At 44.9% G+C, this 230,686-nt stretch carries 188 protein-coding genes, 7 tRNA genes and 1 pseudogene (2 of these 196 running past the window's edge); 89 read left to right on the top strand and 107 right to left on the bottom strand.

Features of this window, described 5'->3' with window-relative positions:
• Positions 1-571, bottom strand: partial view of an excinuclease ABC subunit UvrA gene (gene uvrA / locus PEB0122_RS11165; RefSeq protein WP_075870514.1) — the start only. Its footprint begins 2,345 nt before the window's first position; the window shows 571 of its 2,916 coding nt (coding positions 1-571); it begins with the start codon at positions 569-571; its stop codon lies off the left edge, out of view.
• Positions 572-807: 236 nt separating this feature from the next.
• Between uvrA and ssb the strand changes: the two genes are divergently transcribed.
• Positions 808-1,305: a single-stranded DNA-binding protein gene (ssb, locus tag PEB0122_RS11160; protein WP_075917199.1), complete on the top strand. Its 498-nt coding sequence runs from the start codon at positions 808-810 to the stop codon at positions 1,303-1,305.
• A gap of 486 nt (positions 1,306-1,791) precedes the next feature.
• Here the strand turns inward: ssb and PEB0122_RS11155 are convergent, their stop codons facing one another.
• On the bottom strand, positions 1,792-2,424 hold the full coding sequence (locus PEB0122_RS11155; protein ID WP_075870860.1) for a MarC family protein: 633 nt from the start codon (positions 2,422-2,424) through the stop codon (positions 1,792-1,794).
• A 314-nt stretch (positions 2,425-2,738) separates the two neighbouring features.
• Here PEB0122_RS11155 and gyrA point away from each other — a divergent pair, with 314 nt between their 5' ends.
• The 13 genes from gyrA (at position 2,739) to PEB0122_RS11090 (ending at position 19,854) form a co-directional block, all read left to right on the top strand.
• A complete protein-coding gene (gene gyrA / locus PEB0122_RS11150; RefSeq protein WP_178391805.1) occupies positions 2,739-5,456 on the top strand; it encodes a DNA gyrase subunit A in 2,718 nt (905 codons plus the stop codon).
• Positions 5,457-5,496: 40 nt separating this feature from the next.
• Positions 5,497-5,991 (top strand): pantetheine-phosphate adenylyltransferase, encoded by a 495-nt coding sequence (gene coaD, locus PEB0122_RS11145; RefSeq protein ID WP_075914574.1) that lies wholly within the window; start codon positions 5,497-5,499, stop codon positions 5,989-5,991.
• Between the two features lie 37 nt (positions 5,992-6,028).
• Positions 6,029-6,586, top strand: coding sequence for a peptidylprolyl isomerase (locus PEB0122_RS11140; RefSeq protein WP_075917198.1), 558 nt, complete (start codon positions 6,029-6,031; stop codon positions 6,584-6,586).
• Between the two features lie 10 nt (positions 6,587-6,596).
• Complete coding sequence (locus tag PEB0122_RS11135; protein ID WP_075917197.1) at positions 6,597-7,109, top strand: peptidylprolyl isomerase; 513 nt, start codon at positions 6,597-6,599, stop codon at positions 7,107-7,109.
• A 905-nt stretch (positions 7,110-8,014) separates the two neighbouring features.
• Entirely contained in the window at positions 8,015-9,091 is a 1,077-nt protein-coding gene (queA, locus tag PEB0122_RS11130; RefSeq protein WP_075917196.1) for a tRNA preQ1(34) S-adenosylmethionine ribosyltransferase-isomerase QueA, read from the top strand.
• 5 nt (positions 9,092-9,096) lie between these two features.
• Positions 9,097-10,224: a tRNA guanosine(34) transglycosylase Tgt gene (tgt, locus tag PEB0122_RS11125; RefSeq protein WP_075917195.1), complete on the top strand. Its 1,128-nt coding sequence runs from the start codon at positions 9,097-9,099 to the stop codon at positions 10,222-10,224.
• 69 nt (positions 10,225-10,293) lie between these two features.
• The gene (locus PEB0122_RS11120) at positions 10,294-11,280 is read left to right on the top strand and encodes an LLM class flavin-dependent oxidoreductase (RefSeq protein ID WP_075914569.1); all 987 of its coding nucleotides are present in this window, start codon (positions 10,294-10,296) and stop codon (positions 11,278-11,280) included.
• A 486-nt stretch (positions 11,281-11,766) separates the two neighbouring features.
• On the top strand, positions 11,767-13,221 hold the full coding sequence (locus PEB0122_RS11115; RefSeq protein ID WP_198936006.1) for a cobyric acid synthase: 1,455 nt from the start codon (positions 11,767-11,769) through the stop codon (positions 13,219-13,221).
• A gap of 265 nt (positions 13,222-13,486) precedes the next feature.
• Positions 13,487-13,999: a bifunctional adenosylcobinamide kinase/adenosylcobinamide-phosphate guanylyltransferase gene (gene cobU / locus PEB0122_RS11110; protein WP_075917194.1), complete on the top strand. Its 513-nt coding sequence runs from the start codon at positions 13,487-13,489 to the stop codon at positions 13,997-13,999.
• A 5-nt stretch (positions 14,000-14,004) separates the two neighbouring features.
• Positions 14,005-15,072: a cobalamin biosynthesis protein CobW gene (gene cobW, locus PEB0122_RS11105; RefSeq protein WP_075917193.1), complete on the top strand. Its 1,068-nt coding sequence runs from the start codon at positions 14,005-14,007 to the stop codon at positions 15,070-15,072.
• Positions 15,072-18,821, top strand: a complete 3,750-nt coding sequence (gene cobN, locus PEB0122_RS11100; protein ID WP_075917192.1) for a cobaltochelatase subunit CobN — start codon at positions 15,072-15,074, stop codon at positions 18,819-18,821. Before cobW ends, cobN begins: the two co-directional genes overlap by 1 nt.
• Positions 18,800-19,426, top strand: coding sequence for a cob(I)yrinic acid a,c-diamide adenosyltransferase (cobO, locus tag PEB0122_RS11095; protein ID WP_075917191.1), 627 nt, complete (start codon positions 18,800-18,802; stop codon positions 19,424-19,426). Before cobN ends, cobO begins: the two co-directional genes overlap by 22 nt.
• Positions 19,426-19,854: an EamA family transporter gene (locus PEB0122_RS11090; protein ID WP_075870526.1), complete on the top strand. Its 429-nt coding sequence runs from the start codon at positions 19,426-19,428 to the stop codon at positions 19,852-19,854. The genes cobO and PEB0122_RS11090 overlap by 1 nt, the downstream gene beginning before the upstream one ends.
• Before the next feature lie 108 nt (positions 19,855-19,962).
• Here the strand turns inward: PEB0122_RS11090 and PEB0122_RS11085 are convergent, their stop codons facing one another.
• Entirely contained in the window at positions 19,963-20,751 is a 789-nt protein-coding gene (locus PEB0122_RS11085) for a TSUP family transporter (protein ID WP_075917190.1), read from the bottom strand.
• A 159-nt stretch (positions 20,752-20,910) separates the two neighbouring features.
• Between PEB0122_RS11085 and PEB0122_RS11080 the strand changes: the two genes are divergently transcribed.
• From PEB0122_RS11080 to cobM, 3 genes are read left to right on the top strand one after another with little or no spacing between them, the layout of a single operon-like run.
• Positions 20,911-21,348 (top strand): tellurite resistance TerB family protein, encoded by a 438-nt coding sequence (locus PEB0122_RS11080; protein ID WP_075870528.1) that lies wholly within the window; start codon positions 20,911-20,913, stop codon positions 21,346-21,348.
• Between the two features lie 14 nt (positions 21,349-21,362).
• Positions 21,363-21,749: a cobalamin biosynthesis protein gene (locus tag PEB0122_RS11075; RefSeq protein WP_083650332.1), complete on the top strand. Its 387-nt coding sequence runs from the start codon at positions 21,363-21,365 to the stop codon at positions 21,747-21,749.
• Complete coding sequence (cobM, locus tag PEB0122_RS11070) at positions 21,746-22,513, top strand: precorrin-4 C(11)-methyltransferase (protein ID WP_075917188.1); 768 nt, start codon at positions 21,746-21,748, stop codon at positions 22,511-22,513. Before PEB0122_RS11075 ends, cobM begins: the two co-directional genes overlap by 4 nt.
• On the opposite strand, the gene PEB0122_RS11065 is transcribed toward cobM, so the two are convergent.
• Together PEB0122_RS11065 and PEB0122_RS11060 are read right to left on the bottom strand one after the other, a co-directional pair.
• Positions 22,446-23,225, bottom strand: coding sequence for a cobalt-precorrin-6A reductase (locus tag PEB0122_RS11065; protein ID WP_075917187.1), 780 nt, complete (start codon positions 23,223-23,225; stop codon positions 22,446-22,448). The two genes, cobM and PEB0122_RS11065, sit on opposite strands and share 68 nt — an antisense overlap.
• The gene (locus PEB0122_RS11060) at positions 23,212-24,315 is read right to left on the bottom strand and encodes a cobalt-precorrin-5B (C(1))-methyltransferase (protein WP_075917186.1); all 1,104 of its coding nucleotides are present in this window, start codon (positions 24,313-24,315) and stop codon (positions 23,212-23,214) included. The genes PEB0122_RS11065 and PEB0122_RS11060 overlap by 14 nt, the downstream gene beginning before the upstream one ends.
• A gap of 117 nt (positions 24,316-24,432) precedes the next feature.
• Between PEB0122_RS11060 and cobA the strand changes: the two genes are divergently transcribed.
• The 4 genes from cobA (at position 24,433) to cbiB (ending at position 28,982) form a co-directional block, all read left to right on the top strand.
• Positions 24,433-25,242: a uroporphyrinogen-III C-methyltransferase gene (gene cobA / locus PEB0122_RS11055; protein WP_075917185.1), complete on the top strand. Its 810-nt coding sequence runs from the start codon at positions 24,433-24,435 to the stop codon at positions 25,240-25,242.
• Positions 25,239-26,537 (top strand): cobyrinic acid a,c-diamide synthase CobB, encoded by a 1,299-nt coding sequence (locus PEB0122_RS11050; protein ID WP_075917184.1) that lies wholly within the window; start codon positions 25,239-25,241, stop codon positions 26,535-26,537. The genes cobA and PEB0122_RS11050 overlap by 4 nt, the downstream gene beginning before the upstream one ends.
• 238 nt (positions 26,538-26,775) lie before the next feature.
• A complete protein-coding gene (locus PEB0122_RS11045; RefSeq protein WP_075917240.1) occupies positions 26,776-27,999 on the top strand; it encodes an MFS transporter in 1,224 nt (407 codons plus the stop codon).
• Positions 28,000-28,004: 5 nt separating this feature from the next.
• Positions 28,005-28,982 carry an adenosylcobinamide-phosphate synthase CbiB gene (gene cbiB, locus PEB0122_RS11040; RefSeq protein WP_075917238.1) on the top strand — a complete coding sequence of 326 codons (978 nt, stop codon included), beginning with the start codon at positions 28,005-28,007 and terminating at the stop codon, positions 28,980-28,982.
• Here cbiB and PEB0122_RS11035 read toward each other — a convergent pair.
• The 4 genes from PEB0122_RS11035 to grxB form a co-directional block, all read right to left on the bottom strand.
• On the bottom strand, positions 28,941-30,398 hold the full coding sequence (locus PEB0122_RS11035) for an MFS transporter (RefSeq protein ID WP_075917239.1): 1,458 nt from the start codon (positions 30,396-30,398) through the stop codon (positions 28,941-28,943). The genes cbiB and PEB0122_RS11035 overlap by 42 nt on opposite strands.
• Positions 30,399-30,558: 160 nt before the next feature.
• The gene (locus PEB0122_RS11030) at positions 30,559-31,770 is read right to left on the bottom strand and encodes an NADP-dependent isocitrate dehydrogenase (RefSeq protein ID WP_075870535.1); all 1,212 of its coding nucleotides are present in this window, start codon (positions 31,768-31,770) and stop codon (positions 30,559-30,561) included.
• 80 nt (positions 31,771-31,850) lie between these two features.
• A complete protein-coding gene (locus PEB0122_RS11025; protein ID WP_075870536.1) occupies positions 31,851-32,201 on the bottom strand; it encodes a DMT family protein in 351 nt (116 codons plus the stop codon).
• Positions 32,202-32,220: 19 nt separating this feature from the next.
• Positions 32,221-32,871 (bottom strand): glutaredoxin 2, encoded by a 651-nt coding sequence (grxB, locus tag PEB0122_RS11020; RefSeq protein ID WP_075917183.1) that lies wholly within the window; start codon positions 32,869-32,871, stop codon positions 32,221-32,223.
• A 572-nt stretch (positions 32,872-33,443) separates the two neighbouring features.
• Here grxB and PEB0122_RS11015 point away from each other — a divergent pair.
• The 5 genes from PEB0122_RS11015 to PEB0122_RS10995 all read left to right on the top strand — a co-directional run bounded on the left by PEB0122_RS11015 (position 33,444) and on the right by PEB0122_RS10995 (position 38,715).
• Positions 33,444-34,091, top strand: coding sequence for a hypothetical protein (locus PEB0122_RS11015; protein WP_083639844.1), 648 nt, complete (start codon positions 33,444-33,446; stop codon positions 34,089-34,091).
• A 380-nt stretch (positions 34,092-34,471) separates the two neighbouring features.
• Entirely contained in the window at positions 34,472-34,951 is a 480-nt protein-coding gene (locus PEB0122_RS11010; RefSeq protein WP_075917182.1) for a thermonuclease family protein, read from the top strand.
• Positions 34,917-35,228 carry a 2-keto-3-deoxygluconate permease gene (locus tag PEB0122_RS11830; RefSeq protein ID WP_225867848.1) on the top strand — a complete coding sequence of 104 codons (312 nt, stop codon included), beginning with the start codon at positions 34,917-34,919 and terminating at the stop codon, positions 35,226-35,228. Before PEB0122_RS11010 ends, PEB0122_RS11830 begins: the two co-directional genes overlap by 35 nt.
• A gap of 523 nt (positions 35,229-35,751) precedes the next feature.
• A complete protein-coding gene (locus PEB0122_RS11000; protein ID WP_075917237.1) occupies positions 35,752-37,188 on the top strand; it encodes a PucR family transcriptional regulator in 1,437 nt (478 codons plus the stop codon).
• A 123-nt stretch (positions 37,189-37,311) separates the two neighbouring features.
• Positions 37,312-38,715 carry an amino acid permease gene (locus PEB0122_RS10995; RefSeq protein ID WP_075917236.1) on the top strand — a complete coding sequence of 468 codons (1,404 nt, stop codon included), beginning with the start codon at positions 37,312-37,314 and terminating at the stop codon, positions 38,713-38,715.
• A gap of 1,473 nt (positions 38,716-40,188) precedes the next feature.
• On the opposite strand, the gene PEB0122_RS10990 is transcribed toward PEB0122_RS10995, so the two are convergent.
• On the bottom strand, positions 40,189-40,740 hold the full coding sequence (locus PEB0122_RS10990) for a cupin domain-containing protein (RefSeq protein ID WP_075917181.1): 552 nt from the start codon (positions 40,738-40,740) through the stop codon (positions 40,189-40,191).
• 145 nt (positions 40,741-40,885) lie between these two features.
• On the opposite strand from PEB0122_RS10990, the gene aptA reads away from it, so the two are divergent.
• Complete coding sequence (gene aptA, locus PEB0122_RS10985; protein WP_075917235.1) at positions 40,886-42,214, top strand: omega-aminotransferase AptA; 1,329 nt, start codon at positions 40,886-40,888, stop codon at positions 42,212-42,214.
• A 612-nt stretch (positions 42,215-42,826) separates the two neighbouring features.
• Here the strand turns inward: aptA and PEB0122_RS10980 are convergent.
• Both PEB0122_RS10980 and PEB0122_RS10975 read right to left on the bottom strand, forming a co-directional pair.
• Positions 42,827-43,435 (bottom strand): hypothetical protein, encoded by a 609-nt coding sequence (locus PEB0122_RS10980; protein ID WP_075917180.1) that lies wholly within the window; start codon positions 43,433-43,435, stop codon positions 42,827-42,829.
• 330 nt (positions 43,436-43,765) lie between these two features.
• Positions 43,766-44,827: an acyltransferase family protein gene (locus PEB0122_RS10975; RefSeq protein ID WP_075917234.1), complete on the bottom strand. Its 1,062-nt coding sequence runs from the start codon at positions 44,825-44,827 to the stop codon at positions 43,766-43,768.
• 1,190 nt (positions 44,828-46,017) lie between these two features.
• Here PEB0122_RS10975 and PEB0122_RS10960 point away from each other — a divergent pair.
• Positions 46,018-46,093 (top strand) — tRNA-Thr (locus tag PEB0122_RS10960).
• 170 nt (positions 46,094-46,263) lie between these two features.
• Here PEB0122_RS10960 and aat read toward each other — a convergent pair.
• From aat to PEB0122_RS10935, 5 genes are all read right to left on the bottom strand, one after another.
• The gene (gene aat, locus PEB0122_RS10955) at positions 46,264-46,878 is read right to left on the bottom strand and encodes a leucyl/phenylalanyl-tRNA--protein transferase (RefSeq protein WP_404801512.1); all 615 of its coding nucleotides are present in this window, start codon (positions 46,876-46,878) and stop codon (positions 46,264-46,266) included.
• Positions 46,875-48,230, bottom strand: a complete 1,356-nt coding sequence (gene accC, locus PEB0122_RS10950) for an acetyl-CoA carboxylase biotin carboxylase subunit (RefSeq protein WP_075870545.1) — start codon at positions 48,228-48,230, stop codon at positions 46,875-46,877. The genes aat and accC overlap by 4 nt, the downstream gene beginning before the upstream one ends.
• Positions 48,231-48,244: 14 nt before the next feature.
• Positions 48,245-48,715: an acetyl-CoA carboxylase biotin carboxyl carrier protein gene (accB, locus tag PEB0122_RS10945; protein ID WP_075870546.1), complete on the bottom strand. Its 471-nt coding sequence runs from the start codon at positions 48,713-48,715 to the stop codon at positions 48,245-48,247.
• 257 nt (positions 48,716-48,972) lie between these two features.
• A complete protein-coding gene (locus PEB0122_RS10940) occupies positions 48,973-49,830 on the bottom strand; it encodes a DsbA family protein (protein ID WP_075917233.1) in 858 nt (285 codons plus the stop codon).
• A 20-nt stretch (positions 49,831-49,850) separates the two neighbouring features.
• Positions 49,851-51,266, bottom strand: coding sequence for a M48 family metalloprotease (locus PEB0122_RS10935; protein ID WP_083650323.1), 1,416 nt, complete (start codon positions 51,264-51,266; stop codon positions 49,851-49,853).
• A 119-nt stretch (positions 51,267-51,385) separates the two neighbouring features.
• Here PEB0122_RS10935 and PEB0122_RS10930 point away from each other — a divergent pair, with 119 nt between their 5' ends.
• Positions 51,386-52,531: a pyridoxal phosphate-dependent aminotransferase gene (locus tag PEB0122_RS10930; protein ID WP_075917231.1), complete on the top strand. Its 1,146-nt coding sequence runs from the start codon at positions 51,386-51,388 to the stop codon at positions 52,529-52,531.
• A gap of 38 nt (positions 52,532-52,569) precedes the next feature.
• Positions 52,570-53,550: a tRNA dihydrouridine(20/20a) synthase DusA gene (dusA, locus tag PEB0122_RS10925; RefSeq protein WP_075917178.1), complete on the top strand. Its 981-nt coding sequence runs from the start codon at positions 52,570-52,572 to the stop codon at positions 53,548-53,550.
• 67 nt (positions 53,551-53,617) lie between these two features.
• Here the strand turns inward: dusA and PEB0122_RS10920 are convergent, their stop codons facing one another.
• Together PEB0122_RS10920 and cobS are read right to left on the bottom strand one after the other, a co-directional pair.
• The gene (locus tag PEB0122_RS10920) at positions 53,618-54,310 is read right to left on the bottom strand and encodes a TIGR02281 family clan AA aspartic protease (RefSeq protein ID WP_075870548.1); all 693 of its coding nucleotides are present in this window, start codon (positions 54,308-54,310) and stop codon (positions 53,618-53,620) included.
• A gap of 36 nt (positions 54,311-54,346) precedes the next feature.
• Complete coding sequence (gene cobS / locus PEB0122_RS10915; protein ID WP_225867847.1) at positions 54,347-55,120, bottom strand: adenosylcobinamide-GDP ribazoletransferase; 774 nt, start codon at positions 55,118-55,120, stop codon at positions 54,347-54,349.
• Between the two features lie 94 nt (positions 55,121-55,214).
• On the opposite strand from cobS, the gene cobT reads away from it, so the two are divergent.
• Positions 55,215-56,225, top strand: a complete 1,011-nt coding sequence (gene cobT / locus PEB0122_RS10910) for a nicotinate-nucleotide--dimethylbenzimidazole phosphoribosyltransferase (RefSeq protein WP_075870870.1) — start codon at positions 55,215-55,217, stop codon at positions 56,223-56,225.
• Positions 56,226-56,266: 41 nt separating this feature from the next.
• Here cobT and thiM read toward each other — a convergent pair whose 3' ends face one another.
• From thiM to PEB0122_RS10875, 7 genes are all read right to left on the bottom strand, one after another.
• Positions 56,267-57,076 (bottom strand): hydroxyethylthiazole kinase, encoded by an 810-nt coding sequence (gene thiM / locus PEB0122_RS10905; RefSeq protein ID WP_075917177.1) that lies wholly within the window; start codon positions 57,074-57,076, stop codon positions 56,267-56,269.
• 2 nt (positions 57,077-57,078) lie between these two features.
• Positions 57,079-57,564 carry an Lrp/AsnC family transcriptional regulator gene (locus tag PEB0122_RS10900; RefSeq protein ID WP_075870551.1) on the bottom strand — a complete coding sequence of 162 codons (486 nt, stop codon included), beginning with the start codon at positions 57,562-57,564 and terminating at the stop codon, positions 57,079-57,081.
• 96 nt (positions 57,565-57,660) lie between these two features.
• A complete protein-coding gene (locus tag PEB0122_RS10895; protein WP_075870552.1) occupies positions 57,661-58,308 on the bottom strand; it encodes a uracil-DNA glycosylase family protein in 648 nt (215 codons plus the stop codon).
• Positions 58,309-58,919: 611 nt separating this feature from the next.
• On the bottom strand, positions 58,920-59,456 hold the full coding sequence (locus PEB0122_RS10890) for a thermonuclease family protein (RefSeq protein WP_075917176.1): 537 nt from the start codon (positions 59,454-59,456) through the stop codon (positions 58,920-58,922).
• 56 nt (positions 59,457-59,512) lie between these two features.
• Entirely contained in the window at positions 59,513-60,136 is a 624-nt protein-coding gene (locus tag PEB0122_RS10885) for a glutathione S-transferase family protein (protein ID WP_075870554.1), read from the bottom strand.
• Position 60,137: 1 nt separating this feature from the next.
• Positions 60,138-60,665, bottom strand: a complete 528-nt coding sequence (gene mobB, locus PEB0122_RS10880) for a molybdopterin-guanine dinucleotide biosynthesis protein B (protein ID WP_075917175.1) — start codon at positions 60,663-60,665, stop codon at positions 60,138-60,140.
• Positions 60,649-61,263: a molybdenum cofactor guanylyltransferase gene (locus PEB0122_RS10875; RefSeq protein ID WP_075917174.1), complete on the bottom strand. Its 615-nt coding sequence runs from the start codon at positions 61,261-61,263 to the stop codon at positions 60,649-60,651. Before PEB0122_RS10875 ends, mobB begins: the two co-directional genes overlap by 17 nt.
• 529 nt (positions 61,264-61,792) lie before the next feature.
• Between PEB0122_RS10875 and PEB0122_RS10870 the strand changes: the two genes are divergently transcribed.
• Positions 61,793-63,802, top strand: a complete 2,010-nt coding sequence (locus tag PEB0122_RS10870) for a L,D-transpeptidase family protein (RefSeq protein ID WP_083650321.1) — start codon at positions 61,793-61,795, stop codon at positions 63,800-63,802.
• A 786-nt stretch (positions 63,803-64,588) separates the two neighbouring features.
• On the opposite strand, the gene rpmG is transcribed toward PEB0122_RS10870, so the two are convergent.
• The 4 genes from rpmG to topA all read right to left on the bottom strand — a co-directional run bounded on the left by rpmG (position 64,589) and on the right by topA (position 71,267).
• The gene (gene rpmG / locus PEB0122_RS10865) at positions 64,589-64,756 is read right to left on the bottom strand and encodes a 50S ribosomal protein L33 (protein ID WP_075870557.1); all 168 of its coding nucleotides are present in this window, start codon (positions 64,754-64,756) and stop codon (positions 64,589-64,591) included.
• A gap of 106 nt (positions 64,757-64,862) precedes the next feature.
• Positions 64,863-66,038 (bottom strand): MFS transporter, encoded by a 1,176-nt coding sequence (locus PEB0122_RS10860; protein WP_075870558.1) that lies wholly within the window; start codon positions 66,036-66,038, stop codon positions 64,863-64,865.
• Positions 66,039-66,331: 293 nt separating this feature from the next.
• Positions 66,332-68,596, bottom strand: a complete 2,265-nt coding sequence (gene rnr, locus PEB0122_RS10855) for a ribonuclease R (RefSeq protein ID WP_225867846.1) — start codon at positions 68,594-68,596, stop codon at positions 66,332-66,334.
• 28 nt (positions 68,597-68,624) lie between these two features.
• Positions 68,625-71,267, bottom strand: a complete 2,643-nt coding sequence (gene topA / locus PEB0122_RS10850) for a type I DNA topoisomerase (protein ID WP_075917172.1) — start codon at positions 71,265-71,267, stop codon at positions 68,625-68,627.
• 246 nt (positions 71,268-71,513) lie between these two features.
• On the opposite strand from topA, the gene PEB0122_RS11825 reads away from it, so the two are divergent.
• Positions 71,514-71,684 carry a hypothetical protein gene (locus tag PEB0122_RS11825; RefSeq protein WP_179057536.1) on the top strand — a complete coding sequence of 57 codons (171 nt, stop codon included), beginning with the start codon at positions 71,514-71,516 and terminating at the stop codon, positions 71,682-71,684.
• Here the strand turns inward: PEB0122_RS11825 and dprA are convergent.
• From dprA to PEB0122_RS10830, 4 genes are read right to left on the bottom strand one after another with little or no spacing between them, the layout of a single operon-like run.
• Positions 71,665-72,846, bottom strand: a complete 1,182-nt coding sequence (dprA, locus tag PEB0122_RS10845; RefSeq protein WP_075917171.1) for a DNA-processing protein DprA — start codon at positions 72,844-72,846, stop codon at positions 71,665-71,667. The two genes, PEB0122_RS11825 and dprA, sit on opposite strands and share 20 nt — an antisense overlap.
• Positions 72,847-72,866: 20 nt before the next feature.
• Positions 72,867-73,508: a glycerol-3-phosphate 1-O-acyltransferase PlsY gene (plsY, locus tag PEB0122_RS10840; protein WP_075917170.1), complete on the bottom strand. Its 642-nt coding sequence runs from the start codon at positions 73,506-73,508 to the stop codon at positions 72,867-72,869.
• A 35-nt stretch (positions 73,509-73,543) separates the two neighbouring features.
• Positions 73,544-74,839 (bottom strand): dihydroorotase, encoded by a 1,296-nt coding sequence (locus tag PEB0122_RS10835; RefSeq protein WP_075914525.1) that lies wholly within the window; start codon positions 74,837-74,839, stop codon positions 73,544-73,546.
• A complete protein-coding gene (locus tag PEB0122_RS10830) occupies positions 74,836-75,798 on the bottom strand; it encodes an aspartate carbamoyltransferase catalytic subunit (RefSeq protein ID WP_075870564.1) in 963 nt (320 codons plus the stop codon). Before PEB0122_RS10830 ends, PEB0122_RS10835 begins: the two co-directional genes overlap by 4 nt.
• A 132-nt stretch (positions 75,799-75,930) precedes the next feature.
• On the opposite strand from PEB0122_RS10830, the gene PEB0122_RS10825 reads away from it, so the two are divergent.
• Positions 75,931-77,559, top strand: coding sequence for an acyl-CoA dehydrogenase family protein (locus PEB0122_RS10825; RefSeq protein WP_075914524.1), 1,629 nt, complete (start codon positions 75,931-75,933; stop codon positions 77,557-77,559).
• An 11-nt stretch (positions 77,560-77,570) separates the two neighbouring features.
• Here the strand turns inward: PEB0122_RS10825 and ruvX are convergent, their stop codons facing one another.
• Positions 77,571-78,050 (bottom strand): Holliday junction resolvase RuvX, encoded by a 480-nt coding sequence (gene ruvX, locus PEB0122_RS10820; RefSeq protein WP_075917169.1) that lies wholly within the window; start codon positions 78,048-78,050, stop codon positions 77,571-77,573.
• Between the two features lie 116 nt (positions 78,051-78,166).
• Here ruvX and PEB0122_RS10815 point away from each other — a divergent pair, with 116 nt between their 5' ends.
• The 4 genes from PEB0122_RS10815 (at position 78,167) to gatA (ending at position 82,591) form a co-directional block, all read left to right on the top strand.
• Positions 78,167-78,871 (top strand): metal-dependent hydrolase, encoded by a 705-nt coding sequence (locus tag PEB0122_RS10815; protein WP_075917168.1) that lies wholly within the window; start codon positions 78,167-78,169, stop codon positions 78,869-78,871.
• Positions 78,872-79,392: 521 nt separating this feature from the next.
• The gene (locus PEB0122_RS10810; protein WP_075917167.1) at positions 79,393-80,178 is read left to right on the top strand and encodes a Vgb family protein; all 786 of its coding nucleotides are present in this window, start codon (positions 79,393-79,395) and stop codon (positions 80,176-80,178) included.
• A gap of 613 nt (positions 80,179-80,791) precedes the next feature.
• Positions 80,792-81,079, top strand: a complete 288-nt coding sequence (gene gatC, locus PEB0122_RS10805) for an Asp-tRNA(Asn)/Glu-tRNA(Gln) amidotransferase subunit GatC (protein ID WP_075917166.1) — start codon at positions 80,792-80,794, stop codon at positions 81,077-81,079.
• 30 nt (positions 81,080-81,109) lie between these two features.
• A complete protein-coding gene (gene gatA / locus PEB0122_RS10800; RefSeq protein WP_075917165.1) occupies positions 81,110-82,591 on the top strand; it encodes an Asp-tRNA(Asn)/Glu-tRNA(Gln) amidotransferase subunit GatA in 1,482 nt (493 codons plus the stop codon).
• Between the two features lie 617 nt (positions 82,592-83,208).
• Here the strand turns inward: gatA and PEB0122_RS10795 are convergent.
• From PEB0122_RS10795 to PEB0122_RS10770, 6 genes are all read right to left on the bottom strand, one after another.
• Positions 83,209-83,919 carry an ABC transporter ATP-binding protein gene (locus tag PEB0122_RS10795; RefSeq protein ID WP_075917164.1) on the bottom strand — a complete coding sequence of 237 codons (711 nt, stop codon included), beginning with the start codon at positions 83,917-83,919 and terminating at the stop codon, positions 83,209-83,211.
• Positions 83,906-84,688, bottom strand: coding sequence for an ABC transporter ATP-binding protein (locus PEB0122_RS10790; RefSeq protein ID WP_075917163.1), 783 nt, complete (start codon positions 84,686-84,688; stop codon positions 83,906-83,908). The genes PEB0122_RS10795 and PEB0122_RS10790 overlap by 14 nt, the downstream gene beginning before the upstream one ends.
• Entirely contained in the window at positions 84,685-85,743 is a 1,059-nt protein-coding gene (locus tag PEB0122_RS10785; RefSeq protein WP_075917162.1) for a branched-chain amino acid ABC transporter permease, read from the bottom strand. Before PEB0122_RS10785 ends, PEB0122_RS10790 begins: the two co-directional genes overlap by 4 nt.
• A complete protein-coding gene (locus PEB0122_RS10780) occupies positions 85,743-86,819 on the bottom strand; it encodes a branched-chain amino acid ABC transporter permease (protein WP_075917161.1) in 1,077 nt (358 codons plus the stop codon). The genes PEB0122_RS10785 and PEB0122_RS10780 overlap by 1 nt, the downstream gene beginning before the upstream one ends.
• 112 nt (positions 86,820-86,931) lie before the next feature.
• Positions 86,932-88,065: an ABC transporter substrate-binding protein gene (locus PEB0122_RS10775; protein ID WP_075917160.1), complete on the bottom strand. Its 1,134-nt coding sequence runs from the start codon at positions 88,063-88,065 to the stop codon at positions 86,932-86,934.
• 110 nt (positions 88,066-88,175) lie between these two features.
• A complete protein-coding gene (locus PEB0122_RS10770) occupies positions 88,176-88,616 on the bottom strand; it encodes a VOC family protein (protein WP_075917229.1) in 441 nt (146 codons plus the stop codon).
• Positions 88,617-88,857: 241 nt separating this feature from the next.
• Here PEB0122_RS10770 and PEB0122_RS10765 point away from each other — a divergent pair, with 241 nt between their 5' ends.
• The 5 genes from PEB0122_RS10765 (at position 88,858) to PEB0122_RS10745 (ending at position 91,963) form a co-directional block, all read left to right on the top strand.
• The gene (locus tag PEB0122_RS10765) at positions 88,858-89,436 is read left to right on the top strand and encodes a cold-shock protein (RefSeq protein ID WP_075870576.1); all 579 of its coding nucleotides are present in this window, start codon (positions 88,858-88,860) and stop codon (positions 89,434-89,436) included.
• Positions 89,437-89,524: 88 nt separating this feature from the next.
• Positions 89,525-90,007 (top strand): DUF192 domain-containing protein, encoded by a 483-nt coding sequence (locus tag PEB0122_RS10760; protein ID WP_075917159.1) that lies wholly within the window; start codon positions 89,525-89,527, stop codon positions 90,005-90,007.
• Positions 90,008-90,009: 2 nt separating this feature from the next.
• Positions 90,010-90,789 (top strand): alpha/beta fold hydrolase, encoded by a 780-nt coding sequence (locus tag PEB0122_RS10755; protein WP_075917158.1) that lies wholly within the window; start codon positions 90,010-90,012, stop codon positions 90,787-90,789.
• A gap of 68 nt (positions 90,790-90,857) precedes the next feature.
• A complete protein-coding gene (gene cysE, locus PEB0122_RS10750; RefSeq protein ID WP_075917157.1) occupies positions 90,858-91,667 on the top strand; it encodes a serine O-acetyltransferase in 810 nt (269 codons plus the stop codon).
• An 83-nt stretch (positions 91,668-91,750) separates the two neighbouring features.
• Complete coding sequence (locus PEB0122_RS10745) at positions 91,751-91,963, top strand: DUF3126 family protein (RefSeq protein ID WP_075870580.1); 213 nt, start codon at positions 91,751-91,753, stop codon at positions 91,961-91,963.
• A 114-nt stretch (positions 91,964-92,077) separates the two neighbouring features.
• On the opposite strand, the gene radC is transcribed toward PEB0122_RS10745, so the two are convergent.
• Positions 92,078-92,872, bottom strand: coding sequence for a RadC family protein (gene radC / locus PEB0122_RS10740; protein ID WP_075917156.1), 795 nt, complete (start codon positions 92,870-92,872; stop codon positions 92,078-92,080).
• A 15-nt stretch (positions 92,873-92,887) separates the two neighbouring features.
• Complete coding sequence (gene map / locus PEB0122_RS10735; RefSeq protein ID WP_075914512.1) at positions 92,888-93,718, bottom strand: type I methionyl aminopeptidase; 831 nt, start codon at positions 93,716-93,718, stop codon at positions 92,888-92,890.
• A 947-nt stretch (positions 93,719-94,665) separates the two neighbouring features.
• Between map and PEB0122_RS10725 the strand changes: the two genes are divergently transcribed.
• From PEB0122_RS10725 to ttcA, 4 genes are all read left to right on the top strand, one after another.
• A complete protein-coding gene (locus PEB0122_RS10725; RefSeq protein ID WP_075917154.1) occupies positions 94,666-95,496 on the top strand; it encodes an RNA methyltransferase in 831 nt (276 codons plus the stop codon).
• A complete protein-coding gene (murI, locus tag PEB0122_RS10720; RefSeq protein WP_075917153.1) occupies positions 95,489-96,295 on the top strand; it encodes a glutamate racemase in 807 nt (268 codons plus the stop codon). The genes PEB0122_RS10725 and murI overlap by 8 nt, the downstream gene beginning before the upstream one ends.
• Before the next feature lie 503 nt (positions 96,296-96,798).
• Complete coding sequence (gene rpsD / locus PEB0122_RS10715) at positions 96,799-97,416, top strand: 30S ribosomal protein S4 (protein WP_075870585.1); 618 nt, start codon at positions 96,799-96,801, stop codon at positions 97,414-97,416.
• 81 nt (positions 97,417-97,497) lie between these two features.
• Positions 97,498-98,331 (top strand): tRNA 2-thiocytidine(32) synthetase TtcA, encoded by an 834-nt coding sequence (ttcA, locus tag PEB0122_RS10710; protein ID WP_075870586.1) that lies wholly within the window; start codon positions 97,498-97,500, stop codon positions 98,329-98,331.
• Positions 98,332-98,574: 243 nt separating this feature from the next.
• Here the strand turns inward: ttcA and PEB0122_RS10705 are convergent, their stop codons facing one another.
• The 8 genes from PEB0122_RS10705 to purC all read right to left on the bottom strand — a co-directional run bounded on the left by PEB0122_RS10705 (position 98,575) and on the right by purC (position 105,066).
• Complete coding sequence (locus PEB0122_RS10705) at positions 98,575-99,855, bottom strand: multidrug effflux MFS transporter (protein ID WP_075917152.1); 1,281 nt, start codon at positions 99,853-99,855, stop codon at positions 98,575-98,577.
• Between the two features lie 73 nt (positions 99,856-99,928).
• Positions 99,929-100,261: a Grx4 family monothiol glutaredoxin gene (gene grxD, locus PEB0122_RS10700; RefSeq protein WP_075870588.1), complete on the bottom strand. Its 333-nt coding sequence runs from the start codon at positions 100,259-100,261 to the stop codon at positions 99,929-99,931.
• Between the two features lie 99 nt (positions 100,262-100,360).
• Entirely contained in the window at positions 100,361-100,594 is a 234-nt protein-coding gene (locus PEB0122_RS10695; protein WP_075870589.1) for a BolA/IbaG family iron-sulfur metabolism protein, read from the bottom strand.
• Positions 100,595-100,658: 64 nt separating this feature from the next.
• Complete coding sequence (gene purL, locus PEB0122_RS10690; protein ID WP_075917151.1) at positions 100,659-102,866, bottom strand: phosphoribosylformylglycinamidine synthase subunit PurL; 2,208 nt, start codon at positions 102,864-102,866, stop codon at positions 100,659-100,661.
• A 52-nt stretch (positions 102,867-102,918) separates the two neighbouring features.
• Positions 102,919-103,320 carry a hypothetical protein gene (locus PEB0122_RS10685; protein WP_075870591.1) on the bottom strand — a complete coding sequence of 134 codons (402 nt, stop codon included), beginning with the start codon at positions 103,318-103,320 and terminating at the stop codon, positions 102,919-102,921.
• Entirely contained in the window at positions 103,317-103,985 is a 669-nt protein-coding gene (gene purQ, locus PEB0122_RS10680; RefSeq protein ID WP_075917150.1) for a phosphoribosylformylglycinamidine synthase subunit PurQ, read from the bottom strand. The genes PEB0122_RS10685 and purQ overlap by 4 nt, the downstream gene beginning before the upstream one ends.
• Positions 103,986-104,003: 18 nt before the next feature.
• A complete protein-coding gene (gene purS / locus PEB0122_RS10675; protein WP_075917149.1) occupies positions 104,004-104,243 on the bottom strand; it encodes a phosphoribosylformylglycinamidine synthase subunit PurS in 240 nt (79 codons plus the stop codon).
• A 58-nt stretch (positions 104,244-104,301) separates the two neighbouring features.
• Positions 104,302-105,066: a phosphoribosylaminoimidazolesuccinocarboxamide synthase gene (gene purC / locus PEB0122_RS10670; protein WP_075870594.1), complete on the bottom strand. Its 765-nt coding sequence runs from the start codon at positions 105,064-105,066 to the stop codon at positions 104,302-104,304.
• A 206-nt stretch (positions 105,067-105,272) separates the two neighbouring features.
• Here purC and PEB0122_RS10665 point away from each other — a divergent pair, with 206 nt between their 5' ends.
• Complete coding sequence (locus PEB0122_RS10665; protein WP_075870595.1) at positions 105,273-105,593, top strand: DUF1476 domain-containing protein; 321 nt, start codon at positions 105,273-105,275, stop codon at positions 105,591-105,593.
• Between the two features lie 68 nt (positions 105,594-105,661).
• On the opposite strand, the gene PEB0122_RS10660 is transcribed toward PEB0122_RS10665, so the two are convergent.
• From PEB0122_RS10660 to rpe, 3 genes are all read right to left on the bottom strand, one after another.
• Positions 105,662-106,210, bottom strand: coding sequence for an RBBP9/YdeN family alpha/beta hydrolase (locus PEB0122_RS10660; protein ID WP_075917148.1), 549 nt, complete (start codon positions 106,208-106,210; stop codon positions 105,662-105,664).
• Positions 106,211-106,370: 160 nt separating this feature from the next.
• A complete protein-coding gene (gene purB, locus PEB0122_RS10655; protein WP_075870597.1) occupies positions 106,371-107,672 on the bottom strand; it encodes an adenylosuccinate lyase in 1,302 nt (433 codons plus the stop codon).
• A gap of 17 nt (positions 107,673-107,689) precedes the next feature.
• Positions 107,690-108,358, bottom strand: coding sequence for a ribulose-phosphate 3-epimerase (gene rpe, locus PEB0122_RS10650; protein ID WP_075917147.1), 669 nt, complete (start codon positions 108,356-108,358; stop codon positions 107,690-107,692).
• A 207-nt stretch (positions 108,359-108,565) separates the two neighbouring features.
• Here rpe and PEB0122_RS10645 point away from each other — a divergent pair, with 207 nt between their 5' ends.
• A complete protein-coding gene (locus tag PEB0122_RS10645) occupies positions 108,566-109,102 on the top strand; it encodes a flavin reductase (protein ID WP_075917146.1) in 537 nt (178 codons plus the stop codon).
• A gap of 44 nt (positions 109,103-109,146) precedes the next feature.
• On the opposite strand, the gene PEB0122_RS10640 is transcribed toward PEB0122_RS10645, so the two are convergent.
• From PEB0122_RS10640 to PEB0122_RS10625, 4 genes are all read right to left on the bottom strand, one after another.
• Positions 109,147-109,680 (bottom strand): hypothetical protein, encoded by a 534-nt coding sequence (locus tag PEB0122_RS10640; RefSeq protein WP_075917145.1) that lies wholly within the window; start codon positions 109,678-109,680, stop codon positions 109,147-109,149.
• A gap of 102 nt (positions 109,681-109,782) precedes the next feature.
• Positions 109,783-110,808 (bottom strand): YcjF family protein, encoded by a 1,026-nt coding sequence (locus PEB0122_RS10635; protein WP_075914499.1) that lies wholly within the window; start codon positions 110,806-110,808, stop codon positions 109,783-109,785.
• Positions 110,805-112,241: a YcjX family GTP-binding protein gene (locus PEB0122_RS10630; RefSeq protein WP_075917144.1), complete on the bottom strand. Its 1,437-nt coding sequence runs from the start codon at positions 112,239-112,241 to the stop codon at positions 110,805-110,807. The genes PEB0122_RS10635 and PEB0122_RS10630 overlap by 4 nt, the downstream gene beginning before the upstream one ends.
• Before the next feature lie 101 nt (positions 112,242-112,342).
• Entirely contained in the window at positions 112,343-112,867 is a 525-nt protein-coding gene (locus PEB0122_RS10625; RefSeq protein ID WP_075917143.1) for a SixA phosphatase family protein, read from the bottom strand.
• A gap of 193 nt (positions 112,868-113,060) precedes the next feature.
• On the opposite strand from PEB0122_RS10625, the gene dksA reads away from it, so the two are divergent.
• Positions 113,061-113,477 carry an RNA polymerase-binding protein DksA gene (dksA, locus tag PEB0122_RS10620; RefSeq protein WP_075870874.1) on the top strand — a complete coding sequence of 139 codons (417 nt, stop codon included), beginning with the start codon at positions 113,061-113,063 and terminating at the stop codon, positions 113,475-113,477.
• Positions 113,478-114,772: 1,295 nt separating this feature from the next.
• On the opposite strand, the pseudogene PEB0122_RS12030 reads toward dksA, so the two are convergent.
• Positions 114,773-114,943, bottom strand: a pseudogene (locus PEB0122_RS12030) (flagellar biosynthetic protein FliO); the annotation flags it as partial.
• A 374-nt stretch (positions 114,944-115,317) separates the two neighbouring features.
• Here PEB0122_RS12030 and PEB0122_RS10610 point away from each other — a divergent pair.
• Both PEB0122_RS10610 and PEB0122_RS10605 read left to right on the top strand, forming a co-directional pair.
• Entirely contained in the window at positions 115,318-117,873 is a 2,556-nt protein-coding gene (locus PEB0122_RS10610; RefSeq protein ID WP_075917141.1) for an ATP-binding protein, read from the top strand.
• 113 nt (positions 117,874-117,986) lie between these two features.
• Positions 117,987-119,090: a branched-chain amino acid ABC transporter substrate-binding protein gene (locus tag PEB0122_RS10605; protein WP_075870875.1), complete on the top strand. Its 1,104-nt coding sequence runs from the start codon at positions 117,987-117,989 to the stop codon at positions 119,088-119,090.
• A gap of 110 nt (positions 119,091-119,200) precedes the next feature.
• Here PEB0122_RS10605 and PEB0122_RS10600 read toward each other — a convergent pair whose 3' ends face one another.
• The 3 genes from PEB0122_RS10600 to purM form a co-directional block, all read right to left on the bottom strand.
• Complete coding sequence (locus PEB0122_RS10600; RefSeq protein ID WP_225867845.1) at positions 119,201-120,352, bottom strand: hypothetical protein; 1,152 nt, start codon at positions 120,350-120,352, stop codon at positions 119,201-119,203.
• A gap of 422 nt (positions 120,353-120,774) precedes the next feature.
• Entirely contained in the window at positions 120,775-121,386 is a 612-nt protein-coding gene (gene purN / locus PEB0122_RS10595; protein WP_075870607.1) for a phosphoribosylglycinamide formyltransferase, read from the bottom strand.
• Positions 121,383-122,456: a phosphoribosylformylglycinamidine cyclo-ligase gene (purM, locus tag PEB0122_RS10590; protein WP_075870608.1), complete on the bottom strand. Its 1,074-nt coding sequence runs from the start codon at positions 122,454-122,456 to the stop codon at positions 121,383-121,385. Before purM ends, purN begins: the two co-directional genes overlap by 4 nt.
• Positions 122,457-122,620: 164 nt before the next feature.
• Between purM and PEB0122_RS10585 the strand changes: the two genes are divergently transcribed.
• Positions 122,621-123,847, top strand: a complete 1,227-nt coding sequence (locus PEB0122_RS10585) for an AI-2E family transporter (RefSeq protein WP_075870609.1) — start codon at positions 122,621-122,623, stop codon at positions 123,845-123,847.
• Positions 123,844-124,545, top strand: coding sequence for an HdaA/DnaA family protein (locus PEB0122_RS10580; RefSeq protein WP_075870610.1), 702 nt, complete (start codon positions 123,844-123,846; stop codon positions 124,543-124,545). Before PEB0122_RS10585 ends, PEB0122_RS10580 begins: the two co-directional genes overlap by 4 nt.
• Positions 124,546-124,558: 13 nt before the next feature.
• Here PEB0122_RS10580 and PEB0122_RS10575 read toward each other — a convergent pair whose 3' ends face one another.
• A complete protein-coding gene (locus tag PEB0122_RS10575; RefSeq protein WP_143238838.1) occupies positions 124,559-125,197 on the bottom strand; it encodes an SH3 domain-containing protein in 639 nt (212 codons plus the stop codon).
• 152 nt (positions 125,198-125,349) lie between these two features.
• On the opposite strand from PEB0122_RS10575, the gene PEB0122_RS10570 reads away from it, so the two are divergent.
• The 3 genes from PEB0122_RS10570 (at position 125,350) to PEB0122_RS10560 (ending at position 125,923) form a co-directional block, all read left to right on the top strand.
• A tRNA-Pro gene (locus tag PEB0122_RS10570) sits at positions 125,350-125,426 on the top strand.
• Between the two features lie 86 nt (positions 125,427-125,512).
• Entirely contained in the window at positions 125,513-125,818 is a 306-nt protein-coding gene (locus PEB0122_RS10565; RefSeq protein ID WP_075870876.1) for an ETC complex I subunit, read from the top strand.
• Between the two features lie 28 nt (positions 125,819-125,846).
• A tRNA-Arg gene (locus PEB0122_RS10560) sits at positions 125,847-125,923 on the top strand.
• A gap of 907 nt (positions 125,924-126,830) precedes the next feature.
• Here the strand turns inward: PEB0122_RS10560 and PEB0122_RS10555 are convergent.
• Together PEB0122_RS10555 and PEB0122_RS10550 are read right to left on the bottom strand one after the other, a co-directional pair.
• Positions 126,831-126,905: transfer RNA gene (locus PEB0122_RS10555), tRNA-Glu, on the bottom strand.
• Between the two features lie 63 nt (positions 126,906-126,968).
• Entirely contained in the window at positions 126,969-128,258 is a 1,290-nt protein-coding gene (locus tag PEB0122_RS10550) for a D-Ala-D-Ala carboxypeptidase family metallohydrolase (RefSeq protein WP_225867844.1), read from the bottom strand.
• 364 nt (positions 128,259-128,622) lie between these two features.
• Between PEB0122_RS10550 and PEB0122_RS10545 the strand changes: the two genes are divergently transcribed.
• From PEB0122_RS10545 to glpX, 4 genes are all read left to right on the top strand, one after another.
• Positions 128,623-128,970: a hypothetical protein gene (locus PEB0122_RS10545; protein WP_075870613.1), complete on the top strand. Its 348-nt coding sequence runs from the start codon at positions 128,623-128,625 to the stop codon at positions 128,968-128,970.
• Between the two features lie 65 nt (positions 128,971-129,035).
• Positions 129,036-130,229: an LL-diaminopimelate aminotransferase gene (locus PEB0122_RS10540; RefSeq protein ID WP_075870614.1), complete on the top strand. Its 1,194-nt coding sequence runs from the start codon at positions 129,036-129,038 to the stop codon at positions 130,227-130,229.
• Between the two features lie 3 nt (positions 130,230-130,232).
• Complete coding sequence (locus PEB0122_RS10535; RefSeq protein ID WP_075917137.1) at positions 130,233-131,549, top strand: homoserine dehydrogenase; 1,317 nt, start codon at positions 130,233-130,235, stop codon at positions 131,547-131,549.
• Between the two features lie 170 nt (positions 131,550-131,719).
• Positions 131,720-132,709 carry a class II fructose-bisphosphatase gene (gene glpX / locus PEB0122_RS10530; protein WP_075917136.1) on the top strand — a complete coding sequence of 330 codons (990 nt, stop codon included), beginning with the start codon at positions 131,720-131,722 and terminating at the stop codon, positions 132,707-132,709.
• Positions 132,710-133,384: 675 nt separating this feature from the next.
• On the opposite strand, the gene PEB0122_RS10525 is transcribed toward glpX, so the two are convergent.
• The 4 genes from PEB0122_RS10525 to PEB0122_RS10510 all read right to left on the bottom strand — a co-directional run bounded on the left by PEB0122_RS10525 (position 133,385) and on the right by PEB0122_RS10510 (position 142,116).
• Positions 133,385-134,494, bottom strand: coding sequence for a branched-chain amino acid aminotransferase (locus PEB0122_RS10525; protein ID WP_075917135.1), 1,110 nt, complete (start codon positions 134,492-134,494; stop codon positions 133,385-133,387).
• A 1,278-nt stretch (positions 134,495-135,772) separates the two neighbouring features.
• The gene (locus PEB0122_RS10520; protein ID WP_075917134.1) at positions 135,773-138,961 is read right to left on the bottom strand and encodes an SPOR domain-containing protein; all 3,189 of its coding nucleotides are present in this window, start codon (positions 138,959-138,961) and stop codon (positions 135,773-135,775) included.
• Positions 138,962-139,125: 164 nt separating this feature from the next.
• Positions 139,126-140,883, bottom strand: coding sequence for an arginine--tRNA ligase (gene argS / locus PEB0122_RS10515; protein WP_075917228.1), 1,758 nt, complete (start codon positions 140,881-140,883; stop codon positions 139,126-139,128).
• Positions 140,884-140,913: 30 nt separating this feature from the next.
• Entirely contained in the window at positions 140,914-142,116 is a 1,203-nt protein-coding gene (locus tag PEB0122_RS10510) for a deoxyguanosinetriphosphate triphosphohydrolase (RefSeq protein WP_075917133.1), read from the bottom strand.
• 93 nt (positions 142,117-142,209) lie between these two features.
• Here PEB0122_RS10510 and PEB0122_RS10505 point away from each other — a divergent pair, with 93 nt between their 5' ends.
• Positions 142,210-142,539, top strand: a complete 330-nt coding sequence (locus PEB0122_RS10505; protein WP_179057539.1) for a HesB/IscA family protein — start codon at positions 142,210-142,212, stop codon at positions 142,537-142,539.
• Between the two features lie 89 nt (positions 142,540-142,628).
• A complete protein-coding gene (locus PEB0122_RS10500) occupies positions 142,629-143,705 on the top strand; it encodes a hypothetical protein (RefSeq protein ID WP_075917132.1) in 1,077 nt (358 codons plus the stop codon).
• 306 nt (positions 143,706-144,011) lie between these two features.
• Here the strand turns inward: PEB0122_RS10500 and thrS are convergent, their stop codons facing one another.
• The 3 genes from thrS to PEB0122_RS10485 form a co-directional block, all read right to left on the bottom strand.
• The gene (thrS, locus tag PEB0122_RS10495; protein WP_075917131.1) at positions 144,012-145,991 is read right to left on the bottom strand and encodes a threonine--tRNA ligase; all 1,980 of its coding nucleotides are present in this window, start codon (positions 145,989-145,991) and stop codon (positions 144,012-144,014) included.
• Positions 145,992-146,118: 127 nt separating this feature from the next.
• Positions 146,119-146,460 (bottom strand): membrane protein insertion efficiency factor YidD, encoded by a 342-nt coding sequence (gene yidD / locus PEB0122_RS10490; RefSeq protein ID WP_075914481.1) that lies wholly within the window; start codon positions 146,458-146,460, stop codon positions 146,119-146,121.
• Positions 146,453-146,890, bottom strand: a complete 438-nt coding sequence (locus PEB0122_RS10485) for an iron-sulfur cluster assembly scaffold protein (RefSeq protein ID WP_075870624.1) — start codon at positions 146,888-146,890, stop codon at positions 146,453-146,455. The genes yidD and PEB0122_RS10485 overlap by 8 nt, the downstream gene beginning before the upstream one ends.
• Positions 146,891-147,056: 166 nt before the next feature.
• Between PEB0122_RS10485 and folE the strand changes: the two genes are divergently transcribed.
• The 8 genes from folE to PEB0122_RS10445 all read left to right on the top strand — a co-directional run bounded on the left by folE (position 147,057) and on the right by PEB0122_RS10445 (position 156,373).
• Positions 147,057-147,632, top strand: a complete 576-nt coding sequence (folE, locus tag PEB0122_RS10480; protein WP_371809465.1) for a GTP cyclohydrolase I FolE — start codon at positions 147,057-147,059, stop codon at positions 147,630-147,632.
• A gap of 18 nt (positions 147,633-147,650) precedes the next feature.
• Complete coding sequence (hisI, locus tag PEB0122_RS10475) at positions 147,651-148,079, top strand: phosphoribosyl-AMP cyclohydrolase (protein WP_075870626.1); 429 nt, start codon at positions 147,651-147,653, stop codon at positions 148,077-148,079.
• Positions 148,080-148,220: 141 nt separating this feature from the next.
• Positions 148,221-148,305: transfer RNA gene (locus tag PEB0122_RS10470), tRNA-Leu, on the top strand.
• A 570-nt stretch (positions 148,306-148,875) separates the two neighbouring features.
• Positions 148,876-149,949 (top strand): HlyD family secretion protein, encoded by a 1,074-nt coding sequence (locus PEB0122_RS10465; protein ID WP_075870627.1) that lies wholly within the window; start codon positions 148,876-148,878, stop codon positions 149,947-149,949.
• On the top strand, positions 149,946-152,795 hold the full coding sequence (rbbA, locus tag PEB0122_RS10460) for a ribosome-associated ATPase/putative transporter RbbA (protein ID WP_075917130.1): 2,850 nt from the start codon (positions 149,946-149,948) through the stop codon (positions 152,793-152,795). Before PEB0122_RS10465 ends, rbbA begins: the two co-directional genes overlap by 4 nt.
• A gap of 4 nt (positions 152,796-152,799) precedes the next feature.
• Complete coding sequence (locus PEB0122_RS10455) at positions 152,800-153,912, top strand: ABC transporter permease (RefSeq protein ID WP_075870629.1); 1,113 nt, start codon at positions 152,800-152,802, stop codon at positions 153,910-153,912.
• Positions 153,909-155,093 carry an alpha/beta hydrolase gene (locus PEB0122_RS10450; protein WP_075917129.1) on the top strand — a complete coding sequence of 395 codons (1,185 nt, stop codon included), beginning with the start codon at positions 153,909-153,911 and terminating at the stop codon, positions 155,091-155,093. Before PEB0122_RS10455 ends, PEB0122_RS10450 begins: the two co-directional genes overlap by 4 nt.
• 62 nt (positions 155,094-155,155) lie before the next feature.
• On the top strand, positions 155,156-156,373 hold the full coding sequence (locus PEB0122_RS10445) for a hypothetical protein (protein WP_143238837.1): 1,218 nt from the start codon (positions 155,156-155,158) through the stop codon (positions 156,371-156,373).
• A gap of 489 nt (positions 156,374-156,862) precedes the next feature.
• On the opposite strand, the gene PEB0122_RS10440 is transcribed toward PEB0122_RS10445, so the two are convergent.
• The 4 genes from PEB0122_RS10440 to PEB0122_RS11985 form a co-directional block, all read right to left on the bottom strand.
• Positions 156,863-156,938, bottom strand: a tRNA-Ala gene (locus PEB0122_RS10440).
• Positions 156,939-157,084: 146 nt separating this feature from the next.
• Positions 157,085-159,589 carry a trimethylamine-N-oxide reductase TorA gene (gene torA / locus PEB0122_RS10435; protein WP_075870632.1) on the bottom strand — a complete coding sequence of 835 codons (2,505 nt, stop codon included), beginning with the start codon at positions 159,587-159,589 and terminating at the stop codon, positions 157,085-157,087.
• Positions 159,590-159,598: 9 nt separating this feature from the next.
• The gene (locus tag PEB0122_RS10430) at positions 159,599-160,264 is read right to left on the bottom strand and encodes a TorD/DmsD family molecular chaperone (protein WP_075870633.1); all 666 of its coding nucleotides are present in this window, start codon (positions 160,262-160,264) and stop codon (positions 159,599-159,601) included.
• Positions 160,264-161,886 (bottom strand): c-type cytochrome, encoded by a 1,623-nt coding sequence (locus PEB0122_RS11985; protein ID WP_075917127.1) that lies wholly within the window; start codon positions 161,884-161,886, stop codon positions 160,264-160,266. Before PEB0122_RS11985 ends, PEB0122_RS10430 begins: the two co-directional genes overlap by 1 nt.
• Positions 161,887-163,123: 1,237 nt before the next feature.
• Here PEB0122_RS11985 and adhP point away from each other — a divergent pair.
• From adhP to PEB0122_RS10400, 4 genes are all read left to right on the top strand, one after another.
• Positions 163,124-164,158, top strand: a complete 1,035-nt coding sequence (gene adhP / locus PEB0122_RS10420; RefSeq protein ID WP_075917227.1) for an alcohol dehydrogenase AdhP — start codon at positions 163,124-163,126, stop codon at positions 164,156-164,158.
• 630 nt (positions 164,159-164,788) lie between these two features.
• Positions 164,789-166,834: a carbon starvation CstA family protein gene (locus PEB0122_RS10410; RefSeq protein ID WP_075917125.1), complete on the top strand. Its 2,046-nt coding sequence runs from the start codon at positions 164,789-164,791 to the stop codon at positions 166,832-166,834.
• A 74-nt stretch (positions 166,835-166,908) separates the two neighbouring features.
• On the top strand, positions 166,909-167,106 hold the full coding sequence (locus PEB0122_RS10405) for a YbdD/YjiX family protein (protein ID WP_075917226.1): 198 nt from the start codon (positions 166,909-166,911) through the stop codon (positions 167,104-167,106).
• Positions 167,107-167,167: 61 nt separating this feature from the next.
• Complete coding sequence (locus PEB0122_RS10400) at positions 167,168-167,422, top strand: hypothetical protein (protein ID WP_075917124.1); 255 nt, start codon at positions 167,168-167,170, stop codon at positions 167,420-167,422.
• Between the two features lie 708 nt (positions 167,423-168,130).
• On the opposite strand, the gene PEB0122_RS10395 is transcribed toward PEB0122_RS10400, so the two are convergent.
• Together PEB0122_RS10395 and mprF are read right to left on the bottom strand one after the other, a co-directional pair.
• Positions 168,131-169,558 (bottom strand): virulence factor family protein, encoded by a 1,428-nt coding sequence (locus PEB0122_RS10395; protein ID WP_075870638.1) that lies wholly within the window; start codon positions 169,556-169,558, stop codon positions 168,131-168,133.
• Entirely contained in the window at positions 169,555-172,179 is a 2,625-nt protein-coding gene (gene mprF / locus PEB0122_RS10390) for a bifunctional lysylphosphatidylglycerol flippase/synthetase MprF (RefSeq protein ID WP_075917123.1), read from the bottom strand. The genes PEB0122_RS10395 and mprF overlap by 4 nt, the downstream gene beginning before the upstream one ends.
• A gap of 193 nt (positions 172,180-172,372) precedes the next feature.
• Between mprF and PEB0122_RS10385 the strand changes: the two genes are divergently transcribed.
• The 3 genes from PEB0122_RS10385 (at position 172,373) to glmS (ending at position 176,511) form a co-directional block, all read left to right on the top strand.
• On the top strand, positions 172,373-173,161 hold the full coding sequence (locus PEB0122_RS10385; protein ID WP_075870640.1) for a cytochrome c biogenesis CcdA family protein: 789 nt from the start codon (positions 172,373-172,375) through the stop codon (positions 173,159-173,161).
• 15 nt (positions 173,162-173,176) lie between these two features.
• Positions 173,177-174,532 carry a bifunctional UDP-N-acetylglucosamine diphosphorylase/glucosamine-1-phosphate N-acetyltransferase GlmU gene (gene glmU / locus PEB0122_RS10380; protein ID WP_075917122.1) on the top strand — a complete coding sequence of 452 codons (1,356 nt, stop codon included), beginning with the start codon at positions 173,177-173,179 and terminating at the stop codon, positions 174,530-174,532.
• Positions 174,533-174,687: 155 nt separating this feature from the next.
• Positions 174,688-176,511, top strand: coding sequence for a glutamine--fructose-6-phosphate transaminase (isomerizing) (gene glmS / locus PEB0122_RS10375; protein ID WP_075917121.1), 1,824 nt, complete (start codon positions 174,688-174,690; stop codon positions 176,509-176,511).
• 60 nt (positions 176,512-176,571) lie between these two features.
• On the opposite strand, the gene PEB0122_RS10370 is transcribed toward glmS, so the two are convergent.
• Together PEB0122_RS10370 and recG are read right to left on the bottom strand one after the other, a co-directional pair.
• On the bottom strand, positions 176,572-177,486 hold the full coding sequence (locus PEB0122_RS10370) for a phosphodiester glycosidase family protein (RefSeq protein WP_075917120.1): 915 nt from the start codon (positions 177,484-177,486) through the stop codon (positions 176,572-176,574).
• 3 nt (positions 177,487-177,489) lie between these two features.
• Positions 177,490-179,598 (bottom strand): ATP-dependent DNA helicase RecG, encoded by a 2,109-nt coding sequence (recG, locus tag PEB0122_RS10365; RefSeq protein WP_075917119.1) that lies wholly within the window; start codon positions 179,596-179,598, stop codon positions 177,490-177,492.
• A 1,028-nt stretch (positions 179,599-180,626) separates the two neighbouring features.
• Between recG and dnaE the strand changes: the two genes are divergently transcribed.
• Positions 180,627-184,115, top strand: coding sequence for a DNA polymerase III subunit alpha (gene dnaE, locus PEB0122_RS10360; RefSeq protein ID WP_083650320.1), 3,489 nt, complete (start codon positions 180,627-180,629; stop codon positions 184,113-184,115).
• 128 nt (positions 184,116-184,243) lie between these two features.
• On the opposite strand, the gene metC is transcribed toward dnaE, so the two are convergent.
• The gene (gene metC / locus PEB0122_RS10355) at positions 184,244-185,413 is read right to left on the bottom strand and encodes a cystathionine beta-lyase (RefSeq protein ID WP_075917117.1); all 1,170 of its coding nucleotides are present in this window, start codon (positions 185,411-185,413) and stop codon (positions 184,244-184,246) included.
• A 182-nt stretch (positions 185,414-185,595) separates the two neighbouring features.
• Between metC and PEB0122_RS10350 the strand changes: the two genes are divergently transcribed.
• Genes PEB0122_RS10350 through PEB0122_RS10335 form a run of 4 tightly spaced genes read left to right on the top strand, consistent with a single transcriptional unit; the run spans position 185,596 to position 189,776 of the window.
• On the top strand, positions 185,596-186,627 hold the full coding sequence (locus PEB0122_RS10350) for an amino acid ABC transporter substrate-binding protein (protein WP_075870647.1): 1,032 nt from the start codon (positions 185,596-185,598) through the stop codon (positions 186,625-186,627).
• Between the two features lie 27 nt (positions 186,628-186,654).
• A complete protein-coding gene (locus tag PEB0122_RS10345; RefSeq protein ID WP_075917116.1) occupies positions 186,655-187,851 on the top strand; it encodes an amino acid ABC transporter permease in 1,197 nt (398 codons plus the stop codon).
• Position 187,852: 1 nt separating this feature from the next.
• Positions 187,853-189,013, top strand: coding sequence for an amino acid ABC transporter permease (locus PEB0122_RS10340; RefSeq protein ID WP_075917115.1), 1,161 nt, complete (start codon positions 187,853-187,855; stop codon positions 189,011-189,013).
• Between the two features lie 10 nt (positions 189,014-189,023).
• Entirely contained in the window at positions 189,024-189,776 is a 753-nt protein-coding gene (locus tag PEB0122_RS10335; RefSeq protein ID WP_198936004.1) for an amino acid ABC transporter ATP-binding protein, read from the top strand.
• A gap of 2 nt (positions 189,777-189,778) precedes the next feature.
• On the opposite strand, the gene PEB0122_RS10330 is transcribed toward PEB0122_RS10335, so the two are convergent.
• The gene (locus PEB0122_RS10330; protein WP_075917113.1) at positions 189,779-191,011 is read right to left on the bottom strand and encodes an FAD-binding protein; all 1,233 of its coding nucleotides are present in this window, start codon (positions 191,009-191,011) and stop codon (positions 189,779-189,781) included.
• A gap of 26 nt (positions 191,012-191,037) precedes the next feature.
• On the bottom strand, positions 191,038-191,301 hold the full coding sequence (locus PEB0122_RS10325; protein ID WP_075870652.1) for a zinc-finger domain-containing protein: 264 nt from the start codon (positions 191,299-191,301) through the stop codon (positions 191,038-191,040).
• Positions 191,302-192,379: 1,078 nt separating this feature from the next.
• Here PEB0122_RS10325 and PEB0122_RS10320 point away from each other — a divergent pair.
• Entirely contained in the window at positions 192,380-194,599 is a 2,220-nt protein-coding gene (locus tag PEB0122_RS10320) for an RNA degradosome polyphosphate kinase (protein WP_075917112.1), read from the top strand.
• Positions 194,600-194,606: 7 nt separating this feature from the next.
• On the top strand, positions 194,607-196,121 hold the full coding sequence (gene ppx / locus PEB0122_RS10315; RefSeq protein ID WP_075917111.1) for an exopolyphosphatase: 1,515 nt from the start codon (positions 194,607-194,609) through the stop codon (positions 196,119-196,121).
• A 467-nt stretch (positions 196,122-196,588) separates the two neighbouring features.
• Here ppx and PEB0122_RS10305 read toward each other — a convergent pair whose 3' ends face one another.
• Positions 196,589-197,557 carry a 1-phosphofructokinase family hexose kinase gene (locus PEB0122_RS10305; RefSeq protein WP_158025434.1) on the bottom strand — a complete coding sequence of 323 codons (969 nt, stop codon included), beginning with the start codon at positions 197,555-197,557 and terminating at the stop codon, positions 196,589-196,591.
• 68 nt (positions 197,558-197,625) lie between these two features.
• Positions 197,626-198,777, bottom strand: a complete 1,152-nt coding sequence (gene rnd / locus PEB0122_RS10300) for a ribonuclease D (RefSeq protein WP_075917109.1) — start codon at positions 198,775-198,777, stop codon at positions 197,626-197,628.
• Positions 198,778-198,925: 148 nt separating this feature from the next.
• On the opposite strand from rnd, the gene aspS reads away from it, so the two are divergent.
• Entirely contained in the window at positions 198,926-200,716 is a 1,791-nt protein-coding gene (aspS, locus tag PEB0122_RS10295; RefSeq protein WP_075917224.1) for an aspartate--tRNA ligase, read from the top strand.
• 57 nt (positions 200,717-200,773) lie between these two features.
• On the opposite strand, the gene PEB0122_RS10290 is transcribed toward aspS, so the two are convergent.
• Positions 200,774-202,048 carry a hypothetical protein gene (locus tag PEB0122_RS10290; RefSeq protein WP_075917108.1) on the bottom strand — a complete coding sequence of 425 codons (1,275 nt, stop codon included), beginning with the start codon at positions 202,046-202,048 and terminating at the stop codon, positions 200,774-200,776.
• Positions 202,049-202,179: 131 nt separating this feature from the next.
• Here PEB0122_RS10290 and parC point away from each other — a divergent pair, with 131 nt between their 5' ends.
• Positions 202,180-204,429 carry a DNA topoisomerase IV subunit A gene (gene parC / locus PEB0122_RS10285; RefSeq protein ID WP_075917107.1) on the top strand — a complete coding sequence of 750 codons (2,250 nt, stop codon included), beginning with the start codon at positions 202,180-202,182 and terminating at the stop codon, positions 204,427-204,429.
• 91 nt (positions 204,430-204,520) lie between these two features.
• Here the strand turns inward: parC and queF are convergent, their stop codons facing one another.
• From queF to PEB0122_RS10180, 20 genes are all read right to left on the bottom strand, one after another.
• Complete coding sequence (gene queF / locus PEB0122_RS10280) at positions 204,521-204,991, bottom strand: preQ(1) synthase (protein ID WP_075870660.1); 471 nt, start codon at positions 204,989-204,991, stop codon at positions 204,521-204,523.
• 40 nt (positions 204,992-205,031) lie between these two features.
• Positions 205,032-205,736 (bottom strand): 7-cyano-7-deazaguanine synthase QueC, encoded by a 705-nt coding sequence (gene queC / locus PEB0122_RS10275; protein ID WP_075917106.1) that lies wholly within the window; start codon positions 205,734-205,736, stop codon positions 205,032-205,034.
• An 81-nt stretch (positions 205,737-205,817) separates the two neighbouring features.
• Entirely contained in the window at positions 205,818-206,441 is a 624-nt protein-coding gene (locus PEB0122_RS10270) for a YrbL family protein (protein WP_075870662.1), read from the bottom strand.
• Positions 206,442-206,473: 32 nt separating this feature from the next.
• The gene (locus PEB0122_RS10265) at positions 206,474-207,223 is read right to left on the bottom strand and encodes an arginyltransferase (RefSeq protein ID WP_075870663.1); all 750 of its coding nucleotides are present in this window, start codon (positions 207,221-207,223) and stop codon (positions 206,474-206,476) included.
• A 109-nt stretch (positions 207,224-207,332) separates the two neighbouring features.
• Complete coding sequence (rimO, locus tag PEB0122_RS10260; protein WP_075917104.1) at positions 207,333-208,646, bottom strand: 30S ribosomal protein S12 methylthiotransferase RimO; 1,314 nt, start codon at positions 208,644-208,646, stop codon at positions 207,333-207,335.
• A gap of 308 nt (positions 208,647-208,954) precedes the next feature.
• The gene (gene lexA / locus PEB0122_RS10255; protein WP_075870665.1) at positions 208,955-209,674 is read right to left on the bottom strand and encodes a transcriptional repressor LexA; all 720 of its coding nucleotides are present in this window, start codon (positions 209,672-209,674) and stop codon (positions 208,955-208,957) included.
• Positions 209,675-210,736: 1,062 nt separating this feature from the next.
• Complete coding sequence (locus tag PEB0122_RS10245) at positions 210,737-211,357, bottom strand: TetR/AcrR family transcriptional regulator (RefSeq protein WP_075917100.1); 621 nt, start codon at positions 211,355-211,357, stop codon at positions 210,737-210,739.
• Between the two features lie 468 nt (positions 211,358-211,825).
• The gene (locus tag PEB0122_RS10240; RefSeq protein WP_404801511.1) at positions 211,826-213,793 is read right to left on the bottom strand and encodes a TonB-dependent receptor; all 1,968 of its coding nucleotides are present in this window, start codon (positions 213,791-213,793) and stop codon (positions 211,826-211,828) included.
• A gap of 242 nt (positions 213,794-214,035) precedes the next feature.
• Positions 214,036-214,998: an ABC transporter substrate-binding protein gene (locus tag PEB0122_RS10235; RefSeq protein WP_075917098.1), complete on the bottom strand. Its 963-nt coding sequence runs from the start codon at positions 214,996-214,998 to the stop codon at positions 214,036-214,038.
• A gap of 11 nt (positions 214,999-215,009) precedes the next feature.
• Positions 215,010-216,071, bottom strand: coding sequence for a FecCD family ABC transporter permease (locus PEB0122_RS10230; RefSeq protein ID WP_075917096.1), 1,062 nt, complete (start codon positions 216,069-216,071; stop codon positions 215,010-215,012).
• Positions 216,068-217,078, bottom strand: coding sequence for a FecCD family ABC transporter permease (locus PEB0122_RS10225; protein ID WP_075917094.1), 1,011 nt, complete (start codon positions 217,076-217,078; stop codon positions 216,068-216,070). Before PEB0122_RS10225 ends, PEB0122_RS10230 begins: the two co-directional genes overlap by 4 nt.
• Before the next feature lies 1 nt (position 217,079).
• Positions 217,080-217,880, bottom strand: coding sequence for an ABC transporter ATP-binding protein (locus PEB0122_RS10220; protein WP_075917092.1), 801 nt, complete (start codon positions 217,878-217,880; stop codon positions 217,080-217,082).
• Between the two features lie 591 nt (positions 217,881-218,471).
• A complete protein-coding gene (locus PEB0122_RS10215; protein ID WP_075917090.1) occupies positions 218,472-219,284 on the bottom strand; it encodes an MBL fold metallo-hydrolase in 813 nt (270 codons plus the stop codon).
• A 10-nt stretch (positions 219,285-219,294) separates the two neighbouring features.
• Entirely contained in the window at positions 219,295-220,068 is a 774-nt protein-coding gene (locus PEB0122_RS10210) for a TatD family hydrolase (protein WP_075917088.1), read from the bottom strand.
• 2 nt (positions 220,069-220,070) lie between these two features.
• Positions 220,071-221,618, bottom strand: coding sequence for a methionine--tRNA ligase (metG, locus tag PEB0122_RS10205; protein ID WP_075917086.1), 1,548 nt, complete (start codon positions 221,616-221,618; stop codon positions 220,071-220,073).
• Positions 221,619-221,699: 81 nt separating this feature from the next.
• Positions 221,700-222,743 (bottom strand): DNA polymerase III subunit delta', encoded by a 1,044-nt coding sequence (locus PEB0122_RS10200; RefSeq protein WP_075917084.1) that lies wholly within the window; start codon positions 222,741-222,743, stop codon positions 221,700-221,702.
• A complete protein-coding gene (gene tmk / locus PEB0122_RS10195) occupies positions 222,712-223,383 on the bottom strand; it encodes a dTMP kinase (RefSeq protein ID WP_075870677.1) in 672 nt (223 codons plus the stop codon). Before tmk ends, PEB0122_RS10200 begins: the two co-directional genes overlap by 32 nt.
• Before the next feature lie 28 nt (positions 223,384-223,411).
• Positions 223,412-224,575 (bottom strand): D-alanyl-D-alanine carboxypeptidase family protein, encoded by a 1,164-nt coding sequence (locus tag PEB0122_RS10190; protein ID WP_075917082.1) that lies wholly within the window; start codon positions 224,573-224,575, stop codon positions 223,412-223,414.
• Positions 224,576-224,627: 52 nt separating this feature from the next.
• Complete coding sequence (locus PEB0122_RS11980) at positions 224,628-225,773, bottom strand: septal ring lytic transglycosylase RlpA family protein (RefSeq protein WP_075917080.1); 1,146 nt, start codon at positions 225,771-225,773, stop codon at positions 224,628-224,630.
• Between the two features lie 625 nt (positions 225,774-226,398).
• Positions 226,399-226,474 (bottom strand) — tRNA-Lys (locus tag PEB0122_RS10180).
• Positions 226,475-227,067: 593 nt separating this feature from the next.
• Between PEB0122_RS10180 and gpt the strand changes: the two genes are divergently transcribed.
• Complete coding sequence (gpt, locus tag PEB0122_RS10175; RefSeq protein ID WP_075914442.1) at positions 227,068-227,565, top strand: xanthine phosphoribosyltransferase; 498 nt, start codon at positions 227,068-227,070, stop codon at positions 227,563-227,565.
• 536 nt (positions 227,566-228,101) lie between these two features.
• On the opposite strand, the gene PEB0122_RS10170 is transcribed toward gpt, so the two are convergent.
• Positions 228,102-228,716 carry an invasion associated locus B family protein gene (locus PEB0122_RS10170; protein ID WP_075870681.1) on the bottom strand — a complete coding sequence of 205 codons (615 nt, stop codon included), beginning with the start codon at positions 228,714-228,716 and terminating at the stop codon, positions 228,102-228,104.
• Positions 228,717-229,080: 364 nt separating this feature from the next.
• Between PEB0122_RS10170 and PEB0122_RS10165 the strand changes: the two genes are divergently transcribed.
• Positions 229,081-230,686 carry the 5' portion of an extracellular solute-binding protein gene (locus PEB0122_RS10165; protein ID WP_075917222.1) on the top strand. It continues 179 nt past the right edge of the window, so the window shows 1,606 of its 1,785 coding nt (coding positions 1-1,606); its start codon is at positions 229,081-229,083; the stop codon falls past the right edge of the window.

The raw sequence follows: 230,686 nt of genomic DNA, 5'->3' as shown, positions 1-230,686 counted from the left end.
CAGCTATCTCGTAAAAAACGCCGTCAATTTTGACACGCTGAAAACCTTTTTTAAGGAGATCAGCCATTTCCTTTTTATATTCACCTTTGCGTCCGCGTACGAGCGGAGCCAGAATATAGAGCCGTGTTCCTTCAGGAAGCGCCATAATACGATCAACCATCTGGCTTACGGTCTGGCTTTCAATGGGTAACCCAGTGACGGGCGAATAGGGCACACCGACCCGCGCAAACAACAAGCGCATATAATCATGAATTTCGGTAACCGTGCCGACAGTTGACCGCGGGTTACGACTTGTGGTCTTTTGTTCAATAGAAATTGCCGGAGAGAGACCATCAATCTGGTCAACATCCGGTTTTTGCATCATTTCCAGAAATTGTCTGGCATATGCCGAAAGGCTTTCAACATATCGCCTTTGCCCTTCGGCATAGATCGTATCGAAAGCAAGCGACGATTTGCCGGATCCTGAAAGGCCAGTCATGACAATGAGTTTGTCTCGTGGCAAATCGAGATCTATGTTCTTTAAATTATGTTGGCGGGCACCACGTATTGAAATATATTTCTGATCGGACATATTTGGCCTTGCGGGGAAAGAACAAAAATGGAACACTCGCTTTCAAATAGGTGAGATGGTCAAAAATTGCAATGGTAAGATTCGACCCAAAACAATAACGAAAATAGAAGTTCTGTGGAAATTCAATGAATAAACCGGGCTTTTTTGCCCCAAGCTTAAAAATAGATTATATGGTGGCAAATTGAGCTTTAGCATTTAATTTTCGGTTTTTTGCCGCGCAGTTTGGAGTTTTTATAATGGCAGGCAGTGTTAACAAGGTCATTCTGGTTGGTAATCTCGGTGCAGATCCGGAAATTCGCAGGATGAATTCTGGCGATCAAGTAGCAACTTTGCGCATTGCAACATCGGATACGTGGCGTGACCGTAATACTGGTGAGCGTCGCGAGCGGACAGAATGGCACAGTGTCGTTATTTTTAACGAAAATCTGGTCAAAGTTGTCGAGCAATATCTGAAGAAGGGCGCAAAAGTTTATATTGAAGGACAGCTGCAAACCCGCAAATGGCAGGATCAAAACGGTAACGACCGTTATACGACCGAGGTTGTTCTACAAAAATATCGCGGTGAATTGCAAATGCTTGATAGTCGTGGAGAAGTTGGCGCCGGTCGCCCACAGGTAAGCGATCAATCCGGTTCTGGTGGTTTCGGCGGCGGGTACGGCAATTCCGATCAGGGTGGAAACAATCAATCAGAAAGCAATTTTTCACGCCAGCTTGATGACGATGTTCCATTTTGAGGCTCTAGTTCTTTAGCGATTATCCCGCCTTGCAATTGCCGTTCCATACATTGAATTGCGGTTGCCGCGTAAAGCGTTGTCGCGACCTTCTTTGAACTGCATTTGCGTAATTCAAAAATTTTAAAGTGCTTCGCGTTTCCGTTGTTCCTCATTAAATCGCAGATTTTAGCAAAAACGGGAGCGAGGGGCTTTTATAGATTTTAGCAAAAACGGGAGCGAGGGGCTTTTATGAAGCCGAAAAGTCTATCTTACAGCCTTCTTAGCATACAAATAAAGTTGACATTTCAATATGCAAGATTGGGTGAATTGAAGCAGCCTATCCCAGAGTTGTCCGGAATGACTGCCACCCGTAGGGTGCGAACTGTTTTGAACACTTCTTCGTTTTGGACGTCCCAGCAATCTTTCATGAAAATTCGATCTGCAACCAACGATATACGCAACAATCCTGAAATGATGGGTGAAGGGGCGTTTAGCGGTGATGCAGTTTCACACAATATGGAAGAGAGCCAAAATTCCGTTGGCAACGAATTGAACCGCCAATGCTGCAAGGATGACACCGAACAGGCGCGTGAGTATTGTTCTGCCCGTTTCACCAAGAAGTCTGTCGATAGGATGGGCAAGAAGCATGAAACCGTAACAGACAATGACCGAAATCAGGATCACAAAGCAGGAAACGGCAGTGCCGATAAAACCCGGATTCTTGCTCGCCATAAGAATGGTGGCTGAGATCGCGCCGGGGCCGGCGATCATCGGTATTGCAAGCGGAAAAGCTGCAATATTGTGAATATGGTCGCGTGTAACCGCGGTTTTGACAGACTTTTGTTTTCTCGCCGAGCGTTTTTCGAAAATCATTTCGAAAGCAATCGCAAACAATAAAATACCGCCTGCAATCTGGAATGCACCGAGTGAAATACCCAAACCTTCCAAGATCGCCCCACCAATAAGCGCGAAAGCGAGCAGAATGACAAAAGAAATGACAGAAGCAGCCATTGCGGTGGACTTGCGTTCCATATGGGTCATTTCGCGCGTCAGTCCGAGGAAAATCGGCACCAGCCCCACAGGATCAATCGTAACCAGTAATGTGATAAACGCATTCAGCAACAAACCTGCATCAAACATGATTGTTACTCCTTGGTGCGCCATCATTCGGTATTTGCCAAAATGAGGGGCAGTTAAAATCATTCATTTCCGCTCTCATGGCACAAATTCAACATAAAGTCATCCACCGATTTTTCTTGTGGCCAACTAACACACTGAAAATAAAAGCCAAATCCATACATAGAAGGGCAAGAGAAATTGGCTTTTCGGGGCATTTTTCGTTATAAAGGAAGGGCTGATTCTATTAAGGAAGTTGTGTAGCCGTGAACGATCAAATTATACCACCAGATTCAGGAAATCCGAACGGTATTGAACCGGTCAATATTGTGGAGGAAATGGAGCGCTCCTACCTCGATTACGCCATGAGCGTGATTGTATCGCGTGCACTGCCTGATGTTCGTGATGGTATGAAACCGGTCCATCGACGCATTCTCTATGCAATGAACCAGATGGGGCTTTCTTATAACAAGCCTTATCGCAAATCTGCCGGTGTTGTCGGCGAGGTGATGGGTAAATTCCACCCTCATGGCGATTCGTCTATTTATGATGCGCTGGTCCGTATGGCGCAGGATTTTTCGCTGCGCGTTCCGCTTATTGACGGGCAGGGAAACTTCGGTTCAATTGATGGTGATCCGCCGGCAGCTATGCGTTATACCGAATGCCGGCTGGAAAAAGTTTCCGATAGTCTGCTTTATGATATTGATAAAGAAACGGTCGATTTTCAGGATAACTATGATGGCCGTGAGCAGGAACCGATTGTCCTTCCGGCACGTTTCCCGAACCTTCTCGTTAACGGTTCAGGCGGTATTGCGGTCGGTATGGCCACCAATATTCCGCCGCACAATTTGGGCGAAATTGTTGATGGTTGCGTCGCACTCATTGATAATCCGGCCATAACGCTCGACGAAATGCTCAAGATTATACCGGGGCCGGATTTTCCGACCGGCGGGATCATCCTCGGGCGCGCCGGCATACGTTCGGCCTATGAGACGGGACGCGGCTCGCTCATTATGCGTGCCAAGGTTGAAGTCGAAGATATCCGCAATGACCGTCAGGCCATCGTTGTTACCGAAATTCCCTATCAGGTGAATAAAGCGACAATGGTCGAAAAAATTGCCGAGCTTGTACGCGAAAAACGTATTGAAGGCATTTCGGATTTACGCGATGAATCCGATCGTGAAGGCTATCGCGTTGTGATCGAGCTGAAGCGCGATGCCGTTGCCGATGTTGTATTGAACCAGCTTTACCGCTACACACCTTTGCAAACCTCGTTCGGCTGCAATATGGTTGCGTTAAATGGCGGTAAGCCTGAACAGATGACGCTTCTTGACATGCTTAAGGCGTTCGTCCTGTTCCGTGAAGAAGTTGTTACACGGCGTACCAAATTTTTGCTGCGCAAAGCACGTGAACGTGCCCATGTTTTGGTTGGTCTGGCAATTGCTGTTGCCAATATCGACGAAGTCATCCAGCTTATTCGTAATGCACCGGACCCGCAAACCGCACGTGACCAGTTGATGACACGTCGCTGGCCGGCTGCGGAAGTCCGCCATCTTATTGAATTGATTGATGACCCCCGTCACATTATTCATGAGGATAACACCTATAATCTTTCGGAAGAGCAGGCGCGTGCTATTCTTGATTTGCGCTTGCAACGCCTGACAGCTTTGGGGCGCGACGAGATTGCCGACGAGCTCAATAAAATTGGTGCTGAAATTACCGATTATCTCGATATTCTGGGTTCTCGTTTGCGCGTCTTGACTATTGTCAAAGACGAATTGATGGCTGTTCGCAATGAATTTGCCACACCTCGTCTTACGTCATTCGGCTCCGGTGGTGCCGAAATGGATGACGAAGACCTCATTGCACGTGAAGAAATGGTCGTCACTGTAAGCCATAGCGGCTATATCAAGCGCGTTCCGCTCAATACTTATCGGGCGCAACATCGCGGTGGTAAGGGCCGCTCCGGCATGACAACAAAAGACGAGGATTTTGTAACCCGTCTGTTTGTTGCCAATACCCATGCACCGGTTCTGTTCTTCTCTTCGCGCGGTATTGTTTACAAGGAAAAAGTGTGGCGGTTGCCGGTCGGTACGCCCCAATCGCGTGGTAAAGCGCTCATCAATCTTCTGCCGTTGCAGCAGGGTGAACGCATCACTACAATCATGCCATTGCCGGAGGATGAAGAAAGCTGGAGCGAACTTGATGTCATGTTTGCAACAACACGTGGTACCGTGCGGCGAAACAAGCTTTCCGACTTTGTACAAGTTAATCGCAACGGTAAAATTGCGATGAAATTCGACGATGATGAAGATGAAATTCTGTCTGTCGATACCTGTACGGAAAATGATGATGTGGTTCTCACCACTGCCGATGGTCAATGTATCCGTTTTGCCGTTTCCGATGTTCGTGTCTTTGCCGGTAGAAATTCCATTGGCGTGCGCGGTATCAATCTCGGCGAAGGTGATAAAGTCATCTCAATGGCTATTCTGGAGCATGTCGAGGCAACACCAGCCGAACGGTCGGCCTATCTCAAACGCGCCGTTGCCGAACGCCGTGCAGCCGGTAACGATAGCGATGATGTGACGATCAGTGACGAGGAAGAAGCAACAGGCGATGCCGATCTTAGCGACGTACGTTATAACGAGTTGTCTCAACATGAACAGATGCTGTTGACAGTAAGCGAGTTTGGTTATGGCAAACGTTCTTCATCCTACGAATTCAGAATTTCCGGTCGTGGTGGCAAAGGAATAAGAGCCACAGATCCTTCAAAGACGGCCGAAATCGGCAAGCTGGTTGCGGCTTTCCCCGTTGAGGAAAGTGATCAGATCATGCTTGTTTCGGATGGAGGAAAACTCATCCGCGTTCCGGTGGCAGGAATTCGCATTGCAGGACGTTCGACAAAAGGTGTCACGATTTTCGATACAGCCGAAAACGAAAAAGTTGTTTCGGTTGAACGCATCTCTGAATCGGAAGACGACAGTGACGTTGACGAAACTGTGGCGAATGATGACAACGGTTCATCAGACAATTCTGATACGCAAACGGATGATTGAATAATCAGGTCATATCAGGATGGCTGACGGGAGGTGAAAGATGAAAGTAGCAATTTTTGCTGGTTCGTTTGATCCGATTACCAATGGACATCTTGACGTTTTGCGGGGTGCCTTTGGAGTAGCTGACAAGGTTGTTGTTGCCATTGGCATCCACCCGAGTAAAGCCCCGCTTTTTACGTTTGAAGAACGTAAGAAACTGATTGAAACGGTCGCGAAGACTGTTCTGAGAGACACAGAAAAGCGTTTGGAAGTTATTTCCTTCGACAATTTGCTGGTTAATACAGCACGTGAGATCGGCGCAAATTTTATCATACGTGGTTTGCGAGATGGAACCGATTTTAACTATGAAATGCAGCTTGCCGGCATGAATAGGGCGCTGGCACCCGGAATACAGACATTGTTCTTGCCAGCAGCTGATGCGGTTCGGTCAATTTCCGCTACTCTTGTTCGGCAAATTGCATTGATGGGTGGTGATGTTTCGCCCTTTGTTCCTGAAAATGTGGCATCCGCATTGATAAAAAAATTCAAATCATAAATGGAGAAAAACTTTGGTTCGTAAACTTTTAGGCGTTATGGCCGTTCTGTTTGCACTTTTTTCGCTTGGTTCCGTAGCTTTTGCCTCCGGTGGAGAAAATCTTGTCTTAACATTGAAAGATGGTGATGTCACAATCCGGTTGCGGCCTGATCTTGCTCCCAAGCATGTCGCACAAATCGAGAAGCTCACCAAAGAAGGTGCTTATGATAATGTTGTCTTCCATCGGGTTATTCCGGGCTTTATGGCACAGACCGGCGATGTAAAATTCGGCAAAAAAGGCAGCCCCGAATTCAATATTCGTCGTGCAGGCATGGGTGGGTCACAATATCCCGACCTTGCAGCAGAATTTTCCAAAGTACCATTCAAACGCGGCACAGTCGGTATGGCACGTTCCCAAGATCCGAATTCAGCCAATTCACAGTTTTTTATCTGTTTTGATGATGCTTCTTTCCTCAACGGCCAGTACACAGTTGTTGGTGAAGTGGTAAAAGGCATGGATGTCGTTGATAAAATCAAAAAAGGGCGTGCCGATAATAACGGTTCGGTTGCTGACCCTGACGTCATTATAAAAGCACGTATCGAAGCTACAAAATAAAGGAAAAGAAATGGCTGAGATTAAAGATCCGGAAAATACTCTGATACTGGAAACGACAAAGGGCAATGTGGTTATAGAATTATTGCCCGAAATTGCACCCGAACACGTCAAGAGAATTAAAGAATTAACCCGCGAAGGCGCTTACGACAATGTGGTTTTTCACCGCGTGATAGACGGTTTTATGGCACAGACAGGCGATGTCGAGTTTGGCAAAAAAGGCGGCAAAAAGTTCAACGCATCACGCGCAGGCATGGGTGGGTCGGACAAGCCCGATCTTAAAGCCGAATTTTCCAATGTTCCACACAAGCGCGGCACGGCCTCTATGGCACGCAGTCAAAACCCGAATTCGGCAAACTCCCAGTTTTTTATCTGTTTTGAGGATGCTCCGTGGCTCAATCGTCAATATACTGTTTGGGGACAGGTCATTGAAGGCATGGAAAATGTCGACAAGCTCAAAAAAGGCGAGCCTGTCAGTGATCCTGATAGCATTGTCAAAGCAATAATTGCTGCCGATAAAAAATAATTTTCAAGGCTCGACACAGTTGTTCGGAAGCTTTGATTTATGAAACTTCAAAGAAGGTGTTCTGAATAAAATTCGGAGCACCTTTTGCTTTTTTAAAACGCAAAATTCTGGCAGATGGAAGTTTGTATCTCTATAGAAACAGCAGCAATATAATCTTCACAAAATGATTCATGTTTGGCATTTAACGATTTGAATTTTAATGTAAAAAAGTTTTTGTCGATATTTTTTATATCGTTCGGATCACCCTTTTATAAGATGTTTGGCATCGGGAACGAACGGGCAATTGGCACTAAAAAAGCTTAAATGTCAAAGTGATTTTGCGCGGCGCTAAAAACCGGATTTTCATTATTTTTCTTATGTAAAATATCCGGATATTCATTTGTTTTATTGCAGGAAAAACTTCGGAAAAGCGGGATGAAAATATATCATTTCAATTTCATTCCCTGATGTTTTCCGGCAAATCCTTTCAATAGTTATTTTAAATTTATATTCAGGTTCGATGCTCGCCATTTACGGGATTGATCATTTGTTATTACGAGCGGGACGCTTGCTCTCAACCGGAATTTTAAGGGAAAAATCGCGTTATGCCCGTATTCTATTTTCGATGATTAAAGAGATTGCTTAGTTCATTACTCCCGCAAAAGCAGTTTTAAAGTGTTTAGAAAACGGGTTTTTAGCAACGCATTTTTGATTCCGAAAACCGCTTCACACTTTTCGGAAAATGGGTTTTTAGTGGCGCGTTTTTGACTCCGAAAACCGCTTCACACTTTTCGGAAAATGCTTTAGTAAAAAGCCATTACCAAGTATCCTTGGCAAGGCCTCCATAAAGGTTGGTCTTTTAATCCGATATAACAGTGCGACAAGCATTATCCGCTTGTCCGATTTATGAATGTGCGTGCGCTCTTATGCAAGTTGATCTTTTTGATTTCGAGTTACCTGAAAAACAAATCGCTTTGCGTCCGGCTGTGCCGCGGGAAAGTGCCCGTCTCTTACATGTCGGAAAAGGTGGAAGTCTCGAAGATTTACATGTGCGTGATTTACCCTCGCTTCTCAGAAAAGGCGATGCACTAGTTTTCAATGACACCAAGGTTATAAAAGCCCAACTTCAGGGGGAACGGCGGCGCGATGCAGCCATTGCCCATATTGGTGCAACACTTCATAAACGCGTAAGCCCTAACGAGTGGCTTGCTTTTGTTCGTCCCGCAAAACGTTTAAAAATTGGCGAAACAATCGTTTTCAACAAGAAGGATAGAAGTCTTGGCGATGATGACAAGCTTGTTGCCAAGGTTCGTGAAAAAGGCGAAAACGGCGAAATGCTGTTGGAGTTCGATAAATCGGGTGCGGAGCTTGATCGTGAAATCGCTCTTATCGGTCACATGCCTTTGCCACCTTATATTGCTTTGAAACGGGGCGAGGACAAGCGTGACGAAACCGATTACCAGACCGTTTATGCACGCGAAGAGGGGGCCGTCGCGGCGCCGACTGCCGGTCTTCATTTTACCAAGGATTTGATGCACCAGATCAAAGATCGGGGTGTCGAAGAATATTTTGTAACGCTCCATGTTGGTGCAGGCACTTTTTTGCCCGTCAAGGTTGACGATACAAAAGATCATAAAATGCATTCTGAAATTGGTCATATAGACCAACAAACGGCTGATGCGCTGATGGCTGTAAAAAAACGTGGCAACAGGGTTATTGCTGTTGGGACAACGGCGATGCGACTTCTGGAAAGTGCTGCGGATGAAAAGGGGCTGCTTGATGCATGGGCCGGTTCAACCGATATTTTTATAACACCGGGTTATCATTTCCGTTTTGTCGATTGCCTGATGACGAATTTCCACTTGCCGCGCTCGACATTATTCATGCTTGTATCGGCTTTTAGCGGGCTTGATGAAATGAAACACGCCTATCAACATGCTATTGAAACGGGCTATCGTTTTTATTCTTATGGCGATACAAGTTTTCTGGAACGAAAAGATTAGGAACAATGAGCGAAACCTTCACCTTCAAGAAAATTACTGAAGATGGTCACGCGCGGCGTGGCGAAATTACAATGCCACGCGGCAAAGTCCGCACACCGGCTTTTATGCCGGTAGGCACTGCCGGTTCGGTGAAGGCAATGTATATGGAGCAGGTTGAAGAGCTTGGTGCGGATATTATACTTGGCAATACCTATCATTTGATGTTGCGCCCCGGTGCAGAACGTATTGCAAGGCTGGGCGGCCTTCATGTTTTTGCACGTTGGCCGAAGCCCATTTTGACCGACTCCGGCGGTTTTCAGGTTATGTCGCTAGCTGGGCTTAGAAAATTGACCGAAAAGGGCGTGACCTTCCAATCGCATATAGATGGCGCTCGTTATGAGCTGACACCGGAGCGGTCGATCGAAATACAATGCCTTCTTGATTCCGACATCCAGATGCAACTCGACCAATGCGTTGCCTTGCCTGCCTCATTCAAAGAAATGGAAAAGGCAATGGAGCTTTCTTTACGCTGGGCAGAACGTTGCAAAACGGCATTCGGGAACCAGCCGGGCAAAGCCATGTTCGGCATCGTTCAGGGTGGGGATAATGCAAGTTTGCGGGAACGTTCGGCGAATGCTTTGAAAGATCTCGATTTGAAAGGCTATTCCATTGGCGGTCTGGCGGTGGGTGAGCCGCAAAATGTCATGATGGATATGCTTGATGTGACCTGTTCGATTTTGCCGGAAGATAAACCGCGTTATCTGATGGGGGTTGGCACACCTGATGATATTTTAAAGAGTGTGGCGCATGGCGTTGATATGTTTGATTGTGTCATGCCGACAAGGGCAGGCCGACATGGTTTGGCTTTCACCAGATTTGGTAAAATCAATTTGAGAAATGCAAAACATGCCGAAGACCCGCGCCCGTTAGACACTCAATCTCCCTGTCCGGCAGCACGGGATTATAGCCGCGCTTATCTTCATCATCTCGTAAAAGCGGGTGAACCATTGGCCGGAATGGTGATTACATGGAACAATCTCGCTTTTTATCAGCAATTGATGCAAGGCATAAGAGACGCAATCGAAGCACATCGTTATGCCGATTTTGTAGCCGAAGTCACAGAAGAGTGGAATAGGGGCGATAGAGTAGATTGATTTAAAAAAAGCTCTACTCAATTGAATTTCTCTCGTTGTATTCATTTTGAGAGTTCCTATATTTAAAAAATGAAAATATCTGTCCTTGATCTATGTCCCGTGCCTGAGGGAAGTTCGGTTGCCCAGGCGTTAAAAAATTCAATAGCTCTTGCCAAACATGTGGATGAGCTGGGGTTTCCTCGTATCTGGTATGCCGAACATCACAATATGACCGGCATTGCAAGCGCTGCAACGGCGGTTGTAATGGGGCAGATTCTTGCCTCGACCAATAAAATCGTTGTTGGTGCGGGCGGCGTTATGCTTCCTAACCATTCACCGCTGGTTATTGCCGAACAATTCGGCACTCTTGAAGCACTCTACCCGAAAAGGGTTGAACTCGGATTAGGTCGTGCTCCCGGTACTGACCAGATGACAGCACGGGCGTTAAGACGCTCGCTTGATAGCAACCCGAATGATTATCCCCGCGATGTCGTGGAATTGCTTGACTATTTTAAAGATGCCGAACCTCAACAACAATTGCGCGCGGTTCCAGGGGCAGGTTTGCATGTGCCGGTCTGGATTTTGGGGTCGAGCCTTTATGGGGCGCAGCTTGCGGCAGTTTTGGGCTTGCCTTATTCGTTTGCCTCGCATTTTGCACCGGCCGAGCTTTATCGTGCACTCAAAGTCTATCGCGATAATTTCCAGCCGTCGGAATATCTCGATAAGCCCGTTGCAATGGTTGCTGCAAATGTTGTGGTTGCCGAAACGGATGACGAAGCAAAGTTTCTGTTTTCTTCCCAACAACAATCCTTCGTCAATTTGAGAACGGGTCGTGCCGGTCCATTACCGAAACCGGTTATGAATTATGTTGATAATCTTCCTTTCAATCATCGCTTGGTGCTTGAACAATCCTTATCCTGTTCTGTGGTCGGCTCCTCTGAAACAGTCGAGCTGGGCCTAAAAAAACTGATAGCCGATACGAATGCAGACGAGTTGATTGTTACGAGCCCGATTTGGGATAACAAAAAGCGCATGGATTCATTCACACTTCTCGCCCGTATCATCAAGAATCTTTGAAATTCGGGCAAGTCCTTTGTCAATCGGATAGTAAGCGGTGATAAACATTGGACTTTGAAAAAATTGTCGGCTTAATGCCATTTTTGAAGAGCATCGCTTGCTGTTAAGCAGTTGACAGCTATTAGGGAGTGAAAATGTGTTCGGCAGAGTGGCTTGCAACAAGCGACTTTTTAAAAAGTGTGGAAGGTTAATCAAGCCTTGTTTTAATAGTCGCGAATCGGGGTTAAGAAACGTAAAACTGCGCAACCGGAGACCGGTTAACGCAGTTTTATCTTTACGCATATTCCGGACGATACTCATACACATGTCCGGAATTACACCTCTGGTACGCACTACCTGATCCAGAGAGAAACAAGTTGTTTTTGTTTCTGGAGCCTTTGTAGTTGAACAATGTTAATCACGGGTTAGCGAACACTTAATGAAGTATGAAAATCGCTATTTTTTTGAAAAAAATTGCGGTTTTTTTATTGGTAAAGGGTGATTGATTTGGCGCGTGCATTGATGTTTCAGGGCACAGGTTCGGATGTCGGTAAAACAGTTCTTGTTGCCGGCTTTTGCCGTTTGGCTTGCCGTAAAGGCATCAAGGTAATGCCGTTCAAACCGCAAAATATGTCGAACAATGCCGCTGTTGCCGATGATGGCGGCGAGATCGGGCGCGGTCAATGGCTGCAAGCATTTGCTGCAAATGAAAAACCGTCCGTTCATATGAATCCGGTTTTATTGAAACCGCAAAGTTCTACCGGTTCCCAAATCATTGTACAGGGTAAGCTTTCGGGTTTTGCAAAAGGTGTCGATTATCAAAAAATGAAGGGTGAACTTCTTGATCGGGTCATGGAATCTTATGCCCGATTGAAGGAGAGATGCGATTTTGTGCTGGTGGAGGGGGCCGGTTCACCGGCAGAAATCAATTTGCGCCATGGTGATATTGCGAATATGGGGTTTGCGCGAAGCGCCAATGTGCCGGTTGTGTTGATTGGTGATATTGACCGCGGTGGTGTGATTGCTTCGCTCGTAGGTACCGCAACGATTCTTGATCACGACGACCGTGCAATGGTCTGTGGTTATCTCATTAATAAATTTCGCGGGGATGTGAGCCTTTTTGACGATGGAATCAAAGCAATCCGGAATTTTACCGGCTGGCCTTGTCTCGGTGTAATCCCGTGGCTTGAAGGGGCAAGCCTGTTGCCTCCTGAAGATTCTATGGCACTCGAACATAGAGAGCCAAAAAAACACGGCAAAGTAAAAATAGTTGTACCGGTTTTACCCCATATCGCCAATTTTGATGATCTCGACCCGTTGGCCCACGAAAGTGATGTTGAAATTGTCTTTGTCCGGAAGGGTGAGTGTTTTCCAGCCGATAGCGATGTTATTATCCTTCCCGGTTCCAAATCGACCATAGCGGATATGGTCTCTCTTCGTGAACGCAAGTGGGATGGGGAGATTATCGAACACACCAAAAAAGGCGGTATGGTGATTGGCATTTGCGGCGGCTTTCAAATTCTGGGTAAGAAAATTCTGGATCCCGATTCTCTGGAAGGAAATGTTACCGAAACAAAAGGACTCGGACTTCTTGATATGGTAACAGAAATTGGAGAACGAAAACTCACGCGTAATAGCAACGCTATTCATCTTGCTAGCGGACTCCCGCTTACAGGCTATGAAATCCATATGGGCAAAAGTTTTGGTCCGGATTGTCGCCATGCCCCTTTAAAAATTAACAATGTCAAAGACGGTGCGGCGTCACCTGATGGAAAGATTTGGGGAACCTATCTCCATGGTTTGTTTTCGGCAGATGCTTTCCGTCATTATTTTATTGGAAATTTTGGTGCAAAGCCTGATAAGTCCGGACATTTTGAAAAACTTGATAATGCGCTCGATAAAATTGCCGACGAGTTGGAAAAAGCCGTCGACGTGGACACGCTTTTTCGGCTTGCACAATAAAGTTTAAGCAGCTATCTCTAAGGGAGCCGGTTTTTTGCAAAAGAATTTGCGAAAAATAAACTGGACTTTCAGGAAGTGGACCCAATTCGGGCATTTCATTCAAGCCGGTCAGTCAAATTATTGTATTTAAGAATGGGCTAGAAATCCGGTTCCGGTTTGTGTTTTCATCATTCAAGAACTCTGATTCTGTATCAAAGGCATGAAGCCGGTTTTTCAGCTTTCTTTGTAAAGTGATGAATGTCTATTCCGCAAATGGAGGAGATTTTTGGCAAAGACAACATTGATTCTTGGCGGGACGCGTTCGGGAAAGTCGGTTTTTGCCGAAAATTATGTGTTGTCTGCCAATAAAACACCGGTCTATCTGGCAACAGCAGAAATTTTCAATGAAGAGATGAAAAAACGGGTCGACATGCATCGTTCACGCCGAAAGTCCGGCTGGATCAATGTTGAAGAACCGATTGATATTACGGGTGAGATCGCAAAACATAATAGTGAACAAAAGATCGTCCTTATTGATTGTCTCAGCGTTTGGCTTGGTAATTTATTGGAGCATCACAGGAACGTTGAAACAGAAATGGCAAAGCTTGTTGATGGTCTTGCAAAGCTTGAGGTAGAAACGGTTTTTGTTTCGAGCGAGGTAGGGCTTGGCATTGTGCCGGACAACAAGCTTGCGCGTGAATTCAGTGATTATGCCGGTCTCATGAACCAGAAAATTGCAAATATAGCAGAAACGGTGTTTTTTGTTGCGGCTGGTCTGCCGCTTAAATTGAAAGGCTAAGTTTGATGTCGGAACAAAAATTTTTACAAAGCAAAATCCCAACCACCGTTATAACCGGATTTTTGGGTTCCGGAAAAACTACAATGATAAGGCATTTATTGGAAAATGCGCAAGGCAAACGCATTGCTCTCATTATCAATGAATTTGGCGAACTTGGTGTGGATGGCGGTTTGCTCAAAGGCTGCGGTCTTGATAATTGTCATGACGACGATCTCATTGAACTCAATAATGGCTGCATTTGTTGCACGGTTGCCGAAGAATTCATTCCGACTATGACTAAACTCCTCGAGCGTGAGGATAGACCCGATCATATTGTGATTGAAACATCCGGTTTGGCACTTCCCCAGCCGCTTGTCGCAGCCTTCAATTGGCCCGAGATCAAAACGCAGGTGACCGTTGACGGAGTGATTACCGTGATTGACGCTCCGGCGGTGGCCGAAGGCCGGTTTGCCGATGATATTGACAAAATCAATGCCGAACGGGCCCAAGATAATTCGATCACCCACGAAAGCCCGCTGGAAGAATTGTTTGAAGACCAAATTCATGCGGCTGATCTTATCGTCCTTAATAAGGTCGATCTTATCGACGAGGACACGCTCGATAATGTGCGCAATATCATTTCGAGCCATAGCGACAGAATTCCGCAAATGGTCACATCGAGTTTCGGCAGTATCGGAACCGATCTTATATTGGGGCTTGGCGTCGGTACCGAGAGCGATATTGAAAACCGCAAATCCCACCATGAAATGAACCATGCGAAAGGCGTTCCACATAACCACGACGAATTTAAAAGCTTTGTCGTTAACGCGCCATCTATCCATGATCCCAAGGCTTTGATCGAGCGGTTGAAAACGATCATCGAAAAAAATGATATTTTGCGCCTCAAAGGCTTTGTCAATGTGGTTGGAAAACCGATGCGTCTTGTTGTTCAGGCCGTCGGTCAGCGGATTGATTCCTATTTTGATCGCCCCTGGCAAAAAAACGAAGAGCATAAAAGCCATCTTGTTGTTATCGGCCTTCACGAAATCGACGAGGAGAAGGTGCGCAAAACTATTGAAGCGCTTGATGTCTGATGCATTTGCTTCTTGCCCAGAAGGGAACCATAGCCGAACAGGACAAGGCGATTGATCTTGGACAGTCGCCGGCCGATGTTATTTTTCTTTCGGCGGCTGATACCGAATTGGCAAGCCTTTCGGTTGCAAAAGCCGCATTGAAGAAAACAACGTCTTCGCTGAGGCTTGTCAATTTGCTTTCGCTTTCACATCCCATGTCGGTTGACACCTATGTCGAAAAAACCGCGTCATATGCGAAATTGATTGTGTTGCGCGTGATAGGTGGTGAAAGTTACTGGCCTTATGGCTTGCAGGTTTTCCACTCGCTGGCACTGGAAAAAAATATCAAACTGGTGGTCTTGCCCGGTGACGATAAAATAGACGAAAATTTGCAAAAATTTTCTACTGTTGCCGAAGAGGATTGCCACAATCTTTGGCACTATCTTATTGAAGCAAGTGCGCAAAATATGCGCTCCTTTCTTGAATATTGCGATTATTTGCTCGGCCGCCACGAAAAGCCGGTCGAGGCGATACCCTTGATGAAGGCAGGCCTTTGGTCGCCGGATGACCCGCCGTTAACTGTCGATGATCTCGTAAAACGTCACAATGCCACGCATAAACCGGTAGTGGCGATATGTTTTTACCGCGCTTTGGTGCAGAGCGGGCAAACAGCGAGCGTGGAAGCGCTTATCGACGCTCTTGAAAAACGCGGCTTAATCGCGCTGCCAATTTTTGTTTCAAGTCTTAAAGACGAATTGAGCGTTGCAATTGTCGATTCAATTTTTGACCGGCTTCCTCCCGATATTGTTTTAAATGCTACGGGCTTTGCCGTTTCAAACGGGCATACCGGACGAAAACCCACTGTCCTCGAAAAGCGCGGTGCAATGGTTTTGCAGGTGGTTTTTGCCGGAAGCAACAAAGAACAATGGGAAAAAGACGGGCGTGGCTTAACTGCCCGTGACCTTGCCATGAATGTTGCGCTTCCGGAAGTCGATGGGCGTGTATTCACCCGCGCTGTGTCTTTCAAATCGGCAGTGGAATTCGATGACGAGACAGAATGTAATGTTGTTGTCCATAAACCTTTGAAAGACAGGGTCGACTTTGTTGCAGAGCTCACAAAAAACTGGGTAAGACTGCGCAACAAGAAGCCTGAAGAGCGCCATATTGCCATTGTCATGGCCAATTATCCGGGTGGCGATGGCCGCTTGGGGCACGGTGTCGGCCTTGATACACCAGCCGCCATGATTGTGACGCTTAATGCCATGAAGGAACAAGGCTACGAAATAGAAAATATTCCGGAAAATGGCAATGAGCTCATGCGGTTGATGATTGAAGGTCCAACCAATGAAGGGGTAAAGGGAAGGATAGTCCGGACAGCACTTTCTTTGAGTCTTTACAATAAGTTCTTTCAATCGCTTGATAAAAAGATTCAAGATGAAGTGACTGCACGTTGGGGCGCGCCGGAAGACGATGCCTATGTGGTTGATAACGGATTGGCCTTGCCGGTTTTAATGTTGGGGGAAACGGTTGTCGGATTACAGCCGGAACGCGCATTCGGTATGAATGCAAAGCAAGTCTACCATGCACCCGACATTGTTGCCACCCATCATTATCTTGCATTCTATTTCTGGCTCCGGTTTGTTTATAAAGCCGATGCCATCATTCATATGGGTAAACACGGCAATCTTGAATGGCTTCCGGGAAAAGCTTTGGCACTCTCGAACCATTGCTATCCTGAAATAGCTCTTGGACCGATGCCGCATATCTATCCGTTTATCGTCAACGACCCCGGTGAAGGGACACAGGCAAAACGACGCTCTTCCGCCGTTATCATTGACCATCTGACCCCGCCTTTGACGCGCGCGGAAAGTTATGGCCCGTTAAAAGATCTGGAAGGCCTTGTTGATGAATATTACGAGGCGTCGGGCGTTGACCCGCGTCGTCTCGCAAAGCTCAAAGGTGAAATACTTGATCTGGTGCGGCTCACCGGTCTCAATCATGATGCCGGAATTGAAGACCATGATAGCGATGATCTGGCACTTGAGAAACTTGATGCCTTTTTGTGCGATCTTAAAGAATTGCAAATCAGGGACGGGCTACATATTTTTGGCAAAGCCCCTTCCGGCGAACAATTGGAAAATCTCCTTGTTGCAACGGCGCGTGTCCCTCGCGGCGAGGGGGAAAATGGCAGTTTACACCGCGCTATAGCCGATGATCTCTGCCTTACTTTCGATCCGCTTGATTGTGTTTTTTCAGAAAAATGGCAAGGTGAAAAGCCTGAAATATTAAAAAGAATGACCGACAGCCTATGGCGCACAAAAGGCGACACGGTCGAACGCATCGAGCTTCTGGCGCTGGCTCTGGTTTCCGGAAAGGTTGCTCTTCCTCCGAAGTTCAAGAAAACAGCGCCAATTCTTAAAAATATTGAAGAAACATTGCGGCCATTGATTTTAAGTTGCGGCAAGGCGGAAATTGACGGGCTTTTAACCGCTCTTGACGGGCACTTTGTCGAGCCGGGGCCATCCGGTGCCCCGACACGCGGGCGGCCGGATGTATTTCCGACAGGGCGCAACTTTTTTTCGGTCGATACAAGAGCTGTGCCCACACAATCGGCTTGGCAATTGGGTAAAAAATCGGCCGAGCTTCTCATTATCCGCTATGTGCAGGATCACGGTGATTGGCCGAAGGCTTTTGGCCTTACTGCTTGGGGAACCGCCAATATGCGTACCGGTGGCGATGATATTGCGCAGGCTCTGGCACTTATCGGTGTCAAACCTTTGTGGGATGCGGCATCCCGCCGTGTGACCGGTGTTGAAGTTATTCCTGTAGCAGTTCTCGGGCGGCCACGTGTTGATGTGACATTAAGAATTTCCGGCTTTTTCCGCGATGCATTTCCTGAACAGATAGCCTTGTTCGATCAGGCAGTGCGCCTCGTTGCGTCGCTTGACGAGGAGGAAGAGGATAATCCGCTCCATGCGCATTATTTGAAAGACGTAAAAACTCTCACAGAAACCGGAAAGAGCACAAAAGAGGCGGAAAGAGAAGCCGGTTTTCGCGTTTTCGGCGCTCGTCCGGGTGTTTATGGAACCGGCGTTCAGGAGCTTCTCGACAAGGGCGAATGGAATGACCGTAACGACCTTGGTAAAGCATGGATTGCCCATTCTTCTTTTGCTTATGGTAAGGAAGACGGGGTGGCTGCACAAAATATGCTTGAAAACCGGCTTCATCATATCAATGCCGTTGTCCAAAATCAGGATAATCGCGAACATGATCTTCTTGATTCCGGTGAATATTATGCCTTTGAAGGGGGAATGGCTTCGGCAGTCGCCGATAAGCAGGGGGCTTTTCCGAAAGTTTATCATAATGATATGTCGCGCCCCGAACGGCCAATGATCAAAACATTGCAGGAAGAAATCGGGCGGACACTCCGCGGGCGTGCTGTTAATCCGAAATGGATAGAAGGGGTCATGCGCCACGGCTTTAAAGGTGCTGTCGAAATGGCTGCAACGGTTGATTATCTCTTTGCTTTTTCGGCTACAACAAATGCCGTATCCAATGAACAATTCGAGGCGATTTATAACGCCTATATCGACGATGAGACAGTACGGAATTTTTTAATCGGAAACAATCCTGCCGCTTTAAGAGAAATGGCACATAAACTTGAACAGGCGATCCGGAGAGAGTTATGGAAACCGCGCTCCAATTCTGCTTTGTTTGAACTGGAAGAACTACAGAAAGGCTCGATAAGATGGACGCCAAAGAAAAGCTGACGGAAGCGGAATTGAATGCCCGTCATGCCGAAAAAATGAAAAAGAAAGAGGCCGCGCGCAAAAAAATAGAAGCCGGTAAAACCAAGGAAAAAGGTCTTCTCATTGTTCATACGGGGAAGGGCAAAGGCAAGACAACGGCTGCTTTCGGTATGGTTTTTCGTGCTCTCGGCCAGAATATGAAGGTTGGCGTTGTGCAGTTTGTCAAGGGATTAAGGCAAACCGGCGAGCGTACCGCACTTGAAAAATTTGGTGATCAGGTGCGTGTTTATGCCCATGGCGAAGGCTTTACATGGGAAACGCAGGATCGTGAAAAAGACATTGCCGAAGCGCGAAAAGCATGGGACATCGCCAAAGATATGATCCTCGACGACACCACGGATATGGTGCTTTGTGACGAGCTGAATATCGTATTGCGCTATGATTATCTACCTTTGGAAGAAGTGCTTGATGTATTATCGAGGCGACCTTTCATGAAGCATGTTATTATTACCGGTCGCAATGCACGAAATGAATTGATTGAAGCTGCCGATCTGGTAACAGAAATGGAATTGGTCAAACACCCGTTCCGTTCCGGCATAAAAGGACAGAAGGGGATTGAATTCTGATGACCGCAACCTGGCAGTTCTGGGCATTTCTTTCAGCAATTTTTGCGGCTTTAACAGCGATTTTCGCAAAAGTCGGCATAAGCGGTATCAATTCCGATTTTGCCACTTTGATAAGAACAATTGTTATCATTGCCGCATTATGTCTGTTTTTAAGCATCACCGGACAATGGCAACGTCCGGGAGCCATTCCGGCAAAATCGTGGGTTTTCCTTGTTTTATCGGGGCTTGCCACGGGTGCTTCATGGCTTGCCTATTTCCGCGCGCTGCAATTGGGAGATGCTTCCCATGTCGCTCCGATTGACAAATTGTCGGTTATTTTTGTTGCGATTTTCGGCGTTACTTTTCTTGGTGAAAAACTGACAGCCATCAACTGGACCGGCGTCGTGCTGATTGCCGCAGGTGTTATTTTGCTGGCATTAAAATTTTAGAAAATAAGAAATTGTTCCGTCATTAAAAAACCGGTTCGGTAGCTTTATGCAAACCGTTTTTCTTGAGTAAGCGGCTTGATGGTACCTAAAGTGACGGGCTTTTATCTCTCAAAGGTTCAGCCATTGCCGTAGCGGATTGTCATGAGCTTGTAAGAGTTTATAGGCAAGAATAACGCATACGATGACCAATAGCGGTTTTATGAGCTTGGCACCGGTTTTCATGGCGACGCGCGCACCCATTTGCGCGCCGATAAATTGTGCAATTCCCATAGCAATGCCGATTTTTACATTGATCGAGCCCATGACAGCAAAGGTCAGGAAACCACCAAGATTGGATGAAAAGTTCAACAGTTTTGTATGGGCTGTCGCTTTGAGGATTCCAAATCCCGAGAGGGAAACAAAGGCCAGCATATAGAAAGAACCGGCACCCGGACCGAATATGCCGTCGTAAAAGCCGACAAGTGGCGCCATAGTCAGCGAAAAGATGATTGGTCTCATCCGCTCCTGTTTATCGATGTCGTTGAGGTTCGGCTTTAACGCGAAATAAGCGGCGACAACAATGAGCAGAACGGGCAGAAATGCTTGAAATAATTTGACAGGAATAAGGGTTGCAACCAGTGCGCCGATGATGCTCCCGATAAAGGCCATGGCGGCCTGAAGGATTTGTTTCCTGATATTGACATGCCCACCACGGGCATAGGCCACCATTGCGGAAAATGAACCAAAAAGCCCCTGCAACTTGTTTGTACCCAGTGTTTCGACAGGCGGAAGGCCCGAAAGCATCAGGGCAGGGATGGTGATAAGGCCACCGCCACCGGCAATTGAATCTATAAAACCGGCAAACAAACCGGCAAAAATCAACATCAGGACAGTCGGGTCAAAAAGGAATTCCAGCATTGGCGAATATTACCTGAACAGAATAGAATAAGGAATAATAGAATAATTTCGATAAAGAAACGTCAAACGTTGCATTCATGCACTTGTGTTTTTTGTGCAATATTGGCAAGCTCTGCTTTTAGTTCAGCTCTCCTAACGTGGCAAGAAGCGGAGTTTCGCATGTTTGACAGCATCGCAAATTATTTTTCCCGTCATAATTCGGTCCGTAAAGTGGCCGAAAATCCGGCAACAGCGGCCGAGCTTCTCTTGCTCATTCATTTGGGCTTTGCCGATGGCAAACATACGCCAAGCGAAACTGCCGCTTTTTCAAAAATTGCCGAACAACAATTCGGCGTATCTCCCGATGCTTTGCCGGATGTCATCAAATATCTTTATGATTATGGCTATGAAACCACAACCGGTCAAGCTGCGGCTCTCTTCGGCGAATTGGCACCGGACCGGCGTATTGCACTTATAGAAAATTTGATGACAATTGCCGCTGCCGATAATCATGTTGATGCTGATGAAGTTGCGCTCATCCATCGGATAGCAGCCATTCTCGGTGTTCCCTCACAAGAGGTGGAGCGGATTTACAACACCGTCAAAGAACGCGCTTAAAGGCAAAACCGGATATGGTCAACAGAATCTCTATGCCGGTTTTTGTTGGCATAGGCATTTCGTCATCTGCCACGACGGGCGACATGGAAAAGGCGCTTGAATTTCTGGAAAAGTGGAATATTGCGGCTTTTTCAACGCTTGAAGGTAAAGAATCCAACGGCCTCATTTTACTTGCTTTGCAACGCCTTGCTGTTCCTCTCGTTACATTTTCATCAGAAGAGTTGGAGGCAATGACTTGCTTTCTGAAGAACCCTTCCGATATTGTTTTTCAACATACGGGTTGCCATGGCGTTGCGGAAGCTGCAGCTTTGGCGGCTTCAGGTAAAGGTGGTATCTTGCTCGTTGAGAAGACAAAAATTGGTGGGCTCACCATTGCTGTGGCAGGACAGAAGGAAGAATGACAGTATATTTTATCGGCGCAGGTCCGGGGGCATATGATCTCATTACAGTGCGCGGGCTCAATCTCATAAAACGTTGTCCGGTCTGCCTTTATGCGGGCTCGCTTCTTTCGGATGAATTGATTGCCGAAATTCCTCAGGAAGCGCGTCGCGTCAATACCGGCCATCTTGACCTTGATGCCATCGTCGAAGAGTTTGTCAAAGCGGAAAAAGAAGGAAAGGATGTTGCAAGGCTTCATTCCGGTGACCCTTCTATCTATAGCGCAATAGCCGAACAGATGGCAGCACTCGACAAGCTTGCGATCAATTACGAGGTGGTACCGGGGGTGGCTTCCTATGCGGCAGCAGCGGCAGCCATGAAGCAGGAATTGACACTTCCAAAGCTTAACCAGTCGGTCATTTTGACACGGACATCAGTCAATTCTTCACCCATGCCGGAACTTGAGACATTGTCAAATCTTGGACAAGCAAAAGCGACAATGGCAATTCATCTTTCGGCAAAAAATATTGCCGCCATCCGGAAAGAATTATTGCCAATTTACGGCGCCGATTGCCCCGTTATTGTTGCCTATCATGTAAGCTGGCCGGATGAAAAAATCATTTCAGGCACGCTTGCCGATATTCACGAAAAAATAGCGCAAGAAAAAATAGAAAAAACCGCAATCATCTTTGTCGGGAAAGCACTTCGGCCGGAAAAGCTTAGCCGTTCGTCTCTTTATGCTTTTCCGCACGGTCCGCTTGGTAAAACTTCTGCACCAAGTCGATAACATCTTTTTCCGCACTCAAAGTGACGACATCGGGCAGGGGCTTTCTGGTTATCATAATCACTGGAAGACCGAGTTTGCGCGCAGCCTTCAACTTTGGGAAAGAGGCGGAACCTCCGGAATTTCTGCACACGAGACAATCAAAATGATGTTTGACGAGAAAGTCATATTCTTCTTGTTCATTTTCCGGTTTACCAAGCACAATTTCTATATTGGCTTCGGGAACAAAATTTTCCGGTTTCTCGACCATACGCGCGACAAATGACACATCTTTGCGCACCAGAAATTCATTGACGTGCTGGCGCCCGATAGCAAGGAAGCAGCGGCTATTCAAAGGAATAGCGGCAACGGCTTCCGCAATATTATTCACCTTTTGCCACTTGTCTTCTTTCCCCGCTTGCCAGAGCGGACGCTCGAACCGGATATAATCGATTTTTTTAGCGCGCGCTGCCCGCCAGGCATGATCGGTCATTGTCTCGGCGAAAGGATGGGTGGCGTCAACGATAAGCCCTATATTTTCCTTTTCGATTGTATTGATAAGCCCGTCAATGCCGCCAAACCCGCCAATACGATATCGTCCCGCGGGAATTTTCGGATGCGATGTACGGCCAGCGAGAGACGAAAGAACAGGATAGTCTTCTTCGGCAAATTTTTCGGCGAGAGCATAGGCTTCGCTGGTGCCGCCCAATAATAAAACTGTCCTACCTTCTTGCAAGAATATTTCCCTTTCTATCGGTCACAATGATTTCGACCGATACCGGCGCATCCCTTAGTGTTTCTTCAGCGACATGTTTTGCCTGAAGCGCAATAGGGGTAGCAATATCAATTCTTTCTTTTGTAGCAATATCAAGCACTTCTTTCGCAGTGTTCGCATTTTCGATGAAGTCCTTGAAGGATTGGTTCAAGCCGGCATTCTTTGCAACATTCCACAAATATGTCTTGTCGACTTGGGAGCGGGAAGAATGAAGGTCCATTTCCCCTTGCGCGAGTTTTGTTAGTTTTGCAAAACCACCAGCAATTGTCAGTTTATCAATCGGGTGGTGACGCAAATATTTCAACACGGCACCGACAAAGTCTCCCATATCCAATAGGGCATAGTCGGGAAGATGGTAGATTGCCTGTGCGGCATCTTCCGAAGTTGCGCCGGTTGCACCAAGAACATGGCTTGCCCCTTCCGCACGTGCGACATCAATACCACTATGAATAGAATGGATCCATGCCGAACACGAGAACGGGTGAACAATACCGGTTGTGCCGAGAATGGAAATGCCGCCCAGAATGCCAAGGCGCGGATTCCATGTTTTGAGCGCGATATTTTCTCCGTCTGGTACCGAAATTGTAATGACCAGATCTTGCGGAAAAGCATATTTATCACAAATTTCCTTGCAAACCTCGCTCATCATCCGGCGCGGAACGGGGTTGATGGCCGCTTCCCCGACATCAAGCGGCAAACCCGGTCTTGTAACAGTTCCAACACCTTTTCCTGCTTTGAATATAATTCCGCTGTTTGGAGAGGCAGGAGTGACAGTTGCAATAATAGTCGCCTTGTCTGTTACATCGGGATCATCACCTGCATCTTTGATAATTCCCGCTGTTGCCTGATTTTCTCCAAAAGTTTTGAGAGATAGCGCAAATTGCGGCATTTGCCCTCTTGGCAATCTTATCTCCACGGGATCGGGAAAAGCGCCGGTAATGAGAGCAGTGAGCGCCGCCTTGGTTGCAGCCGTTGCGCAGGCCCCGGTTGTCCAGCCCAAGCGAAGGGGGCCTTCCGGTTTGCGTTTCAATGTGCTTTGCAGATCTGCCATTTTGACAATATTTCTTGAAAATTTAACGTTTACAGTGGTTGGAAACTGCACAATAGATAACACATATAATGCATTGATTCTTGTTTTCTATAGATTTTACCATCAAAAGGACCCGAAATGACGGCAGATTTGCCATTCAAATTGCCACAGTTCATTGCGGGGCATGTGTGGTTGGTGGGCGCGGGGCCGGGTGACCCCGGACTTCTTACGCTCCATTGTATCAATGCACTCAAACAGGCGGACCATATCCTTTATGATGCGTTGGTCGATCATTCGTGCCTCAAGCTTGCAAAACAAGGCGCAGTTCTGGAATTTGCCGGTAAACGCGGTGGCAAACCCTCGCTCAAACAGCAGGAAATCACCGAACGCATGATTTGCCTTGCCCGCCAAGGTAAACGGGTTTTGCGTTTGAAAGGCGGCGATCCTTTTGTTTTTGGCCGTGGAGGTGAGGAAGCGCTTGCCTTGATAGAAGCGCATATTCCCTTTCGCGTCTTTCCCGGAATAACAGCAGGAATAGCAGGCCCTGCCTATGCAGGTATTCCGGTTACGCATCGCTCCGTCAATCATAGTGTATTGTTTTTAACCGGTCATGATGCTGACGGAACAGTGCCCAAATCTTTTGACTGGAAAGCAATTTCGCGCGCCGCACCGGTTCTTGTGTTTTATATGGCGATGAAACATATTGATGAAATTGCCGATGACCTTATCAAAGGGGGTCGCACGAGTGATGAGCCGGTTATGTTTATCACACATGCTACAACGGCTAATCAGCGGATTTATAAGACCGAACTTGGCCATATAAAACAAACAATCAAAGAACATGACATCGAACCGCCGACAATTGTTGTCGTTGGTAAAGTTGTTTCTCTTGCCGATAAACTTGCTCCGAATATTGTTACAGACGAATTGGATAACAGATCATTATGAATGGCTTTATGGTGAGTGCTGCCAATTCGGGAGCCGGTAAAACTGTTATCACTCTGGCATTGATGCGCGCTTTGAAAGAAATGGGACTAACCGTAGCCCCGCGAAAAGCAGGGCCCGACTTTATTGATCCGGCATTTCATAAAGCGGCAACAGGAGAAGATAGTTACAATCTCGATTGTTGGGCAATGCGCGACGCGCTCATAAGAAATATCGATTTCACCGACAATTCGGAGCAGAAGTTTTTTGTGGTCGAAGGCATGATGGGGCTTTATGACGGTGCCATTAACGGCGAGGGGTCTTCTGCCGAACTTGCCCGTTTGTTGGATTTGCCGGTATTTTTTGTCGTTGATGTAACAAGCCAATCACATTCGGTCGCGGCACTTGTCAAAGGTTTTGCCGAATTTATGCCGAAATTGCGCTTTGCCGGAATTATCCTCAATAAAATTGGAAGTCCCCGACATGAAGCTATGCTTCGCGCGGCTTTGCAACCGCTTGATATACCGGTAGTTGGTGCGGTTTACAGAAATAACGCCCTGACACTCCCCTCGCGTCATCTGGGACTGGTTCAGGCTTCGGAACGAACCGATCTTTATGATTTTATCGGAAAAGCGGCAGAAATTATAAAGGAAAGCGTTGATCTTGAGGAGATGATCGCATTATCGACTTCAAATGGCGTGAAGGTTGCTAGTGCCACGATTGATTATATCCCGCCACTAGGACAACGCATTGCGGTGAGCCGTGATGATGCTTTCCGTTTTTCTTATCCACACCTGCTTGATGGCTGGAGAAAAGCCGGTGCCGAAATCACATTCTTTTCGCCTTTGGCGAATGAAGCGCCGGATAAAGATTGTGATAGCATCTATTTATGTGGCGGTTATCCGGAACTTTTTTCCGGAAAACTGGCGACAGCAGAGAAGTTCAAAAAAGCCATGAGCAATATGGCAAAAGCCGGAAAAACTATTTATGGCGAATGCGGTGGTTATATGACCTTGGGGGAAACATTGGAAGATAGCGAAGGGGTTAAACACCCGATGCTTGGTCTGTTGCCATTGAATACCAGCTTCAAACAGAAGAAACTGCATTTAGGCTATCGCCGTTTGGTGCCGGAAGGAGAGCTTTTCGGGGAAAAAACCTTGCGAGGGCACGAGTTCCATTATGCCTCCATTGTAGATGAAAAAGTCGCTACTCCGCTTTTTAAAGCCTATGATGCGCTCGACAATTCTTTAGGTGCAAGGGGAATGAGAATAAACAATGTTGCCGGCTCGTTTATTCATTTGATAGATATTGAAGGTTGAAAAAATATGCTACAAGCATGCAGAAAATGCAGTGTAATTGTTTGATGTGTTTTCTATCAATTCATCAAAAACTATGTCATTGCGGCTTTCTATTGGGAGAGCAGGTGAGATGACCGGTGTTGGAAACAAACTGCCTTGAACACTTTGAATTTGGAAGATATTTTCTTGCGCCGATGGTGTGTTGAATGGCAAAACCGAATATTTGAAACAACCGCATTCAGGGATTCGTCCGTTAACTATGAAATATGAAATTGATAAGCTCAACGTTGCTTCCGAGGTTAACGCAAGAACACGCCGTATGAGCATACTTGCTCTCGCTGTCGGCGCCTTCGCAATCGGTACGTCGGAATTTGTTTCAATGGGGCTGCAACCGGAAATGGCAAAAAGTTCGGGTGTTGATATACCGACTGCCGGACAATATATTTCGGCCTATGCGATGGGTGTTGTCGTCGGTGCGCCAGTTCTGGCTGTAGCGACTGCAAAATTTCCGCGGAAATATGTTCTGATCGCTCTGATGCTATTTTATGCTTTTGCCAATATTGCGAGTGCCTGTGTGACAAGCTTCCACGCGCTGGTCGGTTTGCGGTTCATGAGCGGTTTACCACACGGCATCTATTTTGGTGTTGCCTCTATTGCCGCTTCTTCCATGGTGGAGATGAAAAATCGCCCCAAGGCTATCGGTGCAGTGATGCTGGGGCTTACAATTGCGACAGTTGTCGGTGCGCCGTTTGCAACCTGGCTCGGTCAGCTACTTGGGTGGCAAATGGCTTTTGTGCTGGTCGGCAGCATTGGTGCTCTTTGTGCAATTTTAGTGTTTTTGTTTCTACCCAGTTTGCCAACAGCATTGGGAACAAGCCCGCTTACCGAGCTTAGCGCATTAAAAGAAAAGCAAGTCTGGTTCATGCTGGCAATGGTCGCCATCGGAACAGCTGGTCTTTTTGCCGTGTTCAGTTACATCAAATCGACATTGACTGTCGTTTCCGGTGTTTCTATTGGCTGGGTGCCGTTTATCATGCCGCTTATAGGTCTTGGTATGGTAACAGGCAACATCTTCGGACCAAAAATAGCGGTAAAAATTGGTCCGATGAAGATGATATTTTATGCAATGCTGTGGAGCACAATTACATTCTTTCTGTTTTTCTTCCTCTGTCATTCCGGCATTACGGCTGCGATCGGCTGTTTTCTCATCGGTACATCATTTGCCAGTATGCCGTCAGTCCAGGCACGAGTGATGGATGTCGCAGCCAATGCCCAGACACTTGCCGGAGCACTGATGCAATCAGCCTATAATGTTGCCAATGCTTTGGGTGCTGAATCGGGTGCAGAAATCTTGCGGCTAGGTTTCGGTTATCAGGATACAGCGATTTTGGGCGGATGCCTTACCTTTTGCGGCGTGTTGATCTTTGCAGCATCGTGGTACGTCGATAAGCATGATCAGGCCAAAGCATCAAAACAGGTGTGATTCCGGTGGAGCGTCTCTGCTTTGTCCTTTTACTGGCGCTCCTGATTGATCGGTCAATCGGCGACCCCGACTGGATATGGCGCAAGGTTCCTCATCCGGTAGCGGCATTCGGGGCAGGGATAAAGTGGTTTGAAACAAGATACAACAGAAAGTCGATGTCTTCGCGTCGCCGGAAATGGTACGGCATCAGTGCGCTTCTTATCTTGTTGTTGGCAACCTTTATTATTGGCCTTGTTATTCATCTGCTTTTGCTCGAATTGGGGATTGCAGGAATAATTATTGAAGCGCTGTTTGCTTCCACATTATTAGCGCAAAAAAGCCTTGTCGATCACGTTGGTAAAGTGGAAAAAGCCTTCAAACAAGGTTCGCTTATCGAAGCGAGAAATGCTGTTTCGCTCGTAGTCGGGCGGGAAACAAAAAATCTCGATGAAAGTGCGGTTTGTCGTGCAGCAATCGAAAGCCTCGCAGAGAATAGCTCTGATGGCGTTGTGGCACCCGTATTCTGGTATATCATCCTCGGTCTTCCCGGCCTTTTTTGTTATAAATTGGTGAACACGGCCGACTCGATGGTCGGCTATAAAAATGAGCGCTTCAAGGATTTCGGCTGGGCTTCGGCACGACTTGACGATGTTGTCAATTTTATACCGGCAAGAGTGACAGCGTTTATCATTATCCTGACATGCGGACTTTTTATCAATCGGAAAGCTGCTGCAAAATCACTTGAAGTAGTGAGAAAAGATGCGCGTCACCATCATTCGCCCAATGCCGGTTTTCCCGAATGCGCCTTTGCAGGCGCCCTTGATATCAAGCTTTTGGGGCCAAGAATTTATTCAGGGGAAGCTGTTGACGAACCTTTCCAGAATGAAAGCGGGAAAATGGCCGGTCCCGCCGATATTTACCGTGCCATCCGGCTCTTCAAGCGTTCGATGGATGTGCTATTTTCAATTATTCTGCTGCTGTTTTTGATTGCTTCGGTTATCTGAATGTTTTCCGTCCGGACGGTTGAGCATATCGCGTGAAATAATGAAGGCGAGCGGCACTGCAAGCAGCAATATGACAATCAGAAAGATAAACAGCACTTTGGAAGCTGCAATCATACCGCTGACGCCACCCGGATCGAATAATCCGGCAAGATTGGTAATGCTTCCCGCAAGTGCCGCGCTTAGAGCTGTTGAAAACAATTGGATTGTTGTAAGAGATGCACTGGCACGCGTGGCATCTTTATCGGAAGCACATTGTAATACGCGGGTAAGCAAATGCGGCCATGACGTTCCAGCCCCGACCCCTATCAGGAAAAGCGCAATACAGATCGAAATCAGAAATCCCGATGATTTCATTTCAGAGGGGATGAAATAAAACAATGTTGCCATTCCGAGCATATCAATCACGGGTGCGAGAATGATGATTTTGCGCACAATTTTCGGAGCGGCTCCGGCACTTGGCAGTGAACCGCAGGTCCAGCCGATGCTCATAAGCGCGGCAATATAGCCTGCAACAAGTGGTCCACGCCCGTGAAGTTCCTGAAGAAACAGAGGTAGATAAAGCTCCGCACCATTTACGGCGACCGAAATAATAACCATCAGCCCGTAAAGCGGTAGGAATATCGACTGAATCGAAAATGAACCGTCTGGAAGCATTTTATTTTCGGATCGTTTGTCGATAATCCCAAGAACAAAAAGTAGGATAGCGCCGATAATTATGCCCGCAATTTTAATGTTGTTGTCGGCAACCGCACTGCTTGCCGAAATGATAAGAACCATAACGGTCAAAACAGCAAGTTGGATAACAGGAAGCCGTTCCGAAACGTTTTGACGTTCTGTCGTGCCGGGTAAAACTTTAAGCGCAACGCCGGAAAATAGCAGTGCCAGAATGCCAACCGTCCAGAATGAAGCGCGCCAAGTACTATATTCGGCGAAAATGCCACCAATGGCGGGGCCGAGTAATGTCGAAATACCCCACATGCCGGAAATGAGTCCCATGGCTCGTGGCCATAATGCAGGGTCAAATACAATTCTCACCATGGAATAGGAAAGTGACAACAAAAAGCCGCCACCGAAACCTTGAATGAGCCGACCAAACAGGAACGCCGCCATAGTTGGAGCAACACTACAGATAAGTGTACCCGCAGCAAACAGGAGTGCAGAAAGCACATAAGCGGTTTTGGGTCCGAAACGAGCCAACAATTTTGCTGCAAGCGACGCACCGATGAGCGATGCTGTCACAAAAATTGTTGCTGCCCAGGAATAATATTGTTCACCGTGAATATCGGCAACAAGGGAGGGCAAGATAGTGACAACGATATAAACATTGACCGCATGCAGAGCAACCCCGCCTGCAAGTGTTATCGAGCGGACACCATTTCTACCTGAAAGAAGTGTTGACCAGCCTTGTTCATTCATTGTCATCCCTATATTTTTTAAGAATCAGTGTCGGTCTTCTAAATAACCTCATAAGCCCCTGGAGCCAAGGAATGAAACTTTGATCGGCAATTTTTGTTCCCGCCAAAACAAAAAGCCCCGTGTAAAACGGGGCTTTTTGCTTTTTTCAAATTAAAAATGCTCAGGCGAGAGCTTTGGCAAGATTTTCCGCTATCTTGTCAAGAAAACCTGTCGTTGAAAGCCATTTCTGGTTCGGACCGATGAGCAGGGCAAGATCCTTGGTCATAAAACCGGATTCAACTGTGTCGACACATACTTTTTCAAGTGTATCGGCAAAGTGCTTCAACGGGTCATTGTTGTCGAGCTTTGCACGGTGAGCCAAACCGCGAGTCCAGGCGAAGATCGAAGCAATCGAGTTGGTCGATGTCTCTTCGCCGCGCTGGTATTGGCGATAGTGGCGGGTTACTGTTCCATGTGCTGCCTCGGCTTCAACCGTTTTGCCATCCGGTGTCATAAGAACGGAGGTCATGAGTCCCAAAGATCCGAAACCCTGAGCCACTGTGTCGGATTGGACATCACCGTCATAATTCTTACAAGCCCAGACATATCCGCCGGACCATTTAAGTGATGAAGCAACCATATCGTCGATCAGACGGTGCTCGTAAGTGAGATTATATTTATCGAATTCGGATTTGAATTCCTTATCGAAAACTTCCTGAAAGATATCTTTGAAGCGGCCATCATAGGCCTTCAAAATAGTGTTTTTCGTCGAAAGATAAACCGGAACTTTGCGCTGCAAACCATAGTTGAACGACGCACGGGCAAAATCTCGGATCGATGCATCAAGATTATACATGGCCAATGCAACACCTGCACCGGGTGCATCATAAACATCATGCTCGATAACTTTTCCGTCTTCACCGACAAATTTGATTGTCAGTTTACCTTTGCCGGGAAATTTGAAATCTGTTGCTTTATACTGGTCACCAAAAGCATGACGGCCGATAATAATCGGTTTTGTCCAGTGCGGGACAAGCCGCGGAACATTTTTACAAATAATAGGTTCACGGAAGATAACGCCACCAAGAATATTACGGATTGTACCGTTCGGCGACTTCCACATTTTTTTCAGATTGAATTCTTTAACGCGTGCTTCATCCGGCGTGATTGTCGCGCATTTAACGCCAACGCCATATTTCTTGATAGCATTTGCAGCGTCGGTTGTTACCTGATCGTTGGTCGCATCACGATTTTCTATCGAAAGATCATAATATTTCAGATCTACATCGAGATAGGGATGGATCAATTTTTCCTTGATATATTGCCAAATAATGCGTGTCATCTCATCGCCGTCGAGTTCGACGACCGGATTTGCGACCTTGATCTTTGCCATTAGATATTCCTCTTCCGTAGTTTTAATATTTTTGCCGTTATAACATTGGCAGTCGTAAACTGGAAAGCCCTAAACCGTGATTATAACGGACCTTTGAAGATGAAGTAGGCTCCGCTAACGATAAGAGCAAAGCCGACAAAATGATTAACAGTGAGTTTTTCACCAAGATAAAGGATAGAAAAACCGGAAAATATCAGAAGCGTGATCACTTCCTGAATCGTTTTAAGCTGCGCGGCGCTATATACAGTATGTCCCAAGCGGTTTGCGGGAACAGCAAGGCAATATTCGAAAAATGCGATTCCCCAACTTACGATGATGACGAGCATTAATGGCTTGTTGGTGAATTTCAGATGCCCGTACCAGGCAAAGGTCATGAAAATGTTCGATAACAACAATAAGCCGATTGGCACGATATAGGGTAAAATCTGCATTTTGATAAACCGGCGAATTTTATAAAGCGCGATCGTAATAAAGTTCGATGCCTGTTAGAGTAGAAATATGTTTGACATATTCCTCGATGATTTGTGGCATTTTGATATCTTTCACAATCGTCAGATTGCGCAATGTCGGAAATATCATAACATCATCCCAGCTCAGGCGCTGATTTTTATTATCGGGATGGAAAGATAAGGTAACCAGTTTGTCTTCAACCTTCTTTTTGTGATCGGCAGTTTCGCTCATTGCCTGATCGAATGATTTGCCAAGTGATTTTTCTTTTTTTGCCTGAAAATAATCAATGGCTGATTTTGTAGCAAACTCCGGAAGTGACGCTTTTACATTTCGCGGATAAAGCAATGCATTGATATCGGCTGATATCGCCGAAAGCTCGTCGGTTACTACTTTCCGATGGACGCTTGCTGGTGATATAACCTGATTTTTTTTACCGATTTCATCGAACTTATGGGCAATATCGAGGCTTTCAACCATAGCAGTCCCATCGTCGAATTCCAAAATCGGCACCTGTTTCTTGTGAACGAGCCGCATGCATGTGTCGGAATCATCGTTAAGCAAAACAACATATTCGACAGGAACACGTTTATATCCGGCCACCATTTTGGCGCGGGTACAAAACGGGCAATGGTCATAATAGTAAAGTTTCATCGAAAATTTCCTCGCACTGTTGAGATTTTTCTGGTCTTAGCGGCAGTAGTATCAAGACTTTTTACACTCTACCCCAAAACAATCGATCGGAAAAGCAAAGTAAAATTGAAGACAGCAGAATCTGTGCGAGCTCGTCGGAATTGTTATTTATGTCCTAAAATAGTTGGACCGGAGAAATGGAATTACCATTGCAATCATTGTCTGTTGCTAAAACGGATGTCAGTCGTTTCCCGCTCGGGCAACAGCAACCTATAGGAAAGGTCGCAAAATGACGGCCGGTCTCAAAAGCAAAGTGGATGATGTCCATTCGGTTGCCAATGGTTTTATTTCATTGCCAGTCATTTTCGAGCAGTTCACTACCGCTGAAAACCGGAATAATTGTAGATCAAAGCTGTTCAATCAGAATTGTTTTTGTAAAATTGCCGGAAAAATGATGAATTTTCCATTGAACGCGACTATTAACTCTAAATAGCAAGCTTGCTTGCGCTGCATTATTTGCATCCGGACGCTAATTGAACTATATTGTTCACAGACAATAGTGCCAAAAGTCTGGCATTATATCGGAGGCGAAAATGGTATCGATCACATCAACTGATATGAATTTGGTCAATCATGGTTTTGATGTTCCGGGACTACGTGCAGCCCAGAACATACAAGAAATTGTCCAATCGCAGAACAACGCCACACAAACCGTGCGTGTCGATGATCGTAATGTAATGTCGCCACGTATTTCCGATGCTTTGTCACGTATACAGGAACTTGTTGAAAAGGGAATTAATGCATCCGGCATTATCAGTCAGCAAGTCAATACGAACATGACCAATCCGCAATATTTTACCGGCACTTTGAAGGACGCCGATGCGGCTAAATATGCCGGGTTCGAGGGTGTTCCGACTGGCAGTTTTCAGGTATTTACGCCGCCTGAAATCAGTGACGACAAACTGAAAGATCTTGTCAAATCCACTGCCCAGCTTGGTGGTCTTCCAAATGGCGATGATGCTTTGTTCAAAGCGCTGCAAAATGATACGGCAAAGATCTATAACCAGAAGGATTCTGAAAATCTTCTTGGTAAACCGGTTGACTGGAAGCAGGGAAGCATTGGCGGTACAATGTGGGATCGCAATGCTATTGACCAAAAAGCTGTTCAACAGGTGGCTCAAGATGGTAAACAAATTTTTGCCGGTGCAATCGGTTCAATCCATTTTGCAATTGTTTATTAAAGCTTGATTTTCTATTCCTGAATCCAGTGGCCCAATTCATGATAGATGTTGGGCCATTTTTATATGTAAAATCTTAATGTGAATTTTTGCTGCGTTTCGTGTGGAAAATAGAGGTATTTGGAAAACGTCGAAAACCTCAATCTTCTTTCCGAATGTTTTTCTTGGGAATAAATCGAAAAAAGCCTGTCTCTGGCTTAAAGGGACGACGACTCGGTTGAATGCCGCGGTGCAATGGAATTTTTGTGCATGTTTGCACAGTATTTGCTCAAGACAAAATAATGTTGCGTTATGGAATCTATTTTGGCGCGAATTTGTTCTTTGAAATAATGCGAGAAATGTTTAAACTCCGACAGCTTTCGAAAGATAGTATGGTGTAAACGATGCGTTTTTTTATTTCATTTTTGTTGTGTATTTTGTCATTGCCTGCCTTGGCTGAAAGCCGTACTGCAATAATCGGAGCTATCCAAGTTATTGATGGGGAAACACTCGAAATTCAAAATCAACGTATAAAATTGTGGGGAGTAGATGCTCCGGAACTTAACCAGACATGTAAAAATGGTCAGGATGCCGGTTATGATTGTGGAAAAGAAGCCGCATCTGCACTTTCGCAATGGTTGACAGAATTGCAACCTGTGCGCTGCGAACCTCGGGGCAATGATAATTCAGGCAATACGATTGCGATTTGCTATACCTCGACTGGGGATGACATTGCAAGCTGGATGGTACGTAACGGCTATGCCGTTGATTGGCCGAAATATTCCAATGGTTTTTACGGCGTTTCAGAAAAACAGGCACAATCAAACAAGAGTGGTATTTGGCAACATAATGAAGCCGCCCCGTGGAAAATCACCGAAAAATAGTGTCTTTCAGCTTGAATTCGAAGTTGTAAGTGGCTTAGCAGTAATGTGCGCGGCCGTGGCCACACCTGTAGCAATTGCACAGCTCAACCCCGAATTTTCGGCTGTTGCACAGTCTGCAACAGCATTGGTAGCCACATGCGTGGTTGTTTCCTCTATTATTGTGCCGATTTTTGACAGGCTTATGGGCGAAAAATATCGCTCCCAAGGTGAGGACGTAATAATTTTGAATGCAACTATAATAACTTATGATGGAGCTATCGAGCTCTATCATAGGTGAAATATCGGTTTAACATTTGAAATTATGCTTTTAGAAATTGTATTCTGGATTGGTTGTAATAAAAATTTTGTTATTTTTAAAATTATTTAATGCGCGTTAAAATGATAATATCTTTTTGCAACGCTTGTTGCTTAACTATTATACACGAGCTTGATCGGAAAAATAATCACTGGAATGTCAATACATTTTTGGTGACCGCATGAACAGGTATATCGCGCTAGTAAGCATATCTTCTGATAGCTCCAATATAGACTGTAAAGGGAGAATTTATCGTCCGTATGCTGATGGGCATAGTCATATATTGTTGGTAATGGCGGTAATAACGTTCAAATAATAAGAACGGTATATAAATAAATATAGAACAGTTTATTCACATAAAATATTAATATGAAAATTAAAATAATTATTTTTCGATAATTAAATTATAATAAAATTATTTATTATTTAAAATGAATATTAAACTGGCGGCTTTGCCGCGTGGGCATATGTTCTAAAGCAAATGTTGCTGGAAGATGGGGGAATAATGATTACAGTCAACGAACTGGTTGCACACAAGACATTGGAATTAAGCTTTAAAGCCGGCATTCAAGGGGGCGAAAGATTTATCAATTGGGCTCACGCTGTTGATCTTCCGGATCCGTGGAATTGGGTTTCTTCCGGTAATCTAGTGATGACTAACGGCGCAGGCATACCCGTAGATACTAAAGAACAAGTTGAATGGATTACCAAGCTCATAGCCTCGAATGCCAGTGCACTTGTTATCATTCCCCGCAGCGACGCCGCAGCCCTTACCAAGGATTTGCTTGATATTGCCGATAAATATAAGTTTCCAATTCTGGTCACTCATTTCAAGCTAAAATTGGCCTGCCTCGCGCGCATTGTCATAGAAAGCATTATGAATACCCGAAGAGACCAATTGGAAGCCGGACACAAACTCTTTCAAGCCTATGCAGCGTCTTTGCATGAAAGTTTGGAATTGAGCGAACGCCTTGAAAATCTAGGGTGCCGTCAATCATGGCATATGGTTGTAAGTGACATTCGCAGCCACCAAATAATTGCAGCCTCGTCAAAAGAGTTGAAAATTCCTGACAACCTTCAACCATTTGAGGTACCCGGTCGCAGTCATGCATTGCTCTATCTTTGGCATCATGACGAGAAAACCGCGATTGATCCGTTGCTGGCCCATTATCTCAAAGGATTGGTTGGCATCGAAATGGAACGGCAGATGATCGAGTGCGACCGTCAGCGACAAGAGGGCGAAAAACTATTCAAGGATATTCTTTCAGGTGATGTCGATTATCGCGCAACGAAAGCAATTTTGATGCGCCGCAATCTGGAAAATCCACTCGTCAATTTGGCTATAGACGTAGAGGGCTCCACCAAATGGACAATTGAAGACATCCATTATCATACGGTTTTTCGCAATTCGTTCCCTCTTATTCTTGCTGGGCAAACTGACCTTATTACTTTACCCGATAACGAAGATCTGATTGGAGCCATGGTAGATGCTTTCGGCCCTGCCACAAAAATTGGCGTCAGCCAGCCGGTTACACCGGCAACAGGATTTGTCGAAAGTATACGTCAGGCTAAAATTGCGCTTTCTCAAGCCAAGGAAAACAGTTGCAGTATAATACGATACGGAGCAGAGGGACAAATCGTAAGTCTGTTTCCGAAAACAGTTTCAGAAACGCGGGATTTTGTCGAGCATTTCTTAGGAAAACTGATAGATTACGATAACCAAAACCATACTGCTTTGCTCCAGACTTTGGATAGATTTATTGCACAGAATTGCAACTGGAAAGCTGCGGCATATGCGCTGGGAATCCATCGTCAGACGTTAATTTACCGCATTCATCTTATTGAACAATTGACCGGTCTTAAGCCGAATTCCTCACAAGGTACTGCAACGTTCTGGCTGGCACTGAAGGCTGGAAAAACAGCCGGTATTCTGCCGTTATAAAGAATTGTTCCCAATTATACATATGTATTAATGCAAAGCGCATTGGCATATATTCGCCAATAGAGGAGTTTATCCAGTTAAGTTAGCTTATCTTGTAAAATAAAAATAATGGGAACAAATACAATGATAGAGCAAACGAAAAAAAATCCAAAGCTGCAACAAAAACTGAAAACACGTCACGTGACGATGATTTCATTAGGAAGTATTATCGGTGCGGGACTGTTCGTCGGTTCCAGTGCGGTAATTTCATTATCAGGCCCTTCGGCCTTTATTGCATATGCCTTTACCGGCGTTATTGTGATGTTAATTATGCGCATGGTGGGGGAAATGGCTGCCGCCCATCCTGTTTCCGGCTCGTTTGTCGATTATGCGCGAATGGCTTTCGGTAATTGGGCCGGTTTTTCCACAGGCTGGCTTTATTGGTATTTTTGGGTCATTGTTGTGGGATTAGAAGCTGTTGTCGGGGGGCAAATCATCAATAGTTGGCTTCCCGATTTGCCTGTGTGGACGATTGCTCTGGCACTGCTTATTGTGATGACTACAATCAATTTACTCTCTGTCGGATCCTTCGGTGAGGCCGAATACTGGTTTTCGGGAATTAAAGTCTTTGCCATTATTATTTTCATCGCAGTAGTAGCTGCTTATGCGTTCGGGCCTTGGCCGGAGTCATCTGCTTCCATCGCGAACCTCTTTAATCACGGCGGTTTTTTCCCGCATGGCATAGTGGCCTTTTTATCATCTATCGTGGTTATCATTTTTTCGATGACTGGTGTTGAAGTGATTGCAATTGCCGCCGCTGAATCTGCAGACCCTGAACGGAGCATGCAACAAGCAGTCAAAAGCGTTATTATCCGCGTTCTGGCTTTCTTTGTAATTTCAACTTTTCTTATTGTTGTCGTTCAGCCCTGGACTGAAGTTGTTCCTGGTAAATCACCTTTTGTTACCACATTTGACACTATCGGTATTCCAGGGGCCAGCACGATGCTGACAATTGTCATTCTTGTGGCAATTTTATCGGTGATAAATGCTGGTCTTTATACAGCATCCCGCTTGCTGTTCGTGCTTAGTTTACGCGGAGAAGCACCGAAAACCCTTACACATGTCAGTGCTCGCGGCGTACCAATCAAGGGCGTGCTTTTTTCAACGTTGATCGGTTACGCATGTGTAATTATCGCTGCTGTTTGGCCGGATACAGTCTTTCTTTTCCTGATTAATTCATCCGGTGCGGTGTTTTTATTCATTTACCTGATGATTTGTTTGTCACAATTGAAACTGCGCAAACGGTGGGTCGCCGAAGGAACGTTAAAATTTAAAATGTGGGGGCATCCCTGGCTGCCACTTGCCGTAACCGGCTGCATTATTGCTGTTATCATCAGCATGCTGTTTGAAGATTCAACACGGATCAGCCTTATGCAATGTGTGATTTCGATGGCTTTTATTTTGATAGTATTTGTCATTTTGAACAAATTCAAACAAAGCAAGAATAACATCAATACAAGTCAAAATGAATTATCCGAACCCGATTAATTGGTAATCTATAACTTGCGATGAAAGACAAATTATAAAGTGGCTGATCAGGTTTTTTATTCAAACAATCATTATAATTAACGAATGATGCAGGGAAATATAATAAGTGATATTTCCCTGCATATTAAGGATTGTGTAAAAGTTATTATTTTGGCTGATTCAATCGATAGATCTATTTTAAAAACGCCAATTTGACATTTTTGAACGTTATTTCTGTTATTTTGACGATAAGAAGAAAGCCAATTTTCAGATGTCATACATAACCCGCAAAATAGGGATTGACTTGTAAACAAGTGCGGGGGGCGCAACTGTAACAAATTGTCAGCTTTAAAATTTTACAAGAAAAAGCTAATAACCTCGTGATTTAGCTTTTTCATGAAAAGCATAGCTCATCACTGTTGAACTCATCAATATCAGCTCACACCCTTCAAATATTAACCTGACCTTAAACGCAGCCGGTCATAAGATCGGATGGTTATTCTGCATTCTTTTAGGAGAGCTGTCATATTGAGAACGGTGTCACGACAACTAGCTAAAGGGGAAGGATTGAACAGGATGAAATGTTGAAATGTCACAGCTTCAATCGCTTACAAAAGAGGCAGGGTAGCCGCCCCGTCAGTGGTTAACTATGAACCTTAATCTCCGATTGTCTGTCAAAAAGAGACGAATTTTACCTATTACTTGCAGTAAAAATCTGGAAATGATGAAAACATCACATACAGCATCACCACACCTGCAAGTCTCGCGGGAATGACCGAAGATTGTCACTCTGTTCCCGAAGCTGGTTTGTCAGTGACATACATCATCCAAACGCCACCAAGAAAGGAAATATGTGTTCATATTTTGTAAGATCATCGGTTTACGCGGAGCGGTGAACGTCATGCTGTATGAACTTTCATTAACGAATAAGACTGTTCAAACAATTGAGGATTTTTTTCGTAGGTAGACCATCCGGCAGTCATTGAATGCAATAAGCCGTTAATATGTTAGAGAATGATACGATCTTCTTCTAGCTTGATCAGTTGGCAAAGCGATTGAACTTGAAATATGGAACCGCGACACTTCTCACTTCTTTGCAAACGGTTGGCGTTATATGTGACACGCGGCTTATTGACTGTTTTCACCAAAAATAGCGTTGATTTTCAATTCCATCACTATAACGCGCTATATCATGTTCTGTATGACGGATACGTTATAATCGGCACAACTAGCATACAGACAAAATATCCCTATTATATCCTTCAAGACCTTCATGAAAACGTCGAAAACATTGAAATTCCGTCTCAATCAGTCGGAATGGAGTTGTCCATATTGAATTGACCGACGTTAAATATTCGGCCTAACCATGATAGATAATGAGTGTTGTGCACCATAAGAAATGCGATCGTTTCTATCAATATCGCATCGGCAACACATTGTTGTGCTTATGACAAAACTGAAAGTCCCGCTAAAGATCTATCCCTTTTGGATATATCAGAATGTCGGCGGGGTACAGGCACTAACAACCTCACAAATGGCGTCACCGACACAGCGAAAACCGTGGGGTCTTTTGCTTTCAAAATAATATGCATCGCCCGGTCCGAGAATTCGCCTTTCATTGTCTACAATGACTTCAAGTTTGCCCGATATAACGATACCGCCTTCCTCGCCTTTATGAACCAGAAGCACTTTGCCTGTGCCTGATCCCGGTTGATAACGTTCTTTCAGGATTTGCAATGCCCGGTCGGGAAAACGTTCGCCAATTTGCCTATAGGACACCTTGCCTTTGCCAATTTCAGTCAATTCATCAGCTTTGTAGAAAAACTTGGCGGGCATTTCCGGTTTCAACGAAAAGAATTCTCCAAGATCAATCGGAATCCCGTCAAGTATACGCTTTAGCGCACCAACAGAGGGATTACTTCGACCCGCTTCAATCAAAGAAATTGTCGAAGGTGTAACGCCTGCGCGTTCTGCAAGTTTGCGTTGAGATATATTTTTCGCTAATCGGACGTAGCGCAATCTTACCCCTATATCTATGTTTTCCATTCTATACCCCATTCACAGTGTTAAAAATATCGAAATATTTATAATACGAATTAATAAAATCAACTAGTTAAAAAACATAAGAAAAGGACTTGTTTAAACTTTGAAAAACATCTTACTGTAAATAAAAATTTTTATGGAGGGATTCATGGCAAAGATTAAAAATACAATTTCACTTGAAAGTTACTGGATGCCCTTCACGGCAAATCGCCAGTTTAAAGCAAATCCGCGAATTCTGTCGGCAGCAAAAGGTATGTATTATACCGATATCGACGGCAATAAAGTTCTTGACGGTACCGCCGGCCTTTGGTGCGTCAATGCAGGACATGGTCGTGACGAGATTACCAATGCAGTGCAACACCAACTGGCAACATTGGATTACGCTCCCGGTTTTCAAATGTCCCATCCAATCGTTCACGAGTTCTCCAACAGGCTCGTTGAAATGTCACCGGGAGGTAAAAATAGTGGCCTCAACCACGTATTTTTTGCCAACTCCGGTTCGGAAGCCGATGATACTGCTCTTAAAATTGCTATTGCCTATCAAAGAGCTATCGGGCAAGGGACACGCACCCATCTGGTCGGGCGCGAAAAAGGCTATCACGGCGTCGGCTTCGGAGGTATCTCGGTTGGAGGTTTAGTGAATAACCGACGTGTATTTCCGCAGATTCCGGCAAGCCATATGCGCCATACGTTGAATATCGAGAAAAATGCTTTTACTCGCGGGTTACCTCAACACGGTGCCGAACTTGCCGACGATCTCGAACGTATTGTCGCGTTGAATGGTGCTGAAACGATTGCGGCCGTTATTGTTGAACCAATGTCCGGATCAGCTGGTGTTATATTACCTCCCGTCGGATATTTGCAACGCTTGCGGGAAATTACACAAAAATATGGAATTCTCTTGATTTTTGACGAGGTTATTACCGGTTTTGGTCGCCTTGGAACGCCATTCGCGGTGGATTATTTCCGGGTCGTTCCCGATATGGTGGCATGCGCAAAAGGACTTACCAATGGCGCCGTTCCAATGGCAGCCGTCTTTGTGCACGAAAATATCTATAAGGCCTTAATGCAAGGACCGGAAAGCCAAATAGAACTATTTCACGGTTACACTTATTCCGGACACCCTGTTGCCTGCGCTGCAGGCCTTACAACCATGGATATTTATAAACGAGAGGGATTATTGACACGTGGAAAAGAGCTCGAAAAATATTGGGAAGACGCGCTATTTTCCCTAAAAGGGCTACCTAATGTCATTGATATTCGCACAATCGGTCTCGTCGGGGGAGTAGAATTGGCACCCCGCGCTGGTGCGGCTGGACAGCGTGGATATGAGATTTTCGTAGATTGCTTCAAAAATGGTGCATTGGTTCGCCAAACGGGAGACATCATAGCACTTTCTCCGCCGTTGATTGTCGAAAAGGACCAGATTGATGTCATCGTCAGCAAACTGGCGGACGCCATAAAACGCACGAAATGATTTCAGTGTTGGAATTGAAACAAACTGTTTGATTTCAAGTTCGTTTAATGAATGTTTTTTGAAAATTTTACCTGTCGGCCAAAAGGTGAGGGAGCCGTGGCCGACATGTTCGTTATAATTCCGTTTATCGTATAAGATTTTGATCTGATAGATTGTTTAAATCCAAAATTGAAAAGCAAATCGGCTCAGAATTTTCTTGAACGCAATCGTGCAATGGACCCAACGTATTTTTGATTTTGACAGTTAAGAGAATTTTTCTAACGGGATTTTTTAAAAAAATTGGATATTATGTGTCTTTGCGGGGTGGGTGCTGTTAATGCTCGTATCTTGGATTTTTAAACCCATGCATTTAACAAATGAATTTGACAGACCGACGCTTTTGATAATGAAGCACAAGGATATAGTAAAGTTTCTTAAAAACACCTAACTATTTTAGGTGACTAGGTCCGGCACTGGCACAAATAGTAAATAAGTGCGCCAGAAGGGGCTAGTTGAATCACAGCAATGCGAAGGTCTGCTTGTCGACTTTACATAGAGATTAAAACACACGCTATCAGGCCATGAAGGGGCAAGTGCAAGGGAGCTATCCCCTTGAGGAACAGCGTTTTGTGTTTATGGTTCATAAAATGGTAATGTTGGATTATTGATAACTTTTTTAGTTTTATTAAAACCGGGCCAAAACTCTTCAATTTCCCATAAACGACCTTTGGTTACATATTTTATATGTCTTATAACATCTTCATAATCGTCAGATGAAAATTTGGACCACCCTCTAACTACCTTTTTCTGCCAAAAAATTTCTAGGCCGCCAACATTTTTTTCTGCTAATTTTTGCAATAAGAGGCGGTCTATCGGCGGATGCAAAGCGTTTATTTTGTTCTCGTAGTCAGAACGTTCTGCTGGAACATCATTTAGGAACATAGCCTTAAAATAAATATTTATAAATTTTGCAGCTACACCATGCGTGAACTGCATGATGTTGTTTTTGATAGTATTTTCGGCCGCTAAACATATTTTTTGCCGTAATTTTTTATGTAAATTATCGAATTCAAGCGGGTCAGGTAAATCGTCTAAAGTCTTATAGTCCAACAGTGAGCTATTAAGAGCAATCTCTGCACCTTGTTCACCCGTAAATCGACATTTCCTTGAAGCCCGGGCCGCGGTTGATGCACACCAAACAGAAAACCTTTGCTTAACGTCTATTAATTTATTTTTATCCATCCGAGCAGACTTTCATAACTGTTTGATATTTACTGTATAATCGAACGAAGAGGATCACAATCCAGTTCATAACTTTTACTAGGTAATATTCGTTTGAACGAAAATATGTTTTGCGACCCCGTTCATTCATAGAATTCATGGTTTCGGCAGTCTTACGATAAGTTATAGCAAAGATATAAGCCATTTTATTGCACAATACACCAGCTTGATCCTTTTTTTGTTACTAGTCGTGTATCGACCAAGTGTGTATTCTCCCATCTTTCCTTTGAGTATAAAAAACTTCGCCTAAGCGAAGTTTTACAAATAGCTTATCTCTTAAATCTTCAGCAATCATAAAAAAGTTTTATTCTCTTTATTATCAAATACCTTACTAAGTTTTTTCCCGTAATTAATAAACGGTTTTTCAACTATCTTCCAAGAAAGGTAACCAACTAAAACACTGGAAAAAGAGGAAAGTACAGTCAATTTTAATGAATTCAGACCTGGCATTAAAGAAACCCAAATTTGCTGGATAATCCAACCCCATAGGTAAACGCCATATGACAAATCATATCGAGGTTTCAAATGAACAATAAAATTTCTTGTAAACAAGTATATTAATGTTAAAAAAATTGAAATATACATTAGGTAAGGCGTAAGTGAAGTATTCCTGAATAAATAACATATGATGAACGAAGATAAAATAAGTTCTATATTTATTTTCACTTTATCTTTCCATAAAGCTAATAGACAACCGAATGCAAAACTTAAGCATAAGAATTGTCTATCGATGTCGTTAGGTTGGATCCATGTAAATATGAACTTATTACCCATAAACGCATCAATAATAATTCCGATTCCTATTAATGTTGCCAAATTACGATTTTTAAAAATACCGAAGACAAATAAGCAAAGTAATAATGCGTATGAATAAAATTCATAGGGTAGGCTCCATAAAGACCCATTGACACCTGCGCTTAAATTGCTCGAAAAAACACCGGGCAAACTATATGACAAAAATAATAGAACATTTTTATAAAAGTATGAGTAAGTCTCTTGATTAGAGTAGTATTCTGCTAATGATAAATTTGTAAATATTGCTCCAATTAAGAATGTAGTTAAAAATACAACAAAAATTAACGCAGGGAAAATACGAAATATTCGTGAAATAGCAAACCCGAAAGGATTGCGTTTTACTAGAATACTGTTTGTAACAAAAAGTCCACTTAAAAAGAAGAATACCTTTACTGAAACCCCTCCAGAATAATCATAAAAAATATAATGATTTAAAAAATCATGAGTCTTCTTCGTAACAAATACATTTGAATGACCATAAATAACTAATAATGCAGCGATTATTCTCAAGAGATCAAAATTATTATTTTCTCTTTTCAAGATATCTTTTACGTACAAAACACATCCCCTTTTCGTCTTGTGGGGGGACTTATAACAGATGTTCTCCGAAAAAATAGGGGCTATCAAAAACTTTTATTCAAAATGAATTTATCTTGATATCCATGTGACACCATCGAAAATTGCTTGAGACTCAACAACGGTTTTATAAGCGCCAATAAGTGCTTTGCTTTGTAAGCGAATCGTCTCGATATGTTCCCGATTTGCTTCCGATTTGCGTAAGTCCAAATGATATTTTTAGCAACTTTGGCAAGCATATTGCCGTTAGTGCCGAGGCTAGATTGTAAGGAAAGGTACTTAACATCACTCGGCGGTTGCGGCCTTTTGCGTCACTCCACAGTTGTCATATCAGCAAAAGCGGACACGATATCTATCGGCTGCAGGTCTCGCTAGCGTTCATCAGCTTTATCTTACGCTTCAATCATGTTGGATTACGGCTCGTGCCAACACCGGAGTTTAGCCAAACACACTCAATCTACTCCAGCGGAAAAAATGCAGTATCACGAGATTGATATTTTAAGGTGGAAATTACTTTCGTGATACGCATGTTGGAAATTAGACGAGAACCAACAGATAGAAATCAGCAGCCATATAACGGAGGTGATAACCTGTTAGTTAATAAGCTAAATGGCTGACCAAATTCCGGTAAGTCCGGCAACTGAGGTGATATAGTCCCGAAAGATTGGCGAGGAATAACTGTTCAACCGCTTTTAGGCGAGTTTAATATAGCAAAATGGACGCGCTCAGTGTTGATATATACCTGTACGTAATGGACATGGTAGGTGTCTTCATTGAGAACCTCGACAGGCTGGACTTCGTAGAACGCTATAACGGCGTCAGAACACTTTTGTATTGTGATCTCCTTTCGGGGGAGGGACAATATTACGCGGCAAACCTGTATGACCACAATCGGTTTGCATTTATGGCAGCAAGGCTTAAAAGATTAAAAGGGATTTAGTCCTATTAATAAACGATATTCGAGGGTTAGAAACTTATTTGAGAAATCTGCTATCCCGCAAGGGGAGACGTATTTTTTCTGCAGCAACGAAGGTCTACAGACAAGAGAATTGATAATCATGAATGCTGAAATCATATGTGTTTTCTAAAAAATTTTGTAACATAAAAAAGATTGTTGTTTTGGTAATTTTTCTGTTTGCCTTTGGCAAAGTTTATGCTAGTTGCAATGCGGCGCCCTTATAGCTCAGTTGGTAGAGCACCTGATTTGTAATCAGGGGGTCGGGAGTTCGAGTCTCTCTGGGGGCACCATTGATTTTTTTCAGCAAAATCAAATAATTATTGAATATATTATCTCAAAAGAAACGTCATTTAATTTCCCCAAACAATAGATCAAGGCGTCGCTGGTGACAACGTTCTATGTTGTCGTAAATCTCGACAGAGAATCGTTAGCGAGCAATTTGTGGGGCAATAAAAAGATTTTAAAACTCGGCGTGGCCGGATAGGGCTTTTTTCAGGCGCATTTCATAATCTTGTCTCGTAATTTCTATCGCGCCGAAATGCTCAAGATGTGGTGTTGTAAATTGTGTATCAAGAAGAATGAAGTTATGGCTTTTTAAATGTTCTACAAGCGCCACAAGACATATCTTGGAAGCATCAGTAACGCGCGAGAACATGCTTTCTCCGAAAAAGGCTTGCCCGAGAGCCAAACCATATAAACCGCCGACAAGCTTTTCGTTTTGCCAAGCTTCAACAGTATGGCAAAAACCGAGGTCGAATAACTCTCCGTAAGCTTTACGAATGGGGTGATTGATCCAGGTTGTTTCGCGTCCAGGCTTTGATTCGGCGCAGCCGGAAATAACGCCTTCGAAATCGGAATCAATAACGATGTTGAATGGCTTTTTCTTCATGGTTTTCTTCAGACTTTTCGGAATGTGAAAATTGTCCAAAGGAATAATTCCACGCCGTTCGGGACGTATCCAATAAATGTCGGGATCTTCTGCATCATCCGACATAGGAAAAATTCCCTGCGCATATGCACTCAGCAGTAGCGCAGGGGTTAGTTTATCTTTTTCTTTTTCAGACAAAGCTATCAGCTATTTGATGCTGCCTTATCGGCAAGATATTTTTCCAGCCAGTGGATGTCATAATTTCCTTTGGCTATATCTTCATTGCCAATAAGATCACGGAAAAGCGGGAGGGTTGTTTTGATACCGTCGACGACGAACTCGTCAAGAGCGCGCCGCAACCGCATCATGCATTCAAGCCGCGTTCTTCCATGAACAATCAGTTTGCCGATCAGGCTGTCGTAATAAGGCGGTATCCGATAACCGGAATAAACGCCTGAATCAACGCGCACACCCAGGCCACCCGGTGTATGGAAATGGGTAATCAATCCGGGGGAAGGGGTGAAGTTGACCGGATCCTCGGCATTGATACGACATTCAATCGCATGGCCTGAAAAGTGGATATCACTTTGTTTTGCCGAAAGACCTTCACCGGCTGCAACCTGAATTTGTTCGTGAACAAGGTCAATGCCTGTTACGGCTTCCGTCACCGGATGTTCGACCTGAAGACGGGTATTCATTTCAATGAAATAGAATTCGCCGTTTTCATAAAGGAATTCAATCGTTCCAGCGCCGCGATAGCCCAATTCGGCACAGGCGTTGGCAACAATCATGCCGATTTTCTGCCGTGCTTGTTCGTCCAACACTGTGGAATTGGCTTCTTCCCAAACCTTCTGGTTACGTCTCTGCAAAGAACAATCCCGTTCGCCGAGATGAATTGCATTTCCTGCGCCGTCACCCATAACCTGAACTTCGATGTGACGCGGTTTCTCAAGATATTTTTCAATATAGACAGCGTCGTCACCGAACGCAGCAGCAGCTTCACTACGCGCGGTACTAAGAGCAATAGAAAGCTCTTTTGGAGAGCGCGCTACTTTCATACCGCGTCCGCCACCGCCGGCAGAAGCTTTGATGATAACTGGATAGCCGATTTTATCAGCAACCTTATAGGCCTCGTCATCATCTGTAACACCGCCATCGGAACCGGGAACCACGGGAATGCCTAAACGTTTAGCTGTTTTCTTGGCTTCGATTTTATCGCCCATAATACGAATATGAGCGGCGGTCGGGCCAATAAAAGTAATCGAATGAGCTTCCAGAATTTCAGCAAATTTGGCGTTTTCTGAAAGAAACCCATAGCCAGGATGAATGGCATCCGCGCCGGTAATCTCGCAAGCAGCAACTATTTGCTGAATATTGAGATAGGAATCGCGTGAGGGGGGCGGACCAATGCAGACGCTTTCATCAGCGAGTCTTACATGCATGGCATCAGCATCGGCTGTCGAATGAACAGCGACGGTTTTAATACCAAGCTCTTTACATGCACGCAGAACTCTGAGTGCAATTTCGCCACGGTTGGCTATCAGGATTTTCTGAAACATTTCGTGATCCTGTCTTATTCAACAACGACCAGTGGCTCACCAAATTCAACCGGTTGGGCATCTTCAACCAAAATAGCTTTGACCGTTCCCGCACGCGGCGAAGATATCTGGTTCATTGTTTTCATTGCTTCAATAATTATAAGAGTTTGCCCCTCGGAAACCTGTTGCCCGACTTCGACGAACGGACGCGCTCCCGGAGCCGGTGCGAGATAGGCAGTACCAACCATGGGGGAGGTGACCGCGTTTTTCGTCAAATCTTCTTTTTTGGGTTCGGCTGGAGCAGGAGCAGCTGCCGGAGCAGCAGGTGCATAGGTTGTTTGCACCGGTACGCCGCCACTTAACTGGCGGGAAACGCGGATGCGTAAATCCCCTTGTTCGACTTCAATATCCGAAAGGTTTGTATCATTGAGTATTTCGGCGAGATCGCGGATGAGATCTTTATTTACACCTGTGCTTTTGACGGTACTTGTTGTTTTTGTAGCCATCTCTTTCTTTTACTCCTCGATCTTCGTGACCGTTCTAATATTCAGGACCGGAACTTTTCAAGCTCGATCAACAACCATCCTATGGCAAAACCAAAGACGGCTTTAAAAATCCGATTGGTTCAACTGTAACATTTTTAATTACAGTTCAAAACTCAAAAACGCTTATAAGCATGTTGGGGAAAAAGCGAAAGTGCAAATTCCCTGACCTTGGCAGAGCTTTGATAAAAGTTTGAAGTGATCGAGACAATCAATATAATCTATTTATCAAGAAGTCCGATTTTTTGCTTCAAAATATTTTCACCCACTGCGCCGACCAGAACTTCGTTGCCCAAAATATAAGACGGTGTGCCGTTGATATTGAGAGCATAAGCAATTTGACCATTTTCTACAAAAGCTTGCTGAAGCTTTTGATCATTCATGGTCTCACGCAGTTTTTGTTCATCGGCGCCAAGTTTTACAGCAACTTTCATTGCTTTTTCTTCATTCGCACGACCTTCGCTCGTCAACATTTCGGCGTGAAAGGCGGGGTATTTCATTGGCATTAGCTTTAAAAATGCACGTGCAACGATATGTGCTTTTACCGAATCGGGTCCTAATATTGGAAAATCCTTAAGCACAATTCGCAAATCCGGATTGTTGTTTAAAAGTGCCTGAATGTCAGGGTAGGACTTTTTACAATAGCCGCAATTATAATCAAAAAATTCAACGAGCGATACTTTGCCTTTAGGATTACCAATAACAGCATCGTTTGGAGAGTTAAAAATCTCGTCTTTCATTGCCGCTATGGTCGATGTCTGGTTTTCGGCTACTTTTTGAGCTTGCTTTTTATCGAGTGCCTCCTGAACTTCAATCATCACTTCAGGATTTTTAACGAGATAATCTTTTACCACTTCGCGAATATGATCGTCCGACGATTGTTTGTTTAAAGCCTCGCCCACCGCTTTGATGAAACTTTGATCATTGAGAAGCTCACTTTTGATTTCGGCTGCCGACGTAGTGTTGTCGCTAGAGGCAGCAAAACCGGTTTCACTTAACGGAGATAGCAACAGTATCGCCCCCATTGCGCCTGCGCAAATCGAATGATTTTTATTAAAAAACGGTTTAAAAATTTTCATCGTGAGGCTTTCTGTAGATATCATTTCTTTTGTTGCGTTGTATTGAGAATATCTTGTGCACGCAACCACTCGGCTGAACCGGGTGTTAGTTTTTGCATGGCGCGGGTTGCAAAAATGCGGGCTTGCATGCGGTTTCCGCTATAATAATGCATGTCGGCAGTTGCAAGATCGGCAAGTGCAACCTGTCCGCTTCTGCCATAGGCAAGTGCAAGATATCCATATCCTGCGGCAAATTCCGGTTCCTTGGCGATACCATTGCGTATTTCGGTTATCGCTGTCGGGACATTTTTAGGATCATTTGTTAAAAGCAGTGCATGCCCATAGCTCACCTTAAGAAGGCTAGAACCACGCGGGTCGATTTCAGCGGAACGTTTGTAAGCGCTCGCCGCTCCCGCAGGGTCGTTAGCCTTTATCAATGCATCCCCCAACAGTTCCTGAAAATACGGATTTTTGGGTTCATCTTTTATAAGGTCTTTGACTTTCTCGACAGCTACTTTTGGTGAACCACTTTGAACAGCCAATATAGCTTCTCCATAACGCGCCGGAAGTCCCCGCGGATTATCTTTAAACATGCGCCGCAACTCGGTGAAGTGATCAGTATAGGCTGCTATCTTTGCCCGTACCATGTCATGACGTAACTGTAATTCGGGGGAATCCTTTTTGTCATAATAGGGGCTCTGTTTTGCAAGTGTTTCCAAGGCTGCAATACGTTCGCGGGGAAGCGGGTGGCTAACTCTATAAGGGTCAACCTTCGTTCCCGAGAGGGCGAGCGCATTGGAAAAACGTTCGAAAGTAACAAGCATTCCTTTTGTAGACTGACCGGTTGCATTCAGATAGTTGACAGCGGCTCTATCGGCAGCAGCTTCTTCGCTGCGTTGATAGTTAAGCAATGTGCGCATAGCCATTTCGCTACTACCGGCAGCAATACCACCGCCCGCACCGGCGGCAGATGTGTTGCCAGTCGATGCACCGGCTACACCGGCGCCGATACCAAGCAGCATACCGATAACAGCCATTGTTTGCGCACGTTTGATCTGTTCGCGCAAACGTTGTTGGTGACCATTTGCCAAGTGACCCGTTTCGTGGGCGATGACACCGATAAGTTCATTCGGTGTCTCTGCCTGCATCAATGCACCTATATTGACAAACATACGTTGCCCGTCGACAAAAGCATTGAAGCTTTGATCGTTTACGACGATGATTTGTATTTTGTTGCGTATGCCGGCGGCTTTGAAAATCGGCGTTGTGTAATCATAAAGCAATTGTTCGATTTCAGCGTCGCGAATGATCGGTACCGATTGAGATTGGGCTTGCGCAACACCGATAGATGGTGCAAACACCAATAACATAGCCAAGCCGAAGTGAAGAAAGAAAACTATCAATCGTTTTGTAAATGAAAAGACTTTTTGTCTTGAAGTCTGCAACTCTATTTTCATAGATAATCCCCTGAGTGCTCAGAGCATAGATACGATGTCTTTAATGTTCTAGCCACGCCTTTCAGGCTTTTCTACGGCACGTTGTTCGAACTTATATGTTTTTTTATGTGGAGACCAGCATGATTTGTCTATCAAGAAGGAGTAATGTCGATCCTTTTTTTGCAATGGACGTGCTTGCGGCGGCCAATAAAAAAATGAAGGCGGGTGAGCCGGTTATTTCGATGGCAATCGGTCAGCCGGCTGCGCCCTGTCCGGCGCTGGTATTAGAGGCAGCCGGGCGGGCACTGAAAGATGGTCATATCGGCTATACCGATTCGCTTGGCTTGACGGCTTTGCGTGAAAAAATAGCTGCCTATTATGAAGAACATCATAAACTGTCAGTATCCCCGGAACGTGTTGCTGTTACGACCGGATCATCAGCGGCATTCAATCTTGCCTTTTTAGCATTTTTCGATGTGGGTGACAGGGTTGCAATAACGCGTCCAGGCTATCCGGCCTATCGCCATATCATGAAGGCACTTGGACTTGAGGTTGTAGAGATTGATACCGGTGGAAGCGGTCTTCCTGATTTAAAAATGCTTGAAGAAACACAATCACATTCGCCACTGAAAGGTATTTTGTTTGCCTCTCCGAGTAATCCGACCGGTGCGTCACTTAAACCGGAAGAGTTGAAAAATATTATCGAATTCTGTCACGACCATAATATTACAGTGATTGCCGATGAAATTTATCATCGACTAAATTTTTCGGCTCCAGACGTGACGGCATTATCTTTTAGTGACGACGTCACCGTCATCAATTCGTTTTCCAAATATTACTGTATGACGGGATGGCGTGTTGGCTGGATGGTGTTGCCGGAAAATGCGGTAAGGTCGGTCGAGCGGATATCTCAGAATCTCTATATTTCGGCACCTGAACTTTCACAAATAGCTGCAATTTCCGCCTTCGATGCGACATCCGAACTTGAAAAAATAAAAGATAGTTATCGCATTAATCGTGAACATTTAACAAAAACTCTGCCCGCATTGGGTTTGACGTTGCTGGCACCGATGGATGGCGCTTTTTACGCCTATTGCGATATTTCCAAATTCAGCAACGATAGCACAGAGTTTGCCCGCAAAATGCTTGAAGAAACCAATGTGGCTGCAACGCCGGGTATAGATTTCGATACATTGGAGGGAAAGCGTACAATGCGCTTTTCTTACGCGGGTGCACCGAAAGCAATAGACGAGGCGTTAGTGCGGCTTGATAAGTGGTTGCGCTAAGGAATTTTTCGACGGAAAAAACAGGAATATCCTGAAATATGTCAATTTACGAAAGGGCAGAAAAGCCGAAATTTGCGGTTGCGCCGATGCTTGATTGGACCGATCGGCATTGCCGCTATTTTCACCGTTTGCTGACAAAACACTCTCTGCTTTATACGGAAATGGTGGTTGCGGATGCCGCAATTTTCGGTGACAGAGAGCGGCTTTTGAAGTTTGACGAATGCGAACATCCAGTGGCTTTACAATTAGGCGGATCTTCGCCCGGTAAGCTCGCAGAAGCCGCGAAAATCGGCGCCGGTTTCGGCTATGATGAAATCAATCTCAACGTCGGTTGCCCTTCGGATCGCGTGCAATCGGGTGCGTTTGGTGCGTGCCTTATGTTGGAGCCCGATCTTGTTGGAAAAATCGTTGAAAAAATGAAACGGGCTGTTTCAATTCCGGTTACTGTAAAATGTCGCATTGGCGTTGACGAGCAGGATGTTCAAGTCGCTCTTGATAATTTGAGTGCAGCAGCATGGCAAAACGGCGCGGATGCATTGTGGGTTCATGCACGAAAAGCATGGCTTCAAGGCTTGAGCCCAAAAGAAAATCGTGACGTACCGCCGCTTGATTATCAACGCGTTTATGATTTGAAGCTGAAAAATCAAAGTCATTTCATCGGGATAAACGGTGGTATTCAAACAATAGATAAAGCAGCTTGCCATTTGGAACATGTCGATGGAGTGATGGTCGGGCGCTATGTCTATCAAAATCCTTCATCTCTTCGCGAAGTTGACGCGAAAATTTATCATGATGATCGGGCTCCGCTTGATGACGGTTCGGTTATTGAGGCAATGTGCGAATATATTGATCGCTATATCATGAATGGCGGCAAGCTTTCCAACGTCACCCGCCATATGATAGGGCTATTTTCCGGCCGTAAAGGTGCCAGAAAATGGCGGCAGACACTTTCCACCGAAGCCAATCGGGAAAATGCTCAGTCATCCATTTTACGTGAAGCTTATTCGTATATCGAATAGTTTAATCAAGTGGAATTTTCATTCAGGCTCCATTTTTTTAATGCAAAAATGTACCCGTTCGACCAGTTCAATCGACCAGAATGAGCCGGTCTCCGCGCACCGAGTAACCGGTAAGGCGATCAAGAAAGCTCATGCCCAATAAACTTCCTGAAAGGTCACCGGGACGGCTAACTAGCGCTCGTACATTGCTGCGTTCGATATCACCTATTTTGAGATTATCAATAATAATAGGCGCGGCATTCGTACTGCCATTTGCAGTCTCGACCGGTATATTAAATCCTAATCTTCCAACATCAATATTTGCAGCAATTGCATCGTCATAGGTTAGAACAACAGCAGAAGCACCCGTGTCGATCGTGAGGCTCAATGTCTTACCGTTAACAGCTGCGCTTGTTAGAAAATGTCCATTTGCGGAACGTTCGAGGCTAACGGTTTTGCCGTTTTCACTGTAGCGCGTAACAGGACTTCCTGGAATAATGCCGCCAGTTACACGATATGCGAGATCCTGTATTTCGTAACGCAGACTATAGCCACACATGAGGGCGAATATAATAACGCACCATATTGCAATATTTCGTGCAGCATCGGCCAACTTTATCTTTGATCCCAACAAAGCAGAGGTTGCTGCTAGTCCCCATATTCCATAATAACCGAGATTGGCAATCTTGTCGGTTGTTGCATTGGGCGCACTATCGCTAAATGCAAGCAGCAAAATGATAATTAAAGCGGCGGTAGAGATAATAAGCCAGAATGGTTTCATGGTGCTTTCTCTCCAGTCAATCAGGGATAGCAACAGTTAACCGACAAGGCTTGTTATTGCCAATAATATAATTGTCAGGCACTGCTCGACAGCACCTAAAGTATCGCCGGTATAGCCGCCAATGCGTTTCTCACACTCCAGTGTAAAGACATAAATAAACAAGAATGAAGCGACAATGGAAATTATTATCCAGCTGAAACAGAAAAAGCAAAGGCCTGTAATCAGCAGAATGACACCCGAAACAATCAATGATTTGCGCCCAACCTCGATTGATGGTTCACCCGCGGCGGCGGCTGTGCCGTTTTTGCGTGCGAGTGGAAGCCTTGTCCAGAACCAGACCATGCCGCCACGGCTTACCGCTTCACACACCATTAAAGCAATGATTGCACCATAGAGGCCAAGATTTATCTCGATTGAACCGACAAGCGCTATTTTTGAAAGTACGGCGAAAGTCAAAGCCAATGTACCATAGGTACCGTTACGCGAGTCTTTCATAATCGCCAGGCGATCTTCTTTCGATTTCGCGACAAAAAAGGCGTCGGCTACATCTGCCAATCCATCTTCATGAAGTGCACCGGTGAGCATTGTTGTGAAGAGAACGCAGAAAACCGCTGAGACCCATATATTCAAGCCGATAAAGTGGGCAAATGCCAGACACAATCCTGATAGAAGGCCGATAATCAAACCGGCAATCGGAAAATAATGTGCCTCGCTAGAAATTGAATGCTGGAGCGAAAACCAATGACTTTTTACGGGTAAACGCGTGAGAAAGCCTAATGCGCGCATCAATGGGCCAAGAAAATCGCTCAAGATTTCTCTTACTCCTGTTAAAGTGATTTTAAATTGCTTATAGAACAGTTCTTGATGAGATTCTATTTGTTCATTTTGTTTGAAGGGTGTTTCCGTGACCGCTTCCAGTCCTTTTGATGATTTTCGTGCTTTATTGAACAGTTTGCCTGATCCGGACGAAAACGCCATAAAACTGGCGAGGAAACGTCAGTCGGAACTCACAAAGCCGGAAGGCTCGCTGGGAAGGCTTGAAGACATTGCGCTTTGGTATGCGGGATGGAGAGGGAAAGAAAAACCTATTGTCACACGTCCTCTGGTCGCGGTGTTTGCCGGAAACCATGGCGTGACAGATGAAAATGTTACACCGGTTCCCCGCGTGGTCACCCAGCAGATGGTCGAAAATTTCGCTGCCGGTGGCGCTGCGATCAATCAAATATGTGTCGCTTATGATCTTGGCTTGAAAATATTTGATCTTGCTCTGGATTATCCCACGATGGATATCACCAAAGATGCGGCGATGGATATGCGTGGTGCTGCCGCAACAATGGCATTCGGTATGGAATCAATTGCGGGCGGCACCGATTTATTGTGCTTGGGCGAAATGGGGATAGGCAATACAACAATTGCCTCGGCAATTTCTCTTGCACTTTATGGTGGTAAGGCCGAAGAATGGACAGGGCCCGGCACAGGTTCCAAAGGTGATTATTATCGGCGCAAAATTGCGGCTGTAAAAAAAGCTGTCGAACTTCATAAAGATCATCTTGATGACCCGTTCGAGGTTATGCGACGTCTCGGCGGGCGTGAAATAGCAGCTATGATGGGCGCTATTCTTGCAGCTCGAATGGAAAAAATTCCCGTTATTCTCGACGGGTTTGTGGTGACTGCTGCAGCAGCTCTTTTACATAAAATAAATCCACATGCGCTTGATCATTGCATAGCAGGCCATGTTTCGGCTGAACCGGCACATCGCCGCCTGTTGGATAAAATAGGCAAAAAACCGCTTCTCGACCTCGGGATGCGATTGGGTGAGGGGACGGGCGCTGCAATTGCTGCAGGTGTTGTAAAAGCAGCTGTGCTCACCCACTCACAAATGGCAACATTCGAGCAAGCCGGAATTAAAATCTGATAGGCTCTCTTTTATACAGCCTTTAGTTTCATTTGATTCCGCTATTGTTCTTGCCAAGGAGCGACGGAAGCGGAAGCTTCTACAGTTTTGTCGTCAATTGTTGCGAGTGCATCAATGAAAAGTGGTACAAAAGTGCCGGGGCCTTTGGCGGTGCGGCCGGCAAGTGTGCCTGCGGCTGAAAAGGTTGAAAAAGCTTTGACTGCTGCGTCGAACGGCTTGTCAGGTGCAAGTGCAACAAATGCTCCTGTCACACAAGTAAGCGCACATCCGCAAGCAGAAACTTTCGACATCAGGCTATTTCCGCCTGCAATCAATACGTGCCGATTTCCATCAGTGATAAAATCACTTTTGCCGGACATGGCAATAACTGCCTTTGTCTTTTGGGCTGCCGCTATCGCAGCATAAAAACTATTTGCACCATCGTCTTGGCTGTCAACTCCGTGAGCTGTAGTTGTCGAGGTAAGGGCAATGATTTCAGAGGCATTGCCTTTTATAATACGGGGGGACAAAGTGAGAAGATGTGCTGTAGCATTCGTCCGGAAAGACGTTGCAAAATGCGCTACGGGATCGAACACAACCGGCTTGCCCAATACTTTCGCTCGCTCCATTACGAGTCGCATGCCTGCGTATTTTTCAAGTGTTAATGTGCCGATATTTGTTGTAACAGCATCAGCATTATCGACGAACTCGGCTGCTTCATCGGGCGCAAAGGACATAACCGGTGATGCTCCAACGGCATTGAGCACATTGGCACAGAAATTCATTGCAACTTCATTGGTTATACATTGAATGAGAGGGCATTTTTCCCTCAATTTCAGAAGACTGATGCGTTTATCGAACTCGAATAACATTTTTAAAGATGATTCACTTCCTTTTCGATCATCATATAATCAAGTGGCAGCTCTGTTGTATATTTTATCTGTTCCATCGCAAATGCTGAAGACACATCCCTGATATCAATTTTAGCGATAAGTTTTTTGTAAAAAACATCATAGGCAGCGATATCAGGGACGACCACGCGTAGCAAATAATCCACGTCGCCACTCATCCGGTAAAATTCCACAACTTCGGGAAAAGCGTGAACGACTTCTGAAAACCTTTTCAGCCATTCATGATTATGGGCGCCGGTTCTAACCGAAACGAAAACTGTGACCCGGGTATTGACCTTCTCTGGTGATAGAATTGCGACGCGGCGTTGAATCACCCCGTCTTCTTCCAGTTTTTGTATACGCCGCCAACAAGGTGTAGTAGAAAGACCCACTTTTTTGGCAATATCTGCAACGGCAAGCGTTGCGTCCTCTTGCAAGAGACGAAGAATTTTCCTATCAAGACGATCCATTATCGCATCCAAAAAAAATTAATAAAACAAGCTTTCAATTCTATATATAGAAAATAAATTCTTTTTAATAGCAATAAATAAAAATTATTCTACAATTTATCGAATGTAGGTATCCACCAGTCTTTTAAGCGTGGGTAGTAATTCACGTTCAAACCAAGGATTACATTTAATCCAATGAGTATTTCTCCATGACGGGTGGGGGATAGGAAGAACGTGATATCCCCTTGGCTGCGTTATTGAGAGAATATTTTTCCAGTTTTTAACGGTATCGGTAACCGATTTTTCTTCAAGATTGGAAATGTGATATTTCTGGGCATAGCCACCTATTGCGATAACCAGTTCTACTTGCGGCATTAACTTGAACACACGCTCGTGCCAGGTCAATTTACATTCTTTTCTCGGTGGAAGGTCGCTTTTCGATTTGCTGTAACCGGGAAAACAGAATCCCATTGGTATGATGGCAAATTTATTTTTGTCGTAAAAGCTGTCGCGGTCCACGCCGAGCCATTCTCGCAAGCGGTCTCCTGAAGGATCATTAAAAGGTATGCCGGTTTTATGAACGCGCATACCCGGAGCTTGTCCTGCTATGACAATGCGAGCCGTGGACGAAAGATAGGCCACAGGTCGAGGTTCCTGTGGAAGTCGTGGTAAGAACAGCGGTTTATCGTAGCAAATGCGACAGGCCGAAATCTGTTTTTCCAAACGCGTGATTTCTTGAGAGTTTGTTTGAAGTTCCTTTGTCATAATTGCAATATGAGCCAATCAGGATATTCCTTCAATGATTACACTCACGCGTTCACGAAAAAACGACCATCGGATATGAAGATTGTCAAATATAATGTCAGCCAGCTGAATTAAAAATGAATCGCTGAGTGAAAACGTAAGAAAATATTGATCACATAATTTTAATAAATTAAATAATCATCAAATGATATCAAATAAAAATGTAATTTTATATAGTGTTTATTATAAAAATAAAAATATTTATAATAATAAATTTTGTTAATTCACTATAGCATTGAATTTCTTGGAAAATAACAACGGTAGTTTGGGGGGATAAGGATAAGTCTTAAAACGAGTCGATAAACATCTATGATCAAAACTTGCAAAGCCAGTCACGTTAACAAAGAAGATTATGTACAATGTCAGTCAATCACCGGTTCTCTGTGGCCGTGGCGCTAACTCGGCCGCAAGTTGTGAGAGAATAAAAACAATAGATTGAATTGCTATTTGAAGACGTTCCTATCGTTATAAAAGGCATGTTCTATTAGAAAATGCTTCAATTGGGTACAGCGATAACTGTATCGATATGTTTTGATTTCTTTGAAATACCACTTGGTTCAGGCTCGAAAGAATCAACGAGGATGGGCGCGTCGCCAAGTGTGAGGCCATTCGAACGAACCAGCCCATATGCCCAGTTTTTGTTTACGTGCATCCGCTTCTTCCTGCTTATAATCGTAATAACTGACCGCCCAGCCATCTTTCACCATTTCGCGGTTCAAGTCATGGTCTCCGGCGCGACATTTAGCCAATAGACGATCGAATTTATCTCTTTTTGTTGACGTGCAACTGATTTCATTTCCACCGATCAATGCTGCAAGATGTTGTTTGGCCATTTCACCACAAGGGTAGGAGGCACCGTCTTTGTCACAAAATTGGTGAAGTTCCGGAGCATCAATCCCTAAAAGGCGGACTTTTTGTCCATCAAGATGGAGGGAATCACCATCTGAGAGTTGTGTTTTCCCGCGGATGATTTCGACCTTTTCAGGTTGATAGGAAGGTTCGTCTTGAACGACAGATTTCTTCATATCGGAAAAATAAAGATAGGCGGCAATGGCAACGACCGCCAATGCCGTTACAATATCCACTAAATTGATATTTCGACGCATCATGGATTTTGTTGTTCATGTTTTGAAAAAACTGGAAGAGAACTTTTCAAAACAGGATTTTAACTGATCGGTACCATGACATGTTTTTTATAGCCCGGCCGCGCCTGCAATTTTTGGTACCAAGCCTCGACATTGCTGAATTTGTTTTTGCGTGGCAATTCCATTGCATAATAATAATATACAAAAACACCCGGAATAATATCGCCAATGCCCAAGTTTTCACCGGAAAGAAAAGGCTGTTTCTTTAATTCACCATCCATGATGGATAGCCCTTTTTCAAACTTTTCAACGCTATCAGTTACTTTTTGTTGATCGCGTTTTTCCGGTGCAAGACGCACGACATTCATAAGAAGATCGACAAACGGGTTAAACAACGTTGCCATTGTCCAATCCATCCATTTTTCAGCTGCGGCTCGTTTGCCGCAATCTTCAATCCACAACACCCCTTTGCCATAACGGGCGGCGAGGTAACGTACGATTGTGTTGGATTCCCAAAGAACCAAGTCGTCGTCCTTAATAGTGGGAACCAAGCCATTCGGATTGAGTGCTAAAAATTCGGGTGTATCCAATCCGCCATACGGGCCACCAGCTTTTATGAACTGATAGTCGAGCCCGATTTCTTCGAGTGTCCAAAGAACTTTTTTTACATTGCTGGACGTAGGGCGTCCCCACAGTACGAGCATTCTATGCCTCTTGTTTGTGTTCGAGTTTCATATGGTCAACAATGAAATCTGCAATTGCTTGTACATCATCAATATTGAAATACGGCAAATGCTTTTCTTCCACCGGCTTATCCGATGCAATAGCGACAATATGAGGATCCGATTTGTTAAGGGGTTCGCCAACTTTCCCGCCGGTACGACGAACTTCCAACTTGTCGTGGCTATCCCGCTTGTATCCCTCGACAATCACAAGATCACAGGGGGATAAAAGCTCGAGAATTCTTGAGAGCGGAGTTTCTTCTTCCGCTTTGTTTTCATGAATGAGTGCAAAGCGCCTTGAAGATACAACAGCGACTTCCTGAGCACCGGATTTGCGATGACGCCATGAATCGGTATTTTCATGGTCAATATCGAAATCATGATGTGCATGTTTGACCGTTGAAATTTTGTAACCGCGTGAGGTCAACTCTTCGACAAGGCGTACAACCATTGTCGTTTTTCCATTGTTTTTCCAGCCGGTTACGCCAAATACTTTAAGCTTTGGTTTCATTTTTTATCCCGAATTTATCCTGTAAATATTGATAATCTTCCGGCGTGTTGACGTTGAAGAATGCACCTTCAGAATAGAGATTGTCAAACCGCACTATAGACACATTATGAGCAAAAGCGAATGATCGAATACTTTTATTTTCAGCACCTTTCAAGAATTCGAAAAGATCGGATCTGAGGTTCGTTGGCCAAAGTGCAAATGTCGGTTGGAGACCGGAAGGTGTAGAGGCCATCCTCAACGTGGTGTTTTTGTCAATATCCGACGTGATTCTCACAAAAAACTCTTCCGGTATAATCGGACAATCTACGGGCATTGTCAGAACGAAATCGTAGTTATTTGCAAAAGCATAATTAATACCCGCGTAAACGCCTGCAAGCGGGCCTCCATAACGGATTTCTGCGGGGTCTTCGAGAACCGGAATAGGTTCAAACGCGTCGAGACTATAAGTGTTCGAGCTGATGGCAATCGGAAAACCGCGGTTTTTGAAAGTCTCGATCTGGTTTTGAATGAGGCTTTTTCCGTCAAATTCAAGCCCCGCTTTATCCCGCCCCATGCGAGACGAATGTCCGCCTGCCAATATCAATCCTAAAATTTTCATAGATTCAACTCGGAAATCTTATCCTAACTACGTTGATCAAGACCAGAACGTAAAATCCGATAATCAGGTTTTTATCGAATGTGTCATTCTCTAAAAATAACATCCAATTGCACCGCTATCTTTTTCGGATACCAATTCTAGAAGATGAATGGGGTAAAGTCGATAAAAATACCGCGTAACTGTCATTGACCTCCAACATTATCAGCGACGTCAATTTTTTTAAAAACAGGTAAAAGCCAACAATATCAGCGGGGTATCCGGAACGAACCGAATGAGCTTTTTCGATTAACGTTCCATAAGAAAATCACCGGAAATTCAATAAAGGCGTATTTAACATGGATCAAAATTAGTTTTGCACCGATTTGTGACAATTGATCTTTATAAGAATTGTGCTGCTTCAGGCAATTAAAATCTCGGTAGGCGTGCCACAAATCGGCATAGAATTTTTTTTAATTGTCGCCGTTCGTTTAAGAGCTTGGTTACGAAAATCTTTTAAAAGATTTTTGTAATTTCTCGGATACCCCAGACCATGTTTCAAAAACGCATTTCGCGCCTCATTATTATGTTTTTTGCCAGTTCGGTCCTTTATGCCTCCCCATATTATGGTGTGGAGCAGGCTGCTGCGATCAATAATTTGATGGAGCTCTTCAGCAAAAAACAGAAACCTGCGCCCGTACTTGAAATGCAACCCGAGGTGGGTCATCAGTCCGATACGCAAGGCAAAGCAGTTAAAAAATCCCAAAACACTGTGCCCGGTACCCCCCAAGGTGCACCTGCGAAAAAAAATAATATCGATTTGACCAACCGTGTAACTGCCGCGAGCCCGAAAACTTTTAACTATAGGCCTGAACGCCTTGTTCCGGTAGAGTTCTCGAATATTGATTTTATTGAAACAAATTCGACGATGAAATCGGCAGGTCCAGCCCGATTGCCATTGTCAGAGCCTTATAACGTTATTCTGGAAGGCGTTAATTCAGGGCAAAATACCGATATAGACCAATCTTTAAAATCGGATTTTTCTCATATTGATGTAAAGATAGAAGACTCGCTTGCCGATTCAGTGACCAGACATTACGTGAATAAGCCCGATCTCATGTGGTCTGTAGCGGGCGAAGTTACTGACAAAGCCAGAGACGTGATGCGCTTTTTGGCTAGAGTCGACGAGGACGGGTTGGAGCCACAGGATTATTTTGTAAAGCTACCAGATGAAAATCTTGTGGGCGAAGAACGCAATCTTGCATTCACCAATTTTGATGTCGCTCTGACAAGCCGCGTCCTTCGTTACATTCAAGACGCATCGAATGGTCGTATTATCGCCGATCGTCTCTCGCCGTTTCATGATTTACCACGTCGCCAGATCGATTTCGAAAGAGAATTGGGCAGATTGGCAACAAGTGAAAATCCTGTCGCCGATTTAGAGGCTTACCTGCCACAATCCGATTCATACAAAGCATTGAAACATGCTCTGGCGCAAATGCCGAAGAGCGACCATGCAGACAATGTGAAAATATCATTCAAGACGGTCATTAAACCCGGTGAAACGAACGAGGACTTGCCGCTCTTTACGAGTCTGCTTCTGAAACGGGCACCGTCCGGTTATCTCTCCGATCATAAAATGAAGTTGGAAAGGTTTCTGCAAGAAACCAGCTATAATGGGCAATTGGTAGATTGTGTCAGAGACTATCAAAAATTCGTTGGCAAAACGGCGGATGGTGTTATCGGGCCCGCAACGGTTGCAACCTTGGCAAACAATACTGTTGAAATAAAAAGACAGAAAATTATTGATTCGATGGAACGATTGCGCTGGCTTCCGCACGACTTCGGTTCCCGTTATGTGTTCATCAATCAGGCAGCGTACAGAGGGCAATATGTCGAAAACAACGCAGTCAAACTTGATATGAAAGTTGTGGTTGGTAGCCCTCAAAGACAAACCTATTTTTTCTATGACAAAATAAGACTGGTTACATTCAATCCGTCTTGGGGCGTGCCCCATTCGATAGTTGTCAATGAAATGCTCCCGCGTATCATGCAGGACTCAAGTTATCTGCAACGCAACAATTATGAGCTTTATGATAGTTCGGGCAGAGTGGTTTCAGCATCATCAGTCAATTGGCAACAAGTAGCTAACAAAGGACGCGGAATCAGTATTCGCCAGACACCGGGGAAGAACAATGCTCTTGGCGAACTCAAAATACTTTTTCCAAACAAGCATGATATCTATCTTCACGACACGCCCAATAAGACAGCTTTTTCGCGCGACATGCGTGCTCTAAGTCACGGATGTGTGCGTCTTGAATATCCGCGGGAAATGGCAGCAGCAGTACTCGGCAAAAATGTTGATGATCTGAAGCCTTATTTTGCAAAAGGCGAGCGGAGCTTGTCATTAAGTGAACCTGTTCCGGTTTACCTCACCTATTTTACTGCCTGGCCAGATCTGAAAAGTGGCAAGATTAATTATTATGATGATATTTACGGCCGTGACGAGTTGATGGCGGGTGCCGCTACAAAAACAGAGTCAGTCCGAAAATCGGACATTTAGACACCATAAAATTCCGACTTTTGTAAATAGTGTGCCGACTATTTCGACAGCCACTTTCAATACAGCTAAAAAGGAATAGCCCCGACTGAACGTGGCCAAACATGGCTCGTTCAACTGACAAGTTTAAGTGTAAGTTACATATCCTTTAAATCGTCGGGATTGTTGTCGGTTCAGATCTAAGCATGTGGATATTGTTTTATACGACCACTTTCGCAATTGCAATTGCTTTCATGTTTTTTCCCGTCCTTGAAAAACATCTTTATAGCGCAACTCAAAAAATGCCATGATGAATTTGAAACAAAGTGTGTTTGACCTAGTGCATGGTAAGATTTATTCGGGAATAAAATCGCTAGGCCTATTTTCTCAAAAGCGAGGCTGTTTTCTCCAACTTTTGTAAATGGCGCTTTCTTGCGCTTATTCCATAGGGCATATTAAGCGGGTTTGGAGGATGCTTTTGAATGAACGTATAAAGTTGTTAGTAAAGAGATAGTTGCTCTTCACAGTCGAAATTATCTCTTGCTAGCAATATCGGGTTGGCATCTGCAATAATATCTTACGGTAAAAATCATATCGCCTGAGTGAGCTTTTTATAACTGTCAGAAACACTTTACCCGACGAGACTCTTCGTGATATCGGAGATGCGCCAAGCAACACGTTAATGTGTGAATGTAAATGACTATCCGGATAGGGACGACTGAGCCAAGCTCACTGTCAACCATCACGAAAAAACAAATAAAAAAGCCGCTTCGTTAAAAAGAAGCGGCTTTTTTTGTACTAAAAAAACAATTATTTAATTTTGGTTTCTTTGAACTCGACATGCTTTTTGGCAATCGGGTCATATTTACGTTTTGTCATCTTTTCTGTCATTGTACGGCTATTTTTCTTTGTAACGTAGAAAAAGCCGGTATCTGCAGTCGACAAAAGCTTGATTTTAATGGATGCTGCTTTAGCCATAATTAAGGATCCTGTTCCTGAATATAAATTCACCACCTTCAAACCGGACGGACATATTCCGGCGCAAGTGGATTTTGCCGCGACACTAAGGATGTTATACAAAAAGTCAAGAGCGGATTAGCTTTAACACCACTCTTGAGACCACTAAAATAATATAAAGTCCGAAAAATGTAGCCATTGTGTCTGAAAAGCCAAAGGGCGGAAAAATATCCATGGCTTTACCGATGGCTGTTGGTCCTATAAGCATCCCGATGCCGTAGCAGAAAATAAACGCCGAGTTGGCGGCTGCAAGCTCGAAACCTTTCAGCCTTGAGCCTAGTTGAGCAAGACCGATCGTATAAAGTCCGGCAGAGACGCCGCCGAGAATAAATAGGTCGAGTGTCAACATCCATTTTACATTGGCAATCCAGGGAATCAACAAGGTGCCAATCAAGCCGATGATTGCGCATCCCGTTAACGGATAACGACGGTCGGTCACAAAATCGCTAATAATGCCAATCGGAATAAGCAGCAGCACATTTCCCAATGCTAGAACGGACATGAATTTTGCCGCTTCGCCTTCGCTATAACCGAGATTGAGACTGAATGGTGTGATCAGTGTTAAGGCACCCATCTGTATGGCGCCGTATACGAGAACTGCCATTGTGGAACTCGGGACAGCAAAAATATATCTGAAAAATGCGACATGATCGCTATCTTTGAATTGCGGGCTCAAGTTCCAGGCAACGATGATCGGTATTGCAGCAATAGCAATCAGAAAGCAGGCGGTACCGAATGGCGTGAATCCCTGACTACCAACATGGGCTAGAAGAGTAGGGCCGATAGTAAAACCGAGACCCAGTGTAATTGCATAGATAGCAAGAATCGTGGCGCGTTTTGCAGGTGGCGCGGAACTGTTTATCCAGAATTCGGATAGAACGAACATCACGGTGATTGCAAAATGCAGGGTGAAGCGCAAAATAAACCAGATGACAATCGATTGGAAATAATAAAAACCTAAAAAACTTGCACATCCGACGGCCATCATTGTCAGAATTGAACGTGCAACGCCGAGTTTTTTTGCAATGCGGGCGCTAAAGACCGCCGCGATTATTGTGGCAATACCACCTACTGTACCACTATAGCCGATGACACTGCTGGAGAAACCTCGTGCGGCCATCAGGATTGAAATAAGCTGCGTTCCCAATCCCAAAGCTATTCCAACAGCGCCGATTGTTGCTGTTGCAGCTGAAATCGCGCGCCAGGGCTTTGCATTCTGAGAGGATGAATCGGATTGCATCATGGACTATTCTGTCATCACTCATATAGGCTTTGCAGAGGAGTTTTCTGCTTGAAGTAACTTTATTGGATTTCGGCAAGTGCGTTAAATGCCATTTATGCTGGATAAGTTTTAAAATTTAGAATGCTTACAGATTTATCCACTCCTACACTTCAAGTCAAACGGCACAATCCGGTTTCAAATTTTACCCGTCGGGGCAGCATACAATAGACTTTCAACATTATCGGCAAATCATAAAAATCAGGCTTTTAATAATTATTGAAAATAGACCAGAGCCTATTCGATCACGAAGTCGATCAAATAGAACGGCGGGTTTTTCGTGATGATCGATTGAAGCGGCGCGCGCCCGTCTTGCTCTTATGATGAGAAACCGGTGACAACGGTAATGGCCGTGGCGCACTTAGCATTTCAAACCGCATCGCCCCGGCAATTGGCTGTGCTTCGACGAGACGTACACTGACACTATCTCCCAGCTGGTAACCTTTATGGCTTTTTTCGCCTATCAAAGCGTGACGCGCCTCGTCAAATATATAGTAATCGGTTGCCAGAGTTGAAATAGGCGTAAAACCGTCGGCTCCCAATCGGTCAAGTGAAATGAATAAGCCCGATTTTGTGATACCGGCAATACGACCGGTAAATTCAGTGCCAATTTTATCTGCGAGAAAATGCGCAACCAACCGGTCGATTGTTTCTCGTTCGGCAGCCATTGCGCGGCGCTCTGTAAGAGAAATAGCTACTGCAATTTCATCAAGATTTTTTTCTTCTTCGTTCGTTAAACCGTCATTGCCGAGCTTCAGTGATTTGATCAGGGCACGATGAACGATTAAATCCGCATAACGGCGAATAGGCGAAGTAAAATGGGCGTAGTTACGTAAGTTGAGGCCAAAATGACCGATATTCTCGGGCGCATATTCTGCTTGTGATTGGGTACGCAACACCACCTGATTAACCAGCTCTTGTTGATCGGTATCTTTCACCCACTCAAGAATTCTATTAAAGCGTTCCGGCGTAAGCTCCGCGCCGCGGGAAAGTGAAAGACCAAGGGACGCCAAAAACTCTCTTAAGCCTTCTTGTTTTGTGAGCGACGGCTGGTCATGTATACGGTAGATCAAAGGTTGATGTTTGGATTTGAGGGTTTCAGCTGCCGATACATTGGCCTGAATCATAAATTCTTCAATAAGTTTATGGGCATCAAGGCGTGGCGGGATGACCACGTCTTTAATGCGTCCGCTTTCATCAAGAATAATTTTCCTTTCAGGCAGATCAAGTTCCAACGGTTGCCGTTCGTCACGCGCTTTTTTCAGCAAATCATAAGCTGCCCAAAGGGGCTTCAATACGTTTTCAAGTATTGGCAAAGTTTTTTCGTCAGGCTTGCCATCAATAGCCCTTTGCGTTTGTTCGTAAGAAAGTTTGGCACACGAGCGCATCAATATACGGTGAAAACTGTGACTTTGTTTTTTCCCGTGACTATCAAAAACCATGCGAACGGCCATAGCAGGCCTATCTTCGCCTTCGCGCAGAGAACAAAAGTTATTCGAAATTCGTTCTGGCAACATCTGTACAACCCTATCGGGAAAATAGACCGAATTACCGCGTTTTAAGGCTTCCTTATCCATTGCACTGTCGGGGCGGACATAATAACCGACATCTGCAATAGCAACCGTCACGACAACCCCGCCTTTATTGTCTTCGCTATCATCCATATTTGCACAAACGGCATCGTCATGATCCTTTGCATCTTCGGGATCAATGGTTACGAGCGGGAGGTCGCGCCAATCCTCCCGATTTTCCATTGTAGCAGGTTTAGCTTCTTCCGCTTCTTCGAGGACGCGGTCAGGAAAAATATGCGGAATATCGTGAGAAATGATCGCAATCATCGATAGCGCTTTTTCGCTATCGACACTGCCCAGAATATTTTTGACGACGCCGCGTTTCAAGCCATAACGTTTGTCACGACCGATCTCTACTTCGACGAGGTCTCCGGCTTTTGCCTTGCTATCCGGGGGGAGATCAACGGCAACTTCGGGTGCTTTTCGGTCGATCGGCTCAAGACGCCATTTACCTTGGCCTAGATCACGAAGAACGCCCATAGTGGTAAAATCACGCTTATCAATTTTCTTAATAGCGCGGCCGGTATAAGAAGGTCCTTCCTCTCTTTTATTGCGGAAAATTTTGGCAAGGATTCTGTCGCCGACGCCAATGGCCGGTCCTTTTGTGTGTCGTGCGGGATGAAGAGCGACAAGCGGCGCATCCTCACCATCCCATTCGGAAGGCTCAGCGATAAAGCCGCCATCATGATCGCGCCCTTTAATGTCGAGAACTGCGACAGGTGGAAGCATGTGTTTCGGAACAATTTTTTTGCGTTGTTTAGAGACGACACCTTCGGCCTTCAGTTCACGCAAGAGGTCTTTAAGCCAAATTCGCGCATCCCCTTTGAGGTTGAAAGCCTTGGCAATCTCCCGTTTCCCGGACAAATTCGGATTTTCTTTGATGAAAGAAAGAATATCATCTTTTGTGGGCAAGTGTGAAGGTTTGTTCCTGCTTACGGGATGTTGTTTCATAGCTCTATTTTCCATCCCGTTTCACGGGTTATTCTGCTTTCTTGGAGGTTGCCTTCTTGGTTGCCGCCTTTTTTACCGTCTTTTTGGTGACGCTTTTCTTGGTTGCCGCATTTTTTGTTGCAGATTTTTTTACTGTGGCTTTACGGCCTTTTTTGGGAGAAGCTGCTTTTAGTGAAATGAGTTCCAAGGCTTCTTCCAAAGTTACCGATGCCGGGTCTTTGCCTTTTGGTAACGTTGCATTGATCTTGCCCCAGTTGACATAAGGTCCATAACGGCCGTCGCGGACTGTCACATCGCCACCATCGGGATGTTGTCCAAGGGTGGCAATAGCTTTGGGCGTAGATCCCCTCCGTGCGCCTCCACGCGCCTGTTTCTCTGCCAAAACAGTTACCGCCCTGTTGATGCCAATATCGAAAACCTCTTCCGGCGTTTCAAGATTGGCATATTGGCCATCATGAGACACATAAGGTCCATATCTGCCGATAGAAGCCATAATCGGCTTCCCGGTTTCAGGATGTATTCCCACTTCTCGCGGTAGAGATAAAAGAGCAAGTGCTTTTTCCAAATTCATTTCGCTTGGCGACCAGCTTTTCGGAAGGCCGGCGCGTTTCAGCTCCTCGCCATGTTTACACTCGACATAGGGGCCGAAACGACCGATTTTAAGTGTTACGTCTTCGCCATTATCGGGGTTTTTGCCTAGTATTGTAGGGCCATCCTGCTCGGTTGTGTTGCCATCCTTGGCGTCTTCACTTCCCAATTGTCTGGTATATTTGCAATCGGGATAATTGGAACAACCGACAAAGGCACCATAACGGCCGAGTTTAAGAGATAGACGCCCCTCATGGCAGAGCGGACAGGAGCGGGGATCACTGCCGTCTTCGCGTTGCGGAAATGCGAGTGGTGCAAGCGCGTCATTCAACACATCAAGCACATTGCTCACACGTAATTCTTTAATATCGGAAACCGAAGCATTGAACGCGTCCCAGAATTCGCGCAATACCTGCTTCCAGGACAACTTGCCGTCGGAGATGAGATCAAGCTTTTCTTCAAGATCGGCAGTAAAATCGTATTCGACATACCGATTGAAGAAGTTTTCAAGGAATGCTGTAACAATGCGCCCTTTCGCCTCGGGAATAAGCCGGCGCTTGTCTATCGTGACGTAATCGCGATCACGTAAAGTGGTAAGGGTCGAGGCATAAGTCGACGGGCGACCGATTCCAAGCTCTTCCAGTTTTTTGATCAGGGTTGCTTCGGAATAACGGGCAGGAGGTTCGGTCGTATGTTTGAGAGCGTCAATCGACACTTTTTTGAGCTCTTCATCCGCTTCCATCTTCGGCAGCCGCATCGAGTCTTCGCTATCGGCAGAGTCGTCATCTTTCTGATCAAAATAGGCAGCAATAAATCCGTCAAATGTTACCACCGACCCGACAGCTCTCAAATTTGCATGGTCGGAACCGTTTATTGCTTCAATCTCGACAGTGGTGCGCTCGATATCGGCAGACTTCATCTGACTGGCCATCGCTCTTTTCCATACAAGCTCGTAAAGTTTGAACTGGTCGCTATCGAGAAATTTTTTAATGTCGTCCGGTTTACGTTTGAAATCGGTTGGACGTATAGCCTCGTGCGCCTCCTGCGCGTTTTTTGCTTTAGTCGAATAGAAACGGGGTTTCTCGGGCACATAATTTGCACCGAATGTATCATGAATGGCATTTCTTGCCGCTTCAATGGCTTCGGGGGCGATCTGTACGCCATCAGTACGCATATAAGTGATGAGGCCGGTTGTTTCGCCGCCAATGTCTATACCTTCATAGAGTTTCTGTGCCACTTGCATGGTGCGCGAGGCCGAAAATCCGAGTTTTGATGAAGCCGCTTGTTGTAATGTTGACGTTGTGAATGGTGGTACCGGATTGCGTTTTGTCGGTTTTGATTCGACACTTGTGATCCGGTAACCGGCTCCATCCAACATGTTGCGGATATTTTTTGCCTGATCTTCTGTTTTAATGTCGAGCTTGGCGAGCTTTTTGCGGTTAAAAGTCGTCAGATTAGCCAGGAAGCTCTCGTTTGCTTTTGTTGCAAGCTTGGCTTCTATTGACCAATAGTCTTCACGCTTGAAACGCTCGATTTCCGATTCCCGATCGCAAATGAGGCGCAACGCAACTGATTGTACACGACCGGCCGAACGGGCTCCGGGAAGTTTGCGCCAAAGGACAGGCGATAAGGTGAAGCCGACAAGGTAATCAAGTGCACGACGCGCCATATAGGCGTCAACAAGGGGAATGTCGATATCACGCGGGTGAGCCATAGCATCAAGAACGGCGTGTTTTGTAATCGCATTAAAGACAACGCGTTTGACAGGTTTACCTTTCAAAAGCTTTTTATGCTGTAAAATATCAAGAACGTGCCAGGAAATAGCTTCCCCTTCACGGTCCGGGTCAGTTGCCAGAATGAGGCCATCGGCATCTTTTAATGCTTTCGATATTTCTGCGATTCGTTTTGCACCGGTTGAGCTCGTGTCCCATTTCATCGCAAAATCTTCATCCGGCAGAACAGAGCCGTCTTTTGCAGGAAGATCACGTACATGCCCGAAGGACGCGAGAACTTTATAATTGGGTCCTAGATATTTATTGATTGTTTTAGCTTTTGCCGGTGATTCGACGACGACAATATCCATAATGATATCCGCTTCCCTGAACCAATGATTTTACTGTACACTCAATTGACCGGCTTATTCCCATTGGTCAAGGCTAAATGATAAAAAAATACACGTGCAACTATTGATTGCGTAAATAAAAAATACACGTTATTATAGTTAAGCTAACTAACTAATTTAACATTTATTTAGGACTACTTTCGAAAATTTCTACCGTCAATCAGGAGCAATACATGAGGGGAACTTGTGTAACAAGGAGAAGGTTACATGTCTCTAGAGCGCGTTGAAATCATCGGATATATTGTCGATATGTCCCGTCAAATGAATATTATGGCGAATAACGCCAATTCTCCATTTTTGGCTTATTTGTTGGAAATGGTTGCAAAAGAAGGGCAACACATCTTAAAAAACGATACGGTCAACAAGGAAAATCGTTGATCGCCAATGATACAAGTCCGCCGCTGTGACGGACGAGTTTCCCGGCCAAATCAAGTTCAACGAGTATAAGATAAATCTTGTCTATCGGCACACCGGACGCAAGACAGAGCGTTTCTATGTCAATCGGTGTTGTTGAAAGTGCATCCATTATTGCATTTCTGTCGAAGTCGCTTGCGTCAACATCGCGATTTTGATCTTCATTCTTGTGCTCGGAGAATTGCTTGACTGATTCGTCTTTTTCGTCGTTATCAAACAGCGGCATTCGAGGTGCAGTTGATGGTGCCAAGGGGCCAAGTGTTTCTATGATATCTTCAGGTCGGGTAACGAGCAGGGCGCCTTCCTTGATAAGATTATTTGTTCCTTGTGCACGCGGATCCAAAGGCGAACCGGGGATAGCAAAGACAATGCGTCCTATCTCGGCCGCCAATCTTGCAGTTATCAGAGAGCCGGAACGGTTTGCCGCCTCGCACACGAGAATTCCCAAAGATAATCCCGCAATGATTCGATTGCGGCGCGGAAAATCTTGGGCGCGTGGTTGCGTGCCAATCGGCATTTCGCTGACAATTGCCCCACCTTTATCCAATATGGCTTCATAAAGGTCGCTATTTTCCGGCGGATAGATATGATCGATTCCACCTGCCATAACGGCAACAGTTCCAGTATCAAGACTTGCGCGATGGGCAGCTGTGTCGACGCCACGCGCCAGTCCTGAAATGATAGTAAATCCTGTTTCACCAAGTTCTTTAGCAAAAAGTGCAGTCAATTTTTTGCCTGTTGCCGAGGCGTTACGAGAGCCCACAACACCTACGGAAGGCGAAAAGAAACATTTGGGGTTACCCTTGACTGCAAGCAGAGGCGGGGGAGTTTCTATAGCTCGCAAATAGGGTGGATAATCAGGCTCGCCCACTCCTATGAAACGTACGCCAATTTTACCCGCAAGTTCGAGCTCGCGTTCTGCATCCTGTTTGCTGGCAATCCGTATCGGTTTACCTTTGCCTCCCATCGTGCTGAGCTCCGGCAGAGCATCGAGAGCCGCTGCAGCCGAACCGAAATGCTCTATGAGGTTAATGAAAGTAACAGCACCGACGTTTTCGCTGCGTATGAGTTGTAGCCAGCTGAGCCGCTGAGCATGGGTAAGGACAATCCCTTTACGTTTTTCCATCTCGGTTACAGAGCTTTCCGCTATTGTTTCTTTGCGCCGATCTTGCTTTCCGTTCCGTTCAGCAAGAGTCTGATATTCGCATGGTGTTTCAAGATAACGATGATACTCATCACCGAAAGAACGAGCGCAAAAAGATTTTGCGACGTGCTATCCATGAAAAGTAGAATAAAAACAGGCACTAGGATAACTGCGAAAAGTGCCGAAAGCGAGGAATAACGCGTAATGAATGCGGTGAGCAACCAGACGCATATAAAAACCAATGCAGCCGGTGGGTAAAATCCGAGGCATACACCGAGGTAGGTGGCAACGCCTTTGCCGCCTTTGAATTTAAGCCAGACGGGGTAGATATGACCGATAAAGGCAGCAAAACCGCCTAAAGTGACAATGACGATATTGTTATAATCGAACGACGATAATAGGGAGGCGATATAAACCGCTAATGTCCCTTTGAACATGTCACATAATAACGTCAATAAAGCGATTTTTTTGTTTCCCGTTCGCAAGACATTGGTGGCGCCTATATTTCCGGAACCAATTTTGCGCACGTCTCCAAGGCCGGCTAAGCGGGTAAATAACAGCCCGAAAGGGATCGAACCGATGAGATAACAAATTATCAGTGTCAGCCACGAAACCATCTTTGGAGATAAACCTATATCGGCCATAAAAATATCCTTTTCAAGATTTGCCGTTAGATCGTTCAGTTCCGGTATTCATATACCAGCTTGCCAGCAACATAGGTTTTTAGGACATGTCCTTGAAAACGGGCATTTTCGAATGGCGTGTTTTTGGATCTGGAATGAAGCATATCAAGAGTTAAGACCCAAGGTTCATCAAGATCGACCAAAATGAAATCCGCAGGTTTTCCAACTTGCAAAGTTCCTGCATCAATCCCCAAAATCTTCGCAGGATTGGTGGAAAGTAAAGCCGCTATCTTTCCAAGCGACAACGAATGATCATGGTAAAGCCTGAGCGCTGCTGCAAGCAATGTTTCCATTCCTACTGCACCGGCTTCCGCATCTTCAAAGGGTAAGCGTTTGGTATCGGCACCTTGAGGATCATGACTGGATACAATAATATCAATCGTTCCATCACGAACAGCTTCAATCATCGCATGACGGTCATCTTCCGACCTGAGCGGCGGCGAAAGCCGGAAAAATGTCCGGTATTCTCCAATGTCATTTTCGTTCAATGTCAGATTATTGATTGAAACGCCGGCTGTAACATTGGTCAAATTTTCTTTTGCACAACGAATAGAATCAGCCGACATTCCCGTTGAAAGTTCTGCTGCGTGATAACGGCAACGCGTTAAAGCAGCCAGACGCAAATCACGTTCAAGCGGGATGACTTCCGCTTCTTTGGGAATACCCGCAAGGCCAAGCCAGCTTGAAAGGAGCCCCTCGTTCATGACACCATTGCCGGTCAGCCATTTATCTTGCGTTTCATGGATGATAAGGGCGTCGAAGTCATGGGCATAAGTCATGGCACGTCTTAATACCAATGAATTCTCGATTGTTTTGTGTCCGTCCGTGAAGGCTATTGCACCGGACTCTTTCAATAGACCGAACTCGGTCATTTCCTGTCCTTCAAGTTGCTTGGTAATTGCAGCTGAAGGATAGACATGAACCGAGGCGTTTTCACGCGCTGTTTGCTTGACGAATTCGACCAGTGCAACATCATCTATGACCGGATGGGTATCCGGCATCATGACAAAGGATGTTACGCCGCCTGCTGCAGCGCAATGACTTGCCGAACGAATGGTTTCCCGATGTTCGTTGCCCGGCTCACCGACATAAACGCGCGCGTCGACCAACCCCGGTAGAATTGCTTTGCCATGCGCATCAATAACCTCCGCACCATCAGGAATGCCTTGATTTTGTGCATCTTTGCCACAAGCTTTAATGATGCCGTCGACGATGATGAGCGTTCCCAATTCGTCCTTGTCACAGGAAGGGTCAACGATGCGAGCGTTTTTATAAACCAAGGGTTTTATCATTGAATATCTCCTTCGCTGCGGCGCGGATCCAAGAGAGCCTCGATAACAGCCATTCTGACAGCAACGCCCATTTCAACTTGTGTATGAATAACGCTTTGCTGACCATCAGCAATATCCGATGCAATCTCGACCCCGCGGTTGATTGGCCCCGGATGCATGACAATGCAATCCTTATTTGCAAGTGCCAGTTTTTGTTTATCAAGGCCGAAAAAGCGGAAATATTCTCTAACCGAAGGAATAAATGCACCGGACATGCGTTCTCGTTGTAGTCTTAGCATCATGACAACATCTGCGTTTTTCAGGCCTTCCTGCATTGTTGTGAAAACTTCAACGCTCATATGTCCGATGTCATAGGGCAAAAGCGTCGTAGGCGCGACCGCGCGTACCCGTGCTCCGAGCGCATTAAGACTTAAAATATTGGAGCGGGCGACACGCGAGTGCAATATGTCGCCGCATATAGCGACAGTCAAACCCTCTATCCGTCCTTTGGCGCGACGGATTGTCAATGCATCAAGCAGAGCCTGGGTTGGATGTTCATGAGCACCATCACCGGCGTTGACAACGCAGCAACTTACCTTTTGAGCAAGTAGCGCCGCCGCGCCACCCGATTTGTGACGCACGACCAGAATATCGGGATGCATGGCATTCAATGTCATTGCAGTGTCGATAAGTGTTTCACCTTTTTTTACGGATGAATGGCTGACAGCCATATTCATGACGTCGGCACCAAGTCGTTTGCCTGCAAGTTCAAAGGATGATTGCGTACGTGTAGAATTTTCAAAAAAAAGATTGATCTGTGTTCGGCCGCGCATCGATGTTTTTTTCTTGTCAATCTGGCGTGATACTGCGACATTGGCGTCGGCACGATCAATGAGTGTAGTAAGATCCTGAGCACTGAGGCCTTTTATGCCGAGGAGGTGGCGATGGGGAAAAATAGGGAAAGAAGTTATTTGAGTCATAGCAGAAATTTCCTAAAGAAACTGAGTGACACTACAACAAGGCTTGCTTTTTATGCAATCTCTGTTTTAACCGCACAAAAAACTAAATTTCCAGATAGCAATATTATTAATTGACGGAATCAGGAATAAATTGTGAGTACCTTACCCAATCAGAATATTATGCGAAAAAATGCTTTTTTGGATGACGCGGTTCTGTTCCGTTTTTCGTCACTTTTGCCAACCCCGCTTTTAGCAGGTTTCGAGGAAATAGGTGCATTTGTTGCAAGTAGGGAAGCGCAAGACCTTGCAAGACTCGCCAATATTCACCGGCCAATCCTTAGGCGTGAGAATGAATGGGGGGACAATCTACAACAACTGGAAATCCATCCAGCTTACCATGCTTTGTTGCGTCGTTCCCGTCAGGCAGGATTATGTTCTTCTCTATGGGAAAATGGTCCGGCCGAAAATGGAGTGCGTTATCAGTCACGGGCAATCAGACTTTTTCTGATGGCAGGACTCGAGACGGGGCATCTTAACGAGATTACATCAACGAGCGCAGGAATTTCCGCACTTATCGGTGAATCGGATTTATTTTCCGGTTGGAAAAATGTGTTATTATCCCGCCAACATGATTATTCGGCGCGTGCCATTACAGCAAAACGGTCAGCAACGCTTACCTTTGCCAACGACGATATCACAAATAATTTGCAAAATCCTGCGCAAGTATCGGCTGCGACGCGGATTTCCTTTGATTCGGCAAGTGGGCGTGATCTCTATCGTATAGATGCTGTCAAGCAATCAGTATTAAATCCGACGGCCGACGGATATTTTGTAACAGCCGAGGTCGGCGGGCAAAAATGTTGTTTCTTTGTATCGCGCTTTCTTGAAAATGGTGCATTGAACGGAAATATCTGTGTAGATTTTCTTGTCCACCGCGCTGGTGAATGCTCGGCTCCCGAAGGACAGGTTTCATTTCACAATAGTCTCGGTTGGTTGATCGGCAAGATTGGCGAAGGCGATAGGGTCGTCAGAGATGTCGAGACGATGACGCGTTTTGATCAGGCAGTTATTTCGGCAGGCGTACTTCGTGCGGCACTTCAAACAGGCATCAACTTTTTCAGGCGCTTCAATCCGCGACAAGTTTTACCACCATTGACCGAACGTATATTTGCCGATCTTGCTCTCGACGTGGTTGCTTCACAATGCCTTGTCATGCGGCTTGCCCGTGCGTTCGACAATGCCGCATCAAATCGCGGAGAAGCGGCATTTGCTCGTATCATGACACCGATCGTTGCCATCCACATCAATGAGCTTGTGGTTCCGGTTGTGGGAGAAATTATCGCTCAAATGGGAGCGCAGGCATATATGTTTGATAGTCGGATGGCCAGAATGCTTGTTGATGCACCGATGCGTAGCATGAAGGGAAATGGCGGTAATGATATTGTGATTGATACGATCCGTTTGGGAGAAAGGGCACCCGGTCTGTTTCAGGGGCTACTCGACCAGATTGGTCGTGATATCGGTCCAGCCGGTCCCAAAACTGTCGAAATACTCAATGCAGCTGCACGAGTGGCTGCAAATGACATTGGTGCCGGCAGGCTTTTTATCGAACAAATGGCCTATGCCGGTGCAGCTGCCGCTTTGCAACAAGCCGATATGAATCATATCACTGCTGCCTATATAGAAAGCCGTCTTGGAGGACAGTGGCGCTCATCCTATGGAATGTTGAGTGCGCGTCATCACGCAGGACATATATTGGATACACTTTATCCTGCTGTTTAAGCGCTCGACCTTTATTCTTCAGTTCGAGCTAAACTTTGAAGTCTGTCGAGTGCTCCTTGCAAAATAAAAGCGGCTGCCGCTGAATCAATTCTGTCGGCACGTTTTGCACGCGAAACATCCATTTCGAGAAGGCCGCGTTCTGCGGCCACTGTTGACAGCCGCTCATCCCAGAATACAAAGGGAATTTGTGTTAAAGCATTCATATTATGAACAAAAGCGCGCGTTGCCTGAACGCGTGGGCCGCTTGTGCCATCCATATTTTTGGGAAGGCCAATGATTGCTACGCCGATATTTTCTTCAAGAAAAATTTTCATGAGGTCATGAGCGTCGATAGAGAATTTTTTGCGTTTCAATACAGGGCGAGGGGTGGCAAAACGCCAACCGAGATCGGATACAGCGATGCCTATCGTTTTTGTTCCCAAATCAAGGCCAATAATATTTTTGTCCTTAAGACCGAGATCAGGAATTTCAGTAATATCTATAACCGACATTGAGGCTCGCCTTTATCAAATATCCCGCTCAAACAAGCAGGTACTTGGCATTTTGGGATTTTGCGTTCAATATATGGTAAAAGATCGAACTTCCAATAAAAAACAAGGGTAGTGGCATGAAAATCACATGGCTCGGGCACGCAGCCTTTCGCGTTGAAGTTGGCAAAGCGGTTATACTTATAGATCCTTTTTTGACCGGTAATCCGGCTGCAAAAGACCTTGATATCAAAAAGGCTGTCGAAGGTGTAACCCATATAGCCCTCACCCATGGTCATAGCGATCATGTCGGAGATACAATTGCTATTGCAAAGGAAAAAAATGTACCGGTAACAGCAAATGCCGATCTTGCTGCCTGGCTCCAATCGCAAGGTGTGAAAAACGTCGTTCCCGGTAATGCCGGCGGTACGCAAGTGCATGACGGCTATAGCATTACTTTTGTCAATGCTGTTCATTCATCTGCCATGCTCACTGAAAACGGTGTCTCGCAATGTCTTGGCAATCCTAACGGGCTGGTGTTCCATTTTAATGATGCACCGACGCTCTATCATATGGGGGACACAGATATTTTTTCCGATATGCAATTAATTGACGAATTGCACGAGCCGGAAATCGGCATTGTGCCCGTTGGCGATTTTTTCACAATGGGGGGCGCCGTTGCAGCTCTCGCATGTCAACGTTATTTCCATTTCAAAACAGCGATACCTTGTCACTGGGGCACTTTTCCGGTTCTTGATCAGACACCGGAACGGTTTGTTAAGGGTATGAAAGGAACAAAAACCACAGTTGCATTGCCAAAAGTCGGTGAAACGCTCGATTTCTGAACGTTTTTTCTTGCTCTTGGGGCTTTGGCCTTATAGCTTTCCATCAGCGAAAATGCCTTTCATACGGGATTTACCTAATGTCTGTAGATATTAAACCAGTCAAACGTGTTGCCCGTCTTTCGCGCATAGTGGTGAAAGGCGATTAAGCGGAACGTATGGACAGAGTATGATTCCAAACTTTGTTGAGCAACTTGATGGAGATGAGGGACCTATTGTGCCACAAAGTTTTTTGTCAGTGCATTTACTGAAGGATTATCGCATGCGGTAAAAGCAACCAATGCATTTAAACGCTAAAGAGCTTGCACCAGCAGCAACAAAGATCGGGTATAGAAAATTTGCTAACAATGTGACGGATTATCAGATGGCCGGATTTTGACTAACGCTTTATGACAATAAATATACTATCGTTAAGAGCAGTACAAAAGGCTTTTCATTTTTCATGAAAAACAGCGTTTTACCTTATCCGGGCAATATTCCTGAAAACCAACCAGCTAAATAATATTTTTCGGCGGAAAACAACGATGAAAAAAAGCTTCATAAAAATTGCTTTTTTACTTATTTTTCTAACTTATGGAACATTTGGAATGGCTCAAACAAAGGTAGTTGCCACATCATTACACGCGCCAACAGGCATAGGATTTAATAATGAAGGAGAAATGCTAGTTACCAATTGGTCTGGAAATTCCGTCGTTAAAATAACGACACAAGGAAAGCAGCAAGTTGTTTATTCTGGCATAAGCGCTCCAGCGGGCATTGTTGTTGATCATAACGATGATATCTATGTTGCATCTTATCAAGACAATTATATTTTAAAGATAGATAAAGTCGGTAATGCGTCAAAAATCGCGAGCGGTTTTCATACTCCCACGGGGATCGCTTGGTCAAATACCGATGAATTATTAGTCACTAATCGTTCATCTGGCGAAATAGTATCCGTCAATGTTGAAACGGGTGCAAAAAAGATAGTAGCGTCAAAACTTGGCTTACCCGTTGGCGTGACACAATTGCCTAATGGCGATTTGGTCGTTTCACAATATAGCGGGAATTTAACGCATATTAATGCAGCAGGCGTTCATAAGCAGCTAGGTTCCGGCTTTGATCGGCCTGGCGTGGGGATTGTGACTGTTTCTGACCATTTAGTTGCTGTCATTGATAATGGCGCAGGGGCTGTTCGGCTAGTGAATGTTGATACGGGGGAAACAAAACTGCTCGCTAATCATTTAGATGGGGCTGTAGCTTTAGCCTATTTCAAGGGTCGTTATTATGTTGGAACTTGGAATGATGGCCAAATACGTGTTTTTGATTAATATCAAATTCTTAAAAATTGAACTTCAATGTTTACCGGCAAAATCAATATAACCGGCAAGGTCAATACAATAAGGATGATTAGCCAATCTTAATAACTCTATCACCATTCTTATTGCAGGCGTTTTTGCCTGATTTTTGAATGGGAAAGACACGTCAAGGATAAGTAAGATTTAACTTACAAAAATTCTGGCTCATTGTCGTCCTCTACCCGAAACAGTTTGTCTGCACGCACGGGTTAACCATGGCACCACCCCTGAACCATCAATTACCACTTGGTTTGAAAGCTCTGACGATAGAAAATTGATAACGGATTTATGCTTCAGAAATAGGGGTGGTTGTCATTGGCAACATTTATGTCATGGGGGAGCTGTCGCCGACTTTAATTGGAATATAGTCTTATTTTAAGACCGCGATTCCACGCTATCGGAGCGCTTTTCCTTCTCTTGATCAAAGACCGGAACGCTTCGTTCTTGGCGTTGCAGATGGAAAAAAAGTTTTAGAAATACCAAAAGTCGGTGAAACGCTCAATTTCTGCACGTCTTTTCTTGCTCTTAAGGGCTTCGGCTTGTATAGCTTCATTATACAAAATGTCTTTCATACGGGATTTACCTAATGTCTGTAGATATTAAAACGGTCAAACGTGTTGCCCGTCTTTCGCGTATTGCTGTGAAAGATGACGAAACAGAACGTATGGCAAAAGAGTTGAACGCTATTTTGGGATTTGTCGAGCAGCTTGACGAAGTCAATGTCGACAATGTCGAGCCTTTGACATCTGTCATTCCGATGACTTTGCGTACACGTGAAGATGTGGTCACTGACGGAAACAAAGCGGCCGATATTGTCGCCAATGCACCTTTGAGCGAAGACAATTTTTTCCTCGTTCCAAAAGTTATCGAATAGCAATTTGAATATTTATTTTTGAGGCATGATATGACCGATTTGACGAAGCTGACAATAGCCGAGGCTCGTGACGCGCTCAAAAAGGGCGACTTCAAGGCAACAGAACTTGCGGATGCATATATCCATGCCATTGAAGCATCCAATCCTGCTATCAATGCCTATGTTTCGGTAACAGCCGATCACGCACGAAAGATGGCAAAAGCCTCCGATGAAAGATTTGCTCAAAATAAGGCAGGTGCACTTGAAGGGATCCCGCTTGGCGTGAAAGACCTTTACGCAACCTATGATATCCACACCCAGGCGTGTTCTCATATCCTTGACAACTTCAAACCGAAATATGAGTCGACTGTAACAAGTAATCTCTGGGCTGACGGTGCGGTTATGCTCGGGAAACTCAACATGGATGAGTTTGCAATGGGATCGTCCAATGAGACATCCTATTACGGTCCCGTTGTCAATCCGTGGCGCGCCAAAGGTTCGGAAGAAAAATTGGTGCCCGGTGGTTCTTCCGGCGGATCGGCTGCCGCTGTTGCTGCTCGTTTGTGCGCTGGTGCGACGGCAACCGATACTGGCGGTTCCATTCGTCAACCTGCTGCATTTACCGGTACTGTCGGCATCAAGCCAACCTATGGACGTTGCTCGCGTTGGGGAATTATCGCTTTTGCTTCTTCGCTTGATCAAGCTGGCCCTATTGGCCGTGACGTGCGGGATTGCGCCATTTTGTTGAAATCCATGGCGTCATTTGACGAGAAGGATTCGACTTCGGTTGATCTGCCGGTTCCCGATTATGAAGCATCTATCGGAAAATCGGTTAGAGGCATGAAAATCGGTATTCCTAAGGAATATCAGGTTGACGGTATGTCGGAAGAGATAATGGCACTTTGGCAAAAAGGCATAGATTGGTTGAAAGAGGCCGGGGCTGAAATCGTCAATATTTCGCTTCCTCATACCAAGTACGCATTGCCTGCCTATTACATCGTCGCACCCGCGGAAGCATCATCCAACCTTGCCCGCTACGATGGTGTACGTTACGGACTTCGGGTACCCGGCAAAGATATTATCGAAATGTATGAAAACACGCGTTCCGAAGGTTTCGGGCACGAAGTCAAACGGCGTATTCTCATCGGCACTTATGTGTTGTCAGCCGGTTATTACGATGCCTATTATCTAAAAGCACAAAAGGTTCGCACGCTCATCAAACAAGATTTTGATAAATGTTTTGACGCCGGCGTTGATGCTATTTTGACTCCTGCCACACCTACTGCGGCGTTCGGAATTGCCGATAAAAAATTGAAAAACGATCCTGTAGCTATGTATCTCAATGATATTTTTACGGTTACGGTAAATATGGCAGGACTTCCGGGAATTTCTTTACCGGCCGGACTTTCAAAGGACGGGCTACCTTTAGGTTTGCAGCTTATTGGCAAGCCTTTTGGTGAGGAACAATTGTTCCAGACTGCCAATGTTATTGAACAGGCGGCTGGAAAGTTTTCTCCCGAAAAATGGTGGTAAGCAATCGTTGATATCTGCCGATATCGGCATTCGCTATTAAATCTGTTGAACACGGCAACTTCCTTGCCGTGTTTTTATTTGCCTACGTGTCGCGTATTCAACAATGAAAGCTATCTGGCAAGGGAATGAAATATCAGTTGCTTAACGGTCCAAAAGCTTTGGTCTTAGGGATTCGATAAATTTTTGAATCAATAAAAACACGTATTATCAGTAAGTTATGAGTGTTTGTTATAATTAAATATTAACAATATGAGATTGTCAATAAACGGGATTAAGGACAGTTTCAAGATTCTCAAATAAGACCGGTAAAAAAGTTGGGCTTGTTGACGTATTCAATTAGGGTGTGGTTCAACGTTTGTCGGTGTTTTACCGGTGAGATTTTCCACATTGAAACATCAACATAGCCTCGCAATATTTCATATCAAGATAAAGGCCATCGCTTTCGAAAATTATCTAAACAACTGGTGATCGACTTTCTCATACCGATAAAATAAACCGAGTAGCTAACTCCGTGTCTGGCAACAATAGAGCTCTAATTGTCGCATTACAAAAATGGCGGTCAAATTCGGAGTGCTAATTTATTTCAGGATAAGCCGGTTAAACGGGGGACAGGATTGTCACCCTCCGAGATAAGCTGCTTTCACCCGCGGGTCTTTGAGCATAGTTTTGCCTTCACCCTCGAGAATGATTTTACCAACTTCCAGAATATACGCATAGTTGGCGACCGATAATGCAGCAAATGCATTCTGTTCAATAAGCAGCACTGTTTTGCCCATCTCGTTGATTTTCCGGATTATAGAGAAAATTTCCTGAACGAGAATGGGGGCAAGGCCCAAAGACGGCTCGTCAAGCATGACAAGTTCGGGATTGCTCATAAGTGCCCGTCCGACCGCAAGCATCTGCTGTTCACCGCCCGACATTGTTCCGCCTAATTGTTTCGACCGTTCGCGGAGCCTTGGGAAAAGATCAAAAATCCATTCGATATCCCGCTTGATTCCGTCTTTGTCTTTGCGGATATAAGCACCGAGTTCCAGATTTTCCAAAACGGTCAAATGTGGCATGATACGGCGTCCTTCGGGGCTCAAGGCAATTCCCTTTTTCAGGATTTCTTCAGGCTGTTTTCCGAGGATATTTTCACCTTTATAGATGATTTCACCGGTCACCGATTTGTTGAGCCCCGCGATCGAGCGGACTGTACTGCTTTTTCCTGCGCCATTTGCTCCAATCAATGTGACAATCGAGCCTTCCTTGATAGACATGGATAAGCCTTGTACGGCTTTGATTGCCCCATAATTCACACGAAGGTCGTTAATCTCAAGAATATTCATGAATTTCTCCGCCAAGATAGGCTTCGATAACTTTTTGATTGTTGCGGATTTCGTCCGGAGTTCCATTTGCAATAAGTGCGCCATATTCTAGAACCCAAATGTGGTTACATAGCCCCATGACAACGCGCATATCGTGTTCGATGAGCAGAATAGTAAGTCGGAATTCTTCCCTTATTTTTGAAATAAAGGCGCGTAATTCTTCACTCTCCTGAGGGTTCATACCGGCTGCCGGTTCATCAAGAAGCAACAATTCCGGTTCGGTTGCCAAAGCACGGGCGATTTCCAGACGTCTTTGAGCGCCGTAGGGGAGCGCTGTTGCAGGCTGGTCAGCAAGGTCAGCAAGGTGAACTCGATCCAAAAGTTCAAGTGCTTGTTCACGAATGTGTTTTTCTTCTCTCACTGCCGAAGGGATGAATAGGGCGCTAGCAAACCACGGGCTTTTTTGGCGCACATGCGCCCCAACCATGACATTTTGCAAAACGCTCAATCCGGTAAACAAGCGGATGTTTTGGAATGTGCGGGCAATGTGACGTTTGCAAACAACATTGGGGTGAAGACCTGAGACTTTTTCCCCATCAAATGTAATTGTGCCACTTGTCGGGGTGTAAAAGCCCGAAATCATGTTGAAAACGGTGGTTTTACCGGCACCGTTAGGGCCAATGAGGCCTGCGATGCTTCCCCGTTCAATAGCGATGTTGATGTCATTGACTGCCGTTAATCCGCCGAAGCGCATTGTGACATGATCAAGGTTCAATATCGTGTCACTCATGATTGATCTCCGCTCTTCACCTCGGAACGTTTTTTGAAAAAGCGGTAAATTCCATTCCAGGAAAATTCACGTGTGCCGAGCAAGCCACTTCTCCAAAACAGGATTATGCCCATGAGCAATATCGAAAAAATGACCATTCTAAGCCCCGGAATTCCAGGAATATGAATGAATCCGAAATTAATCGGTTGCTCGACAATGCGTAACCATTCCAGCATCACGGTAATGATGACACTACCAATGATGCTACCGGTAATCGAACCGAGGCCACCGGCAACAACGATCATCAAAATATTGAATGTCAAAAGAAAATTGAACATTTTGGGATCGATTGTTGAAATAAGCGCTGCAGTCAGTGCACCTCCGACGCCGGCGAAAAATGCACCGATTGTGAAAGACAATGACCGGTAGAAAAACGTGTTAACGCCCATAGTTTTTGCAGCAATCTCGTCATCTCGTATTGCGCAAAGAGCGTTTCCTGTGTTGCTTTTTAAAAGCAGCACAATAAAGGCGACAGTGAACGCAAGCCAGCCATAGTTCCACCATAAATTGCCATATTGCGGTATACCTTTTATGCCAAGCGAGCCATTCGTGATCGGCGTCGCATTGGTAATGACAACACGTATAATTTCGGCAAATCCAAGTGTTGCAATGCCAAGGTAATCCCCACCCAGGCGCAAAACCGGTAGGGCAATGACAAGGCCGAGAACAGCAGCGCATATGCCGCCCAAAATAACAGCAAAGAAAAACGGTACTTGCAGATTCTGGATTGGACCGAACATTGGCTGCAAAATCCACATCATCTGCTTTTGTTCGGGTGATAAAAGCAAGATAGCACAAACATAAGCGCCAATAGCCATAAATCCGGCATGTCCTAAAGAGAACATTCCGGTAAAACCATATATAAGATTGAGTGATACAGCCAGAATCGCATTGATTGCAATGAGGTTCAAAATGCGCACAGTATAAGCATCAAAATGGTTCTGCGCATAAAACAAAAACGCAATAAGGCAGCCGATCGAAATCAGTGAAAGGATAATTTGTGAGGATTTTGACATCAAATTTTTTCCTCGCTTTTCTTACCCATAAGTCCGGTCGGCATGACGAGCAGGATCATGATGAGCATGATAAAAGCAAACGCATCACGGTAGCCGGAAAGTGACGGGAAAAATGCGATGATCATGATTTCTATAAAACCTAAAAGCAATCCTCCAAGCATTGCACCTTCAACAGAACCGATGCCACCAATAACTGCGGCAATGAACGCTTTTAACCCGGGAATAACGCCCATATACGGGTTGATTTGAGGGTATCTGAGTGCCCACATGATACCGGCTATTGCAGCAAGCGCAGATCCGAGGCCGAACGTAAATGCAATAATCTTATCGACCGAGACGCCCATCAATCGGGTGGTTTCGATATCGCGCGAAATTGCTCGCATGGCCAAACCCGGTTTGGTTTTATTGATAATCCATAAGAGAAGAACAACAAGCAATAGTGAAACAATGGGAACGATCAGAGCCATTGGAACGATGCGGATGATGCCTTGAGCACCTTCTCCAAAATGCCATTGGATGGGAGTTACCAGCAGTTCGGGTTGTTTGACGCTTTTTGGCACGCCAGTGAACAAAACGGTTGCGAGATTTTCGATAAGAAACGACATGCCAATTGCACTGATAAGCGCTGAAATACGCGGGGCATCGCGTAAAGGACGGTAAGCGATACGGTCGACTGCAATACCTCCGGCACTGGTAACAAAGACCGCAAAACAGACGGCAAGTAGCCAGATAGGTGTAAAATCCTGCGGATGAATAAAACTGTAATAGGCAAGTGCCAGAATAAGAATAATGAAAAGTGCTGCCCAATAGGATTTAATGCGTGTTTTAAAGCCGATGAAGACGGAATAATAAACAAGAATAGCGAGTATAATCAGAAGCACTGCCGCCCAGGCAGGCATGAAACTTATAGTAGAGAAAAAAACAAAATAGGCGCCAAGCATAAAAATGTCGCCATGCGCGAAATTGATAAGGCGTAAGATGCCGTAAACCATTGTGTAGCCAATGGCTATCAGACCATAAAGCGCCCCTAACGCCAAAGCATTAAAGAAATGTTGGATGAACATTTCCGTGCCCATGTCTAAGCCTTCCTGATGTCATAGAGGGTTGATTGGAGAAGCTCATATATAACTTCAATCATCCGGTCGAGTTTTATTCGGCCGGATGATTGTTTTTTAACAGATTTTTCGTTTATAGAGCGGGCTTAACTTCACCGAGATAAACGCGTTTTCCATCCTTGATCTCGATAACGCCGATCGGAATTTCAGGATTATGGTTTTTATCCATAGTCATAGCTCCGATCGGTGTCTCGAAGTCTTTGAGCTTTGCAAGTTCGGAGGTAATCGCTTCGCGGTCGCCGCTGCCGGCTTTCTCAATAGCCTGCATAAACATCATGTAGGCAGTGTAGCCGAGAACCGCATTTACGTTCGGTTCTTTGTTAGGGTAGGTTGCTTTCCAATCCTTGGTGAATTCAGCTGCTGCTTTAGGCATATTCGGCATATTTGCGTCATATGGGAAAGTTGTGTGAAGAAAACCTTCGGCAGCACTTCCTCCGATTGTAACTGTTTCAGGATTATCCATGGCGTCACCGCCCATAATCCGGAAAGTTGCACCAAGTTCACGAGCCTGTTTCAGGATAATCGCACCTTCAGCAAAGTAAGCCGGAATGAAAAGGACATCCGGTTGTTCGGCGATAATCTGGGTGAGGGCTGCCGAAAAGTCCTGGTCACCCGAATTATAATTGAGGTTTGCTATAACTTCGCCGCCAAGTTTTTTGAACGAGGTATCGAAGAAATTGGCGAGGCCGATTGCATAATCGTTGGAAACATCTTTCAGAATGGCCGCTTTTTTGGCATGTAACGTATTGAAAGCATATGTTGCTGCTCCGGCTCCCTGATAGGGGTCAATAAAGCATGCACGGAAATAATATTTTTTGCCTTGGGTGACGAGCGGGTTGGTTGCAGACGTCGCGATTGCCGGTGTTTTTGCAGGCTCTGAAACTTCGCCACCAGCAAGTGCCAAAGACGAACCATAAGTTCCGATAATCCCGTTGACTTTATCGGAAGCGGTAAGTCTCATTACAGCGTTTGCAGCCTCAACTTTGTCGGATTTATTATCAACAACGACAAGTTCGACTTTGTGTCCGAGCACTTCCGGCTTGATTTTGTTGGCTAGCTCGACGCCTTCGAGCTCCAGTTGTCCTCCGAATGCGTTTTGCCCTGTCAGCGGAAGAAATACCCCTATTTTGATAGAGTCTTCGGCGAGAGCACTGAAATTCAGTGCTGTGGCAGCAATCGCTGCCGCAATCAATTGCTTGAAAGCCATGTTTGTTTATCCCTCTGTTTTATTATTTATAGTAATTTCATAATATAAACCGACTTACGTTACAAGTTACAGTGACAAAATCCGTTTATATTTTAAACTCATGTCGAGTTTTACCATGTTCCAGTATTCTTCATGGAAACCCATGGTTCTTGTGGTGGAAGTTTCTCGCCTTTTTGTAAGAGCTCGATGGAGATACCGTCTGGTGATTTAATAAATGCCATATGACCGTCGCGGGGCGGCCGATTGATGACGATTCCCTGATCAGCCAAATTTTTACAAGTCTCGTAAATATTGTCGACTTCATAGGCCAAATGCCCGAAATTACGCCCCCCCTGATAGTCTTCCTTGTCCCAGTTATAAGTAAGTTCAAGTTCCGGAGAGTGATGAGAATGAGCAGCATTTACATCTTCAGCAGCTGCCAGATAGATAAGTGTAAAACGTCCTTTTTCATTTTCTATCCTCCGTGTTTCCTCAAGGCCGAAAATGTCGCAGTAGAAATGGAGTGATTGTTGGAGGTCTTTGACGCGAACCATTGTGTGTAGATAACGCATATTTTTCTCACTTTCTTTGATTTTCAAGTTTTACCGGTTTTTGCAGCCAAAGTGAATATCATGACTGACATTCATCGCAATCGGAGGTAAAAAAACGAAATCAGGTGATTTTCTTTATGCAGGCGTCGACAATTTGGGGAAATCCTGTTCTCGGGGCTTGCGTCGCAATGAGTGAACAATATTTACTGGAGTTCAAGAGAATCATTCGTGATTAGAAGATATTGACAGGACTGTGAGAATTATGGCGAGCGATGATTTAGAGGAAGGCTGCCTTCCATCTCAAGATAGTTCTGAAACAGCAGCAACAGATGTTGCCGAAGTGAGTGGCACCATCAAATGGTTCGATGTTAGCAAGGGTTATGGTTTCATCGTGCCGGATATTGCCGGTGTTCCGGATATCCTCCTCCATGTAACTGTGATGAGACGTGACGGTTTTCACACTGCACTGGAAGGTGCACGCATTGTATGTCTGGTCAAAAAAGGTGAGCGGGGGCTGCAGTGCATCCAGGTCAAATCAATTGACCTTTCTACAGCAGTACATCCATCGGAATTACCGGCTCGCACGCATGTGGTTGTAAAAGCCGAAAGCGGTTTGGAACGCGCAATTGTCAAATGGTTCAATCGCGAGAAGGGGTTCGGCTTTCTCACCCGAGGCGAGGGGACCGAAGATATATTTATCCATATGGAAACGCTCCGTCGTTTCGGTCTTGCGGAATTGCGTCCGGGGCAGGTTGTTCTGGTTCGTTTCGGGCGAGGTGAAAAAGGTCTGATGGCCGCGGAAATCCATCCCGACATTGCGATACCTTTTCCAACCCATTAAACAATCTTCTCTGTTTTTCGTTTTGCGCCGAGTTGTTGCCGGTTACTGTCAGACTGTTTACCGTTTAAGCCCAGTTGGAAGTAGGCTAATGATGAAGAGGTTTTTTGTCGGACTTATATTTCTGATATTTGGTCTAAGTTCGAACGCTTATTCGGAAGACCCCATGCGGTTACCGGTTGATCCGGCGCCCCTCGTTATCATCACCGGGACTGGTAAAATTTCTTATGATGTCGAGGTTGCAAAAACACCTCAACAAAATGAATCCGGTTTGATGTATCGGACCGATTTTCCGGCTAACCGTGCCATGTTGTTTGTTTTTCCCGAAAAACGTATCGTGACAATGTGGATGGCCAACACACCTCTTCCTCTTGATATGTTGTTTCTGGACGAAAACGGCATAATTGAATCCATTACCCAAAACACCATACCTTACTCAACTAAAATTGTATCTTCACACGTGTTCGCAGCCTTTACAATCGAAGTGAATGCTGGTGACGTGCAAAAAAACAGGATCAAAGTTGGCGACAGGGTGTTTCATCCTGCGATATGTGGTGGATGTAAGGTGGATTAAAAATGAGTGCAGAGGACGTTCAATATTTCAATCATGACGGGTTCAAACTGGCCTATCGGGAAGACGGAGAAGGAGATCCCGTCTTATTAATCCACGGTTTTGCGTCCTCATCCTATGTAAATTGGTATGCACCGGGGTGGTTTCGTGCATTGAACGAAGCCGGATATCGTGTAATTGCCATTGATAATCGCGGCCATGGTTTTTCTGATAAAAGTCATGACCCGAAGGTTTATACGCCCCAGGCAATGGCAGGAGATGCAGTTGCGTTGCTTGACCATCTCGGTATTAAAAAAGCCCAGGTTATGGGTTATTCCATGGGAGCCAGAATAACTGCCTATATGTCGATCCTATATCCGGATTATGTGAATAGCGCGATATTCGGAGGACTGGGAATCGGTATGGTTACGGGTGCAGGTAATTGGGAGCCGGTTGCTGAAGCGCTTCTTGCCGACGATGTTTCGAAAATTACCAACAAACGCGGTTTGATGTTCAGAACCTTTGCCGACAGAACAAAAAGCGACCGCAAGGCACTTGCAGCATGTGTCATTACATCGAAACAAGAATTGACGGCAGCTCAGGTTCATTCAATAAAACAACCTGCCTTGGTTGCCGTTGGTACATTGGATGAAATATCTGGTGATGCCGAGCCGCTCGTGGCTTTGTTACCACATGGTGAAGCATTGATCATTCCAAATCGTGATCATATGCTGGCTGTTGGCGATCCGGTCTATAAAAAAGGTGTTATCAGCTTTCTTGCAAAGCATCCGATTAGTCTACCTTGATCGCATTTATGCAACGGATGGTGTCGATGTCGGATTTTCCATCCTGAATACAGGGAAAGGGAATAAAATTGCCGTGCTGTGAACAAAAGGGTGAGGCTATCGACGCTGGCTTGCTTCTTGAAACTCTCAAGCAAGAAGCAATGGAAGCACAGGAACAGGATCCTGCATTGAGTGTATTTTTCCAGCACGCAATTCTTGATCATCAAAGCCTTTCCGAAATGATTGCCGGTCGCGTGGCAGCACGTCTCTGGACGAGGGAACTCAACGAAGAGATTCTCACTCAAATCTTTAACGAACAGATTGGTGGTATAAAGGATCTGGAAGAAATTATTGCCTGCGATATATCAGCGGTTTTTCATCGTGATCCGGCATGTAAACGGTTCATTGAGCCAGTACTCTATCTGAAAGGTTTTTTGGCAATCCAGTCCCACCGTTTTGCCCATAATTTGTGGCTTAAAGGCAGAAAAGACCTTGCCTTATTTTTGCAAGGGCGTTCATCCAGTATTTTTCAAACGGATATTCATCCGGCAGCCCGGCTTGGGAAAGGTATTTTCCTTGATCATGCGACAGGACTTGTTGTCGGTGAAACTGCTGTTGTTGGTGATAACGTCTCCATATTGCAGGATGTTACGTTAGGTGGAACAGGCAAAGAATCGGGCGATCGACACCCCAAGATTGGTCATGGGGTGCTAATTGGCGCCGGTGCCAAAGTGCTTGGCAACATAACGGTCGGCGATTGTGCAAAGATTGCAGCTTGTTCTGTTGTTTTGAAACCGGTTGAAGCTTATACTACTGTTGCCGGTGTTCCTGCGAAAGTGGTTGGAAAGATAGAAGATCGAGAGCCGGCATTAAGCATGGATCAATCAATTAATGAGTGAAATAACGAGCCGACGTCTTTACAGAAGTCGGGTCCTGCCTTATCTGGCAGTCTGTTTAACTGTTGCAATTTTAGGAGAACGCTGTGAAGCCGGACGAAATCAAGAAACTTGATGGCTACTTTAAGCGCAAATTTCAAAACCAGTCACTGCACGTAAAACCAAGACCACGTAAGGATGATTCTTGCGAGGTTTACCTAGATGATGAATTTCTGGGGGTCATTTATCGCGACGAGGATGAAGGAGAATTGTCATATAATTTCTCGATGGCAATTCTTGATATCGACCTTGACGAATAGTTGAGAGTCTTAATCTTCGCTGTTACGATTAAATTTCCGGTTGTGACTGGAAGGGTCGCTAAGCTATTTAGCGGCCATTTTTATTCTGTGCCCGATGTAATCTTTTTACCCGGGCTAAAGCAACTTTTGTGCCCTGAAGCTCGTATATCCGTTACGGGCTATGATGATATGGTCGTGAACAGTAATTCCTAAAGCGTTGGCAACATCTTTAACCACATGTGTCATTGAAATATCTTCGCGTGACGGCGTTGGATCTCCTGAAGGGTGGTTGTGGACGAGGATAAGTGCGCTGGCAGAAAGCTGTAAAGCACGTTTCACAACTTCCCTTGGATAGACCGACGTGTGATCTACCGTACCAACTTGCTGGATTTCATCCGCAATAAAGCCGTTTTTTTTATCCAGAAAAAGTACACGGAATTGTTCGCGCGTTTCGTGCGCAAGGGCTGCTTTACAGTAAGCTAAAACTTTGTCCCAGGACGAAAAGACATCGCGTTTGTGAAGTTCTGCACGGTTTACGCGTTCGCTAATGCCTGCAAGTATCTTAAGGTCGCGCGCCACAGTCGGACCACACCCTTGAACTTCCTGCAGAAGATTGATATCTGCGCCGAGCACATCGGCAAGATTGCCAAAGCGGTTTAGCAACGCTTTGGCCAAAGGTTTTGTGTCGGCACGAGGGATAGAACGGAACAATAAAAGTTCCAGATATTCATAATCAGGAAAACCAACGCCTTTCGTATCAAAATAACGTTGCCTCAAGCGTTCCCGATGTCCCTTTGTGTCAGCAGATGTAACTTTTTTATTAGCTGACGCAATTTCGGTGGTTGTTTTTGCTTTATCCTGATGGGAACCGGATAATAAAGCCGCTATCATTTTTTCGGCAAATTCATTTTTATCCGTATTTTTTCCCATGATGGAGGCGCCTTTTTATGCTCCGGTTACCGGCACATAAAAAGTGTTGTTTTGCGAAAGTGTGAATATCTCGCAACCATTTTTTGTAACAGCCATTGTGTGCTCATATTGCGCCGATAGTGAACGGTCTCTCGTTACGGCAGTCCATCCATCATTAAGTATTTTGACACCCGGTTTTCCGAGATTGATCATGGGCTCGATTGTAAACATCATTCCCTCGCGCAATTCCGGTCCTTCACCGGGCTTTCCGTAGTGGAGGATGTTGGGAGCATCATGGAATATAAGACCAACGCCGTGGCCGCAAAAATCACGTACAACAGAACAACGTTCCGATTCCGCGTAACGCTGGATTGCAGCACCAATATCGCCAACCGTGGCACCTGGTTTAACTGCGGCGATGCCACGCATAAGAGATTCATGTGTGACTTCGAGTAACCGTTCGGAAGCTCTTTTTAACGGGCCTACCGGATACATACGACTGGTATCGCCGTGCCAGCCATCTTTAATGAATGTAACATCGACATTGACAATATCACCGGCATGAAGCTGTTTATTTTCCGGAATTCCGTGACAAACAACGTGATTGATTGATGTGCAACATGATTTGCTATAACCGCGATAGTTGAGGTCTGCGGGCAGGGCATCGCGATCTGCCCCATAAGCAAAAACGAAGTCGTCAATTTCCTGAGTCGTCACGCCGGGTTTGATAATATCGACCAATGCATCAAGACATTCTGCCGCTATCCGGCCGATTTTGCGCATTCCCACAAAAGCTTCTTCATCGTAAATACGAATTTGTCCGGTGTATTTTACCGGTGCATCTTTATAATTGACGTAACTAACCATTTGCCTAACTGTTTCTATCCTTTGACATCGACCATACGTGTAACAAATTTACGTATCCGGAATATCGAGTTAATATTCCATTGGCTAACTTTCAGCTTTCGCTTCCAACGGAACCAATGAAGTGTGAATTCCTGAAGAAGGCACATTCAAATTATCATCTTCCCATTGAATCACAAAGAGCATAGCCGGTGATGAAGCTGATTGCACGATATTTATAAGTGGGAATGATGAATCGAATGCGGAATAACGTATTTTTTACCGGCACAGGATTTCGTCTTTCTAGAGGCATTTTTTCAAGATGAACTTGAAATATCGTTTTTGGATTGGACGACCCGCAAAAACCAAAGATCAGAAAATCAGATATTCAGAGGAAACGCAATTCTGTTCAGGCAACAGAAATTGATCAAAATCGAACTAATAAATGGGAAACCGGTTGTAGCAACACGTATTATTATGTCGCGGTAGCCGGCTTTCGGACGTGGGGGGAATTTATGCGAACCAGATTTTGGCTGTATTGTTCTATAAAACAAAGCTCATGATAAGGCGTTTAATGAAAACATGGTACATACATAAAGCTGCTGGATACAAAATTGATCAGCAAAGCCAAGAGCTTGGAAAAAGGAAGCTGCTTCAACGTTGTGACCAGAAATAGCCAGCCAAATCAGAGCGCAGCCAAAAGATCGCTGATTGTCATATTTGCACAAAAAACCATAATTGTCGTGACAATTGCGACCGCCATAAGAGTAATTGTGGTCTTAAGTTCGATATTCATTTTCCGTGAACCCCCTTCAGCAACAGGCTTTACGACGTTTATATCAATCGCAAAGATGACCGGATTTAGGCATGAAAAAGGCAATTTCAGGATCTTTTTGGAATTAAAGTTAATGTTTGGTTGAGGTTCCTTGAAAGACGCACTAAAAGGCATCAAAACCAGAGAAGTGAATAAAATGGCTGGAACAGATAGAAAAAGAGAAAATATGACAGGTGGCCCCGTCATCGTATTGGTCGAGCCACAATTGCCGGAAAATATCGGCATGGTGGCACGTGCAATGGCCAATTTCGGTTTGTCGGAATTGCGCCTTGTTCATCCACGCGAAGAATTCCCGAATGATAAAGCTATCGCAACTGCTAGCAAAGCCGATCACATAATTAATGGCGCACGCGTTTATGATACATTGAGAGAGGCCATTTCGGATATAAATTTTGTCTTTGCCACAACGGCTCGAGAGCGTGACGGTTTCAAACCGGTAAGAAGTGCGGTAGAAGCTGCAGAAACGTTAAGAATAAAAGAATCGTCGGGAGAGCGGACGGCTATACTTTTCGGTCGCGAAAGGTGGGGGCTGAATAATGAAGAAATCAGTTTGTCGGATGAAATTGTGACTTTTCCTGTTAATCCGGCATTCGCTTCTCTCAATATTGCACAAGCGGTCTTGCTTATGTCTTACGAATGGATGAAATCCGGTCTTGAAAAACAAACCGATACAGCTTTTCGTAACGAAGAGATGGAACTGGCGCATAAAGCCACCCTTTATGGCCTGTTTGATCAATTGGAAGAGGCGTTGGATATTCGCGGGTATTTTCGCCCGAAAGAACGCAAGGAAATCATGGCAGAGAACTTACGGTCAGTTTTGACACGTGCAGCTTTTAGCGAGCCGGAAGTTCGCCTGCTGCGTGGCGTAGTTGCGTCTCTGGACCATTTTTCACCGAAATTGCCACGCGGTGCCGGGGCGCCTGATCATCGTAAACGTGCGAAGGATATTGATAAAAAAGATGAGTGAACAGCCTATACTGTTTTTTGACAGTGGCATCGGCGGTCTTACGGTTTTACGCGAGACGCGTATTTTTATTCCCGATCGCAAATTTATCTATATAGCTGATGACGCAGCTTTTCCCTACGGAAATTGGGAAGAAGATGCACTCAAAGCCCATATTATCGAACTATTTGCGAAACTGCTTGATCTTTATCATCCGGTTTTGTGCATTGTTGCATGCAATACGGCATCAACGTTGGTTTTAAAGGATTTGCGCCGTGCTCATCCTGATGTTCCTTTTATCGGGACAGTTCCTGCAATCAAACCGGCTGCCGAGCAGACCCGTTCGGGTTTGATATCAGTGTTGGCGACACCTGGAACTGTCAAACGCGCCTACACGCACGACCTTATTTCATCTTTTGCATCGAAATGTCATGTTCGACTGGTTGGAAGTGCTAAACTTGCAGGCTTTGCAGAAGATTATTTAAGAAGAAAGCCGGTTGATCGCGCTTCTCTGAAGGAAGAGATAGCGCCGTGCTTTGTAGAAAAAGATGGTCATCATACAGACATTGTTGTGCTTGCCTGCACCCATTATCCGTTTCTGGTCAATTTGTTCCGAAAAAATGCTAAGTGGCCGGTTGACTGGATCGATCCGGCAGAAGCAGTAGCAAAACGTGCATTATCTTTGTTACCGGATGCCGATCAGGTCCAAACTCTTACCGAACATCTGGATCTTGCACACTTTACTTCGGGCAGAACCGATTATGCGACCAACAGATTACTTCACGGATTCGGTTTGCGTTTGACGCCGCTTGGTCAAGAGTGACCATCGACTTTTAGAATCGGGCTAGCGCACAGTTTTGTGCCGCGTTGAATGGAGGGATAAAGCACAAGATCGTATCCGTTAGGACTGGCTCCGTTAACATTGAAGAGGAAGCAAGCAGGGCCCAATAGAGATCGCAGCTAAATCAGGTTAGCAGGTAAACCGGTTTTGAATGTTTGAACCTGCATTCAGGCACATGCCTCGACAATAAAATTGTTTTTGAAACCAAAATTAACGACTTCTCTTTGTATTGTACCAAAATTTGCAGGAAATCGCCGCTGTTTTTCAACGGATACCGGTCCGTCCGCTTGACTTCGGCTGATAATTTAATTAAAGAAGCCCACAAGTTTTTTCGGTTGACGATAAAGCTTTAACCGACGTGTCCCGTGGACATTTGCGCAAAGCGTGCGCGATTTGTCCTGTCAGTCCATGAAATTTTATGGGCAGAGGAGGGCGCGTTTCCCTGAGGCAGTAATTTGCCTTTTATTCGATTTTAAGGAAATGCGATGAGCAAGCGCGAAACTACGAAATATAAAATTGACCGCCGTATGGGCGAAAATATCTGGGGTCGGCCGAAATCGCCGGTTAACCGTCGTGAATATGGCCCGGGTCAACATGGTCAACGCCGTAAAGGCAAGCTTTCCGACTATGGCACCCAATTGCGTGCCAAGCAGAAACTGAAAGGTTTCTATGGAGATATTTCGGAAAAACAGTTTCATCGTATCTATGAAGAAGCAGGTCGTCGTCGTGGTGATACCGGCGAAAATCTGATCGGTCTTCTCGAATCACGTCTTGATGCAATCGTTTATCGTGCAAAATTCGTTCCGACAATCTTTGCTGCACGTCAGTTCATCAACCACGGTCATGTAAATGTAAATGGTCGTCGTACCAACATTCAGTCATACCGTTGCAAGCCCGGCGATGTGATTGAAGTTCGTGAAAAGTCGAAGCAACTGGCACTCGTTCTTGAGGCAACACAGTTGCCTGAACGAGATGTTCCAGATTACATCGAAGCAGATCACACAAAGATGAAAGCAACCTATACACGCATTCCGGCTTTTGCCGACGTTCCATATGCAGTCCAGATGGAACCGAATCTTGTCGTCGAATTTTATTCACGTTAATTGTGAATCAGATAATCTGTTCAAGCAGGGAGCCCATCGGCTCCCTGTTTTTGTTTGCGACATATTTTGAAGGAAGGTGAGATGGCCGAGCTGAATGATATCGACGATGCTGTAGATGGTTGCCATCCGCTATTTCGCGATGCACCTTCAACAGTAGAATTCAATAAACTGAGAAAACGTTTGCTGCGGCATATGCGTCAAGCATTGGATGATTTTTCAATGGTTAAACCGGGGCAGAAATGGCTTGTTGCCTTGTCTGGTGGCAAGGATTCCTATGGTCTGCTTGCTTTACTTCTGGATTTGAAGTGGCGCGGTTTACTACCAGTAGATATTTTGGCCTGCAATCTCGATCAAGGGCAACCCGGTTTTCCAAAAAATGTATTGCCGGATTTTTTGAAACATTACGAGATTCCTTACCGGATTGAATATCAGGATACATATTCGATAGTCACCGAAAAACTGGATAATACACAAACCTATTGTTCTCTTTGTTCGCGTTTGCGCCGCGGTAATCTCTACCGGATTGCACGCGAAGAAGGATGTTCGGCTTTGGTTCTTGGCCACCATCGTGATGATGTGCTGGAAACATTTTTCATGAATCTGTTTCATGGTGGTCGATTAGCAGCAATGCCGGGCAAGCTCGTCAATGATGAAGGTGATATGCTGGTTTTACGCCCGCTTGTTTACGCGGCAGAAGAAGACCTCGCCAAATTTGCTGAAGCCATGCGTTTTCCGATTATTCCTTGTAACCTCTGCGGCAGTCAGGATGGTCTTCAGCGTAACGCAATGAAAAAAATGTTGAATGATATCGAAGCAAAAATGCCTGGCCGTAAAGACACGATGATCCGTGCTTTGACGAATGTTCGTCCAAGTCATCTTTTAGATAAAAAACTCTTTGATTTCAGTGCTTTTTGAATAAAACACCTTTTTACACGCTATAGATAGATAGCTCGCTTGTTTCAAGTCACCGGTTTTGATTAATAACTGCTTGCATCCAGTTCGGATTAAAAATGGATGTGAATAGACGGATGATGAATGACGTCCCCGTGACAATAATCGGTTCATTAAACGTCTTCTAGATTAACTCATATCAAGAATATGGATGGAACCCGATCCGGAGAATTAACCTCGACAGACGTAAAAATGATCGGAAGACCTTCATTTGTCATCCTTTTTTATAACTGTTACGTGCGATGCATGATGATGTCCCGAGAACAACTTTCCCTTTTCGGCAATAAGGATCAACAGAATTGACCCGCATGAGAGAAGGAAAAAACCGCCTGCAATCGGGATGGTTGTACCATCAAACTGTTGGGCAATAATGAACCCCAATCCGGCGCCAATAATTGTTTGTAAAAAACCGAATACAGAAGAGGCAGTTCCAGCAACCTTGCCGAGAGGCTCCATAGCAAGGGAATTGAAATTGGCGCCAAGCCCGCCATAAGAAAACATAATGATGACGAGCAACAGCATAAAATAACTGAATGGAGTTGCTCCTCCCTCGTATATCGAGCCAATAAACCAGACTAAAGAAGCAATGCAGAAAATCAGTAGCAATGTGTGAGAAATTTTACGCATCCCAAAACGACCGACAAACAGCGAATTCAGAAATGAAGAAAGTGCCTGGAACGCTGCGACAAGTGCGAAAGCTGCAGGAAACCAGGGTCCCAAATGATATATACCATCATAAATCTGTTGCGAGGTATTAAGGGTACAGAAGAGACCACCAAGAACCAGCGAGAACGCCAATGTATAACAAAGCGACACGCGGTTCGAGACAACCATCCAAAGGCTTTCTCCGACAGAAGAAAATGTAAGGGGACGCTTCTCATATAAAGTTTCAGGAAGGCGAAAATAAACCCAGATTGCGATGGCTATTCCTGCGATTGCCATGAAAAGAAAGATAAGTTGCCAATGGCCAAAAAACATAATGGCCTGACCGACTGCGGGGGCGACGACCGGTACGATCATGAAGACCATCATGACAATGGACATAACCTCCGCCATTTGACGACCACCATAAATATCCCGCACAATTGAAATGGTGAGGACACGGGTCGCAGCCGCACCAATTCCTTGAATCGCACGCAAAGCCAATAGCCATCCGAAATTCGGAGCGAATGCACATGCAGCAGAAGAGAGGGAATAGAATATCAAACCGGCAATAATAGGCTTGCGGCGGCCATAACGGTCACTTATGGGACCAAACAACAATTGCGATAAACCAAAGCCGACAAGATAGGAAAAAATAATATAATGCTGGTCGTTCTGACCAGACATTTTCAAGCTTAGCGACATATCACTCATCGCAGGCAACATGATGTCAATGGCTATCGCATTGGTTGCCATCAGTGTTGCAATCATGACGATAAATTCTTTGTAGCCGAGAGTAGCTTTTACCGCATCTATATGCTGCCGTTCGCTCAAATGATGTGACATGAGTTCCCTATAACAAAAGTGCCGATCTTTAAGACCGGCACAATGATTAAACTGCAATAGTCTTAACGTGATTTCACGCAGTTTTAACAGCTATACCTTTCTCTTCAAGAAAATTCTGCAATTCTCCGTTCTGGAACATTTCCCGAATAATATCACAGCCGCCGACAAATTCGCCTTTAACATAGAGTTGCGGAATCGTTGGCCAGTTTGAATAATCTTTAATAGCCTGACGCAGTTCGTCGGATGTCAGTACATTCACGCCTTTGTAATCAAGACCGAGATAATCCAGAATCTGGACAACCTGTCCGGAAAATCCGCATTGCGGAAACCCCGGTGTACCCTTCATGAAAAGCACGATGTCATTGGACTTGACTTCGTTATCAATAAAATCGCGTGCAGCGGTCATTTCTTTTCCTTCCGTCTAAGCCTTTTAAGGCTGTCGAAAAATCGATTTATATGTATGGTTAAAGCAGAAGCGAAACAAGTCCCTTCATACTGATGTGGTTCAATCCGGCACACTGGTCTGTAAGGCAAGTGCATGGAGAACGCCTCCCATATTGCCTTTCAAAGCATTGTAGACCATCTGGTGTTGCTGGACGCGATTTTTACCGCGGAAGCTTTCAGCAACAACTTCCGCTGCATAATGCTCTCCATCACCGGCGAGATCGCGGATTGTCACTTTGGCATCGGGAATACCATCACGAATGAGCTTTTCAATCTCATGTGCGTCCATTGCCATAATGCATCTCCTATATTTTCGGACTTAAAGAATAGCACAAGCCAGGTTTGTAATCGAAGTTTTGTTACTTATTTTCCATGAAATCGGGAAACCAGCTCTCATAGGCATTTTCAAGTTGGTTGACAGACAGTTTTATCTGCCCTTCAACAACAAGATTATCACCAGTGACAGTTCCTAATTGGTCAAGTTCGACGCCTGTTTTTTTCGCCTGTTCCTTAACTTTTTCAAGTTTTTTACAGTTAACAGCAATAAGGTAGCGTGCCTGATCTTCACCAAAGAGTTCAGCATGAGCCGGCGTCTTTCCAGTCAATGCAATCTTCACACCACGGCGGGATTTGATAACCATCTCTGCCAGTGCAATTGCCAAACCACCATCAGAAAGATCATGGCAAGCATCAACGTCCTTGTTTTCTATCAGATTTCTTATGAAATTACCATTGGTCTTTTCTTTTTTAAGGTCGACATGAGGAGGCGTACCTTGTTCCATGTCGAGAATATCGCGTAAATATATCGATTGTCCTAGATGGGAACCGCAACCGCCAACGATAAGGATAGTATCATTGTCCTTCATACCATCGATTCTTGCCATATTCTGCCAGTCATTGATAAGACCAACACCGGCCATCGTTGGTGTAGGCAGAATTCCTTCGCCATTGGTTTCATTATAAAGCGAAACATTTCCCGATACGATCGGAAAGTCGAGAGCTTTGCACGCTTCGCTGATACCTTTGATGGCATAGACAAGCTGGCCCATAATTTCCGGCTTTTCAGGATTGCCGAAGTTCAGATTATCACTACAGGCGAGCGGCTTTGCACCTGTCGCACAAAGGTTGCGCCAACATTCTGCTACAGCCTGTTTACCACCTTCAAAGGGATCTGCTTGACAATATCTCGGTGTCACATCGGAAGAGAATGCAAGCGCTTTATGCGGATTTCCTTCGACACGGATAACACCTGCATCACCACCAGGACGAACAAGACTATTCCCCTGAATAAGAGTGTCATATTGTTCGTAAACCCAGCGCCGCGAGCTTTGATCGGCCGAGCCGACAAGTTTCAGCAATGCATCTTGAAGATTAACCTCTTTGATATTTTCCAACTTGACGGGTGAAGCTTCTTGCGGCTTGACCCATGGGCGGTCATATTCCGGCGCTTCGTCGCCCAACTTCTTGATGGGTAGATTGGCAACCTCTTTGCCATGTTGAAGGACACGAAACCGTAGATCGTCGGTCGTTTTCCCGACAATAGCAAAATCGAGACCCCATTTTTTGAAGATCGCGGCAGCCTCTTTCTCAAGCTCCGGCTTCAAAATCATCAGCATACGTTCCTGGCTTTCCGAAAGCATCATTTCATAAGCTGACATGTTGGTTTCTCGAACGGGAACACGATCAAGATCAAGTTCGATACCGAGATCGCCTTTTGCGCCCATTTCAACGGCAGAGCAGGTAAGACCGGCAGCTCCCATATCCTGGATCGCTATAACTGCGCCGGAAGCCATAAGTTCAAGACAGGCTTCCAACAGACATTTTTCGGTAAACGGGTCACCAACTTGAACAGTCGGGCGTTTTTCACTGATTGTGTCATCAAATTCGGCAGAAGCCATAGTGGCTCCACCAACGCCATCACGACCGGTTTTTGCACCGAGATATACAACAGGAAGGCCAACACCTTCCGCTTTCGAATAAAAAAGTGCATTGGTCTTAGCAATTCCAGCAGCAAATGCATTGACCAGAATATTGCCATTATAGCTTTTGTCGAAATTGACTTCACCGGCTACCGTCGGAACGCCGAACGCATTCCCATAACCACCCACACCGGATACAACGCCGGAAACGAGATGTCTTGTGCGTGGGTGGTCGGGAGCTCCAAAACGCAATGCATTCATTGCCGCGACAGGTCGGGCGCCCATCGTGAATACGTCTCTCAAAATACCACCAACACCTGTGGCTGCTCCCTGATAGGGTTCGATATAAGAGGGGTGATTATGGCTTTCCATCTTGAAAACTACACATTCACCATCGCCGATATCAACAATGCCCGCATTCTCGCCAGGCCCCTGAATAACGCAATCTCCTTTGGTCGGGAGTGTGCGGAGCCATTTCTTGGACGATTTATAAGAGCAATGTTCGTTCCACATTGCCGAAAAAATCCCGAGCTCCGTAAATGTCGGCTCACGACCAACGAGCTCTAGAATGCGTGCGTATTCATCGGGTTTTAAACCGTGGGCAGCAATAATTGCCGGCGTAATGGCAATGTCGTTTTTCACGCTCATTGGTTGGCTCCATCAAACAACTTCGAATTCAATATAAACAAGTGGGTTACTGTCAGCACTGGTTGTCGCCTTTAACCCAACGATCAATGTCCTCACCAATTGCGTTGCCGTGAGGCGTTGCCATGAGTGGACCGTAAACTGAAACTTTTGCGGGATTGCCTTCGGCTTCAACCACAAGTATCGGCTTGCCACCCGGTGTACTCTTTGGAACAATGAGCATGCGCGGCCGACCGGAATAAGACTGGAGTTCAGGTTCGAAACCATAGCGTTTGAATTCTGCTTTGTCGGATTTGAACCAGCAACGATTAGCTGCCAACGCGACACGTTCCATCGTTTTGAGTGCAGGCTCACCGCTTGCAAGTTCAATATTTCCGGGACCGGTTTTTTGAGTGCAGGCATAAAGCCCCAGGCTTAGTAATAAAACCGAACACGTTGTTATCTTTCGAATTTTCATGCTGTAATTCCTAATGCACCGGCAAAAAGTCTTTTACCATCTGTGCCGCCATGAGCGGGCTCTACTAGGTCTTCGGGGTGGGGCATCATGCCGAGGATGTTACCCTTTTCATTGACGATACCCGCAATATCATCAATCGATCCGTTCGGGTTTGTGCCTTCGGCGTAACGGAAGACGACCTGTCCATTACCTTCCAGCCGGTCTATCGTATTTTTGTCGGCATAATAGTTGCCATCCTGATGGGCAACCGGACAACGAATGATCTCGTTTTTATCGTAAGCCCTTGAGAATACCGTCTTTTCGTTGACAATTTGCAACTTTATTTCGCGGCAGACAAACCGCAACGAAGCATTCCTCATCAATACACCGGGAAGTAGTCCTGCCTCCACCAGAATCTGGAAACCGTTGCAGACGCCTATGATCTTTGTTCCCCGTTCGGCTTGTTCACATACGGCTTTCATAACCGGCATTCTTGCTGCGATTGCTCCACACCGCAAATAATCACCGTAAGAAAAACCGCCGGGGATCACGATGAGATCGACGTTCGGTATAGTCGTTTCTGTCTGCCAGATTTTAAGTGGCTCCACGCCGGTTATCAGACGCAGAGCGTCAACCATGTCACGGTCACGATTTAGCCCTGGTAACTGGATTACTGCAGTTTTCATCACGCCATCCGTTTCCGTTTATAAAAGTTCAATCTGGTAATTTTCTATAACTGTGTTGGCGAGCAATTGTTCGCACATTTCTTTGAGCTGTTTTTTTGCCTCGTCTTTATTAAGGTCATCCAATACAATATCGAAGACCTTTCCTTGTCTGACAGATTGGACACCTTTGAAATCGAGGCTATCCAATGCGCCGACAATTGCTTTACCCTGAGGATCAAGAACGCCAGCCTTGAGAGTGACGGTTACACGCGCTTCCATGATTTATTCCTGCATTTTTTGCCAAAAAGGTAAGGCGGCTTAAAAGCCGCCCGAAGAATTATTTTACAAGAACGGGACCGTTCGGCCGCGATTGCTCATTCTCATTCATGATTCCAAGACGTTTTGCAACCTCCTGATAGGCTTCAATCAAGCCGCCCATATCACGGCGAAATCTATCTTTATCCATTTTTTCTTTGGTGTTTATATCCCAAAGTCTTGACGAGTCTGGAGAAATTTCGTCTGCCAATACGATATGCATGACATCGCCTTCCCATAAACGGCCAAACTCCATTTTGAAGTCGATGAGTTCGATACCAACGCCGACAAAAAGACCGGTCAGGAAGTCGTTAATTCGTATTGATAATTGCATGATGTCTTCAAGCTCGGCAGGAGTAGCCCAGCCAAACGCTGTAATATGCTCTTCAGATACCATGGGGTCATCGAGCTTGTCTTTTTTATAATAGAACTCAATGATTGACTGGGGAAGGGGCGTTCCTTCCTCAATGCCAAGACGTTTTGATATCGAGCCGGCAGCAACATTGCGCACAACGACTTCCAGAGGCACCATATCCACAGCTTTGATGAGCTGCTCGCGCATGTTAACGCGTTTGATAAAATGGGTTGGAATTCCGATGCGTGCGAGCTGCGTAAATATATACTCGGATATACGATTATTCAAAACGCCTTTACCGTCGATGACTTCATGCTTTTTTGCATTAAAAGCGGTAGCATCATCCTTGAAAAACTGGATATATGTCCCCGGTTCCGGCCCTTCATACAAAATCTTGGCTTTACCTTCATAAATGCGGTGACGACGGTTCATGGCTTTTTCCTTAATTAAAGCTGATAAATTAGCTTGATGTTTCCCTAACGCAATTCGTGGGATTCCACAATCATTTCCACGTGATAGACACCAAAATTTCCAATTTTGATACAAGTTAATTTCACGTATACTATTGCTAACATGAATTAAATGTTGCAAGAACATGCGCGTAAGCCGGATCATGGCAAAAATTAGGAGAGATTCTCATGGACGGGATGAAAGAGCGTGCGGACGCTTTCGAACAGAAGTATATGATCGATGAGGAACTTCGTTTCAAAGCTAATGCCCTTTCGAATCGTATGATCGGCCTTTGGGCTGCCGACCGTCTGGGAAAAACCGGTGAAGCCGCTAACGAATATGCCAAAGAAGTCGTGAACGCATCGTTCCAGCGTAGTAATGAAGAAGCTGTTGTTCAAAAAATCGTCCATGACTTTCATGCATCCAATGTTGAGATTGACGAAAGCAAGTTGCGTAACAAAATGGCTCAACTTCTCAGAGAAGCTATCGAACGCGTTAAAAACAGCTAAAAAATCTATATTGAAATTCTTGCAGTCCAACCGCCCTGTCACTTTATCCGAGGCGGTTTTTTGTTAACTTAAAGCTTTGCTAGAAATTGCGAAAACACCATAAGTCCTTCTGGCCATGGACCATAGCCGGAAGCTGCATTGATGTGGCCGGCTTCACCGGCATCAATAAATAGCGAACCCCAATCTTCCGCAATCTTTTCGGCAACGGAAAACTCGCAATATTCATCATTATGACTGGCAATAACAATCGACGGAAACGGCAGACGGCTACGCGGGTAGGGGCCAAATGTCATGAGATGCTTAGGACGAATATAGGGGTTTGATACGTCAGGCGGTGCAACGAGGAACGCACCACGCACCTTTTTACCAAGAAACGGCACTGAAAGAATAAATGTTGGTACGCCGAGTGAATGGGCAACAATAACGACAGGTTTTTCGGCTGCCTCTACTTCCTTGATGAGTTCTCTTGTCCAGTCTTCCCGAACAGGTTTGGACCATTCGGCTTGTTCCACCCGATGGGCTGTCGAAAGCTTTTGTTCCCACCGCGTTTGCCAGTGATCGGGGCCCGACCCCTGATAGCCGGGGACAATGAGGATATCAACCTGATTTGCTTTCATCAATAAACCTCTTGACTGCCAGTTTTATAATCGTCCGGACAGCGACAGTTGTGACCCGATAGATCAACAGGTCGATGCAACATAAGCGTTAACAACATATAACATGTTGACCAACTTGTATGTTGATCAACATGTAGATTATCGACTTATTAGAACTGTTTTATCCGAATACACGGTGAAAGATAGTATCAACATATTTTGTGTGGTATCCGAGATCGAATTTTTCACGGATTTCTTCTTCGCTCAAAACGCGTCGGACATCCGGATCAGCCAACAGCTCGTGAAGGAAATCCTTGCCATGTTCCCAAACCTGCATCGCATTGCGTTGTACGATCCGGTAGGCATCTTCGCGACTGACACCTTTTTGCGTTAAAGCCAAAAGTACCCGTTGCGAGTTGACCAATCCATGGAACTTGTTCAGATTTTTCATCATATTTTCCGGATAGACGAGTAGCTTATCAATTACCGAAGTAAGCCGAGCCAATGCGAAATCAAGAGTGATTGTTGCATCAGGACCGATAAAACGTTCAACCGACGAATGCGAAATGTCGCGCTCGTGCCATAAAGCGACATCTTCCATAGCTGGCATAGCAAAAGACCGTATCATACGCGACAGCCCGGTAAGGTTTTCGCTTAAAACCGGATTGCGTTTATGCGGCATTGCAGAGGAACCTTTTTGCCCCGGAGAAAAATATTCTTCAGCTTCAAGAACTTCTGTTCTTTGCAAGTGGCGAATTTCAATCGACAAACGTTCGATAGACGAAGCGATGACGGCAAGAGTTGCAAAAAACATTGCATGTCTGTCGCGAGGGATGATCTGCGTCGAAATCGGTTCCGGACGCATACCCAATTGATTGGCTACATAAGCTTCAACACGCGGATCAATATTTGCAAAAGTTCCAACAGCTCCCGAAATTGCACATGTTGAAATTTCTTCCTTGGCAGCAACAAGACGGGCGCGACAGCGCGAAAATTCCGCATATGCAAACGCTAGCTTGAGTCCGAAAGTTGTTGGTTCGGCATGGATACCGTGGCTCCGGCCGATCATGACAGTGTCTTTGAATTCGAAGGCACGTTTTTTCAGGGCTGCGAGAAGTCCATCCATATCTTTGATAAGAATATCGGACGCTCTCATCAGCTGGACATTGAGAGTTGTATCCAACACATCAGAAGACGTCATACCCTGGTGAATGAAGCGGGAATCGGGACCGACAAATTCGGCAAGATGAGTGAGAAATGCGATGACATCATGCTTTGTGACGGCCTCGATTTCCTGAATTCTGGAAACATCGAATTTTGCCTTGCTCCCTTTCTCCCAGATATTTTTCGCAGCTTCCTCCGGAATCACTCCTATTTTTGCAAGCGCTGTGCAAGCATGTGCTTCAATCTCGAACCATATGCGGTATTTTGTTTCTGGTGACCAGATGTCAACCATTTCAGGACGGGAATAACGCGGTATCATGATCGAGTTCCTTCTGTTCAGTTTCTTGCTGCTTTGCGCAAGGCTTCAATGCGGGATTTATAAATTTCTTTATTGCCGTTCTTAAATATTGCAGATCCGGCAACAAACGCGTCAGCGCCGGCACGTGCAGCGCTTTGAATTGTTTCGACGGTGATTCCACCATCAACTTCCAATGTTATGGGGCGTTCACCGATCATGGCTCGTAGTTTTTTGATTTTTTCAATCATCGCTGGAATAAAGCTCTGGCCGCCGAAACCCGGATTGACTGTCATTACAAGGACGAGATCAATTTGATCCAGAAGATACTCTATCGCACTTTCAGGTGTGCCCGGATTAAGCGAAATGCCGGCTTTCTTGCCCAGTGCTTTTATAGCTTGCAAAGACCTATGGGGGTGGGGGGTCGATTCTGCATGAACCGTTATGATGTCAGCTCCCGCTTTGGCGAAGCTTTCAAGATAGCCATCAACGGGGGAAATCATCAGGTGAACATCAAAGATTGCTTCCGTAACTGGCCTGATTGCTTTCACAACATCGGGACCAAATGTTATGTTCGGTACGAAATGACCGTCCATAACATCAACATGAACCCAATCAGCGCCGGCAGCGACGACGTCGGTAATTTCCTGACCAAGACGTGAAAAGTCCGACGCGAGGATAGAAGGGGCGATTACTTGTTGAAAAGACATATCAATCTCCTTGGCTGGTGTTTCCTACCACGGAGCTCATCCGAGATAAAACCCGTTTTTCGGCAGATCCACATAAGAACCCGTTCATTATCAAAGTTATTTTAACCGAGATTGCTAGCATTTTAGGAAAAATTTGCGTACTAATGCACTGGAAATTTCAACCGAAAATTTCAAAAATTATGAACCGGCTTCTTCGAATAATGAATTATGACTGAACATTCGACACATTTAATCCCCTCGGACAAACCGATAGTCACTGTGTCATCCGTGGAATATCGCGATGCCATGAGCCATTTTGCCGGTGCAGTCCATATTGTGACGACCGACGGGGCAAGGAATAAACGTGGAGTCACGATTTCAGCCTGTTGTTCTCTATCCGATGATCCGCCAACTGTTCTTGTCTGCCTTATGCGACAACACGAGGAAAACAGGATTTTTATCGAAAACGAGAAATTCTGTGTCAACACTTTAGCTGGACATCATAAAAATTTATCCGATATTTTTGCTGGTCGCGGGGGTCTGACGCAGCCTGAACGATTTTCGCATGGCAAATGGCAAATGCTGAAAACCGGTTCACCGGTTTTATCCGATGCACTTGTTGCACTGGATTGCCAACTGGTAGGCTGGCATGTCCATGCTACACATTACGTGCTCATCGGGGAAGTTGTCGCGGTGAAAAGAAATCCCGGCGTTGACGCACTTATGTATCTTGATCGCGCTTATCGCACACTACCATTGCTGTGACCAAAGCATAAAATACGACAAGTGCACTAAACCCGATTTATTTTTTACTTTTTAGCAAAATCGCGTGGAACATCACCTGTCCTTTTCAGCTTCATTCCGACAACGGGGATTAAATCGTCCTGAATTTTGACAGAGACGGTGATGTTCATCGAGTTTTTATCTTCAAGGCGTGCCATCATTGCGCCGTTCAACTGCTTGCGGTTAAGCCCGAATACCATTCTATCGGCTCCAACCTTTCCGGAAACAACGTCCAATCCGTCACCTTTCGAACCGTCATTGAACTCGCCGGAAAAGCCCGAAGGACCTCTTGATACTGTGGCTTTCATAGGTTGTGAAAAAACGCCAACACGGCAATTGCCATCAAGAGTCATCCCGACTTGGGAAATTTCCGATGTGCCGGCAAAAGTACAGGTAAATTTCGTTCCTTTATATTTTCCGGCCACAACCTCTCCCGGGCCGGCCCAGCTTCCTTCGATAGAATGGAAGAATTCGACATCACTGTCGGCAGCCCGACTTGCTGTTACAGAAGCCGACGTGGCGATAGTCAATCCAACAAAAGCCGAAACTATTTTTTTCATAATGGCGTTACTCTGCCTTTTACTCAACACAGAAAGGAAAAGATATGAACCTGTATGAGAGGTAATCATTACGTGCCATTATGGGAAAAAATGGTTAATTCTTTATTCTTTTCCGCCTGACGAAGTTGCTTTTTTCAAATTTTCTTTGGTTCTATTCCGGTTCAATCCGATGAGGTCGCCAGTAAAATCACTAATTCCCGGACGTTTTTCACCATCGAAAGGAAAAGGTCGTAAAGCATCCATAGTCGCAATTCCGATGCGCGTTGTCATGAGGCCGTTTACAACACCTTCTCCCAGTCTTGCGGAAAGACGTGTTGCGAGACCTTGCCCGATAAATTGTTCGACGAGACCGTCACCGACAGCAAGAGTTCCTGTGACAGCCAAGTGGGAGATCACCCGTTTGATGAGCGCAAACAATCCGAACCGTCCGGGACGTGCCCCGTAAAGCGTGGCAAGCCGCCGGATGAGGCCGACCACTTCGTAAAGAACATAGCCGAGGTCAATGATGGCACGCGGACTAACAGCAGTGACAACCGACACTCGTTTTGCAGAATTGAGGATGAGCTTCCGTGCTTCCATATCGAGGGGTCTAAGGAGCTCGTATTCAGCAAGATGAATAAGCGCTTTGCCATCAATAATATCTTGACGATGTGACTGCATCGTTTTCCGGCCCTGAGTGATATATGGACTACGGGCAGTGTAACGGATCAATTCATCAACCGAATGACGGGCACGGGCGATATCATCCTTTTTCGTTGCTTCTTCGGCATCCAGCCGTATTTTGTCGACAGAAGCCAAACGCATGATCGCCCTTACTTCTCCGATGACAAAGAAAATCAGTGCAATCAACCCGATGATTGTAATTAGAAGCGCAATAAAGCCCGCAAGCTCATATTTTTCAAATAGAGTATTTATAAGATCACTCGTCCATAGTCCGAGACTTAAAATAACTAACAGAAACACCGCCAATAGAAATACTTTGCCACTTGAGAATTTCGCTTTTTGTTTATCAACCTTTTCATAATCAAGTTCGTTGAGCTCGTTCAGTGCTTCTTCAAGAAACGGATCACTTTGCTCCTCCGCAATTGAATCAAGGTCGTTGATTGCCTGAGGTTTACGATCAATCATATAAGATAATCTCCAAACAGAAATTCCATAGCACGATCAAGACGGATTTGCGGAAATGGTGAATTCATTTCCAGTTTTGGTGGCAGAAAACGAACGAATTGAAGCCGGTCGCGCAAATCTTCACTGACAAGTTCGGATAAGGATTGAGGCAAATCACCCGGAAATATGGCGGTTTCAGTTTTTCCATCAAAAACCGTATCGCCAATTTTTTCACCTTTCATTGGAGTACCGATGACAACGGGTAGGCTCTGTCCGCGCTTTTCACTTGTACCCTCTTTTGTGGAACGCAATGATGCGACAGCTAATGTATCTGTCAGGACACCATTTAGTTTCGCATTATTGAGAGCTTCATCGACAATTTGTTCGGTAATTTTTTCAAGACGTTCGTGGTCGATATGGTGAAGATAGTCGACTTTTGTCGCCGCTACCAAAATGCGATCGATCTTGTGTTTTATCAGTCTGCTAAAAAGACCGTTGCGACCCGCGCGAAAACAGACGAGAATTTCGCACAATGCATTTTGCATCTCCAGAATTGATTCTCTTCCTCCGTTGATTGCATCAAGAGAATCTACAAGAACGACCTGACGATCGAGCCTAGCGATATATTCTCTAAAGAAAGGCTTGATAACAAAAGTTTTATAGGCTTCGTATCGCTGCTCCATGACTTTCGCGATCGAATTTTCAGGAAATTCTGTTATACCTAAATCGGGCAGTGGCGAGAACGCCAAAACCGGAGCACCTTCAAAACGACCGGGGATTAAAAAACGCCCCGGAGGAAGAGCCGAAATCATATTCCCCGAGTTCTTTGCGGTTTTGAGGTAATCTTTGAAACTGTCAGACAAGGTTTCAATATCTTTTTCATTTGCTTCGCTCAAAAAATTGATACTTTGAATTGCACCAAGCCAAGCTTTTGCATGTTGTTTGTGAGCCGGAGAATTGGCTCTCTCGATCGACTGGGCACTGAAAGCGCGGTAACTCTTATCAAGAAGTGGTAAGTCAAGTAACCATTCTCCCGGATAATCGATAATATCAATATTGAGTTTTGTTTGCTTTAAACTTGAAAATGTTTGCGAACGCGGGAGAAATTGTAACTTCAACCTGAGCTGCGAGAGAGAGCGTGTCGACTGTGGCCAGCTCCTTTTATTGATCAGACAATCAATATGCTTTTCAAATTCGAAGCGAGCAATTTTACTGTCAGGTTGTTCTGCCAGTTTAGCGCTGAGCAGCCTTCCTTCACGTACTACCTCAAAGACCGGCAACCGATCGGAATGCAACAGGTTTTCAATCAACGACGTAATAAAAACCGTTTTTCCTGCACCCGAAAGCCCCGTAACGCCAAGTTTGAGAGTCGGGTTGAAAACGCTTTTTGCACGATCGTTCAATGTATCGAATGCAATGGCGGCTTCGTCTTTTAATGATGTTAATGAAGGCAATTAACGATTTTCCCGAGTTGGTTAGAACTAGCTTTTTTGATTAATTTAACGGTCATAGAATATGGTGTACAAAATTCACGTCCGCAAGGTGATGACGATATTCAAGGCTTCAGAATGCTGACGAGTTGCCCTCTTCCGGATAATTGGTCATAAAAGCCGGTTGATTGATAAACGGGTATTGAAGAAAATTCTAATAAGGCAAGATTCGCGGTGCCTAGAATTAAAGGGCGCGGTAATTCGATCTCAGTAGAATTACAAAGTTTGTTGATGGCGGTGCTTATGGATGGGTTGTGCCCAATGATAAGCAACGGAAGACTTTTTGGGAGTGCGGAAATAACTACCGAAACATAGTCTTTGCCACTGCCATGATATAATAGTTTAACAAATTCGGGTTTTATATTTGAATCGAGATGGAGCGCGCCAAGCGTTTGTCGCGTGCGTAATGCCGGAGAACATAGCACCGTTGAAGGACGGAAATTTTTCTGTATAAGTATTTCTCCGATTTCTTTTGCTTCAAGTAAGCCTTTTTCTGACAAAGGTCGATCGAAATCTTTTACCGTTTTTGCGGTAGCTACAGCCTCGCCGTGACGCATAAGCGCGATCAAATTTTGTGGTGAACTCGTCATTTGACAAATAAGAAAAAACAGTAAACGAAATTTCTGGTAAAGAAGAGTTTAACTTTCTCATATTTATACTATCATTGAATATGATATAGTATTAATGTTTTGGAAAATTTGTCAAAAAGATATTTTTTGTCTTGTGTTCGATTTTTTTGCACAATATATAGAGCCGCACATACAACATGTGGAGGCTTTGACTATGAGCGAAACACAGAACGCCGAGTATCATCCTACTGAAGATGAGCCTTTCATGAGTGAAAGGCAGAAAGTCTATTTTCGGGCGAAACTAATTGCTTGGAAGAACGACATTTTACGCGAAGCGAGAGAAACGCTCGAAAATCTACAGGAAGAGAATGCCAACCAGCCGGACTTGGCTGATCGCGCATCATCGGAAACGGATAGAGCCATTGAATTGCGTGCCCGCGACCGTCAAAGAAAACTGATTGCAAAAATTGATGCTGCGTTGGAGCGGCTTAATGATGGCACCTATGGTTATTGCGAGGAAACGGGCGAGCCGATAAGCATTAAGCGTCTTGATGCGCGTCCGATTGCTACTCTCTCGATCGAGGCGCAGGAGCGCCATGAAAAACGCGAGAAAGTTTATAAAGACGAATAAAATAAGTTTATAAACGGATCACTTGAGCCTGTGTCAAATTGCGAATTGACACAGGCTTTTTTGACAAACTTAAGCTTATCCAATTCGGCTACACGCGTGAAAACAAAATTTTGTACCGCAAAAAATCATCAAAAATTACAGTTTGGATGATATGAAATTGCGTAAAATTACGCTCGCCATGAATGGCAGTATTTTATGCTAAGCTCTTGGTGCTCTAAAGGTCATTTAGTCACGATCAAGTTGGTTCCAAAATTTCCTGCTTTTCCGGTTAAGGTGATATTTAATAGTCTCGAACACGGATAATCGTTACCAAATCTTTGTATAAAGGACAGTTGAAAAGTACGGCACACAGAATGCATGTTTAAATATTTGTAGTTGACGTTACCAAGATCGACGAAAAAAATTAACACGAGTAAATGTGGAGAGCATTGGATTTCCAAGAGCTTTTATCTTCAGCATTCATCTGTGTTAATTGGATCCATCTTCTGTCGACCTTTTCAAATTGCTTGAAAATTCTATCAGACTTATTCTCTCTGTAGTTAAAGTTGTAATTTTATTATGTACCAGTGAAGCGCGAAGTTCTGCTTAACTTCCATTTTAGATGGAACATTAAATCTGTAATCCAAAAAATTGAAAAATGCTGTCTTAAATTCACCACGTTAAAACCAATCAATAAACGATGTTAACTGGCTAAGGGGGAGTTACGGCTTTATTTTTTCATTTTTTATTGCGTTACTTAGCTCGTTTTCGAACATATGATCGAAGTCATCATCAAGATTGACAGATGTGTCAGTATTTTTTCGAGGCTCGTCGAGGGCAGGTTCACGTCGACCTTCTATTTCAGCGCTGACAGCAGAATCTTTTAACGTCGGTCTAATATCGGGTGAGATATACTGCTTTGGAGCAGGACGTAATGACATTCGGTCATCTTTCGTAGGGGAAAAATCACCGATTGAAGGTTCTTTTGGAGCCGGTAGAGGCAATTGTAAATTAGGGTTTAAAGATGCATCCGTAGAGGAATAGTTGTTGAATTCTGGCGTTGTGCGAGCGTTGTCCGGCGTTGGAGCAACGTTAAGTTCGCCAGATGAGGGATTGATTTTAACTGTTGAATAATCCGTTGTAGGGCGCCGGTCTGACGAGATAGGTCTGCTGGGTGAAATCGGGCCATTGTTAGCCGAGCGTGACGGTTTCGTTAACGTTGGTTCGCGATAGCCCGATGTCGGGCGGGTATCCCGGACTGAATCCATTTCTGCAATAGCGGGATCCTCGTTTCTAGCAGCTGGTTCGCCAATTTTTATATTGGTTTCGATGACTATATCAGTGGGACCACCAATCATCAACAGATGTTCGACATTGTCACGACGCACCAATACCAATCGGCGCGTGCGGTCAACCGCAGCTGCATCGCGCACTGACAAGCGTGGAGTGCGGGATTTTCCGCCTACGACAAATGTACCGTTATTGAATTTTCGTAAAAGCGAAATCGTGATTGCTATTGCCGCAATGACGATAATGAGTACAACAAGACTGGTAATGATATTGGCAGCCGATTGTCCGATCTGGTTTTCTAACCACGCATGCATACTTTCTCTATCTCCTATTGGAAGAGCGTAATCTTAACTATTCTATTACCTTCATGTTTGAGTTTTTAACAATCAAAAACGTCAGCATAATGGAATGGATAACTGTTTTTAACATATGAACCGGGAATTGCATTCGTTTAGTAAAGAGATGTTTATGAAAATTCTACTTCTTTCTATTAAAGCTGTCATGGATAGCCTAATCTAAAGGTAAAACGAACTTAAGAATCAATCTTGATCCAAAGAGGCATTATCAAGCTATGAAAAGGCCGGAACAATCAAACCGTATATGGGCTTTTTCGGGAAGACAAACTGTTTTGATGAGGTTTGTTGTTGCTGTAATTGTGTTGATCGCAATCATTGTCTCGATTATCAGTTTTTTTGTACCCAGTCACCAAATTGATCTTTTTGCCCAAATTGTTTTCTTATTTCTAGCCGTTGTCGGCTTTTCCGTTATGGTCGCGTTTTTGTCCGGCGTGTTCAACGGGGTTGGTAAAAACCAAGGGGAGGAGTGCAGAATCCCTGTCGATAGTCTGGATGATGCAGTACTACTTGCTGATACAGCGGGTCACATTATTACGGCCAATGCAAGTTGCAGGAAACTTTTAGGGTTCGAAAATGGAAAAACGGTTTTTGGACTCTTTTCACTTCTTCAAGACGCCGAACAAGTTATTTATCGCTTGAGCGCGAAAGCTCTCGCGGGGACAGCGGCGCGTGAGGAAACGCATGCCGCCCGATCACTATGGAAAAGCACTTCCGGCAGCAATCAAGCGTGGTACAGTCTGGCTGTTAAGCCCATAAAACTTCACGGCGAGGTCTTTTTTGTATGGAGGCTCGAAGATATCGGTTTTGCCCGTGATATGTACGAGCCGCTTTTCCGTAATCTTCAGGAAGCAATCAATCATCTGGATCAGGCGCCAGCCGGTTTTCTCTCGGTCGATCATAACGGTTCGATCATCTACCTCAATGCAACATTGTCGAATGCATTAAATATTGATTTATCCAAATTCAAAACGGGCGAATTGACATTTGATAGCCTATTCAAAACAAGCGGGCAGGCGCCAAGCTGGGTAGACATAAAGAAGCATATCGACGAGAGCGGCAATAACTACCGGTTTTCGGTGGATTGGCATAATACGCAAGATGACCGCACAACTTTTCTTATTTTGGCTGCAAAACAAGCTGGTGATGAAGAAGACGAGTCGATTTATCGTCTGGTACTGGTGCCTGCGTCTTCTCGTTCTGTTTCGGAACCGGGCTCTGACACGACGTTGGACGTTCTTCGCTATTATTTTGAAAATTCACCACTCGCAATTGCAACAATCGATCGCGAGGGAAAATTACTAGCTGCTAACAAGCCTTTTAAACTTTTAATCAATGTAAATCAGGATGATTTAAACAGAAAATCTGTCAGCGAATTCTTTACCGACGCAGGAAAACGGGACATTGATGAAATTCTCCGGAAACTATCAGCAAATAGAGCCGGTAATCTTACGACTGAAGTAAGTCCTTCAACCAATGAAAAGCGACATTTCAGACTATTTTTCTTGAAGGTATCCAAAGAAATCGACCAGCCGGAAAATGAAATGGCCATTTTGTCTGTCATTGAAACGACAGCGCAAAAAACGTTGGAAGACAAAATGGCACAAGGTCAGAAGCTTCAGGCTGTTGGCCAGCTTGCCGGAGGCATTGCACACGATTTTAATAATGTTCTTACAGCAATTATAATGTCTTGTGATCTTCTACTTGCAAGTCATCGCAGCTCCGATCCTGCACATGCCGATCTTATCAATATCAAAAATAATGCCAATCGTGCAGCATCTCTTGTTCAGCAATTATTGGCATTCTCGCGCCGCCAGACGCTACGACCGGAAGTCGTAGACCTTACCGAATTGCTTTCGGATGTCAGAAACCTTTTGATGCCGCTTTTAGGAAGCAATATCCATTTGAAATTCAATCACGGGCGAGATTTATGGGATGTCAAGGTTGATCAGGCGTCGTTCCAACGTGTGCTGATGAATCTTGTGATCAATGCACGTGATGCAATGCCCGATGGTGGCTCTATTACGATTTCCACGGCAAATGTTGCTCGCCAACAAATAGCTGATCTTTCTTTTGACGGTCTTGTCACCGGGGATTATGTCGAACTCGATGTCGAGGATACCGGAACCGGAATTCCGAAAGCTGTACAAGAAAAAATGTTCGAGCCATTTTTTACAACCAAGGAAGTCGGGAAAGGTACTGGGCTTGGTCTTTCAATGGTTTATGGGATAGTCAAGCAAACAGGCGGCTATATTTATTGCGAAAGTGAAGAGGGGAAGGGCACCAAATTCCGTATCTTTTTGCCACGTTTCATCGCCGAAGTTGCTCGGAACGATCAGAAAACAGTTGAGCCGGAAAAATTAAAAGCCGAAAAAAATGCCGATCTTTCGGGAACAGCTACAGTGTTGCTGGTGGAAGATGAAGCAGCTGTAAGAATGGGCGGCTTACGTGCTTTACAGTCAAGAGGCTATACAGTACTGGAAGCCGAAAACGGAGTTGAAGCGCTTGATATCATTGCCGAGCATAACGGTGCCGTCGATCTTGTCGTCTCTGATGTTGTTATGCCGGAAATGGATGGACCGACTTTATTGGGTGAAATGCGTAAAAAATATCCGGACATCAAATTTGTATTCGTTTCCGGATATGCAAAGGATGCTTTTGCAAAGAATTTGCCGCCGGATGCAGTGTTCGGCTTTCTATCGAAACCGTTCACATTGAAGCAGTTGGCGATGAAAGTGAAAGAAATGCTCTCCGACAAGGATGTCTCTCATTAAAGCGTGTTTTTCGATTTTAATCGAAAACATTGCGTTTAGGTGATTGAAATCCTCGCAATCTAATGCAAGATAAAAGTCGTTAAATTCGGTAAAGAGGGTGAACCATGCGTAAAATTCTGATTTCTACAGTTTCGGCCTTGGCGTTAACTGGTAGTCTCTTCATGTCGTCAGCTTATGCCGATATTATTATCGGCTTTATGGGACCGATTACCGGTCCAGTGGCGGCTTACGGCATTCAGGCTAATAACGGCGTGAAAGTTGCCGTTGACGAGTTGAATAAAAATGGCGGCATCAACGGGGAGAAGCTGGTGCTCAAAGTTTTCGATGACGGTGCCGAGCCAAAGCAGGGGGTATCTGCGGCAAATCAGTTGATAGGCGAGGGAATTCAATATGTGATAGGACCGGTTACATCGAATATATCGTTACCCGTTTCAAATATTTTGGAAGAAAATGACGTATTGATGATAACACCTTCCTCGACGACGCCCGAACTTTCAAGTCGTGGGTTATGGAATGTTTTCCGTACAATAGGACGTGATGATCAGCAGGGTGACTATGCAGCAGATTATTACGTTCAACATTTAAAAGACAAACGTATTGCGATCATTCATGATCGTGCGACCTATGGTAAAGGTCTTGCAGATGCGTTCAAAGCTGCTTTGAACAAGGGTGGCGTAACGGAAGTCCTTTATGGCAATATTACTCCGGGAGAAAAAGATTATTCGGTTATGGTGAGCCGACTAAAACAAGAAAAAGTCGATTACGTCTATTTTGGTGGCTACCATCCCGAAGCCGGCCTTTTGTTAAAGCAAATGCGTGAGCAAGGGCTTGAAGCACCGCTTATCGGTGGTGACGGATTTAATACATCCGAATTATGGTCGATTGCAGGGAATGCTGCTGAAGGGACGATGTTTACCAATTCTGTAGATGTCAAGAGCAATCCGGATGCACAAGAAACAATTAACGCATTGAAAGCCCAGAATATTCCGCCGGAAACTTTTGCAATCAATGGTTATGCAGCCATACAGGTTCTGGCCTTTGGCATTGAAAAAGCCGGTTCGTCAACTGATCCAGAAGCCGTGGCAACTGCGATCAAATCCGGCGAACCGATTAAAACAACCTTGGGTGAGATTACTTATGGCGATCGTGGTGACATAACATCAAAAGTGTTCTCGATGTATAAGTGGCATAATGGCGAGATTGTTTCTGCCGAATAAAAGTGAACGGTAAAAAACAATCTGTTGACAGTTAGAAGGCGGCCTTAAACCGCCTTTTTATGCGCCCAATCAATGATATGCGTATATTTTTGAATCCGTTATGTTGCAAGTTAGTTGCTCGCAAGTGCAGTTGACTGGAAAATCCGGTCGAGCATTTGCGCACCATCTTTTTGCATATTTGCCTGCATTTTATTTTCGGTCGCATCAAGCAGAGAAGCAACGGTATTATTACGAATGGCAACAGGATTTCTTTCATACCCGGGGCGCAAGAAGAAATTGGCCGTAGGAACCTTGTTCCGGTATTGTTGAGGCATTGTTACCATGTCGTAGCCATTGCCGTCTCCGGTGAGGTTTAGCATTTCGAGCTCTGCGCCCGAAAGTGGACGGGTGACACCTTTTCTACGTAAAAAAGTTATTGATGTTCTCAATTTGTGAATCTGCAAAAGCGGACCCACGTCTTTATCCATGGTCATAGCATGCATTCCAAGGCCTGCATCGGTCTTTGCAAGTTCGCTTTGTGCTCCCCAGTTGTGAGGTACGGTTCTTGCTTTAGCCGTCATACGGTCTACAACTGCGGCTTTTTCAAGTAGTTTAGTTTTTTCTGTTCCTGATGCTATTTGAGCTTTTTGACGCAATTCTTTGGCTATATCGCTGCCATATTCCCACATCAGGCTTACACTCGCAGTGGCAACAAGCTGGTTGTATCCGATAGCAGTCGATGCCGGTCGGGCGTTTGCTTTTCCCTTAGTCATTCCCGACTGGAGATCATGGGTTCCATCTCCACCGGTTTCAAATGCATAGATAGAGACAAGTTGTTCGCGATTGAGGCCTATTTCACGAGCAGCATTGACATAGGTGCGCATGAATTCACTTTCGTTGGATGGGCGTTCAGGTTGGAAGCCGTACACACGTTTTGAAGCTGCTACAAAATCCTCGACACCCGGTATAGAGCGACGAGAGCCGATCGAACTACCGGACGAAGGCTTAGCAGGCCCATTATAAAGTGGGGGTTGTGTCAAAACGTAATCTGTCAGTTCCACAGTTTGCCCACGCGCGCGTTTTTCATTACGTAATTTACGCTTTGCGCTGATCTGTTCCCAATAAACGGATGCCTGTTTGTTGTAGGCGCTGTAAGCTGTTCGCCAAGCGTCGTAGTCGCTATTACCAGCCGTTTTTAAAGGGCTTGCCGGCCTGATACTGGAGGTTGTCTCACTTGATGGCTTTGATGAAGACCATTGCAGGGATTGCAGTGAATCCGACATGCATCCGCCTATAAATGCACAGCAGCTGATTAAAAAAATGGTCTTTATTTTTAACACAATAGCTCGATCCTATGAAAAGCTCCATCAGCTATTATGTGGTTAATTGGTTGACAAGTTGTAAAGAGGTAAAGCACACTTGACGGAAGTGACGTGCTCTCTTCAATCTTGCTAACCACCCAATCAGGACATCCGAATTCAGCCGGTTTTCTCGTTTGGCGATGATCGTGCGTTTAAAAATCGGTATGGTATAATTGACTTATAGAATTGGAAAGATATCAGGCTGCAACTATTTGTCGTTGCAACTATTATTGATTATTTTCCGAGGGCTTTTATCTTTCGGGATAGAAATGACACTCGATTTTTTCTGATCAGTTTCCAATCTGTCTTGTTGGAAATTCGGGAAGACCTTAAACTATTATATTTCAATATGAAATGATTTGCTGATCAGCATTTACGCCCTTATGCGGTTTTTCGATGAACGCACGGAGTGTTGCAGGATAAAGCTTGTGTTCGACTTTGAGAACCCGTGCAGCAAGACGGTCGGCTGTGTCATTTTCCAATACAGGAACAGCGGCCTGCCCCAATATAGTTCCCTCATCCATCCCTTCGGTTACCAGATGAACAGTGCAACCGGTTATTTTTACGCCGGCATCAAGAGCACGTTGATGGGTATGTAATCCTCTAAAAAGAGGAAGAAGGGCAGGATGAATGTTGAGTATTCGTCCCTCATAAGGAGCAATGATGCGTTGGGAAATTAACCGCATAAAGCCCGCAAGGCAAACAATGTCCGGTTGGCAAGCATTGATCCGATCAAGAAGTGCGGTCTCGAAGGTTTGCTTATCGGTAAAATTTTTGCGCTCGATAATGTAGGTAGACAGGCCCAATATGCGGGCCTTTTCAATACCTTTTGCATCTTTATTGTCGCTTATGACTGCAACGACTTCTGCCGGAAAGTCAGTTGCTCTTGTTGCTTCAACGAGCGACACCATATTTGTACCGCTGCCCGAGATGAGAATGACTACTTTTTTTTTCATAAGTCTAGATGTCCCTTATAGATTACGCCTTTATCTGTCCGGGATGCGATCGACCCGAGTTTCGTAACCTTTTCGCCTTGTTGTTCAAGTGCGGTAGAAATATCGGCAGCGTTTTTTGCCTCGACGACGACAACCATTCCGATACCGCAATTATAAGTGCGCAACATTTCATGCTCGGCAATATTGCCTTGTTCTGCAAGCCATGAAAATACTGGCGGTACGTGGATGGAAGAAAGGTTCAACTCAGCGGCAAGAGTTTTGGGCAAAACCCGCGGGATATTTTCCGGAAAACCGCCACCTGTGATATGTGCAAGAGCCTTGATACCGCGATATTTTTTTAAAACTGCAAGAAGTGAGCGGACGTAAATTCTCGTTGGCGTTAAGAGAGCTTCGCCAAGCGAGACCTTTTTATCAAATGGTGCCGGAGACTTGAGATCAAGGCCGCTTTTTTCAACGATCCGCCGGACAAGCGAAAATCCGTTTGAATGAAGTCCTGTGGACGCGAGACCCAATATGATGTCGCCTTCATTTATATTATCGGATGGAAGAAGCGTTCCACGTTCAGCTGCGCCAACAGCAAAGCCGGCCAAATCATAATCGCCGTTTTTATACATACCGGGCATTTCGGCTGTTTCGCCACCTATCAGTGCTGCACCGGCTTGCCTGCATCCTTCGGCAATACCCGAGACAATGGCTGCTCCTTCGTCGGGCTGTAGTTTTCCGGTCGCAAAATAATCGAGGAAGAAAAGTGGTTCGGCACCTTGAACGACGAGATCATTGACGCACATAGCAACAAGATCAATCCCGACAGTATCATGTATGCCGGCATCAATGCCGATTTTCAATTTCGTTCCGACACCATCGTTGGCAGCAACCAGCACAGGATCTTTGAAACCTGCGGCCTTGAGGTCAAACAAACCGCCAAAACCTCCGAGTTCGGTATCCGAACCGGTGCGCTGCGTCGTCTTGACAATCGGCTTGATTTTTTCGACCATCAGATTTCCAGCATCAATATTAACACCTGCATCTGCATAAGTCAGGTTGTTTTGAAGGTGGTGTGTGTCGCCCATCGGATTTGTCCTTAATTACGCTCTTGAACACGTGTGACCAATGCCACGTTCATGCGTGCCCCGCAAGTTTTATCAGGCGTTTAAAAAAGATATAAACGATTGTTTCTTGACGTTATTATACGAAGCTGCATATCCTTTAAAAACAACAAATTCAGTGGACGTCCATGAGCGATACGGATTTTGATAACCCAACGAAGGGGCAATCGACGAAAAATGTCAAAAGAGGTTTGAGATTCAAACGGGACAAGAAAACCGTTTATATCCCCGCTTATGCCAACATCGCTTTTCGCGGAAATGTTAAAAAGCAAGCCATATTCTGGCTTTTGACGCTTCTTTTTTTCGTTATTTTTATGTTTGTTTTCAGTTCGATTCTGCTGCCTTTTGTGGCCGGAATTGTGCTCGCCTATTTTCTTAACCCGATCGTCGAATTGCTTGAAAGGATAGGAATTTCGCGTATGTGGGGGACGGTTCTTATTACGATTGCTATCGTTCTTGTCCTCGTTATTGCCTTAACAATTCTTATTCCTGTTATAACTTCACAATTGCAACAATTTATCCGTGAAGGCTTACCGGTTTATGTCAATCGTATACAGGCTTTCTTTGCCAATCACAGTTTCGAATGGATCAAACAATATATCGGGAGCGACGCCTCCGAAATTCAGGCGAATATTCAGACCATGTTGGGTCAAAGTTCGGATCTCATAAAGTCGGTCTTGAATTCCGTATTGGATTCAGGAAAATCACTGGTAAATCTGGTAAGTCTTTTTGTCGTGGCCCCCGTCGTTGCATTTTATATGCTTCTTGACTGGGAACGCATGATCAAGACGATTGATTCGTGGATACCTCGTAACCATTTGGAAACTGTCCGCGGCATTTTTCACGAAATGGATAGGGCCGTCGCGGGATTTATTCGTGGGCAGACATCTGTTTGCCTCGCACTCGGTGTTTACTACGCAGCCGGACTTACAATTTCAGGTTTGAATTTCGGTTTATTGATCGGGCTGTTCGTAGGCTTTATAAGCTTCATCCCATATGTTGGCTCCATGACCGGATTTGTTCTTTCGGTTGGTGTCGCTTGGGTACAATTTTATCCGGAAAATTGGGAACGGATCATCGTTGTTATGGGTGTATTTTTTGTCGGACAATTCCTAGAAGGGTATGTTTTACAGCCAAAACTGGTCGGTCAATCTGTCGGCCTCCATCCGGTTTGGCTAATGTTCGCACTTTTCGCCTTTGGCTCACTTTTCGGTTTTACCGGCATGCTCATTGCAGTTCCCGCGGCTGCAGCAGTCGGGGTTCTTGTACGGTTTGCTCTCCATACCTATCTTGAGTCGCCGCTTTATTCACCGAGCGGCAGTTCTTCAAGCGACCATGTCGGAGAAAAGGAATGAATAAAAGGTTAGAGCAATTGCCGCTCTCGCTTTCACATCCAACTGATTTTTATTCCGATGATCTGGTTGTAACAAAAAGCAACAAATCCGCTTACGAACTGATAGAACGCTGGCCGGATTGGCCAATGCCTGTTGCAGTACTTGTCGGGCCGGATGGGTCTGGCAAAACACATTTTGCAACTGTTTGGGCAGATATTTCAAAAGCAAAAGAAATTGAGCCCGACCAGCTTGATCAAGCTATCACCTTTATAGAAAAAGGCATTCCGGTTCTTGTCGAGGATATGGATGGTGTTGATTTCAATGAGGTTGTCTTTTTCCACCTAATCAATTCGGTCAAAGAAAGCCACGTTATAAATCCGAAAACCACATTACTGATAACTGCTCGCAAGGGGCCGTCGAATTGGAATGTAAAGCTTGATGATCTTGCAAGCCGGTTAAGATCCGTAACGTTGGCAACACTTGAACAGCCCGACGACGAATTGCTTAATGCGGTCGCTTTCAAATTGTTTTCCGATCGACAAATAACAGTCGATCCTTCGGTTGTGGAGTTTTTAGTGAGCCGGTCGGAGCGGTCACTTTTTGCGTTGGGAAAAACTGTTGATCAAATCGACCGTTTGGCCTTGCAAAGAAAAAGTAAAATCACCAAAGCTCTTGTGTCGGAAGCTTTGGCAGTTCGCGGCGAATCAAACGCACTCTAGTTTCGCAATGTTTCTAACGGTTTATTGAACCTGTCAAAGCTCTGTCGATCAAATTCGAAATGGCGGGCGACTTTGTGCTGAGGCTTGCTTCATTTGCCCAGCCGATAATGTCTGTTGTTGGTACGACCACCCGATGCCATGAACCCTGATGTTCGTAGGAACGCATTTCTTGACCGGCTTTTACAGTAGCAACAATTTTAGATTGCGAATCAGCATTTGCATAAATTGTTGTGGCATTTTTTGCGTATATGACGTTGGCTGCATTGTTGGCAGCAAAACGGGCTTTCGGAGGTAATGTGGTATCGGGTTTGTAGGGAACCGGTGACGGTGCCATTTTTGGAACGACCAACGCTATCTTTGGTTGCACAGGAACCGACGTGATAGGAGTGGGTATTTTCTGCGCTGGCTGTAGAGCAATGTCATGGGATGAAGCAGAGACGATAGACGGTTTTTGATTGGGAGTAGGACTTATTGCTTCTCTGGTAGCTGTTTTCTGCTCTCCGGCCGATTTGACTTCATATGTGTTATGGTACCAACCGGCACCACCTAAGAGGGTTAACCCGCCGAGCAAAAAATAGCTCAGTACCGACGAACGTTTTTTTTGCGTCGTGCGTTGCCGATTTTTATTTGGCTTTGTCCGTTTCACCGCCATAATCAATCCTTTCACTTGGCAAATTTTGGCACGAAATTGTTTTTGAAAAGTTATCGGCTAAAAAAATTGCAGGATAAACCGCAAAAAATACGATTTGAGCTTGCACTTCACCGTGGAAAAATTTAGGGAATGAGCGTCGAACGTGACAATGTCGGAGCGTAGCGCAGCTTGGTAGCGCACCTGATTTGGGATCAGGGGGTCGTAGGTTCGAATCCTATCGCTCCGACCATAACTTGATTTGACAAAAAGATGATGCGACAAAGTGGTCGTAACAGTTTATAATTTGGCCACAGCATGATCCGAAGGGAAAAAATCATGGTAGCACGAATTTTCAGTCCGGCTAAAACAGCCATGCAATCCGGAAAAGCGAATACCGGCTTTTGGGTTCTCCAATATGAACCTAATGAAGCTAAAATGATTGATCCGCTTATGGGGTATACATCATCGGCCGATATGAAAAGCCAAATCAGGTTGACGTTTGACACGCAAGAGGAAGCAATTTCGTACGCAACAAAAAACGGAATCGCTTACCGATTGGAAGAGCCACATGCTGTCACGCGCAAGCGGGTTGCATATTCCGATAATTTCCGGAGTGATCGTCAGGTTCCCTGGACACATTGAGGCTATTCATTTTCTCAAATATTTTTTTGGTCCCGTAGCTCAGCTGGATAGAGCAACGGCCTTCTAAGCCGTGGGTCACAGGTTCGAATCCTGTCGGGATCGCCATAACTTTTTCTGGAAAATTGGTGGTATCTAATAACTTTGTCTTATCAGATTGTTAGACTGTTATTGTGACAAACCGGAAATTTGCAATTTTTCACCGTAATAAAACTGAATTGTAGCGATGAAAGTCAGGCAAATTCCCGTGAACTTTTCTTTGGAATAATAATTTCAGGCTGTCCGTTGTCTAAAATCGTTGCCATAAAAACTAATTCTTCGTTTTAAGCGTGAAATTAACTCGCAACACCGTGACAAGGTGTCAGTGTAAAATCGATATTTCCCCAGATGTGGTGTTCCGGCATGAGCCAGAAAAAAGTTGGTAATATTTGCTGCTAAAACGAGCGTTTCGATATCCTTTTGGAAGTTCGCCTGATTATTGTCGTTCAATTGTTTGACGTGTGCCTTTTGAATGTTAATCTTGTTTTAAAATGATTTTTGACGCAAGCTTGTCGTGACGAATAGCTTTCGATTCTACCTTCAAAACAGCGGTGACATTAAAAGTTGATTGGATTTGTCACTCTTGAAAAGTGACCAACTTTTTTAATTAAAACTCAATCTTCCCCCGAAGTTCGAGGACAAGGCCTTTTCGCATATGTCGATCTCTTCAATTTAATGGGGCAGCAAAAAACGTTGAGCAAAGCTGATTCTTGGAATTCTGTCCAACGCAAGAATACTTCAGACTGTTACGAATATATTCGCTGGCTACGAATCATGGGCGCGGTGAAAAGTTATTTTTCTTCCTGTCAGAACAACCGATTGCTTTAACGCTAAAGCTCGAACCGTAAGATAACGTGCTTTCAAAAGCACGTGTAATTTCGGCGAGGACTACCGGAAGACGTTAGAAATCACTAACCTAACGGTCAATGACCAAAGTGGTTGGCAATTATCTCGAATTTTATACTCACAGGAGAAGTGGTACGCCCAAGGGGATTTGAACCCCTGTTTCCGCCGTGAAAGGGCGGCGTCCTAACCACTAGACGATGGGCGCGTGTCGGTGAGACGGCTTATAGAGAGGATATTTTTTAATCGCAAGCCCTGTTTGCAATTTTTTTTAATTTTTTGCTGAACAACTCCAATTCCAATCACGTTTTGGTCCTACATCGACGTGAATTGATTGATGGCAATATGTTCCGACACCACCGCGATTAGGTAAAGCGCGGACAAATTTTGCAACATCCCATTTATTTGTGTCGGGAACCTGTATATCTGCGGCAGCACAGGACATGTGCATCGATCGCTTTGCGCCGTTGACCCTCTGGTTATAGGCGGGGCTACGATATCCCGAAGTGATAATAACCGGCTTATTAAATCGACGTTCAATCGTTTTCAAAATAGCGACAAGCTGGGGTCTCAGGCACGATACTTCGACGTCTTTACGTGCCACTTTCAGTCCATTCGGAAGCGAACGACCATACATACTGACCGATGCAAGCGTATAAAGCGAGGGCGAATCAATTTCATTCGCATCAATATCGGTATCGTCATAAAGACTCGTACGATGTTTGATAACAATTCCGCCATTCGGACGCACACCCGGTAGAACATCGTTATATTCGTGCGGATCTTTTTTCGGTAAAGGCACAAGCGCGGTTTTTGTCTCGTTGTCGACGGGCCTGTTTCCCTTCTTATCATCCGAATGTCCGAATAGACGCATCAACCCGCCCTTTTTCTGGCTTGTTGCGTCGTGTTCCGGTGCCGGAGCAGGGGGGTCGGTTAGGTCCGTATGTGCTTCGGTATTAGCTTGACTGTTTTTGTCACTCGTCGGTTTTGGAGGGGTAGCTATCGTATTCTGTAGCGGAGCAACAGTCGAAGTGGCCGAAGAGGGTGTGCTATTATCTGTCGATACTGTTTGCGCCGGCGCAATATCATTGCTGCGTGGCGCATTTACCGGCTGAGCCAATTGTTCTTTTTTCCGTCCGAAAGAAAACAGAGCCGTTTTTTTCGGCTTTTGTTCTTCTGTTGTGGTTGCTTGCGGAGCTTCTGGGGATTGGGCATTCGCTTCAGATTGGGATGCAGCCTGAAATGCTACCTGTTTATTGCCAGATGCAGCCAACTGTTGCGCATTTGCTTGCTGTTTTTCCTGTAAAGGCAAAGGCGTTGGCAATGGCACTTTGTTTGGCCGGTCACCGGAATGTGCCGACGGAAGGGGGATGTTTGAAGTCTGCTGGTTTGGATTGATCGAATTTGGATCGGTGGAATTGGCGCCGCCTCCACCCACGTTTTCTGGCAGTGGATTGCCGTCCGGAGCCTGCATTTCGGCGCTATTTGTCGGCTTCTCCAATGTTCCGAGGCCACCATTACTGGACGTACATGCCGTAAATGCGACTATTAATGATAGCAACAAGCCTGAACGAAATAAATGACTGCCAACAAGCCGATGCTGTTTTTTCATCTTACGGAAAATGTGGCTACAAGTTAACAATCGGCAACCTCTTGTTGTGCCCCAATGCCTAATGCACTTCAGCGTAATAGTTAAAATTAAACTCGAAGCATCGTATGGCAATCGAATGCGTCTAATTTATTTTAAAGATGAAAAATGTTTATCAAGTTTCGATTCACAATTGTAATATATGACACTTTAACCACACAATTACGACAAAACAACAAATTGGCATGAATGTCATCCAACATCTCTTGACGTTGGCTTTGTGAATATCTCATGATAAAGAGTACTTTTATTATAGCGATGGGAATATAGAAATAAGATGAAGATGCCGTTCAAAAAGACGCCAGGTATTGTTCTAACGATGGTTGCGGTCGTTTTAATGGGCTGCGCCCGTGGAGCCGAATTTACCGCGCCGGAACAGGCGGGAGCATCTCACGAGGAAGTTTATCCCCGTTTTTCCAATAAACCCAGAGCGGCTACTGTACAGTTTTCCGAAGCTGAAAAACAATCTCTGACCAACAAACTTGATTCAGAGGCTACGGCTTTGAAAAAAGTGCCTGGTCCTTCTGCCAACAGCGCGTCCAAATTGGCCAAAGCCAAGGATGATGCCCGTCGCGAAGCGGAAGAAACCGTTCGCCAAATTGAACAGAGCGGCAAACAGGATTAATCACTGAAATGTCGCTTGTCTTCAAACTTCAACTTTAACATTAACTTTTAGAACCGGATTATAAAATGTCGGAAGAATTCCATAAAATTCGTCGTTTGCCGCCTTATGTATTTGAACAGGTTAATCGCCTGAAGGCAGCGGCGCGAGCGAAGGGAGCCGATATTATTGATCTCGGGATGGGAAATCCAGATCTGCCCACGCCCCAAAACATTGTCGATAAACTTTGTGAAGTCGTTCAGGATCCAAGAACCCACCGTTATTCGGCGTCGCGCGGAATTCCCGGGCTAAGACGTGCGCAGGCAAAATATTACGAACGCCGTTTCGGCGTGAAACTCAATCCTGATACGCAGGTAATTGCCACTTTGGGGTCAAAAGAGGGCTTCGCTAACATGGCACAGGCAATCACTGCTCCCGGTGATGTTGTTTTATGCCCAAATCCGACATATCCGATCCATTCTTTCGGGTTTATCATGTCGGGCGGAGTTATTCGCTCTATGCCTGCGTATCCGGGGGAGGAATTGTTGCAGGCTCTTGACCGCGCTGTTAAACATTCAATACCGAAGCCGATTGCAGTTATATTGAATTACCCTTCGAATCCGACTGCCTATGTTGCGGATCTCGACTTTTATAAGGAAGTCGTCGATTTTGCTAAAAAGAATGACATTATCCTGCTGTCGGACCTCGCTTATGCGGAAATTTATTTTGGTGATAAAGAGCCACCGTCAGTTTTGCAGGTTCCAGGAGCGATTGACGTTGCTGTCGAATTTACTTCAATGTCAAAAACATTTTCTATGCCGGGTTGGCGTATGGGGTTCGCCGTTGGTAACGAGCGGCTTATTGCCGCTTTGACGCGCGTCAAATCATATCTTGATTATGGTGCATTTACTCCAATTCAGGTTGCTGCCGCTTATGCCTTGAATGGTGATGGCTCCGATATTGCCTATGTGCGCTCGGTCTATAAAAAGCGTCGCGATGTTATGGTAGAAAGTTTCCATCGTGCCGGTTGGGATATACCTTCTCCAGAAGCCACAATGTTTGCGTGGGCGCCCATTCCGGAACAGTATAGGCATCTTGGTTCTCTCGCTTTCTCGAAGCTGCTTATCGAAAAAGCAGATGTCGCCGTTTCGCCCGGTATTGGTTTTGGTGAACAAGGTGATGATCACGTACGTATTGCCCTTGTTGAAAATGAACATCGTTTGAGACAAGCTGCACGCAACATCAAACGGTTTTTCTCGGAAGAAAAAAACAAGGCAGCCTGATCAATGGTAAATGCGCTGAGAATCGGCATAGTCGGACTGGGGACAGTCGGAAGTTCTGTTGTCCGGGTATTGAAAGAAAAAAGGGATTTGCTGACTAAGCAATGTGGCAGACCTATTGATGTCGTTTGTGTCAGTGCACGAGACAAGACACGCGAGCGAGGCATCGACCTTCAAGGTATAGAATGGGTCGATGACCCGTTGGTGCTTGCTGCCAGTAAAGAAATTGATGTTTTTGTCGAGCTTATTGGTGGAGAAGAGGGGATAGCACGTTTTTGTGTCGAGGAGGCGCTTAAGCATGGTCATCATGTTGTTACAGCAAATAAAGCTCTTCTGGCACGCCATGGTGTAGCTCTTGCCAAAATTGCCGAAAAAAAGGGTGTTCTATTAAATTTCGAAGCAGCTGTAGCTGGCGGCATTCCTGTCATCAAGGCAATGCGTGAGTCGTTATCGGGAAACAGCGTTTCGAGAGTTTACGGAATTCTGAACGGTACGTGTAACTACATACTAACGCGTATGCTTTCGGAAGGCATTTCTTTTGAGGAGTGTCTTAAGGAAGCTCAAAAACTGGGCTATGCAGAGGCAGACCCGACATTTGACATTGAAGGATATGACACGGCCCATAAACTTGCGCTTCTTACAAGTCTTGCATTCGGATGTGTGATATCAGTCGATGATATCTACGTAGAAGGAATCAGCAACATTTCGCTTGCGGATATTCATGCTGCGGATGAACTTGGCTACCGGATAAAATTATTGGGGGTTGCTGTAAAAACCGATACCGGTATTGAACAGCGTGTGCACCCGACTATGGTTCCGACATCGACGGTTATTGCGCAGGTTCAAGGTGTTACAAATGCGGTTTCCATCCAGACCGATCTCTTGGGAGAATTGTTGCTTTCGGGACCAGGTGCTGGTGGTAATGCGACTGCGTCGGCAGTCATCGGTGATATAGCCGATATTGCAAAATCCCACCCTGGTTTTCAACATGGACCGGTTTTCGGGACGCCTGCGCAGTCTCTTTCGCCGTATAAAAGAGCGCGTATGCGTGCTCATGCAGGCGGATATTTTATTCGTTTGACTGTTGACGATAAAATTGGTGTTTTTGCAAGCGTCGCCAAACGCATGGCTGAAAATTCGATCTCTCTTGAATCGATTGTTCAGCGCCCGTTAGCGGAAAATATCCAGCCAAATACCAAAAATATTGTCCTTGTTACTCATGAGACGACGGAATCATCTGTCAGAAAAGCGTTGATGTCCATTATGGAGGATGGACATCTCGTGGATAAACCGCAAATGATCCGTATCGAACGTCCTAACTGAAAATAAGTTTTTCGAGACTGGTCATTCTACTATCACTTATGTTTCAATAATAATTCACGAATTGATCGTGTTTCCTCTTGCAGTGTGCAGAAGTCTTTGCCAAAAGCTTTAGTATAACGTTGTAAACAACGTCGGTTTTTCTGTAACAATTATCCGATGGGATCAATCATATGTCGAACTCGGCTGACCATACATTACATGGACTCAATCGTATTTTAACACTTGAGCTTGTTCGCGTAACCGAGCGTGCGGCAGTCGCCGCAGCACGGATAAGGGGGCGTGGAGATGAAAAGGCAGCTGACCAAGCGGCCGTAGATGCAATGCGCAAGGAGTTGAATCGTCTGCCCATTGACGGCACGGTTGTGATTGGTGAAGGCGAACGCGATGAAGCGCCGATGCTGTATATCGGCGAAAAAGTTGGCACCAAAGAGGGACCAGCAGTCGATATTGCACTTGATCCATTGGAGGGCACGACTATTTGTGCCAAAAATTTACCGAATTCGTTGGCTGTTATAGCTATGGCAGAAAAAGGTAATTTGCTTTACGCACCGGACGTTTATATGGAAAAACTTGCAATCGGGCCCGGTTATCCAAAAGGTGTTGTCGATATTGATGCCAGTCCTGTAGACAATATCAACGCGCTTGCCGAAGCAAAGGGCGTGAAACCGAATATGATTACTGTCTGCATCATGGACAGACCACGCCATGCCAAGCTTATCGAAGCGGTTCGTACGACCGGTGCTTCGATACGGTTGATAGGTGATGGAGATGTTGCCGGTATTATCCACACAACAGACCCGGATGAAACCGGTATTGATATTTATATGGGAATCGGCGGCGCTCCGGAGGGGGTTCTCGCTGCTGCTGCACTTCGTTGCATCGGAGGGCAGATGCAGGGGCGTTTACAGCTGAACACAAAAGAAAAAATCGAACGTGCGGCCAAAATGGGCGTCAAGGATCCGAACAAAGTTTACACTATGGAAGAAATGGCAAAGGGCGACGTACTTTTTGCTGCAACCGGTGTTACGGATGGCAATCTGCTTTCGGGTGTGAAATTCGCTAAAAATTATATCCAGACAGACACAATCGTCATGCGTTCACACAGCGGGACAATTCGCAATATTATTGCTCGCCATCAGGATATGACAAAATTTAACTGAATGGATCGGGCAAGCAAGCTTTGCCAGTAACAACAAAACTTACATCATTCGGAAGGCGCGTTTTCTCTCATGAAACACGCCTTTTTTCATATGGATTATCTGGACTAAGCGCATAGTCCCGCTCTTTGTCATTTTTTCAAGAAGAGAGGTGTTGATTTTAAGAAACTTGACAATGCGCGTGGCGCATAACGATCATAATGTTGGACTGTCTGACAGCCAAAAACATAGCTTCCTCAAAGAAGCGAGTATATCGAGAAGTAATGACGTAAAAAATAAAGTAAATATGGCGACGAAATAGTGAACTATGACGTTTATTGTTAAAGAGATAGACTATCTATTAACCGGAAAAGTAATTTAACGCGACTTGACAGTGATCAAGGCGATATAAAGTTTTTTTCGGCTAACGATTTTTCGATATAGCGACAAAATTAGACATTCGTAATAAAGATGCTTTCATCAATGATCGAATTATCGATTCATTTGCGGCAGATAATCCAAAATTATTATCGTATTATTATTTCTGGAAAGAATAACAGGAATTTAGCTCGATTATAAGCTTTTTATTCAGACTAGAATATTCAAATTTCGTTTGATGACACTATTACGCGAACGAAACAAATTATAAAGCAGGAAAAGTGCAGCCCATTTGAGCTGCACTTTAATTTGATAGGGGAATTAGTCGACTTTTACAGTTTTGACCCAACCATAAGGATCTTTGGCTTCACCCTTTTGAATATGGATGAGTAGATCGCGAAGATGCTGGGTAATCTCCCCACCATTACCATTTCCGATAACTGTTTCACCGCCCTTATATTTGAACACACCAATTGGCGTGATAACTGCAGCAGTGCCGCAGGCAAATACTTCTTTGAGGTGTCCACTTTTTGCATCTTTTTTCAGCTCGTCAAAAGAATAACTGCGTTCCTCAACTTTCATGCCGTTGTCTTTTGCAAGTTGCAGAATAGACATTCTGGTAACGCCATGAAGGATAGTTCCGTCGAGCTTCGGAGTAATCAGGCGATTATCATCCATAACAAAGCAAACATTCATGCCGCCGAGTTCTTCAATCCATTTACGTTCCACAACGTCAAGGAAAAGAACTTGGTCGCAGCCGTTTTTCTCTGCGTTGATTTGTGCCAACAAACTTGAAGCATAGTTGCCACCGCATTTGGCTTCACCGGTACCTCCGGGACCAGCGCGGCTGAATTCTGTATCGAGCCAAACGCTAACCGGCTTGGTTGATCCACTCTTGAAATAGGAACCAACCGGTGAGGCGATAACGCTAAAGATATACTCTTTCGCCGGATGGACGCCCAAAAATGCCTCGTTGGCAAACATGAATGGACGCAAATATAAACTGGAATCTGGAGCTTCAGGAATCCAATTACGATCAATTTTTACAAGTTCGTTGATCGCTGCAAGAAATACATCGTTATCGATTGGCGGCATTGCAAGACGTATTGCCGAATTGTGGAATCTTTCTGCGTTTGCTTCAGGACGGAAAAGAAGAATACGGCCATCATGCGCACGATAGGCTTTCAGCCCCTCGAAGATTTCTTGACCGTAATGAAGAATAGCACTTGCAGGATCAATCTGAAAAGGTTTGCGCGCAGTTATAACCGCATCATGCCAACCTTTACCGGCAGTCCACTGCACCACTGCCATGTGGTCGCTGAACACGCGACCAAATCCAGGATTCTTCAATAGTTCCGCGCGCTTCTCAGCGCTAACGGGATTTGTGTTTTTTTCTATCTTAAATGGAAGAACAGTACTGGAACCTGTCATGACAATAACCTTTTGAAATGTATCTTCATCTTATTACTCATTTGCCAATGATCTGCATCGGTAAAGCAATAAGGCGTGAACATTAGAGTTTGTTTGCCGTTGATGTCAATGATTTTAGAACTATGGAGGACCAGAACAACAAGATTGTGAAAATTTTTCGTTCGTTCGCGACCAATAGTTATTCACTACCAGTGAGGGAACATAACAAAGTTTCAAGCATTCAGGAAACTGGGTGAAAAAAATACGGTTTTCCGGTGTGACTAAGTATTTTCTAGTAAAAAAATTAAAAAGAGAGTAGCGATTGATGCATAAGAATAGACCTATCGGAGCCTTTCGGGCCTTCATGATTCCACTTTTTAATCGTGCATTGTTCGAAGCATTTGTTGTGTTTGCGGTATCGGCTTTATTTACATGGACGATACTATCAATAACGTTTATGTCATTTTGTTAACGATAACATATTCACCTGATTGAACTTCAACATCTTCGTTATGTCGGCTAAAAATAGGGACTTTAAAACCATTCTTCGCACCATTTTAATTGTCAATAGCAACGAAGATAACATCAGGTAGAAGCGGGATAGAGTGGGAGCAAAAGAGAATGAACACCGGCACGCATTGATTACATCACGTTTGCTGTTAGCTCCATCTTGGCGCTTCGGGGACGCAAAAATCGAGTGGTTCTGCAGGCATCCAGCGATGATGACCAACTGGTTGCAAATTAATCTGATTGCAAATTTATAGTGACAAAATTTGAAGGACTATTTATCAGAATAACAGTGAAATCGACGGAATAAACATTAAATATCGATCGCGATTGTGGCTATAAACGATTGTCATCCAATGTTCTATCAATTGCCGCCGAATAGCCGCAAAATTTGAACGAGTTGGACATTGAAATTGTTGGCTCTATTGCCTTAAGCCGAAGGCACAATCAACATGAGAAAATCTGAGTGATTGATGTGGAAAGACACATATTTTACTAACCATAGCTCATATTTTTTATAAATTGATCGCAGTCAGGGCGTTATCAAGCTCTAAATGTCTGATTGGTTTTCTCCTCGCCGCTGTAGCTTGCTCTTAATAAGCTGATTGGCTTTCGAAATAAGCAAATGGTTAAGTCGAAACGAGTTCCGGTCGTGCTGGACGGTTAAAGTCTTATCAGATATGCTTAGGAAAAAGGCATATCAGGACAGATTGATAAATTTACCCAATTCCCTAAAGCCCCCAAAACACTTCCCGAAAGTTCATTAACTACCAAAAACGGTCGGATTGAGTTCTATTTACCGACGAAACAGCTTCCATTCTGGCTCTTTATCTTTTCGCAGAGGCTGACAGCATTATCACGCGGGCCGACTTGTACCCTAACGCGATAATATGTCCCTTTACCCGGAATGGAAGCGGGTTGGATGCTTAACGGCAATGAACCAATGAGTGAACCAAACAGACTTTTTGCTTTATTCATCGACGCAGTCGCCGATTCTTGCGTCGGCTGGGAAGCTATTTGTACATAGTAACCGCCCGCTCCGACACTTGCTGTTATGGGAGCAGCCTTCGGTTCAACCTTGGTCAACGGGGTTGAGGCAGTATTAGGAAGCGCTGACGGCTTTTGTGTTGTCTGTTCTGCCGTTTCAACAGGTTGCGCTTGTTGTTGGGGTTTAGGGGACGATACTGTATTAATACCACTCAATTTATTTTGTGAGCTGCTCAAATCTTTTGAAGTGCCATTGTCGGTGTCTTTATTCGATTGTGCGTCTTCATTGATAATCTTTGTCAGTTCAGAATCAGTTTCGGACATTTCAGGTTCGGATGATGCTTTCGCATTGGATTGCGATTGCTTTGAACCGTTTTGAACATTTGCCAGATTGTCACTTTGAGACTTTTCGGAATTATTTCCACTCGCTTCGACCTGTGAAGGGGCTGAATTGGTAGTTGGCGAAATTGTTCCATCCGGATTAACGACGACGGATTGGACTTCTCTTGTCGGCACACTTTGATTTGATGCTGCAGCGATCGCATCCTCGACGTTCGACGAATCCGCGTAAGAAGCAGCGTCATTTAAAGCCGTCAGATCTTCCGGAGTTTCCGAATGATCGACGAGTTTTTCCTGATTACCGTTATCGTCAGTCTCTCCATTAGCCTGATTATACACGTCCTGATTGTTTTGGCTTTCATTATTGGTGTTCGCTTGTTCAGCCTGCACTTTATAAGGCGCATTGTCGGCATGAATGACAGTTGATGCGCCATCTCCTTGAGATGGCAGAAAATATTTCATAGCAGCATAACCGCCGCCGAGAAGGATGAATAAAGCAACGCCGCCAACAGTCAGTTTTTTCGCCAAGGATTTTGGGCGGGGTTGATTTTGCATCTCTGCAAACGGTGCATTTGTTCCAATCAGCGTCTGTTCATTTTCCGCATAAGCTGGATTGTCTTCTGCATAAACATTGCCGCTATTTTGGAGGCCATATTGCCCCTGCGGGACGTCAGGATTTTGTTCAAATTGATTTTGCTTCTGATTATAACCGGACTGGGCATAAGCTTCAGCAAAGAAATCATCCTGCTCTTTTGGAGTGTTCGGTGTTTCCTGCTTGTTACCAACGCTGAAAACATCGGCAAACTCGTTTTCCAATGCGTCGCTCTGTGGGGCGTTTTCTTCAGCCGGATAGGGTATTTCAGGTACATCTACCGGTTCTGTTTGCTCAACGATTTCGTCGGCAAATTTATATGTATCGACATCCGGCGGAAGGTTGGCGTTATTTTCGTCAAGATTCTTTGCCGTCTGTTGCGTATTGGCAGGATAATTTTCTGCGGCAGTTTGCTCTTCATGAGCGAAAGCAACATGCTCTTCAGGATTGTAATTCTGTTCGACAGGTTGGGCAGGATAATCACCATGAATTTGTGGTGATTGATCTGCATTTTGATTTCCGGAACGTGGTGCATATTGCTGCTGTGGTTCCGAATGCTCTCTAAATTCCGGCTCTGGTTCCGGCGGTATTGGAGGTAGAGGTGGTTGTTCGTTCACAGTTTCAGCTGATTCCGGATAAGATTGGTCGGAGTCAGCTGATGTATCCTGAAATTGGTTTTGTTCTACTGGAGGATTGACGATAATATTTTCGTCAGTTGAAAGGTCTTCCAGACCGAATGGATCGCTACTTTGTGCGACCGGTTGTTGTGTCGTGTTTGAACCCGATTTAGTCTGCGCTACCGGCGGATTTTGATGTTGATTGTCCGAAAAAACATTATCAAAACCGAATGGGTCATCACCATTCAAGAAATCATTTTCGGGCGAATTCTGACTATTCTGTGGTGGCGTATAGGGTAACGGAGCCGTCGTCTTTGCTGCATTTCCAGCATAATAATTTTCGGGAGAAGTACTAGACGGACTGGATCCATTCCACTGAGCCGGAGAAAATTCCGCATTATTTTCCACACCGGAATTTGTTTCTGCACCGTGCCTGTTGAAATTTTCGCTACCACCAGAAGACTGACCCAACTGCGAGGCTGAACCGCTCGAGTCATTTTGCGCCGCAGAAGCAAAATTGTAGTTATTATTTATTTGAGGTGCTTGTGGCTGGGCCCCATCATTCAATTGTTGTGGCTGGTTTGGTTCGTTAAATGCGGGCAGAGGATCGTTGACGAGCAGATTCTCGAGCTCTTTATCAAAACTCATTTCATCAAAAACAGGATCCTGACGGTTCTGCGCTTGATTCAAGGGGGGGATTCGGCCATTTTCAGACGTTGTTTGATAGGAATTCGTGTTTTGTGACGTTTCCTGTAGAGGCTGAGGAGCGAAATTCTGCGGATTATCCGGTTGCGCAATATTTACGGGATTTACAAACGACGCGTTGTCGATGCCTCTTGTATTATTTAAATTATTTGTATTTGTCGGCGTATGTTGCGTCTGTTCCTGAGGAAAACCGAAATTTCCGGATGCAGGCGGATTTTGTGTTCGATTGTTATGATTCTGTCCGGTCGGATAAGTGGGTGACGAAGGTTCATCGCCAATAGGTAAATCAGGTAATGTATCAAACTCGGCCCCAGAAAACCCGGCTGGCGGCTCGATCGGTGTACCCGGGGCACGCGCCTGCGGCGTGAATGACGGCGTGTCGTAAAGCTCGTTAAAAGGTAAGTCGGGCTCATGTTGCTGTTGCCCATTGCCAAGATTGTCATCTTGCGGCAAAAAATCGAGGTCAGTATTCCCGGAAGCGTTTTCGTTACCCGTCTGACGAGCATTGTCTAAAGAGCCGGTACCTTGCGGATGATCTTCAAGAAAAGGCAGATCGGCATCATTTTGACTTCCAACTTGGGGGCGGGGCGTCAAATTTGCGCTTGTATCCGGTTGACGGGCGGGGCTATTTCCGTTCGCATTAAAATCCAGATTGAACAGGCGCGTAAGCTCAAGAAGTGGATCTTGATCTTTCGTGGCCGGTCTCTCGGGACGAGAAGCATTGCGATCATTATCGGTCATAGTTTTTCCCACATAGTCGGTTACGCAATCTGTTATTTATTGCATTCTGCCGGACATCAAGCGGATTCACCCTAACAATCCGAAATTCTGCTTTATTATCATATATATACTAGATAACGCCAATCAAGTCAAAGCTATGCAAGCTTGTCTTTTCGTCGTCGTTATCAGCGCATTTCTACCGGAGCATCGACGCCAATGATACCCAAAGCAGATGACAGAACATCGGATACGGCCTGAATCAAACCTAGTCTCGCTAAAGACAATTCTCTATCGTTAAGCTTGATAAAACGTAAATCTTCATTTTCTGTCCCTTTATTCCAGTGACCATGGAAGAAAGAGGCCAAATCATAAAGATAAAATGCCAGCCGGTGTGGCTCATAATTGAGCGTTGCTTGCTCAATAACGCGAGGATACTCGGCAAGCTTCTTTATGAGAGCAATTTCGCCCGCATCTGTCAATTTTTCCAGGTGCGAGACAAGTTCTTCTCTTGAAAAGTTGGAGAGATTGAGAAGTTCTTCTGCCTTTCTGAAGGTGGAGTGACATCTCGCACAAGCATATTGAACATAAAAAACGGGGTTATCTTTTGATTGCTCTGTTACCTTTGCAAAATCAAAGTCAAGTGGCGCATCGCTTTTTCTGTAAATCATCATGAAACGGACAGGATCTCTGCCCACTTCATCGACAACGTCGCGCAGCGTAACAAAAGAGCCAGCTCTTTTTGACATGACAACCGGCTGTCCATCGCGAAGCAATTTTACCAATTGGCAAAGAAGCGCTGTCAGCTTGGCTTTACCACCCGATATAGCTTTTGCGACTGCTTGCAGACGTTTGACATAACCACCATGGTCGGCACCTAGAACATAAATCATTTCGTTGAATCTACGTTCGAACTTGTTCCGGAAATAGGCGACATCTGCTGCAAAATAGGTGTAAGAGCCGTCAGACTTAATAAGTGGCCGATCCTGATCATCACCAACATCCGTCGAGCGGAACAATGTCTGCTCCCGGTCTTCCCAGTCTTCTGAGGCTTGCCCCTTTGGGGGTGGTAGCGTGCCTTTATACACATAGCCCTTCAAAGTAAGATCGTTGATGGTACTGCGGATTGCCTTGGCGTTATCGGCATGCAAGGTTTTTTCTGAAAAAAAGACGTCGTGATGTACGTTAAGTGCTGCAAGATCATCACGGATCATCCGCATCATCGCATCAACTGAACGTTCTTTTATAAGCGGTAACCTCTCTTCCTCGGACATTGCGAGAAGTTTGTCACCGAATTCTTTTTTTAGGGCTTCACCAACCGGTACAAGATAATCACCAGGATAAAGGCCGTCGGGAATTTTACCGATATTTTCTCCCAGTGCTTCGCGATAGCGTAGAAAAACAGATTTTGCCAATACATCAATCTGTCCGCCGGCATCATTGATATAATATTCTTTTACAACGTCATGGCCGGTGAATGACAAAAGATTGGCGAGAACATCACCGACAACCGCTCCACGACAATGACCGACATGCATCGGTCCGGTCGGATTGGCAGAAACATATTCAACATTTACTCTCTTTCCGAGTCCAAGCTCCGAACGACCGAAACTGCTACCCGATTTGATAATAGTTTTTAATACGTTTCGCCAAAATCCGTCCGTCAATCTCAAATTAATGAATCCAGGGCCAGCGACATTGACAGATTCGATATCTTTGTCTGTTTCAAGAAGAGTAGCAATCCTTTCGGCCAAGGCACGTGGATTGCAGCCGACCGATTTGGATAAAACCATTGCAGCATTTGTTGCAAGATCGCCATGTGAAGGGTCGCGCGGTGCTTCAATACTCATTCGGCTCAAATCAAGAGGCGAACCGTCTTTGGTTTTGATATCAGAATGTTGAAGCAATTCTTTAATTTTTTGCTCGAATTCATTAAATATATTCATCATGGGAATCCGTGTTGTTCTCACCTTCGTTTAGGACAAAAGAGTCGTGCGGTCAAACAATCGTCGATATTCGCGCAGCGCATAATTGTCTGTCATGCCTGAAAGGAAGTCGGAAATTATTCGTGCCCGTTTATCGGTATTCAAGTTTATTGTCGTATTATACCATTCTTCCGGCATTGCATCAGGGTGTTCATAATAAAAGTCGAACAACTCGGAAACAATTTTTTCCGCTTCGCTTCTACGATTCCAAACATATTCATGATGATACAGATTATCATACAAAAAGCGTTTAAGCTCACGTTCGGCTTTTGCCATTTTAGGAGAAAACCGGACAAGTTGGTGACCGGCATTATGAATATCGTCGATGCTGACAGGCGAAAGCTCGTCGATGAGTTCAAGTGAATGGTTGATGACATCTTCAACCATCAGGGTTATTTGCCGACGGACAAGCTCGTAGCCTCTACGTGTTCTATCAAGATCGGGATAATCTCGTTTGATGCTGCCAAGAATATTGGATGTCAATTCAACATTTTCAAACTGCGTCAAAGAAAGAAGGCCGGATCGTAAACCGTCGTCGATGTCATGAGCGTTATATGCAATATCATCTGCTATTGCTGCGCATTGCGCTTCAAGACTGGCAAACCTATCAAGTTCAAGGTTCTGAAGTTTATTATATTCAATGAGAGTAACCGGTATCATCGGGTTTTTGGCAGCAGGACCTGTAAGCGGGCCATTGTGTTTTGCAAGCCCCTCCAGAGTTTCCCATGTGAGGTTTAGTCCGTCAAAACGCGGATAGCGATGTTCAAGTGATGTGACAATGCGCAGGCCTTGGGCATTGTGGTCAAAACCGCCAAAAGGCTTCATTTTTTCGTTTAATGCGTCTTCACCGGCATGCCCGAATGGCGTGTGTCCGAAGTCGTGAACAAGCGCTATCGCTTCGGCAAGGTCTTCGTCGAGACGCAATGCCCGCGCGAGCGCCCGGGCGATTTGTGACACTTCAAGACTATGTGTGAGACGCGTGCGATAAAGATCACCTTCATCAGCAATGAAAACTTGCGTTTTATGATTGAGCCGCCGGAACGCGTTCGAATGGATGATACGGTCGCGATCACGTTGGAATGCGGTACGTGTCGGACTGGACGGTTCGTCAACAAGCCGTCCACGACTTTTTGAGGGATCACTCGCATAGGGTGCACGCGGGCGATAACCGAAGCCTATCTCATTTATATCCATTGCAAGTTTTCCAATCGAGACCTAGATTCATAAACGGATATCTTTTATCCGATATTCGGTGTTACGAAAACAGTCTGATGCATGGAGGTGTTGATTATGGGTATTGAAGTTACCGATTCGGCGGTTAAACGTATAGCGCGGATTTTGGCTGGTGAACCGGACAAAACCGCGTTGCGCATTTCTGTCGAAGGAGGTGGGTGTTCCGGCTTTTCCTACAAATATGATCTTGTCAGCGAACCTCCCGCAGATGACGATCTGGTAATCACAAAAGACGGAGCAACAATATTGATAGATTCGGTATCTCTACCCTTTATGGATGGATCGGAAATAGATTTCGTCGACGACCTTATGGGGCAGGCATTCAAAATCAACAATCCCAATGCTGTTTCGTCCTGCGGCTGTGGTGCAAGTTTTTCAATTTAGTCGCATTTTTTTGAAAATTAAGCGGTTGTGACCGATTTTTAATTTAACTCCGTTAACGCCAACATTTTTTAACGCAGACAGAAAAACAGATGACACTTGAATCTCGCCTCAAATGCACTGCAAGGATAGTCGTTCCGGCAAGTTTTTTTGCTTTATGGGGCGTCTTAAGTGTTTTTAATGCAAATGCCGAAGACAAAAAACCGGAATTGAATTTTGCAGCGCCGCAACAGACTGATCAGGATAATAAGCCAAAACAGGGCAGCGAGCCTAAAGGCGCAAATACGTCGACAACTGTGCATAGCCCGGCAACGAATAAGACGCCGAACATTTTAACTGATCCGGTGAAAGCACAACAACCGGTTAACACACAGCAAAAGGCCGAGCTTACTCTCAACGCCCGTTTGACCGATAAAGGTTCCGATATCTCGCGTGGATTGATCTGGCGTATTTATGAGCCGATCTACGGGGTTGATAACAAATTGCCACTTGTTACTTCCGCTGAAGGGGGCAGCGCCCATTTCTCCCTCGATCCGGGGAGTTATATCGTCCATGTATCATTCGGTCATGCCAGTGTAATGCGCCGGATAACTGTTCGTGCCGAGCAAAAATTGTCGGAAACACTGGTCTTGGATGCAGGTGGTTTAAAACTTAATGCGACAATGCCCGAAGGTAAAATCAACCCGCAATATTTACGCTTCTCAATCTATTCGGATGATAGTGAAAATGACGATACCGCGTTGATTTTGTCAGACGTAAAAGCAGGCGAAGTTATACGATTGAAAACCGGTACCTATCATATCGTCTCGAATTATGGATCTGCCAACGCCATTTCGCGCTCTGATATCAGAGTTGATGCCGGGAAAATTACTGAAGCCACAATGCAGCATCATGCTGCGCTTATCACTTTGAAACTTGTTCGCCAGCAAGGGGGCGAAGCACTGGCAGACACAAGTTGGTCAATAACAAATGATTCCGGTGATATTATTCGTGAAACTGTCGGCGCTTATGCCACTCTTGTCCTTGCCGAGGGTGATTATATTGCAATCGCGAAGAACAAAGATCAAATTTATCAGAAAGAATTTTCTGTGACTTCCGGACGCGATGAAGATGTCGATGTCGTTACAACCGCCCAACCTGCTCCACCGGTTGACGATTCAATGGATTGAAAGCTCTTTTATTGACGGACGTAAAGCCCCGGACAGCATCACAAAACGGGGAGGTTAGATCAGCAATCAAATTGCTGATAATGATGTCATGGCTTCATGTTGAAGTCCTAAACAATGCGACTCTTTTGCCTGACTGACATTCAAGGAAAGCTCTAAGCAAGCTGCTCAAAGCGCATAGAACTGATGTAATCCTTAAATAGCGTTTACTGATAAAGGCCCGTTTTCGGTCCTCATCTTGTGTCCAAAAACGCGACTTTAAAAAAATCTGGCAGACAAATGATTCATCTGCCAGATACTCAAAATCAATCAATCTTCTTCGTTAGAGCGGCGAAGGTCAGGTGGTGTTGCTTCCTCTTTCAGGGTAGCAATGACTTTTTCAAGTGGTAAAGACACCTGTTCCTGACTACCTAGGCGTCGCATATTTACCGAGCCATCATCAGCCTCTCTTTTGCCACAAACCAGGATAACCGGTACTTTTTGTAGCGAATGTTCGCGTACCTTGTAGTTGATCTTCTCATTTCTGAGGTCAGTTGTTGCAATTAGACCGGCAGCTTTGAGTTTTTTGACGACTTTTTTGGCGTAATCGTCAGCTTCCGATGTAATCGTTGCAACGACAACCTGAAGAGGCGAGAACCATAAGGGCAAATGTCCTGCATAGTTTTCCAAAAGAATTCCGAGGAAGCGCTCCATCGAGCCACAAATTGCACGGTGGATCATGACAGGTTGGCGTTTTTCGGAATCTTTATCGATATAGAAAGCGCCGAACCTTTCCGGCAAATTGAAGTCGACCTGCGTAGTTCCGCATTGCCATTCACGACCGATCGCATCTCTTAGCGTGTATTCGAATTTAGGACCATAAAATGCACCTTCTCCCGGAAGAATGCCGGTCTTGATACGTCCATTCGATTTTTCTTCAATTGTTTTCAGAACTTCCGACATGACGCTTTCTGCATGATCCCACAATCCGTCGGATCCCACGCGTTTTTCCGGACGCGTCGATAATTTTACAGTAATTTCATTAAAACCAAAATCAGCATAGGTGCTTAAAATCAGATCATTAATTTTGAGGCATTCGTCTGCAAGCTGTTCGTCAGTGCAGAAAATGTGTGCGTCGTCCTGTGTGAAACCGCGAACACGCATCAAGCCGTGCAGCGAACCGGATGGTTCATAACGGTGGACTACACCGAATTCGGCAAGTCTGATAGGCAATTCGCGGTAAGATTTAAGCCCATGTTTGAAAATTTGCACATGACCAGGGCAATTCATCGGCTTCAAAGCGTAAACGCGATCGTCATCGGCGTCGTCACCGGCTGGCGTTACCTTGAACATGTTTTCTTTATACCATTCCCAGTGCCCCGATATTTCCCACAAGGATTTATCGAGAACTTGCGGCGCATTGACTTCCGCATATCCCTGATCATCGAGACGACGGCGCATATAGCTCACGAGATTCTGGAACATTTTCCAGCCTTTTGCATGCCAGAAAACAACACCCGGACCTTCTTCCTGAAAATGGAACAGATCCATTTCACGCCCTAAACGGCGATGATCGCGCTTTTCGGCTTCTTCAAGCATATGCAGATAGGCAGCAAGGTCCTTTTCATTAGCAAAGGCGGTACCGTAAATGCGGGTTAACATCGGATTATTCGAATCGCCTCTCCAATAGGCACCGGCGACCTTCATCAATTTAAAGGCATTTCCGATCTGCCCTGTTGATTGCATATGAGGACCGCGACAAAGGTCAAACCAGTCTCCCTGGTGATAGATTTTCACATCCTCGTTTTCCGGAATTGCATCTACCAATTCAACCTTGTAGAGCTCGCCTTTATCCGCAAAAATCTTTTTGGCCTTTTCACGCGGCAATACTTCTTTCGTAAATTTCGCATTGCGCCGGATAATTTCATGCATTTTCTTTTCAATTACCGGCAGGTCTTCAGGCGTAAAAGGCTGATTACGAGCAAAATCATAATAAAAGCCGTTTTCAATAACCGGGCCAATAGTGACTTGTGTACCCGGAAAGAGTTCTTGCACAGCTTCGGCAAGAACGTGCGCACAATCATGACGGATGAGTGCAAGTGCACGGGGATCATCGCGGGTAACAATCTCGATCGAACCAGATTGCCCCAAAGGGTCGGACATATCACGCAAGACGCCGTCAAAACTGTAGGCAACAGCATTTTTTGCCAAAGATTTGGAAATTGATTGAGCAAGTTCCAGTCCGGTCATATTTGCCGGATAATCGCGTTTTGAACCGTCAGGAAATGAAATAGAAACCGTGGAAGACATAAAATTACTCCTAATCCAGTCCCGCCAACGAATGCGGGTGGGGGTGTCGATTGCTTCATTTACTGAAAACGAAGCGGTTTAATGAAAAGTCCTTTTAATTTTTCTTTTGATAAAAAGAAAGCCTTAATTACTGCTTCTTTGTGGCTATTTTCCAATAACGCCACGGCATATACCAGTGATAAGTTGCGCCAAGTCGTGTGGGCACAGGATCGAAACCATGTGTTCCGAACGGGCCGCAGCGCATAATGCGGAATAATCCCATCCATGAACCGGCCCAAAGCCCATATCTTGCAATTGCTTCATAAGTATATTCGGAACACGTGGGTAAATGTCGACATTGGTTGCCGATAAAGCCCGAAAGCGTGAGTTGATAAAGGCGGATAAGAGACGTTCCGATAAGCCGCCCCGGCGTTTTTCGCCAAGGACCTTGATAGTTCCGGCTTACCGGTGTTGCCTTCTTTTCAGCCATTTTGTCGGGATTCAATCTGATCGATACAATCGACCACTGCGTCAAAAGTAAGCATAGTCGAGGGCTGACGGGCTTTATAATTCTTTATTGGTTCAAGGCAGGCAAAGTCCGCAAATTTTCCTGTTGGAACCGGCCCATCTTCTGTCAGCATGCGGTAGACGGTATCTCGCAAAGAGCGTAGTTCGTTGGCGCTTAGGCCGATAACGTGACTTGCCATGAGCGAAGATGAAGCTTGCCCTAATGCACATGCACGCACAACATGGGCAAACTCTGTTACGACACCATTTTTCATTTTTAGATCAACGGTCACAGTCGAGCCGCAGATCCTCGAATGTTTTTGGGCTGTAGCGTCGGGCTTATCTAAACGGCCTATTTTATCTATATGCGCCGCGTATCCCAGAATTTTATCGTTATAAATTTCGTCAATCATATTTTGTTGCTCGAAAACAACCTGTTTTTTGTGATCTCACTTTGATTCTCAATATATGTGTTTATATAGGAGTAGTCGTTATAACTACCAAGTTTCTTTGGTAGTCAATTGGAGTCTATTTATGCAATCTGTTCGAAAAAGTGCACCCCATTCGGTTAATCAGGCGATGAACCAACGTCCTAGCCGGGAAGAAGCAGAAGCTGCAGTACGCACTTTGTTACTGTGGGTAGGGGAAAATCCCGAGAGAGAGGGACTTGTCAATACTCCAAAGCGGGTTATCAAGGCCTATGAAGAAATGTTTGCCGGTTATAACCAATCACCGGAAGAAATTTTGGGGACGGTGTTTGACGAAGTATCAGGCTATAATGATCCTGTCCTGATTAAAGATATTCCATTCTACTCCCATTGCGAGCACCATATGGTGCCGATCATCGGAAAAGCCCACGTCGCCTATTTGCCTGATGGTAAAGTCGTCGGTCTATCCAAGATACCGCGTGTGGTCGATGTATATGCCAAACGTTTGCAAACGCAAGAAAGCATAACTGCGCAGGTTGCAGATGCCCTTTACAAATATTTGAAACCGCGCGGTGTTGCTGTTCTCATTGAAGCCGAACACATGTGCATGGCAATGCGCGGCGTAAAAAAACAGGGCTCTACGACAATTACAGCAACATATCGAGGCTATTACAAAGACAATGTCGAGGCGCAGGTCAATTTTGTTAAAATGATACGCGGCTTCTGATGGTGACGAGGATAAAAATTGTCTGAACAAAAATGTAATCGGGAAGAGGGGACACAGTTTTCCCCCAAATTCGATGAAAAGGGTCTCATCACTGCAGTGGTTACCGGCGCAACTGACGGTAATCTTCTGATGGTTGCATTTATGAATGAAGAGGCATTGGCGCTTACTCTTGAGACGGGGATTGCCCATTATTGGTCGCGATCTCGCCAAAAAATATGGAAAAAAGGTGAAAGCTCGGGAAATCTTCAGCAAATTGAAGAGATTCGGGTTGATTGCGATCAGGATGCACTCTGGCTCAAAGTCCATGTGCAAGGTGCCGGTGCAACCTGCCACACGGGTCATAAAAGTTGCTTTTATCGGCATCTGGAAATGAGTAATGGCGTTGCCACGCTCGAAGAAGATGATAAGAATCTCATGTTCGATCCTGATGAGGTTTATAAAACCTGAAATTCGTAGGACAATCATGGTCAAAACCGATTTTTACGGGAATGTTCGAATAAATATTCCCCTTTTTTCAAAAAAGGTCTTGTTTTGCTTCTGTCGATTTGTTAAATGCCGCCAGCTGATAAATTATTGGCTCTTACACGTGCGGTCGTGGCGGAATTGGTAGACGCGCAGCGTTGAGGTCGCTGTGGGGAAACCCGTGGAAGTTCGAGTCTTCTCGACCGCACCATTTTCTTTTTGGGCGAGTGGCGAAAATTTTTGGGGTCAGGGTTGAAAACTTTCAACTTCTAAAGCGCTATTTACCCGACTGAAATTTGTTCTCGAAAGTATGGAAATCACGATTCCATCGCTTGATTAATTTTCAATCCTTTGAATAAAACCCAATTTTATTGTGTGGAAGAAAATCTATTTTTTATTAATTTAAGACAGCGTCCGAGCGTTTACAGTTCAGAAAATTGGCATTAAAATTTCTATTTAATAAAATTGCCAGCCACATTTTCGTTTTCAGATGATTACTTTTTACTTCACGTATCTTTTTAGTAAATGTTTAATTTTTCAATAGAAATTAATTCTTATATTTTATTTATTCGCTATTGAATTTTAAAAATATTCATAACAACAGACATATTATTGCACATATCATCACTATATTTTTTGAACTTGGCGTTCACATTGTTATTTTCAACTGTTTGTTTAATAAAAGGCAACTTTGCAAACACAATGATGAATGATAATGTGACGCGCCGAACTTGGTTTTGGATACATTCCTGTTTAGTGGAATTAGAATGGAGACTGTTTTATGGCTGCAAAAGGTAAGACAAAATGGGGTTGGATAGCAGTCGGTGTGATTGTTGTAGTTGCAGCCTATAGCGGCTTGAAAACCTATCTTCACCCGGGATTGCCTGAAGGCATTGCTATGGGGAACGGGCGTATAGAGGCCACAGAAATCGATATCGCTTCGAAACTTGCTGGACGTATTCAGGATATTACCGTGAGAGAGGGCGACTTTGTCCATATCGGAGACGTCGTCGCGCATATGGATACCGATAATTTGAGAGCTCAATTACGGGAAGCTGAAGCCCAATTAAAACGGGCAGTCATTAATGTCGATACTGCAAAGATGGAAGTCGAACAGCGTCAGGCTGAACAAGAAGCAGCCGAAGCGACTGTTGCACAAAATGAAGTCCAGCGGGATAATTCCAATAGACGTTATCAACGTTCAGCAACATTGCAGCAAAAAGGCACTGTATCGACGCAGGTTCGGGACGATGATCAGGCAACATATGACGGCGCACTTGCTGCAGTTGCAGCGTCAAAGGCTCAATTTGCTGCAGCGAAAGTTGCCGTTTCAACGGCAAAAGCGAATGTTGTAAATGCCGAAGCGGCTGTTGATGCAGCCAAGGCAACGATTGAACGCATTCAATCGGATATTAATGATAGCGAGCTTAAGGCGACGAGATCCGGTCGCATACAATACCGTATTGCTCAACCGGGAGAAGTCGTGGCAGCAGGTGGTCGGGTGCTTAACCTCGTCGATCTCGGTGATGTTTACATGACGTTTTTCTTGCCCACAAAAACAGTTGGGAAAATTGCTATCGGCACCGAAGCGAGAATTGTGCTTGATGCAGCACCGCAGTACGTCATTCCAGCTAATATTTCATTTGTGTCCGATGTCGCGCAATTTACGCCGAAAACGGTTGAAACAGCTGAAGAACGTGCAAAGCTGATGTTCCGTGTTCGTGCACAAATCCCGCAAGATTTGCTGGAAAAATATATCAAACAGGTCAAGACCGGTTTGCCCGGCGTGGCTTATGTCAAAACTGATCCCAATGCAAAATGGCCGAAGATTGTTAGCACACCTGTGGTTAAATGACAGACTCAACCGAAACGAAAATCCAGCCAACTAATGCACCAGTTGTAAAACTGAGCGGTGTCCGCTTGGTTTATGGTGAAAAAGTTGCGCTTGACGGGATTGATCTCGACGTACCGTCCGGCAAAATGATTGGTATGATCGGCCCTGATGGTGTTGGTAAATCAAGTCTTCTATCGCTGATTACCGGCGCACGCGAGATACAGGAAGGGACTGTCCGCGTTTTGGACGGCGATATGCGGGACAAACAACATAGGCTCGATGTCTGTCCGGATATTGCCTATATGCCGCAAGGACTGGGAAAAAATCTGTATCCAACCCTGTCTGTTCAGGAAAATGCCGATTTCTTTGCAAGGCTTTTCGGGCAAGATAAAAGAGAACGTGAGGCACGGATTGCGGAGCTTTGCGAAAGGACCGGTCTCAACGGTTTTGAAAGTCGCCCTGCGGGAAAGCTTTCGGGTGGCATGAAACAGAAGCTCGGCCTTATTTGCTCCCTTATCCACGACCCGAAGCTTCTTGTACTTGATGAACCAACGACGGGTGTTGATCCGCTTTCCAGAAGACAATTCTGGGATCTGATAGATGATATCCGGAAAGAGCGCTCAGATATGAGCGTGATGGTTGCTACAGCCTATATGGAGGAAGCTGCGCGGTTTGATTGGTTGATCGCCATGTATAATGGCAAAATTCTTGCAACTGGTACACCGGACGAGCTGCTTAAAAAAACCGGAACGCCTAATCTCGATGAAGCATTCATTGCTCTGATGCCCGCTGAAGAACAAAAAGGGCATGTAGAAGTTATTATTCCTCCGCGAAAAGAATCCGGCAACGAGGATATAGCTATCGAGGCAGATGGATTAACACAGCGTTTTGGTGATTTTACTGCCGTCGATCATGTCAGCTTTCGTATTAAAAAAGGTGAAATTTTCGGATTTTTGGGGTCGAACGGGTGCGGTAAAAGCACCACGATGAAAATGTTGACAGGGCTGTTACCAGCAACAGAAGGTACCGCAAAACTGTTTGGCAGACAGATTAACGCCAACGACATGGAGACGCGTCGCCATGTCGGTTACATGAGTCAGGCCTTTTCGCTTTATGCCGAATTAACTGTGCTCGAGAATCTGGAGCTGCACGCAAAGCTTTTTGAAATTCCGGCTGATAAAGTCAAGGCGCGTATGCAGGCAATGATTGACCGCTTCGAGCTTAAGGATGTGCTCGATGCGATGCCGGATTCATTGCCGCTTGGTATCCGGCAACGCATGTCGCTCGCCGTTGCATTACTGCATGAACCGGAAATTCTGATACTTGACGAACCGACATCGGGTGTGGATCCGATTGCACGCGATCAGCTGTGGCAACAACTCGGTGAATTGTCACGCAACGATAATGTAACGATTTTCATTACAACACACTTTATGAACGAAGCGGAGCGTTGTGACCGTATTTCGCTCATGCATGCGGGTAAAGTGCTGATTACCGACAAGCCTTCGGCGATTGTCAAATCCAAAAATGCCGATTCGCTCGAAGAGGCATTTATTGAATATTTGCAAGACGCAATCGATAAGCAAAATGCCGAAAAGAAAGCAAAGGAAAATGCTTCCGCCAAAAAGGAAGACGCTGGCGCACTTAAAAAAGTTGAAGCAGTTGAAGATAAAACGGACGGTAAAAATAGCAACAAACCGGTTGATGTCACTCAATCGCATGGAAAACGCTTTAAACGACGCTTCGATTTTATGCGGATGATGAGTTATGCCAATCGCGAGGCACTCGAATTGCGCCGCGATCCGATCCGGGCAACAATGGCGTTGCTCGGCAGCGTCATTTTGATGTTCGTGATAGGTTACGGCATAAACACCGAAGTCGAGAATTTGACTTTTGCTGTGCTTGACCATGACCAGTCGGTTATCAGTCGTGACTATGTCCAACAAATCTCGGGTTCGCGTTATTTTATTCAAAAAAAAGACATTGTTGATTACGATGACCTTGATGAACGGATGCGTTCGGGCGAGATAAGTCTGGCGATCGAAATTCCTCCCGAATTCGGGAAGAATATGGAGAGGGGACGCAATGTCGAAGTCGGAGCATGGATTGATGGCGCTATGCCGCTTCGTGCGGAAACCGTTCGCGGTTACGTGCAGGGGATGCACGCCCTATGGCTGCAGAACAAAGCCAGGACGTTGAACGGAAAAGCCGCAACAATGGGGGACTACAGACTCGAGGTTCGATATCTCTATAATCCGGGTATCGAAAGTCTTACAGCTATGGTTCCGGCTGTTATACCTATTTTGCTTCTTATCATTCCCGCTATGCTTGCAGCTTTGTCTGTCGTGCGCGAAAAGGAAATGGGCTCGATTATCAATCTCTATGTGACGCCTGTAACAAGGCTCGAATTTCTGGTTGGTAAACAACTTCCTTATATCGGACTTGGTCTCATCAACTGTATATTGCTGTGGTTATTTGCTGTGTTCATATTCCGCGTGCATTTCACAGGCGGGATTTTAACCTTCATGTTGGCGGGGCTTCTCTATGTGGCTTTCTCGACGGCTTTCGGACTGTTGATTTCAACATTCATGAACAGCCAGATTGCCGCAATTTTTGGCGCCGCAGTTCTCACTATTTTACCGGCAACACAGTTTTGTGGTTTGATGGATCCGGTCAGCTCGCTTCAGGGAACGGGTCGTTTGATCGGAGATATTTATCCGACAACCTATTTTATTCTGATTTCGCGTGGTACTTTTGCGAAAGCACTCCAGTTCCACGATCTGGTCAGCTCATTCATCCCGCTTTTCCTTGCCGGACCAATTCTGGTCATAATAGCCTCGTGGCTTACAAAGAAACAGGCGAAGTAAAGTCATGAAGCTCAATCATATACTTGATCTCGGAATCAAAGAATTACTCGGCGTTTTTCGCGATCCGATGTTGCTGGTCTTGATCATTTACGCTTTCACAATATCGATTTATATTGCTGCAAATGCGACACCCGAAACACTGAACAAAACGCCTATCGCTATTGTTGATGAAGATAGTTCACCTTTATCAACACGCATTGCTACTGCGTTTTTGCCGCCTTATTTCATTACTCCGGAAGACATCAATCAATCCGAGCTTGATTCGCGTATGGATCAGGGGATTGATACATTTGCCGTCGATATTCCGCCTAACTTCCAGCGCGATGTACTCGCGGGCCGCTCACCGGCCATCCAATTGGATGTTGATGCAACACGCACAACACAGGCGTTGACGGGCTCGCAATACATACAGCAAATTGTCGACTCGGAAGTCAACGAGTTTGTCTCGCACTATCGCTCGAAAGAGCCACAGCAAGTTTCGTTGACTTTGCGCGCACGGTTCAATCCCGAATTGGAAAAATCATGGTTTGGCTCGATTATCAATGTGATTGATAATGTGACGATGTTATCCATAATTTTGACGGGGACTGCTCTTATTCGTGAACGCGAACACGGAACTGTGGAGCACCTTCTGGTAATGCCGGTGACGCCGACGGAAATTATGATATCAAAAGTGTGGTCAATGGGGCTTATTGTGCTCGTCGCGGCGACATTTTCTTTGGTTGTTATTGTCGAAGGATTGTTGAAAGTGCCGATAGAGGGCTCTGTAATGTTGTTTCTCGCCGGTACCGTGTTACATCTCTTCGCCACAACATCAATGGGCATTGCTCTCGCAACTGTTGCCGGCTCTATGCCCCAGTTTGGCCTGTTGCTTATGCTGGTTCTGATGCCGTTACAAATCTTGTCAGGTGGCATAACTCCGCGTGAAAGTATGCCTGAATTTATTCAGAACATAATGCTTGCGGCACCAAACACGCATTTTATTATGATGGCTCAATCAATTCTCTATCGTGGAGCCGGATTTACGGTTGTTTGGGAAAATTTTGCGGCTTTAGCAGTGATAGGATCTGTGCTATTTGCCTTCTCGCTCAATCGTTTCAGGGCTACGCTTAAATGATAAAAAACATTCTGGCTCGCTATTTCGGCCTTTTGGTCTGTGTTCTTTTTCTCGCAAGCTGCGGCGGGGCACGCGCTGTATTGTGGCATGGGAAGAATGCAACCCCTGCCACTGTTGGTGCTCGTAATGCTGCAATCGAGAAGCCGGGGAAACCGAAGGCGGTGATTCCTGTCTACGTCGCAACGAGCAGGCAAGCGCAGAATGATTATTCGGAACCTTTTGGTACAAAAAGATCGACCACTTTGAACTATGCACGCGTTGATGTCGGAATACCGCAACAGCATAAAAAGGGACTGGTAGAAACGAACGGCTATCGGCCCGACCTGAAGAAATATTTTTCGGCTGTCAATATGGTCAGGTATAGTGGCCGCGACGAATTCAAAAAGCAGCTTAATAAAGCGCTTGACCAAAAGCCGAAAGGGAAAAGAGAAATATTTCTCTTCATACACGGCTACAACAACAATTTTGCCGATAGCACATTCCGCGCAGCGCAGTTTTCTTATGATTATTCGCTGAACGCCGTTACTGTTCATTATTCATGGCCTTCGGGTGGATCAATCCCGCTTTATGTCTATGACCGTGACAGCGCGGATTTTGCGCGCGACGGGCTTGCTGATCTTCTGACATTGTTGAGTGAAACGGAAGCTAACGAAATTACCGTCGTCGCCCATTCCATGGGAAATTACGTAACAATGGAAGCGTTACGTAGCCTCTCGCTTCAGGGTAAACGTTATCCGATCGACAGAATATCAAGTTTCCTTATGGCAGCACCGGATATTGACGTTGACGTGTTCGAGCGCCAGCTCAAAGACGTCAAAAAAATGCCACAACCGACTGCAGTGCTTGTTTCCCGCAAAGACAAGGCCTTAGCAGTGTCCGGCCGTTTGGTCGGTGGGCACGCTCGTGTTGGAGACGGTTCAAGCATACCGTTGTTACAAAAAAATGGCATTGCGGTTCTGGATTTGTCCGATGTTGATGGCGGTGCACATAATGTCTTTGCTTCGTCGCCGACTTTGATGGCTCTTGCCCATGACGGGTCACTTTCGACTTCTATGATGAAAGAAACAAGCGAGACGGGCGGTCAGCAAATGATTGACGATAGTGGGAATATATTGCGCGGCACAACCAATCTCATTTTCTACACTCCGGCCAGAATAATTTCAGCTGTTAGCCAGAATTGATGTCTGACAGAGTTGAAAACGCCGTACAATGATCAAAAATAAATGCAAGAGGTTTCGTTTCTTTGCAATTGGTCTGTTTCATTAATAAAGTGTTTTCAAGACTATACCGGCTACTTCCACTTACGCTCGTGCTTATAGTCGCCACCTCAATTGCTGCTCCATCGGCTTATGCAATTGACCGAGATGCTTTTGTTAAACGTTTTTCGGAAGCTTTCGGAAAATCTGTTACTGTTTCCTATGGCAACGTGCTTGGCGACGGTGATCATCTTACACTTGATGATGTCCGGATAACAGGTACACCGATTTCACCCGATACGTCATTGGGTAAAGTGGAATTTTCTGGTATCAAGGAAGAAGACCATGGCGGTTATTCCGTCGAAAAAGTAGCAATACCCCAAATTTCCTATGTTTACGAAGGAAACACGATCAAAGTTGCCAATGTCACCTTTAGCAATGTGACACTACCTCCGAACAAAGGCCTTTATAACCAGAATATCGGTTTCCGGTATCAGAATGGTCAATTCAACAAGTTGGAATTGCAGGACAACGCCAAAAAACGTTTGGCTATGCTGGAAAAAGGCTCGGTTTCTCTTCATCCCTCTATTCGTGAAAACCCTATAGATTTTACAATCAATATCAAGAAAATAACTGTTTTTGTCGATAATTTTCCGGATGGTTCGACTAAAAAAGACTTTATTGCAATGGGATATAAAAATGCGACCGGACAGTTGGATCTCGCTGGTGCATATGGTGGCTATCTGTCCATGATGGGATTAGAACGCTTCCATCTGGTGCTGGATAAAGGTGGAATATTGGACGTCGGTATGAAAATGGACGGTATGACACTTGATTCACTCTTGACCGTTGTGACGCTTCAACGCGAAAACCAGCATGGTCATATAAAGTCTAGTCAGATGTGGCTCGGCATGCTCGCTCAAGTTCAACGTTATAACTTTTACGGTGGAAAGCTGCGTTTCGAGGATCATTCGCTTACCGGAAAATTGGTCAGTACCGAAGCCAAGCGAATGGGAATAGATGCGAATACACTGAAGACAAAATGGAAGACAAGTCTGCCCGGCTGGTTGGATTTTGCAAAAGGTACAAACTTCGAGGCCGACGCACAAAAAGCCATAACGTCTTATCTCGACGCTCCGCATTCGCTTGCAATTTCATCGACACCGATGGATCGATTGCCAGTCATTATGCTTGCAATTTCCGGAAAGCTCAACCCGAAAGAACTCGTTCGGGAGCTCAATCTGGAAATTACCTCCAACCGATAAATAGATAACGTACTCTTTCCTATTAGTTCGGAAATCGATTTTTGGCGGCATAACGGCAAAGAAAAACTTTATCTATGAGCTAATGCATGTTTATCAAGGAGGAGTATAAGCACGAATTATGCAGAAATTTTGCACTCTGATTGGCGTATTGGAAGAGGTAGAATGTTCACCGGCGTTTATAGCTGATTTCGTCGTCAACAATCATGGTAATGCTCACGCTCATCGCTGACAAATAACGAAATGGATGAACAGTGATTAAAAGCAATTGATTGGTTTTACCAATCAAGCCACGACGAGAACTAAATATAAATTTATAACTCTTCTTCCTGTTTTTTGTGCTTTTTTAAAGTAAATTGTCGTCGTCCAATTCGTAAGCTAAATCTTTTCAATTGTATTCAGACATCAAAAGTATCCCCACGAAAGTGAGAAGTGAACCTGCATAGCTAAAGCACAGTTTGAACAGAAATATTTACCAAGAAATGCGAAATTTGGTGGAGCTAAGCGGAATCGAACCGCTGGCCTCTTGCGTGCGATGCAAGCGCTCTCCCAGCTGAGCTATAGCCCCGTTAAGAAATAACTTTAGGCGGTATTAAAGTGCAATGCCTAGAAGATCAAGTGCGATTTTCAATTCAAGTGAATTATCGCGTTAAATCATTAAAAAAGAAACAAAAAAAGGAGGCGAAAACCCGCCTCCTTTTATTTTTACTGCATTCAACCAGCTTTACGTGGTTCATCGAAGACTTCAACCGGTGGAAGTGTGCCAGTGAATTTTTCGATTTCCACGACCGCTGTCTGTCCACAATTAGCCTGAGCCAATTTTGACGTAGAAACACTGGTCGTCAAGTTGTTGACATCGCCATAGCGGCAAAGTGAATTCGGCTCTCTCGGGTTAACCGGATCATACCAACCACCTTCGTTGATACGAATAACGCCCGGGCGGATAACGTCGGTTACTTTGATACCGACAAGAATCTGTCCACGATCGTTATAAGCGCGAGCAATGTCACCATCTTTCAAACCACGTGCTTCTGCATCTTTCGGGTTAATCCAGCATGGTTCACGTCCGCCGATTGCATATTTCTCTCTCAATTTAGTACCGCACAATTGTGAGTGCAGACGATAAATCGGGTGATTGGATGCAATGTGAAGTGGATATTTTGTTGTCGGCCCGTCGAGACGTTCGATCGGCTCCATCCATGTGGGGTGGGGAGGGCAATCGTCATAATGCATCTTCTCGATGTTGAGCGAGTAGATTTCGATTTTCCCGGAAGGTGTACCCAAAGCATTGAGCAGCGGGTCTTCGCGGAAATCTGCGTAACGGACAAACTGTTTTTGCGCTTCCTTGACAGGGAAACCGAGTGCTTCTTCACTCTCCCAGAAAGTGTCAAAAACCGGCATCTCCATGCCTTTGGCACGAGATTCAAGACGGGCTGATTCATAGAAACTCTTGATCCAGTCCATTTCATTCATGCCATCAGTGTATTCGTCACGTTTACCAAGACGTTCACAGATATCGCTGAAAATGTCGAAATCGGAACGTGCTTCATACATTGGTTCAACGAGTTTCTTCATCGGAACGATGTGGCTCAATGCGTAGTCGCCCAATTGCTCGATATCATTGCGCTCGTAAGAGGTTGTTACAGGTAAGACAATATCTGCATGACGTGCCGATGCAGTCCATTGGAAGTCGTGGACAACAAATGTGTCGAGTTTTTTCCAGGCCTCAACCATTTCGTTACGGTTCTGCTGGTGCGAGAACGGATTACCGCCAGCCCAATAAACCATATGAATTTCAGGCAAGACAATGTCGGACCCGTTATACTTTATGGTTCTGCCCGGATGGAGAAGGGCTTCGACAAGGCGGCAAACAGGAATCGAGTTCGATTTTGGCTGACAGGCGGATTCAGTCGAACCGGGATGACAACCAGCGGGCAAATCCGTTACGGGAGCTGCAGGTCCATCAGTGATACCACCGAGAATAGGACTCGTTGCAGTCGGCGCGCCACCACTGCAATAGTGGTAGGAGAAGCCAAATCCGCCACCTGGCAAACCGATTTGTCCCAGCATCGAGCAGAGAGTGACCAACATCCAGTGGGCTTGTTCGCCGTGATGCTGACGCTGGATAGACCAACCGGCCGCAATCATTGTGCGGTTTTTAGCAAAATCGCGAGCGAGCTGTTTGATGATATCGGCATCAATGCCGCAAATTTTCGAAGCCCATTCGGCAGTTTTCGGTGTTCCATCTTCTTTGCCAATCAGATAGGCAAGGAATTTATCGAAGCCGACGGTATATTTTTTCAGAAATTCTTCGTCATGAAGTTTTTCCGCGTAGAGTGTATGGGCAATACCAAGCATCATGGCAACGTCGGTTTGCGGGCGAGGTGCCAGCCATTCACCGTTAAGGTACTGGCAGGTTTCTGTTTTGATAGGATCTATACAGATAACGCGGATACCGGCTTTCTTAACTTCTTCGAGGCCTACAAATGCACCGTGATCAGCGATCAACCAGCCGATCTGGTCTGTATTCACGGGATTACATCCCCAGAATACGAGCGTCTTGGTATTATCTCTTACAACGTCCCATGATGTGCATTGCTCATAGACTTCAAGAGACCCGACAACGTGCGGCAGAATAACCTGAGCGGCGCCGGTAGAATAATCGCCAAGCGAGTTTACGAAACCACCGGTTGTCTTCAACATTCTGCGCAACAATGTCCGGCAATTGTGGAATTTGCCAACGCTTTTCCAGCCATATGAACCACCGAAAAGTCCGTTCGAACCATATTTCTTGCGAACGCGTGTCAATTCGCCGGCAACAAGGTCAATAGCCTTATCCCAGCTTACGCGAACGAAGTCACCTGTTCCACGCCCTTCAGGATCGGCACCTGGACCTTTTTCGAGCCAGGCACGACGAACCATCGGATATTTAATACGCGAAGGCGAATAAATTGAATCCATCATGCCTTCCAACATCGGCGTTGGATGCGGGTCATGTTCCCAAGGTATAACTTCAACCAGACGGCCATGGTCAACACGGCCGCGGAAAACACCCCAGTGACTGCCCGACATAGTCAATTTGGAGGCGGGTTGAGCCTGTGCACCGCGACTGAGAAGTGAACCGCTCGCGGCACCGACCATGGTCAACATAGCACTACTTTTAAGAAATGAACGGCGGTTCATTTCCGGTAGGGTAATTTTTGTTTTGTCGAATGACATCGCATTCTCCTAGTGTTTAATGTTGTCTTGGTTGCCAAAGAGGCGACTAAAAGACGAAAGATAAATAATAAGCAACTCGACCAAATGGGCATAGAGACTGTGACTGGCCACTTTACCCAGCGCTGCATTCATTTCAGGTAGCCATAAAGCCAGACGTGCTATCATGTCGGCAATGGCATCCGTGTCATGTTGGCGAAAAGCTTCGGCCAAAGCGGCCAATTCCAAAGCTATATGATCGGCCGGTTCCTTGCAGGAAGACTTTACCGAAACGTCAAGTTTCGTCAGCACATCCAACATTTCAACATAAGGCGCTTGAAACAATCTTCCATTTTCATCCCGATAATAGCTTTCATAGGGAGGAACCGAAAGAGGTCCGGAAGCGCCATCAAACAAACTTATGTATTGTTGCGAAAGAAGGTGGTTGAGCTCTTCGACCGAATGATTGCGGAAAAAATCCGCAATCATTGTTGTCAATTCAACAGCTTGAAGCTCTTCACCAAATTCGCCCAGAAAAGTCATAACGGGAAGTGAACGACATTTCTCAACTGTTTCGATGCCGGGCGGTGCAATAAACAACTGGGCAAACCAGTCGATAATTGTGGCCTGAGCCTGATCTTCTTGAGTGGATATTTGTCGATTTTCGACCGACGACGTTTCTGATTGAGCAACAGCCATTAGTGTACCTCTTGATCTTCATTCACATCTTTTGAATGGTTCTGAAGATAGCTCAGGAGCAACCGGTATTGATCGGGAGTCAATGAAGTATAGCGCTTCATTGCATTGAGATTACCGATCCACTGGTTGGCAAGCAAATGCCCGGGTTCAGGTAGTGAATGGCAAACGCTACACGTCGCACTGAAAAGATCCGACGTGTACGACCACATATCACCGATCGAAACGTTGACATCCTTGTCACTTGTCCACAGTTCGACACTGACAGGGTACCACGTTTGCTTTGTCTCGGGATCTACAACGGCTTTTCCAAGCTTGTAGGACGCCATCGCTTTGTCACCCAACACCGCATACATAATTCGTTGGCCCTGTAAAGCATAGACAACCGAGGGGGCGCCAGCCATTTGCCAACCGTCAAGGCGAACTTTCAGCTTATCGCCTTTGTGGTCGAGCACGGCAAGTTTTGCTGCGGCCAGAAGTTTACCGTCCTCGTCCCCTGAACCATTTTCGTCAATATAGAACGGTTTTGTGTAGACTGCATATAGTGTGTCTGCACCTTTAACCGCGCTATCTGTCGATGTCGGCAAAGTAACATCAAGTTTGTTTGTCGTGGGTAGCATAACAAGCTTTGAAGTATGGTTGGATTCAGGCTGTCCGGGAGCCGGCAGATCAACACCTGGCAATGTTTTGATATAGGCAGCCATAGCACGAAGATCCCCGTCAGGAAGTTGCTTCGTATTTTTGATAACTTCCGCCATATCACCACCGGCGATTTTGTTAATCGGGCTTTGACCGGTTTTCAAATAGTTGAAAATCGAATTTTCAGCCCAGAATTTAATGCCTGTATCATCCTGACTGATGTTCGGGAAATGCCCTTTACCATCAGGAGTAGAACCGCCGCCATAACGTAGATTGCTCTTTATCACGCCCATAAAATTACGTGTCGAATGGCATTCTGCACAGTGTCCGGCACCTTCAACAAGATAACGTCCACGCTCAAGAAGAGCCTGTTCATCTTTAGTGTCTTTTGTGTCAGTGGTCGGAGTAACTTTCATTGGTGACAACGGTTTGCCATCAAGAAAAGCCAAGCGCCAAACACCAACGCCGCGACGCATATTGAACGGGAATTTCAAATCATGATCAGGTGCAACACCTTGCACAGGTTCGAGCGACTTGATGTAGGCAAAAAGATCGCGAACGTCATTTGCTGTCAAACGCTGATATGACGTGTATGGAAATGCCGGATAAAGGTTTTGTCCATCGGGCATGATGCCATTCGGCCCTACACCTTCACGGACCGCTTTAGTGAACTGTTCAAGTGTCCAGTTACCAATGCCGTCCTTTTTATCCGACGAAATATTAGGCATATAAAAACGCCCGAATTCTGTGTCCAATGCACGCCCGCCACCGAGTTTTAACGGGTTATCCTGATTGGGCGAAGCATGGCAAGTCGAGCAGTCACTGGCGACAAACACAATGCGCCCATTTTCCAAATCCGGCGCAGAATTGTCAGCAACGTCTCGTGTGGGATGAGTAAGTGACCAAGTGATCGGGGAGGTAAGGACAAAAAAACCTACGATCCCTATTACAACAAGGACCAAAAACCATCGGGTTAGCCGTTTCATATTTTTGGCATCCTTCTATACAACATTATATTCAATTTCTCTCTTCGTAACCTTTAAACCTGTTTCTACCTCCAAAACAGGCAAGCACTCCGGTTTGCGTTACATAAACGCAACGAACTATTCATAGTTGCAAAATATCACTATTTCGTGACAGAAAAAAATTTTCCCAAAAAAATAAAAAAAATTAAAATGCGCTGAAAAAACAGCAAGTTGTGAGTTAACATTTATCAATTACCAAAAAATGTGTCACGAAGGTATCCAATTTTGGTACATTAATAATTTTCACAATGAGAAAAATTGTAAAAGCGGATTTTTAAGCACAAGTTTTTAACATCATTTATTTTCGCTGATTCCGACCTCATAATTTTTCTATCAGTAAAATCTGCATAGCGTATATCAATCAGTTATGCTCAGCATGGTTTGTTTTCTAAATTATACTGTCATGTTTATTGTCCGTCATTTGCTTGGAATGCTTATGAGAAGTGACCGGTCTATCTGTTTTTAATTCGGTGCCGTAATTATTCTCATCACTTTTGCATAAAACTTCGGTAATGGTGGAGAAATTATGGCTAATCACCAATTTAAGGTTTGTTCAACAGCGCCCTCTCATCTGATAATCCCGTTCATACGGTCGGATACGCGATCATCCGGATGTAAACATCTACAAAAAAACCTTCAAAAATTTGGTCAAGCTACGCTGAGTGTGAGGGAACATTTTGTTGGTAACCTCGGGTTTTTTGATTTCATGAAAAGAGGAAATAATTAAAATAGCTGGCTGTTTGAAAGTATCAGTCAATCAACCGTAGAGTGTATGAAAGTCAGCCAAAGACTATTTTGACCAAAAAAATACTTTGGATCATGATCCGGAACATAAGTTGTCCGGATTATTAAAAAATTTATTTTCAACAATTGATAAATTTTGAAAATTCAATAATTTTAGGTATGCATTCGCCTTTTTTTCCATAAACGAAACAATATAGAAAAGTTAAAAATATAACAGTACGATTGAGGTGGAAGTTTTATTTTTATCAATACAAAATCCAATATATATTTTTGATAATAAGTTCGAAATAATCAAAAAACAACTTGTTTGATTACAAAAACAATCCATATCTCGAAGGGTGCGCTTTCGGGCGCCCACTGTAAAATTCGTCAAAAAACCACTGTTGGAATGCGTGGACCAACTGAACGAGTTCGGAAAATATTCATGTGTTCCTAGCCAATGAAGGAGACCATCATGGCAAAGACGATGCAAGCCGCGGTTGTGCGTGAATTTGGAAAGCCCCTTACCATTGATGAAGTACCGATTCCCGAACCCGGGGATGGAATGATCCAGGTCAGTGTCCAGGCATGCGGCGTATGTCACACAGATCTACATGCCGCACATGGCGACTGGCCCGTAAAACCGAATCCTCCGTTTATTCCGGGGCATGAGGGGGTAGGCTATGTTTCTGCAGTTGGCCGAGGAGTCAAACATGTAAAAGAAGGCGACAGGGTTGGCGTGCCATGGCTTTATACGGCATGTGGATGTTGTTCACACTGCCTTGCCGGTTGGGAAACCCTTTGTGAAAATCAGCTAAATACAGGTTATTCGGTTAATGGTGCTTTTGCCGATTACGTCGTTGCCGATCCGAATTACGTCGGACATTTGCCGAAGGATATCGGGTTTAATGAAATTGCCCCGATCCTGTGTGCCGGCGTCACTGTATATAAAGGTTTGAAAGTTACCGATGCCAAGGCTGGCAATTGGGTAGGAATTTCGGGAATTGGTGGCCTTGGACATTTAGCTGTCCAATATGCCAAAGCTATGGGATTCAACGTTGCAGCAATCGACGTAGCCGATGACAAGATAGAACTTGCCAAAGAGCTGGGTGCCGATATCGGCATCAATGTGACAAAATATAGTGATCCGACTACCGAATTGCGTAAACTGACCGACGGCGGCGTTCACGGTATGGTTGTTACGGCTGCATCACCAAAGGCATTTGAACAAGCTTTGGGTATGGTCCGACGTGGCGGAACACTGGCGATGAACGGCCTTCCGGCTGGTAGTTTCCCCGTCTCGATTTTCAATATGGTGCTCAATGGTGTAACCCTTCGCGGGTCAATCGTCGGCACCCGACTTGATTTACAGGAAGCTCTGGATTTCGCAGCTGCGGGTAAGGTCAAATCGCATATTTCGACTGATAAACTTTCTGACATCAATCATATCTTTGATGATATGATGGCAGGAAAGATCGAGGGACGTGTGGTCCTTGATATGACAAAATAAAACTTAAAAAATTTTGATATCAAAATTTCACGGGCCTGATTTTTTGGGCCCGTTTTTTTAAAAACTCTCGTTGGTTTAAAAAATTGTTGGTACCGACGAACTCTCCGGATTTTCCCGTTCGATTATAAAGATTTATAACCGCTGAAGAAGCGGGTAGAGCGATGCTGGCACCGTCCATTTTAGTGATGCATACTATATTTCGCTCGTTAATTAAAACCGTAGCATCTAACCGGTAAAATAGTTTCAACATCCGAAATCGCGATTTTTATTTATCTTCAAGAGTTTCATGTCAGGGCTAGATGTCCCACGACCTCTAATTCGGAATGAATTTCGGCAGAATTTAAAACGGCTTATCAGAGATAATTTCCCGATGAATGACGTTTTGAAAATACGATTTGCCATTAGTCATTATCGTATCGGGCACGGAAAATCAGGCTTAACCGGGTGATAGATAATAACCGAAAGTATAACTGGCCTTTTGATATTATTCACAGGTAAAATTTTTGTTTTCGTCAATACTGTAGACAAATCTATCCGGTTAATAATAAATAATCGGACGCTTTTTGTTTGCAGTGGAGGTAGCAAAGAGCAGCTTATTTCTGGCAGGAATATTTACCGGAGGAGGGGAATATGGCCACCAAAAGAATTCCGTTGACGTTCAGACAGACAATCATATTAATTTCGTTAGCGATATTGGGTGCTTTTTCATTAGGATATATAGCACTCGAGCGAGGCGAAACGATTAACGCGATGTGGATCGTCGTTGCAGCGGTCTGCGTCTATCTTGTTTCTTATCGCATTTACGGGCTTTTTATTTCCAATATTGTGCTGAAAGCCGATAATACGCGGATGACGCCGGCTTACCGTCGTAACGACGGTCTTGATTATGTACCAACGGACGAAAAAATTCTTTTTGGGCATCATTTTGCCGCTATTGCCGGTGCCGGACCACTCGTTGGTCCGGTACTTGCCGCACAAATGGGCTATTTACCGGGGCTCTTATGGATTTTAGCCGGCTGCGTTCTTGCCGGAGCCGTACAAGATTTTATGGTGTTGTTTATATCGACACGCCATGACGGGCGTTCACTTGGTGAACTTGTTCGTGAAGAGATGGGTAACGTCGCTGGTGTGATTGCTCTGATTGCCTGTTTCATGATTATGATTATCATTCTCGGCGTTTTGGCAATGGTTGTTGTCAAGGCGTTGGCGGGAAGCCCTTGGGGCACTTATACCGTTGGTTTTACAATCCCGCTGGCTTTTTTTATGGGGGTCTATTTACGCTATTTTCGTCCGGGACGAATTGGCGAAGTGTCAATAATCGGCTTGGTGCTTTTATTGTTCGGAATCGTTTCAGGCGGTTGGATAAAAGATAGTACCTATGCAAGCTGGTTTACGTATGAAGCAACAACATTAACCCTCTTCATAATAATTTACGGGTTTATTGCGGCGGTTTTGCCGGTCTGGCTATTGCTTGCTCCGCGTGATTATTTGTCTACTTTTCTTAAAATCGGAACGATTGTTGCCTTGGCAGTGGGAATAATAGCGGTACGACCGATGTTGGAAATGCCGGCTCTCACCAAATATGTGGATGGTAGCGGACCCGTATGGGGTGGAAACCTCTTTCCATTTTTGTTCATTACCATTGCCTGCGGTGCTGTTTCGGGTTTTCATGCACTTATTTCCTCGGGAACCACCCCCAAAATGTTAGCCAATGAAGACCAAGCCTGCTTCATTGGTTATGGTGGCATGCTGATGGAATCCTTTGTCGCCATTATGGCGTTGATCGCGGCAAGTGTGATCAATCCGGGTGTATATTTTTCGATGAACGCACCGTTGAGTGTCCTTCTTCCATCAGGAACGGGAGACCTTGTTCAATCTGCTGCAACGGTTGTCTCCGGATGGGGCTTTCAAGTAACTCCGGACATGCTCACCAATATTGCTCATGAAGTCGGCGAAAAATCTATTGTTGCAAAAACGGGCGGCGCACCAACGCTGGCAGTTGGAATGGCGCATATTTTGCACAATGCATTAGGTGGCTGGATGAGTATGTCCTTCTGGTACCATTTTGCCATTTTGTTCGAAGCATTGTTCATTCTTACAGCTGTCGATGCCGGTACGCGTTCAGCTCGTTTTATGCTTCAAGACCTTATGGGCATTGCGTTTCCGCATATGCGCAAAACCGATAATCTTTTTGCCAACCTTGTTGCTACGGCGCTCGTTGTCTTGATGTGGGGGTATTTCGTATATCAGGGAGCTGTTGATCCGAAAGGCGGCATATATTCGCTTTGGCCGTTGTTTGGCATAGCAAACCAGATGCTCGCGGCTGTGGCTTTACTTCTATGTACGGTTGTCTTGTTCAAGATGAAACAACAACGTTATGCGTGGGTAGCAATTCTGCCCTCCGCATGGTTATTTGTTTGTACAATGACAGCCGGTTGGCAAAAGGTATTTGATGCAAAACTCAGCTTTTTTGTTGCCGCGAGCAAAGCACCAAATAGCCAGTTAGCACTTGGTAATTACATAAATGGTGTTTTAACGGCTTTATTCATGCTCGTCGTTCTGGCTTTAACGTTCTTTGCCATTAGATCAGCGTTAAACGCGCTAAAATCCGATAAACCTAACGTCAATGAATTGCCCTATGAACCATTTCCAACAAAACCGGTCGAAATCAAGTGATTGGAACGCTTCGGAAAGTAAAAGTCTAAGGGATTTTAGGAAACGGTTAATAGTCAACGTGAAGGAATGTGGTTATGTGCTTGAATTTTTTAAATGTCGGGAAATTTCTCGGCAAAACAGCCAAGCTCATGGTCGGGGTGCCGGATTATGATACTTACGTTTGCCATATGAAATCGGTTCATCCGGATCAACGACCGATGTCTTATAACGAATTTTTTCGTGAACGTCAGGAAGCAAGATATGGAGGGAAGGGGGGCTTTAAATGCTGTTGACTGAACGAAATTGTAGAATAATTGGGTAAGTGTAATCAGTTTTATCCGCGTGGAGGATGATATGTGGAAGAAAGTTTTGTTGACGAGCCTGGTAATGCTCACAGGATGTTTGACATTACATGGTTCCTATCGGATTACAGTTGAAGACAAAGATGGCAAGCCGATCAATACAAAACTTGACTTATATGCCGAGGGATCAGGGATATACACTGTAAGAAATAGCATGTGTTCGGTTTACCCCGGTGCAGTCATTCGTATCCGCGACAGCAATACCAATCAGGAATTGAAGAGTGAAAGCCCGTATCATTGCCGGTAAAGGAACCCGCCTCTTCCGGCCTTTATATGAATATGGCATTTGCTTGTTGTATTGTTTTTGAAGTCCGTTCGGTTTAAAAATGTCGACGATTGTACATACGAAAAAGACAGTTAGTTTAATTGTTCCCTCTGTATCTATCAAAAAAACTCTGCGTTGAAATTGATATTAATCAATAAAATTAGACAATAAAATTGGGAATTGCTTTAGCGTTCATATTTGATCAATGACGAGGAATATGCTGGTAACGGAATGCACCTGAAGGGGCGCATTAAAAAACGATCAAAAATCGGGTGTTCACAGGCGTTTGTCTGCATTATAGAGCTGCCCGAAATGAGAAGCCTATGCTGTCGTTTTTGAGACGAACAACCCTCCGTCGTTCTTTCAATTGGAATACCAGGTTAACGTTGCTAACGGCAGTCTAGAAGAACTTCAAAGGCTTTTTAAATTGCTGTAATAATCATTGCGAATAGCCTGATTGTAAATATCGAAAAACTCAAAGAAGCCGATACCATATCAATGCCGGTAATCTGACGGTTCATCGGCGTACTAGAACAACGTTTCAATCGCATGAGGTTTCGGAAGTCGCTTCTCAATCATCAATCAAAAAACAGGCTCCCGAAAGTCATAAACGAAACCAGCGAAAATGCTGCAACTGACATCTCATAAGTGGTCATAAGCATAGTCGCATTTTAAATTTTTATGCCGATACTATTCCTTCGCTTCATCCGGCGACTTTGTAGCGTTTTTGTTCGATTTTATTTTATTGATCAAAATTGTATGGAGAGATCTCGCGAGACTTTTATAGTCTTCATCAAAATGGTGTCCACCAGGAAGTTTGAGACGTTGCATGCCGTCCAAAGCTTCATCGGTACAGGCCGTATCATCTTCGTCTTCGCCGTAAACGCACACTGTTCTCTCTGCAGGTACATATTGCATCTGATCAAGGACCGGCGTGTCACCAGCCCCACCAAGCCATCCATCAATCGAGATTTGGAAATCTGCAGTTTTGGATAGTCCCATCAAGGCGATCATGACAGTTTGATCTTTCACCGAGTTATCAAGGACTTCCCATGCGAAAGGCAATACATCGGCACCAAAAGAATAGCCAAAAAGCGCAACAGGCAAGCGTTGTTGAGGATCCGCCTCCTGAACAAGTTGTTCGATATCCTTGGCGATTTCTTCAGGAGTGCGTGTACTCCAAAAATAACGCAGTGAATCAATGCCGATGACATGGATGTCTTCACTTTGTAACAAGTCGCCGATTTCCATATCGATATCGCGCCAGCCGCCATCGCCGGAAAAGAAAATAACGAGAGCTTTTGCGGGATTTTTGGAAGGCATGTCGACAATAGGCAAATCAGCGTTTGCCGCATCACGAATAGCATAGTCGAGTGCTGTATCGACAGTGATCTTAACTCTCGTTTCAAAAGCAGGATCATTGACAATAGCGGCGATTTTATCGCGTGCTGCTTGCTTTACATCGTTTGCTTCGAGCTTGTTTGTTATTATTGTCACAGGCGAGGGGACTTTCGCCCCAATTTCGTAACTGTAACCTCCGTCGGGCATCTTGGTGGCGTCTGCGGCTTCCGTGCAGGAAGGTAAACGTGTGTGCGAAGATTGAGAGGGATCAATGACAACCGTTCCGGCCAACGTATTTTCCGGAGAGTCAGCGGCGGCAGCGTATGATACTATTCCCCCTTCACCGATTCCTACGACGACGGGGTGAAAATACACGTCGAGATCCAAACGACGAAGGATGTCTTTCGATAATGCTTCCAAATCGGACACGAGGTAGACGCAATCGCCATCTTCTTTATCAAGTTCTTCCCGCCAGCGGTCAAAATTGACAGATGCGACGATGAGATTTCTCTTCAAAAGTGCAGCCGTTATATCGGCTTCACGGGTTTTTGGACCTCCTGCATCCGAAACGACGATAGCAAGTCCCCTGATTTCTCCTTGCGGAAGATATACCGGAATATCGGTAAAGCGTTCACCTTCAGCGTAAACAACCGGTGCTGTGGAGCCAATGAAACTTGCCCATAAACGGTTGATTTTTCCACGGTGAAGAATGCCATATGTTGCTGCTGCAACGACTATAACCGCCAAGACCAGTAAAAGTATACGTCTGATTGTCATTTGCGTAAGAACTCCAGAGGGTTGCCGTTTATCAGTGTTGTAACATCAAAAAGAACTTTGGCCGTTTCGAATCCTCCCGGGCAAATGAGGTAATGTGGAGACCAGACAGGATCGAATTTATCTTTGAAAGCTTTCAAGCCGTCGAAATGATAAAGATCGCGCCCCCTGCGATAAATGAACGATCCTATGCGTTGCCAACGGGCAGCAAGCCTATTTGTCGATAGGCCGGCTAAGGGGGCCGCGCCCAGATTGAACCATTGAAAACCCTGTTCCTTTCCGTAAAGCAACAGGTTAGCGAATAATGCGTCCATCATCACTTTGGATACATTAGGAAGATAACGCATCATATCGACAGTTATTTCGTTATGATTCCCGCTTTTCCAAACATTTGCAAATGCGACGATCTGATTATCTTTTGTCATTACTGCAACATCATAACGCTTCAAAAATTCTTCATTGAAATAACCAATAGAAAAGCGTTTTTCGGCACCCGATTTGGAAGCAAGCCAGGTGTCAGACACATGGCGAAGTGCGACCAGATGATTGCCCACCTCGTTTGCCGGAATAATGGAAAACACGAGACCTTCACGCGCAGCTTTACGTTCGGCATAACGGAAAGGTTGACGTTTCGGTCCTTCAAGCGAAAAATCCGGTAGGCGAACTTTTGCCACCTCACCCAGTTTGATAGCTGTCAACCCCATATCAAGATAGAGCGGTAAGTGACTTGGCCCCACGCCATAAAAAACGGTCCGTAATGCCGCATCATCTGCGTGTTTTCGAAACTCCCAGGCAAGATCGCTAAAAACTTTCTCGTCGTTGCTGACCGGTTCGCCTAAAGCAATCAGGCTACCACCTGATTTGCTGTACATAATGAAACCATCTTTATTTGGCGAAATCAGAAATTGTTTGTCGCCCAAAAGAGCCAAAGCCGTATCCGACAAAGGAGATCGGGCAACAAGTTCCGGTATGCATTCGGGAATTGCCGTTTCGCGTTTCGAGCGCTTGCGCAGCGGCCTATGGATAATGTTGTAGAGCGCTACGATAAATACAACCGAAAATATAACTACGCTTGCTCTTAGGAAACGCGGCGCATTGGCGTTCCATGCAAAGCTCCACCATAATTCATTTGAATATTCGACGTGGCGGTAAACAAAAAAGCCGAGCCATATGACAGCACATACAAAAGCTGCAATACTGGCAAGCCAGCCCCAACTGATAGTCAAACCATTATTTAATGGCCGACGATAAAACGAGCGCTTGAACCCCCATAGAATCAAAGCAAACACGCACAGAATAGTTGCTTCTTCCCAATCGAGTCCTTTGGTCAGACAAAAAACCGCACCTGCCAGCAATAGAAAAATGGTAACAAACCATGCATTGACGAGGCGTCGCGCCAATCCGTAGGAAACAACGAGAAGTGTCACACCGATGAGACTGGCAGCAAGATTCGATGTCTCTATAAATATCAAAGGCAATATATCGGAAAGGACATCAAGCCTTATCCGGCGCCCCGGTGTAACAACCGATATCAACATCACAACACCGGCAAGAAAAGTAAGGCCGGCAGAAATAAAAGGTATCATCGGTTCGATAATGCGCGATACCTGGGCCGCGCGTGCCGAGACGCGCTTGCGTTGCCTGAACATTTCCCAGAATGCAATGCCGACAATTGCAATAACGAGTGGCAATATTGTGTAAATCAACCGGTAAGTCAGAAGAGCAGCCACACCTTGTGCATTTCCGGCAAGTCCAAGTCCACCAATCAGAATGGCTTCAAAAGCACCAAGACCGCCCGGAGAATGGCTTACGACGCCGATAACAATAGCAACTGCAAAGACGAGATTGAAAGCAAGAAAACCGGTTTGCAAATCGGCAGGCATCAGCACATAAAGTGTGGCAGATGCCGAGGTAATATCAACGAGGCCTGCAAAAATCTGCATCAAAGCACCGCGGGAGCCGGGGAGTTTCAATGACAGCGGGCCGACTTTCAATTCTCTTGCGCCACCGTAAAGCCATAAAATGAGAGCAACCAAAAGGATGATGATGGCGAAGCCGGCAATTCGGTCGCCGGTTAAATTGAGCGTACCAAGGAAGGGGAGGTTTTCGGGCTCGAAGGCAAGTGCAAATCCGATGACTGTGAGTAAAGCAAACCACATCGAAAACCACGACATGCTTATGATACGTCCGATATCGGCAAGTCCGACACCTTCACCAGCATAAACGCGGTAACGTAATGCTCCCCCCGTAAGGAAAGAAAAACCGAGGGCATTGGAAACAGCATAACCGGCAGATCCTGCGAGTGCTGCGACAGGCATAGTAATTTTGCCCGGAGCAATGGTGCGCGCGGCCACAACGTCATAAAGCGCGATGCCGCAAAAACTCAGTGCGGTAAAAAATAGCGCGGTTAGTAAAGTGGGAGTCGTATAGCTTTTGAAAGCTTCAATTGTGTCATGTCTGGAAGTGGTCTTTAAAAGTTCCCATAGAACAAAGAAGGAAATGGCTGCGATTAACAGGCCGAACAAGGGAACAATAGAAGTTTTGGCCAGATGTAGAAGACGCGACGGCTCTTTTGGTGGAGTGGTACCAGCCGCATTTTCATCCAGTTTATTCTCGCTCGTCATGTGAATCCTTTTAGACCATTGATCAGTTTGTTATGTCGCAGACTTAAACCACTATCTGTGAAATTTTACGAATTGAATTTGTCATCTTTATGTGGATGAACCGGTTTTTAAAACTGCAAGTTTCGTACGCTTGAAGGTTTTCACAGAGCTTAATATAAGATAATACCGATGCAAACGTTACGGAACGAGACAATTGTTTTCAGAATTATCGACATTCGGGGTATTTTTAGGTGGTGCACTTTCATTTCTGTCGCCTTGTGTCTTGCCACTCGTACCTCCTTATCTGTGTTATATGGCCGGTGTTAGTGTTGAAGATTTTCGCAACAGCGACACCCGGAAAAAACAGCCTGTCCGTCTAGCATTGTTTATTGCCGCAATCGCCTTTTCATTAGGCTTTTCAACAGTTTTTATCGCACTTGGTGCCACCGCAAGTACAGTCGGGCATTTTATCGGACAATATCGAGATATATTGGCGATGATTGCCGGCGTTATCATTATAATCTTCGGTCTCAATTTCTTAGGTGTATTCAGAATTGGATTGCTTGCACGCGAAGTCCGTTTTCAGACTCGAAAAACACCTGCTGGCCCCTTAGGGGCCTATATTATCGGGTTGGCTTTCGCTTTCGGATGGACACCCTGTGTGGGGCCTGTCCTTGGTCCTATTCTAACTTTCGCCGGTACAAAAGAATCAGTTGGTGAAGGAGCTTTTCTTCTAGGCATATATTCGCTCGGATTGGCTATACCTTTCATTTTGGCTGCGTTGTTTTCGAACTTCTTTATGTGGTTTTTAAGCTCATTCAGAATGCATTTGGGGAAAGTCGAAAAAATCATCGGAATTTTGCTTATTATCGCCGGCATTCTGTTCTTAACCGGAGAAATGCAGAATGTTTCATTCTGGCTTCTGGAAAAATATCCGTCGCTAAGCAGTATAGAAGCATTAAGCTGGTCGGATATCGTGTCTTTTTTCCGAAATCTCTTCTAATCATTAACGAGGTAAATGATGGACCGCAGTTGTCTTTCAATAATTTTAGCAGCGGGTGAAGGCACACGGATGAAATCGTCTTTGCCAAAAGTGCTTCATAAAATAGCGGGCTTACCGCTCGTTTGTCATGTTGTTCGACAGGTTCAATTGATCGGGAAGAGTGATATTGCTGTTGTCGTTGGACGCGGTGCAGATGACGTATCATCGGCTGTAAAAGAATTTTCGAAAACTGCAAATATCTATCTGCAAAAAGAACGTCTTGGAACAGCACATGCGGTTCTCTCGGCACGTCAGATGTTGGGCGAGAATTATGATGATGTGTTGATTGTTTTTGGCGATACACCGCTTATCGAAGCTAAGTCGTTGGAACGCGCGAGAGACGAGCTGGCGCACGGTGCCGATATTGTTGTCATGGGGTTTATAACCGAAAATCCGTCAGGTTATGGGCGTTTGATCGAAAAAGACGGAAAGCTTCAAGCAATTGTTGAAGAAAAAGATGCAACTACCGAACAGAGAAAGATAAAATTCTGTAATGGTGGTGTTATGGCGTTGAATGGCAAACTTGCTCTTTCATTGCTTGAGCAAATCAAAAATGAAAACGCAAAAAAAGAATATTACCTCACCGACATTGTGAAGATCGGAGTATCCCGCAAGCTTGAAGTGAAAGCAATTTCCATCCCCTTTGAGAATGTCATAGGCGTAAATACACGTGTTGAGCTTTCTGAAGCTGAAGCATTGTGGCAAAAACGCAGAGCAAGAGAGCTTATGCTATCCGGAGTGACTATGTTGAGACCCGAGACAGTGTATTTTTCATATGATACCGCAATCGAAGGGGATGTTGTTATTGAACCGAACGTATTTTTTGGCCTTAATGTGAAAGTGGAGACAGGTGTTGTCATCCATGGTTTCAGCCATTTGGAAGGAGCAATTGTCAAAGCGCAATCAGAGATCGGGCCTTACGCACGATTGCGTCCCGGAGCGATTCTTGAAAATTCTTCAAAGGTTGGCAATTTCTGTGAAATCAAAAACGCAAGAATTGGCGAAGGTGCGAAAGTCAACCACCTTACTTATATCGGTGACGCTGTCGTTGGTGGGCATACCAATATAGGAGCAGGGACAATAACCTGTAATTATGATGGCTTCAATAAATGGAAAACGATTATCGGCGAAAATGCATTTATCGGATCCAACTCGGCATTAGTTGCACCTGTCGAAATTGGCGACGGGGCTTACGTTGCTTCCGGCAGTGTAATAACCGATCAGGTTCCCGAAAACAGTGTTGCATTCGGTCGTGCACGACAGATAAACAAGGAAGGACGCGCGAATGCTTTGAGAGATCGTTTTTCCGCATTAAAAAATAAAAAAGAGTAATGGCAAAAATGCCATTTTTAAGATTTAAAAACTTGGAATGATTTTGCGTTCTAAAATATTCGAGACTGAAACTGCTGGGAACAAAGATGCTGATAAATTATTAATCAGCTTGTTATAAGTCATCGAATTAATATTAACCCGGAGCGAAGTTTTATATGTGTGGAATTATTGGAATCCTTGGTCATAGAGACGTGGCACCTCTGTTGCTCGACGGGTTAAAAAGGCTTGAATATCGGGGGTACGACTCGGCTGGAATCGCTACCGTTTACCAAGGACGTCTAGGGCGTCTGAGAGCCCCCGGAAAACTCGTTAATCTTGAAGAAAAGTTACAAAAAAACCCATTAAAGGGCGAAATTGGCATCGGCCATACACGTTGGGCTACTCATGGTGCACCGGTTGAACGTAATGCTCATCCGCAAATGACTAACAAGGTAGCTGTGGTCCATAACGGCATCATCGAAAATTTTGCAGAATTGCGTGACGAGCTTGTCGCTGATGGTTGCGTTTTTGAATCTGATACAGATACTGAGGTATTGGCTCATCTGGTAACGAGAGAAATAAACGGTGGATTGACCCCTGTCGAGGCGATGCGCGTCAGTCTCAAGCGGCTGCGCGGTGCTTATGCCGTTGCCCTTATTTTTGAAGGCGAAGAAGACCTGATGATTGCGGCGCGCTTCGGTCCTCCACTTGCTATCGGTTACGGTAAAGGCGAGATGTTTGTTGGCTCGGACGCTATCGCACTTGCCCCATTTACTGATCGGATTTGCTATCTTGAAGACGGTGATTGGGTTGTTCTCACCCACAACAGTGCGACAATCTATGATGCGGATGATCAGATTGTTGAACGTGAGATTTCGACATCTTCGGGGAACGCGTTTCTCGTTTCGAAAAGTAATCATCGCCATTTCATGCACAAGGAAATGTTCGAGCAGCCGGAAGTCATTTCACATACTTTGGCTCATTATGTGGATTTGGGTGCTGGCAAGGTCAACGAAGCTGCCAATCCGATAGATTGGGCCAATATTGACCGTTTGATCTTCGCAAGTTGTGGAACAGCTTTTTATTCGACATTGGTCGCGCGTTACTGGTTTGAAAAATTATGCGGGCTGATTGTAGAAAACGATGTCGCTTCCGAATTCAGATATCGTGAACCACCGATGACCGACAAAACCTTAGCAATGTTTGTGTCGCAGTCAGGGGAAACAGCAGATACGCTTGCATCTTTGCGATATTGTCATGCGAAGGGAATAAAAACGGCAACCGTGGTCAATGTTTTGCAATCGACCATGGCAAGGGAAGCAGATTTTATGTTTCCTACACTAGCCGGACCTGAAATCGGTGTTGCCTCTACAAAGGCATTTACCTGTCAGTTGTCTGCTCTGGCATCGGTCGTTCTGACGGCGGCCAAACACCGTGGAATGCTCGACCGGAAAACAGAACAAAAAATGGTTCAGCAACTTGCAGAACTTCCAAGGATTGTGACCGATGTTCTGAAACTTGATGGTGATATCGAGGAAATATGCCGTGAGTTAATGACGGTGAAAAACATCCTTTATATCGGTCGCGGTACGTCCTATCCAATCGCGTTGGAAGGTGCGCTCAAGCTTAAAGAGCTTTCCTATATCCATGCTGAAGGTTATGCAGCTGGCGAATTGAAACATGGCCCAATAGCACTTATTGATGAAACGATGCCTGTTATTGTCGTTGCACCACATGATCGTTGGTTCGACAAGACTGTTTCCAATTTGCAGGAAGTGGCTGCCCGTGGTGGCCGGATCATTCTGATTACGGATAAGGATGGTGCCACTAAAGCTGGAGTAAGTAGTCTGTCGACGATTGTTATGCCAGATGTTCCGGAATTCATTGCTCCTATTGTCTATGCAGTTCCGGTGCAATTGATTGCTTATCATACAGCAGTGTTGCTTGGCACAGATGTCGATCAGCCGCGCAATCTTGCTAAATCGGTAACCGTTGAATAAGGCCTGAATTCAATTTACGTACAAACAGTCATTTCTCCCCGGTTATGAGGAGAAATGATATCAGTTTCCTGATTTTAAAACCTGTTTCTGTGGTTTAAAGGGGATAGTGACAGCGATAATAGGACCAAGTCCGTACCACCAGTCATAACGTTTCAGTTCGGGTGCATATAGGCTTGATATTGATCCATCAAGGAAAAGTGCGTTCGGGGTTTTCATTTCATCACGAAAAAATCGTGCGAATTCATCAAAGTTCACTCGTCCTTCAGAGTTGACAAAAACAACTGTTCCATCTGTTCTGACGCCAACGCCGTTTCGATATTCGAGATAAGGCGAGTTGACAATAAAACGCGGATGAATCTTATTTTCGATGACGAGCATTGGTCCTGATTGAGTTGCGATATCGGGTTTGATTTCTGATTTCAGAAATCTGTCTGTATCCAGAACACCGGCTTTTTGCCTTTCGATAAAGAAAATTCCGTTAGGCTTCATATGAAAATTTCCGGGTCCATCTTTTGTCGAAACGGGATGAATAGTTTTGCCGTTTTCAACATAAAGTCCGACCGCCGAAAAATCCTTGTGGTACATGCCGCCATTGACAGCGAACGCAATCGTTTTTCCTTGTTCACGTAAATATTTTTCAACGTTGCGAAAATACTTGAAAGGTTGACCGTTTGAGTCATCAAGGAAAAGCGAAATATTATATTTTTCCGGATCGACCTCGCAGACAATATAAGACTTGTTTTCGAATTTCTGGTGGTAGCAGAAATTGTGTTTAGCAGTTTGTTCTTGTGCTTCTTCGGTCTTTTGGCCGTGTTGTTGTGGTTCGATTATAATGGGTGGATTGGAACCATGTGGGGTGGTGCTATCAGGCTTTTCTAACGTTGGTATTTGCCTGAAAAACATAAAACTTCCTACTGTTACCAATATTCCGGTCAGCGTTATCAACAGCGGCGTGATGATATGGTTCTTTTTCATAATTTAACCGGCTCGCAGTAATTTTATTGCCCCGTCTTGACGGAAAAGATAAAGCAACAGTCGCAATGCCTGACCACGTTCCGAAACAAGTTGCGGGTCTTTTTCCAGAATGAGGCGCGCATCCTTTCTGGCAATTGCCAACAAATCGCTGTGCGCCTCAAGATCCGCCATATGAAATTCGGGAACTCCGGATTGTCGGGTTCCCAATACTTCACCTTCGCCACGAAGTCGCAAATCTTCTTCGGCTATACGAAAACCGTCTTGCGTTTCACGCATGATATTCAGTCTTGCCTCGGCAATTTTGCCAATCGGTGCCTTATAGAGTAAAATACAAGATGATTGTTTGTCACCTCTTCCTACTCTTCCACGTAACTGGTGAAGTTGGGAAAGGCCGAAGCGTTCCGCGTGTTCGATAATCATGATTGATGCGTCAGGGACATCCACACCTACTTCCACAACGGTAGTGGCAACAAGCAAACGCGTTTTGCCTTCCTTAAAATCCAGCATTGCCTTGTCTTTTTCGGTGGGAGCCATTTTGCCATGAACAATTCCGACAATGCTGTCGAACCGGTTATGAAGAAATTCAAATCGTTTTTCAACCGACGTGAGCTCCAGACTTTCGGACTCCTCGACCAAGGGGCATATCCAGTAAATCTTGTCACCACGTTTAAGCGCGACACTTACCCGTTCGAGAAGCTCGCCCAATCGCTCTTCCGGTAAAATAGCTGTGGTTACAGGTTTTCGACCCGATGGCTTTTCTTTCAGTTGTGAAACATCCATGTCGCCGAATGCGGTCATGACCAATGTTCGTGGAATCGGTGTCGCAGTCATGACAAGCATGTCGGGACGAACGCCCTTGGCTAAAAGATCAAGACGTTGATGGACACCAAAACGATGCTGTTCGTCAATAATTGCAAGCGAAAGGTTATGATAATCGACACTGTCCTGAATAAGTGCATGCGTTCCGATGATAATCGCAGTTTTACCGGTTTTGATGTCGTCAATAATTTTTTCGCGGCTTTTACCTTTTTCGCGGCCTGTCAGCAAAACCGTTTTTAGGCCTATTTTTTCAGCCAAAGGCGCAATTGTTGCAAAATGTTGCTGTGCCAAAACCTCAGTCGGAGCCATGAGCGCAGATTGACCGCCATTTTCGGCAATCTGCGCCATTGCCATAAAGGCAACCACAGTTTTACCTGATCCCACATCCCCCTGCAGCAGCCTCAACATAGCCTCGTTGGAAGCAAGGTCTCGCGATATTTCGCCAATTGCAACTTCTTGACCTTTCGTCAAGGTGAAGGGCAGGGCGTGCAGGAGTTTTTTTGTGTAGGTGCCTTTTGGAGGACTGGCTTTGCCAGCCAATTTCTTGGTTTTGTGCCGTACCAACCCAAGCGCTAATTGACCAGCCAGAAATTCATCATAGGCGAGGCGCTTTCTGGATAAACTATCGACATTGACATCGGCGGGATCCACCGGCAGGTGAATTCTACGTAAAGCAATGCCGAAGGAAGGAAAACCGGATTGTTTCATCATTGTGTGATCAATCCATTCCGGTAACACGGGAATTCGGTCAAGTGCTTCGCCTATTGCGCGTCCCAGCGTTTTTCCCGATAAGCCTGCCGTTAGTGGGTAAACAGGTTCAATAAGTGGTAGTTTTTCGCTGTGTCCAGCCGGAACAATATAATCCGGATGAACCATGGTAACATGACCGTTAAATCTCTCCACTTTCCCTGAAACGATAACTTTTTCGCCTTCAGGCAATTGGCCTTGCAACCAGTTTGCTTGGGCATGAAAGAACACCAAAGTCATTTCGCCTGTCTCGTCATGACCAAATACGCGATAGGGAAGACGTTTATTGTTGTTTGGGGGCGCCTGATGATAGTCAACGACTATCTCGGCAGTCGTCACAGCACCATCTATTGCAAAAGCGACACCGGGGCGTTGCCTCCGGTCGATAACAGAATATGGCATTAACTGGATAAGATCGATGAGTCTCGGTTCGCCTTGTGTCGGATCAATATCAAGAAGTTTGGATATCGTTAAACCGACCTTGGGCCCTATGCCGGAAAGGCTTCGTATCGTCGCAAAAAATGGGTCAAGTAATGTCGGTCGCATGACTATGAATTTAACGGCGAGAAATCATTTTTACCAGTATCAAAATCCGTTTCATCAGCTAAAACCTTTTGATATTGAAGCGGTCCCAATAATAGCTCACAGAATTTTACAGCTAGCCGGACAAACGTACAAATTTAATTCTTCTTGAGATTATGATGCTCGATATGCATGTGAAACAGCTTATGTCGGATTAACTGGTCGTTTGGTCATTTTTGCAATCGAAAGTGTGATGCAGCAGTTTAAAACCTGAAACCGGTTTGGAGAGCTATTAGGTGAAGTTTTCAATCGGCTCACAGCCGACCGAAATTTTGAGAATTATAAATTCGAATTGACGATTACGCAAAAACACTGTCATTTATTCAGATTGCTGATGAAATTTTTGGGTCCGATCGGAGCCTGTTTTTACTACACCGGAAGTTTGAAACACTCGTTTACGGTTTTGCACACACTGGATATTTTTAGGCACAAAACGTTCCGCTGATCATTGCAATGAATGCAAACGAAAACCGCTTTAGCGGAACTTTTCGTTTGTCAATTCAGGATTAGGCGAGACCGGGAAGATCGTATCTTTCGATGATTTCTAAATTTGATATGTGATTGAACCCAAATCATTACAACTAGGTCCTGACTTAGAATGTTTCCCTGCACTGAAATTGAGGAAGAACTGTCAATCATGGAAATGAATCGTTAACCATGAAGAGTATGGCGAAAATTATAACTTGAAAAAAGAACAAAACGAGAACATAAAGAATACATAACAAGAAAGGAAAAGCTGATGTCGGATATTTTATATGACGTGTTGTCATTTGTTTCTGTAAGTTTGTTCGTGACAACGGTAGGAATCTGGTTAATAACGTTCTAAAATTAAGATGTAATTTTGCTCACTGTGGCTTTTGTTGAAAGCTTGTGAAAGCTGTTAAGTGGCGATCGTGCAGATGATTTAGACGTGCAGTGATCATGATAACGTCTGGCAGAATCACTTATATTTTTGTCACAGCAATCGAGAACAATTATTGGGAAGACGGAACGTGTCTGACGGTAATACTGAAAAACAAAAAGAGGAAATTGAACGTCCACGGTTTATCCATTTGAGGATTCACTCGGCCTATTCATTGTTGGAAGGCGCAATAAAGGTCAAAGAAGTCATAAAATATGCCCTTCATGACCACGCTCCGGCTATCGCGATTACCGATACGAATAATCTTTTCGGTGCGCTCGAATTTACCCAATATTGTTTTGCCGACGGCATTCAACCGATTATCGGTTGCCAATTGGCTATCGACTTTGAAGATGTCGGTTACGACCCGCGTGTTTCAAAATGGCGTAATCCTTCAGACTTCACGTCAATCGTTCTGCTCGCAGCCACAGAAACGGGTTACAAGAATCTGGTACATCTCGTAAGCCGTGCCTATCTTGATAAAAGCGAGACTGACCCCGCAAATGCGAGAATTGAATGGGTCGAGGAATTAAGTGACGGCATTATTGCCTTAACCGGTGGACCGAACGGTCCGATAAATAGTTCGATTGTTGATGATAAAAAAGATCGCGCCATAGAACGTTTGCAACGTCTGCAAAAAGCATTCGGTGATCGACTATATATGGAGCTACAGCGGCACGGCAATTACGATCGCGCAACAGAAGCGGAAATTGTCGAACTCGCCTATAAATATGGCATTCCCCTTGTTGCGACAAATGAAGCTTTCTTCAAAGATAAAAGCGGCTATGAAGCACATGATGCGTTGTTGGCGATTGCAGAAGGACAAATTGTATCCAATCCGGACAGGAGACGTGTCACGCCCGACCATTATCTGAAGTCTCAGGATGAAATGGTCAAACTGTTTTCCGATCTTCCGGAGGCAATCGACAATACCGTCGAAATTGCAATGCGGTGTCATGCTTATACGCCGACCAGAAAACCGATTTTGCCACGTTTTACCGGTCAATCGGATGATCCTGCAGCAGCCGTCAAAGCCGAAGCTGACGAAATGATACGTCAGGCAAGAGAAGGGCTGAAAATGCGCCTTGAAACAGCCGGTCCATCGGAAGGCTATACGCCCAAGGATTACGAAGAACGGCTGGAATATGAAATATCCATTATTACCAAAATGCAGTTTCCTGGCTACTTCCTGATCGTTTCCGACTTCATCAAATGGGCAAAAGCGCATGATATTCCTGTAGGACCGGGGCGTGGATCAGGTGCGGGTTCGCTTGTTGCTTATGCTTTGACAATTACCGATATAGACCCGTTGCGTTTTTCATTGCTGTTTGAACGTTTTCTTAATCCGGAACGTGTATCTATGCCGGACTTTGACGTGGATTTCTGTCAGGATCGACGCGAAGAAGTTATCCATTATGTGCAATCAAAATATGGCAGTGAACAAGTCGCACAAATTATTGCACTCGGTAAATTGCAGGCTCGAGCAGTTATTCGCGATGTCGGCCGTGTTCTCGAAATGCCTTATCGTCAGGTAGACTATCTTTCCAAATTGGTGCCGCAAACTCCCGGAAATAATGTGGAGCTTGCGAAAGCCATCAAGGATGAGCCGAAATTCGAGGAAGAAAAGAAAAAAGATCCATTGGTGGGGCACCTGCTTGATATCGCACTTCAGCTCGAGGGACTTTATCGTCATACTTCGACACACGCGGCCGGCATTGTTATCGGTGACCGGCCGTTGTGGCAATTGGTACCAATGTATCGTGATCCGCGCTCGAACATGCCGGTTACGCAATTCAATATGAAATTTGTTGAAAAAGCGGGGCTGGTCAAGTTCGACTTTCTGGGGTTGAAAACCCTCACGGTTTTGAAGACGGCTGTCGATTTTGTCGCCCGTAAGGGGATAAAGATCGATCTTTCTCACATTCCGCTTGATGACAAACCGACTTATGACATGCTGACGCGCGGTGAAACAGTTGCTGTGTTTCAGGTTGAAAGTACAGGTATGCGCAAAGCGCTTATCGGGATGAAGCCTGACCGTATCGAGGATATTACCGCCCTTGTTGCACTTTATCGACCGGGGCCTATGGAGAATATTCCGACCTATATTGCGCGTAAGCACGGTGAAGAAGAGATTGCTTCCATTCACCCGAAAATAGATTATCTCGTGAAGGAAACCCAAGGTGTTATCATCTATCAGGAACAGGTGATGCAGATTGCTCAGGTACTTGCGGGATATTCACTGGGACAAGCTGATCTTTTGCGCCGCGCAATGGGTAAGAAAATTCACGAAGAAATGGAACGTCAGCGTGTCCATTTCGTCGCCGGAGCCGTTGAACGGGGGGTTGATAAAAATCAGGCAAATTCAATTTTTGATTTGCTGGCAAAATTTGCCGATTATGGTTTTAATAAATCTCACGCGGCGGCCTATGCCTTTGTTTCTTATCAAACTGCCTATTTGAAAGCTCATTATCCGGTTGAATTTTTAGCGGCTTCCATGACTTATGAAATGGGCAACACCGAAAAGCTTAACGATTTTCGGCGTGAAGCCCAAAGGCTCGGAATTGAAGTTGTCGCTCCTTCCGTCCAGACATCCTATCGGGCGTTCGAAGTCGGCGAAAATCGCATTTATTATTCGCTTGCTGCAATCAAGGGGGTTGGAGACCCGGCAGTCAATCATATTGTGGAGAGACGGGGCAACAAACCTTTTAAAGATCTTGAAGATTTTTGCGAACGCACGGATCCTCGTATTGTCAATAAAAGGGTGATGGAAAGTCTTATCCATGCCGGTGCGTTTGACTGCTTCCATATTCCTCGTGAAGTACTGGTTGCAGGAATCGACGTTATCAATGCCCGTTCAATGCGCGTACTCGACGATAACCGGAGCGGTCAAACCGATATTTTCGGAATGAGCGACGGACCGAAAGAACCGCTTCTATTGCCGCAGGCGAAGCCGTGGTTACCGGCTGAAAAGCTTCATCACGAGTTTCAAGCCATCGGTTTTTATCTATCGGCTCATCCATTGGATGAATATGAGGACGTTTTGCAGAAACTGCGCGTTCAAAGCTGGATTGATTTTTCCAATGCTGTGCGGCGAGGGGCTAATGCCGGCCGTCTTGCCGGTACTGTCAGTGTAAAACAGGTAAGAAAGACAAAATCGGGAAAGAAAATGGGCATTATCCAGTTTTCCGACCCGACCGGACAATTCGAAGCAATTCTTTTTTCGGAAGGATTAAGCGCTTATGGAGACATGCTGGAACCGGGGCAATCTGTTGTCATAACAGTCAATGCCGAAAACCGTCCCGAAGGGATCAGTTTACGCATAGAAACAGTCCAGTCATTGGAACATGAAGCAGAACGTATCCATAAAACAATGCGTATATTCGTACGTAATGCGGATATGATAGAAGAAATCGGCGGTAGCCTCGAACGTGGTGGCGACGGAGATGTAGGCTTTATTATCATCAAGGATAATGGGGCACGCGAGATAGAAGTTTCGCTCCCGCACAAATATCGGGTAACGCCGCAGGTGGCCGGTGCTATGAAAGCCATTCAAGGCGTCGTTGATGTCGAACTTGTCTAATTTTATAAAACCGGTTTAACAAAAATAGACATCGCTTTGATTTAAAATAAAAATATCTAGGGCAAACGAGGGCGGGCGAATTTGTCGCCTGCCTCAGATTGCGCTTCCATTATTTTTCGAGATTTCCTTCAGAGTTTTGTCGCGATTAAAGCCTGCTCCAAATCGGCTTTTAGATCATCAAAATCTTCAATGCCGATTTGAAGCCTCAGAAGTGAACCCAAATATTGATGTTTGAAAACACGATCATCAAGGTGGACTTCGACAGCTAGACTTTCATATCCACCCCATGAATATCCAAGTTTGAAGATTTTAAGTGCATTCAAAAAAGCGTAGGCTTCTTTTTCGCGTCCTCCTTTCAGGACAATAGAAAATAGTGACGAGGCACCCTTGAAATCGCGCTTCCATATTTCATGGCCTTTATGGCTTTCCAATGCAGGATGAAGCACTTCCGCTACTTGCGGCATGGTTTCCAACCATTGTGCCAAAGCAAAAGCGGTTTTGCTTTGATGGGCTAAACGAATGCCCATCGTGCGCATAGACCGTAACGTGTTATAGGCGTCATCACCCGAGACACTCATTCCCAGGAATTTATGTGCATCTTCGACAATTCTTTTCGTCCGGTCATTCGCAGAAATGAAACCGATCAGAATATCGGAATGGCCGGCAGGATATTTCGTTCCGGCGGTAATTGAAATGTCGACACCGTAATCGAGCGGCTTGAAATTGAGCGGGGTTGCCCATGTATTATCCATCAACACAACTGCACCATGTGCGTGTGCAACTGAGGAAATCGCCGGTATGTCCTGAATTTCAAACGTATTTGATCCGGGTGATTCAGTGAAAACCGCCTTGGTTTGAGGCTTCATCAAACGTTCGATTGCGGCACCGATTGTTGGCTCGAAATATTCGACTTCGACGCCCATTTTTTTTAACATATTATCTGCAAAACGACGCGTCGGACCATAAACGGAATCAGTTATCAATACATGATCACCTTGCGACAAAACGCCCAAAAGCGGGACTGTGATGGCCGCAAGGCCGGATGGTACCAACACTGTTTTTTTAGCACCTTCCAGAGAATTTATCGCGTCGCACAAAGCATCGGTTGTCGGCGTACCATGAGTTCCATATGTATAGCGCTGATTTTCGCTCTTCAGGGTTTCGGCATCAGGAAACAATACAGTCGAAGCATGAACAACAGGTGGATTAACAAAGCCGAAATAGTCGGCCGGATCATTTCCACAATGAGCAAGTTTTGTGTTTACACCAGATTTTCCAGAAAAATTATTTGACGTCATCGAGTGTACTTTCCAATTTTTTAAGCCACGTTATATTTTAGCATTGATAAAATATATCGGTGGTCAAGCAAAATCTGTTTGCTTTTCACGGTTATTATAGCACGCTATTTGCTTGACCTGATATGGATAATGCTTTTCGATAGCTGTCAGGACAAGTTTTTGCAAACGCAGGAGAGGACTTTATGTTTTTTAAAACTTACATCGCCGCGATTGGTGTTGCGCTTACAGCGTTTGGTACTGTTACCGCATCGGCAGGAACATTGGATGACGTTAAGGCACGCGGATATTTGCAATGCGGCGTAAGTACCGGACTGGCCGGCTTCAGTATTCCCGATGAAAAGGGTAATTGGACGGGGTTCGATGTCGACTATTGTCGTGCTGTTGCTGCCGCTATCTTCGGAAGTGGAGATAAGGTCAAGTTTGTTCCGTTAAGCTCCAAAGAGCGTTTCACTGCGCTGCAATCGGGTGAAATAGACGTTTTAATCCGCAATACCACCTGGACGATCAATCGGGAAACAGCATTGGGGTTGGATTTTGTCGGTGTCAATTATTATGACGGACAGGGCTTCATGATCAATAAAAAGAACCTTGAAGGAGTAACGTCGGCTCTTCAATTATCGGGGGCTTCGATTTGTGTCCAATCCGGTACTTCGACGGAACTCACACTCGCCGATTATTTCCGCAACAATAAAATGGAATATACACCCGTTGTTTTTGACAAATTCACCGAAGTCAATCAGGCCTATGACGCGGGGCGTTGTGACGTCTATACAACTGACCAGTCTTCGCTTTATGGTTTGCGTTTGCAGCTAAAGAATCCTGAAGACCACGTCGTTTTACCTCAAATCATTTCGAAAGAACCTTTTGGACCGGCTGTTAGACAGGGTGACCCACAATGGGCTGATGTCGTACGTTGGACACATAATGCACTCTTGAACGCCGAAGAATTCGGCATTACGCAAACCAATGTCGATGATATGCTGAAATCCGACAATCAGGATATCCGCCGTCTTCTTGGAGTAGAGCAAGGAAATACTATTGGTAAAGACTTGGGGCTTGATAATGACTGGGTCGTAAAAATTATTAAAGCGACCGGCAATTATGGCGAAATTTTCGAGCGTAATATCGGTCAGAATACGCCGTTGAAAATTTCGCGTGGCATTAATGCTCTTTGGACAAAAGGTGGCCTGCAATATGGCTTGCCAATTCGCTGATAACTGTTCGTCGCCGCATTTCTCCCGATGGTAAAACACAAGATTGGTATCGCTGAACGTTCGTTAAAGGCAGAAATGGCTGCCTTTTTCAACGTGCGTTCGGTTTTATCATTAGCAGTTCAATGTCTTGTTATTATAGCACTTTTTCTTTTTATTCGGTGGATTACCCATAATACGATAATCAACCTGCGTGCGTCGGGAATCGCTTCCGGTTTTGATTTTCTGGATAAACGTGCGGGATTTAACCAGCCTTCGAGTATTATTCAATATGATGACAATGCCACCAACGGTGAGGTCATTCAGGCAAGCCTTGTCAATCTGGTTTTTATCTCTGTTATCAGCCTTGTAACAGCTACCTTAATCGGGCTTTTTATCGGAATAGGGAGGCTATCGAACAATTGGCTCATTGCCAAACTATCGCTTTGCTATGTCGAGTTTTTCCGGAATATTCCTCCGCTTGTTCTTCTGTTTTTCTGGTCTATCGGCGTTATGCAAGTTTTGCCGCCAGCAAGACAAAGTCTCCATTGGGGTACGATTGCAATTAATATAAGAGGAATTTATCTTCCCCGTCCTGTCTGGGGCGAACATGTGGGATTATTCGTCGTATCCGCGATCATCTTGGTAGCAATAGCCGGATTTTTATATGTCTATGCGCAAAGGATGATTAAAGAGACCGGTCGTACACGTGTCAAATGGTGGCATTGCGCCGTAATCGGTTTGTTGTGCCCGCTTGTTCTTTTTTTTATTCTTGCCTATCCCCATTCCTGGGAAATCCCCACTTTGAAAGGCTTCAACTTCAGCGGCGGATATTACATATCGCCTGAATTTTTGTCACTTTATCTTGCCTTGTCAATCTATACAGGTGCATTGATTGCCGAGACAATCCGCGCCGGAATTCAAGGTGTAGATAAAGGCATGTTTGAAGCAGGAGCCTCTTTGGGCTTTTCAAACAGTTTGATTATGCGGTTAATCGTTTTGCCATTGGCCTTACGCATTATTATTCCCCCACTGGCCAGTCAATATATGAATCTTGTAAAAAATACATCTCTGGGCGCGGCCGTCGGTTATTCGGAACTGATGATGGTTTCAAGCACCATTATGGAAAGAACCGGGCAATCCGTTGAACTTGCGGTTATCTGGATCGAAGTTTATCTCGGCTTAAGCATCGTCGTGTCGTTGTTCATGAACTGGTTCAACCGGCATATGGCCTTGGTGGAGCGCTAGAATGATTGAGCGTTATGTCCAGACCAAGTTTATTCCGCCATCACCCCCACCTGTGTTTGACAGGGGGGTATGGCATTGGTTGCGTCAGAATCTCTTCTCTACCCCTGTAAATTGTGTGGTGAGTGTCACGCTCGCACTCGCAATTGTATACTTTGCTATCCCTCTCGTTAATTGGTTGATTATCAACGCCGTATGGAGTGGAAGTGACCGCAAGGCATGTACCACAAATACGCAAGGCGGATATATGCCGGACGGATGGAACGGTGCGTGTTGGGCTTTTGTCAAAGCGAATTTTTGGCAATTCATTTATGGTCGGTATCCTGACAGTGAACGTTGGCGCGTTAACGTGACGGCGCTAATTGTGATTGTGATAAATCTGCCGCTCCTTATTCCAGCTTGTCCATTTAAAATTATCAATGCTCTGATATCTCTGTTTGTGGTTCCAGTTATCGGCTATTTTTTTCTTTTTGGCGGGCATTTCGGTTTGCCGCTCGTTGAAACCCAATTATGGGGCGGATTGCTTGTCACTTTGACAATCGCCTATTGTAGCACGACGATATCCCTTCCTCTGGGCAGCTTGCTTGCACTTGGGCGACGTTCCCGAATGCCGGTTATTCACCTCATATCAATGATTTTTATCGAAACCGTTCGCGGCATACCGCTTGTTGCGGTGTTGTTCATCGCGAGTGTCATGCTTCCGCTATTTTTGCCTCAGGACATGACATTTGATAAATTTCTACGTGCGTTGATCGGTGTTGCCCTGTTTACGTCGGCTTATATTGCAGAAGTTGTCCGTGGCGGTTTACAGGCAATACCCCGCGGCCAATACGAAGCCGCGGAAGCACTCGGCCTTGGATATTTAAAAACAATGTTTCTTGTCATTCTGCCTCAAGCCTATAGCCTTGTTATACCGGGCATTATCAATGTGCTTATCGGTATGTTTAAAGAAACCAGTCTTGTTTACATTATCGGCATGTTCGATCTTTTGGGAATTGTTCGACAAGCAATCCAGCAAGCCCAATGGAGCACACCGCAAACACCCCTGACAGGCATGGTCTTTATTGGTATTGTTTTCTGGGTATTTTGTTTTGGCATGTCGCGTTATGCGCATTTCATAGAGAGGCGCTTGAATTCTCCAAAAACCAATGGTGCGGAAGGATGAATATTTGAAAATGCATTCGGATAAGTTTGATGACCAATTGGAAGTCTCAATGCACCATGTCAATAAATGGTATGGCGGATTGCACGTGTTGCGCAACATCGAACTCGAAGTAAGACCTAAAGAAAAAATCATTATATCCGGCCCATCCGGCTCGGGAAAATCCACATTGATACGATGCATCAATGGTTTGGAAAGGGCAGAAGAAGGCGAAATAACAGTAACAGGCATTCCACTTAGACACGGAATGTGGAGCTTGAATAAAATTCGCCGGAACGTCGGCATGGTTTTTCAACACTTCAATCTGTTTCCGCATCTGACGGTACTCGAAAACTGTGTGCTGGCACCTATCTGGGTAAAACATATTGGCCGTCGCAAGGCAGAAGAACAGGCAATGCATTATCTGGAACGCGTGAAGATTCCCGATCAGGCCCATAAGTATCCGGGGCAGCTTTCAGGAGGGCAGCAACAACGTGTTGCAATTGCCCGTTCACTCTGTATGGAGCCGCGCGTCATGTTGTTTGACGAGCCAACCTCAGCATTGGATCCAGAGATGATCAAAGAGGTGCTGGATACAATGATTGATCTTGCCGAGAATGGCATGACAATGCTCTGCGTTACCCACGAAATGGGTTTCGCGAGACAAGTTGCCGATAGGGTTATTTTTATGGATGAGGGACAAATTCTCGAGGTAGCACCACCGGATGAATTTTTTGATCATCCGGTGCATGAAAGAGCAAAGGCATTTTTAAGCCAGATTTTATGATGCTACTTAAGGTTATGTACCGCACCCGCTGCATCATACCCGTAAAGCCAATCAAGGCTTGCCATAAAGCTTTCTGACGAACGCACCTTCATGACCAGATTTCTGGCAACAGCAACGGGACCGGTTGCGTGATAGACAAAACTGTTAAACACGCCTCTTTTGTTCACAGCAGCGACACGCGGCGCACGAATATTGCTATATCGGCTCATGGCTTCAGAAAGGTTCATATCCTTGTCTGCCAACAGTTCGGAAAGGGCGGCTGAATCCTCGATTGCCATCGCCGCTCCCTGTGCTGCAAAAGGTAGAAATCCATGCGAAGCGTCGCCCACAAAAACACGTAAACCATTATCTGAAAAACGCTGCGGAAGCATTTGAAATAACGGCCAAAATGTCCATTTCTTGATGAGATTAAAAATATTTCGTATAGCGGGATGCCAATCTTTAAAATGTTTTAAAAGATCTGCTTTATTCCCCTCGCGCGACCAGATTTCGCCCGGATTGTTTCCGTGCGTAATAGCAACGAAGTTGAAAGATTTGCCTGCTTTCAGTGGATAGGCAACGAGATGATTGTTTGGTCCCATCCATGCAACGACGGTTTTTATATCGGTAAAAGTCCGAATAAATTCCTTCGGAAGTGCGTCAACATCGATTGTGGCACGCCAAGCAATATAACCACTGAAACTCGCGTGATCGTCAAGCGGCGGAAATTGTCTCAATTTCGACCAAACACCATCACATCCGATGATGAGCGGTGTGACAAAGCCATGTTCCGAGCCCTGATGGTCGGTATGAACTTCAGCCAGTTCCGGTGTTTCTTTCGAAACAGCAATTACTTTTTCATCAAATCGTATATTGATAAGAGAGTTTTGTTTTGCTTTTTCATAAAGCACATTTTGAAGATCGGCACGGTGGATCGTGATATATGGTGCATGCCAGCGGCGTTCCGACACATCCTGAAGATCAACCTGCATCCGCGTTTTGGCAGAAAGTCCATCTCTCAATTCGAGGAAATGCGTCTTTACTCCCACCTCTATAAGGCGATCAAGAACACCCCATTTTTTTAACAATCGGGTAGCATTCGGCGCCAATTGAATACCGGCGCCTACTTCTTCGAGATGATCCCGACTTTCCAGAACAAGATTACTTATACCCTTATCGGATAATGCTAACGCCGAGCTTAATCCGGCAATTCCAGCCCCCACTATGATTGGTTTTTCGTGTTTTTGCCAATCCATAGCTATTCCTCGTATTTCAATGTTGATTAACTAGCGATCTTGATCGCGCTTTGCTCAGGGTCAAAACTGCAATTGGCCGGATTTGTTTCCATCTCCGAAAGTGACGGGTTATACCGATACAACGTTGAACAATAAGAGCAAATCTTCTCGTTATCTGCACCCATATCAATAAATATATGAGGATGGTCAAAAGGCGGATTGGCTCCAACGCACATGAACTTCTTCACGCCGATTTCAATCATTTTATATCCGCCGTCATTTTGAAAATGAGGAATGTGATGATCAGCCATGTCAAAACTCCGTGTCAAAATAAGTTGTCGAAGCGCAATATTGCACTACCATTGATAACGTTCTTTTCTATAGCCTAATTGATGCCTGATAGCCAACATTTTGTGTCAAATGTCTGCGCGTTTCGATCACTTTAACATAACCCGATCTACTAAAAGTTGTATAATTATGTCTTTCATCTGTTTTTGATGCTTTCCATCTCATATCGCTGCATCGCATTCGCGCTATTAATCTACGTATTATTAAAAGATATTGTCGATCTTCCTACCCAACTATTTATCGAGAGCAATTTCGTTTGCATTAGTGAAAATGTATTGGGGGAGCGGGAAACTTGGTAAGCAGAAAATAATAAGCAATACAGATAGCTACAAATCTTCACTACGAGCGAGAAAATCAGGCCCGATGGCACGCAACGCTTATCGATAAATTGTTATTTGATCTATTATTGTCGGAACCATAAGAACTGCAAGTGGTTTGAGACAAAGATAACGTCAACGTTCTTCTTGCTCGTTTGAGAATCTCGGAATTTTTCGAGTTTTGTAGCCCGTATCATTTAATGCGACATTTGTGTCAGTCCGGATTTCGAACCAAAATTGCACTTATGGCAATCATGAAAAATTAAAGCACTTATAACAGCGGAGATGAATAACCACAATTGCGATTGGAATTAAAAATTAATAAATATTAATATAACAATTTTAATTGTATTTAAATTAATTTTTTAAAAAATATCCCATAAAATGTATTTTTATATTTATGAAAAATATTTCGTGTTTTATTTATATAATAATTACCAATTAAAAACGTTTAAAATGATTTTTTATGAAAAACCTATTTTACTTACCCTCTTGATAATATTTTTTGAATATAGTCAGACGTCGTAAAACCTTAGGCTTTAATGTAAGAAACATGGACATATCAGCAATCCGAATGCGGATATAGAATTTGTCATTGTTGTTTCGTCGTTGTAGACTTTCGATAATTATAGAATGATATGATTCAAAATTATTCCGTTCACAGCGGGGTGATGCGGTCAAGTTGATTGCAGCATCAAGACATGAGAATGAAGGGAAAAGCAATATGGCTTTACGCACAAAAAGTTCGTCGAATTCAGAGGTTAAGCAGCCTAATGCTGATACAATCAATATGGAAACGCCGGAACGTTTTGTTAATCGGGAATTCTCGTGGTTGCAATTCAACAATCGTGTACTCATGGAAGCCGCTAATAAAAAACATCCACTTCTGGAACGTTTGCGCTTCCTATCAATATCAGCCACCAATCTTGACGAATTTTTTATGGTTCGTATCGCTGGTCTTGCTGGACAAGTCCGTGCAGGAATCGTGACTCGTAGTGCTGACGGACGTACCCCACAGGAACAGCTTGATTTTGTGCTTGCCGAGGTCGCGCGATTACAAGCTAATCAGCAAACGGAACTCAGGGCTTTGCGACATGAACTCGAACAGGAAAAGATTACGATCATTCGCCCTGACCGTTTGAGTGAAAATGAAAAGACTTGGCTCGAAAACCACTTTCTGGAAACAATTTTTCCTGTACTCACACCGCTTTCAATTGATCCTGCCCATCCATTTCCTTTCATTCCCAACTTAGGATTTTCGATCGCTCTTCATCTGTTGCGCCGCGCCGACCGTCAGCCGATGACGGCACTATTGAGGCTGCCAACAGCTTTGAAACGTTTCACATTGTTACCGGACGAAGGGCACGGCTATCGCTTCATTTCGCTTGAGGATATCGTCAGTCTCTTTATCGGCAAGCTTTTTCCGGGTTATGAAATTAATGGCGCCGGTACATTTCGCATTATTCGCGATAGTGACATTGAAGTTGAAGAAGAAGCGGAAGACCTCGTTCGCCTCTTTGAAACAGCTCTGAAACGGAGGCGCCGCGGGCAGGTGATCCGCATTGAGTTTGATGCGGAAATGCCCGATGATTTACGTCAATTTGTTACAACGGAGCTTGGCGTGCCCGATAATCGGGTAAGCGTCCTTGATGGATTGCTTGCACTCAATATGATTTCCGAGATTGTTTCGATACCTCGTGAGGATTTGAAATTTGTTCCTTATAATCCTCGTTTTCCAGAAAGGATAAGGGAGCACGCCGGAGACTGTTTCGCAGCAATCAGGGAAAAAGATATTGTTGTTCATCATCCTTACGAATCGTTTGATGTAGTCGTACAGTTTTTAAGACAAGCAGCTGCTGATCCGGATGTGTTGGCGATAAAACAGACGCTTTACAGAACATCGAATGATAGTCCGATTGTTCGCGCGTTAATTGACGCATCCGAAGCAGGAAAATCGGTTACGGCTTTGGTCGAACTTAAAGCCCGTTTTGATGAAGAAGCGAATATTCGTTGGGCAAGGGATCTGGAACGGGCAGGGGTGCAAGTTGTTTTTGGCTTTATCGAGTTAAAAACACATGCCAAGATGTCTCTGGTTGTGCGTCGCGAGGAAAACAGATTGCGTTCCTATGTCCATCTTGGAACAGGAAATTATCATCCGATTACTGCCAAGATTTATACGGACCTCTCTTTCTTCACAACAGATGATGATATCGGACACGACGTTCAACTTATTTTCAATTTTATTACCGGTTATGCACAGCCGGATGAACCGATGAAACTCGCATTTTCTCCTTTGACTTTGCGACGGCGTATTCTCGGACATATCGAGGATGAAATTGCGCATGCAAGAGAAGGAAAACCTGCAGCAATCTGGATGAAGATGAATTCTCTGGTGGATCCACAAATTATCGATGCATTGTATCGGGCAGGGCAAGCCGGTGTTCAGGTTGATCTTGTGGTTCGCGGCATTTGCTGCTTGCGTCCAGGTATTCCCGGTTTTTCAGAAAATATACGTGCAAAATCTATCGTTGGCCGTTTTCTGGAACACAGCCGTATTTTCTGTTTCGGCAATGGGGAAGATCTACCGAATGAAAATGCTATCGTTTATTTTGGCTCTGCCGATATGATGACGAGAAATCTCGACCGACGTGTCGAGACATTGGTACCGGTATTCAATAAAACCGTCCACCAGCAGATACTTTCCCAAATCATGTTGGCAAATATCATTGATAACCAACAAAGTTTCGAGATATTGAGCGACGGGACCTCGCGCCGCATCGTACCGCTTAAAGGCGAGAAGCCTTTCAATGCGCAGGAATATTTTATGACTAACCCCAGTCTTTCAGGGCGTGGAAAATCGCTGCGGTCATCAGCTCCTCGTATTATTGCATTACGCCGCCAAAAGACTGATACAACAAGCACCGAAACAACGAAAAAAGACTGACACATAAATGGATAACTCTTTGGCTCAAGGCCGCTTGAAGGGCAGAAAACCGGTTGCTGTTATCGACATCGGCTCAAATTCGGTTCGTTTGGTTGTCTATGAGGGATTGGTTCGCTCGCCCACTGTGCTATTTAACGAGAAGATACTTTGCGGCCTTGGCAAAGGCGTAGCAAAAACGGGCTGCCTTGAAACCGAGTCGGTTGACATGGCATTAAGGACGTTGCGTCGGTTTCATGCAATTTGTGATCAAATCGGCGTTTCGGCGGTTCATACATTAGCAACGGCCGCATCGCGCGAAGCAAAAAATGGTCCTGCCTTCATTGATGAAGCTGAAAAAATCCTTAAGAACGAGGTGAGGGTTTTAACCGGTAAAGAAGAAGCCACATATTCGGCTTACGGGATTATCTCGACCTTTCATCACCCCGATGGGGTGGCGGGCGACCTTGGTGGAGGCAGTCTCGAATTGGTTGACATCCACGAAACGACTGTTGGTAATGATGGCATTACTTTGCCGCTTGGCGGTTTACGCCTTCAGGATATGTCTGATAACAACCTTTCAGAAGCCACGAAAATCGCTCGGAAATATCTTAAAAACAGCGAAATTCTGAGTAAAAACAAAGGTAGAAATTTTTACGCTGTTGGCGGTACGTGGCGCAACATTGCAAAACTCCATATAGCATTCAAGCACTATCCTCTCCCCGTGATGCACGGATATGAAGTGAAGGGCTCGGATATGGAATCCTTTCTTCACCGTATTACCAAAGGCGAAGTTGAGCAGCTTAAAACTATTTCAGCCATCTCCAAGAATCGTCGTCAGCTTCTCTCTTACGGCGCAACTGTGATGATCGAAGTGTTGCGGTGCTTGACGCCGAAGAAAATCATATTTTCCGGCGCCGGAGTGCGTGAAGGTTTTTTGTTTTCTGAACTAACACCGAAATTGCGTGATGAAGATCCCCTGATTGCAGCATGTCAAGAAATGGCAACATTGCGTGCCCGCTCTCCGGCACAGGCTTATGACCTGATCGGTTTTACAAAAAATGCTTTTGACACCTTCGGCATTCAGGAAACTGAAGAGCAGAGGCGATATCGCGAGGCAGCCTGCCTGCTTGCCGACATAGGTTGGCGTTTCCACCCTGATTATCGCGGTGATCAATCTGCTAATCAGGTAGCGTTCGGACCTTATCCTGGAATATCACATGAAGGGCGCGTTTACGTAGCATTGTCAGTGTTCTACCGTAACGAGGGACTCTTTGTAGACGATGATGCGCCGGAAATCATAAAATTGGCTGACAAAGAAACAATCGAACGGGCGCGCTTTTTAGGTGGTCTTATGCGGGTTGCAAATCTTTTTTCTGCGTCCACTGCCGGTATCCTGCCTGATTTGATATGGAAAACTCAGGATAAGAAAATAGTTTTGACTGTACCTGCACGCCACGCTGATCTTATTGCCGAGCGGCCGATAGGACGTTTGCAACAACTTGGAAAAGCCACAAATAAAGATTTGAGCTATCTTATCATTTGATAATAACTGTTAGCTGTTTAATTCCGATTGCCAATGATAGGTTCATTTTTCTGGACAAATTAATTATTGTTGCAGGTGTAGAGGAATATTTCGTGAAATTCCGTTTCGATAAGCGGTTTACGCAACTGTTTTTATTTAAAAATTGTCCCCTTTATAAGAAAAATTATATAATAATTATTTAGATTATTGGTATAATAAATATTATCCAGATATTAAAATAGAAATACGGTTAATGAATGTTTACAATAATTAAATTTATAATGCAATTTTTTAAAATGTGACTGTGATCTACAATTTGTTTTTTATAAATAATATTTATAGATAACTTGAAACCGGGTAATTCTTACCGAACTTCTCCGAGCCAAAGTTGAACTGGTGAACAAGACAATTATTAATTATTAAAAATAATAGCAGCGTGTCGCTTGGCATCGGTCACGTGGTTGAAAGGTATCCGCTCGAGTCCCCCCTTAATCGTCTGATAGTGATGCAGAACTGATATTTTTACCTTTGCGAGCGAGATAATTATAGAGCCGCTTGATATTCGGCAATTGACAAAGACCATTGCCTTTTTCAGCTACGGCTGCTGTTCCACAGGCGGTAGCCAATCGGAAAGCGTCTTCAGCTTCCCATCCGGAAGCCAAGCCATGAACCATACCAGCTACAAAGCTGTCGCCCGCACCGGACGCACTGATAACACGCACATGGGGGGAGGGAAGATAAAGTGTCTTATCCTTGGTAGCCAAAACTGCTCCCTGATGTCCTAGCGTAACGGTAATGATTTCAGACGCACCTTTGATGCAATATTCTTGTGCAGCTTTGGCAATATCGTCAGTCAGATTGTATGTTTTTCCGGTAACGGCCTCAAATTCACCCTGACTTGGCTTTACCAGTGTCAAACCGCCTTTATCGAGGACGTGCTTGAGGGCATCACCCGATGTGTCAATGACGATACGTGCATTTCGCTTTTTGGCAATGTCAATCAATAAATCGTATACATCGATTGGAACGTTTCGTGGAAGACTGCCGCTTACAACAACCCAATCCCATTCGAGTTTTTCAGTTTCTTTGACGACGGCTTTCCATTCCGTCTCTTGCATGATCGGCCCTTCGGCGATGAAGCGATATTCCATGCCGGAAGCTCTTTCGTGAATAACGTTATTGACGCGGGTGTTTCCGGAAATAGCAATTTTAATGCACTGAATGCCGCGATCATCCATAAGATGATTTAGAACATTACCCATAATGCCGCCGCTCGCGTAAAGCGCTTTAACATCTCCACCGAGGCGATGAATAACACGGGCGACGTTGATGCCGCCGCCACCAGGATGAAAGCTTTCATCAGATGTTCTAATTTTGTGGGTTGGACGCACCACCTCTGCTTCACTGGCTGCATCAACAGTGGGATTGAATGTTACTGTAAGGACTTTTTCCATCATCTGCCTCTGCATATAAAGCGTATATGTTTTAAAAATATAGACAGGTTAAGTTGATTATTTCTTTATGGCTAGATTTCTTTTGTCAATATCTTACCGTTCTGAAAGTAAAAACCCAAATGGCCATCCAACATCTTTTGAGCTTTCTTCCCGAATATATCATACCGCCATCCTTCCATTGCCGGAAGGGCGACCAAATTTTCCTGCTTCGCAATTTTTTCCAGATCATCGTTATTTGCTATAATACGGGGTGCAATATTTTCTTCATCGGCAACAAGTTTCAAAAGAACACGTAAGAGTTCGATTGCTGCTGCGGTTCCGTTAGCGAGCGCTACATGTTTATGTATCGGTGGTAAATTGTTTGTATCCACTGAAAGACCTACCTGCACCGCGTTCAACAATTCACTAGCGCTGCTGGAACGCTCCCAACCTTTGGGAATACTGCGCAATCGCGCAAGCGCCATTTCATTCTTCGGTTGTTGAGTTGCAATTTCGATAAGGCATTCATCCTTCAGAACGCGCCCGCGTGGAACATTGCGATTCTTTGCTTCCTGTTCTCGCCAAGCTGCTATCTGTTGAAGAACTGCGAGTTCGCGTGGCTTACGAATACGTCCTTTGATCCTTTTCCAGGCTTCGTCATTGGGCATAATGTAGGTTTTTGGTGATGTGAGAACTGACATCTCGTCATCAATCCAATGGGTTCTACCGTTTTTCTCAAGTTGTTTCTTAAGATATTTATAAACATCCCGTAAGTGGGTTACATCAGCCAATGCATATGACAATTGTTTGTCGTTAAGTGGCCGGCGGCTCCAATCGGTATAACGGGAGGATTTATCAATATGCTCACCCGTAATGCGTTCCACAATTTGTTCATAAGAAACGCTTTCACCAAAACCGCAAACAGAACCGGCAACTTGGGTGTCAAACAACGGCACAGGAATAACTTTTCCGAGTTTATATATGATTTCGACGTCTTGTCTTGCAGCATGGAAAACTTTGACGACGTTTTCATTTTTCATCAATTCGAACAACGAAGTTAAATCGATATCGTTGGAAAGCGGGTCAACGACTACGGCGATATCAGGTGAAGCCAACTGAATCAGGCATAGCTGTGGCCAGTAAGTTGATTCACGCATAAATTCGGTATCAACCGTTACGAAATCCGATTTAACAAGCGTTGAAATAACGTCTTCGAGAACAGAGGTAGTGGTAATAACTTTCATATCCAAGGCTATAACTTATTATATATGATTTGTCTTTTGCTATATTTTTTCATACACAATCCTTCCATAGCTTGACAAATGTGCGGCAAAATGCGCTTTTGCCCACAAGTTGATTATTTCAGAATGCATGAAACAAAAAGGCAAGACTATGCATCGTTATCGCAGTCATAACTGTGCCGCTCTTCGTAAGAGCGATGTTAAATCAAAAGTTCGGCTCTCCGGATGGGTTAATCGCGTCCGTGACCATGGTGGAATATTGTTCATCGATTTGCGTGATAATTACGGCATAACACAAATCGTCGCCGACCCGGATTCGCCGGCTTTCAAAATTGCCGAAATGGTGAGAAGTGAATGGGTTTTGCGGGTTGATGGTGAAGTCCGGGCACGTTCCGATGACACGATCAATACCAATCTTCCGACCGGAGAAGTCGAGGTATTCGCCAACGAAATCGAAATCCTATCGAAATCGGACGAGTTGCCTTTGCCTGTTTTTGGTGAGCCCGATTACCCTGAAGATATTCGCTTGAAATATCGTTTTCTGGATTTGCGTCGCGAAACTTTGCACAAAAATATTTTGCAGAGAACGAAGATTATTGCGGCTATCCGCCGTCGTATGCAAGAAGCCGCATTCACCGAGTTTTCGACGCCAATTCTGACAGCTTCATCACCGGAAGGTGCGCGAGACTTTTTGGTGCCGAGTCGCATCCATCCAGGAAAGTTCTACGCTTTGCCGCAAGCGCCTCAGCAATATAAACAGCTTTTGATGATGTCGGGTTTCGATCGTTATTTTCAGATTGCCCCATGTTTTCGCGATGAAGATCCTCGTGCCGACCGGCTTCCGGGGGAATTCTATCAACTCGATATGGAAATGAGCTTCGTCGAGCAGGAAGACATCTTGCAAATTATGGAACCGATCATCCGTGGTATCTTCGAAGAGTTTTCCAATGGTAAACCGGTAACACAAAAATTTCCGCGTATTCCATATAACGAAGCAATGAGAAAATACGGTTCGGATAAACCGGACTTACGCAATCCCATTGTCATGGAAGAGGTAAGCGACCATTTCCGCGGTTCAGGATTCAAGGTATTCGCAAATATATTGGAGAGTGATGCCAAAGCAGAAGTCTGGGGTATACCTGTCAAAACCGGTGGTAGTCGTGCGTTCTGCGACCGTATGAATTCATGGGCTCAAGGCGAAGGCCAACCGGGACTGGGTTATATCTTCTGGCGTAAAGAAGGTGACAAAATTCAAGGAGCTGGCCCGATTGCAAAAAATATCGGACCCGAGCGCACCGAAGCAGTACGCAACCAACTAAAACTTGCTGATGGTGACGCCTGTTTCTTCGTAGCTGGCGACCCGCGTAAATTTGCACTTTTTGCAGGAGCCGCGAGGACGCGGGCAGGCGAAGAACTTAATCTTGTCGACCGCGATCAATTTTCGCTGGCCTGGATTGTTGACTTCCCGTTTTTTGAATGGAACGAGGACGAAAAGCACATCGAATTTTCTCATAATCCTTTCTCTATGCCTCAGGGTGGCAAAAAAGCTTTGGATAGTGAAGAGCCGTTAAATATCAAAGCTTATCAATATGATGTCGTCTGCAACGGTTTCGAGCTTGGATCAGGCGGCATCCGTAACCATTCACCCGAGACTATGGTACGGGCTTTCGAGATTGCCGGTTTGTCGAAAGAAACTGTTGAAGAGCGTTTTGGTGCACTCTATCGGGCTTTCCACTATGGCGCACCGCCGCACGGTGGTATGGCTTGCGGGATTGATCGTATGGTCATGTTGCTTCTTGGTGTGAAGAACCTGCGCGAAATTTCGCTTTTCCCGATGAATCAACAGGCTCTTGATCTTCTGATGGGAGCCCCATCGGAAGTGACTGCAGCACAACTAAGCGAACTATCACTTCGTATTGCACCGTTAAAAAAGAACAATTGAATAAAAGCAGATAAACAAAAAACCCGGCTACGGCCGGGTTTTTCATAACGAGCGTTATTATTTATTTGCTTCTACTTTGACTTTTAACAAGTCGATCAATTTTGCGGCAGAAATGCTTCCTGTGGCATAAAGCACAGTTATAGGAATTGTTTTTCCCGGTGTTGCACTAACGGTTAGCGATTTTGGATTATCAAGGAAATTTCCTATTTGTTCAGAGGTGTTTTTGACGAATTCCGGATCCTCAATTTTAGCGCCGATCAACGGCAGCGTAGCCTTGAGTTGGGTTATAAAGTCTTCGCGCGTTACACCATTTTGTTTTGCATAATAGTCGAGGATTCTATCGGTCAGGGAATTATCATCATAACGTATAGAAACATCGCCAAATTTTAACTGTTGGACAATTCCCAAAACACTCAACATTTCGGCTGTCGTCTCGTCAGTGTTGTTCGAGCCATTCAATTGCTTCAAAACGCCGAGATTATTGACTAAATCTTCCGTAAGTCCATCAACATTTGTGCTGATCGCAAGTTTTCCGCCGTTATCAATAGTAATTTCGTTGCGGTCGCCAACATATTTACCGCTTTCGATATCCCAGTTGGCATGAAAATTCAAAGAACCGGACAGTTTGTCATAGCCAATATCGGTTAGCCATTTCGACGCCGCAGGAATGCCGGTCTTATTTGGCTCGTAACTGACAGATTTTATGCTGCCTGTGATGTCTACGCTTTTTGTGCCGGCTTTTAAAAGATACACCATCTTTAGACCTTCAGCATTGAAGAATGTCTGGTCAATGCCCGTCAAATAAACCCGATCTATTGTTGCACTCTCATAGGGAAAATGAACAAATAGGGGGTTAGCATCTTTATTCGGTGCAAGCCTGATTTTATCTATAGAGATGTCTTGAAAATTCGTCGTAACACCTGAATTCGTGCTTTTAAGCAGAGGGATGGAAACTTTTTCCGCAAAATAAGTGCCATCCTGACCTTCCGTTACATTTTTAAAACGAAGGTTGTCAATTTTGTCAAAAACCAACGTTTCGTCAGGCTTATTATCGTCCTCCTGTTCTTGAGATGGTTCATCTGAAGAAGACTGTTTTGCCCGCTTTCCGGTGCTGCTCAAGCCTTGAATTTTTATCGTTACATCTCGCAACAAAATGTCATTGCCGTCAGCTTCGCTGCGAGAGGCAGAAATTGAAAATTCGGTGGTCTTTATACGGTCTTGTAAACGAGAATTGAATGCATTCGGATCAACTGCCCACGAGTTTAGGTGAACCGTTGTTGCAGCAAAAAAAGTGCAAGTTGTAAGTATTAATGCTCTTTTGAATTGTCTCATTGGAAGATACCTTCTCTCGTCGGACGCCTTGAGGATTAGCCCTGTCTGAGTTTAATTGCTATCACAGTTAAATAAAAGCGAAAACAAGTCCATGACTTGCGGTAGATTCAACGAATTGCTATTCGATAATCATGCCAAGTAAAGTGATTCGATTATCCGAAAAAGATCATGTTGAGCCGATAGAACTGCGTTCTGCTTTGCAAGAGCGCTACTTGGCTTATGCACTGTCGACGATTATGGATCGTGCGCTCCCCGACGTTCGTGATGGATTAAAACCGGTGCATCGGCGCATCCTTCATGCAATGCGATTGTTGAAGCTCAATCCGGATCAAGCTTATGCAAAATGCGCGCGTATTGTCGGCGATGTCATGGGCAAGTTCCACCCGCATGGTGATTCGTCTATTTATGACGCACTTGTGCGCTTGGCTCAGGATTTTGCAGTTCGCTATCCTCTAGTAGACGGGCAGGGTAATTTCGGAAATATCGATGGCGATAATGCGGCTGCAATGCGTTACACAGAAGCGCGCATGACAGCGGTCGCAACGTTGCTGCTTGATGGTATAAACGAAAATGCAGTGGATTTCCGTCCTACTTATAATGAAGAGGATGAGGAACCGGTCGTATTACCATCCGCTTTTCCAAATCTTCTTGCTAACGGTTCATCGGGCATAGCTGTCGGAATGGCCACGTCCATTCCACCCCATAATGTTGCCGAGCTTTGCGACGCTGCGACATATTTGATTGCGCATCCCGATGCGACAAATGATGATCTCGTCAAATATGTACGGGGTCCCGATTTTCCTACGGGAGGAATTCTCGTCGAGCCAGCTGAAAGCATTCGTGAATCATACCGGACCGGACGGGGTACATTTCGCTTGCGGGCGCGCTGGCACAAAGAAGAGGGGAGCCGCGGCACATATTCTATCGTTGTTACCGAAATTCCGTATCAGGTACAAAAATCGCGGCTTATCGAAAAGACTGCAGAGCTGTTGCTTGCCCGTCGCCTACCAATGCTCGACGACATACGTGACGAATCGACAAAAGATATCCGCATTGTTTTGGAGCCGAAAACAAGAACTGTCGACCCGGAATTGTTGATGGAATCGATCTTCAAGTTGACAGATTTCGAAGTGCGCGTGCCACTCAATCTGAATGTTCTAACTCTCGGGAAAATTCCAAATGTCCTCTCTTTGGGGCAGGCATTACAGCAATGGCTGGATCATCGCAAAGACGTTCTCGTACGCCGTTCAAAATATCGACTCGGGGAAATAACACGCCGTCTCGAAATTTTAGAGGGGTATCTCATTGCATATCTCAATCTGGATGAAGTTATCCGGATTATTCGGGAAGAGGATGAACCGAAGAACCAATTGATGACGAGCTTCTCGCTAACGGAAAATCAGGCCGAAGCAATCCTCAATATGAGATTGCGCTCGTTACGTCGGCTTGAAGAAATGGAAATCCGAAAAGAATTTGATGCGTTGAAAGCCGAAGAAGCCGAGCTTGATGCTCTTTTGCAATCGAATACAAAGCAATGGAAAGCGATAGCCGGCGAAATTGCCAAGGTCAAAAAAATCTTTGGTCCTGACACACCTTTAGGTAAACGGCGCACCACATTCGAGGATGCTCCCGATCATGACATTAAAGATATAGAACAGGCAATGATCGAGAAAGAGCCGGTAACGATTGTTATTTCCGAAAAAGGCTGGCTAAGAGCATTAAAGGGGCATCTGACAGATTATTCCACCCTTACATTCAAGGAAGATGACAGGTTAAAAATCGCATTTCCTGCGATGACAACGGATAAAATCATTGTCCTGACCACTGGTGGGAAATTTTTTACCATAGCCGCCAATTCATTACCAGGTGGGAGGGGACATGGTGAACCGATCCGTATTTTGGTCGATATGGGTAATGACGAAGATATTTTGACGGCATTTGTTCATGTGCCGGATCGAAAGTTATTGCTTATTTCTTACCACGCGAACGGTTTTATCGTCTCTGAGAACGATGTCATTGGAACGACGCGCAAGGGCAAGCAGGTGATGAATGTGAAATTGCCCGACGAAGCAAAATTATGCCTGCCGGTTGAAGGAGATCATCTCGCCATAGTTGGCGAGAATAGAAAAATGCTTATCTTCCCTCTCGAACAGATATCGGAAATGACACGTGGCAAGGGAGTTCGTTTGCAACGCTACAAGGATGGTGGAGTGAGCGATGCGGTTACCTTTAAATTGGAAGAAGGACTCACTTGGCATGATACGGCTGATCGAACATATAGCCGTAGCGCATCAGAATTGATTGAATGGCAAGGAACACGCGCCGGAGCAGGGCGGATGGTACCAAAGGGCTTTCCGAGATCCGGCAAATTTTCGGGCTAATCCGGATATTATTCCAAGCGCCCGATCCGGTACGAAGTGATAGAAAAACGATATATTCCGGTGTGTTAGAAAAATTTTTTAAAGTGTTTTATCAGCCGCGTCCGCGATAATTGGAAACATTCTGGTCGGGAATCCATACATCATCAGGCATTTTTCCTGTTTGCCAGAAGACATCAATAGGGATACCTCCTCGCGGATACCAATACCCACCGATGCGCAACCAATGAGGTGACAAAAGTTCTACAAGCCGACGTGCAATGGTGACCGTACAATCCTCGTGAAAAGCGCCATGATTGCGGAAGGATCCCAGATAAAGTTTAAGAGACTTGCTCTCAACCAGCCATTTATCCGGCACATAGTCAATCATCAGATAAGCAAAATCCGGCTGGCTCGTGATTGGGCACAATGATGTGAACTCCGGCGCTGTAAAGCGGACACAATATTTTACATCTGCCTGCGGGTTAGGAACACGCTCAAGCACCGCTTTCTCGGGGGATTCCGGAAAAGGAGTCTTTTTTCCCAATTGCTTTAAATTTTCATAAATTGAATGATCGGATGCCATTGAATTGAACCTTGAAAAAATGTTGATTTTGTAGGGAATGCTACCCGAGCTTTTTTCCTTTGTTACGGTTGACCGCCTCGATCCAAAATGAATTGTCGTCGTATATTGTGGGGTCCTCTACACCCGCTATTGCAAAAGCCTCCCGGCGTTCAACGCATGTTCCGCAGCGGCCGCAATGGTGTTCGCCTCCTTTGTAGCATGACCAAGTATCTCCAAAAGGAACATTGTATTTCACACCATCTTTTACAATTTCCGATTTATCCTGATCACGATAAGGCGTTAAAAGCTTACATTGTCCTTCCAAGGATAATTGTTCCATCTTGTTGAATGTATCAATAAAATCTGCACGGCAATCGGCGTAAATAAAATGGTCGCCGCCATGCACAGCAATAGCGACGCTATCGCCATGTTTTGCTGCGGCAATAGCGAAGGCTATCGATAAAAAGACGGCATTTCGATTGGGAACAACGGTCGATTTCATGTTGTCTTCGGAATAATAGCCGTCAGGAACAGCAATATTATCGGTAAGTGAAGACCCCGAAAGATTTTTTCCAATTGCGGATATATCAATCGGATAATAGTCGACCCTAAGCTTTGAAGCACATTTTTGAGCAAAAACGAGCTCTTTTTTATGACGCTGGCCATAATCAAAGGAGATTATTCCTTTGAGGCTTTGTTCGTGGGCAAGGCGATAGGCAAGTGTGACGGAATCCAGTCCGCCTGAACAGATAAGATAGGTTTTCATTTTATCCCTTGTTTTAAAAAACCGGGTGGGCTGCGACCGGTATGCCCTTGCTACCAAAGGCGCTGATGACTGTAAAGCCCATCAGTTTTTTCCGTTTTTTATTCTATCCATAAAACGTTCAAAACGCGCATAAACTTTAAGATTTTTCTTCTTATTGACCGAAGGAAAGTAGGTCCTGACCTTTAACGCCGATTTTTCCGATATACCGTCTATGATAACGACCTCTTCTTTTTCGCCGCGATAAGCAAGAACCAAATTCCAAGGATTGAGGTCATATAGAACGACATTGGTTTCTTTCACCCAATTCTCGAATTCATCTAAAGCTGTGCGAATTTCGTCCATATTTTTAGCAAAAGCTGCAAGCGGTTTAGCGTAGTTGTTGTTCTTGTCCTTTTCCGCTTTAACAACCAGTCCCCAACCAAGATCGGTTTGCTGGAGAGCAACGACGGTAAACATATGCGGTTGGATGCTTTCCGCATGGGGATTAACGCGCACAATTTCAAACAATTCATGCATGTTGACAGAGTTAGCGCCCAAAGGCTTGAACCGTTTTTTCCATTCCGGTACCTGCTTTGTTTTGTCTATCCATTCCGGTCGAAGAACCTTCACCAACAAATCAGGGTTATCAGGATGAATGAAGACTAAACGTGCATTCCCCTTGAATTGCGGTTCACGCCCCTTCAGTTCAATCATCTCGTTCAGCATATGGATTTCCTCGCAGGATTAACTTTTTGCTCCTACTCTTTTGTTAACTTCCAGCCGCGAGATGTCAAATGTTCTTGGGGGCTATAACGCGATTTATAGTTCATTTTTCTGCACCCCTTAACCCAATAACCAAGATAGACGTAAGGGAGCCCCAACTGGCGAGCCTGCCGGATGTGATCCAAAATCATAAAAACACCAAGCGAGGCATGACTTTCATCAGGGGAATAGAATGAATAAACCATTGACAGACCGTCATCCACTTTGTCCGTGAGCGCGGCCGCTATCAGAGGTGATTTATTATCTTCGCAAGAACTCTTGTCCAATGGTGTTCTGCGATATTCGACAAGGGATGTGTCGACAACTGTTTCTTCCACCATCGTCTTATAATCATCAAATTTCATATCGCTCATTCCGGCACCAGAATGACGCGCATCCAGATATCGTTTAAAAAGTGCGTATTGTTCATTTGTCACTCTTGGTGGACAAACTTCGCAAGAGAGGCCGGAATTTTTCTTGATGATACGCTTCATCGTGCGGTCGGGGGTAAAATCGTCAACAACAATGCGGACCGATATACACGCGTTACAGCCGTCGCAAACAGGACGATAACCTATGTTTTGGGACCGTCGAAAACCTAATTGTGTCAAAACACTATTCTTGCTGTTTGCAGATTGACCAGTAAGATAGGTAAACACTTTTCTTTCCCAACGCTCGGCAAGATAAGGGCAGGGAGCCGGAGCAGTCAGAAAAAATTGCGGTTCATCGTCGTTACTGTTTGTCATATTTCGCGCATTTGTAATAATACCATGAAACAAAAAAACTCATAGTATTACAACTATAGCGCAGAAGCTAAACCTTCAAGGGTACAATAGTAAAACTGCAACTAATACTTTAGACGATTATGCCATAAAGGTCGTAATCATCCGATTGCTCAATCTTCACAGTAACCAGCTCACCAACCCGAATTGGTCTGCGTGAGGACAAATGCACAACGCCATCAACCTCCGGTGCATCGTATCTTGTGCGTCCAATGCCGGTATGACCATTGGCTTGATCGACAAGCACCTGCAGACGTTTACCGACTTTTTTCTTTAAAAGTCTGGAGGAAATGGATTTTTGATGTGCCATAAAACGGTTCCAACGACTTTCTTTAACGTCATCAGGAACCACTTCCAACCCCATATCATTTGCGGTCGCACCTTTAACGGGTTCATATTTGAAACATCCTGCCCGGTCTATTTTGACTTCGCTCATCCAATCAAGAAGCATTTGGAAATCGTCTTCCGTTTCACCCGGAAATCCAACAATGAATGTTGATCGCAAAGCGATATCCGGACAGATAGAACGCCATTTTTCAATGCGTTGATTGATCTTCTCCAAATGTGCCGGACGCTTCATATTGCGGAGTACCGTTGGAGACGCATGTTGAAATGGAATATCCAGATAGGGCAGAATTTTTCCTTCAGCCATCAGCTCGATTACGTCGTCTACATGAGGGTAGGGATATACGTAATGCATGCGCACCCATACGCCCATATCGCCCAATTCTTTTGCCAGATCATAAAAGCGGGCACGCACCGAATGGTCTTTCCATTGACTTTCACTATATTTGAGATCAAGTCCGTAAGCACTGGTATCCTGAGATATTACTAAAAGCTCTTTGACCCCTGCTTTCACCAACCTTTCGGCTTCTCGTAAGACATCGGAAGCCGGACGCGAGACCAGATTTCCCCGCAATTGCGGGATGATGCAAAAACTGCAGTGGTTTGAACAGCCTTCTGAAATCTTCAAATAAGCATAATGCCGCGGCGTCAAACGTATACCTTGTGGCGGAACAAGATCAACAAAGGGATCATGAACCGGCGGCGCTACTTTATGGACAGCATCCATAACGCTTTCATAAGCCTGTGGCCCCGTTACAGCCAAAACGTTGGGGTAGGTTTTTGTTACGACTTCGGGTTCTGCACCAAGACAACCAGTTACAATGACTTTGCCGTTTTTCTTTAACGCGTCGCCGATATTGGCAAGCGATTCATTCCGTGCGGAATCAATAAAAGCGCATGTATTCACGATAACAAGATCGGCACCATCGTGCTTGGGCGCGATTTCATAACCTTCCGAACGCAATTTTGTAATGATGCGTTCAGAATCAACGAGCGCCTTGGGGCAACCTAAAGATACGAAACTAACACGAGGGGCTGACATATTATTTCCTGCAGATATGCAATTTTTTGAAAAACGTTCGGCTGTTGACCTAATCTATTTTAATGAAAATACAAGGCTGTTTTGCAAAAAATCATACCATTGTAGTGGCGCGATCATTATTATTTTTGATGTCACTTTTATTCTCATCATCTAATAATAAAAGTCCTGAAACATCTATGTTTTATTCCGGATCAATGAAAAACAAGTTGGCTTTAGAAACGAAAGATTGCCATGAGCATCCCGATGCAGTTTCGGGAACTCTGTTCACTAGATGCACCTAAATCAGGAAAAACAGTCGCCAGCTAAATTTAATAGCGGCGGATCAAGCCGACCAGTTTTCCTTGTATTTTTATCCGATTTGGGCCGAATATTCTTGTTTCATAGGCCGGATTGGCGGCTTCGAGAGCAATAGAAGCGCCTTTGCGCCGATAACGTTTCAACGTTGCTTCCTCGTCATCAACAAGTGCAACGATAATTTCGCCGGGATTTGCAGTGTCACCGCGTTTGATGATGACGGTATCGCCGTCAAAAATGCCGGCATTAATCATTGAATCGCCTTTGACCTCAAGTGCGTAATGTTCACCACTTCCCACCATATCCGAGGGTAGGGACAACATATTTGTCTGGTTCTGAATCGCCGAAATAGGAACGCCTGCTGCAATCCTGCCCATAACCGGAACATTTACATTTGCAGCCTGACCGGCTTCACCACTAGACAAGTCAACGGGAATGACATTTTTTATCGGTCTGCTCTTGGAACCTTCAATAACATTAGGAGAAAATTTCCGCACCGTGTTCGCAGAAGGATTCATTGTTTCTGGAAGCTTCAGCACTTCTAATGCCCGCGCACGATTAGGAAGCCGACGAATAAAGCCACGTTCTTCCAGAGCCGTTATCAGCCTGTGGATGCCGGACTTTGACGCAAGATCGAGTGCTTCTTTCATCTCGTCGTAAGAAGGCGGAATACCGGTTTCTTTAAGCCGGTTGTGAATGAAAAGAAGCAATTCATACTGCTTGCGGGTTAGCATAAAATTCTCCCGTGATACGAATCAACATGAAAACAAAACCAGAACGTACACTATATGTTCCGTTATTGTTCCACAAGCTAAATTGTTTTTTGAAGCTTGGAGTTTTTCGTCGAGACAGGAGCTTTTTGTATTAGAGTTTTGAAACAAAAATGAAACATCAACATAATTTCTTCAACGTCGGAATACTTATGTTCAGTAAATCACCATCCAAATAAAATTGACAGACGAACATAACTTGAAACCGTTCTTCGAACCTTAATCCTTGTTTTTTTGAGAACGCTAGAAATTATCGTTTATTGGTAAGACTGTTTGTCTCTTGTTCGATTTTCTGCGCGAAGCCCACCAGAAGATGCAATGAACAATTCAATTCAGGTTCAATTTCAACCGGAAGCGACGTTATATAGGCCGAGTCCGAACTATTATTGTAGGCGACTTTAGAAAACTGCGACGCAAAATCAATTTTCATTGTGCAATAAAGCTATTGCTGAATCAGGTCGCAGGTTAGGCCAGATTTTAAAAATGAGATTATCAAAAGTGCGAGCTTTTCAGTTTGATTGAAAACCAATACACAACATTGCGGCATTGGCCAATATACTGCGATTTTGGTGTGAGAGCATAAATCGCCTGCTCAACCTCGCCATAATAATAAAAAGTTCCATAATATATCTTATGCAATTAATGATGATACGCTTCCTTATATGGATATCGACATGCCAGAGTTATAAACAACAGGTGCTGCTTACCCACTCGCCACAAATGTACCTAACGAAAAATACAATTTTCTAAGAGCCGCAACACATCCTGAAAATTATCAAAAACGGATTCGTTAAACCTATTGATGACAAGCGTCGTAGGGAAACGCCGCCTGGTTGTTGTGTATCTGCCATAAGCACCGATTTTTCAACTTATCCTTAAGTCTGATGATTAATTGAAAATCAGAACTCGAATACGTTATTTTTGGCACACAACCTCAATCTGCCGCAGCTTTAATAAACATGAATTTTGAATTGGCTTAATCTGCTTTGGCAAGTTGCAAAAACTGATAGCGCAATCTTAACTCTGTCACCTGCTCTTTTCGGATATCCGGTCGAGAATGGAAAGACTGCCAATAATGAGTGCATGTAATCCGACTGCATATTCATCGTCGATGTTCGGGATTCCCAAGCTTGAACGATAACGGGTCAAGTCGTCTTCATCTTTGTTATCAGGTAAAACGCTGTCGGCAATAGATAGCGTATGGTAGGAAATAGTGAATGCCAGCCAATGCGCTTGAATAAATGGAAGCTGGTAAGCAGTTGCAAGTTTATGCTGGTGCTCGGTAATTTTTTGTTCAATCGCTGGCGTAATCATATCCCGACGTAAAAGGTAGGGCGTAATCCCTTGGTATGTTTCGACCAACTTCCACATTGATGATGCAAGGCTCACCAGATAGTCATGTAACGAAATGCCGGATTGAAACTGAGGCAATTTCCATTCTAGAAAAATCGTTTCTGCAACCAACTTCTTTAGCACTTCCAACCCGTCAACGTGATTGTAAAGCGCCATGTGACTTACGCCCAATTTTTCGGCCACGCCGACGAATGTGATTTTAGGAAGCCCTATTTCTATTGCCGCTTTTATTATTCTATCCCGACTGATTGTGGGAGGTCTTCCCCGTGAAAGTTTTTTGGCTGGTTCAGTCATTAGAGAAGAGAAGTTTCGAAGGTTGAACAATAATATCTAGTTTAAATCTATCACGAATAATTGAGTGACACAATCAACGCATATTTCTTTTTTCAAAATCCCGTTAATGTTTCTATCGGTTAGCGCGGCGGCAATCTTCAGCACTTCAGATTGCTTACCCGATTGGTTGCGGAATTGGTTGTAAAGCTCCAGCCCACGATTGTAGCAGCTAAAACAACGTCAAATGTTCTATCGGTTAATTTTTTCCCTTTGTCTTTTATGCATTTTTTGGAACAACTAACTCATACCGTTTTTTGAAGCGCGGTTTTCTAGCCCCGCCTGACTTCGTTATCTCACGAATTCTATTGAATCAATTTCTTCGCAACACAAATTGCAAGAATTTTTCAAAAAACGCGAAAAAGCCATATAGCCACAGCGCTATATAGCTTTCTCCATATCGATTAGATCATGACTTTTGTCACAACCCGATTAGAACTTCATCCTTAGTCCTACACCGAATTCGCGCGGCTCTGTCATATAGGCTTGAATTCCAGCGATGCGATCACGATTCTTTTCTGTCGGTACACGTTCGTCAAACAAATTTTTCGCGTAGCCGAATATTTCCATATGGTCGTTGGGCTTATAAGAAAGCTGCATGTTTGCGATAGCGTAGGACCCTACCCGTAAATCGGGATCATTTTCGTCTGTCGAGTAATAATCGTCCGTATAGCGAACATCTCCGCTCAGCCTCAAATTCTCGATTATGTCCCAATCGGCACCGACATTGAACATATAACCCGGTGCTTTGGCAAATTTCTTCCCATTAAACACATTGCCGCGTGTGTCACCAAATTCACTTGTATCAGTGTGGAGAAGCCCTAACCCACCCCGCAATAACACATTATCCAGAACCTGATAATCAGCTCCCAATTCTGCACCATAGGTTTTTGCTTCGTCGGCATTAACAATGATTGAACCGAATTGTTTGCCATTCATGTAATCGGTAACAGAACGCTGCGAATCTGTGTAACGCGTGTAGAAAATATTCGGCGTCAATGAAAGCTTGCTATCAAGCACTGTGATACGGGAGAAGATTTCGTAATTCCATGCCTTTTCAGCGTCAAAATTGTAGTAGCGTTTGCCCGAAAAGTTCAGACCTGTGCCACCTGGAAGGTAACCGCGAGATGCCATGACGCCAACTGTTATGTCGTCTCGAATATCGTAAGAAAGAGAAACTTTCGGAAGAACAGCATCAAAACTCTCGTCATAGATGTGACGGACCCCGGGAACGTAGCTTGCGACTCCGTCATGCCGAATTCCGTCATATTGATAACGCAAACCACCCGTCAAAGCCCATTTTTCAGCAAACCTATAGGTCAATTCACTGAAAACACCGACACTATCCTGATCAACCGTAAAATCGGTCGATGCAAAATCATGCAACATGTGGTTTTCTGAATTGCTTTTTGAATAAAACACACCGCCAAGGCCGCTAAATGTCGTTGTTTCGTCGCCGAAATTGACGCGGAACTCATTCGACACATTGTCGTAATCTTTCGAGGCAGTGCCATTAAACGAACGACCAAAATTATAATCATAAGTGCCATTTGAATATTGCAATTGGTTAAACAATATAACCGTATTTCCGAGATCATATTTCGTGTCGAGTATGCCGGCATCGGTCTTGGTCTGTATGTTATCAGTACTATTACGCGTATCGTGGAGTTGATCATAGGGGTGAGACGCAATTTCGAAAGCGGGACGTTTGACATCCATATGGGAATAGGTAAGTTTTCCTTCAAAACCCGGTAATTCAGAAGGTTGCCATAGCAGTTTTACGCGACCATTAACATTTCTTGGATCGTTATCCATATCCGAATCCAGAAACTGCGGATTGGTGTATTTGATAAACGTATCGCGCCCACTGTAATCCAATGCAACACGTCCTGCGAGTTCCTGCGTAATCGGGCCGGAAGCCATCAGAGAACCGCGTTTTTGTGCTCTCGTGCCATAAAGTGACTGTATTTCAGCTTCCGGTGTAAATGTCGGATCTTTCGTTTTGATAACAACTGCACCGGCAATGGCGTTTGCTCCCTGTGTTGTCGTTTGCGGTCCGCGAAAAACTTCGACCGACTCCACATCCCAAATCGGTGCGGCCCCTATTCCGAATTCTCCGGAACTTAGATAACGACCATCGACACTGATGGTCGCGCGCGGAATCGGATTAGCCAGATAAGCATTACCCTTGACCAGCGGCCCTTTGGTATCCACGCCGCGAATGATAGGTGCATCACTATCGTTAGTATAAAGAACATTGGGCGTACCTTTCAAAAGATCGGTCAACGTCGTTACCGCCGGTCTTTCCTCAATACGGTCGCCACTTATAGCAGTCACCGAACTAGCCGTGTGTTGCAGTGATCTTAAGGATTTTTCGCCACTGATGACAACTTTCTCCAATACAGTTGATTGTGTCTCTTTCGTATTCTCACCATCCTCTGCAAAGGCAGAAGGTATTGCGCACGATAAAAAAACAAAACTGCAAAATAGCTGGCAATGAGCCGACGAGACAAGGAACCTCGTTTTCGATAACATTACTGACATCGGATAAAACCCTCTTTGGCGAAATAAATTAAAGATGAGTTTATTACTCATGTTATATCTCGAGTCAATAATTATTTTACATGGTGAAATAAATTATTTTATCGCGTTTTGGCCCAATTTCTTACTTCGCTTAATGTATAGTGGGCACTGACAAAACCGGGTGTGAAAACCTTGGAACCGTCAAGATAAATGACACGTCCTTCACGGGCCGGTTTCATGTAATTTTCCCACCCCGGCACCAGCTTGTTCAAAGCTTCCCGCGTTGCCGAAGCGCTTTTGTCGGGGGCGCCCCAATTGATGATAACCACGAGGATATCGGGGTTAAGAGAACCGAAAGTTTCAGCACTTATCGGCAATACAATTTTCGGTGATCCATCCGAATGCGTTGCATCGTTCGAAACTTCAAAAGGTTTCATCCCCAAATCGTTGAGGGGTTGAGACACGCCGATCCCCTCTCCCACGATATTGATCTGGTCCATAATGATAACCGGTAAATATGTCTTGTTTGCAAGACTTTCAGGAAGTTGCTTTTTTGTCTCCTGAACGTCTTCAACGTATTTTGCTTTCAAATTCTGAAATGTGTCTTCTTTGCCGAAAAGTTTTGCTAGGTTTTCTTCAATTGCAAAATTATCAAGATGTCCGGTTGTATAATGTTGCATATAAACAGGAGCGACTGAAGAAAGCTGTTTGACCTTATCAACGTCGAACTCGGTGCCGATAATGAGGTCCGGTTTCATCGAGTAAAGTTTTTCAAGATCGACCTGACGGTTATTGCCTATGCCTTGAGGTTTTTTCTGGTTCGGTCCGAACAGGATATCAATAAAATCTGCGCCAACCTGATAGGTGCCGTCATCTGCCCTACCGAAACTGCCGACAGGTGTTACACCGAGCTCGATCATCGGAACAGCGATGGCAGGTTCACTCATGACAACTACCCTCTCGGGATGATCCGGAATATTAACATTTCGCCCCATAGTATCAACGACTTCCCGCGCTCCAGCCGCCGTGAAAATTGTTGACAGAAGGATTGCAATTAAGGCACCTGAATATTTGATACGCATGGAATATTTCCTTATTTTTGAAAATATTGACGAAGAGTTCTTATCCGTAAAACGATAATGAACAGCGGAACGCCTATGATGGTTGTGGTCAACCCGAGAGGCATTGAAATAGTTGTGGCATTTTTTGAAATAATATCGGCGCCGATGACGAGATTGGCACCCACGAGACCGGAAATATAAAGTCTGGCGCTACCATTCGCGCCAGTCAGAAATTGTGCAATTTGCGGCGCAAGGATACCCAAAAAAGCAAGCGGTCCGACAATTGTCACCGAAGCTGCGCTTAATAGAACGGCGAATAACAATAACAGGGGACGAGAAACAATAACCGGCTCACCAAGCGATTGTGCGAGCTCGTTTCCCAAGTCGTAACGATTGAGAGAATGTCCGGCCAGAAAAATTCCCAAAAGACTGAATACAAAAAGCAGTGTAAAAGCCGAAACACTTAACCAGTTTGCCTGAAATAGAGAACCGGCCATCCAACTAGATGCATTGTAGGATGCTTCGGTTGGCAGATAAAGTATAAGGAATGAGTTGATAGAAGCAAGCACTGTCGCAACGGCAATTCCCATCAACAGAATGACCAACCCGCCGGAGTGCCGGTTGCCGACCAAAGCGAGCAAAAGTAATGCTGTTCCCAAGCCGCCGGCAAGAGAGGCCAATGTGATAAGCATACGAGAAGCACCGGGAATGAACGCAAGCAAAACGATTGTCATTGTTAAAGAACCGTGACTAATACCGAATAGGCCCGGATCAGCCAAAGGATTACGAGCAATCGGCTGTAATATAGCTCCCGAAACTGCAACGCTCCAACCAATCAAAAATGCCAAAGCCAATCGCGGAAGCCGCACATCCCATAAAGCAAAGTAGGATTGTTGATTAATCTCGTCTCCTTTAATGAGCTTCCAGAAATCAATGAGGCCGGTATCAATTGTTCCGATATTCAGCGAGACTAAAAAAAGAAAAGCCGAGAAAAACAGGAGCGCTATTGCAACAACGAAATTGCGTATAACAAGCTCTTTTCCATTTAAAAAAAGGACAGAAAGCCGCCCATCAAGTGTTTTGGATATCTTCATATGTCGCTCCTGTTTTTTGGAGAAACATAGAATTTCCTTATGAGTAAAATAAAAACAATACCGCCGAATAAATCCAGAATAATTCCTGTATTGACAACATAAGGCTGAAAAGCATTCTGTGAAATAGTGCTAGCCAAAAGGCATAAAATTGCACCGGTTAATGCTGATGCCGGTAAAGTTACGCGAAAGTCCTGACCGACCAGAGGTTTTACCATATGCGGAACGATGAGGCCTATAAAACTGATTGGCCCGCAGACAGCAACAGCCGAACACGATGCAACAATTGCACATGCCATGGCAAATCGTGAAATAGCAACTGTTTTGACCCCCATTGAAGCAGCTTTTTCATTTCCGAGGAGGATAAGGGTGAGCGGTTTTGACAGCACAAAAACCAATGCCAGTGCTATTAAGCCAATCCACCAGAATTGATATAGGCGATCGATATAGGCATGGTTGATATTGCCGGCAATCCAGGAGAGGAATTCACCTCTTCTATCGGCGTAAGACAATAACAGTGCATTGCTTAGGCCAATGAGCAGCATAGTTACAAGCGAACCTGATAAAATCAGCATGAGACCGGTGGTCTTTTCATTGTTACCGGCGATGCGGGCAATAAGAGTACAGAGAAGAAAACCGAAAAGTCCACCACATAAAGCGGATACCCCCTGCTCTGGCAGATTTGCGCCGAATAAAAGTGCACCGCCCACGACAAAAAGTGTCGCACCCGCATTTATTCCGAGTGATGAAGCCGAAGCCAGCGGATTGCGGATTAAGCCTTGAAATACCAATCCCGAACTTGCCATGATAAGTCCGGCATAAATTGCGATAAGCGCTCGCGGAAAACGTTGATAAAGAATAGAGGCTTGACCGTAATTGTTTGGCTCGCGCGATATCAACACCTGAAAAACATCTGATGGAGAAGAAAAAGTTCCCCCCCACGCTATACTAAGATAGAAGACAAGGACAAATAGAACCACACCACCCGACCAGAACCTGAAAAAATGCATTTTATTCGTCCATATAACGAACAGATCGGGCTACGTCGGGATAAGGCTGACAAATGAGATGCCCGTTGTGCTGGAATAATTCGGCTGGAATTCCAAAAACCTGCTGTAGATTTTCCTCGGTTATTACGTCTTGAGTTCGCCCATTGGCATGGATATTGCCTGCTTTCACCATAACAACATAATCGGCAAAATAGGTGGCGAGGTTGATGTCGTGCAAAACAACGATGATTGTTTTTTTCAGTTCGCAACTTAATTCACGAACAAGCTTTAAAATGGCGTATTGATATTTCACATCAAGATGATTGACCGGTTCATCAAGCAATATCATATCGGTTTTTTGTGCCAGGACTAACGCAAGCCATGCTCGTTGCTTTTGGCCGCCGGAAAGAGAATTAACAGGCAAATGTGCCTTATCCGCGAGCCCGACAATTTCAAGAACCTCATTAAAATATTGACGATCTTTGGCAGACGGGCCAGAAAATAATGAATGTCGTGCATAAGAGGAAAGCTCTATAAGTTGCCCCAATGTCAGATAATCCGGACAAAAACTCTCTTGAGGAAGATAAGAAATAAGCTGTGCGAGGTTTTTGCGATGAAAGCTTCTGATATCGCGGCCATCCAAAGTAATCGTGCCGCCCTGAAGATCCAGAAACCCCATTATTGCCTTGAGCAACGTTGATTTACCGCAACCATTTTGACCTATAAGAGCTGTCACTTCACCAGGCACGAAATCGACGGAAATATCATGCAAGATTGTTAACTTGCCATATCCGGCTTTAACGTTGTTCAACTCCAGTTTCATATCGCCCTCAATTTATTTTAGGGCGTAAACTATATAAAAATTCTCAAGTTTGCAATCTTAAAAAATTACCGAAAATATACGAATAGTGTTCGATGTCGGTTTGCTCGTTTAAGGGTTATGCTGATTGTCCACATGTATGCGGAATTTTGCCGGTGACATCTGTCCCTATTATAGCTGCAGAAATATTAGAATTTCCGGCATATCAAGTGAGCGAATTTTCGTATGGAATTGAAGCTTATAGCAATTGTATTTGCTATCCAACTTCGTTTACCGACATGATCGTTCATCAAATACAACTGTTTTTAAATGTACGGAAATGAGGTAAAATATGAGCTTCGGATTTTTCCGAAGAATTCTTCCGTTTTTTTAATTACCGATTTTCTTGGAGAAAAAATTGATAATCAAAACAAGATCAAAACCGTTGATTGACAGCGATTATTAATCGGTCCTCAAGACTGTTTGGCTCGTTATCCGAATAGAAAAGTTTTCATACTGCAAAATCGGAATATGTTAGGACGACCAACAAATGGAATGCCGACATTAGGCTGCTTTCCAATCAAGGTTGCAGTGCCGGCATTTTTAATCAATCGCCTATTTTGCGTCGACCTCGAAAGTTAAGCCTTGGTAGGCCGGTTCGACATTGTCAGGCGTGTATTTCATCACTTCATCATAATCCAAAGCAATATGCATATGAGTCAAAATAATCCGCTTTGCATTGAGTTTTCGACCCCATTCGACGGCTTGATCGACGGAAAAATGACTCGGATGAGGACGATATTGCAGCGCACCAATAATGAGGACATCAAGGTTTTCGAGGTATTGTGGCGTTTTTTCAGGAAATTCGTTTACATCGGTGCAATAGGCGACATTATCCAGTCTGAAACCGAGAGAGTGGATATCCCCGTGGATCTGTAAAACAGGCATAAGTGTAATTGATCCGCCCTTTCCGTCTATTGTAAATTTCTCGTAAGGGATAATTTTTTCCCGATTCAGTATTGGAGGGTAATTCGAACCTTCCGGCGTTTTGAAACAATAACCGAATGCCTCATATAACCTCTGATATGTCTCGTCATCGGCATAAACATTCATAAGGTGATGCTGGCTTATTGCGTAAGTTCTCAGATCATCAATTCCGTGGATGTGATCTGCATGTGGATGAGTATAGACGACAGATGTTATTTCATGAACATTATGGTCGACCATTTGCGAACGAAAGTCCGGACCTGTGTCGACGACGACAGTTGTACGCTCACCATTTTCTTTGATACGTTCAATCAATATAGACGCGCGATAACGATAATTTTTTGGATTATCGGGGTTGCATGCCCCCCAATCACCATTAGCCCGGGGAACGCCCGGCGAGGAGCCGCAACCAAGTATTGTAAACTTGTAGCGATCATGCATAAATCTTGTCCTATTTCATCTTGGAGAAAACACGAAAAGCATTCTCCGTTGTGTGTTTGGCTAATTCATCAAATGGAACGCCAAGCACTTCGGCCAATATTAACGCAGTCTGTTTGACAAAGGAAGGTTCATTTGTCTTTCCACGAAACGGCACAGGAGTAAGATAAGGCGAATCTGTTTCAACCAACACTCTGTCGATTGGCACTGTTTTTGCAATTTGGCGAACATTTTCCGCATTTTTGAATGTCAATATGCCCGAAAATGAAATATATCCTCCAAGTTCCAGCGCAGTTTTTGCCAACTCTTCTCCGGAAGAGAAGCTATGAAGAATAAAAGGAAACTTTCCCTTTTTTGTTTCTTCAACCAGAATGTCACGCGTGTCATTGTCGGCATCGCGGGTATGGATAACAAGCGGCAACTGACTTTCTCGGGCAGCAACAATATGCTCACGGAAATTACGTTTCTGCTCTGTTGGCGTAGCATCATCATAGTGGTAGTCTAGTCCCACCTCACCTATTGCTACAACTTTGGGATTTTTTGCAAATCCCAGAAGTTTCTCGGCGGTTGTATCGTTTTCTTCATGAGAAGAACTCGGATGGGTGCCAACGGAGCAATATACATCCTCGAACCGTTCTGTGATATCCAACAGCTTTTTCATATCGCGAACAAGCGTCGAAATCGTGACCATACGCGTCACACCGGCATTATGAGCACGATCGACGACATCATCGAGCTCGTTGCTTAACGTTTCGAAATCCAGATGGCAATGTGTATCAACAAGCATAGTCAATCTTCGTCTTCTGTTGGGACGTAACGCGGAAAAACCGGCTCTGGCGCTAGCAATTTCGTTTCCGGAACAATTTTCCGGTTAACGATATCATCAAGCATACGTTCGTTTTGATCAATCGCCAACAAATCAAGAAGTTTTGAAGCCGATTGCGGAATGAAGGGACAAAGCAGAATGCCAACCTCTCTCAGTATTTCAACTGTTACGTACAGAACGGTTGAGAAGCGCTCGAAATCGGTTTTTTTCAGCGTCCATGGTTCTTCGGCAGCAAAATAACGATTCGCATCCGAAATGACTGCAAAAATGGCAGTTAACGCCAAATGGGGCGCTTGTTTTTCCATCGTCTCACGGGCCGTTTGGAGCGCATTTTTGCATTTTTCCAAAAGCTCGCTGTCCTGTTCAAGAAACTTGCCGGGCTTTGGCACAAGCCCGTTACAGTTTTTCATAATCATCGAAAGCGATCGTTGCGCGAGATTACCAAGATCATTGGCAAGATCAGCGTTCGTCCGATTGACAATAGCATCGTGACTATAGCTTCCATCCTGACCGAAAGGGACTTCCCGCAAAAAGAAATAACGCACCTGATCAAGGCCGTAATGCTCGACCATTTTGAACGGATCAATGACATTTCCGACCGATTTCGACATTTTTTCTCCACGGTTCAATAAAAAACCGTGTGCAAAAACGCGCTTTGGTAATTCGATGCCCGCCGACATTAAAAACGCCGGCCAATAGATCGCATGGAAGCGAATAATGTCTTTACCGATGATGTGGACATTTGCAGGCCAAAAGTCCGACCTTGGCGTGTTTTTCTTTGGAAAGCCGGTAGCTGTGAGATAATTGGTTAATGCATCCACCCAGACATACATGACGTGTTTTGGGTTACCTGGTACCGGTATTCCCCAATTGAAGGTTGTTCGTGATATAGAAAGGTCTTTAAGACCGGATTTCACAAAACTGATAATCTCGTTACGGCGCTCGTTCGGACCAATGAAGTCGGGATTTTTTTCATAAAATTCCAACAGACGATCTTCATATTTCGACAGGCGGAAAAAGTAGCTTTCTTCTTCATTCCATTCTACCGGTGAACCAACTTCTTTTTCCCTCCGGACTCCATCTTCTCCGACTTCGGTGTCACTTTCATCATAATAGGCTTCCTGACGGACGGAATACCAGCCAGAATAACGGTCGAGATATATGTCTCCGTTATCTTCCATCATTTTCCATATGGCCTGACAGGCATCATAATGGCGCTTTTCTGTCGTGCGGATAAAGTCATCGTTCGAGACGTTCAGTGTCTTCAGCATTTTTTGAAATACTGCACTGTTGCGATCGGCGAGCTCAAGTGGCGTCAACCCCAGTTTTTCCGCCGTCTGCTGCATTTTAAGCCCATGCTCGTCAGTGCCGGAAAGAAAAAACACATCTTTATCATTTGCACGTTGAAAACGCGCCATAGCATCGGTGGCAATAGCATTATAGGCATGGCCTATATGAGGATTGCCATTCGGATAAAAAATTGGTGTCGTTATATAAAATTTTTCACGCATAGGATATCCAACTATATCAATATCAGCTTTTTAATCTGACATAGCGATAGTTGAAGCGCTTGTCACGGAAAAACCAAATATTCAGGCGTCTGAGATCATCAATTTATGGAGTTTATAAAGAACATTAATCACAAATTGCTTTTTATCCAGATTAAATGCTTCTGTTTTTGCAATCTCGTCGGCAATATTCTTCCACGCGTCGGCATAACGGTTACTTAGCAACGAATTGCCACTAAGGCCTGCCTTCATCGCTTTTGATGATATAATAGAAAGCAAATTGTCGCAAAACTGGTGAAATTGAATAACGGCATCGCGCCCCGATAAAGCTTGCGCAATTGTCTGTGCTTTGACAACATCAAAGATCGGTTGGTTCAATATTTCTCGTTGAACACGGATAATTTCCATTCCACCATAACATATCAAAAGTGCCGCTTTTCTGACACTTCCTTCGGATTCGGCAATGATTGCGTCCAATTCGGCAGCTGGTGGCAACCGGTTTGCCAAAACGAGGTGCAGCGCTTTTCCCATATTATCGTAATCAAGTGGTCGGAATTTGATCAAGTGACAGCGCGAACGAATTGTTGGTAGTAGCCGGCCTGACGAATTCGATATAAGGATAAAAAGTGTTTTTTCGGGTGGTTCTTCAAGCGTTTTCAAAACGCCGTTTGCTGCCGCCCTATTCATGTCGTCTGCCGTATCAATAATCACGACCCGCCAACCGCCATTATAGGACGTCTGAGCCAGAAAGCGGTTGATTTCTCTTATATCATCAACCGTTATACCGGTATTGAAGCGTTCTGTTTTGCTGTCATATCGTCTGGAAATATGTGTGACAGAAGGATGACTGCCTTGCGCAATTTGACGCCATACGGGGGACGTTTCTTCGGGAGCGGCAAGATCTCCCGAGCTTTTTGACAAAATATTCCATGCGAGATGGTAGGCCAATGTGGCCTTTCCGATGCCAAGTGGCCCTTCAAACAACAAGGCATGATGCAACCGCCCTTCTTTGCGCATGCGGCCAAGAGCTTCGATTACATCGTTATGTCCAAAGATATGTGTATTTTGTGAAGGACGAATAACGCCATCAATGTCATCATACTGTTTTGGCGTTTCCAGTTCCTGCATCTTTTTTCCCGATTAAAAAGCGCAAAGTGATATTTTCAATATCCTTGGCAATTTCATCAATATTGCGGCTAGCATCAATAATTCGACAGCGTTCCGGCTCGGACCGTGCAATTTCCAGAAATGCCTGCCTTCGTGCTTCCTGAATGGTTAGATTATCTTTTTCGAACCGATCGACTGTTAACCGGTCGTTCCGACGTTTATTTGCTCTTTCCATTCCGACTTTTGCAGGTATATCCAATATGAATGTGATGTCCGGTGTGTGACCGATAGTCGCCAATTTTTCGAGTATAGTCAGATAACCACGTTCATCTTTCTCGCCGTCGCCCTGATATACGCGGGTCGAATCAATAAAACGATCGCACAAGACAATTTTTCCCTGCTTTAAAGCCGGTGCTATGATTTCATTGATATGGTCAACACGCGCGGCTGCAAAAAGTGCAGCCTCAAACCGCTTGCCCGCGCATTGGGCATTGCCTGAAAGCAAAACATATCTTATTGCTTCGCTACCGGCAGTGCCACCAGGCTCCCGAGTAACAACCACCTCATAACCTTGTGTTTTCAGAAAGTCACCGACAATCCTGATTTGAGTGGATTTTCCAGCCCCTTCTCCGCCCTCGAATGTGAAAAAATAACCACTCACCACACAATCCCGAATATTTTCTAAAAGATCAAATATATTTTCTTAGCCAACCTATGGTAAGTTCATATAAAGCATCTTTGGCTTTTCCGACAAGTCCCGTCTCTGCAACTTCGTTAACAGTAAAAACCGGCTTTTCCAGAAGAACTGTTTTATTGGCGAATATTTGAAGTTTCCCGACCTCAACATCCGGCGATATAGGAGCATCCAACGGACCATGATAAATAATTTTCGCTGAAATAACGGGCTTTTTTTCAATATTCATTAAAATGTCGACGGGTTCTTTGACAAAAAGTGGAACAACCGGCAATATACCCCCGAAAACACGTGCATAACCGACAATAGCTCCCTTAGGAAAGACCTGTTTGAATTCGAATGCAGTCATTCCCCAATTCAATAATTTTGCTGCTTCAATCGGCCGATCCTTTTCTTTTTTAATGCCGTTTAAAACCAAAAAAAGTTGTCTGTTGTTATTCTGTATAACTGCCGAGGTCGAGAATCCTGAACTGTCGCTATAGGCATTTGCCAAACCTTGAGCACCGATATCCAGTGCAAAAAGCGGATTTTTATTACGTTGGGTAATCTTGCTCCAGGTTATTTCCGGTTCGGAATAAATTTTAAAATATTTCGGATAATGCGTCGCGATATATCGCGACAAACAGATAACATCGCTCGCGGTGGTGTATTGTCCATTTTGCGGCAATCCGGTTGCATTGACAAAATGGCTTGAATTCAGCCCCAATTCCTTGGCGCGTTCATTCATAAGATCCGCAAATTTTTCTTCAGTACCGGAAATACCTTCAGCTAAGGCAATTGCTGCGTCATTTCCGTTTGCAACAATCATGCCGCGCAAGAGATCAAGAACACTGATATCGCTATTTACTGGCGCAAACATTGTATTTGTCCGCGACGGTGCACCGCCAGTCCGCCATGCATTAACACTGATATGAACAAGTTGATCTTCATGTAACTCACCACTCTCGAGCAAATGAAAAACCACTTCTGCAGTCATCAACTTGGTGAGAGAGGCCGGTTCAAACTTTGTTCGCGAATTTTTCTGATAAAGTATCGAACCCGTTTCACCATCAATCATCATGGCCTGAGTAGCTGAAACCTCAAAATTCTGGGCGAATGATTGTGTTGTTACACCGCCTAAAACAATGAACAACAAAAGATGAATGATGGTTGAGCGCATATTTGATCTCCGTGGCCTGTTTTCAGCACAAACCACTCGCTCACTCAAGTGCTTAACGTTCACTACCAATACTAAAAGCTTCGCTTACACCCGTTGCCCACGCAATTTCTAATGCCCGTTCAGTTTTTTGTTCAAAATTTCCAGAGGGATTTCCTTGGACTTTTATTACTTTCGCGGAATTGGAAGCCACATTTCCTGTTCTGGCTGCAGCGTTCATGTCATTAGCAGATTTCGGTTTTGCTGTTTTAATCGAAACTTTGTTCGTTGAACGAGATGCATTGTCGGACGAATTAGCGTTGTTTGACGGCGTCAAAATGCTATTGAAAACGACAGCCTTGCCATTGGTTGAAGTTTCGCCGGCAAAAGCCAACAGTTGAGAATCATCAGGTTTAAAAGCAGGCAGAGGGCCAACATCAGGCAATTTCGGATAAGTTACACCAATCATTGCCGGATTATTCAACCCTGAATAGTTGGGCGTCGTCATATCCTGCATTGTATTTTCGGGAACCGGAGAAGTCAGGTTCACGCCTGCCATTGCAAGCAGTGTATCGGGAGTAATATTACCGGGCTTATAAGATGCCAAAAGGAATTCGCTATCGTGCCCTTCAATTGGTGCCCGACCGACATATTCGACCTTAACATCTGCTAGACCGTCATCTTTATAGTCAAGCATTGTTGCTGCTTGTTGCGATAGGTCAATAACTCGGTCGGCGGCAAATGGCCCTCTATCGTTGACGCGAACGATGATTGACGAGCCGTTTTCCAAATTGGTGACACGTGCATAGCTTGGTAAAGGCATTGTCGGGTGAGCTGCGGTGAGATTATGCATATCATAAATTTCGCCATTTGCAGTCAAACGGCCGTTAAAGGCAGCACCATACCAGGATGCACGGCCTACTTTTTTATATGCTCTTTCGGATGGAGAGAGATAAGCAACTTCGTTGTTCTTTTTGCTTTCAACGTTGTTAGCCTGCCGAGAGGCGCCATTTTTTTTGTGATGATTTACAACCGGTTTTGCAGTCGGAACAACCGAATACGCCTTTATCTGATCGCTCTCTGTTTTTACGGGTGTTGCACTAGCAACATCTTTCGCATGATTGGCACACGCTGCGAGCATCATTGTAGATAATGAAACGAAAATTCCACGAACAAGCAATTTGCAACTGTTCTTTTTGTTCTTTTCAAATTCTAACAACATTCAACGTTCCGTTCAGTAAAGCCGCCGTTAAGCTATCCGAAACAGGCAAATTCCGAGTTGACCTCGGGATGCCGTTTCCTGCTTTTTTAAAAGGCGAAAACCATTTCCTGCGGAGCAATTAACATATCTTTAATGATTGTTTAAGAAGTGTATACGCGCAATCGCCAGGTTTCTTAAAATATCGTTAACAACAGAAAACAAACCATGGAGTCGTGGTTCCAGCTATTTTGCCTTCAAACGCTTCGTCGAACTTGATGCCTGAAAACTCGTCCGCCTATTTACCATTAGGAGGACGGTAGAAATTAAAAGAAATAGATTGAGCGAACGAGCGTTAATGAAAAAGACAAAATCATAAGTTTATCAGAAATGCTGTTAGGTTACGCTAAAAGACAAGCCCGTTACGCGATCAACCCAATTTTGCAACAAATCCAAACATAAATTTATGAGAAATTTTACCGCCCTGATTTAGCGGCGCGGTTATCTTCGTTTGCTTGACCATGATTACGCAGGCTACAGGTCAAACAAAGCAATGAAGTTTGCGGCTATATGCGCTTTGAACGAAAAGCCCGCGACAAAAGTGTTTAAAAACACGATGTATGGAGATGCTGATTAAGAAATTTTGGAGTGGTGAGCGCGCAGGGATTCGAACCCTGGACCTACTGATTAAAAGTCAGTTGCTCTACCGGCTGAGCTACGCGCTCTTCCATTAAGGTAACTACCTGATGAAAGTGGGCGGAACATACGGGCGAGATCGCGTCAGGTCAACACCTTTTAGCAAAAAAATTTTTCTCGTTACAAATTTTTGCGGTTTTTCAAGGTCATTATTCTTACTCTAATGGGAAAATGCGGTCCGGTTGTGGTAATGATCCTCGCCAGAGAACTTTTAGGCCGGAGATTGTTCATTTAAAAACAAGCACTGGTCACATTTAAGGGATGTTTATTGCCCGATGCGGGAACAAAATAAACGTTTTTCCATTATCTTGTTATGCATTACCAGACGGAAATTTTTCGACATAAATTTTTCGACATAAATTTTTCGTTTTCCGATTCCTAAGCTGTTGTTTTACACCGCTATTGTTAGTGAAAACACCTATGTGCTGGAAGCGGGAGATGAATGTGTTTGCGAATCACTAACGTGAAAAAATACCGTTGGCGGAGCTTATGGTGCTCATATCGTTGTAATACCGGGTTCGAACTCCTGCATGCGCGAAAAAGCCATGCCTATAAGCTTGAAATAGGCAATTAAATGGGATTACAAGGCAAAATCAATTTTTGGAAAATTTAGGAGCTTGGTATGTCGCTTCCGGATAAAGCTTTCCCCGTGAGTTGGGATCAATTTCATAGAGACGCCCGTGCGCTGGCTTGGCGCATTGCAGACCAGAAAAAAGAATGGCGCTCGATGGTTGCTATTACACGCGGTGGATTGGTCCCTGCTGCCATTATTTGTCGTGAGCTCGGCATTCGACTTATTGAAACTGTCTGCATTGCTTCTTATCACGATTATCGCCACCAGTCTGAAATGCAAATTCTCAAAGGCATTAGTGATAATGTCAAAGTCAATGACGGCGAAGGTGTTCTGGTTGTAGACGACCTTACCGATACCGGAAAAACTGCGCAAATTGTCCGCAACATGATACCGAAGGCACATTTCGCTACGGTTTATGCAAAGCCCAAGGGGCGTGCGTTAATCGATACATTTGTAACCGAAGTCAGTCAGGACACATGGATCTATTTCCCATGGGATATGGGATATGCTTTTCAAAAACCGATTGCCGATTCACATGCGGGTTGACGCGACCTATAACGGTTTTGAAGGTTGAATCGCCTCTCCTTCAGTTCATTTTTTAATTTATTCACACGATCGAATTAAAATGAGCAGGCTTCAGGATTTGATTATCTTGAAGCCTTTCCTATTTTTCAAATAAAAATACATTAAACAGCAATTCATCAAGACGGCGTTTCCGCAAAGAGAATGCGCCACTCAAGCGGTATTATCTTGAAACCCGATTATAGTTTTTGGCTTCATTCGCCATTTTAAAGCCGTCCAGCTTAAAAGCCCGAATTTTTCGCTTTCGATCGACATCACGTTTACCTAGAGAATGATGTTGCTATAGCATTGTTGTTCACAAGACGGAAAACCGGATCGGATAGCTTTTATAGCTGAGAAATCAACCTGATTGTTAGCGCGAAAACCAAGCCAAGCGCCCTTTGAGGTTTTGCGGCAAACGCGAATTGATTATTTTTTGATTGAATAAACCGAATTCTTCAATTTCAGGCAAAATAAAAGGCCGCAAGCGGCCTTCTATTATTTGAATACTGTTTGAAGCATCAATTGCCGGACTTGGCTTTTTCCTGTTCGGCTCGCATCTTGTCTTCAAACTGCTTTTCCTTGGCTTGAACAGCTTTTTGAAGCTTCATTTGCTCGGCTTCAAAATCTTTTTCTTGCATACCCGGACCGGTATAAGCAGCACTGAAACCGTCGAGCGAAATTTCGATCGGATTTGGCGTGCCGCGGAAGTTAATGGTTGTTACCACCAATTTCTGACCTGTCTTCATAGCATTGATGAGTTTATCATCGAATGTATCATTGGCAATGCAGCTCGGGCCGTTGCAGATAACATAAGGTATCTTTTTCACAGGGCCATCCCCGACCTGAATGTGAACGCCTTCAGGAATAAAACGGCCTGTCGGCACCTGAATACCGATACGCTTTTCGTTTTGCTTTCCTTTGACTTCAACCAAATTCACAGCCGTCAGCGGTTGTCCGGTGTTGGAAACAACGGTATTCATTGTGTTACAAACATCAACATCCTGTTGCTTGCTGCAAACCTTATACCACCCCTGAGGCATGCCCTGAGCATTGGCGGTGCTATGTGACGCAACGAGTAGAGCAGCAGCGCCAGCCAATGCGGATATAGCAGCGTAGGTTCTTTTATGGGACATGATCAGGCAAATCCTTTCAATGCGCAAAAAAATAATCCCGAAAGGTAAATATCAACCTCTATAATGACAGCTCTACGCAGAATTAGGGCAACAGGATGACGTTTCCTTCCTTTACAGCCGCATTTACACAAGATTAATCAAAAAATCCAGCGTTAGAAGCGAACAAAATATAAATTGCACCGATCTTTGTGGTTTTCCAATCACACTCCATTTAATGAACAACGGTTAAAATTGGTATTTTTTCTTGTAATTGATTATAAATCCCAACCAAATATTCGCTGGCAGGTTAAAACAGGGCGAATCGGAAATATTCGGCTCCCAAGGGTTTCACATGAACGTTGTCTATAAACTCGGTCTGTTCTTTATGATTCTCTGTTTGAGTTTCGGGCAAAATTGTCAGGCAAACGAAAACGGAATAGCAATGCATGGAACGCCTGCTTTAGGTGCCGGCTTTGACCACTTCCCCTATGCCAATCCCGATGCTCCCAAAGGTGGCAAGATCACTTACGGTGTGGTTGGCACATTTGACGGACTCAATCCTTTTGTTATTCGCAGCTTCCGGACTACCGCGCGCGGTTTGTTCGCCGATGAACAGTTTGGCGGGCTCGTTTATGAAAGCTTGATGGTTCGCACGCGTGATGAACCATTTACGCTCTACGGTTTAATAGCTGATAACGTTATATTGAATGACGATCGTACCGAAATAACATTCCATCTCAACCCAAAGGCCAGATTTTCTGACGGTAAAGCAATTAAGGCTGATGATGTTTTATTTACAGTCGATCTTTTAAAAAATAAGGGGCGGCCGCCTTTCGACCGCTATATGAAGCGCATCGAGCATATTGAAAAGCTCGACGAGCAGACAGTAAAAATGGAATTTCCACATTCGAAAGATCGTGAATTTCCTTTTATTCTGGCAAGCAGCATGCCAGTTCTTCCAAAACATGCAATTGACGTAGAAAATTTCGAAAAAAACGGCCTTACCCCTATTCCGGGAAGCGGCCCCTATATTATCTCGCATATTGATGCAGGCGAGCGCATCATTTACGAACGTGACCCCAATTATTGGGGGAAAGATTTGCCGGTAAATCGCGGTTTGAATAACTTTGATACAGTGCAGATCGAATATTTCCGTAATGACAACACCCGTTTCGAGGCTTTCAAAAAGGGGATTTTGGACGTTTTTCTTGAAGAACCGGCCAATCCCAACCGCTGGCGTTTATCCTACAATTTTCCGGCTGTGCGTCATGGCGACGTTATCAAAGAAAGTTTTAAAAAAGGAACACCGGCCGATATGATTGGCTTTGTGTTCAATACCAGAAAGCCGATTTTTAAAGATAGAAAGGTAAGGCAGGCACTTTCACTTGTGTTCGACTTTGAATGGGTCAATCATAATCTCTTTAACGATGTCTATAGCCGCACCGAAGGTTTCTGGTGTGGTTCGACGCTTTCTGCCGTTGGACGGCCCGCGTCAGACAAAGAAAAACAACTTTTAAGCCCCTACCCTGGTGCCGTTTTACCCGAGGTCATGGATGGAACATGGCATAATGTAAAAACTGACGGTTCAGGCATTGATCGGGCATCTGCGGAAAAAGCCTGGCAGTTATTGCGGGAAGCGGGCTATAAACTGCAAAATCGGCGAGCAATTGGCCCGGACGGTCAACCGCTTCACTTTGAAATTATGACCCAATCATTGGAAGAAGAAAAAATCGCACTCGCCTATCAACGTTCACTGGTGAGAATTGGCGTCGGGGTGGACGTGCGAACGGTTGATGACACACAATATCAAAACCGGTTAACGTCTTTTGATTACGACATGATCGTCGGAAAATTAAAAGCGTCGCTCTCGCCCGGTAATGAGCAGCTTAATCGTTGGGGCTCTTCTTCCCGCGACCTTGAAGGTAGTTTCAATTTTGCAGGAACATCCGATCCGGCAATTGATGCCATGATTTCAGCATTGCTTGATGCCC

This window comes from Ditibartonella apis, assembly GCF_001952075.1.
Lineage (GTDB): Bacteria > Pseudomonadota > Alphaproteobacteria > Rhizobiales > Rhizobiaceae > Bartonella > Bartonella apis.
This window is presented reverse-complemented; position numbering and strand designations above follow the sequence as displayed.

Coding starts and splice junctions, on each gene's coding strand:
- purL (WP_075917151.1), bottom strand. CDS start 102,866: ATGAGCGTGAAAAACGACATTGCCATTACGCCGGCAATTATTGCTGCC.
- PEB0122_RS10190 (WP_075917082.1), bottom strand. CDS start 224,575: ATGCGCTCAACCATCATTCATCTTTTGTTGTTCATTGTTTTAGGCGGT.
- PEB0122_RS11045 (WP_075917240.1), top strand. CDS start 26,776: ATGAAATATGAAATTGATAAGCTCAACGTTGCTTCCGAGGTTAACGCA.
- PEB0122_RS10790 (WP_075917163.1), bottom strand. CDS start 84,688: ATGAGTGACACGATATTGAACCTTGATCATGTCACAATGCGCTTCGGC.
- PEB0122_RS11030 (WP_075870535.1), bottom strand. CDS start 31,770: ATGGCAAAGATCAAGGTCGCAAATCCGGTCGTCGAACTCGACGGCGAT.
- PEB0122_RS10325 (WP_075870652.1), bottom strand. CDS start 191,301: ATGGCTGATCATCACATTCCTCATTTTCAAAATGACGGCGGATATAAA.
- adhP (WP_075917227.1), top strand. CDS start 163,124: ATGGCAAAGACGATGCAAGCCGCGGTTGTGCGTGAATTTGGAAAGCCC.
- parC (WP_075917107.1), top strand. CDS start 202,180: ATGCCAAGTAAAGTGATTCGATTATCCGAAAAAGATCATGTTGAGCCG.
- ruvX (WP_075917169.1), bottom strand. CDS start 78,050: ATGTCGGTTATAGATATTACTGAAATTCCTGATCTCGGTCTTAAGGAC.
- PEB0122_RS10775 (WP_075917160.1), bottom strand. CDS start 88,065: ATGGCTTTCAAGCAATTGATTGCGGCAGCGATTGCTGCCACAGCACTG.
- cobA (WP_075917185.1), top strand. CDS start 24,433: ATGACGGCAGATTTGCCATTCAAATTGCCACAGTTCATTGCGGGGCAT.
- PEB0122_RS10305 (WP_158025434.1), bottom strand. CDS start 197,557: ATGATGGAAAAAGTCCTTACAGTAACATTCAATCCCACTGTTGATGCA.
- PEB0122_RS10565 (WP_075870876.1), top strand. CDS start 125,513: ATGGTAGCACGAATTTTCAGTCCGGCTAAAACAGCCATGCAATCCGGA.
- rbbA (WP_075917130.1), top strand. CDS start 149,946: ATGACAGACTCAACCGAAACGAAAATCCAGCCAACTAATGCACCAGTT.
- PEB0122_RS10345 (WP_075917116.1), top strand. CDS start 186,655: ATGGTAAAACACAAGATTGGTATCGCTGAACGTTCGTTAAAGGCAGAA.
- PEB0122_RS10395 (WP_075870638.1), bottom strand. CDS start 169,558: ATGACAATCAGACGTATACTTTTACTGGTCTTGGCGGTTATAGTCGTT.
- PEB0122_RS10940 (WP_075917233.1), bottom strand. CDS start 49,830: ATGAAAATTTTTAAACCGTTTTTTAATAAAAATCATTCGATTTGCGCA.
- PEB0122_RS10455 (WP_075870629.1), top strand. CDS start 152,800: ATGAAGCTCAATCATATACTTGATCTCGGAATCAAAGAATTACTCGGC.
- grxD (WP_075870588.1), bottom strand. CDS start 100,261: ATGACCGCTGCACGCGATTTTATTGATAACGAAGTCAAGTCCAATGAC.
- PEB0122_RS11140 (WP_075917198.1), top strand. CDS start 6,029: ATGGCCGTTCTGTTTGCACTTTTTTCGCTTGGTTCCGTAGCTTTTGCC.
- PEB0122_RS10980 (WP_075917180.1), bottom strand. CDS start 43,435: ATGGATAAAAATAAATTAATAGACGTTAAGCAAAGGTTTTCTGTTTGG.
- PEB0122_RS10895 (WP_075870552.1), bottom strand. CDS start 58,308: ATGACAAAGGAACTTCAAACAAACTCTCAAGAAATCACGCGTTTGGAA.
- PEB0122_RS10520 (WP_075917134.1), bottom strand. CDS start 138,961: ATGACCGATAATGATCGCAATGCTTCTCGTCCCGAGAGACCGGCCACG.
- PEB0122_RS10465 (WP_075870627.1), top strand. CDS start 148,876: ATGGCTGCAAAAGGTAAGACAAAATGGGGTTGGATAGCAGTCGGTGTG.
- gyrA (WP_178391805.1), top strand. CDS start 2,739: ATGGAGCGCTCCTACCTCGATTACGCCATGAGCGTGATTGTATCGCGT.
- rimO (WP_075917104.1), bottom strand. CDS start 208,646: ATGTCAGCCCCTCGTGTTAGTTTCGTATCTTTAGGTTGCCCCAAGGCG.
- PEB0122_RS10830 (WP_075870564.1), bottom strand. CDS start 75,798: ATGACTCAAATAACTTCTTTCCCTATTTTTCCCCATCGCCACCTCCTC.
- rnr (WP_225867846.1), bottom strand. CDS start 68,596: ATGAAACAACATCCCGTAAGCAGGAACAAACCTTCACACTTGCCCACA.
- plsY (WP_075917170.1), bottom strand. CDS start 73,508: ATGGCCGATATAGGTTTATCTCCAAAGATGGTTTCGTGGCTGACACTG.
- PEB0122_RS10755 (WP_075917158.1), top strand. CDS start 90,010: ATGAGTGCAGAGGACGTTCAATATTTCAATCATGACGGGTTCAAACTG.
- ttcA (WP_075870586.1), top strand. CDS start 97,498: ATGGCCGAGCTGAATGATATCGACGATGCTGTAGATGGTTGCCATCCG.
- PEB0122_RS10270 (WP_075870662.1), bottom strand. CDS start 206,441: ATGCTGAACGAGATGATTGAACTGAAGGGGCGTGAACCGCAATTCAAG.
- PEB0122_RS11085 (WP_075917190.1), bottom strand. CDS start 20,751: ATGCTGGAATTCCTTTTTGACCCGACTGTCCTGATGTTGATTTTTGCC.
- PEB0122_RS10170 (WP_075870681.1), bottom strand. CDS start 228,716: ATGTCCCATAAAAGAACCTACGCTGCTATATCCGCATTGGCTGGCGCT.
- gpt (WP_075914442.1), top strand. CDS start 227,068: ATGTCGCTTCCGGATAAAGCTTTCCCCGTGAGTTGGGATCAATTTCAT.
- tgt (WP_075917195.1), top strand. CDS start 9,097: ATGAGCGAAACCTTCACCTTCAAGAAAATTACTGAAGATGGTCACGCG.
- lexA (WP_075870665.1), bottom strand. CDS start 209,674: ATGCTAACCCGCAAGCAGTATGAATTGCTTCTTTTCATTCACAACCGG.
- PEB0122_RS11075 (WP_083650332.1), top strand. CDS start 21,363: ATGGTCAACAGAATCTCTATGCCGGTTTTTGTTGGCATAGGCATTTCG.
- PEB0122_RS10875 (WP_075917174.1), bottom strand. CDS start 61,263: ATGAAAATTTTAGGATTGATATTGGCAGGCGGACATTCGTCTCGCATG.
- accC (WP_075870545.1), bottom strand. CDS start 48,230: ATGTTTCAGAAAATCCTGATAGCCAACCGTGGCGAAATTGCACTCAGA.
- purB (WP_075870597.1), bottom strand. CDS start 107,672: ATGATACCGCGTTATTCCCGTCCTGAAATGGTTGACATCTGGTCACCA.
- PEB0122_RS10645 (WP_075917146.1), top strand. CDS start 108,566: ATGACTGAACATTCGACACATTTAATCCCCTCGGACAAACCGATAGTC.
- PEB0122_RS10770 (WP_075917229.1), bottom strand. CDS start 88,616: ATGCGTTATCTACACACAATGGTTCGCGTCAAAGACCTCCAACAATCA.
- PEB0122_RS10210 (WP_075917088.1), bottom strand. CDS start 220,068: ATGCTTGTTGATACACATTGCCATCTGGATTTCGAAACGTTAAGCAAC.
- PEB0122_RS10370 (WP_075917120.1), bottom strand. CDS start 177,486: ATGAAAAAGAACCATATCATCACGCCGCTGTTGATAACGCTGACCGGA.
- purS (WP_075917149.1), bottom strand. CDS start 104,243: ATGGAAGCGCGTGTAACCGTCACTCTCAAGGCTGGCGTTCTTGATCCT.
- queF (WP_075870660.1), bottom strand. CDS start 204,991: ATGGCATCCGATCATTCAATTTATGAAAATTTAAAGCAATTGGGAAAA.
- PEB0122_RS10335 (WP_198936004.1), top strand. CDS start 189,024: ATGCATTCGGATAAGTTTGATGACCAATTGGAAGTCTCAATGCACCAT.
- PEB0122_RS11135 (WP_075917197.1), top strand. CDS start 6,597: ATGGCTGAGATTAAAGATCCGGAAAATACTCTGATACTGGAAACGACA.
- PEB0122_RS10580 (WP_075870610.1), top strand. CDS start 123,844: ATGAATAAAAGGTTAGAGCAATTGCCGCTCTCGCTTTCACATCCAACT.
- folE (WP_371809465.1), top strand. CDS start 147,057: ATGAACCAACGTCCTAGCCGGGAAGAAGCAGAAGCTGCAGTACGCACT.
- PEB0122_RS10545 (WP_075870613.1), top strand. CDS start 128,623: ATGAAGATGCCGTTCAAAAAGACGCCAGGTATTGTTCTAACGATGGTT.
- PEB0122_RS10995 (WP_075917236.1), top strand. CDS start 37,312: ATGATAGAGCAAACGAAAAAAAATCCAAAGCTGCAACAAAAACTGAAA.
- PEB0122_RS10410 (WP_075917125.1), top strand. CDS start 164,789: ATGGCCACCAAAAGAATTCCGTTGACGTTCAGACAGACAATCATATTA.
- yidD (WP_075914481.1), bottom strand. CDS start 146,460: ATGGCTGAAAAGAAGGCAACACCGGTAAGCCGGAACTATCAAGGTCCT.
- PEB0122_RS11080 (WP_075870528.1), top strand. CDS start 20,911: ATGTTTGACAGCATCGCAAATTATTTTTCCCGTCATAATTCGGTCCGT.
- PEB0122_RS10510 (WP_075917133.1), bottom strand. CDS start 142,116: ATGGATATAAATGAGATAGGCTTCGGTTATCGCCCGCGTGCACCCTAT.
- PEB0122_RS11980 (WP_075917080.1), bottom strand. CDS start 225,773: ATGTTGTTAGAATTTGAAAAGAACAAAAAGAACAGTTGCAAATTGCTT.
- PEB0122_RS10765 (WP_075870576.1), top strand. CDS start 88,858: ATGGCGAGCGATGATTTAGAGGAAGGCTGCCTTCCATCTCAAGATAGT.
- PEB0122_RS10795 (WP_075917164.1), bottom strand. CDS start 83,919: ATGAATATTCTTGAGATTAACGACCTTCGTGTGAATTATGGGGCAATC.
- PEB0122_RS10245 (WP_075917100.1), bottom strand. CDS start 211,357: ATGACTGAACCAGCCAAAAAACTTTCACGGGGAAGACCTCCCACAATC.
- cobN (WP_075917192.1), top strand. CDS start 15,072: ATGCATTTGCTTCTTGCCCAGAAGGGAACCATAGCCGAACAGGACAAG.
- rpsD (WP_075870585.1), top strand. CDS start 96,799: ATGAGCAAGCGCGAAACTACGAAATATAAAATTGACCGCCGTATGGGC.
- PEB0122_RS10860 (WP_075870558.1), bottom strand. CDS start 66,038: ATGATGCAATCCGATTCATCCTCTCAGAATGCAAAGCCCTGGCGCGCG.
- PEB0122_RS10725 (WP_075917154.1), top strand. CDS start 94,666: ATGGCTGGAACAGATAGAAAAAGAGAAAATATGACAGGTGGCCCCGTC.
- PEB0122_RS10835 (WP_075914525.1), bottom strand. CDS start 74,839: ATGATAAAACCCTTGGTTTATAAAAACGCTCGCATCGTTGACCCTTCC.
- PEB0122_RS10230 (WP_075917096.1), bottom strand. CDS start 216,071: ATGAAGATATCCAAAACACTTGATGGGCGGCTTTCTGTCCTTTTTTTA.
- PEB0122_RS10810 (WP_075917167.1), top strand. CDS start 79,393: ATGAAAAAAAGCTTCATAAAAATTGCTTTTTTACTTATTTTTCTAACT.
- PEB0122_RS10760 (WP_075917159.1), top strand. CDS start 89,525: ATGATGAAGAGGTTTTTTGTCGGACTTATATTTCTGATATTTGGTCTA.
- PEB0122_RS11120 (WP_075914569.1), top strand. CDS start 10,294: ATGAAAATATCTGTCCTTGATCTATGTCCCGTGCCTGAGGGAAGTTCG.
- PEB0122_RS11155 (WP_075870860.1), bottom strand. CDS start 2,424: ATGTTTGATGCAGGTTTGTTGCTGAATGCGTTTATCACATTACTGGTT.
- PEB0122_RS10815 (WP_075917168.1), top strand. CDS start 78,167: ATGAAAATCACATGGCTCGGGCACGCAGCCTTTCGCGTTGAAGTTGGC.
- PEB0122_RS10885 (WP_075870554.1), bottom strand. CDS start 60,136: ATGCTCGTACTGTGGGGACGCCCTACGTCCAGCAATGTAAAAAAAGTT.
- PEB0122_RS10785 (WP_075917162.1), bottom strand. CDS start 85,743: ATGTCAAAATCCTCACAAATTATCCTTTCACTGATTTCGATCGGCTGC.
- PEB0122_RS11010 (WP_075917182.1), top strand. CDS start 34,472: ATGCGTTTTTTTATTTCATTTTTGTTGTGTATTTTGTCATTGCCTGCC.
- coaD (WP_075914574.1), top strand. CDS start 5,497: ATGAAAGTAGCAATTTTTGCTGGTTCGTTTGATCCGATTACCAATGGA.
- PEB0122_RS10215 (WP_075917090.1), bottom strand. CDS start 219,284: ATGCATGATCGCTACAAGTTTACAATACTTGGTTGCGGCTCCTCGCCG.
- PEB0122_RS10340 (WP_075917115.1), top strand. CDS start 187,853: ATGATTGAGCGTTATGTCCAGACCAAGTTTATTCCGCCATCACCCCCA.
- PEB0122_RS10485 (WP_075870624.1), bottom strand. CDS start 146,890: ATGATTGACGAAATTTATAACGATAAAATTCTGGGATACGCGGCGCAT.
- dusA (WP_075917178.1), top strand. CDS start 52,570: ATGTCAATTTACGAAAGGGCAGAAAAGCCGAAATTTGCGGTTGCGCCG.
- PEB0122_RS10535 (WP_075917137.1), top strand. CDS start 130,233: ATGGTAAATGCGCTGAGAATCGGCATAGTCGGACTGGGGACAGTCGGA.
- PEB0122_RS11025 (WP_075870536.1), bottom strand. CDS start 32,201: ATGCAGATTTTACCCTATATCGTGCCAATCGGCTTATTGTTGTTATCG.
- PEB0122_RS10500 (WP_075917132.1), top strand. CDS start 142,629: ATGACACTTGAATCTCGCCTCAAATGCACTGCAAGGATAGTCGTTCCG.
- PEB0122_RS10525 (WP_075917135.1), bottom strand. CDS start 134,494: ATGACAGGTTCCAGTACTGTTCTTCCATTTAAGATAGAAAAAAACACA.
- PEB0122_RS10320 (WP_075917112.1), top strand. CDS start 192,380: ATGGCTTTACGCACAAAAAGTTCGTCGAATTCAGAGGTTAAGCAGCCT.
- dksA (WP_075870874.1), top strand. CDS start 113,061: ATGAGCGAAACACAGAACGCCGAGTATCATCCTACTGAAGATGAGCCT.
- purC (WP_075870594.1), bottom strand. CDS start 105,066: ATGAACCGTCGTCACCGCATTTATGAAGGTAAAGCCAAGATTTTGTAT.
- purN (WP_075870607.1), bottom strand. CDS start 121,386: ATGAAAAAAAAAGTAGTCATTCTCATCTCGGGCAGCGGTACAAATATG.
- PEB0122_RS10625 (WP_075917143.1), bottom strand. CDS start 112,867: ATGACGAGTTCACCACAAAATTTGATCGCGCTTATGCGTCACGGCGAG.
- aspS (WP_075917224.1), top strand. CDS start 198,926: ATGCATCGTTATCGCAGTCATAACTGTGCCGCTCTTCGTAAGAGCGAT.
- metC (WP_075917117.1), bottom strand. CDS start 185,413: ATGACGTCAAATAATTTTTCTGGAAAATCTGGTGTAAACACAAAACTT.
- PEB0122_RS11060 (WP_075917186.1), bottom strand. CDS start 24,315: ATGGCAGATCTGCAAAGCACATTGAAACGCAAACCGGAAGGCCCCCTT.
- mobB (WP_075917175.1), bottom strand. CDS start 60,665: ATGAAACCAAAGCTTAAAGTATTTGGCGTAACCGGCTGGAAAAACAAT.
- PEB0122_RS10695 (WP_075870589.1), bottom strand. CDS start 100,594: ATGGCAATGGACGCACATGAGATTGAAAAGCTCATTCGTGATGGTATT.
- PEB0122_RS10890 (WP_075917176.1), bottom strand. CDS start 59,456: ATGATGCGTCGAAATATCAATTTAGTGGATATTGTAACGGCATTGGCG.
- ppx (WP_075917111.1), top strand. CDS start 194,607: ATGGATAACTCTTTGGCTCAAGGCCGCTTGAAGGGCAGAAAACCGGTT.
- PEB0122_RS10225 (WP_075917094.1), bottom strand. CDS start 217,078: ATGCATTTTTTCAGGTTCTGGTCGGGTGGTGTGGTTCTATTTGTCCTT.
- PEB0122_RS10665 (WP_075870595.1), top strand. CDS start 105,273: ATGGACGGGATGAAAGAGCGTGCGGACGCTTTCGAACAGAAGTATATG.
- glmU (WP_075917122.1), top strand. CDS start 173,177: ATGATGGACCGCAGTTGTCTTTCAATAATTTTAGCAGCGGGTGAAGGC.
- PEB0122_RS10200 (WP_075917084.1), bottom strand. CDS start 222,743: ATGCAGGAACTGGAAACGCCAAAACAGTATGATGACATTGATGGCGTT.
- PEB0122_RS10330 (WP_075917113.1), bottom strand. CDS start 191,011: ATGGATTGGCAAAAACACGAAAAACCAATCATAGTGGGGGCTGGAATT.
- PEB0122_RS10685 (WP_075870591.1), bottom strand. CDS start 103,320: ATGAAAATTCGAAAGATAACAACGTGTTCGGTTTTATTACTAAGCCTG.
- PEB0122_RS10450 (WP_075917129.1), top strand. CDS start 153,909: ATGATAAAAAACATTCTGGCTCGCTATTTCGGCCTTTTGGTCTGTGTT.
- topA (WP_075917172.1), bottom strand. CDS start 71,267: ATGGATATTGTCGTCGTCGAATCACCGGCAAAAGCTAAAACAATCAAT.
- murI (WP_075917153.1), top strand. CDS start 95,489: ATGAGTGAACAGCCTATACTGTTTTTTGACAGTGGCATCGGCGGTCTT.
- cobM (WP_075917188.1), top strand. CDS start 21,746: ATGACAGTATATTTTATCGGCGCAGGTCCGGGGGCATATGATCTCATT.
- thiM (WP_075917177.1), bottom strand. CDS start 57,076: ATGTTATTCGAGTTCGATAAACGCATCAGTCTTCTGAAATTGAGGGAA.
- PEB0122_RS11985 (WP_075917127.1), bottom strand. CDS start 161,886: ATGAAACGGCTAACCCGATGGTTTTTGGTCCTTGTTGTAATAGGGATC.
- PEB0122_RS10640 (WP_075917145.1), bottom strand. CDS start 109,680: ATGAAAAAAATAGTTTCGGCTTTTGTTGGATTGACTATCGCCACGTCG.
- recG (WP_075917119.1), bottom strand. CDS start 179,598: ATGCGACCGACATTACTTGACCCATTTTTTGCGACGATACGAAGCCTT.
- radC (WP_075917156.1), bottom strand. CDS start 92,872: ATGGGAAAAAATACGGATAAAAATGAATTTGCCGAAAAAATGATAGCG.
- cobO (WP_075917191.1), top strand. CDS start 18,800: ATGGACGCCAAAGAAAAGCTGACGGAAGCGGAATTGAATGCCCGTCAT.
- queA (WP_075917196.1), top strand. CDS start 8,015: ATGCAAGTTGATCTTTTTGATTTCGAGTTACCTGAAAAACAAATCGCT.
- PEB0122_RS10290 (WP_075917108.1), bottom strand. CDS start 202,048: ATGAGACAATTCAAAAGAGCATTAATACTTACAACTTGCACTTTTTTT.
- map (WP_075914512.1), bottom strand. CDS start 93,718: ATGGTTAGTTACGTCAATTATAAAGATGCACCGGTAAAATACACCGGA.
- mprF (WP_075917123.1), bottom strand. CDS start 172,179: ATGACGAGCGAGAATAAACTGGATGAAAATGCGGCTGGTACCACTCCA.
- PEB0122_RS10430 (WP_075870633.1), bottom strand. CDS start 160,264: ATGGCTGTTGCTCAATCAGAAACGTCGTCGGTCGAAAATCGACAAATA.
- PEB0122_RS10265 (WP_075870663.1), bottom strand. CDS start 207,223: ATGACAAACAGTAACGACGATGAACCGCAATTTTTTCTGACTGCTCCG.
- PEB0122_RS11050 (WP_075917184.1), top strand. CDS start 25,239: ATGAATGGCTTTATGGTGAGTGCTGCCAATTCGGGAGCCGGTAAAACT.
- PEB0122_RS11015 (WP_083639844.1), top strand. CDS start 33,444: ATGGTATCGATCACATCAACTGATATGAATTTGGTCAATCATGGTTTT.
- rpmG (WP_075870557.1), bottom strand. CDS start 64,756: ATGGCTAAAGCAGCATCCATTAAAATCAAGCTTTTGTCGACTGCAGAT.
- purQ (WP_075917150.1), bottom strand. CDS start 103,985: ATGAAAACTGCAGTAATCCAGTTACCAGGGCTAAATCGTGACCGTGAC.
- PEB0122_RS10930 (WP_075917231.1), top strand. CDS start 51,386: ATGATTTGTCTATCAAGAAGGAGTAATGTCGATCCTTTTTTTGCAATG.
- PEB0122_RS10575 (WP_143238838.1), bottom strand. CDS start 125,197: ATGGCGGTGAAACGGACAAAGCCAAATAAAAATCGGCAACGCACGACG.
- PEB0122_RS11830 (WP_225867848.1), top strand. CDS start 34,917: ATGAAGCCGCCCCGTGGAAAATCACCGAAAAATAGTGTCTTTCAGCTT.
- PEB0122_RS10350 (WP_075870647.1), top strand. CDS start 185,596: ATGTTTTTTAAAACTTACATCGCCGCGATTGGTGTTGCGCTTACAGCG.
- PEB0122_RS10935 (WP_083650323.1), bottom strand. CDS start 51,266: ATGAAAATAGAGTTGCAGACTTCAAGACAAAAAGTCTTTTCATTTACA.
- PEB0122_RS10585 (WP_075870609.1), top strand. CDS start 122,621: ATGAGCGATACGGATTTTGATAACCCAACGAAGGGGCAATCGACGAAA.
- purM (WP_075870608.1), bottom strand. CDS start 122,456: ATGGGCGACACACACCACCTTCAAAACAACCTGACTTATGCAGATGCA.
- glpX (WP_075917136.1), top strand. CDS start 131,720: ATGTCGAACTCGGCTGACCATACATTACATGGACTCAATCGTATTTTA.
- rnd (WP_075917109.1), bottom strand. CDS start 198,777: ATGAAAGTTATTACCACTACCTCTGTTCTCGAAGACGTTATTTCAACG.
- PEB0122_RS10220 (WP_075917092.1), bottom strand. CDS start 217,880: ATGAAACTGGAGTTGAACAACGTTAAAGCCGGATATGGCAAGTTAACA.
- metG (WP_075917086.1), bottom strand. CDS start 221,618: ATGCGTGAAAAATTTTATATAACGACACCAATTTTTTATCCGAATGGC.
- aptA (WP_075917235.1), top strand. CDS start 40,886: ATGGCAAAGATTAAAAATACAATTTCACTTGAAAGTTACTGGATGCCC.
- dprA (WP_075917171.1), bottom strand. CDS start 72,846: ATGGAAAAACGTAAAGGGATTGTCCTTACCCATGCTCAGCGGCTCAGC.
- grxB (WP_075917183.1), bottom strand. CDS start 32,871: ATGAAACTTTACTATTATGACCATTGCCCGTTTTGTACCCGCGCCAAA.
- PEB0122_RS10900 (WP_075870551.1), bottom strand. CDS start 57,564: ATGGATCGTCTTGATAGGAAAATTCTTCGTCTCTTGCAAGAGGACGCA.
- gatC (WP_075917166.1), top strand. CDS start 80,792: ATGTCTGTAGATATTAAAACGGTCAAACGTGTTGCCCGTCTTTCGCGT.
- PEB0122_RS10610 (WP_075917141.1), top strand. CDS start 115,318: ATGAAAAGGCCGGAACAATCAAACCGTATATGGGCTTTTTCGGGAAGA.
- PEB0122_RS11035 (WP_075917239.1), bottom strand. CDS start 30,398: ATGAATGAACAAGGCTGGTCAACACTTCTTTCAGGTAGAAATGGTGTC.
- PEB0122_RS11825 (WP_179057536.1), top strand. CDS start 71,514: ATGTCTCTAGAGCGCGTTGAAATCATCGGATATATTGTCGATATGTCC.
- cobW (WP_075917193.1), top strand. CDS start 14,005: ATGTCGGAACAAAAATTTTTACAAAGCAAAATCCCAACCACCGTTATA.
- PEB0122_RS10705 (WP_075917152.1), bottom strand. CDS start 99,855: ATGTCACATCATTTGAGCGAACGGCAGCATATAGATGCGGTAAAAGCT.
- PEB0122_RS10400 (WP_075917124.1), top strand. CDS start 167,168: ATGTGGAAGAAAGTTTTGTTGACGAGCCTGGTAATGCTCACAGGATGT.
- argS (WP_075917228.1), bottom strand. CDS start 140,883: ATGAATATATTTAATGAATTCGAGCAAAAAATTAAAGAATTGCTTCAA.
- PEB0122_RS10870 (WP_083650321.1), top strand. CDS start 61,793: ATGTTTCAAAAACGCATTTCGCGCCTCATTATTATGTTTTTTGCCAGT.
- accB (WP_075870546.1), bottom strand. CDS start 48,715: ATGGCTACAAAAACAACAAGTACCGTCAAAAGCACAGGTGTAAATAAA.
- PEB0122_RS10235 (WP_075917098.1), bottom strand. CDS start 214,998: ATGCGTATCAAATATTCAGGTGCCTTAATTGCAATCCTTCTGTCAACA.
- PEB0122_RS10990 (WP_075917181.1), bottom strand. CDS start 40,740: ATGGAAAACATAGATATAGGGGTAAGATTGCGCTACGTCCGATTAGCG.
- PEB0122_RS10780 (WP_075917161.1), bottom strand. CDS start 86,819: ATGGGCACGGAAATGTTCATCCAACATTTCTTTAATGCTTTGGCGTTA.
- PEB0122_RS11090 (WP_075870526.1), top strand. CDS start 19,426: ATGACCGCAACCTGGCAGTTCTGGGCATTTCTTTCAGCAATTTTTGCG.
- PEB0122_RS11000 (WP_075917237.1), top strand. CDS start 35,752: ATGATTACAGTCAACGAACTGGTTGCACACAAGACATTGGAATTAAGC.
- gatA (WP_075917165.1), top strand. CDS start 81,110: ATGACCGATTTGACGAAGCTGACAATAGCCGAGGCTCGTGACGCGCTC.
- queC (WP_075917106.1), bottom strand. CDS start 205,736: ATGAAAACCTATCTTATCTGTTCAGGCGGACTGGATTCCGTCACACTT.
- torA (WP_075870632.1), bottom strand. CDS start 159,589: ATGTCATTCGACAAAACAAAAATTACCCTACCGGAAATGAACCGCCGT.
- ssb (WP_075917199.1), top strand. CDS start 808: ATGGCAGGCAGTGTTAACAAGGTCATTCTGGTTGGTAATCTCGGTGCA.
- glmS (WP_075917121.1), top strand. CDS start 174,688: ATGTGTGGAATTATTGGAATCCTTGGTCATAGAGACGTGGCACCTCTG.
- PEB0122_RS10660 (WP_075917148.1), bottom strand. CDS start 106,210: ATGAAAGCAAATCAGGTTGATATCCTCATTGTCCCCGGCTATCAGGGG.
- PEB0122_RS10540 (WP_075870614.1), top strand. CDS start 129,036: ATGTCGGAAGAATTCCATAAAATTCGTCGTTTGCCGCCTTATGTATTT.
- PEB0122_RS10600 (WP_225867845.1), bottom strand. CDS start 120,352: ATGTCGGATTCACTGCAATCCCTGCAATGGTCTTCATCAAAGCCATCA.
- thrS (WP_075917131.1), bottom strand. CDS start 145,991: ATGTCTTCCACGGTTTCTATTTCATTTCCTGACGGTTCAAAACGCGAT.
- PEB0122_RS10920 (WP_075870548.1), bottom strand. CDS start 54,310: ATGAAACCATTCTGGCTTATTATCTCTACCGCCGCTTTAATTATCATT.
- PEB0122_RS10405 (WP_075917226.1), top strand. CDS start 166,909: ATGTGCTTGAATTTTTTAAATGTCGGGAAATTTCTCGGCAAAACAGCC.
- rpe (WP_075917147.1), bottom strand. CDS start 108,358: ATGTCTTTTCAACAAGTAATCGCCCCTTCTATCCTCGCGTCGGACTTT.
- PEB0122_RS10635 (WP_075914499.1), bottom strand. CDS start 110,808: ATGATTGATCGTAAACCTCAGGCAATCAACGACCTTGATTCAATTGCG.